Raw genomic sequence first — 224121 nt, 5'->3', positions numbered from 1 at the left:
CCCGTATCGCACCGCTCACCGACGCCGGGGGCCGGGTGCGCGGCGTGTGCGTGAGCGCCCACGACTTCACGGAGCAGCACCGCGCCCGCGAGCGGCTGCAACTGGTCAACGAGGCCAGCGTGCGCATCGGCACCACCCTCGACGTCACCCGTACGGCGCAGGAACTGGCGGACGTGTGCGTCCCCCCGCTCGCCGACTTCGTCAGCGTCGACCTGCTGGACCCGCACGAGCACGGCGGTGAGCCCGCCACCGTGGTCGAACCGCCGGTCGGCCTGCGCCGCACGGCGCACCGGTCGGTCGCCCCGGACCAGCCCCCGGCGGTGACCGGGACCGGGCAGCTGGACGTCTACCCGGCCGGCTCGCCCCAGGCCGAGTGCCTGCTCTCGGGGCAGGTGATCGTCGCCTCGGCGGCCTACGGCGACCTCGAACGCTGGCACCAGTGGGACCCCGCCCGCCTGCGGCGGGTGAAGGAGTACGGCATTCACTCCACGATGTCGGTGCCGCTCCAGGCCCGCGGCACCACCCTCGGCGTCGCGGTCTTCACCCGGTTCCGGCGCCCCGACCCCTTCACCCACGACGACGTGCTGCTCGCCGAGGAGGTCAGCGCCCGCGCCGCGGTCTGCATCGACAACGCCCGCCGCTACTCCCGCGAGCGCGAGGCCACGCTGACCCTGCAGCGCAGTCTGCTGCCCCGGTGGCTGCCGCCCACCGCCGCGGTGCAGGCGGCGTCCCGCTACCTCCCCGCGGCCCGCTCGGGCGTCGGCGGCGACTGGTTCGACGTCATCCCGCTGTCCGGGATGCGGGTCGCCATGGTCGTCGGGGACGTCGTCGGCCACGGCATCCCGGCCTCGGCCACCATGGGCCGGCTGCGTACCGCCGTGCGCACCCTCGCCGACATCGACCTGACGCCCGAGGAGTTGCTCACCCACCTCGACGACCTGGTCGTCCGGCTGTCCGAGGAGTCGGGCGACGACCGGGCGGGCGAGGTCGGTGCGACGTGTCTGTACGTGGTGTACGACCCGGTGTCCCGGCGCTGCTCGATGGCCCGGGCCGGACACCCGGCGCCCGTGCTGGTCCCGCCGGACGGTCCGCCCGAGCAGGTGGAGCTGCCCTCCGGGCCACCGCTGGGCGTGGGCGGCCTCCCGTTCGAGTCGGCCGAGCTGGAGCTGCGCGAGGGCACCGTGCTGGCGCTGTACACCGACGGTCTGGTGGAGAGCCGGGACCGGGACACCGACGCCGGCCAGGCACTGCTGCGCGAGGCTCTGGCCGCTCCCGCCGACTCCCTGGACACCGCCTGCGACCGGGTGCTGCACCGCCTCCTGCCGTCGGGCAGCGCCGCGGACGACGTGGCCCTGCTGCTGGCCCGGACCCGGGGACTGCCTGCCGGGCAGGTCGCCACCTGGGACATCCCCGCCGACCCGGCGCTGGTGGCCCCGGTGCGCAAGCAGGTCCTCGACCGGCTGTCCAACTGGAACCTGCTGGAGGCGACCTTCACCGCCGAGCTGGTCGTGAGCGAGCTGGTCACCAACGCCATCCGGTACGGTTCCCCGCCGATCCGGCTCCGGCTGATCCACGACACGGCCACCCTGATCTGCGAGGTCTCCGACACCAGCCACACCGCGCCGCATCTGCGCCGGGCCAGGACCTGGGACGAGGGCGGGCGCGGTCTGCTCCTGGTGGCTCAGCTCACCCAGCGCTGGGGCAGCAGGCACACGACCGAGGGCAAGACGATCTGGGCCGAGTTGGGGCTGCTCGACGACGAGGAGTGAGCCGCTCGACGGTGAGCCCCCTGGATGCGGAGTGCGCCCCCTCGTTTTCCGAACGGTGCGCCGGGACACTCGGCAGTACAGGGCGTACGGTGCCGGTCGTGCCGGGACCGTGCGCGAGAGCCCGACGGGAGTGTGGAGAAGCGATGGCGAACACGCCCCAGCCGCTGCGCCGGACGGCCCTGCTCGCGAGCGGGGTCGCGCTGCTCGGTCTGCTGACCGCCTGCGGCAACGAGAGCGCCACGTCGAGCGGCACCCCGCAGCCGAGCGAGGCCGCCCGCACGGTCGGCGCGGACCAGTCGAGCGGCACCGCGACGCCCGGCGACACCGCGCCCGCCGTCGGCGCCGCGCCCAGCGACACCGCGGGTTCGGCCTCCGCGTCGGCCCGCACCGACGGCCGCTGCCACACCTCGGAGCTGCGGGCCACCGTCGGCCGGGTGGACCCGGGGGCCGGTCAGCGCAACTTCCCCGTCGTGCTGACCAACACCTCCGACCGCACCTGCACGGTGTACGGCTATCCGGGCGCCGCCTTCGTGGATGCGTCCGGCAAGCAGCTGGGCCCGGACCCCGAGCGCGCGCCGGGCTCCCCCCAGACGGTCACGCTGACTCCGGGCAAGAGCGCGTGGGCCGGGCTGTCCTTCTCCAGTCCGCAGATCAGCGGCGCCCGCACGGCCACCCCGGCGACGCTGCTCGTCACCCCGCCGGACGAGCGGGAGCCCCTCGAGGTGAAGTGGACGGCCGGCGAGGTCCCGGTCGGCGGCAACGCGTCGTCGGTGTCCGTCACCGCCCTGGAGGCGGGCACCGGTCCCTGAGGCGCCGGCGCCCGACGGTTCCGGTGCCGCTCAGTGACCGGCGATCGGGTGCGGCGCGTAGGGCCGCTCCAGTTCCTCGGTCTCCTTCTCGCTCAGCGTGAGTTCGACCGCGGCCACGGCGTCCGCCAGGTGACCCGGCCTGGCGGCGCCGACGATGGGCGCGGTCACCGTGTCCTGGCGCAGCAGCCATGCCAGGGCCACCTGGGCCCGCGGGACGCCGCGTTCGCCGGCGATGCGGGTGACCGCCTCGACCACGGCGCGGTCGCCCTCCTGATAGAGGGTGCTGCCGAAGGTGTCGGTGGCACTGCGCCCGGTGGCGGTGTCCCAGTCGCGGGTGAGGCGGCCGCGGGCGAGCGGGCTCCAGGGCAGCACGCCCACGCCCTGGTCCGCGCAGAGCGGCAGCATCTCGCGCTCCTCCTCGCGGTAGACGAGGTTGTAGTGGTTCTGCATGGACACGAACCTCGTCCAGCCGTGCCGCTCGGCGGTGTACTGCATCTTGGAGAACTGCCAGGCGTACATCGAACTGGCTCCGATGTAGCGGACCTTGCCCGCCTTCACCAGGTCGTGCAGGGCCTCCATGGTCTCCTCGACCGGGGTGTGCGGGTCGAAGCGGTGGATCTGGTAGAGGTCGACGTAGTCGGTGCCCAGGCGTCGCAGGCTGTGGTCGATCTCGGTCATGATCGCCTTGCGGGACAGTCCGGCGCCGTTCGGTCCGGGCCGCATCCGGCCGTTCACCTTCGTCGCGAGCACGATGTCGTCCCGGCGGGCGAAGTCGGCCAGCGCCTTGCCGACGATCTCCTCGCTGGTGCCGTCGGAGTAGACGTTGGCCGTGTCGAAGAAGGTGATGCCGGCCTCCAGCGCCTGCCGGATCAGCGGTCGCGAGGCCTCCTCGTCGAGGGTCCACTCGTGCGCGCCGCGGTCGGGGACGCCGTAGGTCATGCAGCCCAGGCAGATCCGCGACACGTCCAGGCCCGTCGAACCGAGCTTCACGTACTGCATCGTTGCTGCTCCTGCCTTCGGGATGATCGGTAGCAGGGCGAGCGTACGTCTTCGAGCGGGCTCGGACCTCGTCCGGGTCAGCGCGGTTCGAGCAGGTCCAGGGCTCGTTCCCAGCCGAACTCCGGTCGGCCGCCACCCTCCACCGCCTCCCCGGCGCACGGGTCGCCGAAGCGCACGCCCATCCCGCGCAGCCGGGCCAGGCTCTCCCGGTACGCGGGGTGGGCGGCCAGTGCGTCGCCCACGCAGGGCAGGACGGCGACCGGGACGCCGAGGCCGCACGCCTCGCACAGGGTGGCCACGGCGAGGGTGTCGGCCAGGCCCGCGGCCCACTTGTTGATCGTGTTGAAGGTGGCGGGTGCGACCACGACGGCGTCGGGCGCCGGGAAGGGCCGCGGGTCGCCCGGCGTGCGCCAGGCCGAGCGGATCGGGCGGCCGGTCCGCTCCTCGACGGCGGCCGCGTCGAAGAAGCCACCCATGGCGACCGGTGTCGCTATGACCCCGACCTCCCAGCCGCATTCCCGCGCCGCGTCGATCAGCCGGCCGACGCCGTCGGCCACGCCCGCGGCGCAGACGACGACGTAGAGGAAGGGCCCCGCCGCCCCGTCGCTTCCGCTTCCACCCTGTTCGCTCATCCCGGAACCCTACTGGCGGCCCTCGGTGCGTGGCTGCGCCGGTCCCGCCCATGGGCGTCCTAGACGGTCCCGGCGTCCTCCGGGTCCCCGGCGGTGATCGCGCCCACCGGGCAGGCGCGGGCCGCCTCCCGTACCAGCGCGCTGCCGGCGCCGTCCTCCCGGCCGGGCCGCAGTGTGCTGTAGCCGTCGTCGTCCTGGGTGAAGACGCCGGGGGCGACCATGACGCACTGGCCCGCGCCGATGCAGGTGTCCTTGTCGATGCCGATACGCATGTGCCGGACCCCCTCCTACCAGGTCACGGGGAGTTCCAGCATCCCCTGGATCGTGTCGCCGGGTTTGAAGGGGATCTCGTCGGCCGGGGCGGCCAGGCGGAGCGTGGGCAGCCGGTCGAAGAGGGTCCGCAGGGCGATCTCCAGTTCGGCGCGGGCGAGGTTCTGGCCGAGGCACTGGTGGATGCCGAAGCCGAAGGCGACGTGGTGGCGGGCCGGGCGGTGCCAGTCGAGGGCGTCCGGGTCGGGGTAGACGCTCTCGTCGCGGTTGATGACGGAGGTCGAGAAGACGACCCCGTCGCCGCTCCGGATGGTCTGCCCGTCCACCTCGATGTCCTCGGTGGCCATCCGCAGCAGCCCGTCGGCGATCGACAGGAGGCGCATCAGCTCCTCCACCGCGCCGGGCAGCAGCGCGGGGTCCGCGCGCAGTTCGGCCAGCCGTCCCGGGTTGGTCAGGAGGGTGTACGTACCCAGCGAGATCATGTTGGCGGTGGTCTCGTGGCCGGCCACCAGCAGGATCACCGCGAACGCGACGAGCTGCTCCCGGTCGATTCCGCCCTCGTCCGGCTGCCGCCTGACCAGGTCGTCCAGCAGACCCTCGCCGGGGGCCTCGCGCTTGCGGTCGACCAACTCGCCCAGATACGCCTCCAGTCGGTCACGGGCGTCGAGGGTGTCGGCGGGAAGGGGGCCGCGCAGCAGCCGACGGGACTGTTCCTCGAAGAACTCGTGGTCGGCGTACGGCACCCCGAGCAGGGCGCAGATCACCATCGAGGGCACGGGCAGCGCGAAGGCCGTCACCAGATCGGCGGACGGGCCCCGCGCGACCATCGTGTCGAGCCGTTCGTCGACGATGCGCTGGATGTGCGGGCGCAGCGCGGCGGCCCGCCTCAGGGTGAACTCCGGGAGCACCATCTTGCGCTGGGTGCGGTGTTCGGGGTCGTCGACGCCGAGCAGGGCGGTCTTGCGTCCGCGTACGCCGGCCAGTCGCGCCGTGGTGACGGGGAAGCCGTCGCGGGTGCGGTCGGTCGACAGGCGCTGGTCGGCCAGCAGCCGGCGGGCGGCGGCGTGTCCGGTCACCAGCCAGGCCGGGCGGCCGTCGAAGAGCGTGATCCGGGCCAGCGGCCGGGCGGCGCGCAGCGGGTCGTAGGCGGCGGGCGGGTGGTAGGGACAGGTCCGGTCCTGCGGGAAGGCGACGGGGGACGCGGCCCTCTGGTCCGTGGCCGGGCCCGCGTCCGTAGTGGGGGTGTCCGTCATGGAAGACCTCGCAGACGAAGAGTGCGTCGTGCCGATCTTCATTAGATGCCTCGGGCACCTATGGAGCGACGGCAAGTTCGGCCAGATCGGTGGCGCGGGCAGACTGGCCGGGGATCACCGCTCGGGGGCGGCGGGAGAGCTGCCGTGCCGGTCCGAAGGGTGGAGCGCGTGGCGCGATCGGGACCTCCGGAGCCCTGGGCCGTACCCGGGAACTGGCCGAGCGGCACGGTGTGGCGGCCGATGGCCGGACCCGGTCCGTCCGGTTGCCCCCGCGGTCGAGGGACACGAGGGTCGGGACGGGGTAAGGATGGTCGTGTGCCGGCCGGGCGTGCCGATCTCTCGGCCGGTCGGACGACACGACGAACACGGACGGACACACATGCCTCTTGACGGCGAGTACGAACCCAGCCCGACGCAGTGGGTGCGTGAACAGGTCGAGCTGTACGAGAGCTCCGGCGGCACCAAGGGCACGACTCTGATGGACACCGGCCTACCGGTGATCGTGCTGACCACCCGGGGCGCGCGGAGCGGCAAGATTCGCAAGACGCCGCTGATGCGCGTCGAGCACGAGGGCCGCTACGCCGCGGTCGCCTCCCTGGGCGGGGCTCCCAAGCACCCGGTCTGGTACTTCAACGTGATCACCGATCCCCGGGTGGAGCTCCAGGACGGCCCGGTGAAGCAGGACATGACGGCACGTGAGGTCACCGGCGCGGAGAAGGCAGAGTGGTGGGAGCGCGCGGTCGCGGCGTTCCCGCCGTACGCGGACTACCAGGAGAAGACGGACCGGGAGATCCCCGTCTTCGTCCTGGAGCCGTCCGACGCGGGCTGAACCGGGCGCGCGCGAAGTTTCCCGGTAGCGGCGCGCATGGAGCGGCGGGGTGCCGGGAACACGTCGGTCAGGCCCCGCCGCGTTCCCCCGTCGCGGCGGGGCTTTTCGCCGCTTGCCGCGCGGGCCGGTCGGTGACGTCGAGGAAGACCTGCCGGGCCTCGGGGACGGTGCGTGCGATCGACCTCTTGATGCGCATGGAGACCTCCTCCACCCGTTCGCTGTCCAGGCCGGGCACCAGGTCGACGCGGGCCGCCACCAGGGTCGAGTCGAGGCCGGTCTTCATGGTGAACAGCGCCTCGACACTGTCGATCTCCGGCTGGGCCCGCAGCAGCGCCCTGATCCGGCCGCTGGCCTCCGGGTCGGCGGCCTCGCCGATCAGCTGGTCGCGGGCCTCACGGCCCAGCCGGTAGGCCACGTAGACGAGCAGTGCGCCGATGGCGAGCGAGGCGCATGCCTCCCACACCACCTGTCCGGTGACCATGTGCAGCGCCATGCCGGTCATGGCGAGGCAGACGCCGAGCACCGCGGTGCCGTCCTCGGCGACGACCGTACGCAGCGCCGGGTCCCGCAGCCCGGCGGCGAGCCCGCCCTGGCCCCGCACCTGGTGCAGGGCCCGCAGCAGGGAGCCGCCCTCCGCGAGCAGGGCGATGCCGAGCACGATCAGTCCGGCCACGTAGCCGCCGAGTTTCTCGTCGGCGCCGGTGCGCAGGGCCTCGGCGCCCTGGAAGAAGGAGAAGCAGCCGCCCATGACGAAGATGCCGACGGCCGCGAGGAGCGACCAGAAGAACCGTTCCTTGCCGTAGCCGAAGGGGTGCCGCCGGTCGGCGGGCCGGCGGCTGCGGCGCAGGGCGGCGAGGAGGAAGATCTCGTTCATGCTGTCCGCGACCGAGTGTGCCGCCTCCGACAGCAGCGCGGGGGAACCCGCGACGAACCCGCCGACCGCCTTGGCGACGGCGATCACCAGGTTGGCGGCCAGCGCCACGAGTACGGTGACGCGCGTCCTGCGGTCGGCCTTCCGGCCCGTCTTGTCTTCCCCGGCTGTCCCAGTCACGAAGGCCCGACTGCCCCGGCCGGCCGGACTCACACCCCGCCTTGCGGGTGGCCGCCAGTGCCGACGGGCGAAAACGGGGAACGCCTACACAGGGACACATGGACGGCGGAAGGGCAGAGAAATGAGCGGTGACGACGGGACGCCCGGGAACAGCGGCTACGGGAGGAAGGCGTTCAAACGGTCCCGGAGCCACTTCGCGGACCGGATCACGGCGGACGGCCGGGACGGCTGGCCGGTGGAGGCCGGCCGCTACCGGCTGGTGGTGAGCCGCGCCTGTCCGTGGGCGAGCCGCGCCCTGGTCGCACGGCGGCTGCTCGGCCTGGAGGACGCCCTGTCCCTGGCGGTCGCCGACCCGATCCAGGACGACCGCAGCTGGCGCTTCACGCTGGACCCGGACGGCCGCGACCCGGTCCTCGGCATCCGCTACCTGAGCGAGGCGTACGACCGGCGGGAGACCGGCTATCCGGGCGGGGTGAGCGTGCCCGCGGTCGTGGACGTGCCCAGCGGGGCGCTGGTCACCAACGACTACCAGCAGATCACCCTCGACCTCGCGACCGAGTGGGCCGCCCTGCACCGGCCGGGTGCGCCCGACCTGTATCCGCGGGGCCTGCGCGACGAGATCGACGAGGTGATGGCCGGGGTCTACGAGGACGTCAACAACGGCGTGTACCGGGCGGGCTTCGCCACCGGGCAGGAGGAGTACGAAGCCGCCTGCGCGGGGGTGTTCCGGCGCCTGGAGCAGTTGACGCCCCGGCTGGAGCGGCAGCGCTACCTGGTCGGGGACACGATCACGGAGGCGGACATCCGGCTGTTCACCACCCTGGTCCGCTTCGACGCCGTCTACCACGGCCACTTCAAGTGCAACCGCTGGAAACTGACGGAGAATCCGGTGCTGTGGGCGTACGTCCGCGATCTGTTCCAGACGCCCGGATTCGGCGACACCGTCGACTTCGACCACATCAAGCGGCACTACTACCAGGTGCACACCGGCATCAATCCGACCGGCATCGTGCCCATGGGCCCCGACCTGGCCGGCTGGCTCACCCCCCACCACCGGCAGGAGCTGGGCGGGCGTCCGTTCGGCGAGGGCACCCCGCCGGGGCCGGTCCGGGCCGGCGAGGAGGTACCGGTGCGGGGCAGGCCCTGACCCGCACCGGTGGGCACACGACCATTCAGCGCACACCAGGCAAGGAGATCCCCATGGCGAAGAAGAAGCAGAAACTCCCCCTCGCCTACAAGCCCGTCGGGTTCGCGCTCGGCTGGCTGGGCGGCACGCTCGCCGGGATGACGTTCCAGAAGACCTGGAAGGTCATCCGGCACGAGGACGACGCGCCCGACGCCCTGGACCCGGACCGCGGCTGGGGCGAGATCCTGCTGGCCGCCGCGATCCAGGGCGCCATCTTCGCCGCGGTGCGCAGCGCCGTGGACCGCACGGGCGCGAAGGCCATCCAGCGCTCCACCGGCGCCTGGCCGGTCGCCGGAAAGGGCGGCCGGGACTGACCACGGCCGGGGCCCGGATCGGGCCTGACCCGAACGACACCCCCTAGCCCTGTTTGGGTGCCGTCGGGGCGAGGGCGCGGCGGAGGGTGAAGGAGTGCCCGGCCGGGTCGGAGAAGCCGCGCTCCTCGTGCGGACCGGCCGGGTCCTTCGCCTCGACCGGGCGTCCGCCGAGCCCCACGATCGCGCGCTCGGCCTCGTCCAGGTCGGCCACCACGAAGTCCAGGTGGACCTGGAGGGAGTTCTCCGGGCGCGGCCAGCTCGGCGGGGTGGCGTTCACGTCCCGTCGGAAGGCCATGCGGAAGCCGCGGGGGCCCTCGATCTCGATCCGGTTGGCGCTCACGTCGCTCTCCTCGGCGCCCAGCAGCCCCTTGTAGAACTCGGCGAGCCGCTCGGGTTCGGCGCAGTCGAGCACTACGACGCCCGCGTTGACCAGTGCCATGTCTCCTCCGAAGGATTCCGGGCGCGGGGCGTCGTGCCCCGTGCCCTCTACCTTGCGGATGTCCCGGTTCGGCCGAATCAGTCGGCGGCCGGCCACCGGCCGGCCCGTCGCGATCGCGTCGGCCCGCGCTGCCGGACGGCGCCGGGAATGGCACGATCACTTCGGAGGTTGCAGACCGTGCCGCCCGTCCCCTCCCCGAGTTGCGAGGTCTCGATGAACACCATGCGCGCCGTCAGCCAGGACGTCCTCGGCGGTCCCGAGGTCCTGAAGGAGGTACGGCCCGAGCGGCCCGAGCCGCGCCCCAATGAGGTGCTGGTGCGGGTGCGTGCCGCCGGGGTGAACCCGACGGACTGGAAGCACCGGGCGAACGGCGGCTTCCTCGGCGAGCCGCCCTTCGTCCTGGGCTGGGACGTGTCGGGCGTGGTGGAGTCGGTGGGGATCGGCGTGGCCGCGTTCCGGCCCGGCGACGAGGTCTTCGGCATGCTGTCCTACCCCTTCGGCCACGGTTCCCACGCGGAGTACGTCACCGCCCCCGCGCGCACCTTCGCCCACAAGCCGTCGGGGATCGACCACGTCCAGGCGGGCGCCCTGCCCCTGGTCTCGCTGACGGCGTGGCAGGCCCTGGTGGAGCGGGCGGACGTACAGCCGGGACAGCGGGTGCTGATCCACGCGGCGGCCGGCGGTGTGGGCCATGTGGCGGTGCAGATCGCCAAGGCCCGGGGTGCCCGGGTGATCGGCACCGCCAGCGCGGGCAAGCACGAGTTCCTGCGCTCGATCGGGGCGGACGAGACCGTGGACTACCGGGAGACGGACTTCGCCGAGGTGGTGAAGGACGTCGACGTCGTGCTGGACACGATCGGCGGCGACACGTCCCTGCGGTCCCTGCGCGTGCTGCGCCCGGGTGGGGTCGTGGTGTCGATCCTCCCGGTCGGTTCGGACGAGTTCTACGAGGAGGCCGATCGGCTGGGCGTGCGGGCGGTGCGGATGCTGGTCGACGCCGACCGGGCCGGCATGGAGGAGATCGCCCGTCTGGTCGAGTCGGGGAAGCTGCGGGCCACGATCGCACAGACGTTCCCGCTGGCCGAGGCGGCGCGGGCGCACGCCGAGGGCGAGACCGGCCGCACCACCGGCAAGCTCGTCCTCGTGGTCGACTGATCGTCCGCCCGCCCTCTCCCTCGATCGGCGAGCCGTCGGCGCTGCTCTGAGATTTCGATGACATATGTCAATCGAACATGCTCAAACTCGCTCGATCGGGGTAACTTTCCGAGCGGACTGGGTAGTTGAGCCCCCGGAAGCAGGCCGGAAAGGCCGCGACAGGCTGGAGGCAAGGTTCGTGCGGCAGGAATCCGCGTCGTCCACCCGGCATCTACGGGTGCGCCGTCACCGGGGGCACACGGTGCTGGAGTTCCGGGGCGAGATCGACATCGCCTCGGCGGCGGAGATCGCCCCGCACCTGGACCGGGAGACGGTGCGTCCCGGTGCCCGGGTCGTCCTCGACCTCGGCGGCATCGAGTTCTTCGACTGCTCCGGGCTGCGGCTGCTGTACCGGGCCCGCAGCCAGGTGCTCGACGGTGGCGGGCAGGTGCACCTGGTCTGCACCCACCCGCTGACCCTGCGCATGCTGCGGATCACCGGCCTGACGCGGCTGCTGCCACCGTGGCCGACCCTGGACGAGGCCCTCGGCATCACCCGGCCGGCCGGGCGTCGAACAGTGCGCTGACCGACTCGCCGTTGTGGATGCGACGCACCGCCTCGGCGAGCGCCGGCGCGATGGACAGGATCCGCAGCTTGTCCGTGTGGTCGTCCACCGGCACCGGCACCGTGTTGGTGCACACGATCTCCAGCACGTCCGGCTGCTCGCTGAGCCGGCCGAGCGCCCCGGCCGCGAACAGCCCGTGCGTACAGGCGAGGCGGATGGTGCGCGGGCCCGACTCACGGAGCCGGTCCAGGAGTTCCAGCACCGTGCTGCCCTTGGCGATCTCGTCGTCCAGCACGATGACGTCCCGTCCGGCGACGTCCCCGATCACCGCGCTGATGCTGACCCGGTCGTCGGCGTACCGCTGCTTCGCCCCGGCCGCCACCTGGGCGCCGAGCATCCGGGCGAACGCCGCGGCCTCCTTGGCGTTGCCCAGGTCCGGCGAGACGACGGTCGCCCGGGAGAGGTCGTACCGGCGGAAGTGCGCGGCGAGCTCCCGCAGTGCGTGCAGGTGGTCGACCGGGACCGAGAAGAAGCCGTGCACCTGGGGCGAGTGCAGGGTCATGGCGAGGACGCGGCTCGCCCCCGCCGCCACCAGCAGGTCGGCGACCAGGCGCCCGCCCAGCGAGATGCGCGGGGCGTCCTTCTTGTCGGAGCGGGCGTAGGAGTAGTGCGGCATGACCACGGTGATGCGGCCGGCCGACGCCCCGCGGGCCGCGTCGCACATCAGGAGCAGCTCGACGAGGTGCTCCTGGACCGGCTTGACCAGCGGCTGGACGAGGAACACGTCCCGCTCGCGGCAGTTGGCCATGAGCTGCACCTCGAGGCAGTCGTTGGCGAACCGGCTGACCCGGGTGGGGCTGAGCGGCACGCCCAGCTGGGCGCAGACCTCCTCGGCCAGGTCGGGGTGGGCGCTACCGCTGAACACGGCGATGTCTCGCACGGACCGCTCCTCGGGTGATCCTGTCCGGCCGGGATCCCCAGCTTACGGAAATCCTGTTGCGCCGCTCCCGGGGCCACGGGCCATGATGGCGCCGTCCGTCCGCACACGGGCTCGTCAAGCCTCCTCACGTCAGGAACCCCTCGCATGCGCCGACTCCTCGGAATCCCCCAGCGCCCCTTCCGGCCCACGGTTTTCGAGGACTCCTCCACGCATGCGCACCCTGAACATCGGCATCCTGGCCCACGTCGACGCCGGTAAGACCAGCCTCACCGAACGGCTCCTGTTCGACCACGGCGCCATCGACCGGCTCGGCAGCGTCGACGCCGGCGACACCCGTACCGACGACGGCGGCATCGAGCGCCGCCGCGGCATCACCATCCGCTCCGCCGTCGCCGCCTTCACCGTCGGCGGCACGCGGGTCAACCTGATCGACACCCCGGGGCACTCCGACTTCGTCGCGGAGGTCGAGCGCGCCCTGGAAGTGCTCGACGGCGCGGTGCTGCTGCTGTCCGCCGTCGAGGGCGTGCAGGCGCGCACCCGCGTCCTCATGCGCACCCTGCGGCGGCTCCGGCTGCCCACGCTCGTGTTCGTCAACAAGATCGACCGGGCCGGCGCACGCACCGACGGCCTGCTCGACGACGTGCGGCGCCTGCTGACCCCGCACGTCGCGCCGCTGACCGAGGTGACGGACGCCGGCACCCCGCACGCCCGGGTGGTCCGCCGCCCGCCCGACGGCCGGACGGCGGAGGCGCTCGCCGAGGTCGACCCCGGCATCCTGGCCGCACTCGTCGACGGCCCCGAGCCGACCGGGCAGGACTTGGCCTGCGCCCTCGCCGCCGGAACCGCCGACGGCTCCTTCCACCCGCTGTACCACGGCTCCGCGCTCGGCGGCCAGGGCGTCGCGGAGTTGGTCGAGGGCCTGATCGGTCTGGTACCGGCCGCCGCGCCGGACACGTCCGCCGGCGCGGAACCGCGCGGCACGGTCTTCGCCGTGCGCCCCGGACCCGCCGGCGAGCGCACGGCGTACCTGCGGCTGTACGACGGTGAGGTGCGCCCGCGCCGGCGGCTCACCTTCCTGCGCCGCGAGTCCGACGGGCGGACCACCGAGGTCTCCGGCCGGGTGACCCGCCTCGATGTGGTGGGCGGGGACGCCACGCTCACCGCCGGGAACATCGCCGCGCTCACCGTCCCCGGGGGCCTTCGGGTCGGCGACCGGCTCGGCGAACTGTCCGAGCGGGCACCGCAGTTCGCGCCGCCGACCTTGCAGACGCTGGTCCGTGCGGTGCATCCGGAGCAGGCGGCGCCGCTGCGCTCGGCCCTGCTGGCGCTGGCCGACCAGGATCCGCTGCTGCACGCCCGGCCGGCGGCGTCCGGCGCCACCGCGCTGCTCCTGTACGGCGAGGTCCAGCTGGAGGTGCTCGCGGCGACGCTGGCCGAGGACTTCGGCATCGAGGCGCACTTCGCGCCGGGCCGCGTCCGGTTCCTGGAGCGTCCGAGCGGTACTGGTGAGGCGGCGGAGGAGATGCCGTGGCTCGACCACACCCGCTACTGGGCGACGATCGGGTTGCGAGTCGAGCCTAGTCCGCGCGGCTCGGGCGGGGAGTTCGCCCACGAGACGGAACTCGGCGCGCTGCCCCGGGCCTTCCACCAGGCGATCGAGGAGACCGTGCACGCCACGCTGCTGACCGGGCTCACCGGCGCGGCGGTCACCGACTACCGGGTCACGCTGGTGCGCTCCGGCTTCAGCTCGCCGGTCAGTACGGCCGCCGACTTCCGGGGGCTGACGCCGATCGTGCTGCGCCGTGCCCTCGACCGGGCGGGCACCGTGCTCCACGAGCCGTACCAGGTCTTCGAGGCGGAGGTCCCGGCGGACGCGCTGGCCGCCGTGACGGCCCTGCTGGCCTCGCTGGGCGCGGACTTCACCGGTACGACCGGTGGCGACCCGGCCTGGACCGTCACCGGTGAGCTGCCGGCCCGCCGGGTGCGGGAGGCCGAGTTGCGGCTGCCGGGGCTGACCCGCGGGGAGGCGGTGTGGTCGTCGCGCCCGGCCGCGGACCGTCCGCTCAGGCCGGGAAATGGATGGCCTGGCAAGGGAGTTGGCGGGCATCCGGGTGAGTAGGAAGGAGGGCCGTCGCCATGACGACTCCCGTCAGGAAGCCCACGAGTCCCGTCGACAGGCCCGCGCGGCGCATGCCCGGCTGGGCGAAGGCGCTGACCGCGCTGGTGCTGGTGCTCGTCGTGCTGTTCGCGGGGCTCCGGCTGAGTGTCGTACCGGGGCTGAAGGACCTGTTCGGCTCCGAGACCCAGGACCGCTCGGGGCCGGCGTTGCTGAAGTCCGTCCAGGACATCAGCCGTTACGACGCCGCGTCGGGCAACTTCCAGGTCGTCGTGGACCTGGAGAAGGACGCCAAGTTCCTGCCCGACGCGATCCGCGGCACCCGCACCCTGTACGTCGGGGCGGGCACCGTCGACGCCTTCGTCGACCTCGGGAAGGTGGGCGAGGACGACGTGACGGTCGACGACGAGCGGACCTCGGCCACGCTGCGGCTGCCGCACGCCGCGCTGGGCGAGCCGGCGCTCGACCCCGACCGTTCCTACGCGGTCTCCAAGCAGCGCGGGCTGCTCGACCGGCTCGGCGATCTGTTCTCGGACAACCCGAACGGCGAGCAGGCGGTGCAGAAACTCGCCGCCCGGCACATCGGCGACGCGGCGAAGGACAGCGAGCTGAAGGCGCGGGCCGAGAGCAACACCACGGCCATGCTCCGGGGGCTGCTGACCTCCCTCGGCTTCGAGGAGGTGCGGGTGACGTACGGGACGTGAGGCCCGGCCGTGGCCACCGCCCCGCTCACCCGGAGAGGATTCCGGGCAGGGCCAGCGCCCCCAGCACGGTGGTGCCCACCAGCAGCCAGGCCACGTAGTCGCCGATGTGCCCGGACTGCAGCCGCCGCAGCGGCAGCGCCCAGCCCGGCGCGGCGAGCAGCCCCGGCCGTCCGACGGCGAGGGCCGCCAGCGCCACGGCCAGCACGGTGGACAGGAGCCCCAGGCCGACGCCCAGGGGTGTCCAGTGCACGGAGGTGTGGACCAGTCCGGCGGAGGTGGCCTCGCTCATGGCACGGGCCACCGCGGTGCCGAAGGCGGGGACCGCACCGGCGGCGAGGGCCCCGGCGAGCAGCAGCGCGGGGACCACCGTCATGGTGTCGGGGACGCGGCCGAGCCGCTGCCGGGTCTCCGGCTCCTCCCCCGTACCGGTCGTCTCGTACGCGTCGGCGGCCCCCTCGCCGCCGGCGTCCTCGGGTGTCGGGCCGAGTCCCAGGAACACCCGGGCCGCGACGCGCAGGACGGCGGCCGCGGTGACGGCGCTCGCCAGGACGTAGAGCACGGTGAGCGGGCCGCCCACCGCCTCCTCGGCGACGGACTTGCCGAGCGCGGTGCCGAACGGCGGCAGTCCCGCGAGGCCCAGCGCGCCGACGACGACCAGCACGCCGACGCCGCGCAGCGGGCGGGCGCGGCCGTGCAGGACGTGTTCGTCGACGCTGCCGTACCGGTCGAGGAGGATGCCCGCGCAGGCGAACAGCGCGGCCTTCACCCCGGCGTGCCCGACGACGTACAGCGCGACGCCGTCGTCGCCCTCGGGTGTGAGGGTGCCGATGCCGAGCAGGAACAGGCCGGTGTGGGCGATCGTCGAGTAGGCGAGGAGCCGCTTGATGTGCCGCTGGTGCCAGCACATGACCGCGCCGAGCACCGCCGTCAGCGCGCCCAGCACCGTCAGCACCCGCTCCGCGTCGGCGGCGGGCAGTCCGCCGGGACCGGAGAAGACGGTGTCGTAGACACGCCAGACGCCGAACACGCCCAGCTCGACCATGACGCCCGACAGCAGCATGCACACCGGGGTGGGGGCGACCGCGTGCGCGTCGGGCAGCCAGAACTGGAAGGGGACGGCGGCCGCCTTGACCAGCAGTCCGGTCAGGACCAGGACGAAGCCGGCCAGCACCAGCGCGTCGGGCGGGCCGTGGGCGTTCAGCGCGCCGCCGATCTCGGCGAGGCCGAGTTCGCCGGTGCGGGCGTAGAGCAGGCCGATGCCCATGAGCAGGGCGTAGGCGCCCAGGGAGTTGACGACGGCGAAGGCCAGCGCACCCTGTACGGCCCTGGCCTCCTCGACCCGGTGGCCGGTCAGGGCGTAGGCGACGACGCTCATCAGCTCGAACCAGACGAACGCGTTGAACAGGTCGCCCGCTGTCGCGAAGCCGCACATGCCGGCCTGGAAGACCAGCACCAGCGCCGGGAACGCCCCGGCATGGCCGTGCGGCGGTTCGTCGAAGGAGCGCCACGAGTAGGCGAGGGCGGCCAGGGTGAGCACGGACACCAGCGCGGCCATGCCGAGCCCGGGGCCGTCGCCGGTCAGGGCGATGCCGACGCTGTGGCCTTCCACGGGCTCCCAGCCGCCCGCCCACTCGGTCAGCGGCGGGGAGGAGTGCGTCAGCAGCAGGACCGCGAGGGCCGCGGTGCCGGCCGCGACGGCGCAGGCCACGCTCTGGGCGACGAAGCGGGGCACGAGCCTGCCCCCGGCGGCGAGCAGGGCGGCGCCGAGCAGCGGGACGGCGACGAGGAGGGGCAGCAGGTGGTGCATCAGCCGCGCAGCTCGCTCAGTTCGTCGGGGTCGACCGTGCCGTGCCGCTTGGCGACCTGCACCACCAGGGCCAGCAGGAGGGCCGTGACGGTGGCGCCGACGACGACGTCGGTGAGGGCCAGGGCCTGGACCACGGGGTCGACCACCGGCCGGGAGCCCGGTGCGAGGTCGGAGAACACCGGAGCGGTGGCGCCGTCGCGGTAGCCGACGGCCAGCAGCAGGACGTAGGTGGCGGCCTGGCAGACGGACAGGCAGCCCACCGCGTGGATGAGGTCGCGGCTGGTGGCCAGGCCGTAGCAGCCGGCCAGGAAGACCCAGGCGGCGACCAGGTAGGGCAGTACGTGGGTCAGGGTGGTCATGGGCGCTCCCGCTTCCCGGGCCGGCCGGGGTCGTCGTGGCGCTCGCCGCTCTCGCCCTCGTCGACGATCTCCACGGCCTGGTCCAGGAACCCGGCGAGCAGGACGACGACCGCGCAGGCGACCTCCATGCCGATCGCGGCGTTGAGCAGCGGGACGGTGCCGGCGGAGGCGAGCGTGTTGAAGGTGCCGTACGGGAGCAGTGTGTTGGCGAGGAAGGCGGAGCCCGCGAGCAGGGCGGCCAGGCCGGTGACGAGATAGGCGGAGGCGGCGAGCGCGTCGCCCGCCTCGTAGGGGGCGAGGGGCCGCACCCGTTCCAGGGCGCGGTAGTCGGCGCCGAGGTACAGCAGGTGCAGGGCGGTGGCGGCGACGACGCCACCCTGGAAGCCGCCGCCGGGGCTCACCTGGCCGTGTGCGACGACGTACAGGCCGGTCAGCAGGGCGACGGGCAGCACGAGCAGGGCGTAGCGGCGCACGGGCCGGGAGACGGCGGCCGGTTCGGGGCGGGCCCGGTGCTCGTCGCGGGTCTGGCGCAGCAGGACCACGCTGCCGAGGACCGCCGCGAACAGGATGCTCATCTCGCCGAGCGTGTCGAAGGCCCGTTGGTCGAAGGTGACGGAGGCGACGGTGTTGGCGGTGTGCCGGCTCAGGGACGCCTCGACGGCCCGATCGCCGCAGGGGTGCCGGTCGCCGCCGAAGCGGGGCAGGTCCAGGCAGGCGGCCACGAGGAGCGCGGCGAGACCCGCGCCGCCCGCGGCCACCAGCCACAGCCGCATCCGCGGACTCACGGTCCGCCCTCCCTTCCGCGCCGCCCGGCAGGCCCGTCCGGTGCCCGTTGCGCGCGCCGGCGCACCTTGCGGACCGTCAGCAGCAGGAGGAGGGGGGTCAGGGCGGAGCCCACCGCCAGTTGCGACAGGCCGACGTCGGGTGCCTGGAGCACGGTGAACAGCACGGCGAGGACGACGCCGAGGACGGCCAGGACCAGGGACTGGCGCACGGGGTCGCGGACCGCCACCGCCGCCGTGGCGCAGGCGCCGACCAGCAGCAGCGCGACGACGATCACGGCCTCAGTCACGGCGGCCCTCCTGCATCCCGCCCGCGAGCGCCCGGGAGGCGACGAGGTTGCCGCCGACCAGCAGCGCCCCGATGACCAGCAGCTTGACCAGGGCCCTGCCCGGCCCGGTTGCCACGCTCACCGCCACCACGACGGCGGCGCCGAGGGCGGCGGCCGTGAAGGTCGCGGTGCGGGCGTGCGGCGGGTCGTCGGCCAGTTCGTCGGCGAGCAGCCGGGCGAAGACGAGTGTGCCGACCGGTCCGAGGACGGCGAGCACCAGCGCCAGGTCGACGTACGCGGGGCGTGCGTACCCCTGGGCGAGCAGCAGGAGGGCGGGGCAGGCCAGTGCGGTGGACAGGTTCTGGGCGGCGGCGCGGCGGCGCAGGGGGCCGGTCACCACCCCCCGGAGCGTGGCGCCGAGCCCGGCCGCGAGGACGACGGCGGCGGCGAGGATCCAGCCGTTCACCGGCCGGTCACCGCCCGCCGCGCGCCCCGTGCGACGAGCGCCACCACGGACGAGGCGCCCGCGCCCACCGCCGCTTCGAGCGGGTCGACGGTGCTGACGAGAACCAGCCAGAGCGCGGCGAGCGGGACCCACCAGGCGGCCACCTCGGCCACGGCGAGGAGTGTCCTACGGCCCTGCACACGCCACCTCCACCGACCGGCCCGGACCCGTCACACCCCGGATGCCTTTTGTGTCGCTCTTCTTGCCTTTGTTGCTGCTTCTTTCCTTTACTCCTGCTTCGCCGTCATCCAAGCACCGTGCGAGGGGTGGCCGACAGCGGCGCGCGGCGACTCCCCCGGGCGGAGTGCCCCGGCCGGGAGAGGGAAAACGGGACGGGGCGCGCGGGTCAGGCGCGGTCCGCCGGGCATCCTCGGCGGATCGGCGGGTAACCGCCCTACCACGCGGGGAAGTTGACGACTGGAGGACCGACATGGCTCGTGCCGCCTCACGGCCGCGTTCTTGGCCGCACCCCCGCGCCGCCAAGGCGCGCGACGGCGACCGCCGCGAACGGCACACGCTCGCCCTGCCGTTGCGGCTGCTGGCGACGGCGTGCGCGTTCGTCTTCATGGTGGCGTTCGCGGTGGTGCTGGCCCGGCTGACCCTGCAGCCCTCCCCCGCCTCCGAGGCCCTGACGCACACCAACCTGCACCCCGGCCGGTCGCTGCGGGCCTATCTCGACCAGCCCGCCCTGCGCGACGCCGTCAAGCAGATCGGCGGGAACATCCTGCTCGGCGTGCCGTTCGGCGTCCTGGTCCCGGTCGTCGCCCCGCGCACGCGCGGGGTGCTGCGCGTGCTGCTGCTGACGGCCGTCGCGATGCTGCTGGTGGAATCCGCCCAGGGCGTCCTGGTCACCGGCCGGGCCTTCGACGTCGACGACGTCATCCTCAACACCGCCGGGGCGCTGCTCGGTTACCTGTTCCTCGGCCGCCGGATGAGCCGCACGGTGCACGCGCGCGGGGGTCGCGCCTGAGAGCGGGCCATCCGGTCCGTACCAAGGTATTGACCGGCCCTTATCTCACTACTTGAATAAAGAGGCGACACCCCCCAACCCCCCACCTCGGTCGGCGCCTTCGCGCAAGGCGCCGTACGGAAGGGAGAGCCGTGGCCCGCCCACGCCTGCTCCGTAGATGTCTCCTCGCCGCCGCCCTGTCCGCCGGGCTGGCCGCGTCCCTCGTGTCCGGCCCCGCCCAGGCCGGCCCGGACACCTCCCGGGCCGCCGGCGTCGTCGGCGCCGCGTCCTCCTCGGCCGCCGCAGTGGCCTTCTCCGACACCTTCGACGGCCCGGCCGGCGCGGCCGTCGACTCCTCGAAGTGGCAGATCGAGACCGGCGACAACGTCAACAACCACGAACGGCAGTACTACACGTCCGGCAACCGGAACGCGGCCCTGGACGGCCAGGGCCACCTCGTCATCACTGCCCGCAAGGAGAACCCGGCCAACTACCAGTGCTGGTACGGCACCTGCCAGTACACCTCGGCCCGGCTCAACACCTCGGGGAAGTTCACCGCGCAGTACGGTCACGTCGAGGCACGGATGAAGGTGCCGCGCGGGCAGGGCATGTGGCCCGCGTTCTGGATGCTTGGCACCCCGGTGAACTGGCCGGACTCCGGCGAGATCGACATCATGGAGAACGTCGGCTTCGAGCCCTCCACCGTGCACGGCACCATCCACGGCCCCGGCTACTCCGGCGCGGGCGGCATCGGCTCCGGCTACACCCTGCCGGGCGGGCAGGCATTCGCGGACGCCTTCCACACCTTCGCCGTCGACTGGGCGCCCGACTCGATCACCTGGTCGGTGGACGGCAACGTCTACCAGCGGCGCACCCCCGCCGACCTGGGCGGGAAGCAGTGGGTGTTCAACAGGCCGTACTTCCTGATCCTCAACCTGGCGGTCGGCGGCTACTGGCCGGGCGACCCGGACGGCTCCACGGTCTTCCCGCAGACCCTCGTCGTCGACCACGTGTCGGTGACGACCGGCGACTCCCCGGCCGGCGGCGCGATCCGGGGCCTGGCCGGCAAGTGCGTGGACGTCGCCGCCGCGAACACCGCCAACGGCACGCCCGTCCAGCTCTACGACTGCAACGGCACGGCCGCCCAGCAGTGGACGGTGGGCTCCGACGGCACGGTCCGGGCACTCGGCAAGTGCCTCGACGTCAACGCCGGAGGTACGGCGGACGGCACCCTCGTCCAGCTGTGGGACTGCAACGGCAGCGCAGCGCAGCAGTGGGTCGTCACCGCCGCGCGCGACATCGTCAATCCGCAGGCCGACAAGTGCCTCGACGTCACCGGCAACAACTCGGCCAACGGCACCCGGCTGCAGATCTGGACCTGCACGGGCGGCGCCAACCAGAAGTGGACGGTCGGCTGAGACACCGGGCGGGGCGGCCCGGGGCTCGTGATCAATACACCTAGTGCGTGGTCCAGGTGAACTTGTCCCCGCCCACCCAGCGGACGACCTCCGGGTCGTCGAGGTCGTGGACGATGATACCGAAGGCGGCGGCGGCCTCCAGGACGTCGGTGACGGCCCTGGCCTCACCGACCACCTGGCCGTCGATCTCCACGATCCGGAACGGGGGCGGGCCCGGGTGCACCCCGAGCACCAGGATCCGCGGACTGCCGATGTGCGGGCTGTCGATCTCGGTCATGCCTAGAGGGTAGGCCGCAACCCGCGGGAGCGAGGACCCGGCCGGGGTACGCCACCGGCCCGGCCGCCCGGCTCGTGGTGCGGGTCCCGGTGCTCTGGGGAACCCTGGAGATGCCGGTGCGGGTCGGTGAGGGCCGGCCGAGGTCGCACGAGGAGGTGGCGATGGACCCCGTCGAGGCGTTGGAGCGGATCGCGTTCCTCCTGGAGCGGGCCCAGGCGCCGACGTACCGTGTCCGTGCCTTCCGGACCGCGGCGGGGGTGCTCGGTGCGCTGCCGGCCGCCGAGCTGCGCGAGCGGGCGGGATCCCTGGAGTCGCTCAAGGGGGTCGGGCCCAAGACGGCGCAGGTGGCGAGGGAGGCGCTGGACGGCCAGGTGCCCGGCTACCTCGCGAAACTCGAGGGCGAGGCGGACACCCCGCTCGCCCGGGGCGGTGAACGACTGCGGGAGCTGCTGCGCGGCGACTGCCATCTGCACTCGGACTGGTCGGACGGCGGCAGCCCGATCGAGGAGATGGGCCGGACGGCGGCGGCGCTGGGGCACGAGTGGGCGGCCCTGACCGACCACTCGCCGCGGCTGACGGTGGCCCGCGGCCTCTCCCCCGCGCGGTTGCGCGAGCAGTTGGACGTGGTGGCGGAGCTCAACACGACCTGGGCGCCGTTCCGGCTGCTGACCGGCATCGAGTGCGACATCCTCGACGACGGTTCGCTGGACCAGGAGCCGGAGCTGCTGGAGCGGCTCGACGTGGTGGTCGTGTCCGTGCACTCCAAGCTGCGGATGGACGCCCGCTCGATGACGCGCCGGATGGTGGCCGCCGTCCGCGATCCGCACGCGGACGTGCTCGGTCACTGCACCGGGCGGCTGCTGACCGGGCGGGGGCGGCCGGAGTCGGAGTTCGACGCGGACGAGGTCTTCGCGGCCTGCGCCGAGTCCGGGACGGCCTTGGAGATCAACAGCCGCCCGGAGCGGCTCGATCCGCCGCGTCGGCTGCTGCGCCGTGCGGTGGCGGCCGGCGTGCTGTTCTCCGTCGACACCGACGCGCACGCGCCCGGTCAGCTGGACTGGCAGATCCACGGGTGCGCGCGGGCCGAGGAGTGCGGGGTGCCCCCGGAGCGCGTGGTCACCACCTGGTCCCTGGACGAGCTGCTGGCCTGGACGCGGGAGGGCCGTACACCGTCCGGAGTGGCGGGCCGCTGACGTGGGTACCCGCCCGCCGAACCGCAGTCCACGGACCACGAAAGGGACAGTGCATGCAACGGGCGGCCGTGTTCGACGTCGACGGAACCCTCGTCGACACCAATCACCTGCACGTGACGACCTGGTGGGAGGCGTTCCGGCAGGCGGGTCACCAGGTGCCGATGCATGCCGTCCACCGGGCCGTCGGCCTCGCCTCGGGCGACCTGGTCGCACGGCTGCTGGGCGAGGACCGGGACAAGGACCAGGACGCCGAGCTGAGCGCCGCCCACAAGGCACTGTACGGACAGTACTTCGACCGGCTGCCCGCGCTGCCGGGCGCCGGCGAGCTGCTGCGCAGGCTGGCCGGCGACGGCTGGCAGGTGGTGCTGGCCACCTCGGCGGGCGGGGCGGAGCTGGGCGCGCTGCGGCGGGCCATCGACGCGGACGACGCGATCGCCGCCACCGCGAGCGCCGACGACGTGGACGCGGGCAAACCGGCGCCGGAGCCGGTCGAGCACGCCCTGGAGCTGGCCGGGGTGCCGGCCGAGCGGGCCGTCTTCGTCGGCGACACCGTGTGGGACATGCGGGCGGGCAGCAGGGCCGGGGTGCGCTGCGTGGGCGTGCTGTGCGGCGGTCTGCCCCGCGCCGACCTGACGGAGGCGGGCGCGGAGGCGGTCTACGCCGACCCGGCCGACCTGCTGGCCTCCCTGCGCGGGAGCCCGCTGGCATGAGTCACCGGATCCCGCCCCGCACGCCCCGGCGGACCCCCGGCGCCGTATGAGCGCTGTGACACACACCCTCCGGGAGGCACTGAGGGGCCGGCGGCCCGTGGCCGCGGTGTGGTGGGAGGCGTGTGCCGTCGGACGGGCCGTCCGGGCCGCCTGGCGGGGGCCCGGACGGGAACGCGACCTGATCGTGCAGTCGCTGAAGGCCGCGGGCGCGGCACTGATCGCGTGGGCCGTGGCGGGCGTTTGGCTGGACGACCCGATGGCGTTGATGGCGCCCTGGGTGGCGCTCGTCCTGGTGCAGGCCACCGTCTACAGCTCGGTGCGGCAGGCCGGACAGCAGTTCACGGCGATCTGCGTCGGCGCGCTGCTGGCGTCGGCGGCACAGGCGATCACGGAGGACAACACGGGGGCGCTCGTGCTGTCGCTGCCGGTGCTGATGCTGGCGGCGAACTGGTCCCGTTTCGGCCGGCAGGGCATCTACGCGGCCACCACCGCGGTGTTCGTCCTGGCCTCCGGTACGGCGGTGTCGGCCGCCGCGGTCGGTCACCGGGTGGGTCAGGCGGCGCTCGGGGCGGTCGTCGGCGTGGCGGTCAACGCCCTGGTGCTGCCCCCGATCCATCTGCGGGACGTACGGGAGAACCTCGCGGCGCTCGCCCGGGAGGCCGGCGATCTCCTGCACTCCGTCGCCGACGACCTGCGGGAGACCCGGTGGGACGCGCAGAGCGCGGCCGACTGGTCCCGGCAGGGCGCGTGGCTGGAGCGGCGGCTGGACGCGCTGTACTCCGCCCGGTCGTGGAGCCGGGAGAGCCTGCGACTGACGTCGGGCCCGCTGCGCCGGCTGCACCGCGGGCCCACGGTGGTGCCGCCGGAGGACGAGGACCGACGGTGGAGCCGGGTCACCGGGAACCTCACCGCGCTGACCCGGACCCTGGCGGTGGCGGCCGACGAGCACCGCACGCCCGCACCGCCCGACGGGCCGGTCCTCGACCTGTACGCACGCCTGCTGCGGCTGATCGGCGACGCCTGCCAGGTCGAGGCGGGGCGGCTGGTGGGCGAGCGGACCGGGGCCGGTCCGGAGGCCGCCACCGAGGCGACGATGGAGGAGCTGCACCGACGCCTGCAGGAGGGGCTGCGGGAGCACGCCGGACAGGGCGCGGCGCGGACCGCGGTGCTCGGCACCCTGCTGCTGCAGGCGGAGAACCTGTGGGCCGAGGTCGTGCCCGAGCCGCAGGCACCCGACCAGGCGACCGAGCAGTGACGCAGATCACCCCAAACCGCGACAGACGGTGGAACACCGGCCGGTCGTTCGCCGTTGAACAGACCGTGGGTACGGATGGGACAGTGTCCCCGGGCTCCACCTATTGCCCACAGGGACGATCGTTCGGCTGAAGCCCTGTGGAGCGTTTCGCCGAGAGGCGACCGCCATCCGTACTCGCCCCGAGCCGCCCCGGCCGTGATTCCCCCGTCGCGGTCGGGGCTTCTCCATGCGTGCCCCCGCCCACGCGCCGGTCCGCGCGTGCCCTTCCCGGGCTGCTGGGTACCCGGTGCTCCCCGCACGGCGAACGGCCGAGAGGAGCACAGGGTGAGCAGCGCAACGGGCAGCAGGATCGTGGTCACGGGTGCCACGGGCAACGTGGGCACCAGCGTGGTGCGGCTTCTCTCCGAGGATCCGGAGGTGGGGTCCGTGCTGGGGCTGGCCCGGCGGATCCCCGGCTGGTCGCCCGCGAAGACGGAGTGGGCGGCGGTCGACCTGGCCTCCGAGCAGACCGACCTGACCGGACATTTCGCCGGGGCCGACGCCGTCGTCCATCTGGCCTGGGCCTTCCAGCCGACGCACGACCCGGCGACGACCTGGCGCACGAACGTCCTCGGCTCCATCCGGGTCTTCGAGGCGGTGGCCGCGGCCGGGGTGCCCGCGCTGGTGCACGCCTCGTCGGTCGGCGCGTACTCACCGGGGCCGAAGAACCACGCGGTGGACGAGTCCTGGCCCACGCACGGCTGGCCGGACGCCGCGTACTGCCGGGAGAAGGCGTACCTGGAACGGACGCTGGACACCTTCGAACGCGACCACCCGGGGATCCGCGTGGTGCGGATGCGGCCGGCCTTCCTCTTCAAGCGGGAGTCGGCCAGCGAACAGCGCCGGATCTTCGGCGGACGGTTCCTGCCGGGTCCCGCGGCACGTCCGGACCTGCTGCCGTTCCTGCCGGACGTCCCCGGTCTGCGGGTGCAGGCCCTGCACACGGACGACGCCGCCCACGCCTACCGGCTGGCGGTGCGTTCCGAGGACGCCCGGGGCGCGTTCAACCTCTCGGCCGAGCCGCCGGTGGACGCCGAGTTGCTGGGGGAGCTGATCGGGGTGCGTCCGGTCCGGCTGCCGCGCACCGCGGCCCGCTCGGCGGTCGCCGCCGCGTGGGGGATGCGGCTGCTGCCCGCCTCGCCGCATCTGTTCGACGCGGTGCTGCGGCTCCCGCTCATGGACTGCACACGGGCACGGGTGGAGCTGGGCTGGAGCGCGACGCGCACGGCCGCGGAGGTGCTGGAGGAGTTCCTGCGGGGCCTGCGGCAGGGCGCGGGTGCGGACACGGAGCCGATGCGCGGGCGCAAGGTGGGCTGAGCGCGCGGGCCGGGCCCTCAGCGGGCCTCAGCCGCCTCAGCCGGAGGACTCGTCGTCAGCCGGAGGACTCGTCGGGCACCGGGTGCTCGGGGTGCACGGCAGCCGAGTGCGGTGCACCCTGTCGGCCCGTGCCCGCCTCGTCGGTGTCGGGTACGTCGGGTGCGGGCCCCGTCTCCGCGTCTTTGGCGCTGTCCGCCTCGTCCTCGGGCCGTTCGCCGTCCGAGCCCTGCCGCTGCTCGCTCTGCTCGCGGGTGGGCGAGGCGGCCTCCCACGGGTCGTCGTGGTCGCCGGCCTGCTGGTCGGGCATGTCCCGCGGGACGGGGGCACCGTTCTCCCCCGGTCCTTCGTGGCGGTGGTCGGACACGGCGCGCTCCTTCCCCTGGGTCTGCTTCGGAGCGGCGTCGGGTACCTCCACGGCGAGCGGCGAAACCTCAGTGCGGAGCCCGCTCCTCGAGCGCCGTGCGCCAGGCGGGGACCGGGTACTGCGGGGCCGGCTCGGGGCGCCTGCCGCCCCGCGCGAAGAAGTCGGCCAGGGGCAGGATCGCGGCGCCGACGGTGACGGCGTCGGGACCGAGCCGCCCCAGGTCGACCGTCACCTTCTGGGCGGGGTGCGTCAGTGCGTACGACACCGCGTGGCGCCGTACGGCGGGCAGGAAACGGGTGCCGAGCTGGAGGCCGGCCCAGCCGCCGATGAGGATGCGCTCCGGCTGGAAGAGGTTGATCAGGTCGGACAGGCCGGCGCCCAGGTACTCGGCGGTCTCCTCCAGGACGGCGAGCGCGACCGGGTCGGCCGCCTCGCCGTCGGCCGGGTAGGCGGCGGCGAGCATCGCGGTCAGGGCGGTCTCCTCGTCGGTGCCCTCGGGCACCCGCCCGTCCTCCTCCCGCCAGCGGGCCAGCAGCGACTCGGCACCCGCGTACGCCTCCAGGCAGCCGAGTGCTCCGCAGCGGCAGCGGCGGCCCCTGACCCGGACGGTCAGGTGTCCCCACTCGACCGCCCGGCCCTGCTCGACCTCGGGGGTGACGAGGCTGGCGCCGACCCCGGAACCGAAGAGGACCACGACCGCGTTGCGCGCGCCGCGGCCGGCGCCGAACCACATCTCGGCCTGGCCCAGGGTCTTGGCCCCGTTGTCGATGAGGTACGGGACGGTGTCCGGCAGCGGTGAGCCGGCCCGCAGCAGTGCCTCCAGCGGGACCGCGTCCCAGCCGATGGTCTGGCCGTGCACCACGGCACCGCGGTCGGCGGTGTGCTCCACGATGCCGGGGACGCCGATCCCGGCGCCGAGCAGCCGCTCGGGCGGGAGCCCGGCCGCGGCCAGCACCTCGGCGACGCCCTCGCGGATGTGCCCGACGATGACGTCGACGTCGTAGCGCTGGGGGGCCAGCGGGCGTTCGACGCGGGCGAGTTCGGTGAGCGTCAGGTCGAACAGCTCGACCCGCACCCGGGTCTCGCCGACGTCCACGCCGATCATGTGGCCGCTGGCGGGGGCCACGCGCAGCAGGGTGCGCGGGCGGCCGCCGTCGGAGTCGACGCTGCCGGCCTCCTCCACCAGTCCGTCGGCGACCAGGTCGGCGACCACGTTGCTGACGGAGCCGGAGCTGAGTCCGGTCGCCGGGCCCAGCTCGAAGCGGCTGAGCGGTCCGTCGAAGTAGAGCCGTTGCAGTACGGCCGTACGGTTGGCCCTCCTGAGGTCGCGCACCGTGCGCCCGTTCCGCCCCGCCATGTGGTTCCTCCCGTACGTGCCCGGTCTGCAAGATACCTCTGCGGTACGACCGTACGCGACTTCCCTTGGTACTTAATTCATGCTATGAACTCGCCTCCCCGAAATTCGGTGGCCACTCGGCCCGTAGGCTATCTAGGCTAGGTGAAAACCTAGAGACCCTAGGTTGATCCTTGACCCCGATTTCCCTGGACCAGGTGGAGACTTCCCATGAGAGCACTCGACGAGCTGGACGTCCGCGGCTCCTTCATCAACTGCTCGAAGGGCGAGGCCAAGCGCATGGCCGTCCCCCGCGACCTGGACGAGCGCCCCTGGGACGATCTCGACTTCCTCGGCTGGCGGGATCCCGGGGCGCCCGACCGCAGCTTTCTGGTCGCCGATCTCGACGGGCGCCTCACCGGTGTGGCGCTGCGCTTCCAGCCGGCCAGGAGCGGCTACTTCCAGCGCAGCATGTGCGCGCTGTGCCTGACCACCCACCCCCGGGGCGGTGTGTCGCTGATGACCGCGCGCAGGGCCGGAGCGGCCGGCCGCGAGGGCAACACGGTGGGCCTGTACATGTGCACCGATCTCGCCTGCTCCCTGTATCTGCGGGGCAAGAAGGTGTCGCAGAGCGGCGCCCGCTTCGAGGAGAGCCTCACCCTGGAGGAGCAGGTCGCCCGGACGCTGGGCAATCTGTCCGCGTTCGTCGCCAAGGTGACCGGCTGACCCGTCCGGCGGCGCCCGGCGCGTGAGAGGGGTCCGGCCGCCCGCGTCCGGCTACCGTCCTGATCGGACACGTTCGAGGCGCCTGCGGAAGGGAACAGCCCGAGGATGCGGGATGTGCTTGAGGCCGCGAGGGCGGCTCTGCGCCGGGTGAAGTGGCTGCGGGACCCGATGGTCGTGCAGGCCCTGCGCTCGGCCGCCGCGGCTTCGATCGCCTATGTCATCGCGGTACGGCTGACCCCCGACAAGTCGGCCGCCCCGCTGACCGCTCCGCTGACCGCCCTGCTGGTCGTCCAGGTCACCCTGTACGCCACGCTGAAGATGAGCTTCCGCCGGGTGAACGCCGTGGTCGCGGGCGTCCTGGTCGCCATCGCCTTCAGTCAGCTGGTCGGGTTGAGCTGGTGGAGCCTGGGCCTGATCATCCTGGCGGCGCTGGGTGTCGGGCACCTGGTGCGCGCCGAGGAGTTCACCGCCGAGGTGGCGATCAGCGCGATGCTGGTGCTCGGCGTGACCTCGCACGGGAGCCTGGCCTGGGCCCGGGTGGTGGAGACGCTGATCGGGGCGATCGTCGGACTCGTCTTCAACCTGGTCCTCGCGCCTCCGGTGTGGGTGGAGCAGGCCGGGGAGTCCGTCGTGGGGCTGGCCCGGCAGGTGCGCCAACTGATGCTGCGCATGGGCGAGGAGGCGGCCGGCAGCACACCGTTCCACGAGGCGGCGGCCCGGCTGCACGAGGCCCGCCGGCTCGACCACGACATCGGCGAGGTGGACGAGGACCTGCGCCAGGCCGAGGACAGCCTGCGGTTCAACCCCCGGGTGCGCGAGGGGCTGCTCCACCGGGTGGTGCTGCGCACCGGCCTCGACACCCTGGAGATCTGCACGGTGGTCATGCGGGTCCTCGCGCGCAGCTTCACCGACCTCGCCAAGGACCGGGAGCCGGAGCCCCTGTTCGCGCCGGAGACGGGCGCCGCGATCCAGCAGCTCCTGTCCGAGATCGCCGATGCCGTGGTGAGCTTCTCGGTGCTGGTCACCAGCAACGCGAGCGAGAACGCCGAGTCCGCGGAGGAGCGCCTCACCGCCGAGCTGCGACAGGCCGCGGCCACCCGGGACAGACTGGCCGACCTGCTGCTCGAGGAGGTCCGGCGCGACGAACGGCAGTGGCAGCTGCGGGGCGCGGTGCTGGCCGAAGTCAACCGGATCATCGACGAGATGGACACCGAGCACCGCTCCCGCCGGCTCCTGGAGGAGCTGGACCGCCACACGCGCGAGCAGCGCGAGCGCATGCCGCGGCTGACCCGGCTGCGGGACCGGGCGCGGGCCGCGCTGCGCCGGCGGAACCGCGGCACCGCCGCCCGGCGTTCCCCTTGAGGAACGACGAACCACGAACGACGAACGGCGCGCGGCCGACGACGACGCGTGAACGGCGAAACGAGGGGGCGCTCGGATGACCGACACCAGTGTGCGGATCGACGGGAACCGGCTGACTCTGCCGGGTGGTGCGACGGTCCGCTTCGTACGCACCCTGCGGCTGCCGGAGACGGGCACGCATCCGCTGCCGCCCGGGCTCGGCGAGTTCCCGGTCCGCCGGGTCTCCGACTACGCCGACAGCGTGCCCGAGGCGTGGCGGGCGCGGGGCGGTGTGATGCTGCCGGTGTACCTGCGGGAGGCCATGTGGCTGAGTTTCGCGGGCACCCGCGAGCCCGCCGCGCTCCAGGTAGGGGTCGGCAAGGTGTGCGCGGTCTCGGGCCGGCCCTGGAGCGACCGGCTGTCCCGGGACCCGCAGAACTACGTGGTCCTTCCCCGCCAGCCCTGGCTGGACGGCATCAACTCCGGGACCGGCACGGTCCGTCAGTTCGTGGCGGTGCCGCTCGGCATGGGGGCGACCGTCGAGGGCCAGGTCACCGGTGAGGAGGTCTGGGGCGGGGTCCAGTTGCAGGCGTTCACGCTGGGCGAAGCGGAGCTGGCCCGCTGGCGCGAGGAGGAGCGGCGCCGCGCCGAGCGGGCCCGCAGGGCGCCCCGTTCCGGCGGGGTGTTCGGGGCCGCGGCGCCGCTGTCGGCCCCGCCCGCCCCGGGCGCGGCCCCGGGCTACGGCGGTGCGCCCCGGGCCCGTTCGGCGCCGGCCATGGGGCTCGGCGTCGGCGGCTCCATGCGCCAGGAGGTGTACCGCGACCAGCGGCCGCTGACGGACTGGGCCGAGCGGCCGGCGGGCCGGGTCTTCGTGCACCTGGTGACGCCGCCCGAGTGGCACCGCATCACGGGTGAGGCCCCGCCGCCGTCCCCCGTGGACCGGGCCGCCTACACCCGGGCCGGCCTGCCCTGGTACGACTACTACGACCAGGACGCCCACGATCTCGCGCCCACCGAACCGCTCCAGGACGTGAAACCGGTCGGGGACTGGATCGGCGACGACCACGAGCCCTGGCAGCCGCCCGCGCCCCACCAGGTCCACCCGCTGGGGGACGCGCCGGGCAAGCCGGTGCAGGACGGGGACTGGTAGGGCGCGGGGAGCGGAACGGGTGCGGGAGGGCGGCATGCACGGGTACGGCTGGAGCAGGCGGCGCTTCGTCGGGCTCCTCGCGCGGACCGCCACCGCGGCGGCGGCACTGCCCGCGGCGGCGTGCGGTGGCCCGGCAGGGACGCGGACGCCGGCCGCGACGCCCACCGCGGCCCGCGCGAGCGAGGGCGCGTCCGGCAGGGAGCGGGGGGCCTCGGGCCCCCGGCCGCTGCTCCTGGGCACCTACACCTCCGCCGAGGGCGGCGGCAAGGGCATCGGGCTCGCCGAGTACGAACCCGGCACCGGCCGGATCACCGGCCACGGCCTCCTCGCCGAGGTCGACGACCCCTCGTACCTGGCGGTGCATCCCGATGGCCGGACCCTGTACGCGGTCGGCGAGCGCGAGGCGGGGGCGGTGACCGCCGTCCGGCTCGCGGACCACAGGGTGCTGGGCAGCCGGAGCACCGGCGGCGCGGCGCCCTGCCACCTGTCGGTGCACCCGGGCGGGCGCTGGCTGTTCAGCGCCAACTACGGCTCGGGAAGCGTCGCCGTGCACCCGATCGACGCCTCGGGCGCGCTGGGCGAGCGCACCCACCTGGTCACGCACTCCGCTCCCCCGCCGGGCCCGGGACAGCGAGGCCCGCACGCCCACCAGGTCGTCACCGCCCCGGACGGGGGCCACGTCCTCGCCGTGGACCTCGGCACGGACACCGTGTACACCTACCGCCTGGACGAGGGCGCGGGGACCCTCACGGAGGTCGCGCGGGCACGGACCCGGCCGGGCGCCGGGCCCCGGCACCTCACCTTCCACCCCGGCGGACGCCACGCCTATCTCGCCAACGAGCTCGACGACACGGTCGCGGTCTGCGCGTACGACCCGGGGACGGGGCGTCTGACCGTCGGCGAGGCGCAGTCCACCGGGGCGGGGCCGGGCACCAACCACCCGGCGCAGCTCCTGGTCACGGCCGACGGCGCGTACGTCTTCCTCGCCAACCGGGGGCACGACAGTCTCGCCCGGTACGCGGTTCAGGCCCAGGGCGCCCGGCTCCGGCTGCTCGGGACGGTGCCGGTGGGCGGGGACTTCCCCCGGCACATCGCCTTCTCCCCGGACGGCGGGCTGCTGTTCGCGGCCAACCAGCGTTCCGGCACCGTCACCGTGTTCCGGGTCGGCGCGGACGAGGGGGAACTGCGCCCCGCGGGCGAGCCGTTCGCCTCACCCGTCGCCGTCTGTGCGCTGCCGCTGTAGGGCCCGGGGGCAGGAGGCGGCGGCCGCCTGGCCGAGCAGCACGTGCACCCGCTCCGTGAGCTGCGCGATCTCGTCGGCGGGCGCGTGGAACGGCAGGCGTACGTCGCCGTGGTCGCGGATCCGTTCGATGCGCAGGGTCAGTCCGTGCCGGTCGACGGCGAGCGGCCGCACCCGGACCGCGCCGTGCAGGCTCTCCGGGTCGACGAGCCGGGTCAGCCGCTGCACGGCGTCGCCGTGGCAGTCGGCGAGATGGGTCAGCAGCCGCGCCTCGGCCAGGGCCAGCGGATCGGGCGCGGCGGCGGTGAACTCGTCGACGTCGACCACGACGGCACCGGACGGCCGGCGCAGCACCACCCGGGTGGGCCGGAAGGCCAAGTGTCCGTCCGCCACCGCGAACCAGCCGGCCAGCCAGAGCCTGGCCCTGATCCGGCCGCGCACCGGGACGGGCGCCACGTCGGCGAACTCCAGCACGGCGGACGGCTCCCCGCGGGGCGCGCACACCGCCGCCGCGAGCAGGGCACTGTCCTCGGGCACGTGCAGGAGCACCCGGCCGTCGTCGGTCACGCTGTGCGCGCCGACGAACTCCTCACGGCCGCCCTCCGCGGTCACCGCGCAGGACCAGGCGGCGGCGAGCACGGAGCGGGCCTGCTCCGCCGCGGCGGGCGCGGCCGTCCAGGTGTGGCTGTCACCCATCCCAACCTCCGTTCGGCAATTCATTAGGTAAGGCTCACCTAACCTATCGGAGATCGGGGAGTGCGCCAACCACGACATCTCCTCGAACCGGTGTCCGGTCGGGCACCCTCAGGGTGCGATGGCTCCCAACAGCGCCCGTGCGCACAGGTCCCGCACCTGCTCGCGGGCGGGTTCCGGGTCCCGCAGCCACTCCAGGCAGACCGCGGTGGTGAAGGCCAGCCAGCCGCGCACCGCGAGGCGAACGTCACCGCGCTCCTCGAAGGCCGGGCCGAACTCCGGGTCGGCGGCCAGGGCGGCGAGGATCTGCCGTTCCTGTGCGGCCAGTGCCTGCCGGTAGACGCGGCGCACCGCACGGTCGCCGGCCGCGTCGGCGCGGTGGAAGGCCCGGTAGCCGTGCGCGTGGGCCCGCACGTACTCCAGGTAGGCGTCCAGGCCCGCGGTCAGTTGCTCGCGGACCGGGACGCCGGGCACGGCCGCCGTCATCCGCAGCATGCGGGCGCTCTCCCGCTCGACGACCGCCGCGAAGAAGTCCCGCTTGTTCGGGAAGTAGTGGTACAGCAGTCCGCGGGAGACTCCGGCGATCTCGGCGACCTGCTCGATCCACACCTCGTCGTACGGGCTCTCCGAGAACAGCCGCGCGCCCACCGAGAGCAACTGCTCCCGGCGCTCGCCCGTGCTGAGCCGGCGGCGGGTGCGCTCGCCCTGGTTCGCGGCCATGCCCAGCACCTTACTTGACGCGGGTTCAACAACGGGTCGAGACTGGGGCGCGTTATTGAACCCATGTACAACACGCTCGCCTCGGCTCGTGCAACACGCCGCTGCGTCAAGGGAGATCGCGTCATGGCCCAGACAGCGAGGGAAACGCCCCGGGACGGACTGCCGAAGGGCTTCCGCAGCGCCGAGCTGGGCTGGCCCGAACTGCACCGCATCCCGCACCCGCCCCACCGGCTGCCCCTGCTCGGTGACGTCGTGGGCGCGAGCAGGCGCACCCCGATGCAGGACTCCCTGCGGTACGCGCGGCGGCTGGGTCCGATATTCCGGCGGCGGGCCTTCGGCAAGGAGTTCGTGTTCGTGTGGGGCGCCTCCCTCGCCGCCGACCTGGCGGACGAGGCGCGGTTCGCCAAGCACGTGGGCCTGGGCGTGGCCAACCTGCGGCCGGTGGCCGGGGACGGACTGTTCACGGCGTACAACCACGAGCCCAACTGGCAGCTCGCGCACGACGTGCTGGCGCCCGGGTTCAGCCGTGAGGCCATGGCCGGGTACCACGTGATGATGCTGGACGTGGCGGCGCGGCTCACCGACCACTGGGACCGGGCCGAGGCGTCGGGCCGGACGGTGGACGTGCCCGGAGACATGACCAAGCTGACGCTGGAGACCATCGCGCGCACCGGTTTCGGCCACGACTTCGGCTCCTTCGAACGCCCTCGCCTGCACCCCTTCGTCACCGCCATGGTGGGCACGCTCGGCTACGCGCAGCGCCTCAACACCGTGCCGGCGCCCCTCGCCCCCTGGCTGCTGCGCGGGGCGAGCCGCCGCAACGCCGCCGACATCGCCTACCTGAACCGCACCGTCGACGACCTCGTCCGCGCACGCCGGGCGGCCGACGGCGGGGACGGTGCGGGCGACCTGCTCGACCGGATGCTGGGGACGGCCCACCCGGAGACCGGTGAACGGCTGTCGCCCGAGAACGTCCGCCGCCAGGTCATCACCTTCCTCGTCGCCGGTCACGAGACCACCTCGGGCGCGCTCTCCTTCGCCCTGCACTACCTGGCGCGGCACCCCGAGGTCGCGGCCCGGGCCCGCGCCGAGGTGGACCGGGTGTGGGGCGACACCGAGGCGCCCGGCTACGAGCAGGTGGCCAGGCTGCGCCACGTGCGCCGGGTCCTCGACGAGTCGCTGCGGCTGTGGCCGACCGCCCCCGGCTTCGCGCGGGAGGCCCGCGAGGACACGGTGCTGGGCGGCAGGTACCCGATGCGGCGCGGCGCCTGGGCGCTGGTGCTCACCGGCATGCTGCACCGCGATCCCGAGGTGTGGGGGCCGGACGCCGAGCGGTTCGACCCGGACCGCTTCGAGGCCAAGGCCGTGCGGTCGCGCGCCCCGCACACGTTCAAGCCGTTCGGGACGGGGGCGCGGGCGTGCATCGGGCGGCAGTTCGCGCTGCACGAGGCGACGCTGGTCCTCGGTCTGCTGCTGCGCCGCTACGAGCTGCGGCCCGAGCCCGGCTACCGGCTGCGGGTGACCGAGCGGCTGACGCTGATGCCGGAGGGGCTGCGTCTGCATCTGGACCGGCGGGCCCCGTCGACGCCCGTGCCCGCTCCCCGCACGGACGACGCCGAGGCACGGGAGGACGGCGCCGGGAACGCCGGTTCAGCGTCCCGCTGTCCAGTGCACCGGGCGGGAGACTGAGTCCGGCAGCCTGGTCCCGGGGCCGCCCCTGGCCGCGTTGACCTGCGGCTGGGTCAGGAAGAAGGCGCCCGTCAGGTCGGCGTCGGTGAGGTCGGTGTCACGCAGGTCCGCGCCGATCAGGTCGGCGCCCCGCAGGTCCGCGCCGGTGAGGTCGGCGGCGATGAGGTAGGCCCCGCGCAGATCGGCCCCGGCGAGGTCGGCGCCCTTGAGGCGGGCGCCCATCAGGTCGGCGTTGCGGCGGTTCTTCCTGCGGCCGCGGGTGCCGGCCCGGACCAGCTCGCTGGTGCGCAGCAGGAGCACGTTGACCCGCTGCCGGTGTGCGGGCACGTCGAGGGCGGCCAGCTCCTCGGGGGTGCCCCCGGCGAGGCGTTCGGTGCCGGCTAGGGCCTCGCGGAGGTCGGCGTGGACCGGGCGGGCGGCGGGCAGGGTCAGTGCCTCGGTCAGGTACCAGAGCAGCTCGTGCAGTTGGCGGACGACCGGGAACACGTCGAACATGCGGCGGGTCCGCTCCGGCGGGCCGGTGCGCCAGTCGCCGCCGCCGAAGGTGACCTGCGAGACCCGCTGTCCGGCGCCGAAGCAGTCGTAGACCGTGCAGCCGGTGAAGCCGCGTTCCCGCAGCGTCGCGTGGATGCCGCAGCGGTGGTCGGTGCGGAGATTCGCGCACGGCGTGCCGGCGTCCTTGTCGATCGCGAAGTCCGCCGAGCGGGCGAACGGCAGGGCCACGCAGCACAGGCCGAAGCAGCTCGCGCAGTCGCCGCGCAGTTCCGCCCGGGCCCGGGCAGCCGTCCGGTCCGCCGTGTGTTCTCCCATGTCGTCGAGGATACGGGCCGCCGCCGCGCGGGTCCGAGGGCGGCCCCGCGCGGCCGGTCAGGTCTCCAGCCCGGAGAGGTCCAGCCGGGCCAGCCGCTCCGGGTCGGACAGGATGTACAGGCCCGTGACGAGGCCGTCGGCGACGGTGACGTAGGTGACCGAGACCGGGCGGCCCTCGGACACGGCGACGGTGCCGACCGCGCCGTTGACCAGGACGACGCGGGCGAGAGGTGCGAGGTGGCGGAAGTGGAACGCCCCGGTGGCGACCGTCCGGGCGCCGCGCACCACCTTGGACGCCGCCACGCCGCGGGCCAGTGCGCCGGCGTCGGCCCGCAGCACGACGTCCGGGTGGAGGACGGACACCAGGGCCTCGAAGTCACCGGCGCGGCTGGCGGCGAGGAACGCCTCGACCGCCCGGCGCTGGCGGGCGAGGTCCGGTTCGACGGCGGGGCTCGCGTCGCGCACCCGGCGGCGGGCCCGGCTGGCGAGCTGTCTGGTGGCGGCCGGGGTGCGCTCGACGATCGGCGCGATGTCGTCGAAGGGCACGGCGAACATGTCGTGCAGGACGAACGCCAGCCGCTCGGCCGGTTCCAGGGTCTCCAGCACGACCAGCAGGGCGATGCCCACCGAGTCGGTGTGCAGGGCCTCCTGCTCCGGGTCGGCCCGGGGCAGGCTGCGCAGCACCGGGTCCGGCACGAAGGTGTCGAACCCCTCGGTCATCGGCTCCTCGCGCCGCGCGGTGCGTGAGCGCAGCAGGTTCAGGCAGATCCGGCCGGTCACCGTGGTCAGCCAGGCACCGAGGTTGTCGATGCCGTCCCCGCCGGAGCGGCCGAGCCGCAGCCATGCCTCCTGGACGGCGTCCTCCGCCTCGGCCAGTGAGCCGAGCATGCGGTAGGCCACCGCCGCGAGCTGCCCGCGGTGCTCCTCGAACCGCTCCGCCAGACGCTCCTGTCCCCGCGTGTCCTGCGCGTCCCGCATGTCCTGCTCCCCCCGTACGCCCCGCTCCCCCGCCACGCCGCTACCGTCCGAAGACTTCGAAGGTCACCGCCGGCCGTCCGCCGAACCGCTCCCCGGCGGCCTGGGCGAAGCCGGTGAGGAAGCCGCGCACGTACGTCTCCGGGTCCTCCTCGGTCAGCACCTCGATGTACGTGCGGTGTTCGAGCAACGAGCGCACCGCCCGCTCCATCCCCGGGCCGGCGTCCACGGCGTGGGTGGGCGAGGAGGAACCGGCGACCGCGACCCAGCGGACGCCGTTCCAGGGTTCGAGGCCCTGCTCGGTCAGCTCCGGGAAGATCCACCGGTTCCCGGCGTCGCCGGCCGCGTCGAGCGTGGCACGGCCGACGGCGACGTGGTCCGGGGTGTTCCAGGCGATGCCGCCCCAGGTGTCCCGGTGGTTGAGGGTGATGACCAGCTCGGGCCGGTGCCGGCGGATCGCGGCGGCGATGTCGCGGCGCAGCGCGGTGCCGTACTCGATGACACCGTCCCGGTGGTCGAGGAACTCCACCTCGCTGACCCCGACGACGGCGGCGCTCGCCCGCTGCTCCCGCTCACGCAGCGGGGCGCACTCGGCGGGGGGCAGGGTGTCGATGCCCGCCTCGCCCCTGGTCGCGAGCAGGTAGGCGACCTCGCGGCCCTCGTCGGTCCAGGCCGCGATCGCCGCCGAGCAGCCGTACTCCAGGTCGTCGGGGTGGGCGACGACGGCGAGGGCCCGGCGCCAGTCGCCGGGCATGGGCTCCAGTTGCGTGATCGTCGGCTCCGTCATGCCCGCACACTAACCCGCGCCAGCGGCGTCCCACCGCGATTTCAGGCCTCGTCCCTCACGTCTCGTCGCGGGCCAGCGCGAGCAACCGGTCCAGGACCCGGGGGCCGCCGGCCCGTACGCCGTCGTGCTCGAACTCGTCGGTGACCCAGGTGCGCAGGCCCCGGATCGCGCGGGCGGTGGTCAGCGAGTGGGCGGTGTCGACGTACATGTCGTCGTGGTAGACGGCCGCGGCGGCCGGCACCTCGTTGGCGGCGAGGCGGGTCGGGTCGTACAGCGGCGTCCAGTCGGTGCGGGCGGCGAGCAGTTCGGCCGTCTCGCGCAGCGGGCGCAGGGCCGGGTCGCAGTCGAACATCCAGGGGTGGATGGACTCGCCGGTGAAGAGCAGCGGTTCGTCGCCCGCGAGGGCCTTGGCGGCGTCGAAGCGCGGGAACTCGGCGCGCACCCGCTCGGCGGACCAGTCGGTGGGCCGGGCGTCCTGGCCGTAGATGGCCTCGTGGACGAGGGCGTACAGCGGGCGGCCGGCGTACGAGAGCAGTCCCTGCGCCTGCTCCTGGAAGGCGTCGGAGAGTTCGTGTCCGTTCGCGGTGCGGACGAAGGCGTCCTCCAGCAGGAAGTGCAGTCGGTGGCTGCCCTCGCCGCCGCCGAGCATGATGCCGAGGGACTGGAACGCCTCCACGGTGAGGCGGTAGCCGTTCGGCAGGACCACGTCGTGGCTCAGCAGGTGGTCGGCGATGCGGCGGGCGCGCTCGACGTCCTGCGGGTAGCGGGCGTAGTGCGCGACGACCTTGCGCTCGATGCGGGGGTAGGCGGCCCGGTAGACGTCGTCCGCGTGGGCGTCCAGGGAGGGCAGGCCGCCGGTGATCAGGGCGGCGCTCAGGCCCTCGGGGGCCAGCGACAGGTAGGCGACGGTGCAGAAGCCGCCGAAGCTCTGGCCGAGGACGGTCCAGGGGGCGCCGCCGGTGACCTGGGGGCGGATGGCCTCGCAGTCGCGGACGATGGCGTCGGTGCGGAAGTGCGCGAGGTAGTCGGCCTGCTCGGCGGGGCCGCCGCGCAGCGGGAGCGTCTGGCGGTTGGCCGGGGTGGAGGCGCCGGTGCCGCGCTGGTCGAGGAGCAGCACGCGGTACTCCTTGAGGGCCCGGCCGAACCAGGCGGGCCGGCCGACGAAACGGTCCGCCTTGCCGCCGGGGCCGCCCTGGAGGTACACCAGCCAGGGCAGGTCCTTGTCGGCCTTGTCGCTCGCGACGGCTTCGCGGGCGTAGAGCTCGATCGTCTCCCCGGTGGGGTCGGCGTGGTCGAGGGGCACGGTGAAACGGCGGTCGGTGAGGACGACGCCTGGCTGGCGGTAGCTGACGCTCAAGGGGTCTCCCGGGGCGGTCGGATCTCACGGCCGATTCTTTCGGCCGCGTCCCAGTTCAGCACACCGTCCTGCGGCCGCCGACCCCCGGGATCATGAAATCGTTTCGGACGACCCACTGAACGGCCGGTCAGCGGGCGGCGAGGCTGGAGCGCCGCACCACCAGTTCCGGCTGGAGGACGACCCGCCGGTGCGGATGGGACCGGTCCGTGCCCTCCAGCTCGGTCTCCTCAAGGAGCAGTTCGGCGGCCATGGCGCCCATGGTGACGGCGGGCTGGCGCACGGAGGTGAGCGGGACTGCCGCGGCGGCGGCGAACTCGATGTCGTCGTAGCCCACGATCGCGAGGTCGTCGGGGACGCCGACCCCGGCGGCGTACATGGCCTGCAGGACGCCGAGGGCGAGCAGGTCGTTGGCGCAGAAGACGGCGGTCGGCCGCTCGGCGAGGCCCAGCAGGCGGGCGCCGGCGTCCCGGCCCGCGGCGACGTCCAGGCGCTCGGTGGGCAGTTCGCGCAGTGCCTCGGGGCCGAGCCCGGCCTCGGCGAGCGCGGCGAGGGCGCCGGTGCGGCGGTCGCGCACCTGGTTGAGGCCGGGCGGGCCGCTGACGTAGGCGATGGAGCGGTGCCCGGCGTCCACGAGGTGGCGCACGGCCAGCGCGCCGCCCGCGACGTCGTCGACGGAGACCGAGCACTCGGTGGTGCCCTCGGCGACCCGGTCGACCAGCACGAAGGGGATGTTGTGGCGCCGGAAGCCCTCGATGTTGCGGCCGGTGGCGTCGGCGGGGGTGAGCAGGACCCCCCGGACCCGCTGCTCGGCGAAGAGCGACAGGTACTCGGCCTCCTCCCCCGGGTTCTGCGCGCTGTTGCAGACCATCACGCCGAGCCCGGCCTCGCGGGCGGCCCGCTCGGCACCGCGGGCGACGTCGACGAAGAAGGGGTTGCCCATGTCCAGGACGAGGAGCCCCATGATGCGGCTGCGTCCGGCGCGCAGCTGGCGCGCGGACTCGCTGCGGACGTAGCCCAGCCGGTCGATCGCGGACAGCACCCGCGCGCGGGTCTCGGTGGCGACGGTGTCGGGGCGGTTGATGACGTTGGAGACCGTGCCCACGGAAACTCCGGCGGCGCGGGCGACGTCCTTGATACCCACGGAATGGGCCATCGGGCAGGGACCTCCGAGGTCGAAGTGGGTGTGGGGGGGCGGCCGCGGGACCTTCACACAGTACCCGGGCCGCCCCCTGCGGGGCCGCAGTCAGGCGAGGTGGAACACCTCGGTGAGGGGTTTCATCGCCTCGTCGGGGCGGTCACCGTCGAGGGACTCGAACAGCGGGCCCATCTCCGCCTGCCAGCGGGCGTTGACCTCGGTGGCCTCCATGCCGGCCCGGGCGGCGGCGAAGTCCTCGGTCTCCAGGTAGCCGACGAGCAGGCCGTCGTCACGCAGGAAGAGCGAGTAGTTGTGCCAGCCGGTGGCGGAGAGCGCCTCGCACATCTCCGGCCACACCGCGGCGTGGCGTTCGCGGTACTCCGCGATGCGGTCCCTTCGGACCTTGAGCAGGAAACAGACGCGCTGCATGGACTGCCGCTCCCGTACGTTCGTGACTAGAAGTCGAACTGGTCGACGTTGTCGGCGGTGAACACGGTCGGCTTGCCGAGGTCGATCACACCGTCCTTGCCGATGGTGTACTCGCCCATGGCGCCGGCCTTGAAGGTCTCGCCCTCCTTGCCGGTGATCTGCCCGGAGGACAGGGCGACGGCGGTGCGCGCGGCCAGTTCGCCGAGCTTGGCCGGGTCCCACAGCTCGAACGCCTCGACGGTGCCGTTCTTGACGTACTTGCGCATGTCGTTGGGGGTGCCGAGGCCGGTCAGCTTGACCTTGCCCTTGTACTTGGAGCCGGACAGGTACTGGGCGGCGGCCTTGATGCCGACGGTGGTCGGGGAGATGATCCCCTTCAGGTCCGGGTGCTCCTGGAGCAGGCCCTGGGTCTGCTGGAAGGACTTCTGGGCGTCGTCGTCGCCGTAGGCGACCTTGACCAGCTTGATGTCCTTGTACTTCGGGTCCTTCAGCTCGTCCTTCATGATCTCGATCCAGGCGTTCTGGTTCGTCGCGGTCTGCGCTGCGGACAGGATCGCGATCTCGCCCTTGTTGCCGATCTGCTCGGCCAGCTGCTGCACCTGGGTGCGGCCGATGTCGTCGGCGGATGCCTGGGAGATGAAGGCGTTGCGGCACTCGGGGTTGGTGTCCGAGTCGTACGTGACGACCTTGATGTCGTTCTTCATCGCCTGCTTGAGCGCGGTGCACAGGGCGCCCGGGTCCTGCGCGGAGACGGCGATGGCGTCGACCTGCTGCTGGGTGAGCGTGTTGACGTAGGAGACCTGGCCGGCGGTGTCGGTGCCGCTGGAGGTGCCGACCTCCTTGTAGCTGGAGCCCAGCTCCTTGAGGGCCTTCTCGCCGCCCTTGTCGGCGACGGTGAAGTAGGGGTTGTTGACCTGCTTGGGCAGGAAGCCGACGGTCAGTCCCTTCTTCGTCTCGGCGTTCGGGTCGGCCTTGCCCGCCGTGGCGGCCTTGGCGCCCTCGTCCTTGACGTCCTCCTTCGTGGTGCCGCCGCAGGCCGTGGCGGCCAGGGCGAGGGAGGTGACGGCGGCGAGGGCCGCGCAGGTACGGCGGATGGACGACTTGCGCATGGTGGGTTCCTTACGAGGGTGGACGGAGCCGGTGACGGGGTTACGCGGTGGGGGCGGGCGCCTTGGACGGGGGCGCCGGTGCCGCCCTGCGTCCGGCCCTCGCGAGGGAGATCTGCCGTGCGACGCGGGGGCCGAGCACGGACAGGACGAGCAGGACGCCGGTGACGACGATCTGGGACTGGGCGGAGACGTCCTGGAGGCTCATCACGTTCTGCAGCGCGCCGAGCAGGAACACGCCCGCGATCGCCCCGCCGAGCGTGCCCTTGCCGCCGTCGAAGTCGATGCCGCCCAGGAGCACGGCGGCGACGACGGACAGTTCGAGGCCGGTGGCGTTGTCGTAGCGGGCGCTGGCGTAGTGCAGGGCCCAGAAGACGCCGGTGAGGGACGACATCAGGCCGGTCAGCGTGAACAGGAGCAGCTTCTGCCGCTTGACCCGGATGCCGGCGAAGCGCGCGGCCTCCTCGCTGGCGCCGATGGCGAACAGCGACCGGCCCAGCGGCGTGGCGTGCAGGGCGACCACGGCGATGGCCAGCAGCACGAGGAACGGCAGGAAGGCGTACGGCAGGAAGGTGCCGTCGACGCGCCCCGCCGCGAAGTCCAGGTACTGCGAGGGGAAGTCGGTGACCGCGTCGGAGCCGAGCACGATCTGCGCGATGCCCCGGTAGGCGGCCATGGTGCCGATGGTGACGGCGAGGGAGGGCAGCCCGAGACGGGTCACCAACAGGCCGTTGACCAGACCGCAGACCACGCCGAGCAGCAGGCAGATCGGAATGATCGCCTCGATGGTCATGCCCTGGTTCCACAGGGCGCCCATCACCGCGCCGGACAGGCCCGCGGTGGAGGCCACCGACAGGTCGATCTCGCCGGAGACGACCAGCAGCGTCATCGGCAGGGCGATGAGCGCGATCGGCAGGGTGTTGCCGATCAGGAAGGACAGGTTGAGGGCGTTGCCGAACCCGTCGACGAAGCCGAAGGAGAGCAGCAGGACGACCACGAGGAGGGCGCCTACGACCGTGTCCCAGCGGACGGCGCGCGTCAGGGAGGTGTCAGCCATGGCGGGCGTTCCTCTTCTTCAGGGCGTTGGCCACGCGCAGCGCGACGATCCGGTCGACGGCGATGGCGAGGATGAGCAGGATGCCGTTGATGGCCAGCACCCACACGGAACTGACGCCGAGGGCGGGCAGCACGCTGTTGATCGAGGTCAGCAGCAGCGCGCCGAGGGCGGCGCCGTAGACGCTGCCGGAGCCGCCGGTGAAGACGACGCCGCCGACCACCACGGCGCTGACGACGGTCAGTTCGTAGCCGTTGCCGGTGCCGGAGTCGACGTTGCCGAAGCGGGCGAGGTACAGGGCGCCGGCGAGTCCGGCGAGGGCGCCGCAGAAGGTGTAGGCGGCCAGGATCCGCTTGCGGACCGGGATGCCGGCCAGCCGGGCGGCCTCCGGGTTGGAGCCGAGCGCGTACAGCTCGCGTCCGCTGCCGAACTGCTTGAGGTAGTACGCGGTGGCGACGAGCACCGCGAGGGCGATCAGCGCCAGCCACGGTACGGCGGAGATGCCGCCGGAGCCGAAGTCGACGAAGCCGCCGGGCAGGTCGGCCGCGGTGATCTGCCGGGAGCCGACCCAGATGGAGTCGATGCCGCGGATGATGTAGAGGGTGCCGAGGGTGACGACCAGGGCCGGCACCTGGCCGAGGCTGACCAGCAGGCCGTTGAGGAGGCCGAAGCCGATGCCCATCAGCACCGCGAGCAGCACGGCGACGACGGGGTTGCCGCCGTCCTGGAGGTAGACGCCGGCGGCGAAGGCGCTGATGCCGAGGGTGGAGCCGACGGACAGGTCGACGTTGCGGGTGATGACGACCAGGGACTGTCCGGTGGCGACCAGGACCAGGATGGTCGCGTTGAGCAGCAGGTCCTTGATGCCCTGCTCGGACAGGAACTCGCTGTTGCCGGCCTGGGTGATGGCGATCATCACCAGGAAGACCAGCAGGATGGCCAGTTCGCGCATCTTGAAGATGCGGTCCACCAGCCGGGTGGCGCCCGCCTTCGGCACGTCGGCCGCGGGGGCCTTCTCGGGTGTGGTGACCGTCATGCGGCGGCCCTCCCCGTGGCTGCGGCCATCACGGTCTCCTCGGTGGCGTCGGTGCGGGAAATCTCGGCGGTCAGACGTCCCTCGTGCATCACCAGGACGCGGTCGGCCATGCCGAGCACCTCGGGCAGGTCGGAGGAGATCATCAGGACGGCCACGCCGTCGGCGGCGAGCCGGCTCAGCAGCCGGTGCACCTCGGCCTTGGTGCCGACGTCGATGCCGCGGGTGGGTTCGTCGACGATCAGCACCTTGGGGCCGGTGGCCAGCCACTTGGCGAGGACGACCTTCTGCTGGTTGCCGCCGGACAGGGTGGCGACGGTGTCGGCGATGCGGGCGTACTTGACCTGGAGCTTGACGGCCCAGTCGAGGGAGCGGCTGCGCTCGGCCCCGCGGTCCACGAGTCCGGCCCTCACGGTCGTGCGCAGGCCGGTGAGGCCGATGTTCCGCTCGATGGACATGTCCATCACCAGCCCCTGGGCGCGGCGGTCCTCCGGGACCAGCGCGAGACCGGCGGCCATCGCGGTGGACGGGGCACCGTTGACGAGCGGCTTGCCGTCGACCTCGACCTCCCCCGCGTCCCAGCGGTCGACGCCGAAGACGGCGCGGGCGACCTCGGTGCGTCCGGCGCCGACCAGTCCGGCCAACGCCACGATCTCACCGCGGCGCACCTCGAAGGAGACGTCGGTGAAGACGCCCTCGCGGGTCAGCCTGCGCACGCTGAGGGCCGTCTCGCCGGGGGTGACCTCCTGCTTGGGGTACAGCTCTTCGAGGTCGCGGCCGACCATGCGGCGAACCAGGTCGTCCTCGGTCATGCCCTCCAGGGGCTCGCTGGCGATCCAGGCGCCGTCGCGCAGGGTGGTGACCCGCTTGCAGATGCGGAAGATCTCCTCCAGGCGGTGGGAGATGAACAGCACCGCGGCGCCCTGTTCGCGCAGGGTGCGCACCACGCCGAAGAGCCGGGCCACCTCGCTGCCGGTGAGGGCGGCGGTCGGCTCGTCCATGATCAGCACGCGGGCGTCGAAGGAGAGCGCCTTGGCGATCTCCACGATCTGCTGGTCCGCGATGGACAGGCCCCGTGCGGGCCGGTCGGGGTCGAGTTCGACCCCGAGGCGCAGCATGAGTGCCGCGGTGGCGTCGTGGGTCGCCTTGTGGTCGATGCGGCCGAGGGCGCGGCGCGGCTGGCGGCCCATGAAGATGTTCTCGGCGATCGACAGGTCGGGAAAGAGGGTGGGCTCCTGGTAGATCACGGCGATGCCGGCGTCGCGGGCGTCGCCGGGACCGTGGAAGACGACCGGCGCGCCGTCGAGCAGCACCTGGCCGGCGTCCGGCCGGTGCACTCCGGCCAGCGTCTTGATGAGGGTCGACTTTCCGGCGCCGTTCTCGCCGGCGAGGGCGTGCACCTCGCCGGGGAACAGCTCCAGGGAGACGTCCCGCAGCGCACGGACCGCGCCGAAGGACTTGGAGACGTCCCTGAGCGCCAGAACCGGGGCCGTACCCGTGTCGGACGGGTGGGTCATTGGGGGCTCCTCGACGACGCCGGCGGGACGGCCCTCACGGCGTCGTGAAAGGTTTCAACTAGGTTGCCGGGGACGTTAGGCAGCCAGGCCATGTCACGTCAATGGTTCCGGGTCGAAAAACTTTGGATAGTCGAAGGTCACGACGGAGTCACGAACAGTCGGAGTGGCCGGAAGGGTTGACACCCCTGCGGGCGACTCATAGCTTCGCGTTCTGAATCGTTTCACCCATGGTCGTGCTCGCAGCAGGCCACGACCCGATGCCACAGGAGCCCCGAAGTGACCGAGCTCGCCGCGGTGAAGGCCGCGCTCAGGACCCAGGCCGTCGAGACGCCGTCGTGGGCGTACGGCAACTCGGGGACCCGCTTCAAGGTGTTCACCCAGGCCGGTGTGCCGCGCGACCCGTTCGAGAAACTGGACGACGCGGCGAAGGTGCACGAGTTCACCGGCGCGGCCCCGACCGTGGCCCTGCACATCCCGTGGGACCGGGTCGAGGACTACGCAGCGCTGGCCGCGCACGCCGAGAAGCGGGGCGTACGGATCGGCGCGATCAACAGCAACACCTTCCAGGACGACGACTACAAGCTCGGCAGCATCTGCCACCCGGACGCGGCCGTGCGCAGGAAGGCCGTGGACCACCTGCTGGAGTGCGTCGACATCATGGACGCCACCGGGTCGCGCGACCTGAAGCTGTGGTTCGCCGACGGCACCAACTACCCCGGCCAGGACGACATCCGCTCCCGGCAGGACCGGCTGGCCGACGGCCTGGCCGAGGTGTACGAGCGGCTCGGCGACGGGCAGCGGATGCTCCTCGAGTACAAGCTCTTCGAGCCGGCGTTCTACACGACGGACGTGCCGGACTGGGGCACGGCGTACGCGCACTGCCTGAAGCTGGGCGAGAAGGCGCAGGTCGTGGTCGACACGGGGCACCACGCGCCGGGCACGAACATCGAGTTCATCGTGGCGACGCTGCTGCGGGAGGGGAAGCTCGGCGGGTTCGACTTCAACTCGCGGTTCTACGCCGACGACGACCTGATGGTGGGTGCCGCCGACCCGTTCCAGCTGTTCCGCATCATGTACGAGGTGGTGCGCGGGGGCGGGTTCACCTCCGACGTGGCGTTCATGCTCGACCAGTGCCACAACATCGAGGCGAAGATCCCGGCGATCATCCGCTCGGTGATGAACGTGCAGGAGGCGACGGCGAAGGCACTGCTGGTCGACGGTGCGGCGCTGGCTGCCGCGCAGGCATCGGGGGATGTGCTGGAGGCCAACGCGGTGTTGATGGACGCGTACAACACGGACGTGCGTCCGCTTCTTCGGGAGGTGCGGGAGGAGTCGGGGCTGGACCCCGAGCCCATGAAGGCGTATCGCTCCTGCGGGTGGGCGAAGAAGGTTGTCGCCGAGCGGGTCGGTGGCGAGCAGGCGGGGTGGGGGGCCTAGGGCCTAGTCCGTAAGCGTCCGCCGGGTTTGTGTTGTTCGCGGGCTGCGGGCCGTATGTGGCTGGTCGCGCAGTTCCCCGCGCCCCTTTCAGGGGCGCTGCTCTCCGCCTCGTTGAAAAGGACTGCCAGACATGGGTATCCACCCCTCAGCCTCCGCCCTCCTCGCCCGTTCCCATCGGCTCGGTGCCGATCCGCGCAACACCAACTACGCCGGTGGCAACGCGTCCGCCAAGGGCACCGCGACCGATCCCGTCACCGGGGGTGATGTGGAGCTGATGTGGGTCAAGGGGTCCGGCGGGGACCTCGGGACGCTCACCGGTGCCGGGCTCGCCGTGCTGCGGCTGGACCGGATGCGGGCGCTCAAGGACGTCTACCCGGGCGTCGAGCGCGAGGACGAGATGGTCGCCGCCTTCGACTACTGCCTGCACGGCAAGGGCGGTGCCGCGCCCTCGATCGACACGGCGATGCACGGGCTGGTCGAGGCCGCGCACGTCGACCACCTCCACCCCGACTCCGGGATCGCGCTGGCCTGCGCGGCGGACGGCGAGAAGCTGACCGCCGAGTGCTTCGGCGACACCGTGGTGTGGGTGCCGTGGCGGCGGCCCGGTTTCCAGCTCGGCCTGGACATCGCGGCCGTCAAGGAGGCCAATCCGCAGGCGATCGGCTGTGTGCTCGGCGGGCACGGCATCACCGCGTGGGGCGACACCTCCGAGGAGTGCGAGCGCAACTCGCTGCACATCATCCGCACCGCCGAGGCATTCCTCGCCGAGCGCGGCAGGGCCGAGCCGTTCGGCGCGGTGATCGACGGGTACGCGGCACTGCCCGAGGACGCGCGGCGGGAGCGGGCGGCCGCGCTCGCGCCGTACGTGCGCGGTCTGGCATCCCAGGACCGGCCGCAGGTCGGGCACTTCACCGACGCGGACGTGGTCCTCGACTTCCTCGCGCGGGCGGAGCACCCGCGGCTCGCCGCGCTCGGCACCTCCTGCCCGGACCACTTCCTGCGCACGAAGGTGCGCCCGCTGGTCCTGGACCTGCCTGCGACGGCGCCGCTGGCGGAGGCGGTCGCCCGGCTCAAGGAGCTGCACGCGGCCTACCGCGAGGAGTACGCCGCCTACTACGAACGGCACGCCGAGCCCGACTCCCCCGCCATGCGCGGCGCGGACCCGGCGATCGTGCTGGTCCCGGGTGTGGGCATGTTCAGCTTCGGCAAGGACAAGCAGACCGCCCGGGTGGCCGGCGAGTTCTACGTCAACGCGATCAACGTGATGCGCGGGGCCGAGGCGGTCTCGACGTACGCGCCGATCGAGGAGTCGGAGAAGTTCCGGATCGAGTACTGGGCGCTGGAGGAGGCCAAGCTCCGGCGGATGCCGAAACCGAAGCCGCTGGCCACCCGGGTCGCCCTGGTCACGGGTGCGGGCAGCGGGATCGGGAAGGCGATCGCGCGGCGGCTGGTCGACGAGGGCGCCTGTGTGGTCGTGGCCGACCTGAACGCCGAGAACGCGGCGGCGGTCGCCGAGGAGCTGGGCGGGGACGACAAGGCCGTCGCCGTGACCGTCGACGTCACCTCCGAGGAGCAGATCGCCGAGGCGTTCCAGGCGTCCGTGCTCGCCTTCGGCGGAGTCGACCTGGTGGTCAACAACGCGGGGATCTCCATCTCCAAGCCCCTGCTGGAGACCTCCGCGAAGGACTGGGACCTCCAGCACGACATCATGGCCCGCGGTTCCTTCCTCGTCTCCCGCGAAGCCGCCCGGGTGATGACCGCGCAGGAGCTGGGCGGCGACATCGTCTACATCGCGTCGAAGAACGCCGTGTTCGCCGGTCCCAACAACATCGCCTACTCCGCCACCAAGGCCGACCAGGCCCACCAGGTGCGCCTGCTCGCCGCCGAGCTGGGCGAGCACGGCATCCGGGTCAACGGCGTCAACCCCGACGGCGTGGTCCGGGGCTCCGGGATCTTCGCGGGCGGCTGGGGCGCCAAGCGCGCCGCCGTGTACGGGGTGCCGGAAGAGAAGCTGGGCGAGTTCTACGCGCAGCGGACCCTGCTCAAGCGCGAGGTGCTGCCCGAGCACGTCGCGAACGCCGTGTTCGCGCTGACCGGCGGCGACCTGACCCACACGACCGGCCTGCACGTTCCGGTCGACGCCGGCGTCGCCGCCGCGTTCCTGCGATGAGCGCCGCCATCGACGCCAAGGCGTACGCCGCGGTCGACCTCGGCGCGTCCAGCGGGCGCGTCATGGTCGGCCGCGTGGGCGCCGACCGGCTGGAACTGACCGAGGCGCACCGCTTCCCCAACCGGCCGGTCCGTACGCCCGACGGGCTGCGCTGGGACGTCCTCGCGCTGTACGCCGGTGTGCTGGACGGTCTGCGGGCGGCGGGTCCGGTGGACTCGGTCGGCGTGGACAGCTGGGCCGTCGACCACGGCCTGCTGGACGCGGACGGGGCGCTGCTCGGCAACCCCGTGCACTACCGCGACGCCCGCACCGAGGGCGTCCCGGAGCAGGTGTGGGCCACGCTGCCGGCCGCGGAGCTGTACGCGGCGACCGGGTTGCAGTACGCGCCCTTCAACACCCTGTACCAGCTCGTCGCGGCCCGGGGCACGGCCCAGTTCGCGGCGGCCCGGCGGCTGTTGCTCATCCCCGACCTGCTGACCTACTGGCTGACCGGCGAGCAGGGCACGGAGCTGACCAACGCCTCCACCACCCAGCTGATCGACCCCCGCACCCGGGACTGGTCGCGGGAGGTCGCGGACCGGCTGGGCATCGACCTCGGCCTGTTCGCGCCGCTGCGCCGGCCCGGGGACGCGGCGGGGCTGCTGCGGCCGGCGGTGCTGGAGGAGACGGGGCTGGCGGGCCCCGTGCCGGTGACGGCGGTCGGTTCGCACGACACCGCCTCCGCGGTGGCCGCCGTACCGGCCTCGGGCGAGCGGTTCGCCTACATCTGCACCGGCACCTGGTCGCTGGCCGGGCTCGAACTGACCGCTCCCGTACTGACGGAGGAGAGCCGGGCCGCCAACTTCACCAACGAGCTGGGGCTGGACGGCACGGTCCGCTACCTGCGCAACATCATGGGTCTGTGGCTGCTCCAGGAGTGCGTGCGGGCCTGGGGCGACCCGGATCTGGGTGAGCTGCTGCTCGCGGCGGCCCGCGTACCGGCGCTGCGGTCGGTGGTGGACGCGGGTGACGCGGGGTTCCTGGCGCCGGGGCGGATGCCGGAGCGGATCGCCGAGGCGTGCCGCGCCTCGGGGCAGCCGGTGCCCGAGACGCCCGCCGAGGTGACCCGGTGCATCCTCGACTCGCTGGCGCTGGCCCACCGCGCGGCCGTCGAGGAGGCGCAGCGGCTCGCCGGGCATCCGGTCGACGTCGTGCACGTGGTCGGCGGCGGCACCCGCAACGCGCTGCTGTGCCAGCTGACCGCAGACGCCTGCGGACTGCCGGTGGTGGCGGGGCCGACGGAGGCCGCCGCGCTCGGCAACGTCCTGGTGCAGGCCCGCGCCCACGGCCTGGTCGGCGACCTCGCCGGGATGCGCCGGCTGGTGGCGCGCACCCAGTCGCTGACCCGGTACGAACCCCGCGGCGGTACGGACCGCTGGCGCGCGGCCGGGGACCGACTCGCCGACCGGTGAACCGGGGCTCCCGCGAGCCCGGTCGGCCGACTAGTCTGCACTCATCATTCATCCGATGATCGAAACGAGGAGCCGCGATGCGTGTCGCCCTGTTCCTGACCTGCGTCAACGACACGCTCTATCCGGACACTGGCCGCGCCGTGGTGACACTGCTCACCAGACTCGGCGTCGAGGTCGACTTCCCGATGGCCCAGACGTGTTGCGGGCAGGCGCACTACAACACCGGTTACCGGCACGAGGCGGAACCGCTGGCCCGGCACTTCGCCGACGTGTTCGCGGACTACGACGCGATCGTGACGCCCTCGGGCTCGTGCGGCGCGATGGTGCGGGAGCTGTATCCGCACATGGGTGAGCGGGCGCGGGCGGAGGGGCGCGGGGACACGCTCTCGGCCGTGCTGGCGCCGGTGGTGCCGAAGACGTACGAGCTGACGGAGTTCCTCGTGGACGTGCTCGGGGTGACCGACGTGGGGGCGTACTACCCGCACACGGTGACGTACCACCCGACCTGCCACGGGCTGCGGAGCCTGGGCCTGGGCGACCGGCCGCGGCGGCTGCTGGAGGCGGTCAAGGGGCTGGAGCTGGTGGAGCTGCCGGGCGCCGAGGAGTGCTGCGGGTTCGGCGGCACCTTCGCCGTGAAGAACTCCGACGTGTCGGCGGCGATGGGCACGGACAAGGTCCGCAACGCGGAGTCGACCGGCGCGGACGTGCTGTGCGCGGCCGACAACTCCTGCCTGATGCACATCGGCGGGACCATGACGCGGTTGCGCACGGGCATGCGGCCGGTGCACATCGCGGAGATCCTGGCGAGCACCCGGGAGGCGGTGGCCGCATGAGCGGGACCTTCGTCGGGATGCCGGCCTTTCCTCAGGCCGCGCGGGAGGCCGTCGGCAACACGACGCTGCGCGGCAATCTGCGCCACGCCACCCACACCATCCGGGACAAGCGGGCCCGCGCGGTCGCCGAACTGGAGGACTGGGCGGCGCTCCGCGAGGCCGGGAAGCAGATCAAGGACCACACACTGCGGCACCTCGACCGCTACCTGGTCCAGGTGGAGGAGGCGGTCACCGCGGCCGGCGGGACCGTGCACTGGGCCGCCGACGCGGACGAGGCAAACGAGATCGTCGCCCGCCTGGTCCAGGAGACCGGTGAGAGCGAGGTCGTCAAGGTCAAGTCGATGGCGACGCAGGAGATCGCCCTCAACGAGGCCCTTGAGGCGCGGGGCATCCACGCATACGAGACCGATCTCGCCGAGCTGATCGTGCAGTTGGGCAAGGACCGGCCCTCGCACATCCTGGTGCCCGCCATTCACCGCAACCGCGGCGAGATCCGGGACATCTTCCGCTCCGAGATGAGCGAGTGGGGCCGTCCGGCGCCCGAGGGGCTGACGGACACGCCCGCCGAACTCGCGGAGGCGGCCCGGCTGCACCTGCGGGAGAAGTTCCTGCGGGCCAGGGTCGGCATCTCCGGCGCCAACTTCGTGGTGGCCGAGACCGGCACGCTGGTGGTCGTGGAGTCGGAGGGCAACGGGCGGATGTGCCTGACCCTGCCCGAGACGCTGATCTCGGTCGTCGGCATCGAGAAGATCGTGCCGAGGTGGCAGGACCTGGAGGTCTTCCTGCAGACCCTCCCCCGCTCCTCGACGGCCGAGCGGATGAACCCGTACACGTCCATGTGGACGGGCACCACCGACGAGGACGGCCCGCGCACCTTCCACCTGGTCCTGCTGGACAACGGCCGCACCGACACGCTCGCCGACGAGGTCGGCCGCCAGGCGCTGCGCTGCATCCGCTGCTCGGCCTGCCTGAACGTGTGCCCGGTGTACGAGCGGGCGGGCGGTCACGCCTACGGCTCGGTGTACCCGGGCCCGATCGGTGCCATCCTCAGCCCGCAGCTGCGGGGCACCGGAAGCGAGATCGACGCCTCACTGCCGTACGCGTCCTCGCTGTGCGGTGCGTGTTACGAGGTGTGTCCGGTCGCCATCGACATCCCCGAGGTGCTGGTGCACCTGCGGGAGCGGGTGGTGCAGGGCGGGCCGGCCGTCCGGGGCGGCAACCGGGTGGTGCTGAAGCCGGCCAAGGGGCACGCGGCCGAGCGGGCGGCGATGCGGGCGGCGCAGTGGGCGTTCACGCACCCGGGCGCGCTGCGGACCGGGCAGCGCCTGGCCTCGCGCACCCGGCGTCTGCATCCGCGCACGCTGCCCGGTCCCGGCCGGGCGTGGAGCGGCTCCCGGGACCTCCCGGCGGTGCCCGCGGAGCCGTTCCGGGACTGGTGGCAGCGCACACACGGCGGGAAGGGTGGAGCGAAGTGAACAGCAGGGAACGCATCCTGGGCCGGGTGCGACGGGCGCTGGCGGACGTGCCGGACGACGCACGGCCCTACCAGGAGGCCGTCGCCCGGGACTACCTGCGCGAGCACGGCCAGCGGTCCGTCGCTCAGACGGTGGACCTGCTCGCCGAGAACCTGGCGGACTACCGGGCCCTCGTGCACCGCTGCACGGACGGGGAGTTGCCCGAGCTGGTGGCCCGGCTCCTGTCTGCGCACGGTTCGGGGAGCGTGGTGGTTCCGCCGGGACTGCCGACGGGGTGGCTGGGGGCCGTCGACACGACGCTCGTCCAGGACTCGGCGGCGAGTACGGCACCCGAACTCGACCGGGTCGACAGCGTCGTGACCGGCTGCGCCGTCGCCGTCGCCGAGACCGGCACGATCGTCCTGGACGGCTCCTCCGACCAGGGGCGGCGGCGCATCACCCTGGTCCCCGACCACCACATCTGCGTCGTGCGGGTGCCCGACCAGGTCGTGTCGTCGGTGCCCGAGGCACTCGAACGCCTCGACCCGACCCGCCCGTTGACGTGGATCTCCGGTCCCTCCGCGACGAGTGACATCGAGCTGGACCGTGTCGAGGGGGTGCACGGCCCACGCACCCTGGAGGTGGTGCTGCTGAGCGGCTCGTAGCACTGCCGGGGTGTCGCTGAGTACACCCCCCGATACGGGCTCTGCACCCAGTGTGGTGCGGCCTCGCTCTCCGTAGCGTCTTCCACGAGGCACCGCACAGGGCGTGCCACACGGAAGGTGATGAGGATGTTCCGCTCCGGCGCACGAGGCAACCACGACCCGGGCCCCGCCTCCGAGGCCCTCCGGCTCGTCAAGGTGACCCGCACGTACGGCTCGGCGGGGAACGCCGTGACCGCCCTGGACGGGGTGACGCTGAGCCTGGGACGCGGCACGTTCACCGCGGTGATGGGACCGTCCGGTTCGGGCAAGTCCACGCTGTTGCAGTGCGCGGCGGGCCTCGACCGGCCGGACAGCGGCATCGTGTGCGTGGACGGCAAGGAGCTGACGGGTGGCGGCGAGGCGGAGCTGACGAAGTTCCGGCGCGGCCGGGTCGGGTTCGTCTTCCAGCAGTACAACCTGCTGGAGACGCTGACCGTCGCGCAGAACACGGTGCTGCCGCTCAAGCTGGCCGGGCGGCGCGTCGACCGGAAGCGGGCGCGGGAGGTGCTGACGTCGGTCGGTCTCGGGGACCGGCTCGGCCACCGTCCCGCCCAGCTCTCCGGTGGTCAGCGCCAGCGGGTGGCGATCGCGCGGGCCCTGGTCACCGAACCGCGGGTGATCTTCGCGGACGAGCCGACGGGCGCCCTGGACACGCGCAGCGCCCGGCAGGTGCTGCTGCTGCTCCAGGAGGCGGTGCGGGTGCACGGTCGGACCGTGGTGATGGTGACGCACGACCCGGTCGCCGCCTCGTACGCCGACTCGGTGGTCTTCCTCGCCGACGGCCGGCCGGCGGGGCGGATGGACGCGCCGACCCCGGACGCGGTCGCGGAGCGCCTCGCGCACCTGGGCGACGACGTGCCGGCGGGGGTGTGAGCGATGTTCGTACTGGCTCTCCGGTCGATCCGGCGCCGCCCCGGGCGGTTCCTGGCGACGCTGCTGTCCGCCTTCCTGGGGGCGGGGATCATGATGACGTTCAACTCGATGCACGACACGGCCGGGCAGGGCGGCGTCGACCCGGTCAGTTCGGAGACGCTGGGCACGGCGGCGGGGGTCGTCGGCGGCTACGGGACTCTGCTGGTGTTCTTCGCGGTGGCCTCGACGCTCACGGTCAACGTGCGTCAGCGCACCGCCGAGCTGGAGCTGCTGCGCTGCTCGGGGGCGACCCCGGCGCAGATCAAGCGGATGGTCGTGGGCGAGGCTGTGGCGGTGGCGCTGGTGGGCGCGGCGCTGGCGATCGGCCCGGCGATGCTCGGCGGGCGGGCGCTGCTGGACATGTTCCAGGACAGCGGCCAGGTGGCGCGGTCGGTGGACTACTCCTTCGGCCCCGTCGCGTTGCTGACCGGCGTGGACATCACCCTGCTCGCGTCCGCGGGCGCCGCGTTCCTGGCGGTGCGGCGGCTGACGCGCGGTGGCCGGGAGCGGGCCGGCGCCAAGCGGTTCCTGGCCGGTGCGGCGCTGGTCACCGGTGCCTCTGCGGCCGGCGCCACCTTCCTGTTCTCCGCGACCGACGAGATGTTGATGGCGGCGCCGGCCTACGGGGCGATCCTGCTGTCGGTGGGTTTCGCGCTGCTGTCTCCGCGGCTGCTGAAGGGCGTGCTCGACCGGCTGCCGCTGAGCGGCGCGAGCGGCTGGCTGGCGGTGCGCAACCTGCGTGAGCGGGCGAGTCACCTGGCCGGGATCCTGGTCTCGCTGATCCTGTTCACCGCGGTGTCGACGGCGACGCTCACCATGCAGTCGGTGGAGAGCGACGCGGTCAAGGCCTCCGGTCTGGTGAAGTCGGTCGACGCCAAGAACCTGGAGACCCTGAACCTGACGGTGGTCGGCATCATCGCGGTGTTCGTCTGCGTGATGCTGGTCAACTCGCTGTACGCGGCGACGACCTACCGCTCGCGCGAGTTCGGCCAGCAGCGCCTGGCCGGGGCGACGCCGGGGCAGGTGCTGGGCGTGGTGGCCGCCGAGGGCGTGATCCTCACGGTCACGGGGGTGTTCTTCGGCACGGTCGCCGCGCTGGCCGGCGTGGTGCCGTTCACGGTGGTCCGCACCGACGCGGTGCTGCCGGACCAGTTCCTCGGGGTGTGGCTCGCGATGGTGTCGGTGTCGGCGGCGGTGACGCTGGGGACGAGCCTGGGCACGGCCCGGCGGGTGCTGCGCACCCCGGCGGTGGGCGCGGTGACGCTGGCCGCCTGAGCGAACAGGGGGTGGGAGGGGGCGGCCGCCGAGGCGGTGGTCCCCTCCCCTTTCTTTCTCCTGTTTCTTTCTCCTGCTGTCTGCCGGACGTCCGGCTAGTCGGCCTTGGCGTACTCCTTCGCCATGCTGCCGGCGAAGTCGTAGACCACGCACTGTCCGTCGCCCACGACCCAGGCGTCGTGGCCGGGTGAGCAGACGAAGACGTCGCCGGGGCCCACCTCGCTCTCGGTGCCGTCGTCCATACGGACGTGCATGCGTCCCTCGACCACGTAGCAGTTGTGGTGGATCATGCAGCTGTCGGTGCCGGCGATCGGCGCCACGGACTCCGACCAGCGCCAGCCCGGTTCGAAGGTGGCGACGGCGAAGTCGAGTCCCTCCATGTGCACGGCCTCGATGTGCCCGCGGGGGAAATCGCGCCGCTCGTCCGGCTTGTCGAGCGTCTTTGCCTCCAGCATGACGCTCCTCCTTTCCCTGGCCCCACCACTCCATCGTCCGCCTGTCAACTCGGCGCCGCCATCCGGGGGAGGCACCTCGTCAGCGGGGCGGGCCGCAGAGTTCGGCGAAGCGGGCGGCGTCCACGTTGCCGCCGGACAGGATCACACCGACGCGGCGGGGCAGGGCGTCGATCCGGCCGCTGAGGAGGGCGGCCAGCGGGGTGGCGCCGCTGGGTTCGAGGACGGTCTTGAGGCGTTCGAAGGCGAACCGCATCGCGCCCCGGATCTCGTCGTCGGACACCACCACGATGCCGTCGAGGAGCCGCCGGTTGAGGGAGAACGTCAGCTCGCCGGGGATGGGCAGCGCCTGGCCATCGGCGATGGTGCGCGGGACCGGCACGCTGACCCGCCGGCCCGCCGCGAGGGAGCGCCTGGTGTCGTCACCGGCTTCCGGCTCGACGCCGAACACCCGGGTGCCGGGGTGTAGGCCCTTGACCGCGGTGGCGCTCCCGGCGATCAGTCCGCCGCCGCCGACCGGTGCGACCAGCGCGTCCAGCTCTCCCGTCTCCTCGACCAGTTCGAGGGCGGCCGTGCCCTGGCCCGCGATGACGTGCGGGTGCTCGTAGGGCGGGATCAGGGTCAGTCCGCGCTCGGCGGCCAGGGCCTCGGCGACGGCCACGCGGTCGCCGGTGTAGCGGTCGTAGGTGACGATCTCGGCGCCGTAGCCCGCGGTGGCGTCCCGTTTGGAGGGCGGCGCATCCTCGGGCATGACGATCACGGCGGTGGTGCCCAGTTCGCGCGCGGCCAGGGCGACCGCCTGGGCGTGGTTGCCCGAGGAGTAGGCGGCGATGCCCCGGGTCAGCTGCTCCGGGGTGAGGCGGGAGGCCGCGTTGTAGGCGCCGCGGAACTTGAAGGCGCCGACCCGCTGCTGGTTCTCGCACTTGAGGTGGACCTCGGCGCCGACGAGGGCGTCCAGGGTGCGCGAGCGGAGCACGGGGGTGCGGTGCGCGACGCCCTCGATGCGGGCGGCGGCGGAGCGGACGTCGTCGAGGGTGACCGGCGGTGCGGTGGTCGTCACGGGGGTCCTCAGGGGGTGTCGGCGGCCGGGCCGGTCACGGCACGGGCCTGGGAGAGGTAGTGGTAGGCGGAGGCGCGGGAGATGCCGAGCCGGGTGGCGACGTGCTCGACCGAGCGGCGTACGGCGAAGACACCGCGCCCGTCGAGGTCGCGGAACAGCTCCAGGCGCCGCTCCCGGTCCAGCGCCGCCCAGCTGGTGTCCCGGCGCAGTGGGTGGGCGTCCACGATGGCGTCGACCACCGCGTCGATGTCGTCGCCGAAGGTGGTCGCCGGCACTTCGGCGGGGGCGCGGGCGGTCCCGGCGAGGGCGCCGAGGAGGGCGTGGGCCCGGTCGACGGCGGTGACGTCCAGGTTGACGCACAGGGCACCGAAGACGGCGCCGGTGGAGTCGCGCAGCACCATGGTGGAGGACTTGAGCAGTGTGCCGTCGGCCGTGCGGGTGACGTAGTTCAGCTCGTCGCGCGCCTCGTCGCCGCGGGCCAGCACACGCATGCCGATCTCGCTCATCGCCCCGCCCACCGTCCGCCCGGTCACCGACCCCGCGACGGCCACGACCGAGTGCTCGGGGCGGCGGTAGTCGTGGAGCACCGCCTCGCAGACCGGTCCGAAGGTGGCGGCGATCCCCTCGACGACGGGACGCAGTGCGGCGAGGACGGCATCACGTTCGGCGTCCAGTGCGGATTCGGGCATCTTCCGGACCTCCTTGCTCGGCACCGAGGACACTCAGACTACACGTCCAGCACCTGGACTGGAAGTCCAGAGCCCTTGGACGGGAACCGCGGGAGCGCACGGCCCGGCGCGGGTATGTGTCCCGCTACCACGAGGCCGGCCCGGCCCGCGACTACTTGAACCCGCCCGGCACTCTCCTTGTCCGAGTCACTCGTACGGAGGTCGTTCCCCCGATGCCCAAGGACGCGAAGTCCCCGAAGAAGGTGCGCAGCAACCGCGCCGCGCTCACGCACAAGGTCGGGTACGCGCTGCGCCACCCCGAGCGAGTCGGTCCCTACCTCCGCCGGGCCGGCCGGGACGCGTGGCTGCGGGTCAGGCACCCCGACCACGTCGGCTACTACCGGGCGGTGATGGCCTCCGACACCCGGCGCGACCCGGAGGCCGCGGTGGGCAGCCGGACCCACGACCGCTGGCTGGCGCTCGGGCAACTGCAGTTCGACTACCTGATCGAGCACGGGCTGCGCCCCGAGCACCGCATGCTCGACATCGGCTGCGGCAACCTGCGCGGCGGCTGGCGTTTCATCGACCACCTCGACACCGGCAACTACTACGGCGTCGACATCTCGCCGGACATCCTCATCGCCGCCAAGAAGACCCTGACCGAGCGCGGACTCCAGGCGAAGCTGCCCCACCTGACCATCACCGGGGACCTCCGGCTGGAGTTCCTGCCCGACGACCACTTCGACGTCGTCCACGCCCACAGCGTGTTCTCGCACTCGCCGCTGAACGTCATCGACGAGTGCCTCGCCCACGTCGGGCGCGTCCTGACGGAGACCGGCTTCTTCGACTTCACCTTCGACCGGACGGAGGGCACCGAGCACCAGGTGCTCCGCGAGGACTTCTACTACCGCACGGACACGCTGCTCACGCTGGCCGCCCGGCACCACCTGCACGCGCGGTTCATGGAGGACTGGGAGAAGCGTCCGCACGGCCAGTCCAAGATCCGGGTGAGCCGCTCACCGCTGCCCTTCTAGGCGGACGGTCGCACGAGCCGAGGGGCCGGACCGCTCGTCCGGCCCTACGGGCGCGGATTGACCCGCCGCCAGGCGGGCCGGGCGTCCGCACCCCGGCGCCCGGCCGCGGCGGCACAGCGGGGGCAGACCCGGCGGACGGCGTCGGCGGCGCCGCCGGACTCGGGCAGCACGTCGGTCCAGCCGATCGCCGGGAACCGGGAGAGCCGCGAACGGTGGATCGACAGACCGCACACGGTCTCGTTCCGGCCCTGCTCCCACGCGTGCACCTCGCCCGCCGGCAGCCAGCGACCGTCGTCCTCGTCCCACCAGCGGCCGGAGGCCGCCACGCCGTAGCGCCGTGTCCTGGCCATGGCTCCCGGGTGCCCCGGAGGGACCGCGCCCACACGCGCGTACCTCCTCCTGTGTGATCACTCCGCAAGCCCTGCCCGTTTAAGGCGTTTTGTCTGCTTAGCATGCGGGGTCCGCGCATCGCCCCGCTGTACGAGAGGACACCAGATGGCGCCCACGGGCCGTCCCAGCGCACTGGCCGAACACGCCTTCTCCCCGCACGACGCCGTGCTGCGCGCCGCCGCCCGGCGCCTCGGCCGTCGGCGTTTCCTCACCGTGACCGCGGCCGCCGCCGCGCTCGCCTTCGCCACCAACCGGCCGGCCCGCGGCGCGGTCGCCGCCCCCGAACGCACCGCCCGGATCAGCAAGGACCCCTTCACCCTTGGCGTCGCCTCCGGCGACCCGCTGCCGGACTCGGTGCTGCTGTGGACCAGGCTGGCGCCCGAGCCGTTCCTCGAGGACGGCGGGATGGGCACGGAACGGGTCACGGTCGAGTGGGAGGTGGCCCTCGACGAGTACTTCGCCGGTGTCCTGTTCCGGGGCACCGCCGACGCCCACGCCGAGTACAACCACAGCGTCCACGTCGACGTGAAGGGCCTGACGCCCGGGACCGTCTACTACTACCGCTTCCGCGCCGGTGCCTGGCTCAGCCCGGCGGGCCGCACCCGCACCGCCCCGGCGGCGGGCAGCGCCACCTCGTCGCTGAAGCTCGCGGCGGTCGCCTGCCAGGCCTACATGGACGGCTACTACACCGTGCTCCGCCATGTCGCCCAGGACGACGTGGACGTGGTGTTCCACCTCGGCGACTACCTGTACGAGTACGCGGTGAACTCCGAGGGCGGGGAGCGCCGGTACACCGACGTCACGCTGCCCGACGTCTTCAACCGCGAGACGATGACCCTCGCCGACTACCGGCTGCGCTACTCGCTCTACAAGACCGACGAGGATCTGCGGGCCGCGCACGCCCGGCATCCGTTCGTCGTCGCCTGGGACGACCACGAGACCGAGAACAACTACGCGGGCAGCATCCCGGAGAACGACATCCCGCCGTCGGAGTTCCTGCTGCGCCGGGCCGCCGCGTACCGGGCGTACTGGGAGAACCAGCCGCTGCGCGCCGCCCAGCTGCCGCAGGGCCCGGACGCCCGGCTGTACCGCCGGCTGCACTGGGGCACGCTGGCGCAGTTCGACATCCTGGACACCCGCCAGTACCGCTCCGACCAGGCATACGACGACCGCCCGCACGCCCCCGGGGCCGAGTCGGACGATCCGGCGCGCACCATCACCGGCGCCGAACAGGAGCAGTGGCTGCTCGACGGCTGGAAGGGCTCGACCGCGCTGTGGAACGTGATGCCCCAGCAGGTGTGCTTCTCCCAGCGCAAGTTCGACGTGACCGCCGACGCCGCGCTGTCCATGGACGCCTGGGACGGCTACCGCGCCTCGCGCGCAAGGGTGGTCGCCGGCGCGAAGGCCGCCGGGGTCGACAACTGGCTGATCCTCACCGGCGACGTGCACGTGGGCTACGCCCTCGACGTCAAGGAGGACTTCGACGACCCGGCGTCCGCCACCGTGGGCACCGAGGTCACCTGCACCTCGGTGGCCAGCGGCCGGGACGGCGTGGACAAGCCCGCCAACTGGGACCTGTACATGCAGGCCAACCCGCACATGAAGTTCTACAACGGCAGGCGCGGCTACGTCCGGGCCGAACTCGGCCGGCAGGCCACCCACCTCGACTTCAGGACGGTCTCCGCCATCAGCACGCCCGGCGCCGCCGTGACCACGGCCGCCTCCTTCGTCACCGAGGCGGGCGACCCGGGGCTGAAGCCCGCCTGATCCGGCCCCGCCCCGGCGGAGGGTGCCGCGTACTGCACATGGCACCCACGGCGTCCCCCATCGCGCGAAACAGCCCGGGGTCGGGCTTCGCCGCGGATCTTTGCGGCAATGCCTGTGACTTCGCCGCAGGCGCACCGTGATCCACGGTCGCCCACGAACCCCGCTGTCTCGCACAGCGTCCGAAGGAGGCACATCGCATGGTCGGCAGACATGCCGCGCGCAGCCGCCGCGCAGCCCTCACCGCGCTCGGCGCCCTGGTCCTGACCGCACTCCCCTCGGCCGCGTCGGCCGCACCGCCGCCCGTCCCCGGACCGCGGCCCGCCGTGGCCCTCACGCCCGACGCCGCCGCCGCGCCGGCGCGCATGCTGAGCGCGATGGAGCGCGACCTGAAGCTCGCGCCCGGACAGGCTGAGGCCCGGCTGGTCAACGAGGCGGAGGCGGGCACCCGCGCGGGCATGCTGCGCAACACGCTGGGCGACCGCTTCGCGGGGGCCTGGGTGAGCGGGGCCACCTCCGCCGAGCTGACCGTCGCCACCACCGACGCCGCGGACACCGCCGCCATCGAGGCGCAGGGCGCCAAGGCGGCCGTCGTCGGGAAGAACCTCGCGGAACTGCGCGCGGTCAAGGAGAAGCTGGACGCCGCGGCCGTCCGCACCCGGACCCGGCAGACGCCGGTCTGGTACGTCGACGTGCGGACCAACCGGGTGACGGTCCAGGCCACCAGCGAGTCGGCCGCGACCGCCTTCCTCACGACCGCCGGGGTGTCCGGCGAGGACGCGGGCGTCCGCGTCTCGCCGGACCAGCCGCGCGTGCTGGAGGACCTCGTCGGCGGCGACGCCTTCTACATCAACGACCAGGCCCGCTGCTCCATCGGCTTCTCCGTCACCAAGGACGACCAGCAGGGCTTCGCCACGGCCGGGCACTGCGGCGACCCGGGCGCCACCACCACCGGGTTCAACGAGGCCGACCAGGGCACCTTCCAGGCGTCCACCTTCCCCGGCAAGGACATGGCCTGGGTGGGCGTCAACTCCGACTGGACCGCGACGCCGGACGTCAAGGCGCAGGACGGCGAGAAGATCCAGGTCGCCGGGTCGGTGGAGGCGCTCGTGGGCGCGTCGGTGTGCCGTTCCGGCTCGACCACCGGATGGCACTGCGGCACGATCCAGCAGCACGACACGAGTGTCACCTACCCGGAGGGCACCGTGAACGGGCTGACCGAGACGACGGTGTGCGCCGAACCCGGCGACTCCGGCGGCCCCTTCGTGTCGGGCACCCAGGCGCAGGGCACCACGTCCGGCGGCTCCGGGGACTGCACCAACGGCGGGACCACCTTCTACCAGCCGGTCAACCCGCTGCTGAGCGACTTCGGCCTCACCCTGAAGACCACGTCCGCCGCGTCGGAGACACCGGCGCCGCAGGACAACGCGGCGGCGGACGCCTGGGCGGCGGGCCGGGTCTACGAGGTCGGCACCACCGTGTCCTTCGATGGTGTGCGCTACCGGTGTCTGCAGAGCCACCAGGCGCAGGGGGCTGGGTCGCCGGCGAGCACGCCCGCCCTGTGGCAGCGGGTCTGACGGACGTACGCCCGGCACGGGTCGGCGCGGGTCGCTCGCAGCGGCCCGCGCCGGCTCGCGTACCGGCGCGCTATGCCTCGGCGAGGAGCGCGTAGGCGGTGGCGATGAACGGGTCGCGGGCGCGGAACCGCCGGGTGCACACGGCGGCCAGGGCGGTGTCCGTGTCGGGCCTGAAGCCCAGGAACGCCTGCTGGCCCAGCGTGGCGCCACTGTGGAAGTACATGGGCCCGCCGTCCGTGGGGTGCCGGAACCACGCGACCGTGTGCACGTGCCGGTGCCCGAGGCCCCGCCGGAGCACCGGCACCCGCACCGCGCGCAGCGCGCCGGCGGCCGGTGAGCGGGCCGGGTCCAGGTGGGCCTCCAGGAAGGTGAGCAGGTCGTTGGGGGTGGACCGGACGGCTCCTGCCGCCTGGAAGCCGCCCGCGTCGAAGGGCGGGACGGGGGTGCGGCCGTCCTTGCGGTGTCCCACGGCGTCGGTCGCGGGTCCCTCCGCGCGCAGGGCCGTTCCGCTGAGGCCGAGGGCGCGCAGCACCTGTCCGGTGATCAGGTCCTCCCACGCGGTGCCGGTGGCCGCCGCGATCGCGTGGCCGAGGACGGAGACGCCGTAGTTGGAGTAGTGCCAGCGGGTTCCCGGACGGTGCTTGGGCGCGTGGTGCAGGAAAGTGTCGGTCAGCCGCCCGGCGGGGTAGCGGGCGTAGGGGTTGGTGCGCCAGGCGGGCAGTCCCCGGCGCACGAAGTCGGCGGGCAGCGCGGGCAGCCCCGACGTGTGGGTGATCAGGTGCGCGAGGGTCACGGGGTGCGGGCCGGCTCTCCCGCCGGGGTCCAGGCAGGTGGCCGCCGCCTCGCCGCCGGTGAGCACGCCGCGCCGGATCAGGCGCATGAGCAGCAGCGCGGTGAACGTCTTGGACGCCGACCCGATCTCGTAGCGCAGGTCCTCGCGGGGGACGCCGGGCGGCGGGGCGGTACCGCCGCCGTGCAGGGTGCGGCGGCCGCGCCGGGAGACGGCGAAGACGACGTCGGGTGCGTCGGAGGCGTCCACGGCGTCGGCCAGCCGCTCGCGCAGCGCGGCGTCGTCGGGCGGCCCGGGCTCCGGCGGGGCGTCCTCCGCGTGGTCCTCGGTGGCGGCTTCGCCCGGCCAGGGCGTACGACGGCCCGTCATGACGCGGAGTGCGCCAGCTCGGTGAGGGCGCGGGAGGTGGCCAGCAGGGAGGCGAAGGCGGCTACCAGCGTCGGGTGGTAGACCACGTCGAAGACCGTGTCGGGGTCGCCCTCGGGCATCGTGCGTACGGCGGGCATGGCGCCGTCGGGCTGCTGTGCGGCGGCGAAGCCCCGCCAGGCGGCGTCGTCGAGGGTGGGTCGGGGCAGGCAGGCGTCCACGACCAGGAGTTCGCCGAGCAGGTCCCAGCGCTGGAGGTCCAGCCAGTCGTCGATCCACACCGGGAGCCAGGTCGCGAGGTAGTCGGCGACGTCGGGCGGCAGGCCGCCGGGGTTCTCGCCCCAGTCGGTGAGGTGGAAGACGGTGTGGGTGATGTCGTAGGCGGTGTGGCCCTCGACCGTCCACGGCTCGGGGGTTCCGGCCAGCCAGGTGGCGGCGACCAGGTCGGCCTCGGGCGGTCGTGGGGTCAGGCCGAAGCGGCGCTGGAAGGCGGACAGGCCCAGGCGCCGGGTCGCGGTCACCGGGAACCGCGTCCAGCTGTCCAGCCGGTGGTTGAGGACCGTGGCGCGTTCGATCTCGGGCTGGCTGTAGCCCAGCTCCTTGAACGGCAGGTACACCTCGAAGGGGACGGGCGAGAAGGGCTCGACGCGCTGGCCGCGCACCAGCATGCGACCGCCGTCCAGGGTCTCGCGCCAGGTGTGGTCGAGCAGTTGGCGCGCGAGCTGGGCCTGCCGGGATCCGGCGACGCCCTCGCGGAAGAGCACCGTGCAGATGAGGGCGAGTTCGCCGATCGGCTTGAAGCGTTCCAGGAAGCCGACCTCGGGGTCCACGTCCGGATCGAGGCGGAAGCCGTCCCGGTGGGCCCACAGCCACTCCAGGGCACCGGCTCCGACGCGGTGGATCAGGCGGGTGTCCGTCATCCCGGCGCTCCTTGTCCGGCGTGTCGCGCCGCGTGCCGCACGTCCGGCGGGCGTGCCGTGGCTGCCGTGGCGAGTGCCGCCGCGAACGCGGCCATCAGGGTGGAGTGGTAGCAGTCGGTGAAGTCGTAGGGGTCCGGTCCCGGGTCCGCACCGGCGGCGTCCTGGGCGGCGCCCTCCTCGGGGATCGCGCCGGAGCCGGACTGGGCGGCGGCGACCCGCCGCCAGGCGTCCTCCAGGACGGCGGGTTCCGGCGGGCGCGGCAGGCTCGCCGCGACGGCGAGGAGCTCGCAGCTCAGGTCCCACATCCGGGCGTCCAGGCAGGTGTCGAGCCAGGGCGGCAGCCAGTGCAGGAGGTACTCGGCCAGGTCCGCCGGGACGCCCCGGGTCGCACGTCCCCAGTCGGTGAGGTGGAAGACGACGTGGGTGAGCGCGTAACCGGCCGCGCGTTCGAAGGTCCAGGGTTCCGGGAGGCCGCCCAGCCAGGTGCGCCCCAGCGCCTGCGGCACGTCCCCGTGGGGGTCGATGCCGCTGCGCCGCTCGGCCTCCAGCACGCCGAGGCGGCGGGTGGGGTACTGCTCGGTCAGCCGCCAGCCGCGGGTACGGGTCAGCACCGCGGCGGACTCCTCGTAGCCTGGGTGTCGCAGTCCGGCCGAGGCGAAGGCCGCGTAGACCTCCAGCGGGTAGGTGGCGAAGGGCTCCAGCGTCTGCATGAGCGGGAAGAGTTCGCCCCGATGCGTCTGCTGCCAGGCGAAGTCCAGCAGTTCGGACACGCGGGTGTGCAGCGGGTCCCCGGGCGGGGTGCACCGGGAGACGGAGGCGCAGACCTGGGTGAGCTCGCCCAGCGGCTTCCAGGTCCGGTTGACCTGGCCGTCGGCCGCCAGCGCGTCGTCGCCGAGCGCGAAGCGGTCGCGATGGGTCCACACCCAGTCCAGTGCGGCCGCCTCGACGTCGCGGAGGCGCACCTCCGGGACGCTCACAGCAGGACCGCGGCCGGCATCAGCCGTGCCGCCTCCAGTTGCAGGGCCACCCGCGGGTCGGAGCCGCCCATGAGGCGTACGAAGTCCAGTCCGGCCTCCAGGCCGAGGGTGTCCGGCACCCCGTCCAGGAGGGTGAGCCAGCGCCCGGCGCCGGCCGCCTGCTGCCAGTCGCGGCGGCGTACCGCGCGGACGAATCCGCGCGCCACGTCCACGGGGCGGCCGCGTGCCACGCGGGTCACGGCGCACTCCTCGCCGGGCAGCGCGAGCGGGGCGAGGACGGCGAGTTGGTGGGTGAGGAACTGCCAGCCCGCGTCCTCGAGCCAACGGGCGTCGGGTTCGGCGCCGGGCTCGCCGACGGGCGGGCCGGTCAGGGGCTGTTCGGTGCGGCGCAGGGCACGGGTCATGGCCCAGTGGCTCCACACGACGGCGGGGGCCGCGTCGTCGCGCGGCGGATGCGCCGCCACGGCCTCCTTGAACACGGCGAGTTGCCCCGGGTCGGGCGTAACGCGCAGCAGGACGCTGGGCAACAGGGCGTCGGCGCCCAGGACCCGTACCGCCGCACGGGCGACGCCCTCACCGGCGCCGCCTCCCGTCAGGGTGCTGCCCGCTCGCACGTGGTCTCCGCTCCGAAGAGCGGAGACCACGTCTGAAGCGAGGTCCAGCACCGTTCCCTGCAGGAGGGCCGATGTGCTCGACTGCTCCATCTCATTCTCCCGTCGGTCCGTCAGCCCTTCTTCGGGCGCGGGGTCGGCGGCGAGAGCAGGAGGCTGGTGCCTCCGGACTGCAGGGCGAGCGCGGCGCACTCGCGGCTGTCGCGGAAGACTCCGTCGGGCTCGGCGGGGTCGAGTGCCGCGTCGATGTCGATGTTCTCGGTGCGGGTGACTTCCTCGAGCACCTTGTCCTTGGAAGGCATTTCACCATCTCCCTCTGGTAGCCAAATGGCCTTCACACCCAAGGGTGTCCGATAAGTCACAGAACATGCCTTTCTTCACAAAATTCTCGGGAGGTAACTCGTTCAACGACCTCAGGCCCGCCGCAGCCGCCACACGTGGTCCTCGCGGAAACCCTCGACACCGTCGGGCGAGACGCTCGGCCGGCGAGCGGTCCGACGCGTCTCCACGCTCCACTCCCCCGCGGGCAGGGCGAGTTCGGCGAGGACGCCGTCCAGGGTGGGGAAGACGGCGTCGAACGGCGGTTCGGTCTGCCAGGAGGGCCAGCCGGCGTGCATGACGACCAGCAGGGTGCCGCCCGGTGCCACGGCCCGCGCGGCGGCGCGCAGCACCGTCTGCTGGTCGAGGGCGACCGGGGACTGCAGGTAGTGGGCGCTCACCAGGTCGAAGGAGCCCTCGGGGAACGAGGGTCCCAGCTCGTGGCGTTCCCAGGCGACGCGGTCGCCGACCCCGGCCTCGGCGGCGTGCCCGGCGGCGCGTTCGAGGGCGGTGGCGGAGATGTCCGCGCCGGTGACCCGCCAGCCGCGCGAGGCCAGCCACACGGCGTCCGCCCCCTCGCCGCAGCCGAGGTCGAGCGCGGTGCCGGGGGCGAGTTCGGCCGCCTCCTGGACCAGCAACTCGTTGGGGCGGCCGCTCCAGACGCGGCCGGTGTCGCGGTAGCGGGCTTCCCAGAACTCCGCGGCGGGAGCCGGCGCGGGGGTGTCGGTCATGGTGCCTCCTGGGGCGGGCGCGGTGGTCTGTTCGGCGGGGCGCGCGAGGACCGCGCACCCCGTGTGCAGGCTGCCCCGGCCGGTCGGGAGGCGCCAAAGATGTTTGCCGGAACGGCAAAATCGCGCCGTCGGGCGACTCCGTCAGCGTGTGAGCGCCTCCGCCCCGCCCTCGGGGGTGTCGGTGCGCACCCACACCGCCCGGCGCGGGAAGGGGATCTCGACGCCCGCGTCGTCCAGCGCCTCCTTGACCCGGCGGCGCAGCTCACGGGTGACGCCCCACTGCTGGAGCGGCACGGTCTTGACGGCGAGGCGCACCAGCATCCCGTCGGCGTCCAGGGACTGCACGCCCCACACCGCGGGGTCCTCCAGCAGGACGTCCGCGAAGTCCGGCTCCTCGCGCAGCGCGCGGCCGGTGTCCTCCAGGACGCGGTAGACGGTGTCGAGGTTCGCGTCGTGGGCCACGGCGACGTCCAGGACGGCGCGGGCCCACTCCTGGCTGTCGTTGCGGACCCGCAGGATCTCGCCGTTGCGGATGTGCCACAGGCCGCCGTTGAGGTCGCGCACATGGGTCAGCCGCAGGCCGACGTGCTCCACCTCGCCGACGGCCTCGCCGAGATCGACCGAGTCGCCCACGCCGTACTGGTCCTCGACCATGATGAGCAGCCCGGACAGGTAGTCGGCGACCAGGCTCTGGGCGCCGAAGCCGATGGCCAGGCCGACCACTCCGGCACTGGCCAGCAGCGGCCCGAGGGCGATGCCGACCTGGTCGAGCACCATGGCCACGCCGACCATGAACAGCACGATGGTGACGGCGCTGCTGAGCACCGAGCCGATGGTGCGGGCCCGCTGTTCGCGGCGTTGCCGCGCCCGGGACCGGTCGCGGTGCAGGACGGTGGCGCCGCGGGCCTGCCTGCGCGGGCGGCTGCGCTCGGCCTCGCCGGCCGACGGTTCCAGGACCCGCTGGACGACCCGGGTGATGGCCCGCTTGGCCACCGCGCGCAGTACGAGCAGGATCACGACGATGAGCGCGATGCGCAGCGGTATCCCGATCAGGGACGCGGTGTGGTCGCCGACCCAGTCCGACCACGAGGCCGCCAGCTGCGGGTTCGTGACCGGTTCGGCGGGCGGGGAGGTGTGCGACATCGGCTCGGTTGCTCCGTTCCTGGGGACGACTTGTCTGCCGTCGGAGCCGCCTACCCAACCGCCGCGCGAACATGACGGCTTTCACCGGCGCCCGTCGGGGCACCCGCCCGGCGTCGTCCCTCGGCGGAAGGGGTCCCCCGGCGTGGTCACCGTTGCCGTCCTGCTGCTGCCCGCACTGGGTCTGCTGCTGTTCACCATGACGTATCTGGAGGACCGGCTGTTCGGTGATCCGGACCCGCCCCGGCACGCCCGGCGCAGGCATCTGCGTCTCCTCCCGGGCGGGAGCGGCGCGGACCACAGGACCGGCGCGGGCCGGGCCTCCGACCGCGACGCCGCCTGAGGCCGCCCGCCGGCGCACCGGCGCGCCGGCGGGTCGGAGAACCGGCGGTTCGGCGGGCCGCACGCACCCCGCCGAGCGGCCGGACGGCCCGCCGGGTGATGCTGGTGCGCACGGGACACACGTGGCACGGCCGAGGAGAGTGGATGGACGCCGGGGAACAGCACGACGCGGACGACGAGTTCGTCCGGTTCTGGCAGGAGCGCCGGGTGTGCTTCCTGTCGACGCGGCGGGCCGACGGGACGCCCCACCTGGTCCCGGTGGGGGTCACGTACGACCACGCCACCCGCACGGCGCGGGTCATCACCAGCCGGGACACCGCGAAGGCGCGCAACGTGCGGCGGGCCGCCCCGGCGGTCGTCGCCGTGGGCCAGGTCGACGGCAGGCGCTGGTCCACCCTTGAGGGCGTGGCGACCGTTCGGGACGACGCCGGCGCGGTCCGCGACGCGGAGACCCGCTACGCGGCCCGCTACCGGCAGCCCCGGGCCAATCCGGAGCGCGTCGTCATCGCGATCGACGTACGGCGCTTCCTCGGCACGGTGCGCCCCTCGGAGCGGCGTCCGGACGCGTGAGGGCCGGGACGGGGAGGGTCAGTCCCGTCCGGCCCGGTCCCGGTGCCCCAGCCGCCCGGGCCACCAGGCGACGGCGCCGATGTCGCGGGCGAGCGCCGGGACCAGCAGCGAGCGCACCACCAGCGTGTCCAGCAGGACGCCGAAGGCCACGATGAAGGCGATCTGCAGCAGGAAGGCCAGCGGGATCACCCCTAGCGCGGCGAAGGTGGCGGCGAGGACGACGCCGGCCGAGGTGATCACGCCGCCGGTGGCGGTCAGCCCGCGCAGGATGCCCTCGCGCACGCCGTGGCGCAGCGCTTCCTCCCGCACCCGGGACATGAGGAAGATGTTGTAGTCCACTCCCAGGGCCACGAGGAAGACGAAGCCGTACAGCGGGACGGAGGCGTCGGTGCCGCTGAAGCCGAACACATGGGTGAAGACGAGCGCCGAGACGCCCAGGGTGGCCAGGAAGTTCAGCGCCACCGTCGCCACCAGCAGGACGGGCATCAGCAGGGAGCGCAGCAGCAGGACCAGGATGACCAGGATGATGGCGAGGACCACCGGCACGATGAGTGTGCGGTCCTCGCCCGCGGTCTCCTGGGTGTCGTACTGCTGGGCGGTGTAGCCGCCGACCAGGGCGTCCGCCCCGGAGACCTCGTGGACGGCGGCCCGCAGCCGGACCACCGTGCTCTTGGCGGCGTCGCTGTCGGCGGGCGCCTCGAGCGTCGCGTCGATGCGTACGCGTCCGTCGACCACCAGGGGCGTACCGGCGCCGGGGCGGCCGGAGTCGGTCACCGGGGCGGCCGAGGCGACGCCGTCGGTGTCGCGGGCGGCCCGGAGGACCGGGTCGAGGCGGTCGGCCTCGGCGATGACGACGGCGGGGTTGCCGGAACCACCGGGGAAGTGCTCGGCGAGGGTCTGCTGGGCGGCCACCGAGGGCGTGTCGTTCACGAAGATCTCGTCGAGCGGGACGCCCTTGGAGCTGAGGGTCGGTGCGAAGGCGGCGCAGGCGAGCAGCGCGGCCAGTGAGAGGGCCCAGATGCGGCGCGGAGCGCGGTCCACGAGCGCGGCGACACGGTGCCACAGCCGGTGTCCGGCCTCCGGGTCGCCGGTCCGCACCGGCTTGGCCGGCCAGTAGGCGACCCGGCCGAGCAGGACCAGGACGGCGGGCAGGAAGGTGAGCGTGCTCAGCACCGAGCAGACGATGCCGATGGCACCGACGGGCCCGAGCGCGCGGTTGTTGGTCAGGTCGCTGAGCAGCAGCGCCAGCAGGCCGAGCGCGACGGTGGCCGCACTGGCGACGACGGCGCCCCAGGAGTCGCGCAGCGCGGCGCGCACGGCGCCGAAGCGGTCCGGGTGGCGGGCGAGCTCCTCGCGGAAGCGGGCGGTGAGCAGCAGCGCGTAGTCGGTGGCGGCGCCGATGACCAGGATGGAGAGGATGCCCTGGACCTGGCCGTCGACGCGTACGACGTCGCGGTCGGCGAGGGCGTAGACGATGGCGCACGACAGGGCCAGTGCGAAGACCGCGCTCAGGATGATGACCAGGGGCAGCAGGACGCTGCGGTAGACGAGCAGCAGGATCACCAGGACGGTGATGAGCGCGACGGCGAGCAGCAGTCCGTCGATGCCCGCGAAGGCGTCGGAGAGGTCGGCCTGGGAGGCCGCGGGCCCGGCGAGCTGCGCCTGGGTGCCGGGGACCTGCCCGGCGGCGTCGCCGATGTCCGCCAGCACGTCCGGGAGCCGTTCGCCGAGGTCCGGCTCGACCTGGACGACGGCCTGGAGGGCCTCGCCGTCGTCCGAGGGCAGCGCGGGGCTCGCGGATCCGACGATCCCCGGGTCGCCTTCGAGGCCCGCGACCGAGCGGGTGGCGGCCTGCTGGTGCGCGGTGACCGCGGCGTCGCCGTCGCCGTCGGCGGTCCAGACGACGATCACGGGGAGTGTCTCGTCCTGCTGGAAGGCCTTCTGCGCGTCGACGACCCGCGTGGACTCCGCGCTGCGGGGCAGGAAGGACGCCTGGTCGTTGGTGGCGACCTCGCCGAGCTTGCCGGCGTAGGGGCCGAGCGCTCCGCCGACGACGAGCCAGACCAGGAGGAGGAGCACCGGGACGAGCCATCGGGCGCGTCGGGCACTTCGGGGCGGGTGGGAGGGGGTGGACATCGGTGTCGGGTCTCCAAATCTCGGGGGGCGCTGGCACCAAATGCAGCTCGATCATAAACAATCTCAATCATCGAGTTATTTTCGGGTGCCCTCGGAGCACCGGACGTCGCGACACGCCGCTGCCCGGCGGGCCGGCCGGCTCAGCGGTCGTCCGACGCCACGTGGCTCAGCTCCTCGTTCAACGCCGCCAGGAAGCGGGCCACGACGGCCAGTTCGCCGTCGTCGAAGTGCGCGCGGGCGGCGATGGCGGCGTCGGCCAGCGGACGGAAGTACCGTCGGGCCGCCTCACGGGCCTCGGGCACGTAGTGCAGGTGGACGACCCGGCGGTCGGCGCTCTCCCGGACCCGGCGCACGTGTCCGGCGCGCTCCAGCCGGTCCACGCACGCCGTCACCGCGCCCGAGGTCAGCCCGAGGTGCCGGCGCAGCCGTCCCGGCGTCATGGGTTCGGGTGCGTCCAGGATCGCCGCGAGGGCCTGGATGTCGGTGGCGTGCAGCGTGTGGGCACCGGCGAAACCGTGCACGACGCGGTTGATCTCGCCGTTCATCCGCCTCAGCTGGACGGCGAGGACGTGCAGGTCGCTCGTCTCGGGGCCGGGACCGGTCCCCCGCTCGTGCGCGTGCTGTCCGCGCTGATTCGCTGTCGCCACGTGATCAGCGTATAGAAGGGTCGACCTGGGCCGGGACGCGTCAACCCCGTCCCGTCCGGGGGAAGGGGTCACGGTGACGACTGTCCGCGAACGACGGAGCCGCATGAGCCAGGCAGACGAAGGACCCGGGAAGACGAGCGGCGAGGGTGCCGGGGCGGGCCTGCGCTGCCTGGTCACCGGCGCCACGGGATACGTCGGGGGCCGCCTCGTACCGGAACTGCTCGACGCCGGACACCGGGTGCGGTGCCTGGCCCGCTCCCCGCACAAACTCCGCGACCACCCGTGGGCGGGACGGGCCGAGGTGGTGCGGGGCGACGTGACCGACGCCGACTCGGTGGCGCGGGCGATGGAGGGCGTCGACGTCGCCTACTACCTGGTGCACGCGCTCGGCACCGGCGACGACTTCGAGGCCACCGACCGGCGGGCGGCGCGCACCTTCGCCGAGCGGGCCGGGGCGGCGGGCGTGCGGCGCATCGTCTACCTGGGCGGCCTGACCCCGGCCGGGGTGCCGGAGGGCGAACTGTCCCCGCACCTGCGTTCCCGTGCCGAGGTGGGCCGGATCCTGCTGGCCTCCGGCGTGCCCACGACCGTGCTGCGCGCGGCGGTCGTCATCGGTTCCGGGTCGGCCTCCTTCGAGATGCTGCGCTACCTCACCGAGCGGCTGCCGGTGATGGTCACCCCGAGCTGGGTCCACACCCGCATCCAGCCGGTCGCCGTGCGGGACGTGCTGCGCGCCCTGGTGGGCAGCGCGACCATGCCGGACGAGGTGTCCCGGACCTTCGACGTCGGCGGCCCCGACATCCTGACCTACCGGCAGATGATGGAGCGCTACGCCCGGGTGGCCGAGCTGCCCAGGCGACTCATCCTGCCGGTGCCGATGCTGTCCCCCGGGCTGTCCAGTCACTGGGTCGGGCTGGTCACGCCGGTCCCGGCGGCCATCGCCCGCCCGCTCACCGAGTCGCTGCGGCACGAGGTGGTGTGCCGTGAGAACGACATCGTCCGGTACGTACCGCCGCCGCCGGGATACCCCCTCGGCTTCGACGACGCGCTGCGGCTGGCCCTGCAACGGGTGCGGGAGGCCCGGGTCACCACCCGCTGGTCGTCCGCGTCCGTGCCCGGGGCGCCCAGCGACCCGCTGCCCACCGACCCCGACTGGGCCGGCGGCAGCCTCTACACCGACGACCGCGCGCTGAGCGTCGACGCGCCGCCGGACGCGCTGTGGCGGGTCGTCGAGGGCATCGGCGGCGACCACGGCTGGTACTCCTTCCCCCTGGCCTGGGCGGTACGCGGCTGGCTGGACCGGCTGGTCGGCGGGGTGGGCCTGCGCCGGGGGCGCCGGGACGCCGCGCGGCTGCGGGTCGGCGACTCGCTCGACTTCTGGCGGGTGGAGGAGATCGTCCCCGGGCGGCTGCTGCGGCTGCGCGCCGAGATGCGGCTGCCGGGGCTCGCCTGGCTGGAGATGTACGCCGAGACCGACGACGCCGGTCGCACGCGCTACCGCCAGCGGGCGCTGTTCCATCCTCACGGGCTGGCGGGCCATGCCTACTGGTGGAGCGTGTGGCCCTTCCACGCCGTGGTCTTCGGCGGCATGGCCCGCAACATCGCCCGCGCCGCCGCCCTTGCTCCGCGAGCGTCCGGCGGGGTCCACGACACCCCCGCCCCGTGAGACCGGCCTGCCGCGCCCGAGCGCACCGCGCTCCACCGCCGCACCCCGCGCCGCCGTACGAGGGCGATCGTCCAGCGCCCCGGCCCCTTCCGGCGCCGCCCCGCTCCCCGTCCCGCCGGCCGCGTCCACGACGCCCTCGGCCCTGCGCCCCGCACCGCCACCCTGCCGGGGCGGGCGCCGAGGCCGCGGTGCGGTGCGCGCCCGGGAGGACGGCGGTGCTGCGCCGACACCCTCCCGGAACCGACCGTCCAACGCGCCGCACCGGACGCGCGGCGGGCACGGCCTTTCCCGGCCGCGCCACCGGGAGGGCGCTGTCCCTGCCGGGTGACTCCCCGCCGGAGCCGTACGGACCGCCGATCCCCGACCGGAGCCGGGCCGGGCCGGTGACCAGGACACCGCGGTCTCGGCCCCTCGCGTTGCCCGACAGGACGCGAGGTATCGGCCCCCCGCGTCGCCCGACAGGATGCGGCGTGCGGCCGCACCCTCCTTCGTGCCCCGGTGACGGTGCGGCGACGGCTCCGCGCGTCCCCGCGGATGCACGTTGCGGTCCGGTAGCGTCGCGGGAACCCCCTGCGAGGAGCGCCATGGCCACGTCGGTCGTCCTGTTCACCCGCGACCTGCGGCTGCACGACCACCCGCCGCTGCGCGCGGCCCTCGACCGCTCCTCGGCGGTGGTGCCGCTGTTCGTCCGCGACCGGGCCGTGGACGCCGCCGGATTCGCCGCGCCCAACCGGCTCGCGCTCCTCGCCGACTGTCTGCGGGACCTGGACGCCGGGCTGCGGGACCGGGGCGGGCGGCTGGTCGTCCGCTCCGGCGACCTGGTCGGGCAGGTGTGCGCGGTGGCCGGGGAGGCGGAGGCCGACGAGGTGCACCTGGCGGCCGACGTCAGCGCGCACGCGCACCGGCGCGAGGAACTCCTGCGCTCCGCCCTCGCGGCGCGGGGCTGCCGACTGCACGTCCACGACGCCGTGACCACCGTGCTGGCCCCGGGGACCGTCACCCCGGCCGCCTCCGACCACTTCGCGGTCTTCACGCCGTACTTCCGGCGCTGGAGCGAGCGTTCCGTCCGCGAGCCGCTGGCCGCCCCGCGCCGGGTGCGCGTCCCGGACGGCATCGGTTCTGAGCCACTGCCCGCGCGCGGGGACCTGGCGGGGCTGTCCCCGGCGCTGCCGACCGGTGGGGAACGGGCCGCCAGGAAGCGCATGACGGCGTGGCTGCGCGACGGCATCGCCGGCTACGCGGACCAGCACGACGACCTGGCCGGCGACGCCACCTCCCGGCTCTCCCCCGACCTGCACCTCGGCGCCCTCTCCCCCGTCGAGCTGGTCCACCGGGCCCGGCGCGCGGGCGGTCCCGGCGCGGAGGCATTCGTACGCCAGCTGGCCTGGCGGGACTTCCACCACCAGGTGCTGGCCGCCCGCCCGCACACCTCGGCCGCCGACTACCGCACCCGGCACGACCGCTGGCGCACCGGCCCGGCCGCCGAGGCGGACGCCGCAGCGTGGCGGGACGGACGCACGGGCTATCCGGTCGTGGACGCCGCGATGCGCCAGCTGCGGCACGAGGGCTGGATGCACAACCGGGGCCGCCTGCTGGTCGCCAGTTTCCTCACCAAGACGCTGTACGTGGACTGGCGGGTCGGCGCCCGGCACTTCCTGGAGCTGCTCGCGGACGGCGACGTGGCCAACAACCAGTTGAACTGGCAGTGGGCCGCGGGCACCGGCACCGACACCCGGCCGCACCGCGTCCTGAACCCGACCGCGCAGGCACGGCGCTTCGACCCCGACGGGGCGTACGTACGGCGCTGGGTGCCCGAGCTGTCCGGGCCGGCGGGCCGCTCGGTGCACGAGCCCTGGCGGCTGCCGGAGGCGGAGCGTTCCGCGTACTCCGCCTACCCCGACCCGATCGTCGACCTCTCCGAGGGCCTGGACCGCTTCAGGCGGGCCCGCGGGCGCGACTGAGCCCCGGGCCGGGCGGACACGGGCGGCGTCAGGGGTGGGGCCCGTCCGGACGGGACGTGTGGTCCGGGTGGTTGCGGGTCCGGCGGGCCTCCTTCAGCTCCGCCTCGTACAGATGCCGGCGGCCCTCCGCGAGGCGTTCCACCGCCGCCCGCTCCAGGTCCCGGAACGGCTGGTAGTACGTCCGGTCGTAGGCGTCGACGATCTGGAACGTCCAGTGGCCGGGGATGACGTTGCGGCCCAGGATCTCGGCGCGCACGCGCTCCGCCCACTCCGGGTGCCCCGCGACGCGCAGCAGCTCGACCGCGCGGTCGAGTTCGAAGTCCGCCGCACCGGTGTGCTGGTGGAAGGCGAACAGGTGGCCGCGGGCGCACTCGGTCGTCTCCAGGGACTTGGACAGGGACCCGAGGGCCTCGACCGTCGCGTCGCTGACACCCTCGGGGCGCCGTTCGGGGTCGTCGTCAGCCATGGCGTGCCAGGGGGTCGTGGCCCCAGTTCATGAGCGAGTGCCGCCACCGGGTGTCCTCGACGTCGCCCGACGGGCGCTGGGCCAGGTGCCGGCGGACGTAGCCGACGACCTTGCGCATGTGCTCGTAGTCGTCGTCCGAGAGATCGTCCTTGTTCTTGTGCAGGATCTCCACGATCCGGCGGCCGGACGCGTGTCCGACGGACTCGCCGCCGTCCTGGTGGTGCCCGGCGTCCCGCGACTCGTCGGTGTCGAGCCAGCGGTCCAGTTCGGCCGGTGTCATGTTCACCAGCTCGTGGAAGGCGTCCCGGGTCTCGTCCTGTTCGTCGCCGTCCATGGCGCCTCACTTCTTCTTCAGCGCGGACGGCTTGTGCACCGCCGACCTGCCCGACTTGTCGCTGCGGACCTGGTACTGCGGGTCGTCGGAGGAGGCGTCCACGGTGCGGCCGGCCGCCTCGGTGCGCTTGGTGATCTTCTTCTCCACCTCGCCCTCGGTGCGGGAGCCGTGGCTGCTCCAGGTGACCTTGTCGCCCTTCCTCAGGTGCTCGCCGTCGTCGCGTTTCCTGGCCATCGCGGTACTCCTTCGCGTGCGCGCCGCCCTCGGCTTCCTGGACCGTCAGAGTTCCCAGCCGGGGGCGCCCCACTCGGCCGCGGCCCGATTTCACCGCCGAACTATCCTGGTCGCGGCCACGGCGGCGCGGTCGAGCGCCACCGGCCGCCGCCCTCGTACCTGTACGCGTACTCGTACTCGTCACCGCCGTCGTTCCAGGAGCAGCCCGTTGAACACCAGCACAGCGACCCCGGACAGCTACTACGAGCGCATCGACGAGCACCGCTACAAGCCCACCCCGCACGCGGGCGGCGCGTGGAGCTCGGACGAACAGCACTTCAGTCCGCTCGGGGGTCTGATCGTCCACGCCGTCGACCGGCACCTGGCGGGCCGGGCCGGTGCGGCGATGTCGCTGAGCCGGATCGGCTTCGACATCCTGGGCCGCCCGGCACTGGACGAGTGCGAGATACGGGTGGAGACCCTCCGGCCGGGACGCACCATCGAGTTGGTGGAGGCGACCGTGCTGATCGCGGACCGGTCGGTCGCGCGGGCCCGGGCCTGGCTGCTGGCGGACGGGGACACGAGCGCCGTCGCCGGGGGCGGCGCCGACCGGCTCGCCGGGCCGGACACGCTGGCCCGCTGGCCGATGGACACCGAGTGGCCCGGCGGGTACATCGCCTCCCTGGACGTACGCCCGCTGGCCCCGCCCCGGCCGGGTCGCACCACCGCCTGGATCTCGACCGGCCTCGACCTGGTCGCCGGGGAGAGCGCGAGCCCGCTGGCCTCGTACGTCGCGCTGGTCGACACGGCCAACGGCATCGCGGTGCGGCAGTCGCCGCGGGAGTGGATGTTCCCGAACGTGGATCTGACCCTGCATCTGCACCGGGCGCCGCGGGGCCGCTGGACCGGCCTGGACACCACCGTCGTCTTCGGGCCTACCGGTCAGGGCATCACCAGCACCGTGCTGCACGACCTGGACGGCCCCGTCGGCCACGCCCAGCAGTTGCTGACCGTCCGTCCGCAGCCCTGAGCGGTCCTGCCGGACGCGTCGGACGCGTCAGTCCTGTCCCGCGGGCGGATCGGCGAGGATGCCCTCCAGCAGCCCGGTGGCCTGGCCGACCTCGATCAGGTACCCGTCGGGGTCGCGCAGGTAGCACCGCAGCTCGGCCTTCCGGTCGATCGGCTCAGTGAGGAACTCGGCACCGAGCGCGCTCCACTCGCGGTGGCAGCGCTCGATGTCGGCCACCCGGATGTTGAGGAAGCTCGTCGCCGTCCCCGGGTCGTCCGGCGGGCGCAGCGTGACGTCGGGCTTGTCCGGCGTCGGGCCCCCGCCCGGGTTCATGATGAGCCAGCTGTTCGCCAGTTTGACGATGCACGGGTTCTCCGCGAGCACGACCTCGCCGCCGAGCACCTCGGAGTAGAAGGCACGCGAGCGCGGCACGTCGGCCACGGTGAGGAAGTGGGTGAGCAGCAGTCCCGACTCCGGGGCCGGCAGGTCTTCACGGCGCATTCCTGATGCCTCCACGTTCTGGCGACGGTGTCCCGGGTTCCTCCCCCGTGGTCCCGGGTTTCCTCCCTCGTGTCCATGATGGACCGGGTCCGCCGGGCCGCAAAGACGATCAAGAGGGCGTGAGGACCAGCCGTCCCCGCACCTCCCCGGCCTCAAGCCTGCGGTGGGCCTCGGCGGCCTCCGACAGTGGCAGCCGGTCGGCGATGCGCGGCCGCCACGGGGTGTCCGTCAGGACGTCCACCACGCCCCGCGCCGCCTCGGCGAGGTCGGCGGTCGTGGCGTTGCTGATGGCGAAGCCCACGATGCTCGCGTCGTTGGTGTAGAGCGCGCCCACGGACAGCGCGGACGGCCCGGTGCCCAGTCCCACCATCGCGACCAGCCGCCCGCCCCGGGCGAGCGAGTCAACGGCGTCGGCGAGCACCCCGTGACCGGAGGTGTCCAGGTGCACGTCGTAGCCGTCGGGGGCGGCCCGGCGCATGCGCGCGGCGAGGTCGGGCGCGTGGTGGTCGAGGACCTCGGCGGCGCCCAGGCGCCGCACCGCCTCCGCGTCCTGCGCACCCGCCGTGGCGATCACGCGGGCCCCGGCCCGGGAGGCCAGGGCGACGGCGGCGCCGCCCACGTTCCCGGCGCCGCCGCCGACGTAGACGGTCTCCCCCGCCCGCAGCCGCCCGTGCCGGAACAGGGCGAGCCAGGCGGAGGCGGCCGGGTGGGCGGCCGCCACGAGGTGTTCCGCGTCGACGCCGGGCGGCGCCGGGTAGAGGCGTTCGGCGGCGACCGTCGCGTACTGGGCGAAGGAACCCTGCCGGCCCGCGTGGCCGAGGCTGTTGCACCACACCCGCCGCCCGACGGTGAAGCCCGGGGCGCCGGGCCCGGCCAGGGCGACCTCGCCCACCAGGTCGCGGCCGACGACGAAGGGTACGGGCAGCGGGGTCGTGTACGCGCCGGACCGCACGAAGGTGTCCACGGGGTCGGCGGCGACGGCCGTCACCCGCACCAGCACGTCCGTGGGGCCCACGGGCGGCACGGGGAGTTCCCCGTGCCGAATGGCGTCCGCCGGTCCGACCGCGTCGATGTACGCCGCCCGCATCGTGGCGGGGACTGAGCCGTTCATCACCTCATGCTACGAACCGTCCGACGGCGACGCATCGGTGGGCCGCGGGCCGGCCGTCAGCGGTGGCAGACCTCCGGTTCGGCGATCGAGGTGAACGTCTGTGCGCGTCCGCTGCCGCCGAGGAGGCGTTCCGGTGTCCGAGCGGGTGAGCGGCGGACGGACGCCCGCGGGTCGCTCGCGCAGCCGGCGACCGCGCCGGGTGAGTCCCCAGGGCTTGAGAAGCGAGAGCACCGTCATGAAGACATAGGCGGACAGGGAGACCACGGGCCCGAAGAGCACGTCCCCCGCGTCGGGCAGCGGCCCGCCGGCGGCCACTGCCGCCACCGCCGAGTCCACCCCGGGGCGCAGCGCGAAGAACGTGGCGACGGTCGTGCCCAGGGTCAGCCAGAACTTCGTGTACACCCACCGGTGCCGGGCGAGCCCCCACGGCGTGCCCAGCGACAGCAGCAGGCCGCTCGCCAGGGTGAGCAGGGCGAGCGGGAGCAGCAGCCAGTCGGCGAACAGCTTCATGCAGCGGACGGCGGCCTCGACCGCCGCCGGGGAGGCGCTGGTCGCCGCGGTGACGCCGAGTGCCAGCAGACCGACGGTGAGCCCCAGCCAGGCGGCGGAGGCGACGACATGGACGACGAGGGAGGCCCGGCGTGCGGGGCGGCTGAGTTTCACACCGTCCACGCTGCCGGTCGGCGGTCGGCGGGGCGTCCCGCGGCGGGAGTAACCCCCCGTACTGAGCCGGGCGTACGCGAGGGGGCCGCCCGTGACCCGATCGGAGCAGGCCCCGGACGTCCGTGCTGCGCGGGGGACGCGCCCGCCCTAGCCTGAGCGTGTCTACGAGGAAACGCCGCTAGGAGTTCCCATGCGTCTGCCCGTCGAGCTCAGGCATGTCGCCCCGCGACTGGCCACCGGGGCTTTCATTCTCAACTCCGGTCTGGCCAAACGCGGAGCCGACGAGCAGACCGCCGCCATGATGCACGGAATGGCCAAGAACACCTATCCGTTCCTCGGCAAACTGCAGCCCGCGACGTTTGTCCGGCTGCTCTCCGCCGGCGAGATCGCGCTCGGCACGGCACTGCTTCTTCCGGTCGTGCCGACGGCACTCGCCGGGGCCGGCCTGACCGCGTTCTCGGCGGGACTGATGGGCCTTTATCTGCGCACCCCGGGAATGCGCGAGGAAGGCAGCCTGCGCCCGACGCAGGAGGGAACGGCCCTGGCGAAGGACACCTGGATGCTCGGCATCGGGGTCGGATTCGTCGTCGACGCGGCCACGAGCAGGTCGTGTTGACCGCACCCGGCCGACGGAGCGAATGTCCGGGTAACGGCGCGTTGCCGGTGAATTAACGGCGGACCACGGAATCCGTAATGCCGTCCAATTGCGGTCCTGAATCGTCGATTTGAGGGCGGAACAGTACCGGTTCGCGCTTCAACATCACTATGCTGAAAGCGCTTCGCCGAGTAGGCGCAGCGACCGCCGACGCACCCGGGGAGGGGTGCCGACCGCGGCCTTTGGGGGGTGCGGAGAAATTCGGGGGTGACGCCGTCATGTCTCGGTGCCGTTTCCCGCGGGATTTCCGTCCCGCCGCCCCGGTATCCGTGTGACGAAAGCCGAGGAATTCCCGTGAGACGTACGACCTCCGTCCTGCTGTCCCTGAGCGCCCTGCTCGCGGCGTCGGCGCTGACGGTGCCCACCGCCGTCGCCGCCCCGCGCGCCGACGGTCCTGCCGCCGCGCCGGCCGGCTGGGAGGCGGTGGACGCGACCGCCCTGGCGCGGATCACCGGGGACCAGGACGCCCTGCGGGCCCCGCTCGCCGCGGGGAACACCGCCGCCGCGGCCGCGGAGCCCGAGCTGCTGGCCGTACAGTCGGCCCGCAACAGCCGCTTCGTGGCCACCGAGAAGAACTACGCCGAGCCGAACACCGGTCTCCAGCGGGCCCGTTCGACCGAGTTCGGCGGCTCCTGGGAGAGCTACGCCTTCGAGTGGGACGAGGCCACCCAGACCTACGCGCTGCGGTCCCTGGCGAACAACCGCTACGTGGCGGTGGAGAAGAACTACACCGGCAGCGCACAGAACGTACTGCGCGCCCGCTCCACCAGTGTGGGCGGCTGGGAGCGGTTCGTCCTCTACTACAACGAGACCCTGGACCGGTGGGCGCTGCAGTCCACGCTCAACGGGCTCTTCGTCGCCATGGAGAACGGCTACACCGGTTCGCTCCAGTACGCGCTGCGCGCCCGCTCCACCGACGTGACGGGTTCGTGGGAGGAGTTCGTGCTCTACGACATCGGCGCCTGACACCAGTCCTGCTCGGCGAGGGCCAGCATCGCTTCGACGGTGCCCTCGTCGGGCAGAGGTCCGTGGTCCCCGACGACCTTCAGCGCGGAGGCGGCCGTGAGGTGACCCAGCCGCAGGGCCCGGGTGAGGTCCGTGTCCGCGCACAGTCCGGCGAGGAATCCGGCGGCGAAGGCATCGCCCGCGCCGACCGGCTCCACGACCTCGGTCGGCAGCGCGGGCACGGTCCACTCGCCGTGCTCGGTGAACGCGGTGGCACCTCGACCGCCGTCCTTGACGACGAGGACGCGCGGGCGGCTCAGCAGCCGGCGGACGTCCGTGGCGTCGAGGTCGGCGCCCCACAGGTCCTGGGCCTCGTCCAGGCCGACGAAGGCGATGTCGGCGCGGTTTGCCAGCTCGCGCAGTACCGTGGCGGCCGTGTCCGGCGGCCACAGGGCGGGGCGGTGGTTGACGTCGAAGCTGACGGCGTGGGCGCGTCGCTTCGGCGGGGTGTGCAGCGCCCGTTCCACCAGGGCCCGGCAGGACGGGGACAGGGCCGGCGTCACCCCGGTCAGGTGGAGCAGGCCGGCCCCGCCGATCCGCTCGTCGTCCAGGAGGTCGGGGCCGAGGGCCGAGGCCGCCGAGCCCGCGCGGTAGTAGTGCACGCGGGTGCCGCTGGCGCCCGGGTCCTTCAGGAGCAGACCGGTCGGCCGCGCCGGGTCGGTCCGGACGCCCGAGACGTCCACGCCCGCCCGCGCGACGGTCGAGCGCACCCGTCGGCCGAGCGCGTCGTCACCGACCGCCGAGAGCCAGGAGACGGGCAGGCCCAGGTCCGCGAGGTACATGGCCACGTTCGACTCCGCGCCCGCCACCGCGACGCGCAGGGATTCGGCGTCGTCCAGCGAGTGCGCCGGAGCCGGGGCCATGGCCGCCATGGTCTCGCCCAGGCACACCACCGGTCCCCGCGGTGGTCGCCAGGGGCTCGTGGCCGGATCGGCGGCGGTGTGCGCCGGCCGGCCCGCCGAGGCGTCGTCGTCCCGCTCCGGCGCGGGCCGGGCGCCGGTCACGGCCGGGCCTCCCGCACGGCGGCGCGGAAGGCGCGGGCGCGGGTGCGGAGGCCGTCGAGGCTGCCTCCGTCGGCGGCGTCGCCGATCAGCGGGGAACCGACTCCGACGGCGTTGGCCCCGGCCGCCAGATAAGCGCGGGCCGCCGCCTCGTCGACACCGCCGACGGGCACGAGTGCCTCGTCGGGGAAGGGTCCGCGCAGCGCCTTGACGAAGGCCGGTCCGCCCGCCTGGGCCGCCGGGAAGATCTTCAGCGCGGTGGCGCCGAGGGTGCGCGCCGTGATGACGTCGGTGGGCGTCATGACGCCCACCAGGACGGGCATCCCCCGCTCGCGGGCCGCCGTGACGCCCTCCCCCAGTCCCGGGGTGACCGCGAAGTCGGCTCCGGCACGGTGGGCGGCCACGGCGTCGGCGGCGGTGAGCACCGTACCGGCGCCCAGGGGCCGGTCGGGGCCGAGGGCCGCTCTGGCGCGTTCGATGACCAGGAGAGCGTCCGCGCCGGTCAGCGACACCTCGATCAGCTCCACGCCTTCCTCGGCCAGCGTCAGCACGGTGCGCAGCGCGGCGTCGGCGTCGGCGCCGCGCACGATGGCGACGAGGCGGTGGGTGTCCAGGGCGGCTCGCAGATCCACAGGCGGGTCTCCTACTCCGGGGCATCAGGGGTCACAGGTCGGCCCACGGTGCTGGGCAGCGCTGGCCGGCGCACGGCGGCGCTCGTCGGCCAGGGTAGAACGCCGCCGCGCCGCGCCGGAGACCGGGCGGTGCCGGAGGCGGTGGAACGGTCGGCCGTAGCCAAGTTGTGCGTTTTGCCCCATTCGTCATGGTGACCCGGATGGAGGACATCCACGTGCGACGAGGTGAGAGACATGCTGGTGCTGGGCCTCCTGCTCATGGCGGGCGCCGCCGCCTTCGCAGGCCTGCTGATCGCGTACAACCTGTCCGGCGGTCCGGACTACACCGTGACCCTGTTGGGGAGCGAGCCATTCACGATCAGTACGCTCGGGGCGTTTCTCGGCGGCATCGCCCTGACCCTGATCTTCGGCCTGGGCATGTGGATGCTCCTGGCCGGGACGGTAATGGCGCGCCACCGCGGCAAGAAGCGCCGCAGGGAACGGGAGACCGCCCGGCAGGCCACCGCCGAGCGTGACGCGCTGGCCGGCCGCCTGGAGGGCCCGGGCAGCAGCACGGACACCGCCGACGAGACGGCCGGACACCGCCGCCCCGCCGCGCACCGGCCGCAGTGGCTCCGGCCGCACGGCCACCACTGACCGGCGACCATCGAGCGGCCACCGCCTGGCGGCCGCCGATCGCCGACCGCAACACGGCCGACCGGCCCGGCTCACCCCCGGACCGGTCGGCCGTGCTGCCACCGCGGACCGGTACCGGCATCCCCTGCGGGGTGTAGCAGCTGATGCAAGGTGTTCCGTACGCTCGTGCCCCTTCCTCGCTAGACCGGAGTCGCCGAGGACAGCGGGAGCGGTGTGAACATGTCCGGTTCCTGCTCCGGCGTCAGGGCGGTCGGGCCGTACAGCCAGTCGGTGAAGGCGTAGTCGTATGTGTCGCGGGCGCGCAGCAGCGTGTTGCGCTGCTCGCGGGCGAGACGTCGAGGTGCCACAGCTCGCCCCACTTGCGGGAGGTGGCCAGCACGCGCCGGCAGTGCTCCGGTCGGACGGCCTGGTAGGCGGCGAGGGCGGCGGACCAGTCGACCGAGCCGTCCGCGGCGCGGTTGCGGGCGACGTGCTCGCCCAGCACCCAGCCGTCCTCGACGGCCATGATCGCGCCCTGCGCGGGCTGCTGCTGCTCGCGGACCTCACCGACGAGGAACTGGACGAGGTGTACGCACCCGAGCGCTACCGCGACCGTCCGTCCGAGCGGCCGGATCTCGTCCGGCTGCGGACCGAGCTGAAGCGTCTGCGCCGCAACGGGTTCGCCGTCAACAAGGAGCGCTCCGAGCGCGGTCTGATCGCCGTCGGCGTCCCGGTGCGCGACCGGGACGGCACCGCGCTGGCCGGCCTGTCGGTGTCGATGCCGGGCGTGCGCTACGAACCCAGGCGTCTGCAGGCGCTGGTCGCCACGCTGGAGGCGGCGGCGCACGCCCTCGAGGACGACTTGTCCGACGGGTCCTGAGCCGCGATCGGGCCTACGGCCGCCCGGTCACCAGGACTCGGCGCGCCGCTCCGCACGCACGCCGAGAAAGTGGTGGCCGCCCGTTCTCGGATCACGGGGAGGTGCGCGGCTCGCTGTGACGAGGGTGGTCGCGTCCATGGGTCCGCCCCGGTCGGTGCCGGGTCCGACCGGACCGAGGCCGACCGGATACAGTGCGCGGGACCGCAGCCCGGTGAGGGAGGGGAAGCGTGACCGACACCGACAGCGCCCGGCCCGCCGAGGGGGAAGCGCGAGGTCCACGGCCGAGCCGGCTGCACAGCCTGATGCGCTTCATCCCCCTGATCGCCCCCGTCCTGCTGTGGGCCGTGCCCTGCTGGGTGCTCCTGCACGCCGGCCAGCACTGGCCGTTGGCCGTCGCTCTGGTCGGCACCGCCGTGTTCTTCCTCGGTCTCGTCGGTATGCCTCTCGCGATGGTGCGCGGCCACGGCCGACGTCAGCAGGACTGGGCGGCGATCATCGGTGACACACTGCTGGGCGCCAGCTGGGTCCTGTTCACCTGGTCCGTCCTGCTCGGCGTCCTCTTGCGGGCCGCCCTGGCCGTGACCGGCGTCGGCGACAGCCAGGACCGGGCCCGGATCGTCGCGTGGGCCGTGCTCGGCGTGACCGCCGTACTGCTGACTTGGGGGTACGCCGAGGCGCGCCGAGTGCCGCGCGTGCGCCGGATCGATGTGCAACTCCCCCGTCTGGGTGCCGGGCTGGACGGCCTCCGGGTCGCCCTCGTCACGGACACCCACTACGGCCCCCTGGACCGCGCCCGCTGGTCGGCACGGGTCTGCGAGACGGTGAACACCCTCGAAGCCGACCTGGTCTGCCACGCCGGCGACATCGCGGACGGCACGGCCGAACGACGCCGCGCCCAGGCCGCCCCGCTCGGGACCGTCCGGGCCACCCATGCCCGTGTCTACGTCACCGGCAATCACGAGTACTACAGCGAGGCCCAGGGCTGGGTCGACCTGATGGACGAACTGGGCTGGGAGCCGCTGCGCAACCGTCATCTGCTGCTCGAACGCGGCGGCGACACCCTCGTGGTCGCCGGCGTGGACGACGTCACCGCCGAGTCCTCCGGCCTGGCAGGCCACCGCGCCCACCTCGCCGGAGCCCTCGACGGTGCCGATCCCGACCTGCCCGTCCTGCTCCTGGCGCACCAGCCCACGTTCGTCGACCGGGCGGCAGCCGCCGGCATCGACCTCCAGCTCTCCGGCCACACCCACGGCGGCCAGATCTGGCCCTTCCACCACCTGGTCCGCCTCGACCAGCCCGCCCTCGCCGGCCTCAGCCACCACGGCGCCCGTACCCTCCTCTACACCAGCCGCGGCACCGGCTTCTGGGGCCCGCCGTTCCGCGTCTTCGCCCCCAGCGAGATCACCCTGCTCGTCCTCCGCAGCCCACGGACGGCCACCGCGCCCTAGGGGGTGCCGTTTGGATCAGCGCACCCTTCCCCGCGGCTTCAACGGCACCGGGGGCAGTTCCGGTGCAGGCAGTGGCGCCCCGTCGTACCCCTTGACCTCCCCGAACCGGGAGCCTTCCATCCAGTCCCGGCGGGCCTGCTCGATCTCCTGCTGGGAGCGTCCGATCCAGTTCCAGAACATGATCAGCTCCTCCTCGAACGGTTCACCGCCCAGGAGCATCAGCCCCGCGTCCGAGTCGGCCCGCAGGGGCAACTCGTCGCGGCCGCAGCCGAGGTAGAGCATCGAGCCCGGCACCAGGGGCACGCCGTCGACGTGGGCCTCGCCGCTCATGGCCAGTACGGCGTACTCGAAGTCCCGTTCCACCGGCACGCGTACGTCCGTGCCGCCGGTGAGGGTCAGGTCGGCGCCGACGAGGGGGGTGTACGCGGTGCCGGGCGAGGTGGCGGTGTCGAGGGTGCCCATGAGGACGGTGGCCCTCAGGCCCGGCGCCGTGACCTCGGGCAGCTCGGCGTGGAACTCGAAGTGCGGGTCGGTGTGCCGGTGGGTGTCCGGGAGGGCGACCCACAGCTGTGCGCCGTGCAGGAGGCGCGCGTGCGGGCGCGGGCTCTCCTCCGAGTGGCTGATCGCGCGGCCGGAGGTCATCAGGCCCAGCTGGCGCGGGCGGATGGTCTGCAGGCTGCCGGTGGAGTCCCGGTGCAGTACCTCGCCCTCGTGCAGCCAGCTCACCGTCTGCAGGCCCATGTGCGGGTGCGGCGGCACCTGCATGCCGGGCTCGTCGGCGATGTCGTCGGGTCCGTAGTGGTCGACGAAGCACCAGGCGCCGACCATGCGCCGGCCCAGGTTGGGCAGCAGTCGGCGGACCTCGGTGGACTCGCCGAGCTTGACGTGGCGAGGGCTGAGAAGTTCCCGTACGGGCTCCGTCACCACGAAGCCGCGGCCGCCGCAGAGACTGGGTACGGCCTCGCGATCAAGGTTGCTCATGCCGCCCAACCTAGACCCGGCGGGGCCCTCGCGTCAGACGGACGCCGGGCCGTCACCGTGGCGGGCTACGGCGCCCCGTACGCACCTCGATCGGTAGTGGAATGTTCAACCGTGCGGTGTGGTTGCAGGGGCCGAAGGAGGTCCTCCAGTGGACATGACGTACTACGACCACGGAACGCCGGCGGAGCGCTGGGAGCGCGCGCGGATGTTCTTCGACGCCAAGGACTACGCCGCCGCGGCCCGCGTCCTGGACGGACTGGTCGCCCAGGTGCCCGAGCAGACCGGCCCGCGGCTGCTGCTGGCGCGCTCCTACTACCACTCCGCCCAGCTGCGGCGGGCGGAGGCCGAGCTGCGGATCGTCGTCGAGCGCGATCCCGTCGAGCACTACGCGCGGCTGATGCTGGGCCGCACCCTGGAACGGCAGGGGCGGCAGGAGGAGGCCGACGCCCAGCTGCGGATCGCCTCGGCCCTCGCGGGCGACTTCGCCGAGCTCTGAGGAGAACTCGGAGCGTGGCATCCTGGCGCGATGGGAACCGCGATGGGAACTCCGAGTGATCGTGCCCCGCTTGCCGAGCGGATCGAGGAACTGCTCGCCGTCGGCGGCCCGTTGCCGATCGTCGCGGCCGGGGATCCGGTACTGCGGCGCGCGGCCGAGCCGTACGACGGGCAGTTGGCGCCCGCGCTGTTCGAGCGGTTCGTCGAGGCACTGCGGCTGACCATGCACGCGGCGCCCGGCGTCGGCCTGGCCGCGCCGCAGGTCGGGGTGGGGCTGAGGATCGCGGTGATCGAGGATCCGGCGCCGGTGCCGGACGAGGTGCGGGTGGCGCGGGGACGGGTGCCGCAGCCCTTCCGGGTGCTGGTGAACCCGTCGTACGAACCGGTCGGCGGCGCGCGGGCCGCGTTCTTCGAGGGCTGTCTGAGTGTGCCGGGCTGGCAGGCGGTGGTGGCGCGCCACGCCGAGGTGCGGCTGCGGGCGCGGGACGAGCACGGGCGAGCGGTGGACGAGGTGTTCGCGGGCTGGCCGGCCCGGATCGTGCAGCACGAGACGGACCACCTCGACGGCACGCTGTACCTGGACCGGGCCGAGCTGCGCTCACTGGCGTCGAACGCCGCGATGGCGGACCTCTGGTCCCAGCCGACGCCGGAGCGGGCGGCGTCGGCACTGGGCTTCGAGCTGCCCGGCCCGACGGCCTGACCGGCCGCCGGGACCGGCCTGCGGCACCGACCGCCGGGACCACACGGGACTACCCGTCGGGACCACCTGTCGGGACTGCCCGTCAGGACCGATCTGCGGGTTCGAGCTGCCCGACCCGGCGATCCGACCAGCCACCGGGACCGGCCTGCGCCACCTCTGCCGACACCGGCCTCCGGCACCACCTGCCGGGACCGCACGACGGGAAAGCCCGTCGGCTCCGACCGGCGGCACCGACCGCCGGCACGCCTCCGGGCCCGGCCGTCGGGATTGGCCGTCGGGCCCGGGCCGTCCGGACCAGGGGATGCGACGGCGTCGTCAGTTGTCCCGGTATGCCTCCAGCAGCCTCAGCCACACCTCGCTGATCGTCGGGTACGACGGGACCGCGTGCCACAGGCGGCTGATCGGCACCTGGCCGGCGACGGCGACGGTCGCGGAGTGGATCATCTCGCCGACGCCGGGGCCGACGAAGGTGACACCACGGACGATCTCGTCCTCCAGGTCGACCACCATGCGCGCGCGGCCCTTGTAGCCGTCGCCGTACAGGCTGGAGCCCGCCACCGCGATGTCGACGTCGACGGCGCGGACGCGGTGGCCCGCCTGCTCGGCCTCGGCCAGACTCAGGCCGACGGACGCCGCCTCGGGGTCGGTGAAGACCACCTGGGGAACGGCGTCGTGGTCGGCGGTCGCGGTGTGCGCGCCCCACGGGTCGGACTCCAGGTTCGCTGCTCCGGAGGCGCGGGCGGCGATGGCGGCGCCCGCGATGCGTGCCTGGTACTTGCCCTGGTGGGTGAGGAGGGCGCGGTGGTTGACGTCGCCGACCGCGTAGAGCCAGTCGTGGCCCGCCACCCGGAGGCTGTCGTCGACCTCAAGCCAGGAGCCCGGTTCCAGACCGACGGTCTCCAGGCCGATGTCGCCGGTGCGGGGCGTCCGGCCGGTGGCGAAGAGGATCTCGTCGGCCTCCAGGCGGTCGCCGGTGTCGGTGACGGCGACGACGGTGCCGTTCTCGCGGGTGACGGACTCGACGGAGACGCCGGTGCGGATGTCCACGCCGGCTTCGGTGAGCGCCTCGGCGACCAGTTCCCCGGCGAAGGGCTCCATCCGGGCGAGCAGGCCGCCGTCGCCGCGCACCAGCATCGTGACCCGGGAGCCGAGGGCCTGCCAGGCGGTGGCCATCTCGACGGCGACGACTCCGCCGCCGATCACGATGAGGCGGCCGGGCGCGCTTTCGGCGCTGGTGGCCTCGCGGCTGGTCCAGGGGCGTACCTCGGCGAGTCCGGGCAGCGGGGGCAGGGCGGCGGCGCTGCCGGTGCAGACGGCGACCGCGTGCCGGGCGGTCAGGGTCCGGCTGGTGCCGTCGGGGCCGGCCACCTCGACCGTGCGCGGCCCGGCGAGCCGTCCCTGTCCGCGGTACAGGTCGGCGCCGATGCCCTCGACCCACTGGACCTGGCCGTCGTCCTTCCAGTGCGAGGTGAACTCGTCGCGGCGGGCGAGGACGGCCGGTGCGTCGAGGGGGTCCTGGACGGCCTGAGCGAGGCCGGGCAGGCGGCGGGCGTCCGCGCGGGCGATGACCGGGCGCAGCAGGGCCTTGCTGGGCATGCACGCCCAGTAGGAGCATTCGCCGCCGACCAGTTCGCTCTCCACGATGGCGGTGGACAGCCCGGCCGCGCGGGTGCGGTCGGCGACGTTCTCGCCGACGGGACCCGCGCCGATCACCACGACGTCGTACGTGAGGGAATCCGATTGCGTCATGGGGTCAGTCTGGTGGGTGGTGTGCGGCGTGGCCACATGGGTACGTGCGCGGAATACCCACCAGGTCGGCAGTGTTGTGCCGACGGCTTCTCCCCCGAAACCAGGAAGAGGGATCACCTCATGACCAGCACCGTGGAACTCACCAAGGAGAACTTCGACCAGACGGTCACGGACAACGAGTTCGTGTTGATCGACTTCTGGGCGGAGTGGTGCGGTCCGTGCAAGCAGTTCGGGCCGGTCTACGAGAAGGCGGCGGAAGCCAACCCGGACCTGGTGTTCGGCAAGGTGGACACCGAGGCGCAGCCCGAGCTGGCGCAGGCATTCGGCATCAGTTCGATCCCGACGCTGATGATCGTGCGGGACCAGGTGGCCGTGTTCGCACAGCCGGGCGCGCTGCCGGAGGCGGCCCTCACCGACGTGATCGGTCAGGCCCGGAAGCTGGACATGGACGAGGTCCGCAAGGCGGTCGCCGAGCAGCAGGCGCAGGCCGGGCAGAACGGCCAGGAAGGCCAGTAGCACCCGGTTCGGCCGCCGGTCAGCTCGACTCCCGGTGCACCACCGTCGCGCCCAGCACCTTGTGGCGCTCGGGCGCGGCGCCGGGGTCGTGCACCGCCCGGTCGACGAGTGCGGCCAGGTCGCGGCCGGCGGGCAGCTCCAGGTGGACGGTGCTCAGCCGGGGCCTCAGCAGCCGGCCCAGCATCAGGTCGTCGGCGCCGATCACGGCGGCGTCACCGGGGATGTCGAGGCCCTCGTCCTGAAGGGCCCGCATCAGCAGCATCGCGTACTCGTCGTTGTACGCGAACACCGCGTCGAGCCCCAGGGGGCGCCAGCGCGCCGCGAGGCGGGCGGCGTCCCCTTCCTCGTAGCGCAGGGGCAGCTCGGTGACGGTGGCGTCGGTGCCGGCCACCGCCTGCCGGGCGCCGTCGAGGCGCGGTGCCGAGAAGACGTCCAGGCCGCGTTCCGCGGGCACGACGACGCCGATTCTGCGGCGTCCGCGGTCGTACAGGTGGCGGGTGGCGCCGCGGCCGACGCCCTCCTGGTCGGTGAGCAGCGCGTGTGCTCCCTCGACGGCCTCCGGGCCGAGGGTGACGACCGCCCGGGCGCCGGAGCGCTTGAGGATCTCCACACCCCGCGGGCCCAGGTCGGAGCCGGGTGCGAGGACGGCGACCGGGCGCAGCTCGGCCCAGGCCCGGGCGGCCTCGTCGCCGTGGACGCCGGCGGTGCCGTACTGGACGACGGTGTAGTCGAGGCGGCCGAGCGCCCACTGGAGTCCGCTGAGGAAGCGGCTGTAGAGCGGGCCGGCGGGGAAGGACGGGGCCGGCATCAGGACCATGCGGCTGTGCCCGGCGCGCAGGGAGCGGGCCGCGGCGTGCGGGACGTAGCCGAGTTCCCGGGCGGCCTCGCGGACGCGGCGGCGGGTGGGTTCGCTGATCCGTACGGCGCCGGTGTTGTTGAGGACGTAGGAGACGGTCGCGCGCGAGACGCCGGCCAGGCGGGCCACGTCGGCGCTCGTGGGCACGGAGCGCGCTGCGGAGGGCTCGGGGGGCGGCGGATTCGGTATCTGCACCATGACATACGGCATCCTGGCAGAAGCCGGACGCGGCACGGCGGGCGGGGCAACGCGGTACGCGGCGAACTGAGTTCAGGCCGACGGTGCGGTGGCCGGGGTGTCGGCCGCGGGGACCGGGCCGTCGGTGCGGGTGACCCTCGCGACCAGGTCGAGCCAGCCCGCCCGCACGCGTTCGGCGGGCAGCCCGCACTGCTGGGTGAGGTGGTGGATCAGGGCGGCGTCGAGGTAGGCCATCAGGGTGTGCGAGAGGAGTTCGCTGTCGGCGTCCGGCACGGCCTCCCGCAGCAGCAGCGCCACGTGATGGCGCAGGAAGCGGCGCGGTGGGAAGGTGTGGCGGCGTTCGGCGCTGGGTTCCCCGGCCAGCAGCAGGTCGAGTTCGTCGATGGAGCGGCGCAGCAGCGCGCAGCCGAAGGCCCGCAGCCGCTCGACGGGGGGCGCGCCGGGGCCCAGGGGCGGCGGGCCGCTCAGCAGCGCGGCCTGGAACTTCCGCTCGGAGTGGTCGAGCAGCGCCGCCAGCAGCCCGGTGCGGTCGCCGAAGCGGCGGAAGACGGTGCCCTTGCCCACACACGCGGCGGCGGCCACCGCCTCCATGGTGAGGGCGCCCGCGCCGTGCTCGGCGACCAGCCGCTCGGCGGCCTCCAGGAGCCGGGCGCGGTTGCGCGCGGCGTCGGCGCGCAGGCAGGGCTCGTCCGCGTCGGTCCCGGTGCCGAGTTGCAGCAACTCGGGCGGACCGACGTTCTCCTGAGGCTGCGGGAAGGGCGGCAGGGCGGCGGACATGAAGCCAGCGTAAAGCATCGGGAAGGAAACTGGACCGCGGTCCGTTTGAGATGTTAGAAATTAAACGGACCTCGGTCCGGATTGTTACCGCAGTGTTTCGGCACGCCCGCCGACACGTGTTCCAGCAGTGGGAGTACTCATGTCTGTCCGCATCCTTGCGCTCGTCGGCAGCCTTCGCGCCGGTTCGCACAACCGCCAGCTCGCCGAGGCGGCCGTCAAGTTCGCGCCGGAGGGCGCCGAGGTGCAGCTGTTCGAGGGGCTCGCCGACATCCCCTTCTACAACGAGGACATCGACGTCGAGGGCAGCGTCCCGGCCGCCGCCGCGAAGCTGCGCGAGGCCGCCCAGGGCGCGCAGGCCTTCCTGCTCTTCTCGCCCGAGTACAACGGCACCATCCCGGCCGTCCTGAAGAACGCCATCGACTGGCTGTCCCGCCCGTACGGCGCCGGCGCCTTCACCGGCAAGCCCGTCGCCGTGGTCGGCACCGCCTTCGGCCAGTACGGCGGCGTGTGGGCGCAGGACGAGGCCCGCAAGGCCGTGGGCATCGCCGGCGGCAAGGTGATCGAGGACATCAAGCTGGCCATCCCCGGCTCGGTGACCCGCTTCGCCGAGACCCACCCGGCCGACGACGCCGAGGTCGCCGCGCAGCTGACCGAGGTCGTCGCCCGGCTGCACGGCCACACGGACGAGGCCCTCGCCGCCTGACCGGCGCGAGAGGAGACCATACGGGACCGGGGCTCGGCCGAGCCCCGGTCCCGCCGGGCGTCACGCCACCGCCGGGCGTCAGGCGACCGCCGCGGCTGCCAGCGTGCGCAGTTCCTCCAGCGCGGCCGCGACCGCCGCACGGCGGTGGCCGCCGCTGCGGGTGCAGGTCAGCAGCTTGCGGTGCGGCCGGTTGACGCAGGGCACACGGACGATCGGCAGCTCGGGCGTCAGCTGGGCGAGCCGGGGCACCAGGGCGACGCCGAGGCCGTGGGCGACCAGGTGCGCGGTGACGTTCCAGTCCAGCGCGTGGTGGACCACGTCGGGGGTGAAGCCGGCGGCACCGCACGCCGACATCACGTGCGGCCGGCAGGGGCTCTGCGGCACCGGCGCGATCCAGGGCTCGTGCGCCACGTCGGCGAGGTCGACCCCGTCCCGTCCGGCCAGCGGATGGCCCTCGGGGACGACCAGGTCGAAGGGGTCGTCCAGCAGCGGCCGCTGGTCGAAGCGGGCGTCGGCGGCCGGCGGGTTGGAGGGCGTCGCCTCCACCACCGCCAGATCGCTCTCCCCCTCGAAGAGCCGGTCGAAGCTCTCCGCCACCTCGACCTCCCGGATCCGCACCGACAGCCGGGGGTGCCGCTCCCGCAGCCGCGCCGCCATCGGGGCGAGCAGGACGGAGACGGCCACCGGGAACCCCGTCACCCGCAGCGGCCCCGCCGGGGTCCCCTCCCCCGCGCGCAGATCCAGTTCGGCCTCGTCCCAGCGGGCCTCGATCGCGTCGGCGTGCTCCAGCAGGCTCTCCGCGGCCGCGGTGAGCCGCACCCCGCGCCCCTGCGGCTCCAGGAGGTCGACGCCCAGGTCCCGGGCGAGCTGCCTGATCTGCTGCGAGGCTGCCGAGGGAGTGAAGTGCAGGGCACGGGCCGCCGCGGTGACGGTGCCGTAGTGGGCGACCGCCCGCAGCACGTGCAGCCTGCGCAGATCAATCATGAAGCGCACGCTTCACGGTGGAGTCCGTAAAGTCAACCTGGACGTGAACGGATCCGTGGCCGCACCCTGTCAGTGGCGCCACGGTGGGACCGAGAGCCCACACGAGCATCCCGACGTACCACTGACGCACGAGGAGTCGCCATGCCCAGCTCGACCGGTGTCGTCTGCCCGCACTGCGGGTGGCCCGACGGTGCCGAGCCCTTCCAGGTGCTGTCCGCCCACCCCACCGGGGCGGGCGGCACCCTGTGGACCCGTTGCGCCTGCGGTTCGCTCCAGGCCCGCGTCGTCGACGACCACGGCACCCGGGTGGTCTCGCGCGGCAGGCCCACACCGGCGGGCTGCTAGAGCCTACCGGGACCCGCCCGGCGCACGGCCGTCCCGGCGCTACCAGGGCAGCGGGCCCGCCGCGTCGAAGTAGCCCCCGGTGGGTCCTTCCGGGCCCAGCCGGGCCATCCGGACGATGACCTCGGCGCCCTCGGCCACGGTCTGCGTGCCGGTGTTGCCGTTCAGGTCGGTCGCGGTGAAGCCGGGTTCGACCGCGTTGATCCGCATCCCGGGCAACGCCTTCGCGTACTGCACGGTCAGCGCGTTGACCGCGGTCTTCGACGCCGGATAGGCGAGGCCCGGATAGCCGTACCCGGGACTGTCCGGTGAGGTCAGTCCGGTCAGCGAGGCCAGCCCGCTGCTCACGTTGACCACGACGGGCGCGGTGGAGCGGCGCAGCAGCGGCAGGAACGCGTGGGTCACGCGCACCAGCCCGAAGACGTTGGTCTCGAAGACGGTGCGCAGCAGGTCCGCGGTCGTGCCGTCGGCCCCGGTCACGGAGTTGTCCTCGCCGCGCTGCTCCATACCGGCGTTGTTGACCAGGACGTCGAGGCCGCCGTCGGCCGCGACGGTCCGCACGGCGGCGGCGACGGACGCGTCGTCGGTGACGTCCAGGACGATCGGGCGGGCGCCCAGTTCCGCGGCGGCGCGGCGGCCCCGCTCGGGGTCCCGGGCGGCGACGTAGACGGTGTGGCCCGCGGCGACGAGGCGGCGGGCCGTCTCGAACCCGAGGCCCTTGTTGGCTCCGGTGATCAGTGTGGTGGTCATGGGGTCCAGCCTGCGGCGCGCCGGTGCGGGCAGCCAGGCGTCCCGTCTTCCTGGGACCACGGGTACCAGGAAGACCCGGCGCCCGCGGTGTTCACTGGGGACCATGACGGCTACGGAGTTCGGGCGGGCGTTGCGGCTGCGCAGGGACCGGGTCTCGCCCGAGTCGGCGGGGCTGCCCGCGGGCGGGCACCGGCGGGCGGCGGGGCTGCGGCGCGAGGAGTTGGCCCTGCTGGCCGGTGTCTCCGTCGACTACGTCACCCGCCTCGAACAGGGCCGGGCGGCCAACCCCTCGGCCCAGGTCGTCGAGGCTCTCGTACGGGCACTGCGGCTGCCGCCCGAGGAGCGCGCGCACCTGTTCCGGCTGGCCGGGCTGGTGCCGCCGGGTCCCGAGACGGTCCCGGCGTACATCCCGCCGAGCGTCCACCGGCTGCTCGACCGACTGGCCGGCACTCCGGTCGCCGTGTACGACGCCGCGTGGACACTGCTGCTCGCCAACCCGCCCTACGCGGCGCTGATGGGCGACCCGTCCCGGTGGCGGGGCCCGGAGCGCAACGGGGTGTGGCGCAACTTCGTCGGGCCGGGCAGCCGGGCCCGGTACACGCCCGAGGAGCGCCGGGCCTTCGAGGCGGCCCTCGTCGCGGACCTGCGCGCCACCGCCGCCCGCTATCCCGCCGACCGCGGGCTCGCCCGGCTGGTCGCGGAACTGTGTGCCCGCAGCGAGCGGTTCGCCGAGCTGTGGCGGGCGGACGCGGTCGGCCGGCACGAGGCGGCGCGCAAGGTCGTCGACCATCCACGGGTGGGGCCCCTCACCCTGGACTGCGACGTGCTCGGTGTGGCGGGCAGCGATCTGCGGGTCATGGTCTACACGGCCGAGCCGGACACCGCGGACGCGGAGCGGCTGGCCCTGCTCACGGTCCTGGGCACCCAGGAGCTCGTGGAGTAGCCCACACCGCGGGCGTCAGGCCCGCTCCTGCCGCCTGGTGACCCACAGGCTGCTCGCCGTGGTGACCGCGAGGACCAGCACGATGAACCCGAGCGAGAACGGGATGCCGATCTCCGGCACGTGGACGCCGGACTCGTGCAGGGCGTGCAGCACCAGTTTGACGCCGATGAAACCGAGGATGACGGACAGGCCGTAGGACAGGTGGACCAGCTTCTTCAGCAGGCCGCCGATGAGGAAGTACAGCTGGCGCAGTCCCATCAGGGCGAACGCGTTGGCCGTGAACACGATGTACGGGTCCTGGGTCAGTCCGTAGATGGCGGGGATGGAGTCCAGGGCGAACAGGATGTCGGTGAACCCGATGGCGAGCATCACGACCAGCATCGGGGTCATGACCCGCTTGCCGTTCTCCTCGACCCACAGTCTGGTGCCGTGGTACCGGTCGGCGACACCGAAGCGGCGCTCGATCGACTTCAGCAGCTTGTTCTCCTCGTACTCCTCCTCGTGCTCCTTCTTGCGGGCGTCCTGGACGAGCTTCCACGCGGTCCAGATCAGGAAGGCGCCGAAGAGGTAGAACACCCAGGAGAAGGCGGAGATGATCGCCGCGCCCGCCGCGATGAACGCGGCCCGCAGCACCAGCGCCACCAGCACGCCGACCATCAGCACCCGCTGCTGGTACTGCGAGGGCACCGCGAACTTCGCCATGATCAGGACGAAGACGAAGAGGTTGTCGACGCTGAGGGACTTCTCGGTGATGTACCCGGCGAAGAACTCGCCCCCGGGCCCGCCGCCGCCGACCACCAGCAGCCCCACGCCGAACAGGCAGGCCAGGACCACCCAGACGGCCGTCCAGATCCCGGCCTCCCGGATGGACACGTCGTGCGGCTTGCGCCCGATGAAGAAGTCGGCGGCGACGAGGACGCACAGACCCGCGACGGTCAGCAGCCAGACGCTGAGAGAGACGTTCACCGGTGCTCCTGGTGCGGGACGGGTCGCGTACGGGTGGTTCTCGGTCAAGGGCTCTCGGTCGGGGTGGTTCTTTGATCGGGGTGGTTCTTTGGCCGGAGTGGTTCGTTGGTCGGAGTGGTTCTTTGGTCAGGGTGTTTCCGGGATGCGGCGCAGGCAACCCGGCACCGTGCGCGGCCCCACGCACCGAGACCGGCGCGCGCCGGCCGATTCCGACGTGACGGGAGCCCCGGATGAACCTTCGGCCCTCGCATCCGCACCCCGCCCGCCGGGGCCCGCGCATCGGCGTGCTGGGCTCCTACGGCGGCTTCAACATCGGCGACGAGGCGATCCTGACCTGCGTGCTGAGCTGTCTGCGCGCCCGGCGGCCGAACGCGCAGCTCGTCGTCCTGAGCCGGAACGCGGAGCACACCCGCGTCCACCACCCCGACGCCGACGAGGTGGTGCCCTGGGAGGGCGTCAGCCGCAACCACGTCCTCGACGTGCTGCCCGGCCTGGACCTCCTGGTGCTGGGCGGCGGCGGCATCCTCTACGACGGTGAGGCGCGGCGCTATCTGCGGCTGGTCCGTGCCGCGCAGACCCGGCACGTGCCCACCTTCGCCTACGCCGTCGGCGCCGGGCCGCTGACGGACGCCGAGGACCGGGACGCGGTGCGCACGGTGCTGGCGGAGATGGACGACGTCGTGGTGCGGGACGAGGAGTCGCGGCTGGTGCTCGAGGAGGTCGGCCTGGAGCGGGAGGTCGCGGTCACCGCCGACCCGGCGCTGCTGCTGGCCCCGGAGCCGTTCACCGGGGCGATGATGCGCGACGAGGGCATCCCGTCCGGCGCCCGGCTGGTGGGGATGTCGGTGCGCGAGCCGGGGCGGGCCGCCGAGAAGCTCGACGAGGGCGATTACCACGCGCTGCTCGCCGACGTCGCGGACTTCCTGGTCCGCCGGCTGGACGCGCGCGTGGTGTTCCTGCCGATGGAACGGCACGACGTACGGCACGCACACGCCGTGCTGTCCCACATGACGGCCCCGGACCAGGGCCGCATCCTGCACGGCGACTACAGCCCGGGGCAGGTCCTCGGCTTCATGCGCCACCTCGACGTGGCCGTGGGCATGCGGCTGCACTTCGTGATCTTCGCCGCGCTCACCGGCGTACCGGTGCTGCCGCTGCCGTACTCCGGCAAGGTCTTCGACTTCGCGCGGCGGCTCGGCGCCCCGGCGCTGGTGGGGGTGGCGCGGGAGCAGGCGGGCCTGCTGCTGGCGGAGGTGGACCGGCTCTGGGACGAGTATCCGCAGCGCCGGGACGGTCTGCGGACCCGGATGGGCGAGCTGTCCGCGTCGGCGCGCGAGACCTGCGAGCGGTGCGGGTCCCTGCTCGACCAGATCGATGCCGCACGCGGGTCGGGCGACGCCCCCGCGGCGGGTGCGGACCCGGCGGGCGGGCGGGCGACCACCGGCGAGCGGCCGACCGTCGACGGGCCGACCGGCGACGGACGGACCGGTGAGGGGCCGACCGGTGAGGGGCCGACCGGCGACGGCCCGTACGTCACCGAGCCACGGCCGCTGAACGCCTGACCCGGAGGTGAGCGATGCCGATCCTGGAGGAGCCCCACGAGTCCCGCACCGTCACCCTGCCGCCCCGACCCGCCCGGCACGGAGGCCGTTGCGACGTCCTGGTGGTCGGCGGCGGCCCCGCCGGGTTCGCGGCGGCGATCGGCGCGGCCGACGCCGGGGCCGACACCGTCCTGGTGGAGCGGTACGGCTTCCTCGGCGGCAACGCGACCGTCGCGCTGGTGATGCCGCTGATGTCGTTCCACAACGAGCACAAGCAGGCCGCGTTCACCGAGGCCGGGGACACCTCACGGCTGCTGCCCACCGACCACGGCGAGGGCGAACCGGTGGTCGCGGGCGTCCTGTGGCAGTTGCTCGACCGGCTGATGGGCCGCGGCGGTTGCCTGCCGCCCTCTCCGAAGACCGGGTACACGGTCCCCTTCGATCCGGAGCTGTTCAAGTTCTCCCTGCTGGAGATGATGGACGAGTCGAGGGTGCGGATGCTGTTCCACTCCTTCGCCTCCGGGGCACTGCCGCTCGACGACGGTTCGGGCTGGCGGGTGGTGTTCGAGACCAAGTCGGGGCCGGTGGTGATCGACGCGGGGGTGGTCGTGGACGGCACGGGCGACGGCGACGTGGCCACGGCCTGCGGGGCGCCGTACGAGATCGGGCGGCCGGAGGACGGCCTCGTGCAGCCGATGACGCTGATGTTCCGGGTCGCCGACTTCTCCCGGCCGGACTTCGCCGCGTACGTGCGCGAGCACCCCGACCAGTGGCGGGGTGTGCACGGGCTGTGGGACCTGATCGAGGAGGCCCGGGCGGACGGCGAACTGCGGCTGCCGCGCGAGGACATCCTCTTCTTCGCGACCCCGCACCCGCGCGAGGTCGCGGTCAACAGCACCCGGGTGAACCGGGTCCTCGGCACCAGCGTCTGGGACCTCACCCGCGCCGAGTACACGGCCCGGCACCAGCTGGCGCAGATCGACCGCTTCCTGCGCACCCGCGTGCCCGGCTTCGAGGAGTCGTACGTGGTGCAGAGCGGCACGCACATCGGGGTGCGGGAGAGCCGGCGGGTGCTCGGCGACTACCAGCTCACCGGCCACGACATCCTGGCGGCGCGCGCCTTCCCGGATGTGATCGCGCACGGCGCCTATCCGGTCGACATCCACAATCCGCGCGGTTCCGGCACCGTCCTCAAACGGGTGCCGCGGGGCAGCTTCTACGACATCCCGCTGCGCTGCCTGCTGCCCCGGGGCACCGACCGGCTGCTGGTGGCGGGCCGCTGCATCTCCGGGACGCACGTGGCGCACTCGTCGTACCGGGTGATGCCCATCGCCATGGCGACCGGGCACGCGGCCGGGGTGTGCGCGGCGCTGACCGTCCGGCACGGGCGCGGACCGCGCGGCCTGCCCTACCGACTGGTCCAGCGTGAACTGCTGCGGCAGGGGGCCCGGCTGCGGACGGAGCCGCACTAGGTCGGGTCCGGTCCGGGTCAGCTCGCCCAGTCGAGGAGGCGTTCCCGGTTCTCCGGGGCGCGCAGGTGGGCGAGGGACTCCTTCTCCAGCTGGCGGACGCGTTCGCGGGTGAGGCCCACGTGCTGGGCGACCTGTTGCAGGGTGCGCGGGCGGCCGTCGTGCAGGCCGTAGCGCAGGCTGAGGATCAGGGACTCGCGGGGTGCGAGGGTGCCGACGGCCTCCCGCAGCTCCGCCGCGAGTGCCTGGAACTCGGCGACCTCCGGGGCGCGCAGCACCTCGGTGTCCGGGATGAGGTCGCCGACGACGGTGTCGCCGGTCTCGTCCACGGGGGTGTCCAGGCTGACCGCGTCGCGGCCCACCCTGCGCAGCCAGACGACCTTGTCCGCGTCGATGCCGCTCTCGGCGGCGACCTCCTCGGTGGTCGGCTCGCGGTCGAGGCCCGCGCGGAGCTTCCGTTCGACCTTGGCGAGCTTCTGGAGCTGCTCCACGACGTGGACCGGCAGCCGTACCGTGCGGGCGTGGGTGGCCAGGCCCCGTTCGATGGCCTGGCGGATCCACCAGGTGGCGTACGTGGAGAACTTGAAGCCCTTGGTGTGGTCGAACTTCTCCACGGCCCGGATCAGTCCGAGGTTGCCCTCCTGGATGACGTCGAGGAGCGGCAGCCCGCGGTGGGCGTGCCGCTTGGCCATCGACACCACCAGCCGCAGATTGGCCCGCACCATGTGATCTTTGGCCTCCAGCCCGTCGTGGACGGTCTCCTCCAGCGCGCGGCGCCGCCCCGGCGTGGGGGCGGGCTCGCCGGTGTCGGCGCTCTCCAGTTCCGCCCTGGCCCGCACGCCCGCCTCGATGCGGGTGGCGAGCCGTACCTCGTCCTCGGCCGTCAGCAGGGGCGTGGCGCCGATCTGGGTCAGGTACTGGCCGAGCAGATCGGGTTCCTCGTCGGGTTCGGGGATCCGGCTGCGCAGCCGTGCGGTGCGGGTTGTGGCGCGGCGGTCCCGCGGGGTGCGTGCCCCGGGTGTGTGTGCCGTGGGCGCCATGTCGTCTCCTCCGTCCCCTTCCGGATCACCGGGGCCCGGTCCCGCGTTCGCTTCTCAGCCGGCGGATCACCACCAGCAGGTCGGCCGCCGCCAGCAGGGCGAGCGCCCCGCACACGACGGCGATGACCACGAGCATGCCGCGCCCCGGGCTGTCGCCGGAGCCGGTGTCGGCGGCCCACACCCCGAAGAACACGGTCCCGGCGAGGAACAGCGGCACGAAGAGTGCCGACAGCAGCAATCTCAGCCGCAGGGCACTGTGCGCGTGGAGCGGTTCGCTCATGCCGTTCCTCCCCGGTGGTGGGGGTGTCAGTGGCCGGGTGCGGCCCGGCTGATGTCCGCGAGCGCCGAGTGCGGGTCGTCGCTGGCGGCGAGGTCGCCGAGGGTGACCACGCCGACCGGGACGCCGCCGTGCTCGACGACCGGGAGCCGGCGTACGGCGTGCCGGGCCATCAGCTCGGCCGCGTGGTCGGTGGTGTCGTCGGGTTCGAGGGTGACGACGGGCGGGGGTGTGCACACCGCGCCCACCGTGGTGGCGTCGGGGTCCCGGCCCTCGGCGACGCCGCGGAGCACGATGTCACGGTCGGTGAGGACACCGAACAGGTCGCAGTCGTAGGTGACCAGGACGTCACCGACGTCCTCCTCGCGCATCAGCCGGGCCGCCCGCGCCACCGTCGTCATGGGTTCGACGGCCACCGCCGCCGGTGACATCACGTCTCGGATGCGGCGTGTCATCTCGCGCCTCCCTGGGTGTCGGTACGGGATCGTCTGCGGCCCGCGTAGCCCGCGCCCGGGCCGGTAAACCGTGCCGCGGCGACCGGCTCAGTCCAGGTCGATCAGGGCCAGGCCGATGTCGGGACGGTGGGTCTTGGCCAGCTCCGCCGGGCTGTCCCGGACGACGACCTCCAGCGTCGGCCAGACCCGGCCGGACAGCAGGTGGCCGCCGCGGGTGGAGCCGTCGGACAGGCCCAGTACGGCGTGCAGGTGCGGGGTGGGACCGTCGTCGGCGACGGCGATGTCCCCGATGAGGGACAGCACCTCGCACTGCTCCCGGACGGGAATGCGCCGGTAGTCCTTCGCCTGCCGGTCGAACCAGCCGACGACCGCTTCGGAGAAGGCGCCGACCGCGGTCACCTGGGAGGCCCCCAGCGAACGGTCACGGGCGAAGGCGGTCAGCTCGGCGACCGCGTCCTCGCCCGGTTCGAGCACCACCACGAACACCGCGGACGGACCGCCCTGGACCTGCTGCCACTTCATGGCCCGCGGGTACCCGGCGGGGGCCGGGGGCAACCCCGGGCACGAGGTGTGGTGTCACCTCATGACTCCAGTGCCCGGCGGATCGCGTCGAGCCAGCCGTCTACCGGTCCGAAGGTGAGCAGCCCGCCGGCCGCGCCCGCGAGTTCACCGGACGCGGGCAGCAGCCTGTCGTACGTCCGCCGCAGGGCCGGGCGGTCGCCGAGTCCGAGGGCGAGCGCGGCCTCGGCGCAGCACAGGGCCTCGTAGAGGAGGTCGGGCGGCGGTTCGGGCAGGGCCCGCAGGGCGTTCCCGGCCTCGGTGTCGCGGCCCTCGGCCAGCAGCGCGAACGGCTCGGCCCAGGGCCGGTACGGCCCCCAGTCCGCGCTCGGGTCCACCTCCGCGGGTCTGCCGTGGGCCAGGCGCAGGCCGAGCAGGGCGAGCGGCAGCAGCCCGCGTTCCAGGCCCGGCATCCCCGCGCCGTCGAGGCGCCCGGCGGCCGAGCGGTAGGCGGCCTCGGCACGGTCGTGGGAGCCGGTGGAGGAGTCGGCCGAGACGGCCTGCCGCAGGGCCAGGTACCAGGCGGTGAAGACGGACACGAGGGGCCGTTCGTGCCGTTCGGCGAGGCGGTCCACGGCCGCCGCGTGTGCGTCGGCGGCGGTGAGGTCGGCGAGGGCCGAGCGGGCCTGGAGCCGGACCAGGTGGCCGAGGATCTCGTAGTTGACCAGGCCGTGCCGGGTGCCGAGGGCGACGAGTTCGGCCCCGATCGCGTCGCGGCGGGGCGCGAGGCCGGCGCGGGTGCAGGACTGCATGAAGACGCCGTTGAGGGCGAACGCGAGCAGCGCGGGGTCGTCCAGGCGGCGGGCGATCCGCTCGGCCTCGGCGGCCGCCCGGGGCCCGCGCGGGGAGCGCACGCCCCGGGACTCCAGGGCGACGGTGGCCAGCAGGCGGCAGCGTGCCGTGTCGGTGGCGGGGTCCTCCGGCAGGGCGAGGAGTGTCCGCTCGGCCGCGGCGACGATGCTCCGGGCCAGTTCGGGGTCGTCGCTGCGGGTCCAGTTGGCGGGGACGTCGTAGGCGCCGATCACCCGGGCCGTCAGTTCGGCGTCGCCCGTCTCCTCCGCCGCCCGGACCGCTGTCATCCGATGCTCCCGGGCGGCCTCCAGGCCACCGCCGCCGGTGACCGCGAGGCTCCGCAGCAGGCCCACGGTGGATTCCAGGCGGGCCCGGGAGCCCGCGGCGACCGTGCGGTCGTACGCCTCGGTCGCCCGGGCCCACAGCCGGGCCGCCGGGTCCGCCGGTTCACCGGGCGGGTCCAGGTCTGGGTCCTGGGCGAGGATGCCGGCCTCCAGGCGCCGCAGCCGCGGGCCGGGGTCGATGCCCAGTCGTCCGGCCAGCAGGGCGCGGGCCCGGCGCAGCACGGCGAGGGCGTCCGCCTGCCGTCCGGTCCGGTAGAGGGCGAGCGCGAGCAGGCGCCAGGACTCCTCGCGCCAGGGGTGCTCGGTGAGGTGCGCGTCCAGGTCGGGGACCGCCTCGGCGGCGCGGCCGAGTTCCACGAGCAGTTCGGCGCGGCGTTCGACGGCGCGCAGCCGCAGTTCGGTGAGCCGGGAGCGTTCCCCGCGGGCCCAGTCCTCCGCGCCGAACTCGGCGTAGGCGGGTCCCCGCCACTCCCCCAGGGCCGCCCGCAGCCGGTCGGGAGCCTGCGCGGCCGGCAGTCGGTCCGCCTCGGCGACGGCGGCCTCGAAGCGCCACGCGTCCACCGTGTCCGGCGCCGTGCGCAGGGCGTATCCCGGGCCCTCGGTGACGAGCAGCCGGGCGGGGGCGCGCGGCGGCCGGTCGGGTTCCAGGGCGCGGCGCAGGTCCCCGACGAAGGTGCGTACCGCTCCCACGGCCCGCGGCGGCGGCGTGTCCCAGAGGTCCTCGACCAGGCGGGTGACCGGGACGATCCGCCGCCGGGCCAGGATCAGCCGGGCGAGCACGGCCCGGTGCCGGGGGCCCTTGAGGGCGAGCACGTGCGGGCCGCGCCCCGCGGTGACCGATCCGAGCACACCGAACGTGACCGCTTCCATGGTCCGTGTCCCGTCCACTCCCGATCGTCACCGCTCGTGCGATCACCACGGTACGCGTGCTGGTGGGTTCCCGGCCGGTTGCTGATCGGTTGCTGATTCGCGGGCGGCAGCCTCGAAGGCGTCACCGGGACGTGTGACGCCAGCAGGAACGGACGAGCAGGAACAGAGAGGGCCACCGCCACCATGACCCCCACGACCCCCATGAACACCACGGAGCCGACGATCCCCGGCTTCACCCACGACCGTGTGACGGTCGCCGACGGCATCGGCCTGCACGTGGCCGTCGGCGGCACGGGCAGCCCGGTCGTGCTGCTGCACGGCTTCCCCCAGACCCACCTGATGTGGCGGCACGTCGCCGCAGACCTGGCGGCCGACCACACGGTCATCTGCCCCGACCTGCGCGGCTACGGCGCCAGCGACAAGCCCGCCGACCCGGACGGCACCGCGTACGCCAAGCGGACCATGGCCGCCGACGTGGTCGCCCTGGCCCGGGAGCTGGGGCACGAGCGGTTCGCGCTGGCCGGTCACGACCGGGGCGCGCTGGTCGCGGTGCGCGCCGGGCTCGACCACCCCGACGCGGTGACGCACCTGGCCGCGCTGGACGTACTGCCGACGCTGGACATGTGGGACGTCCTGCACGGCACGACGGCGGCGGTGGGCTTCCACCTGTATCTGATGGCGCAGCCGCCGGGGCTGCCGGAGCAGCTGATCGGCGCCGCGCCGGACGCGTTCTTCGGTCACTTCCTGGACGTCTGGACCCGGGACGCGGACGCCCTGCCCGCCGACGTCCGCGCCGCCTACCTGAGGGCCTCCCGCGAGGCGGTGCCCTCCATCGTGGCCGACTACCGGGCCTCGGCCGGCATCGACGTCGAGCACGACCGGGCGGACCGGGAGAACGGCAACCGGCTGCGGATGCCGGTGACCGTGCTCCAGCAGGACTGGGGCGCGGCCCTCGGGTACGACGCCGCCGAGCTGTGGCGTGCGTGGGCCCCGGACCTGCGGCACGAGACCCTCGGCTGCGGGCATTTCATGGCGGAGGAGGCGCCTGGCGAGGTCGCGGGGGCGCTGCGCGGGCTGGTTGCCCGGTAGGCAGCGTCGGAGCATGCCCGCACAACGATCGGTTGTACCTGCCGCCAGGACCGTTGTTTGATCCGCCCGGCCCGGCTCGCTTGGATGTCCGGCGTGACGAAGTCGGGTGCGGTCGAGTCGGACGTGGTGCGGGGCAGGTCGTTGGGGCGGCGGTTCGAATGGTTGTGGGCGGCGTACGCGGTCAGCACGTTCGGCACCCGGCTCGCCTTCGACGCCTTTCCGTTGATCGCGGTCATGGTGCTGGACGCCGGGCCGGCGCGGGTGGGGGCGCTCGCGGCGGCCGGTCTCGCGGTGGGCGCGGTGGTGGCCGTGCCGCTCGGCCCGTGGGTGGAGTTCCGGCGCAAGCGGCCGGTGATGGTCGCGATGGACCTGGTCCGGTGCGCGGTGCTGCTGAGCGTGCCGCTCGCGTACGCCTTCGGCCGGCTGGGCTTCGCCCAGCTGCTGGTCGTCTCGGTCGTGGTCGCCGCGGCCGACATCACTTTCAGGGCCGCCGCGGGATCCTGCCTCAAGGCGCTGGTGCGACCGAAGGACCTGCTGCGGGCCAACGGCCGGTTCGAGTCGACGACCTGGACCGCGGCCATGCTCGGGCCCCCGGTCGGCGGGGCCGCGATCGGGCTCTTCGGCCCGGTGGTGACGGTGGCCGCGGACGCCGTCAGCTATCTCCTCTCGGCGCTGGGCATCCGCGCGATCGGGGGCGGGGAGCCGCGCCCGCCGCGCACGGAGGCGAGCCGGTTGCGCGCCGGTGACCTGCTGGACGGCTGGCGGTACGTGCTCGCCTCACCGGCTCTGCGTCCGCTGTTCCTCAACACGGTCCTGGTCAACGGGCTGATCATGGCGACGGCACCGCTGCTGGCCGTGCTCATGCTGGGCGATCTCGGTTTCGCGCCCTGGCAGTACTCTCTCGCCTTCGCCGTGCCGTGCCTGGGCGGGCTGGTCGGCTCGCGGCTGGCCGGGCCGCTCGTGGCGCGCTTCGGGGAGCACCGGGTGCTGGTCACCACTGGCGTGCTGCGCGTGTGCTGGCCCGTCGGGCTGGCCTTCGTGGGGCCGGGGACCGGGGGGCTGGTCCTGGTGATGGTCGTCGAGTTCGGGCTGATCGCGTCCGTGGGCGTGTACAACCCGGTGTACGCCACCCGTCGGCTGGAGTTGACGCCTGCGGACCTGGTGGCGCGCACTCTGTCGGCCTGGACGGTCAGTGGGAAGCTGACGACCGCGGCGCTGACCGCGGTGTGGGGCCTGCTGGCCGGTCTGACCGGGACGCGTACGGCCGTCGCGCTCGCGGGCGCGCTGCTCCTGGCGACCCCGCTGCTGCTGCCGCGACGCACCCGCACGCCGGCCCCCGCCCCGGTCCAGCCCGCCACCGACGGATGAGACCCGACCGCCACGCCCACGTCGCCGCACCCTGCCGCACCCCGGGCCAAGCCCCGACGAACTCGCCGAATCGACCACCCCAGTCGGCACGCCGCTCACACCCTCCGCTAGAAGCCCGCCTCCTCCGGTCGCGTCCAGCCCCGCCGGACGCGACGGCCCCATCAGCCGCCCCGCCCCTTGCCCTACGGCGACGCACCCCGTCGCGGGCCGGGCCGGCACCGACGCACCGAGCACCCCAGTCGGCACGCCACTCACGCCCGCGCCGGCCTCCCGCCCTCCCACCCTCACGCCCCGACCCGGCCCGCGGCACGCGAAGGCGCGTCAGCCGCCCCCTCCCTCACGCGCCCGGCGGCGTCTTTGCGCCCAGGTCCGGGAAGCACCGACGAGCCTCCGCGAACAGGGCCGGGTAGGCGGTTCCGTGGGCGACCGCGGCGGCGAAGAGGGCGCCGAGGGCGGCGCGCAGCGGGTCCGGATCGGCGGCGGCGCGCAGGGCGGGCAGGGCCAGGGCCCGGCACAGCGGGGCCTCATGGCCTCCGCCCGGCGGGTCGGGTGCGGTGAGGGCGGTGCGGTCGTCGGTGAAGAACCGGTCCCAGGTCCGCCGGGGGTCGTCGAAGGGGGCCGGCAGCGGCTCTCCCCGGTCCAGGGCGATCAGCGCGGCCGCGATCCAGTCGACGCCTTCCAGTCCTGCGGCGGTGAAGGCGCGGCGGGCGGCCCAGCGGGCCAGGCCGCGCTGGGTGGCCGGGCACGCCGCGTCGACGGCGTCGAGCAGGTCCCGGTCCAGCGGGACGAGCCCCCGTGCGTCGGCGCCGGCCTCCCGTACCCGCCGGCTGGGCAGTCGTCCGCCCCAGGACCGGATCTCGGCGCGCTCCCGCTCGGTCGGCTGTCCCGAAACGGGCGGCTCCAGGGCACGCGCGTAGTGGTGCCGGCGTGCGGCGCTGCGTGAGGTCTGCCGGACGACCCGGTCCGCGCTGGGCGGAGCCGGCCAGAACTGCAGCAGGTACTGGCCGACCGGCCCCGCGCCCGGGGCCGTGGCGGACGCGGCCCCCGCACCGCCGTCCATGCCGCGTCCGCAGTAGCGCACCCGGTGGTGGGCGGGTGGCAGGGCCAGCTCGCACAGGGCGCCGTGGTCGCAGGGCAGCACGGCGGTCGAGGCGGTCAGCGGCCGGAACGACGCCTCCACCACGTCCTCCCAGCGGTCCTCGAGGGGCGGCGCGGCGCCGTGCACCTCGACGGTCAGCGCGACTCTTCCGCTGCTGAGGCCCGTGCACAGGAAGAGACAGCCCGGGACGGCCGCGCCGCACAGGCCGTTGGTCTGTCCGGCGCATGCCTCCGACGGAATCGGCCCCCTCGGTTCACGGCGGCTGTCCACGTGGAACCGCCCGTGAGCCACCGTGAGTTCACCCCTGTACACCGTCCGCATCCGCACGGCCAGTCCCCCTCGCATCCGGCACTTCGAGGCCACCAGTATGCGGAGGGGGTCTGACAACCGTTCCCACGACGGACGCGCGACGGCGTTGGGGGCGAGGGTCAGCTGGCCCCGGGTACGTCCTCGGTGACGCCGTTCAGCGGCGAGGACGGGTCACTGCCGTACGGGCGGGTGAATGCCTCCATGCCGTGCCCGGAGGGGTCGGTGAAGTACACGCCCCTGCCGCCGTCGTTGCGGTTGATCCGGCGCGGGTGCCGGCCCTGCGGGTCGGCCTGGATGGGGATCCCGCCCTCGACGAGGCGGGCGAGGACGGCGTCGAACTCGTCCTCGGAGACGAGGAACGCGTAGTGCTGCACGGGGATGTCGATGTCGACGGTGGCGAAATCGAGGGTGACGCCGTTGGCGGTCGTCACGGGCAGGAACATCCCGGCCGGTTCGCCGACCTCGAGACCGAGGACTTTGGCGAGGAAGTGGGCGGACGTCTCCCTGTCCTGGGAGAGAACGATGGTGTGGTTGAACTCGACTGACACGGGTCAATGCCTCCACGGGCATCTCCGCGGCGCCTCCATGCCTCACCCGGACGGTGACCGACACGCGATGCCGCGCGGAGATCCTACGTCCCGGACCCGTCCCCGGCCCACCCCTTTTCCGCCCCCGAGAGATCCCCGACGGGTCCCCGACGTGTCCCTGATGTGTCCCTGATATGTGTCAGGAATCTTTGACAGGTGGCCGCGACCCCTGTCAGCGTTTCCTGACAGGTACCACGGAAAGGGGTGCGATGCCCGAGGCCCCACCTCCGGCACCGACCGGTGACGAGTTGCTCAAGGTGCTCTCCGCGCTCGGCAACCCGCACCGCATGCGGATCGTCGCGGCACTCATGGAGAGCCGGAACTACGTCAGCGCTCTGGCCCGGCTGATCGGCATGGGCCGTCCGCTGCTGCACATGCACCTGCAACGGCTGGAGGCCGCGGGACTGGTCGCCGGCACGCTCGAGGTCGCGGAGGACGGCAAGACGGTGAAGTACTACGACGTCACGCCGTTCTTCTACGAGCTCACCCCGCGGGTCGTCGCGCAGGCGGCCGCGACGATCACCGACACCACCGAGACCGACCGGACCGCCGGCCGGAGTGCGAAAGAGGAAGCGAAGTGAACGAGGACGTGGTGAGTCTCGCCGCAGGGGGAGAGGAGCTGGGGGTCCTGGTCGGCGCCGTGGGCGCGGCCGGGTTCTTCGGCCTGATGATCGTGATCGTCTGGCAGGTCGCCGCCACCTGGCGGGCCCGGATGCTGGCGGCGCGCGAGGAGCAGTACAAGGAACTCGCCACGCGGTACGCCCGACTCCTGGAGGACACGGTGGAGTTGCAGCGCCGCACGGCGGAGGAGCAGCGGCAGACCCTCGACGAGCTGACCCAGACCCGGCTCGCGGTCGGGTCGATGGAGAAGATGATGCGCGAGATCGAATAGCCGCCGCCGGCAGGCGCCGCCGCACGGGCACGGCCGGGAGCGGCAACTCCCGGCCGTACCACGGCGGAACACACCCGACATCGCATCGATGTCGCACCCGAGACACACGCCCGTCCCGTACACCGCGGCAGGCCGACACACCTGAGCGCCGCGGTGCGGGTCCCGTGCGCCCTGGCACCGGTCGGTCGACCGGTGGGCGCGTTCCCCATGGAGGAGATTACTCATGCGTGCGCTGTTGCGGCGTGTGGCCCGTGCACCCGGTGGGCGGCGCGGCAAGTGGTACGTACTGGCGGTCTGGCTGATCGTGGCCGTCGCGCTGGGTCCGCTGGCCGGCCGGCTGGGCGACGTCGAGGACACGGGCGCCAACGCCTTCCTGCCGCGTGGCGCGGAGTCCGCGCGGGTCAACACGGAACTGGAGAGGTTCCGCACGGACACGCTGATGCCCGCCGTCGTCGTCCACACCGGTGAGGGGGCGAAGGCGCAGGCGGCCGCCGACCGAGACCTCCTCGCCCGGTACGCCGCCGCGGGCGAGCAGGTGTCGCCGCCGTTCCCGTCCGAGGACGGGAAGGCGCTGATGACGGTGGTGCCGCTGGACGGCGACGACGACGTCACCGGCACGATCGACGAACTGCGCGAGTCCCTGGGCGCGAACGCGCCGCCCGGCGTGGACGTCGTCGTCGGCGGACCGGCGGGGTCGCTCACCGACCAGGTCGCCGTCTTCGACAGCCTGGACACCACGCTGATGCTCGCCACCGGGCTGGTGGTGGCCGTCCTGCTGCTCATCACGTACCGCAGCCCCGTGCTGTGGCTGCTGCCGCTGCTGTCCGTGGGCTTCGCGGCCGTCCTCACCCAGGTCGGGACCTATCTGCTGGCCCGGTACGCGGGGCTGCCGGTGGACCCGCAGAGTTCGGGCGTGCTGATGGTGCTCGTCTTCGGTGTCGGCACCGACTACGCGCTGCTCCTCATCGCCCGCTACCGCGAGGAGTTGCACCGCCTCGCCGACCGGCACGAGGCGATGCGCATCGCGCTGGTCCGCTCGGGCCCGGCGGTCCTGGCGTCGGCCGGCACCATCGCGGCGGGCCTGGCCTGTCTGGGCTTCGCCGACATCAACTCCTCGCGCTCGCTGGGACTGGTGGGCGCCGTGGGCGTGGTCTGCGCCTTCCTGGCGATGGTCACCGTGCTCCCGGCCCTTCTCGTCGTCACCGGCCGCTGGGTGTTCTGGCCCTTCGTGCCGCGGGCCGGTACGCCCGCCCGCGCGTCGCGCACGGTGTGGTCCCGCATCGGGTCCGCGGTCGCCCGGCGCCCCCGCTGGTCGTGGCTGATGTCGGTGGCCGTCACCGGTGTCCTCGCGCTCAGCACGGCCGGCCTGTCCATGGGGCTGACCCAGGAGGAGATGTTCCAGGACAAGCCGGAGTCCGTCGTCGCCCAGGAGCGGATCTCGGCCCACTACCCGTCGGGCGCCTCCGATCCGGTGAAGATCGTCACGGCCACGGCGCACGCCGACGCGGTACGGCGAGCCGCGGCGGACGTCGGGGGCGTGGCCCGGGTGGAGGCCGGAGGCGACCGCACGCCCGACGGCGGCCGCACCCAGCTGTCGGTCGTCCTGGCGGACACCCCGGACAGCGAGCGTGCCAAGGACACGGTCGACGGCCTCCGGGACGCCGTGCACCGGGTGCCGGGCGCGGACGCGCTCGTGGGCGGCACCACCGCGCAGTACCTGGACACCCAGCGGGCCGCCGGCCGCGACCTGACCACGGTCGTTCCGATCGTGCTCCTGGTGGTCCTGGCCGTCCTGGTCGGGCTGCTGCGCGCCCTGGTCGCCCCGCTGCTGCTCCTGGCCACCGTGGTGCTGTCGTACCTGGCGGCGCTGGGCGCGTCGAACCTGCTCTTCGAGCACGTGCTGGGCTTCGCCGGGGTCGACTGGTCGATTCCGCTGATGGGCTTCGTGTTCCTGGTCGCCCTGGGCATCGACTACAACATCTTCCTGATGCACCGGGTGCGTGAGGAGACCGCCCGGCTCGGTCACGCCCGGGGCGTGCTGGAGGGCCTGACCAGCACCGGCGGGGTCATCACCTCCGCCGGCGTCGTCCTCGCCGCGACCTTCGCCGTCTTCGCCGGGCTGCCGCTGGTGACCATGGCGCAGATGGGCGTCCTGGTGGGGATCGGCGTCCTGTTGGACACCTTCCTGGTGCGCACGGTGCTGGTGCCCGCTCTCGCGCTCGACCTGGGCCGCCGGTTCTGGTGGCCGGGCGCGCTGTTCCGGCGCCCGGCGCGGGAGGAGGCGGCGACCGTCAGCCGGACTGGGAACTGTCCTTCATCGCCCCCCACCCGTGCCAGCGCTCCACCTCGATCCAGGCGCTGACCCGGGGGCGCTCCCGGTCCGGGTACGGGTTGCCCGTGTAGTGCCGGGAGAGGCGGTCGATGCCGGAGAGGTCCTCGTCGTCGCGCATCTCGGCGACGCGGCCGATCAGGGTGACGTGGGTGTACCAGTCGTCGCCCGCGAGAACGGTGAGCGTGACGCGCGGGTCGCGGCGCAGGTGTCCCAGGCGCACGCGGCCCGCGTCGAGGTTGATCAGCACCCGGCCGTCGTCGTCCCGGGTTGGGTCGGCGCAGCAGATCGACGGCCTCGGGCGGCAGCGGCGGCTTGGACATACGGGCTCCTCGCGATTCGGTGTGGTCCGGCGCCGGGTCCGGTCGCCCGCGCCGGGGTGTCTCGGTCACCCGGTACCCCGGGCGGGCTCAGTCGGTCGCCTTCTCCTCGAAACTGGCGAAGTAGGCCGCCGCCATGTCCTCGTCGCCGTGTCCCTGGGCGGCGGCGCGGGCGAACCGCTGCGCACCGGCCGCGGCGAGGTCCAGCCGGACGCCGTTCGCCTCGCCGGCCTCGACGATCAGGCGGGCGTCCTTCTCGGCGGTGCCGACGGCGAACTGGGCCGGCGTCAGCGCGCCGTCGCGGATCAGGCCGGCCTTGGCCCGCAGGTAGCCCATGTCGAGCGGGCCGCCGGCGATGGCGTCGAAGAAGGCGTCCGGGTCCACGCCCAGCGCCTTGGCGAGCGAGAGGGTCTCGCCACCGGCGTTGGTGACGGCGAGGACCCAGCTGTTGGCCACCAGTTTCAGCCGGGTGGCGCTGCCGGCCGCGCCGTCCTCGCCGGTCCACACGGTGCGCGAGCCGACGGCGTCGAACACGGGCGCGACGGTGTCCCGCGCCGCGCCGGGACCGGCCGCCAGTACCAGCAGCTGACCGGCCTCGGCGGGCTGCTTGGTGCCGAGGACGGGTGCGTCGAAGAAGACGAGGCCGTGCTCGTGGGCGAAGGCGGCCAGGTCGGCGACCGCGTCGACGCCCGCGGTGGTGGACTGCGCCCACACGGTGCCGGGCCGCAGGCCGGGCGCGGCCCGCCGCATCACGTCGAGGGCGGCCGGGCCGTCGTAGAGCATCGTGAGGACGACGTCGGCGCCGCTCACCGCCTCGTCCGGGCTGCCGGCGACGTGCGCGCCGTCGGCGGCCAGCGGCTCGGCCTTGGCCCGGCTGCGGTTCCACACCCGGACGGTGTGTCCGGCGCGGGCGAGGTTGCGGGCCATCGCGGCACCCATGATGCCGGTGCCCAGGACGCTCACGGTGAGCTGGTCGGTCATGACGTCGCCTTCTGACTCGTACTGTCTCGTGTCGCCGGTGGCCGGGCTCCTGCGAGCCGGGCCCGGGGGCCCAGCCTGCCACCGGACGCGGGTCCCCGCGCGTCCGCGCGGCCCCGTCCCGTACGGTACGGCCGTGAACGCCTTCACCGACGACATCGACAGCAACGGCGAGACCGCCCCGGGCCGTTACGGACCCGCCGCCACCACCGAGGCCGACCCGCGGGAGGTGGGCCGGGTGCGGACGGAGTACTCCCCCGCGCACGACGGCGACCCCGATCCCGGCGAGATCGTCTGGACGTGGGTGCCCTTCGAGGAGGCGGACGGCCGGGGCAAGGACCGGCCCGTGCTCGTGGTGGCCCGGGAGGATGCAGGGACGGTGCTGGCGGTGCAGCTGTCCAGCAAGCGGCACGACGGGGACCGGGAGTGGGTGCCGATCGGGAGCGGGCCGTGGGACCGCTCCGGGCGGGACTCCTGGGTGGACGTGGACCGGGTGCTGCGGCTGCACGACGCCGGGATGCGCCGCGAGGCGTGCGCCCTGGACCGGATGCGCTTCAACCTCGTACGGCAGCGGCTGCGGGAGCGCTACGGCTGGAGCTGACCGGGACGGCCGGCGCCCTCCGGGAAGGCACGCTCGAAGGCCGCCCGGACGGTGGCGCCCGGGGTGCGGTCCAGGATGCCGAACGCCACCCGTTCGAAGGCACCGGCGAATCGTCCGCCGGGGCCGAGCAGCGTCCGGAACGCGCCCGCCACCCGGGCGGGGTCGTTGCGGAACACGCCGCAGCCCCAGGCGCCGAGGACCAGCCGCCGGTACCCGTGGGCCGCGGCCGTCTCGAGCACCCGCTCGGCGCGCACGGTGAGGGCGGCGGGCAGGTCGGCGGCGCGCTGCGGGGCCGTGCGCAGCACCACGCCCGCGTTGGGTGCGGCGGAGGTCAGGAATCCGGCCCTGAACGGCTCGTCCAGCAGGCGGCCCCGGTCGTCGCGGAAGACGGGCACGCCGGGCGAGTGGACGACGCGGTCCGTGTAGAACGGGTCTCGGTGGGCGCGGTGGTGGTCGTAGAACTCGCGCGCCCGCAGCAGGCAGGTGTACAGGGCGGAGGCCCGGCACAGGGCCTCCTCCTGGGCCTGGGCGCCATTGAGATAGCCGCCGCCGGGGTTGCGCGCGGAGGCGAAGTTGAGCACGGCGACGTCGCCGCCGAGCCGTCGGGCGGCCTCCAGGCTGCTCTCGCCGGTGACCTCGAAGACCGTCCGTCCCCGGTCGGGGACGGCCACCTCGACGGGCCCCGGTCCGTACATCCGCGTACCGTCCCTCGCCGCCCCGACCGCCGCCGCGAGGGACACCTCTCGGCCGTCGGACGTGCGGTAGGACCCGGCCGCGACGATCTGCTCCGTCTGCTGTGCGATGCCCCGCAGGCGCGCGCTCACGGCGCCACCCCCGTGGACGCCGTGACCGCGCGCGGCGCGGTCTCCCCCGTCGTGCTCATGGGGGAATCCTGGGTGATGCTGGGGATGCGGTGCAACGGAGTTTCCCGACCGGCGAACGACGTGGAAAGCCCCTGGAAACAGGCGGATCGCGGAGATTACCGAGCGGGAACGTCCCGAAATGCACCCTTGTGCGGAACGGCACGAGGGTCTTGGGTGGGACGAGTGTGCCGACCCGGCCCACCGCAGAAGGGCCGGCGGCATGGTGGAATCTCAGGAGGATCCCGACATGTCCGATTCGGTTGGTGGCTGTATCCAGCCACGTACCGCCGTCAGTGAGGCCGAGGTCGAGGCGCTGGTCCGCGGCATCTGCTTCAAGACCGGTCCACCCAGGCTCCTCGGTGTCGAGGTGGAATGGCTCGTCCACGAGCTGCGCGCGCCGCGGCTCCCCGTGTCACCCGAACGGCTCCAGGCGGTGTACACCGCGCTGCGGGCCGTGCCCCTGAGGTCGGCGCTGACCGTCGAACCCGGCGGCCAGCTGGAGCTGAGTTCGCTCCCCGCCGCCTCGCTGACGGAGTGCGTCCGCTCCGTCTCCGCCGACCTCGACGCCGTCCGCGCCGTACTGCGCGAGGACGGTCTCGCCCTGGTCGGCCTCGGCCACGATCCCTGGCAGGCGCCGCGCCGCTATCTGCGGCAGCCGCGCTACGACGCCATGGAGGCATGTCTCGACCGCACCGGTCCCGGTGGCCGCTTCATGATGTGCGCCTCCGCCTCGGTGCAGGTGTGCGTGGACGCCGGGCACGAGGAGCCCGGCCCGATGGGTCACGTACGCCGGTGGTGGCTGGCCCATCACCTGGGCGCCGTCCTGCTGGCCGCGTTCGCCAACTCCCCGCTGTCCGGCGGCCGGCCCACCGGCTGGCGGTCGACCCGGCAGCTGCGCTGGACGCAGATCGGTGCCGGCCGGGCGGGCGGCCCCCCGCTGAACACCGACCCGCGCGGTGCCTGGACGCGGCACGTGCTGGACGCCCCGGTGATGTGCGTACGCCGCGACGGCGGGCCGTGGGACGTGCCTCAGGGGCTGACCCTGCGGGAGTGGACCCGCGAGCTGGTGCCGCGGCCGCCGACCCGGGAGGACCTGGACTACCACCTGACCACGCTCTTCCCGCCGGTACGGCCGCGCGGCCATCTGGAGCTGCGGATGATCGACGCGCAGCCCGGGGACGACGGCTGGATCGTGCCGCTGGCGGTGACCGCCGCGCTGTTCGACGACCCGGAGGCCACCGAGACCGCCTACCGGGCCGTCAAGCCGCTGGCCGAGCGCACGCTGGGGCTGCCCGCGCCGCACAACCCGCTGTACGAGGACGCGGCCCGTGCCGCGCTGACGGATCCCGAGCTGTGCGAGGCGGCCGTCACCTGCTTCAGGGCGGCGCTCGCCGCGCTGCCCCGGCTCGGCGCCGGCACCGAGGTGACGGACGCCGTCGCCGGGTACCTGGAGCGCTATGTGCTCAGGGGCCGCTGCCCCGCCGACGATCTGCTGGACATGCCGGGCGGCGCGGACCGTGGCCCGCACGGGAGGGAGACCCGCTGATGACCGACCCCACCGACGCGCCCACGACCACCGCCGCCGAGGCCCTGCGGGAGCGGGCCCTGACCACGCTGGTCACCGCCCGCGAGCGCACCACGCTGCTGACCAGCTGCGTGGAGGGCCCCGACCTGACCGCCCAGGTGTCGCCGCTGATGTCCCCGCTGGTGTGGGACCTGGCGCACATCGGCAACCAGGAGGAGCAGTGGCTGCTGCGCGCGGTCGCCGGGCAGGAGGCGATACGCCCGGAGATCGACACTCTGTACGACGCCTTCGAGCATCCCCGCTCCGAGCGGCCGAGCCTGCCGCTGCTGTCGCCCGTCGAGGCCCGCCGGTACGCGGCCGACGTGCGCGGCCGGGCCCTGGACGTGCTGGAGCGCACCGCGTTCGACGGGACGCGGCTGACGGAGGCGGGTTTCGCCTTCGGGATGATCGCCCAGCACGAGCAGCAGCACGACGAGACCATGCTGATCACGCACCAGTTACGCAAGGGGCCGCAGGCGCTGACCGCGCCCGACCCCGAGCCGGCGGGGCTGTTCACCGGGCCTGCCGAGGTCCTGGTGCCGGGCGGTCCGTTCACCATGGGCACCTCGACCGAGCCCTGGGCCCTGGACAACGAACGCCCCGCGCACCGGCGCGAGGTGGCGCCGTACTTCATCGACACCGTCCCGGTGACCAACGGGGCCTACCGGGCGTTCATCGACGACGGCGGCTACGACGACCCGCGCTGGTGGACCCCCGAGGGCTGGGACCACATCCGCCGGCACGCCGTCACCGCCCCGCTGTTCTGGCGCCGGGACGGCGGGCAGTGGCTGCGGCGCCGCTTCGGGGTGACCGAGGTGGTGCCGGCCGACGAGCCGGTGCTGCACGTGTCCTGGTACGAGGCCGACGCGTACGCCCGCTGGGCCGGGCGCCGGCTGCCCACCGAGGCCGAGTGGGAGAAGGCCGCCCGGTACGACCCGGCCGGCGACCGCGCCATGCGCTATCCGTGGGGCGACGCCGACCCGGGCCCCGAGCACGCCAACCTGGGGCAGCGGCACCTGCGCCCGGCGCCCGCGGGCAGCTACCCGGCCGGTGAGTCGCCGCTCGGCGTACGGCAGTTGATCGGCGACGTCTGGGAGTGGACGTCGAGCGACTTCGCCCCGTACCCGGGCTTCAGGGCGTTCCCGTACAAGGAGTACTCGGAGGTGTTCTTCGGTCCCGAGTACAAGGTGCTGCGCGGCGGTTCCTTCGCCGTGGACGCGGTGGCCTGCCGGGGCACGTTCCGCAACTGGGACTATCCGATCCGGCGGCAGATCTTCTCCGGGTTCCGCACCGCCCGGTCGGCGGAGGCCGTCTGATGTGCCGACACCTGGCCTATGTGGGCCCCGCGGAGCCGCTCGGAGAACTCCTCGTGACGCCGCCGCACGGTCTGTACCGCCAGTCGTGGGCGCCGCGGCACCAGCGGTACGGCACGGTCAACGCCGACGGGTTCGGCGTCGGCTGGTACGCCGAGGGCGACCCGGTACCCGCCCGGTACCGGCGGGCCGGCCCGATCTGGGCGGACCAGTCCTTCGCCGACCTGGCGCGGGTGGTGCGGACCGGCGCGCTGCTCGCGGCGGTGCGGGACGCGACGCTGGCCGGTGCCGACGCAGAGGCGGCCGCCGCGCCGTTCGCCGCGGGGACCTGGCTGTTCAGCCACAACGGAGCCGTGGCGGGCTGGCCGGGGTCGCTGGCTCCGGTGGCCGCGACGCTGCCGCCCGGTGAGCTGCTCTCGCTGGAGGCGCGCAACGACTCGGCGCTCGTGTGGGCGCTGGTCCTGGCCCGGCTGCGCGCCGGGGACGACGCGGGCCGGGCGATGGCCGAGACGGTGCTGGAGGTCGCCGCGGCGGCCCCCGCCTCCCGGCTCAACCTGCTCCTCACCAACGGCTCCACCGTCACCGCCACCACCTGGGGCGACACCCTGTGGTACCGGTCCCGCCCCGGTGGCGGCACGGTCGTCGCCTCGGAGCCCTACGACGACGACCCGCACTGGCAGGAGGTCCCCGACCGCACCCTGCTCGCGGCGAGCGGCACGGACGTGCGGCTCACCCCGCTCAAGGAGCCGGGCGAAACCGCCCCGGCAGACGCTTTCGTCTCTGCGAAGGAGCCCCGCACGTGAGCCAGTTCCGTCTGACCCGGACGCTGCCCGAGGACGCCACGGACGCCGCCCTGCGCGCCGACGTCCTGGCGGGCCTGACGAGCACGCCCAAGTGGCTGCCGCCGAAGTGGTTCTACGACGCGCGGGGCAGCGAGCTGTTCGAGGCGATCACCACGCTGCCCGAGTACTACCCGACCCGGGCCGAGCGGGAGATCCTCGTCGACCGGGCCGGGGAGATCGCGGCGGCGACCGGCGCCCGCACCCTGGTGGAGCTGGGTTCCGGCTCCTCGGAGAAGACGCGGGTGCTGCTCGACGCGCTGACCGGGCAGAACGGGCTGCGCGGCTACGTACCGGTCGACGTGAGCGAGAGCGCCCTCGTCCAGGCCGGGCAGGCGCTGGTCGCCGAGCGTCCCGGCCTCCAGGTGCACGCGCTGATCGCCGACTTCACGGCCGGGCTGACGCTGCCCGACACTCCGGGACCCCGCCTGGTGGCGTTCCTCGGCGGCACCATCGGCAACCTGCTGCCCGAGGAGCGCGCCGCCTTCCTGTCCTCCGTCCGCGCCCTGCTGGCCCCGGGGGACTCCCTGTTGCTGGGCACGGACCTGGTGAAGGACGAGGGGGTGCTGGTCCGCGCGTACGACGACGCGGCCGGGGTGACGGCCGAGTTCAACAAGAACGTGCTGTCCGTGGTCAACCGCGAACTGGAGGCCGACTTCGCGCCCGCGGCCTTCGATCACGTGGCGATCTGGAACGCCGAACGGGAGTGGATCGAGATGCGGCTGCGTTCGCGCACCGCGCAGACCGTGAAGATCCAGGAGCTCGACCTGGCCGTGGACTTCGCGGACGGGGAGGAGCTGCGCACCGAGGTGTCCGCGAAGTTCCGGCGGGAGGGGGTGCGGGTGGAGCTGGCGGCGGCCGGGCTCGACCTGGCCCACTGGTGGACGGACGCCGAGGGGCGTTTCGCCCTGTCGCTGAGCGTGGCGCGCTGAGCCCGCGGCGCCGGGCCCGGGACACGGGTCCGCGGCGCCGCGGCCGGGACGTCGGGCCGGGGTACCGGCCCGCGGCCCGGCGCCCGCCGGTCAGCGCGCGTTGGCGTCCAGCAGTGCGGTGACGCGGTCGGATGCCTTCCGAGCCTCCGACTTCGCGTCCGCCCCGGTGAGCACCTTCGTCATGTACGCCTTGATCGGGTTGTCCGCCTCGACGGCGCCCCACCGGGGCGTCCCGGGGGTCGCCCGGCCCTGTGCGGCACCGGCCGCCATGGCCTCGATCCCCTCCTCGCCGGAGACTTCCTCGGCGAGCGACTTCTTGTTCGGGACGTAGTTCATGGTGCGGGCGAGGTCGGTGTTCCACTTCTCGCCCGCGAGCGCCTCGATCACGGCGAGGGCGCCTTCCTCCTGGTCGGTGTTCTTCGGCACCACGAGGTCGGAGCCGCCGGTGAAGACGGCGCCGGGCTTGTCGGCGCTCTTGCCGGGCACCGGGAAGAAGCCGATCTTGCCCTTGAGGTCGGGGTTCTCGCGCACGATCGACTGGGCCAGGCCCGGCACCGCGACGATCTGCGCGACCTGGCCCTTGGCGAAGACCCCGGACTGCGGCGGGTGTTCCTCGTCGGCGTCGACCGGGCCGTCGCCCAGGGCCTGCAGTTCGCGGTAGAAGTCCATGCCGCGCAGGGCCGCCGCGGAGTCCAGCGCGCCCGTCCAGACGCCGCCCTCGCCGTCCTGGGTGGCCAGTTCGCCGCCTTCGTCCCAGATGAAGCCGGAGAGCGTGTACCAGTCCTGGCCGGCCAGGTAGATGCCCTGGTCGCCGTTCTCGTCGAGCTTCTCCGAGGCGTCGAGCCACTCCTCGCGGGTGCGGGGCGGCTCGTTGATGCCGGCCTGCTCGAAGAGGTCCTTGCGATAGATGACGACGCGGTTGGCGGCGTACCAGGGGATGCCGAACTGCTGGGACATCCACTGCCCCGGTTCGGCGAGACCCGGCAGCCAGTCGCGGATGCCCCAGTCGCGCATCGACTCCAGGGTCAGGTCCTGCAGCCTGCCGCCCTCCGCGTACTGCGGGACCTGGGTGTTGCCGACTTCGACGACGTCGGGCCCGTCCGTGCCGTCGGCCTTCAGCGCGGCCTGCACCTTGTCGCCGATGCCGGTCCACTCCTGGATGCGGATGTCCAGGTCGAGGTCGGGATGGTCGGCCTCGAAGCCCTCGGTGAACCGCTTCAGGAAGTCCTGCGAGGCGCTGTCCTTCATCAGCCACACGGTGACGGTGCGCCGCTCGCTCCCGCCGTCCTGCGAGATCAGGCCGCAGCCGCTGAGCACGGAGGCGGACACACAGACAAGGGCGAGGAGTCGACGTCTCACGAGGGGTCCTTCTGACTGACGAACAGAGGGCGCGGACAGGTGTGTCCTGCACACGCGAAGGGAGACCCGACGTGGGGGACGAGCCCGAGGCTCGAACGGGTGTCTGGGATTTTGGTATGGACCATTACAAAGGTCAAGGGGCGAGGGGGAGGTACCGGAAGGTTTCCACCCCGAACGGCACTGCCTCGCGCTCCGTCCGGACTTGGGGCACGGTGGAGTGACGCAGGGCACACCGCTGCCCCGCGGAAGGGAGCACCCGCATGTCGAACCACACCTACCGGGTCACCGAGGTCGTCGGCACCTCGCCCGACGGCGTCGACCAGGCCGTCCGCAACGCCATCACGCGCGCCTCGCAGACCCTGCGCAAGCTGGACTGGTTCGAGGTGACGCAGGTGCGCGGCCAGATCGAGGACGGGCAGGTCGCGCACTGGCAGGTCGGCCTCAAGCTGGGCTTCCGCCTGGAGGAGTCGGACTGACGCCCCCGAAGCCCTCTCGGACGCTCACGTCCCTCAGGTACGGCCCTCGCGCTCCTGCGCCGCGCGCAGCTCGGCCGACCGTGCCGCCCAGCGCGCCCGGAGCACGGGGAAGCCGGCCCGTTCGGCGTCGTCGCAGACCAGCTCGTCGTCGTCCACCAGGATCCGGACCTCGCGGGTCCGCGCGAGCCTGTGCAGGATCTCCAGCTTGGTGCGCCGGGCGGGCCTGCGGTCGGCGTTGCCGCGCATGTGCACCGCCCCGTCCGGCAGACCGTGCGCGGCCAGCCAGTCGAGCGTGTCGCGCCGGCAGCGCTCGGGCCGTCCGGTGAGGTAGACGATCTCGCACTCCCGCGCGCTCTCCCGCACCAGCGCGATGCCCTCCGCGAGCGGCGGATCGTGCGGCGCGGCGGCGAAGAACGCGTCCCAGTCGCGCGGCCTGCGCTCCAGGAACCGCTGCCGGTGCGCGGTGTCGGCGAGGGTGTTGTCCAGGTCGAACACGGCCACCGGTGGCTTGCTGCTGTCGCTCACCCGCCCACCCTAGAGCGCGCCGCCGGGAATCTGTGCGGCGTGGGGGCGTTGAACACCGTGTGACCTCCGCACTCGCCAGCACGCGCTTCTCCGTCCTCGACCGCTCCCGCATCCGGGCGGGCCGCACCGCCGGGGAGGCGCTGCGCGACACCGTGGACCTGGCCCGGGAGGCGGAGCGGCTCGGCTACCACCGGTTCTGGGTGGCGGAGCACCACGGCGTGCCCGGGGTGGCCGGATCGGCGCCGACCGTGCTGGCGGCCGCCGTGGCCGGGGCCACCCGCCGCATCCGCGTCGGCACCGGGGGCGTGATGCTGCCCAACCACCGGCCGCTGGTCGTCGCCGAGCAGTTCGGCGTGCTGGAGTCGCTCTTCCCCGGCCGCATCGACATGGGGCTCGGCCGCTCGGTGGGCTTCACCGACGGCGTCCGCAGGGCACTGGGCCGGGAGAAGGACGACGCCGAGGACTTCGACGCGCAACTGGCCGACCTGCTCGGCTGGTTCCGGGGCACCTCGCCCACGGGCGTGCACGCGCGCCCCGCGGAGGGGCTGACCGTGCCGCCGTTCGTGCTGGCGATGGGCGAGGGCGCGGCCGTCGCCGCCCAGGCCGGCCTGCCGATGGTCATCGGGGACCTGCGGGACCGGGACCGGATGCGCCGCGGCATCGACCGCTACCGCGTCGCCTTCCGCCCCTCCGAGTGGAGCGCGCAGCCGTACGTCGTCGTCTCCGGCACCGTCGCGGTGGCCGCCACGCCCGAGGAGGCCCGGCGGCTCCTGGTGCCGGAGGCGTGGTCCATGGCCCAGGCCCGCACGCGCGGCTCCTTCCCGCCCCTGCCGCCGGCCGAGGAGGTCGAAGCGCGGACGATGACCGCGAAGGAGCGCGACCTGTACGAGGGCGGTCTCGGCGGCCACATCGCCGGTACCGAGGAGCAGGTCGCCGACGAGCTGGAGACGCTCGTGAAGGAGACGGGTGCCCAGGAGGTCCTGGTCACCACGAGCACGTACGACCGTGCCGCGCTGCTGGACTCCCACCGGCGGCTCGCCCGAGTCACCGGTACGGGACCGCTCGGCGCCCCGGCGTAGAATCGCGGGGTTTGTCCCGCCCACCGTACGGAGCCCTCCGCGATGCACAGCCCCCACGACCCGTACGTCCGGGTGCGCGACGCCCGCGAGCACAACCTCAAGGGCGTGGACGTGGACGTCCCCCGGGACGTGGTGGCGGTGTTCACCGGGGTCTCCGGCTCGGGCAAGTCCTCGCTGGCCTTCGGGACGGTCTACGCGGAGGCGCAGCGGCGGTACTTCGAGTCGGTGGCGCCCTACGCCCGCCGCCTGATCCACCAGGTCGGCGCCCCGAAGGTGGGCGAGGTCACCGGGCTGCCGCCCGCCGTGTCGCTCCAGCAGCGGCGGGCCACGCCGACGTCGCGCTCGTCGGTGGGGACGGTCACCAACCTCTCCAACTCCCTGCGGATGCTCTTCTCCCGCGCCGGCGACTATCCGCCGGGCGCCGAGCGGCTGGACTCCGACGCGTTCTCGCCGAACACCGCGGCGGGGGCCTGTCCGGAGTGCCACGGGCTGGGCCGGGTGCACCGCACGACCGAGGAGCTGCTGGTTCCGGATCCCTCGCTGTCGATCCGGGACGGTGCGATCGCCGCGTGGCCGGGTGCCTGGCAGGGCAAGAACCTGCGGGACGTCCTGGACGCCCTCGGGTACGACGTGGACCGGCCCTGGCGCGAGCTGCCCGCCGAGGCGCGTCGGTGGATCCTGTTCACCGACGAGCAGCCGGTGGTCACGGTGCACCCGGTGCGGGACGCGGGTCGCATCCAGCGGCCGTACCAGGGCACGTACATGAGCGCCCGGCGGTACGTGATGAAGACGTTCGCGGACTCCAAGAGCGCCACGCTGCGGGCGAAGGCGGAGCGGTTCCTGACCAGCGCCCCCTGTCCGGTGTGCGGCGGCGCCCGGCTGCGGGCCGAGGCGCTCGCGGTGACCGTCGGCGGCCGCACCGTCGCCGAGCTGGCCGCGCTGCCGCTCACCGAGCTGCCCGCCCTGCTGCCGACCGAGGGTGTGACGGCCGGGGTGCTGACCGAGGACCTCACCTCCAGGATCGCGCCCGTCGTCGAGCTGGGGCTCGGCTATCTGAGCCTCGACCGGCCCACGCCCACCCTGTCCGCGGGCGAGCTGCAGCGGCTGCGGCTGGCGACCCAGCTGCGCTCCGGGCTCTTCGGTGTCGTGTACGTCCTCGACGAGCCCTCGGCGGGTCTGCACCCCGCGGACACGGAGGCACTGTTGACGGTGCTCGAGCGGCTGAAGGCGGCCGGCAACTCGGTGTTCGTGGTGGAGCACCACCTGGGTGTGATGCGCGGCGCCGACTGGATCGTGGACGTCGGTCCGCTCGCCGGCGAGCACGGCGGGCGGGTGCTGTACAGCGGCCCGGTCGACGGGCTGGCCGGCGTCGCGGAGTCCGCCACCGCCCGCCACCTCTTCCACCGCTCCCCCGCGCCCGTCCGCGAGGTGCGCGTCCCGCGCGGCACGGTGACGGTCGGTCCGGTGACCCGGCACAACCTGCGCGGGGTGACCGCGAGGTTCCCGCTCGGTGTGCTCACCGCGGTGACCGGCGTGTCCGGCTCCGGGAAGTCCACCCTGGTCGGCGAGATCACCGAGGACCTGCCGGGGGTGGACCGGCTGGTCTCCGTGGACCAGCGGCCGATCGGCCGCACCCCGCGCTCCAACCTGGCCACGTACACGGGCCTGTTCGACGTGGTGCGCAAGGTCTTCGCCGCCACCGGGCAGGCCCGGGAGCGCGGTTACGGCGTGGGCCGGTTCTCCTTCAACGTGTCGGGCGGGCGCTGCGAGACCTGCCAGGGCGAGGGTTTCGTCAGCGTCGAGCTGCTGTTCCTGCCCAGCACCTACACGCCGTGTCCGGACTGCGGAGGTGCGCGCTACAACCCCGAAACGCTCGAAGTGACGTACCGGGGGCGGAACATCGCCGAGGTGCTGGACCTGACGGTGGAGGGCGCGGCGGAGTTCTTCGCGGACACCCCGGCGGTGGCCCGCAGTCTGGCCGCGCTGCTGGACGTCGGTCTGGGGTACCTGCGGCTCGGCCAGCCCGCGACGGAGCTGTCGGGCGGGGAGGCACAGCGCATCAAGCTGGCCAGCGAGCTGCAGCGAGGGCGCCGCGGCCACACCCTGTACCTGCTCGACGAGCCGACGACCGGTCTGCACCCGGCCGACGTCGAGGTGCTGATGCGCCAGTTGCACGGCCTGGTCGACGCCGGGCACACGGTGGTCGTGGTCGAGCACGACATGAGCGTGGTGGCGGGGGCCGACCACGTGATCGACCTGGGGCCGGGCGGCGGTGACGCGGGCGGCCTGATCGTCGCCGCGGGGCCGCCCGTCGAGGTGGCGGGCGTCGGGGCGAGCGCCACCGCGCCCTATCTGGCCCGCGCCCTGGACGGCGGGAGGCGCCGGTGAGGTGGGCTCACCGGCGCCCGGTCCCGCGGCGACGTCGGGGGTCGGTCACTCGCGGCCCCGCCGCTTGTCGCCCTGCCGCATCTCGTCCTCGGTGAAGGACTCGGTCTCGGCTTCGATGCGCTCCTTGCGGACCTGTCCGCGCACCGTCTCGTTCTCCGTCAGCTCCTCGGTGGTCATCCGGACCCGCTCCACCGGCACCGTCTCCGTCTCCACGACGGGGCGTTCCGCGTGCAGTGTGACCTCGTGCTCGGCCTCGCTGATCTCCGGTCCGGCCAGGGCCTCGTCGCGGTTGGCGTCCGTGATGGGTTCGCGCACCACGCGCACTTCCTCGTGGGTCACCGGAACGGTCTGCTGGACCTCTTCCGTGACCACGTACTTGCGCAGCCTGGCCCGGCCCGACTCGTGCCGTTCGACGCCGATGTGCATCTGTTCCTCGGAGCGGGTCATGGCCTGGTCGCCGCGCATGGCCTCGCGCTCCATGGCGTCCTGGCGGCCGGTCGTGCCGCCGGCCGTCCCGGCCGTGCCCCCGGCCGTACCGCGCAGGTCCTTCCCGCCTGCCTCGCCACGCGTGCCGGCCAAACCCGCGACGCCCGCGGCGCCCGCCGCTCCGGCGGCTCCGGCCGTGCCCGGTCCCGCGGCCCGGGGGCCGTCGTCGGTGCGCTCGGCCTCGGACAGCACGCTGTCCCAGTTGATGCCGTAGTAGTCGTAGAGCCGGTGCTCCTCGGTCTCCGACAGATGGCCGCCCGCGTCGACGTCGACCGAGGGCGCGCCCTTGACCTGGTCCTTGCCGTAGGGAACCTCGAGGTGGTCCTGCACGAGTGCGGCGTCCCGGATGGGCACGAAGGACTCGGTGGAGCCGAACATGCCCGTCTTGACGCTCACCCACTCGGGGCGCCCGGTCATGTCGTCGAAGAAGACATGCTTCGCGTCGCCGATCTTGTTGCCGTCCCCGTCGTAGACCGGTTGGTCCAGGACGTTGGCGATCTCTTCACGGGTGATCATCTGCCATCACCCTCCTTTCGAGTGCCTGCCTTCCGGTTGTCCGCATCCAGCGGTAAGGAAACGGCACAAACCTCACAAAGCACACATACTTTTCGAAGGTGCTTTCCAGGGGTCACCGTGGACGGCTTCCTCAGTGGCCCGGGCCAGGGAGCGGCGGTCGCGGTGGCGGCCGGGCGGCACGACCGGGCGCACCGTCACCTCGGCGACGAGGCCGCGCGCCGACGCCACCCGCCACAGGGAGGCCAGCAGTGTGTCCGCGCCGACGAACGCGGGCGTCGTACTCACCGCCCGCTCCCCCGCCCGGTAGTGGATCCGGACCGGCTGCACCGGCACCCCGGCGTCCAGGGCGGCCTGGAACACCGCCCGGCGGAAGGGGCCGTGGGCACGTCCGCACCAGGTGCTGCCCTCGGGGAAGGCGGCCACGGCGGCGCCCGCGCGCAGGGCCCGCGCGATCGCGTCGACCGTGTCCGGCAGGGCCCGCGGCCGGTCCCGCTCGATGAACAGCACCCCGGCGCGCGCCGTCGGCCCGCCCGCCACCGGCCAGCGCCGGATCTCGCTCTTGGCCAGCATCCTCGCGGGGCGTACGGCGGCCAGCAGCGGGATGTCGAGCCAGGAGACGTGGTTGGCGACGAGGAGCAGCCCGCCCCCGGGGACGGCGGCCCCGGTGACGCGGACCCGGATCCCCGCGGCCCGCACCACCCACTGGCACCAGCGTCGCACCAGGGCCGCGGGCAGCCTGCGCCTGAGGCCGAAGGGCGCCAGCACGACGGCGATCCCGGCGAGGAGCAGCACCGCGACCACGCTGAGCCGCAGCACGGCCCGCGGTACGGCCGCCGCGGCCGCGGTCGGCTCCACGCACGCGGCGGGGGTGCAGGGCGCGAAGGGGAGCCAGCCGCTCATCAGGCCGGGGCCAGTGAGAGGAAGTGCCGCAGGTAGCGCGGGTCGACCCGGTTCATCGGCAGCAGCACGTACAGGTCCGCGACGCCGAAGTCCACGTCGTGCGCGGGCTCCCCGCAGACCCAGGCGCCGAGCCGGAGGTAGCCGCGCAGCAGCGCCGGCAGCTCGGTGCGGGCGGCGGGCGCCGCCGGGCGCGGGACCCACGGCAGCAGCGGCCGTACCCGGTACTCCTCGGGCGCCAGGTGCCTGGTCCGCACCCGGTCCCAGGCACCGGCGGCGAGGGCGCCGCCGTCGGCGAGCGGGAGTGAGCAGCAACCCGCCAGCCAGGCGTGGCCGCGGTCGGTCATGTAGCGGGCTATGCCGGCCCAGACGAGTCCGATGACGGCGCCGTCGCGGTGGTCGGGGTGCACACAGGACCGGCCGACCTCGACCAGGGAGGGCCGGATCGGGTCCAGCGCGGCGAGGTCGAACTCGCTCTCCGCGTACAGCCGTCCGGCGACCGCGGCGCGCTCCGGCGGCAGCAGCCGGTAGGTTCCGACGACCTGCCCGGTCGTCTCCTCGCGCACCAGCAGGTGGTCGCAGTACGCGTCGAAGGCGTCGACGTCGTGGCCGGGCTGCGGGCTCGCCAGCAGCGCGCCCATCTCCCCGGCGAACACGTCGTGCCGCAGCCGCTGGGCGGCCCGCACGTCGTCCTCGTCGCGGGCGAGGGCGACGGTGTAGCGGCGGGGAGCGGCGGGCCTCGGGGGGCGGTCAGCGGTCAGTACGCCGGTCATGGGTGCTCTCCTGGTCGTGAGAACGGTGGTCGTGGGGACGGCTCGACCCAGTTCTTCCGACGCCGGCTGTACTGCGCATGACGACTGCCGGGAGCGCGGATGTGCGCTTCCTGAATGCCGGGAGCGAATGCGAGACGGGGCCGGGGGGAGCACCTCCCCCGGCCCCGCCCGTCCGCACCTGACGGCGAACGTCGTGAGGGCTACTTCTTGGCCACCTTGCGCGTGGCCCGCAGCCATTCCTTGTTCATGCTGGTGATGGAGACCAGAGGGATGCCCTTCGGGCAGGCGGTCGCGCACTCGCCGGTGAGCGTGCAGCCGCCGAAGCCCTCCGCGTCCATCTGCCCGACCATGTCCAGCACCCGCGTCTCCCGCTCGGGCGCGCCCTGCGGCAGCACGTTCAGGTGGTTCACCTTCGCGGACGTGAAGAGCATCGCCGCCCCGTTCGGGCACGCGGCGACGCACGCGCCGCAGCCGATGCACTCCGCGTGCTCGAAGGCGAGGTCGGCGTCCGGCTTCGGCACCGGCGTGGCGTGCGCCTCCGGCGCGGCACCGGTGGGCGCGGTGATGTAGCCGCCGGCCTGGATGATCCGGTCGAAGGCCGAGCGGTCGACGACGAGGTCCTTGACGACCGGGAAGGCGGAGGCCCGCCACGGCTCGATGTCGATGGTGTCGCCGTCCTGGAAGGACCGCATGTGCAGCTGGCAGGTCGTGGTGCGCTCGGGGCCGTGGGCGTCGCCGTTGATGACCAGCGAGCAGGCGCCGCAGATGCCCTCGCGGCAGTCGTGGTCGAAGGCGACGGGGTCCTCGCCCTTGAGGATGAGTTCCTCGTTGAGGGTGTCGAGCATCTCCAGGAAGGACATGTCGCTGGAGATTCCGTCCACCTGGTACGTGGACATGGCGCCGTCGGCGTCGGCGTTCTTCTGCCGCCAGACGCGCAGGGTGAGCTTCATGCGTAGCTCCGCTGGGTGGGGTGGACGTACTCGAAGACCAGGTCTTCCTTGTGCAGGGTGGGGGCCTCGCCGGTGCCGGTGAACTCCCAGGCGGCGGCGTAGCCGAACTCGTCGTCCTTGCGGGCCGCCTCGCCGTCCGGGGTCTGGGACTCCTCGCGGAAGTGGCCGCCGCAGGACTCGGCGCGGTGCAGTGCGTCGAGGCACATCAGCTCGGCGAGTTCCAGGTAGTCGACGATGCGGTTGGCCTTCTCCAGCGACTGGTTGAACTCCTCGCCGGTGCCGGGGACCTTGATGCGCCGCCAGAACTCCTCGCGGATCTGCGGGATGCGCTCCAGGGCCTTGCGCAGGCCGGAGTCGGTGCGAGCCATGCCGCAGAACTCCCACATCAGCTCGCCCAGTTCCCGGTGGAAGGAGTCCGGGGTGCGGTCGCCGTCCACGGACAGCAGCAGGTTCAGCCGGTCCTCGGTCTCGGCCAGCACCTCCTGCACCACCGGGTGGTCGTCGTCGACGTCGTCCCCCAGCGGGTTGCGGGCGAGGTAGTCGTTGATGGTGGCCGGCAGTACGAAGTAGCCGTCGGCCAGGCCCTGCATCAGCGCGGAGGCGCCGAGTCGGTTGGCGCCGTGGTCGGAGAAGTTGGCCTCGCCGATCGCGAACAGGCCGGGCACGGTGGTCTGGAGGTCGTAGTCGACCCACAGGCCGCCCATCGTGTAGTGCACGGCGGGGTAGATCCGCATCGGTACCTCGTACGGGTCCTCGTCGGTGATCCGCTGGTACATGTCGAAGAGGTTGCCGTACTTGGCCTCCACCGCCTTGCGGCCCATGCGCTTGATCGCGTCGGCGAAGTCCAGGTACACGCCCTGGCCGCCGGGGCCCACTCCCCTGCCCTCGTCGCACACGTTCTTCGCGGCGCGGGAGGCGATGTCGCGCGGGACCAGGTTGCCGAAGGACGGGTAGATGCGCTCCAGGTAGTAGTCGCGCTCGTCCTCGGGGATCTTGTTCGCGGGACGGTCGTCGCCCTTGGCCTTGGGCACCCAGATCCGGCCGTCGTTGCGCAGTGACTCGCTCATCAGCGTCAGCTTGGACTGGTGCTCGCCGGTGCGCGGGATGCAGGTGGGGTGGATCTGCGTGAAGCAGGGGTTGGCGAAGTAGGCGCCGCGCCGGTGCGCCCGCCAGACGGCGGTCGCGTTGGAGTTCATGGCGTTGGTGGAGAGGTAGAAGACGTTGCCGTAGCCGCCGCTGGCCAGGACGACGGCGTCCGCGTAGTAGGTGTCGATCTTCCCGGTGATCAGGTCCCGGGCGACGATGCCGCGGGCCCGGCCGTCCACGACGATCAGGTCGAGCATCTCGGTGCGCGCGTGCATCTCGATGGTGCCGGCCGCGATCTGCCTGCTGAGCGCCTGGTAGGCGCCGAGCAGCAGCTGCTGGCCCGTCTGGCCGCGGGCGTAGAAGGTGCGGGAGACCTGCACGCCGCCGAAGGAGCGGGTGTCGAGCAGTCCGCCGTACTCGCGGGCGAAGGGCACGCCCTGGGCGACGCACTGGTCGATGATCTCGACGGAGATCTGCGCCAGCCGGTGCACGTTGGACTCGCGGGAGCGGAAGTCGCCGCCCTTGACGGTGTCGTAGAACAGGCGGTGGATCGAGTCGCCGTCGTTGCGGTAGTTCTTCGCGGCGTTGATGCCGCCCTGCGCGGCGATGGAGTGGGCCCGGCGCGGGGAGTCCTGGTAGCAGAACTGGACGACGTGGTAGCCCTGTTCGGCCAGCGTCGCACCGGCGGAGCCGCCCGCGAGGCCGGTGCCGACGACGATGACGGTCTTGCCGCGCCGGTTGGCGGGGTTGACCAGCTTCGCCTCGAAACGGCGGGTGTCCCAGCGCTCGTTGACGGGTCCGGCGGGGGCCTTGGTGTCGGCGACCGGCTCGCCGGTCGTGTAGTCGGCGTAGGTTGTCATGTCAGCTCACCACTCCGGTCATGACGCCCACGGGTACGGCGACGAAGCCGATCGTGAGCAGCAGCGCGAGGACGTTCGCGGTCGTCTTCAGGGCCCGGTCGCGGGTGCGGCTGCCGGCGCCGAGGGTCTGGGCGGCGCTCCAGAAGCCGTGCCGGATGTGCAGGCCGAGGGCGAGCATCGCGACGATGTAGATGACGTTGCCGTACCAGGTGGAGAAGGTGTCCACGACGTTCTGGTAGGGCTTGCCCGTCTCGAAGCCGCCGGAGTGCACGGTGCCGGTGGTCAGGTCGAGGATGTGCCAGACGATGAAGAGGCCGAGGATGATCCCGCCCCAGCGCATGGTGCGCGTCGCGTAGCTGGAACGGGCCTTCTTGTGCACGTACTTGCTGGGGCGCGCCTTGATGTCGCGGCGGCTGAGCTGGTACGCGGAGACGGCGTGGGCGACGACGGCGACCACCAGCACCACGCGGATCAGCCAGAGCGTCCACTCGTAGTGCATGAACGGCTCGCCGATCGTGCGCAGCCAGTGGGCGTAGTGGTTGAACTCCTCGACCCCGAAGTAGATCTTCAGGTTCCCGATCATGTGGGCGACCAGGTAGAGCAGCATGACGAGACCGCTGACCGCCATCACTGTCTTCTTGCCGACGGTCGAGTCCCACACGGTGCGCGCCATGGACGGCCGTCGGTCCGTCCGCGTTGCCAGAGCCATGTCACAGGACGTTACGGGGACCATGCCTCATCGGTCCAAGACATGGAACGCCTGGATTCCATAGGGACTGCCTATCGACCACGTATGCTCGCGGTATGCAGTTGCAACAGCTCCAGTACTTCGTGGCGGTCGCCGAGACCCGGCACTTCACCCGGGCCGCCGAGGTGGTCCACGTGGCGCAGCCCTCGCTGTCGCAGCAGATCAAGGCGCTGGAGCGGGAGCTGGGCGCCGACCTGTTCCTGCGGGCGCGCGGGAACATCACCCTCACCGACGCCGGGGAGGCGCTGCTGCCGCTGGCCCGGCGCATCCTGGCCGACGCGGACACCGCCCGGCACGAGGTGCTGGAGCTGGCGCAGCTGCGCCGGGGCCGGGTCCGGCTGGGCGCCACCCCGAGCCTGTGCACCGGCCTGCTCCCGGACGTGCTGCGCGCCTTCCACGACCGCTATCCCGGCATCCAGCTGCTGATCGAGGAGGGCGGCTCGCACGACCTGGTGCGCGAGCTGGCGCGCGGTGCGCTCGACCTCGCCCTGGTCGTGCTGCCGCTGCCCACCGCGTCACCGGCGCTGACCACGGTGGAGCTGCTGCGGGAGGACCTGGTGGTGGTGTCCTCCCCGGAGTCGCCCCGGCCGGGCGGCGGGCGCCGTGCCGTGCGCATCACCGACCTGGAGGGCGAGCGGCTGGTGATGTTCCGGCACGGCTACGACCTGCGGGAACTGACCGTGGCCGCGTGCCGCTCGGCCGGGTTCGAGCCGGACTTCGCCGTGGAGGGCGGGGAGATGGACGCGGTGCTGGGTTTCGTGCGGGCCGGGCTCGGCATGGCGGTCGTCCCGCGGATGGTGGCCGCCCGCTCCGGGCGCGGACTGCGGGTCACTCCGCTGGCCCGGCCCGGTCTGCACCGGACCATCGCCCTGGCCCACCGCAGCGACGTGGCTCCGCCGCGGGCGGCCCGGGAGCTGCAGCGGATGCTGCTGGAGCGGTGAGGGACCGCCCCGGTCCAGTGGCCCGGAGCCGTTGTCAGGCGAGTGCGGCCGGCCTGAGGACCTCCTCGCACCAGCGGCGGAAGCTCGTGGGCGCCGTGTCCGGGGTGCTGGGCTCGGCCGCGCCGTAGAAGCCCTGGGCCTCCATCGCCGAGGCCATGTCGGCCAGCCCCTGGGCCCCGCTCTCGCTCGCCCCGAACCGCAGGGCGGACGCCTTGTACGCCTCCGGGGTGGTCTCCCGTACCCGCACCGGACGGCCCAGTACGTCGGCGAGCACCTCGGCCATGCCCTGCGGGGTGAGGTCGTCGGGGCCGACGAGCGGGACGTCGGCGCGGCCGGTCCAGGAGTCGTCGAGGAGCAGCCGGGCGGCCGTGGCGGCGATGTCGGCGGTGGCGCAGGTGCGCAGGACGCGGTCGGCGGCGTACGCCATGCGGAACTCGCCCGTGTCGCGCAGCGCGGCAGCCTGCCCGAGCAGGTTCTCCATCAGGAAGGGCGGGCACAGCGCCCGGTAGTGGACGCCGGTGGCGGCGATCCGGTCGTCCATGGCGAGCGAGGCGGAGATCGGTCCGGCGTCCTTCGCCACGCCGCGCCCCAGGCTGGAGACGGCGACGACCCGTGCCACGCCCCGCCGGGCGATCACCTCGCACAGCGGCAGCGTGAAGTCCCGGAAGTGGCCCTCGACGCTGTCGGCGCCGGGCGCGGGCGGCACCAGCCAGAACACCTGGTCGGCACCCTCACAGGCCGCGCCCAGGACCTCGGGGTCGGCGTGCGAGCCCCGGAACACCTCGGCCCGCTCCCGGGCCCGGTCGGTGAGACGGCCCGGATCGCGGGCGATGACGCGCAGGGCGGTCCCGTCGTCCCGGGAGCCGAGGGCGTCCAGGACGTTGTCGAGGACCTGTCGGCCGATTCCGCCGGTCGGGGTGGTGATGACGATCACGAGCACAACTCCGGTTCAGGGAGGGAGAGGAGAGGATGCGCGCCGGGCGGGAAGCCTGCTGCCGTTCGCTCTCGGGCGCTCTCCCATCCTGTTCGCCGGGCGGCCGGAACTGAAGGATCGATCGGGTCCCGCTTGTTACCCTGAGGGCAATACCGAGCGGCGATACCGGGCGGCACCGGAGGGAGGCGGGACATGGAGTCGCGTTCCCTGCGCTACTTCGTCGCGGTCGCCGAGGAGCTGAACTTCGCGCGCGCCGCCGAGCGGCTGGGCATCTCCCCGCCGCCGCTGTCCAGGGCGATCCGCCGGCTGGAGGCCGAGCTGGGTGTCACCCTGTTCGAGCGGACCACCCACAGTGTCACCAGGACCCCGGCCGGGGACGTGCTGCTCGCCGAGGCGCGCGTCGCGCTGGACGCGCTGGAAGCCGCCGGGCGGCGGGCCCGGCGCGCGGCCGAGGGACCGAAGCTGGTGCTGGCCGTGAAGGCCGACGGGGACGCGGGGCTGCTGGAGCCGATCCTCGCCCGCTACGCGTCGCAGCCCGGGTCCGTGCCGGTCGCCGTCCGGCTGTGCGGGTGGCAGGAGCAGCCGCGGCTGCTGCGCGCCGGCGAGGCGGACGTCGCCCTGGTCCACGCGCCGTTCGACGGTACGGGTCTCGACACCGAGACGCTGGCCGCCGAACCGCGCGTCGCCGTCCTCGCCGCGGACCACCCGCTCGCCGCCCGCGACCGGCTGGAGCTGGCCGACCTCGGCCTCGACGCGGGCAGCGTGGAGCGGCACATCGACGAGGCCAGGCGCGGCCACGACGACCTGGCCCAGGTGCTCACGGCCGTCTCCCTCGGCAAGGTCGTCACCCTGCTGCCCGCCTCGGTGACCTCCCGCTACCCACGCCCGGGCGTCGCCTACCGCCCGGTCCCGGACGCCCCGCCGGTCGTGCTGTCCCTCGCCTGGCCCCGGCAGTCCCGCTCGACGGCGACCGCGGCCCTGGTCCGCGTGGCCACGGAGATCGCCGAAGCGGCCCGTAACGGGGCGTGAGCCGGGCGGCGGCCCGCACCACCCTTGGGTTCGAGCCGCCCGTCACGGGTCGTGAGCCGGGCGGGGCCCCGCTCAGCCGGTGGCGTCCACCAGGGCCAGTTCGTGCAGCCGCTCCGGCGGGCCGGGGCGGGCGTAGTACCAGCCCTGGGCCGTGTCGCAGCCGAGTATGCGCAGCTGCTCGGCCTGGGCGCCGGTCTCCACGCCCTCCACGGTGACCGCGAGGTCCAGGCTGTGGGCCAGGGCGACGATCCCCTCGACGATCTTCAGGTCGACGGGGTCCGCCGGGAACTGCTGCATGCTCTGCGTGAACGAGCGGTCCAGCTTGAGGACGCTCACCGGCAGCCGGCGCAGGTTGGCGAGGTTGGAGTAGCCGGTGCCGAAGTCGTCCAGGGCGATGTCGACGCCCATCTCGGCGAGCCGGCGCAGCGGCTTCAGCAGGTCGTCGTCCGCGCCGATCAGCGCCGACTCGGTCACCTCCAGGCACAGCGCGTCGGGCGCGACGCCGGTCCGCTCCAGGATCTCCACGGTGTCCTGGACCAGGCCGGGATGGGTGAGCTGGCAGGGCGAGAGGTTGACGTTGATGCGCAGCGGGCCCGCGGCGCCGCTCTCGCCGTACCGCTCCCGCCAGAGGCGGGCCTGGCGCACCGACTGCTCCAGGACCCAGCGGCCCAGCGGCACGATCAGCCCGGTGTGTTCCGCGAGCGGGATGAACCGGTCCGGGCCGAGCACCCCGTGCTGCGGGTGCAGCCAGCGCACCAGCGCCTCGGCCCCGCGCACACTGCCGTCGCCGAGGTGGACCAGGGGCTGGTACTCGATGAAGAACTCGCCCCGCTCCAGGGCGGCGGGCAGCGCGGTGGTCAGCCCGTGCCGGGTGATGACGCGGGCGTCGGCCTCCGGGTCGGCCAGCTCGAAGCGGTTGCCGCCCGCCGACTTGGCCCGGTACATGGTGATGTCGGCGCTGCGCAGCACCTCGGCCGGGCTGCGCTCGCCGGCCGGGCCCTCGACGATGCCGATGCTGCCGCGCACGGTCAGTTCCCGCCCGTCGACGCTGACCGGGGCGAGCAGCGCGTTCATGATGCGCCCGGCCAGCTCGTCGACCTCGCGGCGGGTGTCGCGTCCCGTGGTCAGCGCCACGAACTCGTCGCCGCCGAGCCGGGCGACCATCTCGCCGGGCGCGGTGGCGCAGGCCTGGAGGCGGTCGGCGACCTCCACGAGCAGCCGGTCGCCGGCCGCGTGGCCGAGGCTGTCGTTGACGGCCTTGAAGCCGTCGAGGTCGAGGTAGCACAGGCCGAAGCGCTGGCCCGGGCCCGCGTTCAGGGCCTTCTCCAGGCGTTCGAAGAAGAAGCTGCGGTTGGGCAGACCGGTGAGCGCGTCGTGCGTGGCCTCGTAGCGCAGCCGCAGGTTGAGCAGCCGGCGTTCGGTGGTGTCCTCCATCAGGGCGAGCTGGTACTGCGGGGTGCCGTCGGCGTCGCGGAGCAGGGAGACGGTGAGGTTGGTCCACAGGACCGTCCCGTCGGGCCGGTAGAAGGCCTTCTCCACGTGGTAGTGCTCGCGCTCGCCGCGCACCAGCTCCTCGTAGAGCCGCCAGGTCTGCGGCGCGTCGTCGGGGTGCGTCCACTCGGTCGCCCGGCGACCGCCGAGCCGGGGGTCGGCGATGCCGAACATGCGCATCAACGCGTCGTTGACCTGGAGGACGTTGCCGTCCAGGTCGGCGATGCCGATGCCTATGGCGGCGCCCTCGAAGACCGCGCGGAAGCGGGCCTCGCTGGCGTGCAGTGCCTCGGCCACCACGCCCTGCGCCTTCAGGGCCGCCTGGGCGATGGCCTCCTGCTCGGCGAGGGTCCTGGCCCGCAGCGCCCCGGCGAACCCGGCCGCCATCGCGTGCTGGAGCCGTGCGGAGCGGGCCCGCAGGTCCTCCGGGTCGCCGTCCTCGCCGCAGTAGAGCACCAGGTAGGCGTCGACGCAGTCCAGCGTCCGGGAGAGGGCGTCCGGGTCGGTGCAGTGCGCGTCGACGAGCGCGGCGCCGACCGCCCTGGCCTCCTCGGCGTCGAAGCTCCGGGCCCGCAGCACCTCGCTCAACCGGCGGGCCAGCGGCAGCAGTTCGGCCTCGAACTCGGGCCGGGTGGACGACGTCGAGGTCACCGGGAACACCGCCCGGCTCCAGATCGTCGCGAACCGGCGCAGTCTGTCCTCCGGCCCGTCCGGCTCCGCGCTCACGCCGTACGCCCCACGCCGGCGAACCCGGAGAACGCGTACGGGTCCTCTTCCTCCGGCTCCCCCTCCGGCCTCCAGCGCGGCATCGGAACCAGTCCGGGTTCCACCATGTCGTACCCCTCGAAGAACCGTGCGATGTCGTCGCGCGAACGCATGATCAGCGGATTGCGGATGTCCTTGTACACGTCCACCGCGCCCCCGGCCCGCTCGGCGGGCAGCGGGATTCCCTCGTACGAGGCGTGCGTGAGGGCGAGCAGGCTGCCGGGCGCGAGCGCGTCGCTCAGTTCGGCCACCGCCGCGTACGGGTCGTCCTCGTCTTCCACGAAGTGCAGTATGGCAACCAGCAGCAGGGCGACCGGTCGATTCAGGTCGATCAGCCGCTCCACCTGGGGGCTGGCCAGGATCTCCCGCGGCTTGAGCAGGTCGCCGGCCACGACGTCCGCGTCGTCGCGGCCGGCCAGCACGGCCTCGCTGTGCGCCACCGCCACCGGGTCGTGGTCGACGTACACCACGCGGGCGCCGGGGCGGCTGCGTCCGGCCACCTCGTGGACGTTGCCGAAGGTGGGGATGCCGGAGCCGATGTCGAGGAACTGGTCGATGCCCTCGTCGGCCGCGAAGCGCACGGCCCGGCGCATGAACGCCCGGTTCGCCTGCATGATCTTGGGAAGTCCCGGCATGAACTCCATGGCCCGGCGGGCCGCTTCCCGGTCGACCTCGAAGTTGTGCGAACCGCCCAGGTAGAAGTCGTAGATCCGGGACACGCTGGGCACCGTGATGTCGATGCTGCGAGGGGCCCAGGCGGGACGCTCCATCTAGCTCTCCAAGGCATAGGCGATCCGGTGTTCGAGCTGAGGCTACTGATCGCCCGCCAAAGGGGCGAGCCCAAACGGAAATTGACCGTCCGTTCCCGGTCACTGCCCGCGGCACGTGCCGTGGGCGAAGGCATGCCAAAGCGCACGAACCAGGCCGTCCCCTCCGTCTGGGTACGGAGAGGACGGCCCGCGGTCGCGCGCTGAAGGTTGGCAGGCGGGAGGTCGCTACTTCTTCGGCGCGCCGACCGGCTTTCCGTCGGGCTTGACGGCGTACCAGGTGCCGCCCACGCCCTGACCGTTGGTGTCCCCGGCCTTCTTGTCGCCGGCGAAGGTGTAGATCGGCCAGCAGTCGATCGTCTGCTGGGCGGCGCCGTCGGGCCGGGTGAAGCTCATCAGTCCCTTCTTCTCCACGCCCTTGGTCTCGTTGGCCTCGACGGGCGCGACGACCGGCCACTTCTCCAGGCATGCGCCGGTGCAGGCCGAGACCGGCTTCGGCCATGCCTCGTCCTTCATGAAGCGGTAGACGGTCATGCCGTTCTTGTCGACGACGATCTCGCCGAGTTTCGGGTCCTCACGGGTGGACAGTCCGGCGGCCGGCTCGGCCTGGGCCTTCTTGCCGTCGGCGGCCAGCGCGTACCACTTCTTGCCGACGCCCTGGCCCTTGACGTCTCCGGCGGCGGTGTCCTTGGCGTAGCGGTACGCGGGCCAGCCGCCGATCGTCAGCTGCTTGGTGCCGTCGGGCCGGGTGACCTCGCCGAGCAGGTCCTTGTCGATGCCCTCGCCGGCGAGGGCGTCGTCCGCGGCCACGGGCGGCCAGGCGGTGGCGCAGTCGTTCTCGCAGGTCGTCTTGGGCGGCTCGGCGGTGTCGGCGTCGAAGCGGTAGAGGGTACGGCCCGCTCCGTCGGTCACCAGGTCGCCGATCTCGGCGTTCGTCGAGACGGACAGCTTGCCCGCGGGCTCCGGAGCGCTCGCCGAGGACTGCCCGGCGCCCGCGCCGGTACCGAGTCCGTCGCCGGCGCCGGTGCCGAGGTCGCCGACGTCGCCGGGCGCGGCCGTCGCCCCCACGTTCTGGCTGCCGGTGGCGCCGCCGCCGTCCTGGCCGCACGCCGTCGTCAGCGCCAGCAGCGCCGCGGCGCCCGCCACGAGTGAGGCGCTCCGCCAGGAGGTCTTCATCGTCAATCCCCGATCGTCACGAAGGTGTTGGGGCGCCCTGCTGGGCCGCCGCACGACACTGGGTACGCACGGCGGAGCCCGTTGTGTTCAACCGGTCACGGGTTTTCTTGGACCCGCCACCGGCGCGCGGTGCCTCGCACTGGTTTCCGGGCCGCCGGGCCGACGGGTCCGCCGCCGTCAAACCCCTGGTGGGGCCGTGTCCCTCCTTCGGGGCAATCGCCGGGCACTCGGGCGCGTGGCGGTGCGCCAGGCTTCATGATCTGCGTCGTGCATGGACCCGAACCAACCCGATCCGCCGCTGCCGGACGGGTGTTGGCCCTGGTGACGCTGACGTTCACCCTCGTCGGCATACCGGTCGGCCCGGCGCAGGCCGACGCCTGTGCCTACGCGTCGACCGGACCGGACGGCACCGACGCGGTGGCGGTCGCCGGGAGCGTCTCCACCTGGCCCACCTTCCCGCCCTGTCCGAGGCCCACCCCGACGCCCACACCCACGCCGACGCCCCCACCTCCACCCCCGCCTCCTCCTCCGCCCGAGCCCACTCCCCCGCCCGCACCGAAGCCGCCCCCGCCGAAGCCACCGGCGCCGGAGCCGGAGCCGCCGCCTCCTCCCGCCCCGCGCCCGGCGCCGCCGCGGCCCGCCCCCGACCCGAGCCCGACGCCGACACCCGCTCCCACCCCGCCGCCGGTCCGCCCCGCGGCGCCCGCGCCCGCTCCCTCGGTCGCGCCCGAGCCCACGCCCCGTCCGTCGCTCAGCCCGGTGCACTATCCGCGTCACCGCACCGCGCGGCCGCCCCAGCGGTCCTCGCGCGGGACCACGTCGCCGCTCGTCTTCGTCCTGCTCATCACGGTGCCCGCGGTGGTCGCGGTCGCCGCGCTCCGTGCGCGCTGATCCTGGAGGCATCTCTTGCCGGAATGGCTTGTTCTCACCCTCGCGATGCTGGCCGCCTGTGTCGTGGTGGTCATCGTCACCCTCCTGCGGCACCGCGCCGCGTCCGACGACGAGGACATCACCGAGACCCCGGACGTCATCGAGTACATGACGATGTGGATCGGCGTGGTGTACGCCATCGTCCTGGGCCTGGCCATCGCGGGGGTCTGGGAGGCGCGCAGCGCCGCCGAGGCCGACGTGCAGACCGAGGCCGTGGCGCTGCACGAGATCTCGGAACGTGCCCGGGTCTACCCGCCCGACGTCCGTGACCGCATCCGGGAGGATGTCAACGCCTATGTCGGACACGTCGTCACCACCGAGTGGAAGGCCATGGCCGACCACGGCGAGGTGACCGACCGCGGCACCGAGCTGCTCGACCGGGTACGCGCGGACGTCACGGACTACGAACCGAGGTCGGACTTCGAGGCGCAGGCGTACCAGCCCCTCGTGGACCAGGTGGCCATCGCGGACCAGGCCCGCAACGCACGGGCGCAGTCGACCGGGGCGACCATGCCGGGGGTGGTGTGGTTCGGGCTGATCGCCGGGGCCGTCATCACCATCGGGATGGTCTTCGCCCTGCAGATCCGGCGCACGACCCGCGAACTGGTCCTCGCGGGGCTGTTCTCCGCGCTGATCGCCTTCCTGCTCTTCCTGATCTGGGACTTCGACGCACCCTTCAGCAGGGGCGTCTCGGCGTCGACCGACCCGTTCCTGAGCCTGTTCCCCGGCGCCGGGGACTGACCGCCCGGCACTGGCACGACGCGGGGGACGGCGACGGCCGACACGCCGTCACCGTCCCCTGTGCGGCCCACATTCTTGCCCCATTCGCACGACTGCGATCGCGGTGGCGTGCACGGCTTCCTAGCGTTTCGGACATCGAGGTGCATTCCTGGCGCGAGCGGAACAGGTCCGCCGCTGCTCCTCGGGGACCCGGAGGATTCACCATGCGCGCGATACCCGTCGCCTCGGTCGCACTGCTGGGCGGCGCCGCCCTCTCCGCCTGTGTACCGGCCGGGGCCGTGGGCTCGAACACGTACGGCTTCACCGTCAGCCCCGCCACCGTGGCACCCGGCGGCCAGGTCACGCTGGGGGTGGGCCGTACCGAGGCGGGCTGCCGGGGACGGGTCACGGTGACCTCGCCGGTGTTCGACACGGTCATCATCCCCCGCAACGAGTCGTCGGCGACGGCGCGGGTGGACCGGGACGCCCGGCGCGGTGCGGTCTACCGGGTGACGTTCGCCTGCCGGGACAAGACCGGCACGGTGGACCTCACCATCGCGGGGGGCGGCTCGCACCACCCGTCCGACGAGCCCTGGCGCGACAAGGGCGTGCACGCCGGTCAGGGCGGCAGCGTCGCGGGGTTCGACCTCAAGCAGCTCGGGCTCGGCGCGGCACTCGTCGCGGGCGCGGTGGGCACCGCCCACCACCTCTCGCGCCGCCGCCGTACCGGCGAGGACGGCGCCTGACCCGCGCCGCCGAGCGCGGCACTCCGCCCCGGATCCGACGAGGGTCCGGGGCGGAGTGCTGAGGTCGCGCTGCGGTGGCGGGCGCTCAGATGCGCCGCTCGGACCTGCGGCGCATCCAGAACAGTCCACCGCCGGCGACGGCCGCGGCGACGAGCCCGCCGCCGATCGCGATGTCGGTCGCGGTCGCCCCGCTGGAGCTGCTGCCGCCGAGGCCGCCCCGGACACCGCCGATGACGGTGAAGGCCGCGGGCCGGGTCAGCCGCCGGCCCGAGCAGTTGACGGTGATGTCGTACGAGCCCGGTCTGGCGTCCTGCTTGATGGTGGCGGTGCCCTTGGACGTCTCGTTGGCTCCCCTCACCGGGGTCAGGTGCGTGGTCCGGAAGGCGTCCGAGGTCATCGTGCCGCCCTGGGGGCAGCCGTCGACCGTGACGGTCATCTGGCCGCCGCGGGCGATGACGCTGGGCAGCGCGACGATGTTGCTCGGCTGGTTGTGGTCGCCGCCTGCGGTGGCCGCGGGGGCGGCCAGTCCGAGGACAGCGACGGCGGCGCCGGCTGCCGCGAGGGCACGAGTGGTGCGCATGTGATCCTCCGCGGAAGACGCCCCGGGTCCCGTCCCCGGTCGATCGGCGAGAAAGCGCCTCCCAGAAAGACCCTCAGTTGCCCTGCCCGCAGCCGCATTTCGGGAATGGTCCGTCCTGGTGAGGGGGTTACCGGGCCGAAACCGCGCGAGTGGATATCGCCGCAGGTCACGCACCGTCAGAAAATCTCCGCCGGTCACCTCCCGGATGGCGCACGCGAGGACGCCCGCACCACCCGTTCGCCGCCGCCCCGTCGCCGGTCCCCCGCACGGCGCTTAGCGTGCTCGTATGCGCGGATGATCCGGCGACGGCCGGGTCGAGAGGGGATGGAGAATGTACGACTCCGAGTTGGCCGAAGAGGAGGAGCGGCGGAGGAAGCGCGCTCCCTGGGGCGTGATAGCGCTTGTTCTGCTGACCGGTCTCGCGCTCATCCGCAACGGCTCCGGGGAGTTCGACGTGGGCCCCCCGCAGCCGGCGTCGGCCGCCGCCTCGGACACCCGGGCGGCCTCCGGTGACGGCGCCGCCTCCGGTGTCACGCCGCTGCCGTACTCGGTGCCCGACCGGGTCTCCATCCCGGCCATCCAGGTCGACGCCCCGGTCATGGGCGTCGGCCTCGACGCGGACGGCTGGGTCGACGCGCCACCGCCCGAGGACCCGAACCTGGCCGGCTGGTTCACCGGCGCGGTCGCCCCGGGGGAAAAGGGCACCGCGGTCGTGGTCGGCCATGTCGACAACGAGCAGGGTCCCGCCGTCTTCTACGGGCTCGGCGCCCTCAAAAAGGGAAACAAGGTGGAAGTGCACCGCCAGGACGGAAAGACGGCGGTCTTCGAGATCTACGGCATCGAGGTGTTCGAGAAGAACAATTTCCCCGGCGACCGGGTCTACGGCTCGAAAGGCAGTGCCGAATTGCGGGTCATCACCTGCGGCGGCGGTTTCACCAAGCAGAACGGCTACGACGGGAACGTCGTCACGTTCGCCCGCCTGGTCGAGGTCCGCTGAGCGTGCCCCGGCCCGGCGGGCGCGGCGGCCGCGGTCAGATCAGGCGCCGCCGGGGAACGGTGAGGTGGTAGCCGGAGTCGAGCAGTTCGGGCAGGTAGCGGCGCAGGGCGCGGACGCTCTGCGAGCGGTTGCCCCCGGCGTCGTGCGAGAGCACCACGACGCCGGGGGCCGCGCCTTCCTCGACCCGGTCGACGATGGTGCCGCTGCCGGGGGTCGTCCAGTCGAGGGTGTCCACCGTCCAGGCGAGCGGCTCCATGCCGAGTTCCGCGCCGAGCTGGAAGGCGGCGCGGTTCCACGCCCCGTACGGGGCCCGGAACCAGCGGGGTGCCTCGCCGTAGGCCTGTTCGACGACCTCGCTGGTGCGCTCCATCTCGGAGCGGATGCGGCGCCGGGAGAGTTTCGTCAGCAGCGGGTGGGACCAGGTGTGGTTGCCGACCACGTGCCCCTCGTCGGCCATCCGGGTCAGCAGGTCCCGGTTGTAGTCCGCCATCTCGCCGCACACGAAGAACGTCGCGCGCACCTCGTGCTTCGCGAGGGTGTCCAGGATCCGCGGGGTGTACTCGGGGTGGGGTCCGTCGTCGAAGGTGAGCATCATGGTGCGGCCCCGGCCCGTCATGCGCAGGATCGGCTCGCTGCGCACCGAGGGCCGGCCGGGCGCGTCCCGTGGGGCGCCGTATCCGGTCAGCGGCTGGAGGCGGTAGGCGGAGGGCTTGAGCGGGCTGCGCTGCGGGGGCCCGGGGGCGGGGACGGGGGCGGGCGGCCGGGACGGTCCGTGTCCCAGGCCCGCCGCGAGGGCGCCGCCGGCGCCCGCCGCGCCCAGGGCCGCGACGCCGGTGAGCAGGGTGCGGCGGGAGAGCAACTGGTCCTTCTTCATGACTCATCAGTCGCCCGGTCGCGGTGCGCCGCACCTGAGCAACACCGGGGCGGCGGCATGAAACCACCCGCCCGGCCCAAGATCACCGGGGTCTCCGATAACCTCGCCGCGTGACGGAACAGCACTCCCATCAGTTCGAACGCGGCACGGACGGGCCGAAGGTCATCGTCGTCGGTGTGGACGGCTCCGACTCCTCCTTGCGGGCCGCGGCCTACGCCGGTGGGCTGGCCAGGCGGCAGCGGGCCCTGCTCGCCGTGGTGTACGTCCAGCCGGTGCTGGCGGGGGGTGCGGCGCTCGGCGCGTCGGTGGCCGAGACGACCGACGAGATCGCCGAGGACCTGGTCGCCCACATCCGGGAGGCGACGGAGCGGGCGAAGGGGATATTCGACGTCCGCTGGGAGTTCCACACGTTCCGCGGCGACCCGTACAGCGGTCTGGTGCAGACGGCCGACGAACTGAAGGCGGACGCGGTGGTGGTGGGCGCCTCCGAGCAGGCGGGCCACCGCTTCGTCGGCTCGGTCGCGGTGCGGCTGGTGAAGGCGGGGCGCTGGCCGGTGACGGTGGTGCCGTAGCACCGGTCGGGTCGATGTGTGTGTCTTGGGACCTTTGTGCGTCGTGACTTCCGTCACGGACGCGTGTGCGTCATCATGATCCACCGTCAGCCGTTTGCCGTTCACGAAGAGGTGAGGCGCATGGCCCGGTTCCGCATGGGTGAGGGTGTTCTCCGCCGCAAACCCATCGAACACATCGAGGAGACGGAGAGCGGCGGGGGCCTGGTGCGCTCGCTGGGGCTGTGGCAGCTGACCGCGATCGGTGTCGGCGGCATCATCGGGGCCGGGATCTTCACGCTGGCCGGCACGGTCGCCAACGGCACGGCCGGTCCGGCGGTCCTGATCTCCTTCCTCATCGCCGGTGTGGCGAGCGCGGCGGCCGCCCTGTCCTACGCCGAGTTCGCCGGGCTGATCCCGAAGGCGGGCTCCGCCTACACCTACGGCTACGCGGTCCTGGGCGAGCTGGTGGGCTGGTTCATCGGCTGGGACCTGCTCCTGGAGTACACGGCGATCGTCGCGGTGGTCGCGATCGGCATCTCGGGCTACTTCAGCTTCCTGGTCGGCGAGATGGGCGCCGACCTGCCGAACTGGATGCTGGGGGCGCCCGGCACCGGGGGCGGACACAAGGTCGACCTGTTCGCGGCCGTGCTGTGCCTGCTGATCGCGTACCTGCTGACGCTGGGCATCAGGAACGCGGCCCGCTTCGAGATGATCGTGGTCGTGCTGAAGGTGCTGGTGGTGCTGCTGGTGATCGGTGTCGGCGTCTTCCACATCAACAGCTCGAACTACCACCCGTTCTTCCCGTTCGGGGTCGGCGGGGCGTTCACCGGTGCGGCGACGGTGTTCTTCGCGGTCTTCGGCTACGACGCCATGTCGACGGCGGCCGAGGAGTCCAAGGACGCCCAGCGGCACATGCCGAAGGCGATCATCTACTCGCTGATCATCTCGATGGTGCTGTACGTGGCGGCCTGTCTGGTGCTGACCGGCATGCAGAACTACAAGGAGATCGACCCCGAGAGCGGCTTCTCGACGGCGTTCAAGTCGGTGGGGCTCAGCTCACTGGCCGACATCATCGCGGTGGGCGCCATCATCGGCATCCTCACGGTGATGTTCACCTTCATGCTGGGCGTGACCCGGGTGTGGTTCTCCATGTCGCGCGACGGGCTGCTGCCCAAGTGGTTCGCCAAGACGCACCCGACGCGGCACGTGCCGACGCGGGTCACCTGGATCGTCGGGGTCGCCTCGGCCGTGATCGCCGGGTTCCTGCCGATCGGCGAGGCGGCGGAGCTGACCAACATCGGCATCCTGCTGGCGTTCGTGGTGGTGTGCGCGGCGGTGATCGTGCTGCGCTACCGGCAGCCGGACCTGCCGCGCACCTTCCGCACCCCGTGGATGCCGTTCGTGCCGGCGCTGGGCATCGTCTTCTCGATCTGGCTGATCACGTTCCTGCAGTGGCAGACCTGGGTCCGGTTCGCGGTGTGGTTCGTGGTCGGCCTGGTGATCTACTTCGCGTACTCGTACCGGAAGTCGGAGCTGGCGCGGCGCTAGAGGGTGCGCAGGAAGTCCAGCAGGATCTTGTTGAACTCCTCCGGCCGCTCAAGGTTCGTGTAGTGACCCGCGCCGTCGACGGTCACGGACCGGCCGTCACGGACGGTGCGGACCAGCCGCTCGGCCGCGCCGGTGAGGTCGTCCGGTTCGAGCGAGCCGTTGACGGCGAGGACCGGCACGTCGATCTCCGGCACCCGAGCCCATGTGTCGGTCATCGGCGTGCGCAGGTCGGGTTCGCCGGGACTGTGCTTGGACATCGTGTGGAGGGCCATCTCGCCCAGCCGGCGCAGGATGCCGGGGTCGATGTCGTCCGCCGTCCGGGCCGGCCCGGGGACCACGCGCAGGAACGCGGCGAGCCAGCCGTCGAGGTCGCCCGCCGCCAGAGTGCGGGCGTATTCCGCCTGAATCCCCCGGTACCAGGGATCGGTGTATTCGAAGTCGCTGGTCGCGGCGCCACAGGCGACCACCGCCCGGACCAGCTCCGGGTGTTCGAGGGCGGTGTCGGTGGCGATCCCGCCGCCCATGGACAGACCGACGAGCACGGCGGGACCGGCGTCCAGGTGGCGCAGCAGCCCGGCCAGGTCGTCCGCCCAGCGGAAGCGCTCCGTGGCGTTGGCCGAGAAGCCGTGGCCGCGCACGTCGGGAGCGATCACGCGGTGGTCGGCGGCCAGGGCCGGGATCTGGGCGTCGTACAGACGGTGGTCGACGAACCCCGAGTGGAGCAGCACCACGAGGTCCCCGGATCCGGTGTCGCGGTACGCGAGGTCCCCGTCCGAGGAGGTGAAGAAGCGGAGATCCGAAGCAGCATTCATGACAACCAAGGTGTCATGTCATTCCCAGGTTTGGCAACCGAGGTGTCATAATGGCGGGGTGAACGACATCGACGCACCCCTCCCCCCGGACACCCTCGCCCGGCGGCTCACCGAGGTGTACGACCTGGTCGGCCCGCTCTACCGGCGCGCGCAGCGCGGCGTCGAGCAGGGCCTGGCCGCCGACGGCCTGTCCGTGGGCGTCCGCGCCGTGCTGACGATGCTGCGGCGCGGCGGGCCGATGACCGTGCCGCAGATGGGCCGGGCCCAGGCGATCAGCCGTCAGTTCGTCCAGCGGATGGTCAACGACGCCGCGGCCCAGGGCCTGGTGGAGAGCACCCCCAACCCGGCGCACCGCCGGTCCTCGCTGATCCGGCTGACCGCCCGGGGCCGGGACACGATCGACGCGGTCCTCGACCGGGAGCACCGACTGCTGCGCGAGGTCGGCTCGGACCTCACGGACGCCGACGTCACCACCTGCCTGCGGGTGCTCGACGCCATGCTGACGGCCCTGGACCACGTGGCGGACGCCTGACCTACCTCCCCATCACGAGTCCGTCCCCGGCGGCACCCCGGCTGAGCACCACGTCGCGGATGCGGTCGCGTACGGCGCGTACGTCGGCGCCCTCGTCGATCGCCCGGTTGAGGTTCACCACCCGGCCGGCGTCCACGTCGAACAGCTGCGGCACGAACTCGGCCTTCGTCACCTTCCAGCGTTCACCGTCCCGTTCGGGCGGGGCGAAGGTGAAGCGGCCGATGGCCGACTGGTTGCCGCGCGGATCGCGGACCCCCTCGTCGTTGACCATCTCGCCCGCGATCTGGTCCCCCATGCCGTAGACCACCCAGGTGCCGTTGACCTTCTCGTAGGCCTGCGGCACATGGGCGTGGGTGCCGAGGATCAGGTCGATGTCGGGGCGGTCGCCGGTGCGGGAGGCGGTCAGGCTCCGGGCCAGGGACACCTGGTCGCCGTCGGGCTCGTCCTGCCACTCGGTGCCCCAGTGCAGCGACACGACGACGACGTCGGCGCCGGCCTTCCGGGCGGCCCGTGCGTCCTCGACGACGCGCGCCTCGTCGATCAGACCGACCGCCCAGGGCTGGTCCGCGGGCACCGGCCGGCCGTTGGTGTGCAGGGTGTAGGCGAGGTGGGCCACCTGGGCCCGGCCCGCGCGCAGCACCGTCGCGATGTCCGCCTCGGCCTCGGTGCGCGCCGTCCCGGCGTGCCGTACGCCCGCGCGGTCGAGGGCGTCGAGGGTGCGGCGGATGCCGTCCGCGCCGTCGTCGACGCTGTGGTTGGAGGCCGTGGAGCAGCCGTCGTAGCCGGTGGCTGCCAGCGCCCGGGCCACCTCGGGCGGGGACTTGAAGAGCGGGTAGCCGCTGTAGTCGCCGTTCTCGCCGTAGACGGTCTCCATGTGGCACAGGGCGAGGTCGGCCGGTGCGACGACGGGTCGGGCGCCGGCGAGCATGGGGCGGAAGTCGTAGCCGCTGCCGCCCGCGTCGAAGCGGGCCCGTTCGATGATCGAGTCGTGCGGGAGCACGTCCCCGGAGGCGACCAGGGTGAAGGCGCCCTCGACGGCGGCGGGCGGGGCCGGGGCGGGCGGTTTCGGCGGTTCGTGGTCGCGGGCCTGGCAGGCCGCGCCCGCGGTGAGGAGGGCGGTCAGGGCCAGGGCCAGGGCCACCTGCCGACTGCGTGTGATCATCCGTTCACTCCGCTGGGTCGCACACACCGATGAAAAGTCACATTTACGTATGAACAGGTAAAGAGTCACGTCTCGTCACGGGCGGCTCCGACACGCCCATTAGCCCGTCCGGCGTGCGCGAACGGGGCGCGGGGACCCTCGCCGACCGCGCACCGACCGTTCGTCGAACCGTTCGTCGACGCGATCGACCGTCCGCCGCACACCCGTGCGTGCGCCCTGTCCCCACACGGCCCCCTGCGGTGACATACGGCCATGACGGCCGGAATCACCCTGACGGACACAGCGCACGGGACGACCGCCGAGCACGAGCTCGCCGCACTGCAGCGCGAGCACGGCCGGCCGCTGTTCGCGCTGCTGCTGCGGCTCAGCGACGGCGACCGGCAGCGTGCCGAGGACCTCGTGCAGGAGACCCTGGTGCGCGCCTGGCAGCATCCCGAGGCCCTGCGCGCCGACGACTTCGACTCGGTACGGCCGTGGCTGCTCACGGTGGCCCGGCGGCTCGCGATCGACGCGCGCCGCGCCCGCCAGGCACGCCCCGCGGAGGTCGGCGACGCCGTACTGGAGAACGCGCGCGTCTGCGCGGATCACGCCGAACGGGCCGCCGCCGCCCTCGATGTGCGCGAGGCTGTGAAGACACTCACTCCGGAGCACCGTGAAGTCCTGGTGCTGGTGTACTTCCAGGGGGCGAGTGTGGCGGAAGCCGCGGCCGCCCTCGGCATCCCACCCGGTACCGTGAAGTCCCGCGCGTACTACGCGCTGCGCGCCATGCGCAGGGTGCTACCGGGTTACGCCGCCGACCTGCGGTGAAACCGACCTTTTGGTCAAGCCTCCGTAAAGCGCCTTGCCCAGGACCCCGGTTGAGCAGTCGGCTGTCCTCATCCGTGTTCCGGACGGGGGTCCATGACCCGGGTCGGGCGACGCGCACGCACCGGAGGAAGGCAGGAAGGGATGCTGCACAGAGGTCAAGAGAGCACGGACGGCACCGGCGGGGGCGAACTGAGCGTTCCCATGGCGTGGTTGTACGCCGAGTACATCGCCGACGAGCTGCTGCGGACCGGCGACCTGATGCCGCCGACGTCCTTCGAGTTCCGCGCCGGTCGTGACGCGCTGGCGCTCACCGTCTTCCTGTCCGACACGGAGAACGAACTGAGCGGCATCCGGGTCGTCACCCACCTGGAGACCTGGCTGTCGCTGACCGCGTACGACCAGCCCTGGCAGGAGTGGGTGCACGGACGGCTGGCCGAGGTCACGGCCGACGCCCTCGCCGCCGGACGCCACTGCCCGGACCTGGAGTTGGCCCGGGCCGCCTGGCGCTGGCTCCAGGAAACCGAACTGCTCGCCCCCGACCTGAACGCGGTCCCGGGCGGAGCCCCGGTGACCGGAGAGGACGAGGGACCGAAGGTGTGGACGCCCGCCTGGCAGCTCGGGCTGCCGCTGGGGCACCTCGCCATCCACCTGTTCTAGCGTCCCCGGCCGGTCCCGCGAACTTCCCGGGAACCTCCCGAGAACTTCCCGGGAACTTTCCCGCGGGAGGGACCAATCCGCGCCCGGGGCCGCTCCGAACACCTTGGTCGGGATTGCGCGGTGGCTTGAGTGATTCGGCTGTCCGGTGCGTACGGGTGGGAGCAAGGAGTAACCCCACCCGCACCCAACGGTACGAGGATTCGGCATGAGGTCCCTGGAAAGGCATCGTGACGTCGGCGCCTACGCGCTCGGCGTGCTGGACGAGGCGGAGGCCTTCCGCTTCGAGGACCACCTCATGGAATGCCCCCGGTGCGCGGCCCAGGTGACCGAATTCGGTCCCGCCACCCGCCAGTTGATGCTGTACCGGCAGGCCACACCGCGTATCGTCCACCCTCTGACCCGGCCGGGACCACGACTGCTCGACGGGCTGCTGACCGCGGTGGCCACACGTCGCCGGGCCGGCCGCAGGCGGGTGCTGTACGCCGTGGCCGTCGCCGTCGTGTGCGCCGTGGCCGGGCCCGGCGCCGTGCTCTACGCGCACCAGGGCGACCCGGCGGCGCCGGTCTCCGCGACCGACGCCCGCACCGGGGTGTGGGCGCGGATCACCGCCGAGGACGAGGTGTGGGGCACGGACGTGCGACTGGAGGTCAAGGACGGAGCCGGCCCCCGTTCGTGCCGGCTCGTCGCCGTCGGCGACGACGGGTCCGAACAGACGGTCACCAGCTGGATGGTCCCCGAGCACGACGCCCGAGCGCACACCATGCGAGGCGGTGCCGCCCTGCACCCCGGCCGGATCGACCGGTACGAGGTGCGCACGGCGGACGGCGAGCGCCTGGTGACACTGCCGACCGGATGACCACCGCCCCGGGGGACCGCCCTCGGCGCGGCGCCGCCGCCGTCACTTCAGCAGCCGGGACATCCTGCGGTCCGCCAGCGGTTTGCCGCCGGTCTGACAGGTCGGGCAGTACTGGAGCGAGGAGTCGCTGAAGGACACCTCGCGGATGGTGTCGCCGCACACCGGGCAGGGCTCTGAGGCGCGGCCGTGGACCCGCAGCCCGCTCTTCTTCTCGGCCTTCAGACGGCCGGCGGCGATGCCCCGGGAGCGTTCCACGGCCTCGGTGAGCGTGCCGCGCAGCGCCGCGTACAGCCGGGCGGTCTCCGCGTCGGTCAGGGAGGCGGCCAGTTTGAACGGGGACATCTTCGCGGCGTGCAGGATCTCGTCGCTGTACGCGTTGCCCACGCCCGCGATCAGGCTCTGGTCGCGCAGGGCGCCCTTGAGCTGCCGCCGCTCGCCGTCGAGGAGGGCGGCGAAGCGTGCCTCGTCGAAGTCGTCGGCGAGCGGGTCGGGGCCGAGCCGGGCCACGCCCGGCACCTGCTGCGGGTCGGCCACGACGTACACCGCGAGCCGCTTCTGCGTGCCCGCCTCCGTCAGGTCGAAGCCCGCGCCGGTCTCCAGCGCGACCCGCAGCGCGAGCGGGCCCTTGCCCGGCTTGGGCATGCCGCTGGGCAGGCCGTCCTTCCAGTGCAGCCAGCCGGCCCGCGCCAGGTGGGTCACCAGGTGCGGGCCGTCGGCGGTCTCCACGTCGAGGAACTTGCCGTGCCGGTGCACGGCCGCCACCCGGCGGCCCTCCAGCGCCGTGAGCGGCGGGTCGTACGTCTTCAGCACGCTGATCGCCACGGGCAGGACCCGGACGATCTCGCGGCCGGTGAGGTGCTCGGTCAGGAAGTCGCGGAGCGCCTCGACCTCGGGCAGTTCTGGCATGCGTCCAGAGTGCCACCCGTCACCGGCGCTGTCAGCGGGGTCAGCCGGCGCCGGGCGCCACCACGAACTCCGCCCACACGACCTTGCCGCCGCCGCGTGCCTCCACGCCCCACGCGTCGGCGAGCGCGTCGACCAGCAGCAGCCCCCGCCCGGAGACCCCGTCGTCCCCGGCCTCGCGGCGGCGCGGCAGGGCGCTGGAGGAGTCCTCGACCTCGACCCGCAGCCGCCGGTCGGTTCCGGTGAGCAGCCGGAGGGTGACGATGGCGGAGCCCTCGGTGTGCATGAGGGCGTTGGTCGTCAGTTCGTCGGCGACCAGTTCGATCTCGTCGCTCTGCGCCTTGGCGCCCCAGGACCGGACGGCGGCGCGGATCATGTGCCGGGCCTCGGTGAGGCCCTCCGGGTCGCCCGGGGAGACGTGCTGCTGGACCCGGCCGAAGGTCCGCGGGGCGCCCAGGCCGTGCCGGCGCAGCACCAGCAGCGCGACGTCGTCGTCGCCGCGCCGCTCGTCGGCCACGTCGATCAGCCGGTCGGCCAGGTCCCGCACGTCCTGGGGCCCGGAGGTGATCAGCGCCGTGAGGACCTGCATGCCCTCGTCGAGGTCGGCGCCCGGCTGCTCGACCAGACCGTCGGTGCACAGCAGCAGGGTGTTGCCCGGGTCCAGCTCGAGGGTGGCGACCGGGTAGGCGAGGCGCCCGAACTCGGCGGACAGGCCGAGCGGCAGCCCGCCCTCGACGCGGACCAGGCGGCAGGTGCCGTCACCGAAGCGCATCAGCGGGTCGATGTGTCCGGCGCGGACCACCTGGACCACTCCGGTGCCCAGGTCGGCCTCCGCGTACAGGCAGGTCGCGAAGCGGTCGGTGTCCAGCTCGTGCAGGAAGACGGAGGCCCGCGCCATCACCGTGGCCGGCGGGTGGCCCTCGGCGGCGTAGGCGCGCAGCACGATGCGCAGCTGGCCCATGACGGCGGCGGCGTGCGTGTCGTGGCCCTGGACGTCGCCGATGACGGCGCCGACGCGGCCGCCGGGCAGCGGGATCAGGTCGTACCAGTCGCCGCCGATGTCCCGCCCCAGGGCGCCCCCGATGGAGGCCGCGCGGTAGCGGACGGCGACGTCGCAGCCGGGCACGCTGGGGATGGTGCGCGGCAGCATGGCCTGCTGGAGACCCTCGGCGAGGTCCATCTCCTGCTCGTAGAGCATGGCCCGCTGCAGGCTCTGCGCGATGCCGCTGCCGAGGGCGACCAGGACGTTGCGGTCCTCCGGGGAGAAGCCGTGCCGGTCGCTGTAGAGCAGCCCGATGGCGCCGATGGGCCGGGCCTGGGCGATCAGCGGCAGGTAGGCGGCGGCGGTGATGTCGAGGTGGGTGATGTCCTGCCACAGCCCGGGGTAGCGCTCCGCGAACTCCTCCGGCGACTCGATGAAGCGGGGGCTGAGCGTCCGTACGGCCTCGCTCATCGGGTACGGCTCGTCGATCCGGGTGATCCGGGTGCCGGGGATGAAGCTGTTCTCGGGGCCGTCGGCGACCAGCCGGATGCGGCCGGCCTCGACCAGGCCCATCACCAGGCTGGTGGCGCCCAGCCGGGTGAGTCCGTGGGTGTCGCGGAGCACGTCGATGACGTCGTCCACGGTGCGGGCGTGCGCGAGGGCGGCCGTGGCGAGCTGGACGACGTTGGTCAGCCGGCGGCGCGCCTCGTCCTGTGCGGCCTGCTCCCGGTCGGCCGCGCTTTCGGCCATCTCCTGGGTGGCGTCGCGGACGATGCCGATGATCCGCCGGGGGCGGCCGGTCTCGTCCCGGCGGATGTAGCCCTGGGTGTGGGTCCAGCGCAGGGTGCCGTCGCGGCGGCGCAGCCGGAAGTAGGTGCCGTAGTTCTCGCTGCCGTCCTTCATGGCCCGGGCGACGATGGTGTCCATGCGGCGGCTCTCCGCCGTGGGCACGCGCAGCGACAGCGACTCGGGGCGCCCGTCGTACTCCTCCGGGCGCAGGTCGAACACCTCGTGGGCCTGGGCGTCCATGTGGAACAGCCCTGCGTCCAGGTCCCAGTCGAAGCTGCCCATGCGGTTGAGCGCCAGGATCGGGTCCGGGTGGGCGGGCCAGTCGTCCGGGAGTGACGGGGCGCTCGCTCCCCGATCAGACATGGACCCCACCTTGCCAGGATTTGTCGGAATCTTCGACTCCTGGTCGGCGGACAGGGGGAATCAGGGGAAGAGGTCCGGAGGGGGGCCGGGGCGGGGGTACACGGAGCGAGTACGAGAGGAGCCCGGCCGTGGAGTGGTTCACCGCACCCGACTACTGGCTCGCCCGGCTGGTCTTCCAGCGGGCCCTGGCCGCCGTGTACCTGGTCGCGTTCCTGACGGCCGCCCTGCAGTTCCGGGCGCTGCTCGGCGAGCGCGGGCTGACGCCCGTGCCCCGCTTCGTCGAGCGGGTGCCGTTCCGGCGGGCGCCCAGTCTGTTCCAGTGGCGCTACTCCGACCGGCTCTTCGCTGGCTGCGCCTGGGCGGGCTCGGCGGTGTCGGCGGCGCTGGTGGCCAGGGTGGACTCGCTGCTGCCGCTGTGGGGCGCGATGCTGCTGTGGCTGGTGCCGTGGGCGCTCTACCTCTCGATCGTCAACGTCGGACAGACCTGGTACTCGTTCGGCTGGGAGTCGCTGCTCCTGGAGACCGGCTTCGTCGCCGTGTTCCTGGGCAACGAGGAGGTGGCGCCGCCGGTCGTGGTGCTGTTCCTGCTGCGCTGGCTGCTGTTCCGGGTGGAGTTCGGGGCGGGTCTGATCAAGATGCGCGGGGACGAGTGCTGGCGGAAGCTGACCTGCCTGGACCACCACCACGAGACCCAGCCGATGCCGGGCCCGCTGAGCTGGTTCTTCCACCACCTCCCCCGCCCCCTGCACCGCGTCGAGGTCGCCGCGAACCACGTCACGCAGCTCCTGGTGCCCTTCCTCCTGTTCGCCCCGCACCCCGTGTCGACGGCCGCCGCGGCGCTGATGATCGCGACCCAGCTGTGGCTGGTGCTCTCGGGCAACTTCTCCTGGCTGAACTGGATCACCATCGTGCTGGCCCTGTCGGTGGTCCGCTTCCCGGCCGATCCGCCGTCCGTGGCGGCCGCGCCGCTCTGGTACGAGGCGGTGGTCCTGGCGGTGGCGGCGGTGCTGGTGTTCCTGAGCCACCGGCCGGTGCGCAACATGATCTCCCGCCGCCAGGTGATGAACCGCTCCTTCGACTCGCTCCACCTGGTCAACACCTACGGCGCCTTCGGCTCCGTCAGCCGGGTCCGGTACGAGGTGGTGATCGAGGGGACCTCCGACGAGGTGGCCCGCGAGGACGGGGACTGGCGGGAGTACGAGTTCAAGGGCAAACCCGGTGATCCGCGCCGCTGGCCGCGCCAGTTCGCGCCGTACCACCTGCGACTGGACTGGCTGATGTGGTTCGCCGCGCTGTCGCCCTCGTACGCCGGGCCGTGGTTCGGCACCTTCGTGGAACGGCTGCTGGAGAACGACCGCGCCACGCTGCGGCTGCTGCGCCGCTCCCCGTTCCCGCCGGACGCGCCGCCGCGCTTCGTGCGTGCCCGGCTGTTCCGCTACCGGTACACGACCTGGCGCGAGCTGCGGGAGACGGGCGCGTGCTGGGAGCGGACGTACGTGCGGGAGTACCTGCCGCCGACCCGGCTCACCGCTCCCCGGTGAGCCGGGCCCGCCGATGGCGCTAGGCGCGCTTCAGCCGCAGGGTCACCAGCTCGAACGGACGCAGGCGTACGGCGATCCGGTCGCCGTCCGGCCGGGGTGCCTCCACGTCCGCGAGGGGGCGCTCCAGCAGGTCGGTGACCTGCACGTCGGTGACCGCGAACCCGGCGGTGAGGGTGGCGCGGGCCCGGCCGCCGTGGGCCTCGTGGAAGCGGACCACGACGTCGCCGCTGCCGTCGTCGGCGAGCTTGACCGCCGTGACGACGACCGCGTCCCGGTCCACCGTGACGAGCGGCGCGACCTCCGCGGCGCCGCCGGTGACGCGCCGCTCGGGCAGGTTGATCCGCCAGCCCTCGCGCACGGCGTCGCCGATGCCCGCGCCGGGCACCAGCGCGTGCCGGAAGCGGTGCACGCCCTGGTCGGTCTCGGGGTCGGGGAAGCGCGGGGCGCGCAGGAGGGAGACCCGCACGGTGGTGGTCGTGCCCTGGTCGCCGGCGCCGCGGACGGTACGGGTGACGTCGTGGCCGTACGTCGAGTCGTTGACGACGGCGACCCCCCAGCCGGGCTCCTCCAGGTGGACGAAGCGGTGGTTGCACGCCTCGAACTTGGCGGCCTCCCAGCTGGTGTTGGTGTGGGTGGGCCGGTGGAAGTGCCCGAACTGGGTCTCCGAGGCGTACCGTTCGGCGTGCACGTCGAGCGGGAAGGCGAGCTTGAGGAACTTCTCCGTCTCGTGCCAGTCGACCTCGGTGTCCACCTCGAGACGCCGCTCCCCCGGCGCCAGGGTCAGCACCTGGGTGACGCGGGAGGAACCGAAGGAGCGCACGATCCGCACCGAGGCGCCGTCGTCGCCGGGGACGACCTCGTCGGCGTCGGTGAGGTCGGTGACCGTGTTGCGGTAGAACTCGTCGACGTCCCAGGCGTCCCACATGTTCGGGAAGTCCGGGTGGAGCTGGAGCAGGTTGCCCGCCCCGCCCGGCGCGATCGTCTCGCGGTCGGCGGCGAGGTCGTACGCCGACACCACCAGGCCCCGGGCGTCGATCTGGACCCGCAGCAGGCCGTTGTCCAGGACGTGGCCGCCGCCGGGCCGGGGGCTCAGGTCCGTGCGTCCCTCGGTCGCGGGGGACGTGGCGGCGCCGGCCGGGACCCCGGCCCGCGCGTGCGGGGCGGAGTTGAAGACCAGCGAGGTGTCGCCCTCGCCGGCCAGGGCGCGCTGGGCGGCGTCGACGATGGTGTTCAGCTCGTCGGCGACCTTGTCGTAGGTGGCGCGGGCCTCGCGGTGCACCCAGGCGATGGAGGAGCCGGGCAGGATGTCGTGGAACTGGTGCAGCAGGACCGTCTTCCAGATCCGGTCCAGGTCGTCGTACGGGTAGGGGAACCCGGCGCGCACGGCCGCCGTCGCCGCCCACAGCTCCGCCTCGCGCAGCAGGTGTTCGCTGCGCCGGTTGCCCTGCTTGGTCTTGGCCTGGCTGGTGAGGGTGGCGCGGTGCAGTTCGAGGTACAGCTCGCCGACCCAGACCGGCGGCGCGGGGTTCTCGGCCTCGGCCTTCTCGAAGAAGGCGTGCGGGGTCTCCCACTCGACCGTCGCCGAGCCTTCGAGGTTCCGCAGCCGGGCCGCCTTGGCGACCATCTCGCGGGTGGTGCCGCCGCCCCCGTCGCCCCAGCCGGTGGGGGCCAGGGAGTGCCGGGCGACGCCCTTGTCCTTGAAGTTCTTCGCCGCGTGGGCGATCTCGCTGCCCTTCATCGAGCAGTTGTAGGTGTCGACGGGCGGGAAGTGGGTGAAGATCCGGGTGCCGTCGATGCCCTCCCAGCGGAAGGTGTGGTGCGGGAACTTGTTCGTCTGGGACCAGGAGATCTTCTGCGTCAGCAGGTACTTGGCGCCGGCCGCCTTGATGATCTGCGGGAGTCCGGCCGCGAAACCGAAGGTGTCCGGCAGCCACGCCTCGTCGTTCTCGACGCCGAACTCGTCGAGGAAGAAGCGCTTGCCGTGCACGAACTGCCGGGCCATCGCCTCCGAGCCGGGCATGTTGGTGTCCGACTCCACCCACATGCCGCCGGCCGGCACGAAACGGCCGTCCGCGACCGCCTTCTTGACCCGCGCCCACACCTCGGGCCGGTGGTCGCGCACCCACGCCCACTGCTGGGCCTGCGACATGGCGAAGACGAAGTCCGGCTCGTCCTCCAGGAGGGCGGTCATGTTGGAGGTGGTGCGGGCCACCTTGCGCACGGTCTCGCGCAGCGGCCACAGCCACGCCGAGTCGATGTGCGCGTGCCCGACGGCGCTGATGCGGTGCGCTGAGGGGACGGCGGGGGCGGCCAGCACCTCGGCGAGGCGGGAACGGGCCTGCTCGGCCGTGCCGCCCACGTCCTGGAGGTCGATGGCGTCCAGCGCCTTGTCGACGGCGCGCAGGATCTCCCAGCGGCGCGGGGACTCCACCGGCAGCTCGGCCATCAGCTCGCCGAGGACCTCCAGGTCGAGCACCAGGTTCCACACGGTCTCGTCGAGGACGGCGAGGTCCATGCGGGTGAGGGTGTACTGCGGTTCGCTGCCCGCGGTGTCCTTGTCGCCGAGCCGGGTCGGCACGAAGGGGTGGTAGTCGAGGATGACGGGGTTGGAGGCCGCCTCGACGTGCAGGCGCACCTGCTCGCCGCCCTCGACGGGGGCGCCGATCCGCACCCACTGGTTGCGCGGGTTGAGGCCCTTCACCGGGGTGCCGTCGGGGCGGTAGACCAGGCCCTCGCACTGGAAGCCGGGCATGTTCTCGTCGAAGCCGAGGTCGAGGATCGCCTCGACGGTCTTCCCGGCCCACTCCTTCGGCACGGTGCCGGTGACGCGGAACCAGCTGGTGCCCCAGGGCGCGCCCCAGCGGGCGCCGACCTCGATGGGCCGCGGTTCGGCCGCGAGTCCCTCCTCGACGGGGACGGGCTCGCCTGGCGCGTTCCACACCGCCACGTCCAGCGGTACGGACTCGGGGTAGAGGGCGGGGCGGACACGCTCGTCGAGGACGCGCTTGAGGCGGGCTTCGACCAGATTGCGGTCGTCATGCATGCGGGTGCTCCGGGGTCGTGGGGGCGGGTGGTTGCCAGGGGTGGGTCGCGGTGGCGGGGGCCGACGTCAGGTACAGCTCCCCAGCGGGACGCGCTTCGAATCGTGCGGCGCGCTCGTCGTACCGGGCGGGGCGGGGGTCACGGGGTGGTCACCTGGTCGGGGACGACGACCTCGGTGATGCCGCGGGCCGCGAGGTGGCCGGTGTCGGCGGCGCGGGTGTCGAGGACGGTGGTGGGACGGGCGCCGTCGGCGACCAGCCGGAAGAAGGCGTCGAAGACGGCGCCGCCGGGGGCGCAGGCCGACCGCGCGGCGGGGTCGGCCGGAACGGCGAGGGCCGTGGTGCGCGTGGCGGGGGCGGAGCGGGCTCCGTCCCGGGCCGCGCGCGCCGCTCTCGCCAGGACCCGTGCCGTGTCCTTGGGGCGCCGGTCGTTGGTGAGGAGCCCGAGGCCGTACTCCAGCTCCGGGAAGTCGGCCAGTGCCCGGGACACGTCGTGGGAGCACCACCAGGTGACGCCCCACAGGTCGGGGCAGTCCAGGGCGTTCTCGACGGTCGCTTCGGTGAAGGCGGCGGCGTGCTCGGCGGGGACGAGGGGTGCGGGGGCGCCGACCTCCTGGAGCCAGACGGGGCGGTGCGGGTCGTCGGCCCATGCCTTGCTCAGCTCGATCAGGTAGGCGGCGTGGTGCTCGCTGGGCACGGAGGTGCGGCCGTGGCGCTGGGCGGTGCCGTTGAAGACCCAGGAGTGCACCGCCGTGACGGCGCCCTGCCGGGCGGCCTGGGCCGGGGTGAAGGGCTGGTCGTCCTGGTACCAGGTGGCGTCGTACTCGGCGTGCAGGTGCATGCGGCCCGGGGCGCCCTCCTCGCAGGCGGCCAGCATCCGCTGAAGCCAGGCGTCGATCTGGACGCTGGTGGCGCGGTCCGGGTCGGGGTGGGGTCCGGCGGAGAACTGGTTGACCTCGTTGCCGAGGGTCATGCCGAGGAAGTTGGCGCGGTCGGCCAGCGCGGCGGCGAGGGTGCGCAGGTAGGCGGCCTGGCCCTCTACGACGTCGGGGTCGGTGAACAGGTTGCGCCGGTGCCAGGTGCGGGTCCAGGCCGGCACGTAGTCGAAGCTGCTCAGATGACCCTGCAGGCCGTCCACGTTGACGTCGAGGCCGCGTTCACCGGCCGCGTCGACCAGGGCGACGAGGTGCTCGACCGCTCGTTCGCGGATCAGTGAGCGGTTGGGCTGGAAGTACGGCCACAGCGGGAAGACGCGGACGTGGTCCACGTCCAGCGCGGCGATGGAGTCCAGGTCGGCGCGTACGGAGTCGAGGTCGAAGTCGAGCCAGTGGTGGAACCACCCCACGCTCGGGGTGTAGTTGACGCCGAAGCGCACGGCAGAAGGCATGCGGTGTCCTTGAGAGGGGGAGCGGGTGGTTCAGCCCTTGACGGCGCCCTCGCCCACGCCGCGGAAGAAGTAGCGCTGGAGGCAGGCGAAGAGGACGATGAGCGGCGCCACGGCGATGATCGTGCCGGCGGCGACCAGGCGTTCGTCGTTGGCGAAGGTGCCGTGCAGGTAGTTCAGGCCGATGGTCAGGGTGAACTTGGACGGGTCGCTCAGCACGATCAGAGGCCACAGGAAGTCGTCCCAGGCGCCCATGAAGGCGAAGATCGCGACGACGGCGAGGGTGCCCTTCACCGCGGGCAGCGCGATCCGGTAGAACCGCTGCCAGACGTTGGCGCCGTCGACGAAGGCGGCCTCCTCGATCTCGTAGGGGAGGTTGAGGAAGGCGTTGCGCATCAGCAGCACGTTCAGGGCGCTGACGCAGCCCGGCAGCACCACGCCGACCAGGGTGTTGTTGAGACCCAGCTCCCGCATGGTGGTGAACTGGGCGATGATGATGCCCTCCACCGGCACGAGCATGGCCAGGATGAACACCAGCGTGGCGACACGCCGGCCCCGGTAGCGCAGCCGGGCCAGGGCGTACCCGGCGAGGGCGGCGCCGACGCAGTTGGTGACGACGTTGGCCGCGGCGACCTTCAGCGAGTTCAGGGCGTAGTCCCACACCGGAATGGTGTCGGCGACCCGCTCGTAGTTGTGCAGGGTGGGGTCGGAGGGGAGGAACTTCGGCGGGGAGCTGAAGATGTCCTCGGTGGGGCCCTTGAGCGAGGTCGACAGCTGCCACAGGAACGGCCCGATGGTCAGGGCGAGGACGCCGAGCAGCAGCAGGTAGCGCAGGGCCAGTTCCCACCCGCGTACCCGGCGGCCGTGCTCGTCGGTGATGCGGGGTGCGCGTTCCCGCTTCCCGGGGGTGGTCCGGGACGTGTCGGCGGGCCGGGTCTTCTCGGCGAGGCTCACGACTCCTCCTTCCGGTCGGCGCGCAGGACGAGCAGCATCAGGACGACGGTGACGACGAAGACGACGACGGAGATGGCGGAGGCGTAGCCGACCCGGCCGGTGAGGCCGGTGCCGGTGCGCTGGACCAGCATCACGAGGGTGGTGTCCTCGCCGGCCGGACCGCCGTTCGGGCCCGCCATCAGGTAGACCTCGGAGAAGACCTTGAAGGCGGCGACCGAGGAGAGGGCCGCGACCAGGACCATGGTGGAGCGGACCGCGGGCACCGTGACGGTGAGGAAGCGGCGGACCGCGCCCGCGCCGTCCACGGCGGCGGCCTCGTGCAGCTCGCGCGGCACGTTGGCGAGTGCCGCCAAGTAAATGATCATGTAGTAGCCGAGGCCCTTCCAGACCGTGACGCCCATCGCGCTGAGCAGGATCAGCCACTGGTCGCTGAGGAAGCCGACGGGACTGGCGCCGAGCGTCTCCAGCAGGGAGTTGACCAGACCGCGCTCGTCGAGGAGCCAGACCCAGATCAGCCCGACGACGACGATCGAGGCGACGACCGGGGTGTAGAAGGCCGAGCGGAAGAAGGTGATGCCGGGGATGTTCTTCTGCACCAGCAGCGCGAGCAGCAGCGGCAGCAGCACCAGCGCGGGGACGACCCCGAGTACGTACAGGGAGCTGTTGCGCAGGCCGATCCAGAACATGTCGTCGTGGAGCAGCTCGCGGAAGTTGGCGAGGCCCACGAACTCGCCGGGGACCAGCGTGCGGCGGTCGGTGAAGGAGTTGACCAGGGTGGAGACGAAGGGGTACAGGATGAACGCGCCGGTGATCAGCAGACCCGGCGCGGCGAACAGCCAGGGGCTGGTGGGCAGTTGGCGCCGCACGCGCCGGACGCCGCCCTTGCGGGAGTCCGGGGTGCCGGTGGTGAGGGTGGGACTCGCCATGATGTCTCAGCCCTGCTGCTGGAGGAGCCGGTCGCACGCCTTGACAGCGTTGTCGAGGGCTTCCTCGGGGCTCTGCTTGCCCTGGAGCGCCTTGGCGACCTCGTTGCGCAGCTCGGTCTTCATCTGCTCGCTGAACAGCACGGGCGTGTAGTTGACCGCCGTCTTCAGCGACTTGGCGGAGGCGACCCGGACGCGGGTCTCGTCGGTGCCGTCCTCCTTGGTGAAGTACGGGTCGTCCAGCGAACCGGCGGTGCTCGGGAAGATGGCGACCTGCTTGGCGAAGGACATCTGGTGGGCCGCGTCGGTGACGTAGTGCGCGAAGGCGACCGCGGCGGGCTTGCGGTCGCTCTGCGAGTTCACCATCAGGCCCATCACGTACATGTTGACGTGGCCGGTGCTGGTGATCTGGTCGGTGATGCCGATGTTCTTGTACAGGCTCGGCGCCTGCTTCTTGAAGTTGGCGAGGTCGAGCGCGCTGCCCGGGTTCATGGCGACGGCGCCGGTGAGGAACTTCTTCCCGGTGGATTCCGGGGTGGCCGTCAGCGCCTGCGGGTCGAGGGCCTTGGCGTCGTACAGCTCCTTGTAGCGGGTGAGGAGTTCGACACCCTTGGCGTCGTTGAACGCGAAGGCGGTGCCCTCCTTGTTCATGAGCGACGCGCCGTAGCGGCCGAAGTCCTCGATGGTGGGCACGTTGGCGAGGGTGGCGACCTCGCCGTCGGTCTTGTCGGAGATCTTCAGGGCGGCGTCGAAGACCTCGTCGTAGGTCTTCGGCGGCTGCTCGGGGTCGAGTCCGGCCTTCTCGAAGAGGGACTTGTTGTAGAAGAGCGGGCCGGTGTTGAGGTACCAGGGGAAGGCGTAGGTGCCGTCCATGCCCGGTATCCGGTGGCTGGCCCAGGCGCCTTCCAGGTACTCCTTCTCGTACTGGCCGGCGGCCTTGTCCAGGTCGAGCGCCAGGCCCGCCTTGGCGAGCGGGGCGACCAGGTCCGGGGAGACGTTGACGACGTCGGGCAGGGTGCCGCCGGCGGCGTCGGCGCTGATCTTGTCGGCGTAGCCCTCGCCGGGCTGGTCGACCCACTTGACGTGGGTGCCGGGGTACTTCTTCTCGAAGTCCGCGATCAGGCCCTCGAAGTAGTCCTTGAAGTTGGCCCGCAGGTTCCAGGTCTGGAAGGTGATGTCGCCCTCGACCTTGCCCGAGGCGTCGGTCGAGCCACCGCCGTCACCCCCGGAGCCGCAGGCGCTGAGCGGCAGGAAGAGGGCGGCGACGGCGGCGACGGCGAATGTTCTGCGCGAGGTGGACACGGTGACACGTCTCCCTGAAGGACGTCGGCGGTGGGATGCCAGCGACCATGCACGGCGATTCCGCGGAAAGTCAATGGATTCACGCCAACTAAAGCAGAGGGCTCGACATTAGTCCAGGTCAGAGCGGTGCGAACGGTCACTTGCCAGGAACTACTAATGCGCTTTAGGATCTTCGCACTCAAGCGCTTTAGCTGAGACAGCTCTCACCGCTCGCACCGAGGAAAGGAGCGCGCATGCCGGCCAAGCGGCCCGCCGCGCGCCGGCCGACGATGAAGGACATCGCGCGCCGGGCCGGAGTCTCCGAGAGCGCGGTGTCGTTCGCGCTGAACGACCGGCCGGGGGTCTCCGAGATCACCCGGGACCGGGTGCGCCGGGTGGCCGAGCAGCTCGGCTGGCGGCCCAGTACGGCGGCACGCGCGCTGTCCGGGGAGGGCGCGGCGACGGTCGGCTTCGTGCTGGCGCGGCCCGCGCACACCCTGGGCGTCGACTCCTTCTTCCTGCAACTGGTGTCGGGCATCCAGGAGGTGCTGGCCGGGCGGCACCTGGGGCTGCTGTTCCAGGTGGCCCGGGACGTCAAGGACGAGTGCGCGGTGTACCGGCGCTGGTGGGCCGAACACCGGGTGGACGGCGTCCTCGTGGTGGACCCGCGCACCGACGATCCGCGTCCGGACCTGCTCGACGAACTGGGCCTGCCCGCCGTGGTGATCGGCGGGGCACCGGACGAGCGCCACCCGGGGCTGTCGACGGTGTGGGCGGACGACGCGGGCGCGATGGCCGCGCTGGTGGACGGGCTGCACGCGCTCGGGCACCGCCGGATCGTGCACATCGCCGGGCTGCCGGACCTCGCCCACACCGAGCGCCGCATCCGGGCTCTGCGCGCGGAGGCCGGGCGGCGCGGTCTGGGCGAGGTCGAGTCGGTGACCACCGACTACTCGGACGCCGAGGGCGCGGCCGTCACCCGCCGGGTCCTCGAGGCGCCCACTCCCCCGACCGCCCTGATCTACGACAACGACGTGATGGCCGTCGCCGGGGTCGCCGTCGCGGCCGAACTCGGCTTCTCCGTACCGGCCGACGTGTCCGTGGTGGCCTGGGAGGACTCGGCGCTGTGCCGCATGGTCAAGCCGTGGCTGTCCGCCCTGTCCCGGGACAGCGTGGAGTTCGGCCGCACGGCGGCCACCGAGCTGACCGCCCTGCTCGACGGCGGCCCGGCCCGGACGGTGCGGGTACCGGTGCCGCGGCTGATCGAGCGGGACAGCACGGGAGCGGTACGGCCGTCGGCCTGACGGCCCGCGCCAGGGGTGCCCGCCGGGCCTCCGGCCCTGGCGGCGGACGGCGCCGCTCGACTGAGGGGGCTACAGGGCGCGGTGCATGACGTGCAGGCCGACCCGCCCGTGCCGCGGGTGGTCGAAGGCGTCCGGCACCGTGCCGAGGATCGTGAAGCCGAGGGAGGTCCACAGCCGTACGGCGGGGTTGGTCTCGACGACGGCGTTGAAGACCATGCCCCGGTACCCCTGGGCCCTGGCGGCGTCCAGGACGTACTCGGCGAGGGCCCGGCCGGTGCCGCGGCCCGCCCGGTCGGGGTCGACCATGAAGCCGGCGTTGGCGATGCGGGCGGCGGGGCCGCCGTAGTTCGGGGTGAGGTAGGCGGAGGCGACGACGGCGCCGGTGTCGTCCTCGGCGACGTAGACGCGTTTGGCGGGGTTCATCCACAGGGCCCGGGCGTCCTCCTCGGAGGTTTCCGGGTCCCAGGCGTAGGTCTCACCGGCGGCGACGATGCGGTGCCAGAAGGGCCAGATGTGCGGCCAGTCGCCGGCCGTGGCTTTCCTGATCGGCATGGGCGTGAGTCTGGCACGCCCATGCGCTCGGCGACCTCGGCGGGTGGCGTGCGGGTCAGTCCACGCTCGGCAGGATGTGCGGCTCGGCGAGGTCCTCCTCGTAGCCCGCGAGGCGGATGGGGGCGGAGCGTGCCCACACGTCGAGGCTGCCGATCTCTCCGGGCCGGCGGCCGGCTCGCCCGGTGCGTTCCTCGGTGCGTTGTTCTGGGTTCGTCGTCGTTTCCGGTGTCACCGCGCACTCCTTATGTGTCGGGTCACCCTCGGGGGCCCTGTCGGCGCCAGTCTCCTGTCCGGCACCCGGCGTCCGCTCGGGTGTGGGTCGAATGCAGTTCGGACGCGGTGGCGCCGGTCACTCGTGCGGAGGCAAACCGTTGTGAACCGGCTTGTCCCATGACGGACCTTGGGTGTGGGTGGGTCCCCGTGCTGCCGCCCGTCCGGACCAGATTAACCAAATGAGCGGGGGTGCGCTCTATGGGGCTCAAAAGATGGGAGAACCATTGCCCTTCGCCCCGCGCACAGTTGACCCGAGTCTGCCCCGGTTCCCACGCTTTCGCACCGTGTGCAAGTCACCCGTTCGGCCTACACCGACGTCCGTACCTTCGAATGTCGGCGGTGGCGGGTCGCGCAGTTAAGTTGCCGTTGGCTGCGCCGCAAGCTCGCCATGGTCTGCTGCTCGTCGGCAACGGCTGTCTCGTGGGAGGACCGAGGCATGGAACTGCGCAGCGTCGAGGAGCTGATGGACCTGCTGTACGCCTGCCGGGGCGAGCGGTCCGCCGCCGGGGCCGGCGGCGGACCCGGGGATCCGCACGGGCACGCGCTGCGCACGGCCGCGCTGCTGCGTCGGCGCCGCCCGGCGGACAAGGAGCTCCAGGTCGCGGGGCTGGTCTCGCCGGTGGGACGGCTGCTGTGGCCCGGCAGCCCGGCCGCCAGGACCGCCGACGCGGTACGGCCGCTGCTCGGCGCGCGAGTCGCCCGCCTGGTGCGCCGTCAGGCCCACCCCGAGGCCTGGGACCACGACGACGACCTGGCCAGTCTGTGCCAGGCGGACGAGGAGGCGCGCACCGCCGTCTTCGACGCCGGGGTGCTGGAGGACTGGCGCACGGTGCTGGAGCTGACGGCCGCACGGAACGCGCGGCTGGGCGCGGTCGACTGAGGCACCGTCCGGTGCGGACCGGGTGGGACGGGCCGCCCGGAGTGCCAGGAGGGCCCGGTCACCACTTGCCGGGCGCGTAGTCCTTGAGGAAGACGCCGTACAGGTCCTCGCCCGCCTCGCCGCGCACGATCGGGTCGTAGACGCGGGCGGCGCCGTCGATCAGGTCGAGCGGGGCGTGGAAGCCCTCGTCCGCCAGGCGCAGCTTGTCGTAGTGCGGGCGCTCGTCGGTGATCCATCCGGTGTCGACGGAGGTCATCAGGATCTTGTCGGTGTCGAACATCTCCTGGGCGCTGGTCCGGGTCACCATGTTCATCGCGGCCTTGGCCGCGTTGGTGTTCGGGTGCCCGGCGCCCTTGTAACCGCGGGCGAACACCCCCTCCATCGCCGAGACGTTGACGACGTAGGCGCGCCCCGCGGGCGCCTTGCGCGCGGCCTCGGCCATGGACGCGCGCAGTGCGCTGATGAGGATGAACGGCGACGTGTAGTTGCACAACTGGGTCTCCAGCAGTTCCACCGGCGAGATCTGCTCGATGGTCTGCACCCAGGTGTTGGAGTCGACGACGTCGGGGACCAGGCCACCCGCGTCGATGGCGGTGCCCTCGCGGTGCCGGACCACGCTGGCGTTCCCGGCGACCAGGGCGAGGTCGGCCACCTGCTGCGCGTCGAGCCCCGAGGTGCCCAGCGGCAGCGCGGCCAGGCCGTCCACCGCACCGGAGTTGAAGGCGCCGATGACCTGGTGGGCGGGCAGCTCCCCGGCGGGCAGCGGGGCGCTCTCTCCCTCGACCAGCGCGGCGTACGCGGAGGGCAGGCGGCGCACGGTCTGGGTGGCGTTGTTGATCAGGATGTCGAGCGGGCCCTGCTCGGTGACCCGCTCGGCGAGGGCCACGGCCTGGGCGGGGTCGCGCAGGTCGATGCCGACGACCTCCAGGCGGTGCAGCCAGTCCGCGGAGTCGTCCATGGCCTTGAAGCGGCGGATGGCGTCCTTGGGGAAGCGTGTGGTGATCGTGGTGTGCGCGCCGTCGCGCAGCAGGCGCAGCGCGATGTACATGCCGATCTTGGCCCGGCCGCCGGTGAGCAGCGCGCGCTTGCCGGTCAGGTCGGCGCGGGCGTCGCGGCGGGACCGGTTCTCGGCGGCGCAGTCCTGGCAGAGCTGGTGGTAGAAGTAGTCGACCTCGACGTAGCGCTGCTTGCAGATGTAGCAGGAGCGGGGGCGCTGGAGTATCCCCGCGATCGTGCCCTCCTCGGTGCGCGAGGAGGGCAGCAGCCCCTCGGTCTCGTCGTCGATGCGCTCGGCGGACCCGGTGGCGGTGGCCTCGGTGACCGCCTTGTCGTGGGCGGTCTTGGCGGCGCGGCGCTCCTGGCGGCGGCGCTGCTTGACCGTGCGGTAGATGTGCGAGGTGGCCCGGCGGACCGCGATCGCGTCGGGGTGGTCGACGTCCAGCTCGTCGAGTTCCTTCAGCACGTCGAGGCAGAGCGCGAGCCGTTCGGGGTCGATGCCGGGTCCGTACGCGGACGCCGCCACCTCGTCCGTGGTCGCCGCACCGTCCTGTGTCACCGTCATCGCCGCTGCCGTTCCCTGGTCACCGTCGCGGCGCTCCGGGAGGCGACCGCTGTCGAACAGCGGATTTTATTCAGCGCGCGCCGCGGATCCAAACCCGCCGGGGTCAGGGACGGCACGCCGTGAGCAAGGTCTCCACCTCCTCGGCCACCGCGAGCGCGAACCGGTCGAGGTCCGGCACCGCCTTCGCGTCGGCGACCAGGCCGAAGTGCACCTGCCCGCGGTACGTCGAGACGGCCACCGCCAGGGAGTGGCCGCGGGCCAGCGGCGCCAGCGGGTAGACCTCGGTGAGCGGGTGTCCGCCGAGCCGCAGCCCGAGGCTGGGCAGGGGGACGCTGGTGACCAGGACGTCGAACCAGAGCCGGGCGGCCCCGGAGACCAACGGCCCGCCCAGCCGGTGGCCGAGCGCCGGGACGTGGTCGGCGAGCAGGGCGACGGCTCCGGCGCCGCGGCCGGGCCCGGCGTCCTTGTTGCGGTCCATGGCGGCGCGGACCGTGCCGAGGCGGGAGAGCGGGTCGGGATCGCCGACCGGCAGCCTCATCAGGTACCCGGAGAGCCGGTTGCCCTGGGGGTGGGCGGTGCGCGGGCGGCGCTTGGAGACGGGGATCAGGGCGCGGGGCGCGACGCCCTCGCTGCCGTCGCCGCGCTCGTCCAGCCAGCGGCGCAGGGCGCCGGCGACCACCGCGATGAGTACGTCGTTGACGGTGCCGCCGGTGGTCTTGCGCACGTGGTGCACGTCGTCGAGGTCGACGGCCACCCCCGCGATCCGGCGGGTGCCGGAGGACTCGGCGGTGAGCGCGGGCGAGGAGCGCACGTCGAGGGTGGACAGCGCCGCGGCGGCGCCGATGTCCAGGGCGCGTCCCGCGTCGGACAGCGCGCCGCGCAGCCGGTCCGGCAGGGCGCGCACGTCCGGCAGGAGCCCGCGCGACGGCTGCTCGGGGCGGGGCCGGGGGGCAGGCAGGTCCATCGGGTCGAGGACTCCGGCGGCGAGGGTCAGGGCGCGCAGGCCGTCGGCCAGGGCGTGGTGGAACTTGAACAGCACGGCGAAGGAGCCGCCGTCCGCGCCCGGCAGTACGTGCGCCTCCCACGGCGGCCGCCCGCGCTCCAGGGGGCGCTCCATGAGGCGTCCGGCCCGGGCGTGGAAGTCGATGGCCGGGGCGTGCAGCCGCACGTGGTCGAGCGGGTCGAAGCGGGGGTCGGGCTCGCGCGTCGCGCCGCCGAAGGCGAACGGACGGCGCAGGGCCAGGGGCGGCTGCCAGGTGTCCCGGATCCTCATCCGCAGTCCGGGGACCGCGGGGGCGCGGGCGGCGAGCAGGTCAGCCGCGTGGGCGCCCGCGGTGGGCGAGTCGGCCTCGAAGACGCCGAGTGCGCCCAGGTGCATGGGGTGCTCGGCGGACTCGATGTTCCAGAACGCCAGGTCGAGGGGAGCGAGCGGATCGGGAGTCAAGGGCTTGCCTCGCAAGGACGACGCATGGGCGGCGGATGGACAACGGGTGGACAAGCAGTCAATCGCTCTCCGACGATTACGGTCAAGTACGATCAAGCTACGCACAGTTAACAAGAGATTAAAGTCCCGCCCCTGAGGACAGGGGCGGGACTGCTGTGACTCATGGGGCGTCTGTGCTCACATCACCTCATGTCAGGGGCGGCGGCACCGCCTGGGCCGAGGTTCCCCACCCGGACGGCTGCGGGCCGACCGTGAACGCGAGCGACCGCACGGAACGCAGGGCGTCCGTCGTCAGCCAGGTGCGGGCGTAGGCCGAGCCGTCGGTGCGCGCCGACTGGACGTACCGGTCGGTGTCCGAGGTGCCGGGCGCGGTGATCGTCAGGGCGCCGCGCGGGTAGTAGCGGCGGTCGAGGGTGAGGTCGACGCGGTCGAAGACCGGGGTGGACAGGCCCCAGGTGTCGTATCCGGGCTGGATCGGGAAGATCCCGATCGAGGACAGGACGTTCCAGGCGGACATGGTCCCGAGGTCGTCGTTTCCGGTCATGCCGGTCGGCGTGTCCGTGAACAGGGTGAGCGCCGCGTGCACCACGTCGGTCGTCTTCCAGGGCTGCCCGGTCGACAGGTAGGTGTACGGGGCGATGAGATCGGGCTCGTTCTGCGGGTTGTACTTGTCGGCGTTGTAGTAGTCGTACGGCCCGTTCACCCACACCTCGCGGGCGGTCTTCGCCGGGTCGGCGAGGAGCTGGTCGTAGGCGAAGAAGGAGTCGAGCCGCGCCGTCGCCGCCTCGGTCCCGCCGATGAGGTCGATCATGCCGGGCAGGTCCTGCGGCACCAGCCACTGGTACTGCCAGGACGTGCCCTCGTGGAAGCCCTCGCTCTGCGCCGGGTCGGCCGGTCCGGTGAAGGCGCCCTCGGCGTCGCGGGCGCGGAAGAAGCCGGTCGAGGGGTCGAAGACGTTGCGGTAGCTCTGGGCGCGCTCGGCGTACCGCTTCGCGTCCGCGTCGTGGCCGAGGTCGCGGGCCATGCGGGAGAGCATGGCGTCGGACAGGGCGTACTCCAGGGTGGCGGAGGCGCCGTGGTCGTAGTCGGAGTCGCCCGGCTTGGCGTGCGGGCGGCCCTTGACGTACGGGGCGAAGCCGTCGGCCAGGTACTCGCGGTTGGCCTCCCGGCCGACGGCCGGCGAGTCGGCGGGCGGGACGCCGTCGGCGTTCTTCTTCAGCGCGCGGTATGCCTTCTCCTCCCAGCCGTGCAGCAGGCCCTGCTGGTAGGCGTTGGTGAGGAAGGGGGTCACCGGGTCGCCCGTCATGATGTTGGTCTCGACGGTGCCGTAGCCCCACTTGGGCAGCCAGCCGCTCTCCTCGTCGATCTTGATGACGGAGATCGCCATGTCGCGGGCCTCCCGGGGCGCGAGCAGGGCGAGGAGCTGGGACTGGGTGCGGTAGGTGTCCCACAGGGACCAGTTCTGGTAGTACGTGAAGCCCTTGGCGCGGTGGATCTGCTGGTCCCAGCCGGTGTAGCGGCCGTCCACGTCGCTGCCGATGTTCGGCGCGAGGAAGGACCGGTACAGGGACGAGTAGAAGGTGCGGCGCAGGGTGTCGTCGCCGCCCCGGGCCCGGACGTCGTCCAGCCGCTTCTCCCAGGTGCGGTCGGCACCGCGGCGCACGGCGTCGAAGGAGTGGCCGCCCTCCGCGCGCAGGTTGAGCGCGGCGCCGCGCGCGTCCACGTAGGACAGCGCGGTGGTGGCCTCGACGGTGCGGTCCTTCGTGGTGTCGAAGCGGACGTAGGCGCCGTCGCCGCCGGTCTTCGAGCCCGCGGTCACCGTGCCGTCGTCCCAGGTGCCGTAGGAGGCGAAGGGGCGGTCGAAGCGGGTGATCGTGTAGACGGTGTACTGCTCCGTGTCCTGGCAGAAGCCGCTGCCGGTGATCGCGGTGCGCACGGTGCGGCTGTCGAGCACCTCGACCTCGGTGCTGATGTTCTTGTGCAGCGACTGGCCGGCGTTGAGCAGGACGTTGGCCTTGTCGGTGGCCGGGAAGGTGTAGCGCTGCACTCCGGTGCGTGCGGTGGCGCTCAGCTCGGCCTCGATGCCGGAGTCGAGGCCGACGCGGTAGTAGCCGGGGCTCGCCTCCTCGTCGTCGTGGCTGAAGCCGGCGGCGTACTTCGCGTAGTCCGTCTCGGTGACGTCGCCGGTGGTCGGCAGCACCGGCAGGTCGCCGCCGAGTCCGCAGCCGACGCCGGAGAGGTGGACGAGGGAGAAGCCCCGGATGTGGTCGTTGGAGTAGTCGTAGCCGACGTTGTGGCCGGTGTCCGGCGAGAACTGCACCATGCCGAAGGGCACGGCCGCGCCGGGGTAGGTGTTGCCCTCGTTCTCGGTTCCGATGAACGGGTTCACGAGGTCGGTCAGGTTCTGGTCGGTCGTCGGGGCGGCCTGCGCCGCCGGGGCGGTGAGCAGCGCGGACGCTGCCACCACCCCGGCCACGCACAGCCGCAGACGCCGGGTGCCTCTCATGTGCGGTGACCTCCGGAAGGTCTGCTGTGTCGTGCGGTTGTTCCTCGTCGTGCGGTTGTTCCTCGAGTGCCGGTGTTCAGGCGGTGCAGCCCGCCGGGGTGGGCTGGGACGCGTCCTGGATGAGGGCCTCCTGGGCGGTCTTCACCCGCTCGACGTCCGGCTTGAGCACCTTGCGGTCGTACGTCGTCAGGCCGTTCAGCTCGCCTTCGACGTCCGAGATCTGGGTGTAGACGGCGCCGTTGCTGCCCCGGCAGACCAGGGCGCGCACCTCGTCGAGCTTGGTGAGGTAGTCGTCCGTGTACGTCTGCGGGTCGACGTCGACGTACGACTGCTGCACGGACCAGGCGTGTCCGGGCACCGCGAGGCCGAGGCCGCCGTACTCGCCGGTGACCAGGGCGCGTTCGCCGTCCGGGGACGGCGGCAGGGCGGGGCTCGGGTAGCCGTGCTCGTCCATGATGTCGCCGGCGCCGCCGTCGGCCCCGAGGTTCAGGCCCGACTGGTTGTTGACGAGCCGGGTCGGGTCCCATGCCTTGGCCTGCTCGGCGACGCGGCCGATGTCGTACTGGCCCCAGCCCTCGTTGAAGGTGACCCACATGATGATCGACGGGTGGCTGACGTGTTCGTCGATCATCTCCTTCATCTCCCGCTCGTACTCGGCGCGGGCGGCGGTGGACGGGTTCTTCCCGGCGGTCATCGCGGGCATGTCCTGCCACACCATCAGGCCCAGCTTGTCGGCCCAGTAGAACCAGCGGTCGGGCTCGACCTTGATGTGCTTGCGCACCGAGTTGAACCCGAGTTGCTTGTGCAGCCTGAGGTCGTACGCGAGGGCCTCGTCGGTGGGCGCGGTGTGCAGGCCGTCGGGCCAGAAGCCCTGGTCGAGGGTGGCCATCAGGAAGGTCGGCTTCCCGTTGAGCACGGTGCGCGGGACACCGTTCACCTTCTCGACGGCGATGGAGCGCATCCCGAAGTAGCTGTCGACCCGGTCGTGTCCCACGGTGACCTTCAGGTCGTACAGGAACGGGTCGTCGGGCGACCACAGGTGCGGGTCGCGGATCTTGAGGGTCAGGGGCTCGCCGGTGCGGCCGCTTACCGTGGCGACCTTGCGGTGCCCGGCGTAGGCCGTGGCCTTGACGCGTACGCCGTCGCGCACGCCCTTGGGCTCGACGGTGAGGGTGCTCGCCGCGCCGTCGACGTGCGGGGTGAGCTTGAGGGAGTCCACGTGGTCCCGGGCGACCGGCTCCATCCAGACGGTCTGCCAGATACCGGAGCTGGGCGTGTACCAGATGCCGCTCGGGTCCAGGCGCTGCTTGCCGAGCGGCGGGTTCTCGCCGTTCGCCGCGTCGGTCGGGTCGTAGACGCCGACGATCAGCTCCTGGGTGCGGCCGGGCTTCAGCGCGTCGGTGACGTCCGCGCTGAACTTGTCGTAACCGCCCTTGTGGTCGGCGACCTTGGTGCCGTTGACGTACACCTCGGACTGCCAGTCGACGGCGCCGAAGTTCAGCTTCAGCCGCTGGGAGGAGCCGATGTGCCAGTCGCGGGGCACGGTGAAGGTGCGGCGGTACCACATGCGGTCCTCGTGCCGCTGGATGCCGGAGAGCTGGGACTCCACCGGGTACGGGACGAGGATGCGCTCCTTGAGGTTCTTGCCGACCGGCGGCTGCTCGCCCGCCTCGGCGGCGGCGAACTGCCACCGGCCGTTGAGGTTCTGCCAGTCGTCGCGGGTCAGCTGCGGGCGCGGGTACTCCGGCAGGGCGTTGTCCGGCCCGACCTCGTCGGCCCAGTCGGTGCGCAGCTCGTAGGTGGACTCGTTGCCGCCGCTGCTCCAGAAGGCGTTGACAACGTTGCCTTCCGCGTCGGTGAGGCCGCCCTCGCCGTCGTAGCGGACGTCGGCGGTGCCGGGCGCGTCGCCGTTCTTGTTGCCGACGACGGGCTGGTCGAGGGCGACGAGCAGGGCACTCGGGTCGGCGGGGTCCAGCTTCGTCTCGCCGAGCGGCCACGTGGCGCCGCCGATCACCGCTTCGAGGTGGTCGGTCAGACCGGCCGGGGGCGCGGTCAGCGGGCTCGCGAAGTCCAGCTTGAGGGTGCGGCCGGTGGACTGGACGGTGGTCGCCGTCGCACCGTTGTAGTCGAAGCCGTCGGGCAGGCGGAACGCCGACTGCGGGATCGCCTCCTTGCTGCCGCCGGGCTCGGTCCAGCGCAGGTGGAGGTTGGAGCCGCCGTAGTGCTCGAAGTACTCCAGCTTGATGTCGTAGGACTGGCCGGCCGTCAGCTCGATGGGCTGGGCGGTCTGTTCGCGGTCCCAGTCGTCGACCCAGTGGTCGATGGCGAGCTGTCCGCCGACCCAGAGGCGGAAGCCGTTGTCGCCGATGATCGAGAAGGTGTGGGCGCCGGTCTTCTCCGGGACGAGCTTGCCGGTCCAGCGGACGCTCACGTCGTCGGACTGCCCGGTGGCGAAGGCGAGTCGGGGCTCAAGGGTGTTGAAGTCGACCTGCTGGTCGAAGCCGGTGGCCTTGAGCTCGTGGAAGTCGAAGGCGCCGGGGGCGGACTGGGTGTAGTACTCGCCCTTCAGGCCGTGGACCTCCGCGGTGCCGTCGTCGTCGGCCGCGTTGGCCGCCGGTACGGCGGCGAGTCCCGCGACGCCGAGCGCGGCTGCCAGCAACAGGGCGAGTTTGTCTCTGAGTCGTTTGGTGCGCACTGACCCTCTCCTCGAGAACGGGTGGTGGCTGATGGCTCAGGACATCGATGTCATACATCGATGTAACAGCAGCGGTGCAGAGGCATGACAACACGGATTCCGCTTGACGTCCAGGGACATGACAACGGCCCCGGGTTCAACGCGCGTATCACGCGCGCCCGGAGCCGTCGTCCGTCCCCTCGCCCGTCCGGGCGGGTGTCCGTCACGGCACCCGCTGCCCCTTGCCCAGCGCGATCACGCCGCCCTTGGAGACCGTGTACAACTCGCCGTCCCGCTCCGGGTTGACGCCGATCGTCGCGCCCGGCGGCACCTCCACGTTCTTGTCGAGGACCGCCCCGCGCACCACCGCACCGCGGCCGATGTGCACGTTGTCGTGCAGCACCGAGCCCTGCACGACCGCGCCCGGGTCGACCACCACCCCCGGGGAGAGCACGGACCGGGTGACCTGGCCCCGGATCAGGCAACCGGCGCTGATGATCGACTCGCTGGCGATGCCCCCGGCGTTGAAGCGGGCCGGCGAGAGCTGGGTCGAGTGGGTGTAGATCGGCCAGTCCCGGTTGTAGAGGTTGAAGGCGGGCCGCTCGGCGATCAGGTCCATGTGGGCGTCGTAGTAGGCGTCCAGCGTGCCCACGTCCCGCCAGTACCCCTGGTCGCGGGTGGTCTCTCCGGGGACGTGGTTGGCGCTGAAGTCGTACAGCGCGGCCTCGCCCCGGTCGGTGAGCTGGGGCAGGATCGAGCCGCCCATGTCGTGCACGGAGTCCTCGTCCTCGGCGTCCCGCTGCAGCGCCTCGACGAGGGCCTTGGTGGTGAAGACGTAGTTGCCCATCGAGGCGAAGACGCACCCGGGGTCGTCGGCGAGACCGGGAGGGTCGGCCGGCTTCTCCAGGAAGCCGGTGACGGTCTGCCCGTCGGAGCCCGGGGTGATCACCCCGAAGGACGGCGACTCGGCACGCGGTACCCGTATCCCGGCGACCGTGACACCCGCCCCGGACTCGATGTGCTGGGCGAGCATCTGGCGGGGGTCCATCCGGTACACGTGGTCGGCGCCGAACACCGCGACGTACTCCGGCTGTTCGTCGTGCACCAGGTTCAGGGACTGCAGGATGGCGTCGGCGCTGCCGAGGAACCAGCGCGGGCCGAGGCGCTGCTGGGCGGGGACCGGGGTGACGTAGTTGCCGAGCAGGCTCGACATCCGCCAGGTGGTGGTGATGTGGCGGTCCAGCGAGTGCGACTTGTACTGCGTGAGCACGCAGATCCGCAGGATGTCGCCGTTGACCAGGTTGGACAGCACGAAGTCGACCAGGCGGTAGGTGCCGCCGAAGGTGACCGCGGGTTTGGCGCGGTCCGCGGTCAGGGGCAGCAGGCGTTTGCCCTCTCCGCCCGCCAGCACGATGCCGAGCACCGAAGGACCTCCACGACGCATGGCCGCTCCCCTCACCCTCGTTCACCCTCGGCCGCCCCGGGGTGGGGCGGCTCAAGCCCGCTTGAGGATCTCCTCGTAGAGCCGGACCGTGCGGCGCGCGACCGCGTCCCAGCCGAACTCCTCCACCGCGCGCGCCCGGCCCGCCTCGCCCATCCGCCGGGCGGCGTCCGGATCTGCGAGCACGGAGTCCAGGGCGCGCGCGAGACCGGCCTCGAAGTCGTCGTCCGCCACCGTGTCCCCGTCACCGTCCTTGGTGACGAGTACCCCCGTTTCGCCGTCGGCCACGACCTCGGGGATCCCGCCCACCCGGGAGGCCACCACGGGGGTGGCGCAGGCCATCGCCTCCAGGTTGACGATGCCTAGGGGCTCGTACACGGAGGGGCAGACGAAGACCGCGGCGTGCGTCAGGAGCTGGATCACCTCCGGGCGCGGCAGCATGCGCGGGATCCAGTGCACGCCTTCGCGGGCGCGGCTCAGTTCGGCGAAGAGGTCGCGGAACTCCTGGTCGATCTCGGGGGTGTCCGGGGCGCCCGCGCACAGCACGACCTGGGCGGCCGGGTCGATGTCCCGGACCGCGCGCAGCAGGTGGGGCACGCCCTTCTGCCGGGTGATGCGGCCGACGAACAGGACGTAGGGGCGGGAGCGGTCGAGGCCGATCCGGTCAAGCGCGTCCGTGCCGTGGTCGGGCCGGTAGAGCTTGGTGTCGATGCCGTTGTGCACGACGTGGACCCGGGAGGGGTCGAGCGCCGGGTAGCAGCCGAGGATGTCCGCGCGCATCGCGCCGGAGACGGCGATCACCGCGTCGGCCGCCTCGATCGCGGTGCGCTCGGCCCAGCCGGACAGGGTGTAGCCGCCGCCGAGCTGCTCGGCCTTCCAGGGGCGCAGGGGCTCCAGGGAATGGGCGGTCATCACGTGCGGGACGCCATGCAGGAGCTTGGCCAGGTGGCCGCCGAGGTTGGCGTACCAGGTGTGGGAGTGCACCAGTTCGCGCCCTTCGAGGGCGGCGGTCATGGCGAGGTCCACGGAGAAGGTGCGCAACGCGTCGTTGGCACCGTCGAGCGCGGACCAGGGGCGGTGGCGGAGCACCCCGTCGGCGCGGCCCTCGCCCCAGCTGTGCACGTCCAGGTCGACGAGGCGGGCGAGTTCCCGGGCGAGGAACTCGACGTGGACTCCGGCGCCGCCGTAGACGTCCGGCGGGAACTCACGGGTCAGCAGTCCCACGCGCACCCGGAACCTCCCGTCTCGGCGGCTGGTCCCCTCATGGTCACCCAGAGCGGGCGCCCGGGGAAGAGCGCGGAGGGTGCGGGAGGCGGCCCGGTCCCGCTGCGCGTGGGGAGCGGGCGGGCCCCGGGGGGCTCGGGAAGCAGCAGTCGCCGCAGACGCCGCCGGCCGGCACCCGGTAGTACAGGCAGCAGCTGCGGCGCCGGAAGGAGGTACCGGTGAGCGTCCCGGTTCCGGCGAGCAGGGGGTGGGCCAGCAGGCCCGCGGTGAGGGACCGGGCGCGGGCGGCGGCGTCCGCCTGGCCCTGGCGGCGGGCCCAGCGGTCCAGTTCGCGTCCGGCGCCGGTCAGGGCGGAGGCCGCGTTGCCGCGCAGCAGTCCCCTCGCGACGCCGTAGCGGGCGTGCACGGCCTCGGTGAGGGGCGCCAGGTGGGTGGTCAGGACGACGTCCGCCACGGTGTCGGCGTCCGCGGGAAGCGCGTGCACCTCGGTGAGCCACAGGTCGTCCGGGGCGGTGGCCCCGGGGTCCCAGTGCAGCAGGCGCGGATCGAGGTCCGGGACGTGGCCGTACCGGACGGCGCAGGCCAGGGTGACCGACCACAGGCGGGCCGCGAGCCCCTGCTGGGCCACGGAGGCGGCGACCCGGGCCTCGGATGCGCCGATCGCGGCGGCGACCTTGCGTACCCGGCGGCCCAGCGGATCGGCGCGCTGCACCGGAACTTGAACGTCCGCCGCCGCGTTTCCGTATCCGGGTGCGTAGGCGTGTACGAGGGGCGCGGCGGCGGTCCGCCCCGAGGGCACCGGACGCGAGGCGTGCAGGACGAAGAAGCCGCCGAGCGGGCGGAGGGCGGAGAGGCCGGGGTCGAGGTCCACGGAGAGCAGTAGTATCAGTGCCCCTAAGGGGCCGGGCCAGGGGTCGGGGGCTCGAGTCGCCCACCCTGGGGAGGACGGCGGCGCCGTCGTACTCCATCGGTAGTAGGACCCAAAGAATGCTCAGGGACGACGACGGGAAGACCCTGGGACGGCATCGTGTTGTCCATGGATGACGACCGTTCGCCGCGCCGGGCCCAGCGCCCCCGCCTCACGCAGAGGAGCAGCCGATGAGCGCCCTCGCGTTGTCCGTGCTGCTGTCGCTCGTCTCCGCCGTGGCGTACGCGGGCGGAGCGATCGTGCAGGAGCAGGTCGCGGCGTCGTCCCCCGCTGCCCAGTACGCCCCTCTGCGCCGGCCCGCCTGGTGGGGGGCCGTGTCGCTCAACGGTCTGGGCGGTCTGCTGCACGTGGTCGCCCTGGCGCTGGGTCCGCTGAGCCTGGTGCAGCCGCTGGGAGCGCTCACCATCGTGTTCGCGCTGCCCATGGCGGCGCTCTTCGTGGGCCGCAGGGCCGGTGCGACGGCCTGGCGCGGCGCGCTGATGGCCACGGTGGGACTCGCCGGTCTGCTGTCCCTGGTCGGCGCCTCCGACGCGCAGTCGCTGAACACGGCGCAGCGGGTCGCGGCGGCCCTGGTCACCGGCGGTGCGGTCGTGGCGCTGATGATCGCCGGCCGGGCCGCGCACCGGCACCCGGCGGTCCGCAGCATCCTGCTCGCGACGGCGTCCGGCATAGCCTTCGGGATGTCCTCGGTCTTCACCAAGACGGTCGCGGTCGACTGGACCGGCGGGGTGTCCGTCGGCGACCTGCCGTCGCTGGCCGTGATCGGCGTACTCGCCACGGCCGGCATGGTGCTGTCCCAGGCGTCCTACCGGGGCGCCGGTCTGGCGGCCCCGTTGGCCACGCTGACGGTCGTGAACCCGGTGGTGGCCGCCGTCGTCGGCATCACGATGTTCGGCGAGACGTTCCGGTACGGCACGACCGGGACCGTGCTCGCGCTGAGCTGCGGTGTGGTGGCCGCCGGTGGGCTGATCATGCTCACGACGGAGCGGATCGCGCGGGAGGGCGCCGCTTCCGGTACCGACATGGACACCGACACCTGTTCCGATTCCGGTTCCGGTGGGGCTCCGGCCCGGGCCGGGGCCGCCGTGGTGCTTCCGGAGGCCGGGACTGCAGGGGCCGGGGCCGTGGCACTCGGGCCGGTGCCGGTGGCCGTGGCCGTGCCGGTCGAGCCGGTCCGGGAGCCGGTCGCCGCGGCGATCGCGGTGGCTCCGGTGGAGCGGGCGGCTCCGGTGGAGGAGGCCGCACCGGCGCTCCGAGTGGCTGCGGACGCTCCGGTGGCCCGGCTCTCCGACAAGGTCGTGGTGCCTTCCCCGGTGGCGCCGCCGGACCCCGACCCGGCCCCCGTCGAGGAGGCGTACGAAGTCCGGGCACCCGTGGAGAGCGACGACAGGACGTTCTCCTACGGCCCCTTCTACCTCGGTCCGTTCGTCCCGCCGCCCATACGCGGGCGCCGACGGGTCCGGATCAGATCCTGACGCCGCCGGCCCGCAGGTACGCCACCGGGTCGACGTCCGAACCGAAGCCGGGCCCCGTCCGCACCTCGAAGTGCAGATGCGGGCCCGTGACGTTGCCCGTGGCCCCGGAGCGTCCCAGGCGCTGGCCGACGCCCACCGACTGGCCGCTCTTCACGGAGATCGCGGACAGGTGCGCGTACTGGGAGTAGCGGCCGTCCGCGTGCCGGACCACCACCTGGTAGCCGTACGAACCGCCCCACCCGGCGCTGACCACCCGGCCCGCCGCCACCGACTTGACGGAGGTCCCGGTGGGGACGGGGAAGTCGACGCCGGTGTGGTAGCCCTTGGACCAGGAGGAGCCCGCCTGGTGGTAGGGCGTGCCGGTGGAAGCGTCGACGGGGGCCACGACGGCTCGGTGGGTGGTGGCCTTGCCGGTCTTGGCCTTGCCGCTGTCGGAGGAGGAGGGCTTCTGCGGCGCCTTCTTCTCCTCCTGCCGCTTCTGATCCTTCGGCTCGGACTTCGCTTCGGTCTTCGACTCGGCCTTCGACTCCCGCTTCTGTTCCTTCTTCCGCGGCGTCTGCTGCTGCTTCTGCTGCTGCTTCTGCTGCTTGTCCTGTTTCCGCGTCGTGGTGCCGGATGCCGCGGTGGCTCCCTCGCCGCGCAGTGACAGACGCTGGCCGGGCAGGATCAGGTCGGGGTCGGATCCGATCGCGCCGCGGTTGGCCTCGTAGAGGCGCTGCCAGCCGCCCCGGACCTCGTGGGTGTCGGCGATGCCGGAGAGGGTGTCGCCGGTGACCACCGTGTACATCCGGGCCTTGCCCGCACGGGACTGCGGGGTGGTCTGCGGCTGGACGTCCTTCACCGAACCCGACGTCTTCGCGGACGCCGCTCCCCCGGCCGGCCGGACGTCGGGCGGGTCACCGCCCCGGGTCAGTCCGGCCCGCTCCGAGCACACCGGCCAGGCGCCGGGGCCCTGTACATCGAGCACCTTCTCGGCGACGGCGATCTGCTCTTCCTTGGTGGCCAGGTCGGCGCGCGGGGCGTACCGGGTGCCGCCGAACGCCTCCCAGGTGGACTGGGTGAACTGCAACCCGCCGTAGTAGCCGTTGCCGGTGTTGATGTCCCAGTCGTCGGTCGACTCGCAGGCGGCGACCTTGTCCCAGGTCTCCACGTCGGCGGCGTGGGCCGTGCCGGTGCCGACGAGGGGGAGGGCCAGCCCCGCACCCCCCGCGGTGACGGTCAGTGAGGCGCGGTTGATCCTGTTCGGCTGATACCGGCGGTGCCGGCCGCGTACGGCCATGGAGGTCCCCCTCGACATTGCGTCAGGAGGGGCAAAAGTAAGCGCCGCGAACCGGCCATGACAAGACGGCAACCGGCCGGTTGGTCACCCCGAGTGGCCGGGATCGGGCGGCCGTTGACCGGAAGAGGTGTCCGCCCGCTGAGGCGCTGCACCCCTCCTCGCCGTACTGGACCCCGGGAAGCACGAAGTGCGGCCGGCGTACCGGCACGTCAGCATGGTCGAGCGGCGAAATTGGCGATACTGGCGGACACCGGCACCACAGACACCAAGGTCACTAGGAGCCAACGCAATGAGCACTACAGCGCAGATCGGCGTCACGGGTCTCGCGGTCATGGGCCGCAACCTCGCCCGCAACTTCGCCCGCAACGGTTACACGGTCGCGGTGCACAACCGGACCGCGGCGCGCACGCACGCGCTGGTGGAGGAGTTCGGGAGCGAGGGCGACTTCGTCGCGACCGAGACCGCCAAGGAGTTCGTGGCGGCCCTTGAGCGGCCGCGGCGCCTGGTGATCATGGTGAAGGCCGGTGACCCGACCGACGCGGTGATCCGGGAGTTCGCCCCGCTCCTCGAACCCGGTGACATGATCATCGACGGTGGCAACGCACACTTCGCGGACACCCGGCGCCGGGAGCGGGAACTGCGTGAGCAGGGCATCCACTTCGTGGGCACCGGCATCTCCGGCGGCGAGGAGGGCGCGCTGCACGGCCCGAGCATCATGCCGGGCGGCTCGAAGGAGTCGTACGAGTCGCTGGGCCCGATGCTGGAGAAGATCTCGGCGAAGGCCGCGGACGAGGCGCCCTGTGTGACCCACGTCGGTCCGGACGGCGCCGGGCACTTCGTCAAGATGGTGCACAACGGCATCGAGTACGCCGACATGCAGCTGATCGGCGAGGCGTACCAGCTGCTGCGCGACGTCGCCGGGTACGCCCCCGCGCAGATCGCGGAGATCTTCCGCACCTGGAACACCGGCCGTCTGGACTCGTACCTGATCGAGATCACGGCGGAGGTGCTGTCGCACGTGGACGCGGCGACGGGCAAGCCGTTCGTGGACGTGGTCGTCGACCAGGCGGAGCAGAAGGGGACGGGCCGCTGGACCGTGCAGATCGCCCTGGACCTGGGGGTGCCGGTGTCCGGCATCGCGGAGGCCGTCTTCGCCCGCTCCCTGTCCGGTCACGCGGCGCTGCGCGACGCCTCGCGCGGCCTGGCGGGCCCGAAGGCGGCGCCGCTCGGCGAGTCGGAGGCAGCCGCCTTCGCCGACCGGGTGGAGCAGGCGCTGTACGCGTCGAAGATCGTGTCGTACACGCAGGGCTTCCACGAGATCGCGGCGGGCAGCGAGGAGTACGGCTGGGACATCGACCTGGGCGCGGTCTCCGCGATCTGGCGCGGCGGCTGCATCATCCGGGCGGCCTTCCTGGACCGGATCCGCGCGGCGTACGACGCCCGGCCCGACCTGCCGAGTCTGCTGTCGGACGAGACCTTCGCCCAGGAGATCGCCGCCGCGCAGGACGACTGGCGCGAGGTCCTGGTCGCCGCGACCCGGCAGGGCGTGCCGACGCCGGGGTTCGCCGCCGCCCTCGCCTACTACGACGCCCTGCGCGCCGAGCGGCTGCCCGCCGCGCTGACCCAGGGGCAGCGGGACTTCTTCGGGGCGCACACGTACCGCAGGACGGACCGGGACGGCGCGTTCCACACGCTGTGGGGCGGAGACCGGTCGGAGGTCACCGCGTAGCACCCGTCCCTTGCCTTCCCAGGGCCTCGGCCGCCCCTCACTCAGGTGAGCGGCGGCCCCGGCTCGGGGTTGGGCACGGGCTCGGGCCCCGGCGGGATCGGTGACGGCGAGGGCCCGGGAGGCCCCGGAGGCTCAGGCGTCGGCTGCGGCCCGGGGCCGGGAGGCTGGGGCGTCGGCTGCGGGCCGGGGCCCGGGGGCTGAGGTGTGGGTTCCGGGCCGGGGCCCGGGGGCGGAGGCGGAGGGGTCGGCTCCGGCCCCGGGCCCGGAGCGGGCGGCGAGGCCGGGTCCGGGTGCGGATGCGGGGGCTCCGGGTCCGGACCGGGGGTGGGTCCCGGAGTGGGACCCGGCGGAACGGGATCCGGATACGGGTTCGTCATGGCGCTGTCCTCCGGCCAGTCGGTCGACGTCGGCTCTGGACTTGTCCCCCGCCTACCCGAGGGCCGCCTCCCCACTCACTCAGCCGTATGAACCGCCGGGCCCGAGTGGCTCAGCCGGTCCCGGCGCGTGCCGCCGCCGCGCCGGCCGCGAGACCGGGCGCTGGGCTGGCCAGCACGGGGACAGAGGCCCTCGTCGCCTCCCTGGCGGGCGCCATGGACGCCTGGGCCAGAACGATCACGTCCGCGCCGGTCACGGAGTCGGCCGCCTCGGTCACCCGGCGCAGGTAGCCCTCGCCGTCCCCGGCCTCGAACCGCGACCAGGCGCCGTCCACCACCCGGGTCCGCAGCTCCACGGGACGGTCCGCGCGCCGTGCCTCCTCCTCGATCAGTGCCGCCGTCGGAGCCAGCGTGCTCTCCAGGGCGGCGAGGACGAGGACGCGTGGACCGGCGGCCACCGCGGCGGCGGCCATGGGCCGGTCGACGCGCAGCACCGGCACGCCCACCCCGGCGGCTGCCGCCTCGGCGACGCCCCCGATGGTCGAGCAGGTGCACAGCACGGCGCGCGCCCCTTCCGCGACCGCGCGCGTCAGCGCGGCCGCGACGGGTTCGGCCACCGCCTCGGGCCCGTCCCGCCGCGCCCGCTCGAGCAGCCCGGCATGGACGTGATGCCGCAGTTCGAGCCCCGGATGCGCCGCGTCACGCAGCGCGTCGAAGACCGGCACGTGAACGGGCGAGGTGTGCAGCAGTGCCAGCACGAGAGTCCCCCGACCTCCCTCTTGTCTCTCGCTTCTCTCTTGCTTGTCTCCTGGTCCCCGATCAGAACAGCTCGGGATGTGCGACGAGCCACTCCTTCGCGGCGCGCAGCAGCTCCGGATCGGCGGCGGGTGCCTCGTCCGGGTGGCGCGCCGCCCACTTCACCACGTACGGGCACAGCGGGGCGACCGTGACGCCCTCCCGGCCCGCGAGCCGGTACAGCTCCCGCGCCAGGGAACCGGCGATGCCCTGCCCCTCGTGGGCCGGCTCGACGATCGTGTGGACGGGGACGACGGCCCGCTCGGGAGCGTCGAGGACGAAGTACTCGATTCGCCCGACGACCTCTCCGGCCGCGACCGCCTCCAGCCGTCCGGCCGCCCGGTCGTCACGGATCTCGATGTCACTCACGGCCACGCTCCTCGTCCCCGCGCGATCTGCGGGTCAGTACGGTCAGGCCGACACGGCCTGAGGGCTGCGCTCCTGGTCCGAGCCCGGTACCGGCTCGGACGCGTCGGCGCCCAGGGCGACGATACGGTTGTCGCCGTCCACGTGCACGACCCGGGGGCGCAGCGCCCGCGCCTCGGCGTCGGTGACCTGGGCGTAGCTGATGAGGATCACCAGGTCACCTGGGTGCACGAGGTGAGCCGCGGCCCCGTTGATCCCGATCACCCCGGACCCCCGCTCGCCCTCGATGACGTAGGTCTCCAGCCGGGCCCCGTTGGTGATGTCCACGATGTGCACGAGCTCACCGGGCAGCAGATCGGCGGCGTCCAGCAGATCGGCGTCGATGGTCACCGAGCCGACGTAGTGCAGGTCGGCCTGGGTGACGGTGGCGCGGTGGATCTTGGACTTGAACATGGTGCGCAGCATGTCGGACTCCTGGAAGACGGCTCCCTGCCTGCTTTGTGCAGGTCAAGGGCTTCCTCGAGCTTACACCGGCACCCCCGTCCGATGGCTGTGAGCAACATCGCTCCACTTGGGCTGGACGGCTCCCTACCTGGGGCTTCGCCCACACTCGCGGACCCCACCGTGACGACGACCCAAGCCTACGCAGCACCCCCCGAAGGGCGTCCGTGATCACGTCACGGCTTCCTGTCGACCGACGACCCGCAACCCGACTTGCGGTGGGGACGCCGGAGTGGACGGCCTGACCGGCGACGAGGGCACCTTCTTCCTGTGTGCCTTCTGGCTCGTCGACGGTCTCGCCCTGACCGGCCGCCTCGACGAGGCTCGTGCCTGTTCGAACGTCTCCTGTCTCTGCGCAACGACCTCGGGCTGCTGGCGGAGGAGCACGACCCCGTCAGGCAGCGCCAACTCGGCAGCTTTCCTCAGGCAGTCAGTCACACGGGACTGGTCCAGAGCGCTCTGCTCCTTCAGCAGATGGCGACACAGTCCTCCCGCCGCCATGCTGCGGTCGCGGTTCCGGCGTCCCGCTCGGCCTCCCGCAGCACGCGGGCCACCTGCGCTGCCCGGGCGTACCGCGCACGTGGTGTGGCGGTGTCGGCGTTTCGGCCAGTTCATGCCCGCAGCCGCTCCAAGCCAGACCAGGGACGGGCGCCTGCGGGTTCCACGGACGCAGGGAATTGCGGGCCTTCCAGCACGACCGAATGAGGTGCGTTCGAAATTGCAGCCGCGTCGTTGAACTTCACGACGCTGCCGCAGCGACCGTCCTAGGGGGATCGATGACCTCGGCCATTACGCAGGACCAACCGCCGCAACCACCAAAGGGAACCGTGCCGGACGGCGAACCGCAGGACGCCGGTGTTCGAGAAGAGGAATACCTCTACCGCGACGAGTCGCGGCTCCAGGCCGGCTCCCTGCTGACCTCCCGTACCATGGCGCGGCGTCTACCCTCTCTGGTGCGGCGCTCGGTGCAGATGGCCTGGCGCGTGGACCGCGGCGCGACCATCGGCCTGCTGGTGTGCCAGATCGGCACCGGCGTCCTCGCGGCTCTCGGCCTCCTCGCCGTCACGGGCACGATCACCGCACTGGTCTCCGCAGGCGACATCACCGCACGACTGTGGGACGCAGCCCCGCAACTGACCGTGATCGCCGCCGCCGCCGGCCTGCGCGCGCTGCTGGGCATCGCCGTCGTCTGGCTCACCGGCCGTCTGCGCCCGGTTCTCGGCCGGGCGGCGGAGCTGACGATGATCGAGGCCGCGCTCGGTGCGGAACTGGCCGCCAACAACAAGCCCGGCTACAACGACGCCTACGACATCGCCGACCGCGGCGCCCAGGTCACCCCCGACCTCGTCGAGGAGGCGCAGGACGTCCTCGCAGCGACCGCCACGCTCGCGGCCGGTGCCACCGTCCTGACCGTCCTGCACCCGCTACTCCTTCCCCTTCTCTTCCTCGCGTGCCTGCCGCAGGCCGCCGCCTACGTCCGCTCCGCACGCGTGCTCTACCTCGCCGGACTGGAGACCTCCGGGCGGCGCCGGATGCTGGGCAAGCTGCGCTGGCACATGGCGTATCAGGAGTCGAGTGAGGAGATGCGCGCCTGCCTGGCCGGCCCCTTCCTGATCGGCCGGTACCGCCGGCTGGCCGCCTCGGTCAACGACGCCGAGCGCAAGGCCGCCAACACCGGTGCCTGGATGGGTCTGGCCGGGGCCGTCGCCGGCGGGGTCGCCTCGACCGCGGTGTGGGCGGCGCTGCTGTGGCTCCTGGCCTCCGGGCGGATGAGCCTGGCGGCCGGCGGAGGCGCCGTCTTCGCCCTGCAGACCGCCACCGGCTCGGTGCGCGGCATCATCAACGGCGGGGCCCGCCTGGTGCGCACCGGCTGGTACGTACAGGACTGGCAGAACTTCCTCGACAACGCCCACGGCCAGGCCATGGCCGACTCCCGCGGCACCGAACCCGTCGCCGCGGCCCCGGAGCGCTTCGAGGTCCGCGACGTCACCTACCGCTACGACGGCGCCCCCAAAGACAGTCTGAGCAACGTCTCCCTGCACGTGAAGCGCGGCGAGATCGTGGCACTGGTCGGTGAGAACGGCTCCGGCAAGACGACCCTGTCGCGCCTGCTGTGCGGGCTACTGCTGCCGACCGAAGGGGACGTGGCCTGGGACCACGCCTCCACCGCGGACCTGGACCCGTGGAGGTCGTGGGAACACGTCGCGCTGGTACCGCAGAAGTTCACCTACCTGCCGCTGACGATGCGCGACAACATCACCTTCGGGCAGGGCGACACCAGCGACGCGGCCCTGCTCGCCGCCTGCGAGGCGTCCGGCGCCGCGGAGATGCTTCCCAAGCTCCGCTCGGGCCTGAACACCCTCCTGACCAGCGAGTGGTTCGGAGGACAGCAGCTCTCCGGAGGGCAGTGGCAACGCCTGGTCCTCACCCGCGCGTTTCACCGGCAAGCAGCGCTGCTGGTGATGGACGAACCCACAGCCGCCCTCGACGCCCGCGCCGAGCACCGGATCTTCGCCGGCCTGCGCGAACTGGCAAAGGACCGCGCCATCCTGCTGATCACGCACCGTCTCACCAATGTGGCCGTCGCCGACCGGATCGTGGTGCTGGACGAGGGGCGGACCGTCCAGGAGGGAACCTACGCCCAACTCACACAGCAATCAGGACTGTTCCGGTCCCTGTGGGAGCTGCAACGCCGGATGAGCGGCGAAGCTCCCTGAACAGCCGTCGCCGACACGCTGCGCACCCGCCCGATCGCCCGTCGTCTCGAAAGGCAGAACTACGTGACTTCTCCCGTGTCCTCTGCGGATCACGTCTCAGCGCGTGCGGGCGTGCCGGAAGATCAGTACGCCGCGACCCGGCATGCCGCGGGGCTCGGTGCCGCCGCGCTCCTGACCAACGAGGTGGGCCAGGTGCTGCTGGTGCACCCCACCTATCGCGAGGACTGCTCATGGGTCGTCGTCGTGGCCGACCCCGGCCCGCGGGGCGCGCTGCCGATGCTGCCCGGCGGCACCGTGGAAACAACCGACGCGACCCCCGAGGACACCGTGCACCGCGAAGCCGCCGAGGAAGCCCGGCTCACCCTCACCGACCCGGTGCGACTGGGCTGGGTGCTGGACAAGACCGGCGAGGTCTACGGAGGCGTGGGACCCAACGCCCGGCTCCGCCTGGCCGCCCAGGTCACCGCCATCGGACCGGCGGCCGTCGACCCCGCCACCGGGCACCCCTTCGCCCGCCTGCTCGCCACCCCCGCCCAGACCGCCGCCCTGCTGGGCTGGGGCCCACCCGGAGCTCGGCAGGCCCAACTCACTGCAGACACGGCACACGAGCGGTGGGGCCTGCCCGCCGCTCGCGCCGCCGCCATCGAGGAGATCCCTGCGGAGGGGATGCGGCTGAGCTGACCGAACCCGGCCCACCTTGCCTCCTTCCCGCCCTCCCCCCTCTGAGGTAGTCCCCATGCCGTTGTCGCACCACCACATCCGCACCATCGTCGACACCTACCTCGCCCGTCACCCCCATGAGCGGCAGCAGCTCAGCGCCCTCTTGGACGCCCTCGACCGGCCCCGCGAGGACATCACCAGCCGCTCGACCTTCACCGGGCACGTCACATCTGGCGCGATCGTCGTCGACCAACTCGGCCGCATCCTGCACGTGCTGCACCTGGCCAGCGGCAAGGTCCTCGTCCCCGGCGGACACACCGAGCCCACCGACGACTCCCCGGCAGCGGCTGCTCTGCGTGAACTGCACGAGGAGACCGGAATCCCGCCCGGTGCCGTCACGCCGTGGCCGGGCTACGAGACGGTGCCGCTGGACATCGACATCCACGACGTCGACGCCCGCCCGGGCAAGGGCGAGCCCGGGCATCAGCACTTCGACCTGCGGTTCCTCTTCCGTCTGCAGACGACCGAGGTGTCGGTCGCGCTGCAGGAAGAGGAGATCGGCGGCATCGAGTGGCGTCCGGTGGACCGGGTGACCTCCCCGGCACTGCGCGAGAAGCTGCTCAAACTGCCGCTCCAGGCCGAACCGGAGACGGCCAACGCCTCGGCCCTGATCTACAACGACCGTGGTGAATACCTGCTCCACCTCCGGGACTACCTCCCCGGCGAGATCTGGGAGCCGGGCATGTGGTCCCTGCTGGGCGGCGGCCGAGAACCCCAGGACGCCACCCTGGAACACACCGTGCGGCGCGAACTGGCCGAGGAAGCCGGCCTCGATCTGGCCGACCTGACCCCGTTCGCCACCGAGGACGCCTCCCACGACGACGGCACGACCGTGCCCATCGCCATCTACGCAGCCCGTTGGAACGGCGACCCGCGCGAACTCCACCTGACCGAAGGCGTCATGCTCGCCTGGTTCACCCCCGACAACCTCCACCGCCTCCGCATCGCAGAAACCACCAGCGACCTCGTACGGCGCCACGCCGCCAGCCTCCCGACGGCGCAGAGCAGGCCCGAACCCGTAGAAGAGCGTCTGGCTTCGCCGCACGGCACGGTCCCCAACATCATCGGCGTCCACCTCTACCTGGAACGCCCCGACGGAACGGTGCTGCTCGGACTGCGCCACCCCGACTCCGCGTTCGCGCCGTGCACCTGGCACGTCCTGGCCGGCCACTGCGAGCAGGAGAACGCCACCGACTGCCTGATCAGGGAGGCGAGGGAGGAAGCCGGGCTGCACATCGAGCGCGAGGACGTCGAACTCGTCCACGTCGTCCACCACATCGACAAGCCCAGGAACCCGCCCCGCATGGGCCTGTTCTTCCGCGCCCGTACCTGGAGTGGCGAGCCGGTGCTGCGCGAGCCGGACAAGTGCACCCAGTGGAAGTTCTGGGACCCCGCCGCCCTTCCCGGCGACCTCGTCCCCTATACCCGACTGGCTATCGCGAAGATCCAGAACGGCGAGCTGTACAGCGAGACGGGCTGGCCCGCATGACCGGCGCATCGACCGGCGCGTCCGGTCGCGTGCCCGCTGCGACAGCGGCCGGGCGTCCGGATACCCGCCTCGTGGTGGTCCGCGGCAACTCGGCGTCCGGCAAGTCGGTCGTGGCCCAGGGCCTGCGAGATCACTACGGCCGCGGTGTCGCGATCGTGGGCCAGGACGTGATCCGCCGGAACGTGCTCAGGGAACATGACACCGCGCGCGGCGCCAACATCGCGCTGCTGGGCATGATCGCACGCGCAGCCCTCGACGCCGGCTTCCACGTCGTACTCGAAGGGATCCTGTATGCCGACCGCTACGGCCGCATGATCACGTCTCTGGTGCGGGGTCACCGCGGGGTCTCCAGGTGCTATTACCTGGACGTGCCGTTGGAAACGACGTTGGTACGGCATGCGTCGAAGGCGGATGCCGCCTACCTGGCGCAGGTCACCGACGACCATCTCACCTCTTGGTACCGCGAGCTGGATCTGCTGCCCGGCGGGCTGGAGAGCGTGATCCCGGCCGACAGCAGGCTGCAGGACACCGTCGCCCGGATCGTACGCGAGACCGGTTTGACCGCTGCCGCCCCCGCCTCGCCGCCTCAGCGCAGTCCGTCACAGGGAGACTCGATGATTCCTCTGGTGCTGATGTCCGATCCGCAGGTCGCGGCGATCCCCGTGCGCGAGTGCGGAGAGCCGCTCGTCGACGTGCGCGACCACGACTTCCGCGTCGACCCCCGCAAGCAAGACCCGCTGGGGGCGTTCGCCCACGTCCGTGACGGCGTCCTGGCCCGGTTGCAGCACGCCCGCTCGCTCCTGCCCGCCGGCACCGACCTTCTGTTCATCGAGGGCTATCGGCCACTGGCCCTCCAGCAGCGCTACTTCACCGATTACCGTGACGAGCTGGCCACCACTCACCCTGAATGGACACCTGAGCAACTGCACCAGGCCGCCAGCCGGTACGTGTCGCCGCCAGAGATCGCGCCTCACTCCGCGGGCGCGGCCGTGGACGTGACCCTCGTCGACCAGGACGGCCACGAACTCGACCTCGGCACCCGCGTCAACGCCTCCCCCGAGGAGAGCAATGGCACCTGCTACACACACGCCGTGAACCTCGGCGACCAGGCGCGCCACCACCGCACCCTCCTGCTCAATGCCATGGAGAGCGCGGGTTTCACGAACTACGGGACCGAGTTCTGGCACTTCTCGGCAGCAGACCGGTACGACGCCCTGATGCGGCAGGAGCCGCACGCGCGCTACGGACCGGTCGAACGGCCGTAGCTCGCCAGTGGACTCGTCCACGTGGGCCCAACGACCGGAGCGGACGGAAAGCATCGAATGGAGGCACGTATGCCTGACGACACCCAGCAAGCCATCCCAGCCGTGCCGAGCCCGGCGGCCGGAGGCGAAACGCCCGAGCATCACATGCACCTTCTCGGGCGGTACTACCGGCAGGTGGAAGCAGGGCGCAAAACAATCGAAGTGAGGGTGGCCACCCCGAGCAGGCTCAGCGTCGCCGTGGGCGACACGCTCGTTTTCCACGACCGGGACAGCGGGCGGGAACTCGACGTCATCGCGCAGCGGATCACCCTGTACCCCTCCTTCGACGACCTGCTCCGCTCGGAGGACACCGCACGCATCAACCCGGACGCGTCGCCCGGCGAGCTGCTCGCCAACCTCCGCGGCATCTACCCGCCGGCCGAGGAGGCCCTCGGCGTTCTCGCCCTCGCCTTCGACCACCGCCCCGCCCGGCCCGGCCGCCCTATGCCGATGACAGCCGAGGAGTACGCGCGGACCGTCCCTCACCACACGGTGTACGGCTGCCTGTACGTCCGCGACGAGCACGACCGTCCCGTCCAACTCCGCTCGGTCTACGGCTCGAGGCTCTGGCAGTTTCCGGGCGGCAACCTGGACGCCCCGGGCGAGGATCCGCTGCAGACCGCGCGACGGGAGGCGGTCGAGGAGACCGGTCTGGACCTCGCCCTCAACACGCCGCCCCTGCTCCTGACGCACTTCCTCCACGCCGGGCCACGCCAGCCGCTGAACAAGGTGGGGCTCGTCTTCGACGGAGGGCAGTTGACCGCCGGCCAACTCGGCCGGATCCGCCTTGACCCCGCTGAACACGACCTGTGGGCCGTCCACGACTTCGCGACCTGGCAGGAGCTGATGGCTCCGAGCGCCTTCGCGCGCCTCGACGCCGTCGAACGAGCCCGTCGCGGCGAGGGCCCCGCCTACCTGATCTCACACACCTGACTCGCAGAACACCACGCACCAGGAGCTCAACCGTGCCCGCCGAGGACATCAACACCCGGGCCTGGCAGATCTACCGCCGGCGCCAACTCGCTCGCGCCTACGCTCCGCCCGTCCCCGAGCGGCTCAGCTGGCCACCCTGGACGGGACCGGACCGGGAGCAGAAGTCCTCGGCGACGTCACCGACCGCCGCGTCCTGGACATCGACTCCGGGGCCGGCCAGCACGCCGGTCCGCCTCGCCCAGCCACACGGAGCACGCGTCACCGGCATCGAGCACGCACCTCGACCAGTCCAAGTCGCCGCGGGAGCGCGACGGCGCCTCCGGCACCAGCCGCTCAACAATCCCTACCACGGCCAACAGCTTACTCAGCCAAATGAGATGAATTCTTGTTCGATGGGCAAGCGTCATCGCCCTGGCTAACCTACGACCTCACCCACGAGGCCAAGACCACGCATCGTCGCCCGACCCGGCGCTGCGCATCAAGCCCGGATTCCGACGTTTCCGCAGGAGCCAGTGCCAACGAACTCGCGGAACCTGCAATAGAATGCGCCTCCGGCACCCTAGGCAGAAGAGGAACTGTGAAGAAGGCGCGTATATGTCTCGTATTCACGTGCATTCTCCTGGTCTCCTCATGCGGGGGAAGCGACTCGCCCGTTGACACGTCCGCCTTGTCGGACCACGAGAAGGAGTGGGTCGAGTATTCCTACGCGCACGAGAAGAGCGACGAGACCAAACGGGCATGGGAAGAACTGTCCGCCGAAGGCGTCAAGTCCTACCTTGAGCGGCAGCGCCCCACCCTGTGCGGGGACACTGTCTCACTCATGAAAAGCCTCAAGGAAGCCGGCTACGAGGCGGGCGAAGCCCAGGACTACAAGGAGAAGGTCGACGACCTCCTCTGCTCGCCCTAGGCAACCGCGCCTCGCCACTGTCGACGTACACCTTTTTGTTTCCCGTCCCGGCGACCTGCTTCTCGTACAGGGAGTCGGTCTCCTTCTTCGCCTGCTTCAGCCACGAAGACGCCTTGTCGTGGTCGGCTCCCGTCACGTCGAGTCCGGTGCAGGCGCGAGAAAGCCGAATTCGTCCGATTGGTCGGTGCTGGTTCTGCACAGAAGAGACCACACCGGGCGGCGGGTGCAACCAGGTCGGGCTAGGCGCCATCGACCCGCAAGGGCTCTTCCCCCGCCCCGATCTGACCGTGGCGGCCGCATCCCAGCGGACGTACTGCTCGGCGTGATGGCCCCATCTCAGCTCTCCACCCCAGCTTCCCACTTGCGCCCGGCGCAGTACGAAGTCGCTGAAGAGATGTCGGCTCCGGTCGAGCAGTTCACCCACCTCTGCGTCGCCGCGCCGGGCGTCCGGGGACGGGTGCCAGCGCTGGACTGATTGCGCGGCCCAGAGGCGCAACTTCACATCAGGGTCCTCGAGCAGACGGACCGCCGTCCGTAGCGCCACGATTCCGCCGTGCGCGTCGAGCAGCCGGAACACGGTCACCACCGCAGGCAGCGAGCCGACCCGGCCCGTCCCCCTGCCCCCGGTCTCACTTTCGGGATCACTGCCGACAGCATGGAGGAACTTGGCGACAAGGCGGAATCAGCCGGCGTGAACTGACCCTCCTGTCCGTGGCAGCACCGCTCGTCCTGGTCGTCGTCGCCGCCCTGCTCCTCGTGATCGCCTTCCTGCGAAGGCACCGGGCACCGCGTCATACTCCGGACTGACTTCGGGATCCTCGCGCGCCGGCGACGTACAACGGCAAGCGGTTCACCGGTCGGCACACGCGCACCCAGCCGTGAAGGTGCCCGCTCGCACCGCCCGTCACCCGCGGAAGCGGGACGCGTCCGCGGGGAAGTAGCGCAGCTCCGGGTGGGCCGGGTCGAACTGCGGGGCACCGGGCGGCAGGACGGGGTGCAGGGCCTCGAAGACACCGCGTACGGCCTCGTCGGTGTACGCCGCCGCGGTCTCGGTCGCCTGGAGGACCACACCACCCGCCGAGAGCGGGACGACCCGGTGGAAGGCCCCGGTCGCGGCCAGGGCCCCGGGGCCGCCCAGCCGTACGGACAGCTCCTCGGGGCACACCGTGGTCCAGGAGTAGCCCCGGAGGAGTTTCCTGGCCTCGCGCACCGAGTCCCGCACCCGGCGGTTGAGCACGCAGTCAAGATTGGTGTCGTCGGTGGCCGGCCCGTCGACCCCCATCCATGCGAAGGCCGGGTTCACGGCGTCCAGCGCGGCAACGAGAAACCGCACAGCGTCGGCGCAGAACCGGGGATCGTCCAGTTCGCCCATCGCATCACCCAGCAGGAGTTGCGCCCCCATGTTCGGGGGGCGGCTGCCGATGTTCGCGCTGCGCAAGTGGACGAACGGTCTGCCCAGGGGCCTGCGCATGAAGAGCACGTGGGCTCGTGCGGGCTCGCGCAGCAGTTCCTGGCGCATGGCCGTCCACGCCGTGGAGAGTGGTTGGTACTCCCGTTCCTCGGTCCTCTCGTCGGCACGCGAGTTCGCCATGGTGAACATGGCTCCCCGCCGCTCCTGCTCGACGAGATCCTTCAGCGGCCCCGAGAGGGCGGACCCGTACCACGAGGCAAGCCCGTTCCCGACCCCGCCTCTGGTGGCGGCATCAAACGTCGCAATGGCCCGCAAGCCCACGTCCGCGCCCCTTCCTCGGTCTGTTCCCCTACAGCCTAACCACTGGACGGGTCCCGCCGTCCGGTGGTCAGGCGCTACGCCGCGAGTTCGTAGAGCGTTACGCCGCCAACAGTCACCGACGTACCCACGGCCACCCCGCCACCGCTCGGCGCCGTGAACAGGAGGAGCGGAGCGCCTACGGCTACCACCGCCCTGCCCCACTCCGAGCTCCACCAGGGCTGACCCGGCTCGGGGGGATTCGCCATGCCGGTGGCCGACGGCTTGGGCTCGGCACCCGATTTCGCCGACGGGCGTGAGGCCGTCGAGGAATCCGGGCTGGGGCCGGGTCCCGGCGACGGTGACGGCGTTCTCTTGCGCTTGGGATCGACGCCGTAGTAGCGCATGCCTTGGTAGGCGACGTCCTTGTCGCTCCAGACCGTTCCCGTGCGGTCCTTTCCGAAGGCGAATTTCGCTGTGGCAAGTGACGGGCCTCTGGCGACCCTTCGGGTGTCGCCCTTGGAGTCCAGATGGTCCTCGAGTTTGTCGACGTAGCCCTGCAATTGCGCGGGTCCGTCCGCGAACGCGTACTTGTGCTTCTTCGCCGCCGCCTGGTCGCCGGGCTTCGGATTCTTGGAGGCCGTAGGCTTCACTTCCCAGACGTACACGGTGCCGTTGGACCAGAAGATGACGTCGGCCCTGCCGTCGGCCCCGGATCCGTCGGCCTTGGCACCCGGGATCTCGTTGGCCGAGTGGCCGCCGCGTCCGACGTCGACGGTGACGAACCCTTCGACCCCGTACTTCTTCGCCCACGACGCGGCGGCGAAACCGGTGGCGCAGACGGCGGCGTCGTGGGCCGTGTTCTGCCGGGACAGGCAGTTGCCGAGATTGGTCTTTCCGCCGTTGCGCTGAACGACGGGCGTGCCGCCGCCACCGCTCTGGTCGGTGCCGGTGTCACCTCCACCGCCGGTGTCACCACCGCCGCCACCGCCACCGCCACCACCGCCCGATCCCAGGTTGCCCAGCCATGAGCAGTAGCAGAGGAGCAGTCCGGTGGGGTCGCTCTTGCTGACGGGGCTGCCGTTGCTGTAGGCGTATCCGTTCATCTGCAGCGGATCGGCCAGGTCGGTGACCGGGTCGGCGGACAGGAAGCGGCCGGCGTTCTGGTCGTACTCGCGCGCTCCGATGTGGGTCAGTCCGGTCGCCGAGTCGTCGATGCCGACGCCGAGGTAGCCCCGCTTGTTGGGCCAGCTCGCCGGCTTCGGGCCGCGGGACTCGCCGTACGGCTTGAACTCGCGCCGGGTGACGGGCTGGGTGCCGGACAGTTCGACCGATGTGCCGGCCGTGCCGAGGTGGTCGGCGATCAGAACGTGGAGTTTGTGGCCGGTGGTGGCGCCGTTGGCCGCGGTGCGGACGACGGTCGGCGCTCCGGGATGCGCGTAGGACCGGGAGGCACGCGTGATCTTTCCGGTGGCGTCGGTGGTCAGTTCGGTCTCGCCGAGGTGGAGGGTCGCACCCGACGGTGAGTGTTCCAGCAGCCGGTTGCCCGACGCGTCGTAGATGTACGACGTCTTGGTGCCGTCGTCGGTCAGGGACTCCAGCTTGTTGTCGGGCGACCACTTCAGCGACTGGGTGGTCGCCGGCAGGTCGCGGACCTCGGTGTTTCCGGTGACGTCATAGCTGTAGGAACTGCCCTGGCCGGAGGGCGTGGACGCGGTCCAGGACAGGGTGTGGGGCTGGGTGGTGACGTTCTGAGCCGGTGTGGTGGCGCCCGTGACCCTCTTTCCGTAGCTGTAGACGAAGCCGACGTCCTTCGTCGCGTCGGCCGTGTTGTGTTCCGTCATCGTGGCGCGGTTGCCGAGCCAGTCGAAGGTGAACGACTGGTGGTAGGCGGTGGCGCCGGTCGACACCGTGGCGGCGGCGGGCGCGGCGCCGGTCAGGGAGGCCGCGAGCTCCCCGTCGGGCGTGTCGGTGTCGGACGCCGCGTCGGGGGCGTCGGCGACCGGGCCGGAGGAGGGGGCGGCGTCGGTGCGGTGGCCCCAGGTGGCGCCGTTCGCCGCCTTGCACCCGGTGCCGTTGCCCGTCGGTGCGATGCCGGACGTCCAGGCGTTGACCAGCTCGCCCAGCACGTCGTAGGTGAAGCACTGGTTGTCCCAGACGGAGCCGGTCGCGCCGCTGAGTTTGCGGGCGTTGGAGGTGATGGTGCCGGACTCGTCGTAGGAGTAGTAGCTGTCGTTGATGGCGTGCGGGGAGGCGGTCTCCCGGTCGGTGACCGTCCGCTGGAGGCGCCCGGTGTGCGCGTCGACGAAGTTGGTCGTCCACACCCGGTAGGGCTGTGCCCCGGAAACCGTGCGCAGGACCTCGCCGTAGGGCGAGTACGTTGCGTCGGAGGTGTACCAGGAGAGCCCGGAGGTGGACTCGGCCAGTCCGTCGTCGTTGTAGCGCGTGATGACCTTCTCGGCCGCGAGTCCGCCCTTGGCCGGCATCGTCACGGTCTGCGGGCGCCCGGTGGGGCTGTAGCTGTAGGTGTAGCCGTAGGTGCCGGAGACACCGGTGGTCATGGAGTTCGCGGGGATCACGGTCTCCTGGCCGGTGGGCCGGTATCCGGCGTCGTAGCCGGTGGTCCTCGTGATGTAGTCGCCGGAGGCGTCGTGCCGGATGGCCGCGACCGGCTGTCCCAGCGCGCCGGGCAGTGAGTCGTAGGTGAACTCCTTGACCGGCGCCGCGGTCGCCGAGCCCTCGCGGACCGCGGTCGTGCGGCCGAGGACGTCGTACGCCGTGTACATCGACTGCCCGCGCGCGTTGGTGACCTCGACCGGACGGTCCGCGTCGTCGTACTCCGTCTCGGTGGTGCCGGTGTCCGGGTCGGTCGCCGAGGTGACGCGGCCCCGGGCGTCGTACGTGTAGGACCAGACGTTGCCTGCCGGGTCGGTGACCTTCTCTCGGTTGCCGCGCTTGTCGTAGGTGTACGACGTGACCCGCCGCCCGGTGTTGTCGGTGTCCGTGTAGTGCTGCACGGAGGTGACTCGGCCGAGCGCGTCGGTGAAGGACTTGCTCGACGGGGCGGTGCTGCCGGGCGGGTCGACGAACGTGCTGGTGTCGGTGTAGTAGGTGTAGGCCGCGAACTTGAAGTCCTGGCCGTGGTAGGTGGAGAGCCGGACCTGTCGGCCGAGGCCGTCGTAGCGGCTCTTGGTCCAGTTCGGTATCAGGGTGTTGGACCTGGGCTCGAAGAGCTCGGCGGCGGGCTGCCCCTTGGCGAGGTAGCCGCCGGTCTTCTCGTAGAGCAGACCTTGGTCGTTGTAGGTGGTGTCGACGATGATGCGACCGGCCCCGTGGGCCTCGGACTGGCTCTGGACGTCGCGCATCAGGCCGTCGTAGATCGTGACCTGTGTGGCGTACGAGCCGTCGTCCTTGAGGGATTTCATCGTGACCGAGGCGGGGCGGGTCCGATCGGGTGTCGCGTCGGCCGCCTGATAGCTGAACTGGACGTCCGGCGCGGACGCCGTCGAGCGTGCCGCCGACCATCCCTTGACCAGTCGGCCGAGACCGTCGTACTCGGTGCGCGAGACACGTCCGTTGGGGTCCGTGACGGTGAGCCCCAGCCCGCGGCCCGGGTCGAACGTCGTGGTGGTGGCGTGGCCCTTGGCGTTGATCACCTTGGTGGAGGTGACCGGTCCTCCCGTGTCACCGGGGGTGTACTTGGTCTCGGTGGTTCCCGCGCCCGGCTTGGTGACGGTACGCACACGGCCCAGGGGGTCGTAGGTGGTGCCGGTGACGACGGAGTGGGCGGTGCCCTTGCCGTCGATCTCGGCGACGCTGGTGGCGATGCCTCTTGTCGGAGTGGCCCCGTACGCCAGATCGTCGTAGGAGATGCGCCGTGAGCTCTTCAACTCGGTGGCCGGGTCCGCGGTGTCGAAGTCCGCGCACCGGGTGGCCGTGGTGCGCTGCTCCTTGGGCAGACCGATCAGCCAGTCCACGGTGTTGTGCACATAGCTGGTCCGGCTGCAGCGGTACTGGGACAGGCTCTCGCCGGTTCCGTCCGGCTTGACGACCATGGTCTCGACCTGCACGGGCAGACCATGGGTGGCGTCGACCTCGGTCAGTGTGCGGACGGCCTGCCAGCTGGTGTCGACGGTCTGGATGGTGTCGATGCGCTTGATGCCGCCGCGGTGGGCGAGCAGCGGGGTGAGCGTTGTCCCGTCCTCTCCTTCGCGGGGGCGCGACGCGGTCTGCTGGGACCAGGGGTAGTTCAGGACGCGTTTGACGATCCGGCCGTCGGAACTGGCGTAGGTGATGCCCTCGGCGGTCAGTCCGGCGTACTGGCGGGCGTCGTCCGCCACCAGGGTGTGGGTGCCGGTCGAGTCCTTCACCGCGCCGCCCACGCCCTGGAAGTAGCGGGTGACGCCGTACGACTGGGACTGCGGTTCCCCGAGCTGCGAGGAGGACTTGCTGCCCCGGGTGACGGACACCTGTCGGTAGCCGCGCCAGTCGCTGTACGTGCGCAGGGCCGCACGCGTGAACTCGTCGTCGCTCTTGGACCAGGCCGGGCCCGTGTACGCGTACTTCGTGTGAATGGGTCTGCCGTGGGAGGTGACGTTGTCGGTCTCGGTGACCGAGGCGACCACGTACTTGTTGAACCACGCCTTGGCGGGCTTCTTCTCCTCGCCGTCCGGGGACCAGCGCAGGGGGAAGCAGGTGGTGTTGTCCCTGCCCTTGTCCTCGGCGGGCTCGACGGCACATCCCCCGGTGTACTCGACCTCGATGTCGCCTCCGTACTCGGTGGCGACGGTGCCGATGCGCGGCCGGGTGAAGCCGGGTCGCTGGTCGCCGCTTCCGGTGGGGACGAGGTTGGGAAGCTGCCGGTCCTTCAGACGTGTGCGCAGTGGCGAGGAGGAGCCGACGGTGTAGTGGGCGAAGCTAACGCCGTCCTTGGACTGGACGGTGCCGGTGCTGTCGCCCGGCCCGTATCCGGTGCGGGTGATGGAGTTGAGCCACAGGCCGGGCGAGGTGTCGTACCAGTCCTCGGGGAACGACTGGTGCAGGGTGTAGGTGTCGACCTTCTGGAGCGCGGCCGACCCGGGTCGCTGGGCGTAGGTGGTGACGGCGGACAGCCGCAGCCGGGTCCAGAAGGACGGGAAGGCGGGGCAGAGTTTGGAGGTGGCCTTGCAGTTGAGGTTGCCGGGGCTGTCCCACCAGGGCCGGTAGGCGCCGGGGTCGTCGGTCTTGTCGAAGTTGGCGCCGTCGCAGATCGTGGCCGACGCCAGGCACCGCTGGGCGGCCAGCAGGTCGACGCGGGCCGCGGGACTGGTCAGGTCCGGCTCGCGCATACCGTACTCGATGGAGTCCGGATAAGCGGCGCGGTCGTAGGCCTCCGGCGTCTTGAACTTCTTGCGTACCGCGTAGTGGTTCACGGACTGGTGCCAGTCGACGACCATCACGTTGCCGTGGACGTCGACGACCTTGTCCAGCCCCCAGCGCCAGGCCTGCTGCTTGCCCGCGCCGCAGCGCGAGTCGGCGTAGGCGGCCGCGTGACAGGGCTCACCGGGGTGGTTGCCGAAGACGGGGACCGTGGAGACGGAGTCGGTATCGGCGTGGCCTCCGCCGACCTTGTTCAGGCCGAAGTGGTACTTGGTGCCGTCGGGGGTGGTGACGACCCAGTACTCGCCGTTGTTGTCGCCGTTGGCGCCGCCCACCCGGTGTTCGACGCGGGTCCCGTCGTCCCGCATCGGCCGGTAGATCTCGGTGGCGGTCTCGGGGTTGCTCCCGGCAACCCTCACCAGTTCGGTGGTGCTGCCGGCCAGCGACATCACGGCGTTGTACGACACCCAGCACAGGTCGGGCGTCTTGTCCTTCGAGGCGGTGTTGTTGGGTGTGCCGGCGTCGAGCGTCTTGCGGTCGTCCTCGCAGTTGCGATAGCGGCGCTCGATGTGCCCGGGGTCGTAGTCCCAGCCCTCGCCGATCCAGGATGCCTGCGGCGAGGACACCGCGGTACGTCCGTCCACGCTCTGGGAGTTGTAGGCGAAGACGACCTTGGGCGCCGGTCCGGCCGGGGCCGGCGGCACGACGAGCGGGTACGTCCAGGTGAACGCGCCGGAGGAACCTCCCGCCTCCCATTTGCCGTTGGACGCGAGGGGCGTGGCCTTGAACGAGCCGCCCGCGCCGCTGCCGGAGTCGACGGCGCCGACCACCGCGGTGTCCCCCGTCGCGGCGACACTCGTCGAGGTGCGGTAGGCCGCCCGCGCCACCGACGCACCGGTGCGCGGTGCCGGTGCGGCGGCGGATGCCTGGGTGACGGTGCCGTCGGCGGCGGTGTCGACGGTCGCGGTGATGGACTCGCTCCCGGTGTCGTTGGCGGTCTCCAGCTCGACGTACTGCTGACACGCCTCGTCGTCCGGGGTCACCAGGTAGCACTCGGGGAACTGCACGAACCGCAGGCGGGATGCCCAGTCGGCACCGTAGAGGTTCTTGAACTCGGAGTAGTCCAGCTTCACCGCGACGGGTACGGAACCGCTCGCCGGTGCCTGAACGGTGACGACCGTGCCGTCCACGCCCTGGGCCACGGAGTCGGTGCGGTCGGCGACGGTCACCTGCCACGTCCCCGTCGGCGCCGGCTGGTCCGGCGCCCGGCCGAGGCTGACCGGCAGATCGCCGACCGGGGTGAGCGCCGCGGGTGCGGCGTCGGCCCCCGTGCTCCGGGCCGAGGCCGGGGTCACGGGGGAACCGGAACCGAAGGTGACCGTGCCGGACTCCGCGGGAGGCGCGGCGGTCGTGCCGGCGGGGGCCTGCTCCTGGTCTTCGGGCACCTCGACCTTCAGGGATTCGAGGCTCTTGTCGAAGACCTCACCGGTGACCGGTGGATCGGTCTCCAGCGGCTCCAGCGTCAGCGTCTCGCGGCCCTTCTCCGCCGTCGCCGGGTCGGGCGGGAGCGCCGTCGATGCTGTGGGCAGCAAGCCGGTCAGCAATGCCGCCCCGAGAGCGGGTACGACGATGAGCCGCGTTCTGCGAAAGCGGGCACGGCGAAGTCGACTGAACAAGACGAGGTCCCCCCGGACCACTCGGAGCGGGACCGGAGCGGACCTCGCGTGATGGCGTATCAGATCGCGGCGATTATGTGGTGAACCTGTGAACCTGCACCAGCTTCGCCATCTTGGTGTGAACACGATCACACCGCATGTCGGGTGAAGAAGCCATCGACGGCGCAGATCACGAGCTGTCACTCCTAACGGGATCTCCGCCCCAGGAGCGCACGACCGCCTTCATATCCGGTGAAGAACCGGCAAAGGCCCCCGGCTGTCGCGCCGTCACGGGCCGATATCTCCCCATGTGCTCTCCGGGGACTGCCGGCATCCGACCACGGTCGCGGCTGCCGCCCACACGGCCACCGCGCGAGCACCACAGGACGCCGATCTCCCGTGCCGGATGACGGGAGATGCCTGATGAGTCATCATCAGCTCGCTTCGCCATGCCCGTTTCGGATCGGGGAGGTCCGCCGCGCATGGCACGGCTCTGCATTCCCGGCGACGCCCGAACGGCGTGCGCCGGTTCCAGGGGGGAAGGGAACCACCGAACCATGAAGCGCAACTGGCGCCTCGGGCGCGGCCGTCGGGCCACCGCGGCGACGGCCGTCGCCGCGGCCCTCGTGGCGATCACCCTCAGCTGTGCGGGCCTCGGCACGGAGGACTCCGCGGGCCGTGACGACGCGGGACGCGGCCGTCACACCGGGCCGGTGAACGAGGCCGAGGCGATTTCCCGCGCGGCGAAGAGCGGCAAGCCGGTCGAGGTGACAGCGCTGCGGACGCCCCGTTCCACCACCTGGGCCCGGCCCGACGGGCTCATGGCCAAGCAGCTGTACTCCTCGCCGGTCCGGGCCAAGGTGGACGGCCGGTGGACGGCCATCGACCGTGATCTGCACCGCACCGCCGACGGCTGGGAGCCCAGGGCCACCAACACCCGGATGGTCTTCTCCGCCGGTTCCGGGCAACGGGCCGGCGGCCGTGCCTCGCGTGCCGGAGCGCACCGGGTCTCCCTCGTCGCGGGGAAGGCGGCGGCAGCCGAGACGCAGACACCTCTGGCGACGCTGTACGTCGACGGATACACCATCGAGCTGACCTGGCCGGGCACCGTCCCGGCTCCCGTGATCGACGGCTCACGCGCGCTGTACCCGGAGATCTTCCCGGGGGCCGACCTGGTGCTGACCGCCGACGACGACGGATTCGCCCAGCTCGTGGTGCTGAAGAATCGCCAGGCCGCGGCCGACCCGCGCGCCAAGGCGCTGGCGTACGGCATCACCTCCCCGGACCTCACCTTCCGTCTCGATCCGGTCTCCGAAATCCTCACGGCCGAGAGCGCCTACGGCGACGAGGTCGCGACCTCCCCGACGCCGTTGATGTGGGACAGCAGCGGGCTCCCGGCCGTCACCGACAGCACGGTGGGCGCCACGGCCCAGCCGACCGCCGCGGAGACGCCCGGCCCCACGGAGACACCCGGCCCCACGCCCGAGGAGAGCCCGAGCCCGTCCGTGGAGGCGCCCGTCGAGGCGGACGAGCAGACCGACCCGTACGCCGAGGTACTGCCGTCCGCCACCGACGGCCCCCAGGTGGCACCGTCCGAGTCCCCGCTGCCCTCCGCACCGCCGGAACCGGCACCCGCGCCTTCGCAGACCGGCCCGGCGGCGACACTGAGCCTGCCGTCCCTCGACGGCCCCTCCCCCGATTCCCGTGGCGAGCTCGTCGACGCCGATCTGTCGGGAGCCACCTGGACGCTCACCCCCGACCAGTCCTTCCTCGCGGACCCGGCCACCACCTACCCCGTGTTCATCGACCCCTCGGTCAAGAAGCACACCCAGAACTGGACCACCGCGTACAGCCGCCATCCCAACGCCACGTTCTACAACGGCAAGGGCTTCAACAAGGGCGGTACGCACGACGCGCGCGTCGGCTTCGAGTCCGACACATGGGGCACCTCCCGGTCGTACTTCAACATCGCCTTCGACAAGGATCTCAAGGGGGCCCAGATCACCAGCGCGAAGCTGCGCATGCTGGAGACCTACTCCTGGTCCTGCAGCGCCCGGTCGATGAGCGTGCACCTGACCGGACCGGTCAACTCGCACACCAACTGGAAGAACGCGCCCAAGCTGCACGACGGCAACAAGTTCGCGACCAAGAGCTTCGCGCACGGCTACAAGTCCGGCTGCCGCGACGCCTACGAGACCTTCGACGTGCGCAAGGCCGCCCAGAAGCAGGCCGACCAGGGCAAGGGCAGCATCACCTTCGGACTCCGTGCCCGGGACGAGCACTCCCAGTACGCCTGGAAGAAGTTCCAGGCCAACGGTGACAACGCCCCCGTCCTGGAGCTCGTGTACAACCGCAAGCCGAACGCGCCGACATCCCTGGATCTCGGTCCGGACGCCAAGTGCACCACCACCGAGCCGTATGTCCGCATGGGTTCGGGCAGCCTGACCTTCACCGCGAAGGCGTCGGACAAGGACAAGAACCTCGACTACCTCGACTTCGACCTCTGGCCGACCAACAAGCTGTCCACCTCCGGCGATCTCCTCGGCTCAACCGGAAAGGTGTCCGTCGGCGGGGACACCGGCACGGCCCTGCGGACCACGTCCGCGTTCTCGACGAGCAGGCTCACCAACGGCACCCTCTACTCCTGGCGGGTGAGGGCCGTCGACGACGCCGGAGCCACCTCGGCCTATTCTCCGGCGAAGACGCCCTGCCGCTTCATCCTGGACACCTCGGCACCCAAGCCGCCGAAGGTCAGCTCCACCGACTTCCCGAACGCCGACGGCAATGAGAACGGCTTCGGCAACGACGCCGAGGACGCGAACTGGAGCAGCAAGAAGTTCGGCACCCCCGGCTCGTTCACCGTCCGCGCGCTCAACACCGACGCCGTGCGCTATGAGTACGGATTCAACTCCGCCAGCTATCCGTTCTCGCTCGCCCGCACGGCCGGCACGGCCACCACCGTCAGCGCCACCATCAGCAACGCCAAGCCGCCGACCGCCGGCCCCAATGTGCTCTACGTCCGGGCGGTCGACGGTGCGGGCAACGTCTCGGAGCCGACGAAGTACTTCTTCTACGTCTCGCCCCGCGACCAGGCCGACGCACCGGGAGACTTCACCGGCGACAAGCTGGCCGACCTCATGGTGATCACGGAGGGCGGCAACCTCGCCCTCTACCCCTCGCAGGCCACCAACGACCTCGCCAAGGGCAGCGGGGACCTGGACTACTCCATGTCCGGCGCCTACCGGGGCAACCCCGACAAGGACCCGCAGGGAGACGATCTGCCGCCCTTCGTCGCCGCGCCCTCGGGACACTTCAAGGGCGCTCTGATCACGCACAACGGCGACGTCTACGGCGGTGACGGCCTCCAGGACCTGGTGGTCCGGGTCGGCGGCAGGCTCTGGGTGTATCCCGGCGACGGCTACGGGGCCGTCAACATCGACAAGCGACGGGAGATCCTGTTGCCGGCCGGTGCGCCCGCCCCCGCCGATCTCACACAGATCGTGGCGGCGGGCGACGCCACCGGAGACGGTCTGACCGACTTCTTCGCCACCGTGGGTGACGCGCTGTGGGTGTTCACCGGCTACAACGGCGCCTCGATGGACAAGGCCACCCGCCTGTCCTCGTCCCCCTGGACCGAACGCGACATCGTCACCGTCCAGGATGTCTCGGGCGACGGCGTCACCGACCTCGTCTACCGCACCGATGTCACCGGCAGGCTGCTGCTCCGCAAGGGCATCGCGGCCTCCGGCGGAGGGGTGGACCTCACCTCGCTGGCCGCCGCGGTCAACTCGGCGGGGGGCGTGGACACCGAGTACGGCGCCTCGGGCTGGGGCAGCGGGAGCATCCCGCATCTGATCGGCACGCCGGACGTCAACGGGGACGCGATCCCCGACATCTGGACCGTGCGCTCCGACGGGTCCGTGAGGTTCTACGCGGGCGGCCGGACCGTGCTGGCCGGCTCCGGCACGCAGATCATCGGCGCCGCGAGCTACTGGAAAACGCGCCTCGCCATCGGCTGACGCCGCACGAAGCGCGGGCGTGCAGCATGGCGAGGAGGACCAGGGTCCGGGCGGCCAGGGCGGCCCGGAGCCGCGTCGAGGCCCGTGCCGGCCTGTCCGGGCCCGGGCCGTCGCTCGCCTTGATGGACCCGCAGAGCTTCAGGACGCCGGGGCGGGGTCCGGCAAGGGGATCCAGGTGTGTGCCCACGCGATGATCGCGTCGAGGACCGGCTCCAGGTCGCGGCCCTTGGGCGTCTCAGCCGCAGTGCCTCGTCACGGTCCCGCCGGTCCAGTGCGTCGACCAGGTCCCGGCGGAGCTCGTGTCCGCGGGCACGAGCGCGGCGCAGATGATCAAGCAGGTGGTCACCACGCTGAAGATGACGCCCGTCTTCGAGGCGGTGTCCATCCCCTTCGTGCAGCAGTTCCTCGACGACGACAAGCGCACCCGGTCTGCGTGCGCTTTCGCACGGCGATCGAGATGATCGGCACCCGCTGGACCGGAGCGATCCTGCCCGTGCAGGTGGAGTACCGACTGCTGACATCAGAGGTCGCAATGGCCCGCAAGCCCACCCCCGCTCCCTTCCTCGGGCTGCCCCCTGCAGCCTGACCCGCGGCCGGGTCCCACCGGCCGGTGGTCAGGCGCCACGCGGCGAAGAGGAGGAGCGGAGAGCCTACGGCGAGCACCGCCCTGCCCCAAGAAGTACGGCGATGACGGCCAGGCGGACCGGGAGGGACTAGCAGGCGGCGGCTTCCTCCACCGTCGAGCGCACCGTGAGCAGCGCGTCGACTCCGGTGATCTCCAGGAGGCGGCACAGCTGCCGGGTCGGCGCGGCCACGCGGAGGTCGACCGTCCGGTGGGTGAGGATCAGCAGGTTCAACAGGCTCGAGTCGGCGAAGGTGATGCCGGAAGCGTCCAGGACCACCTTCGAGTGCTCCGCCGCCGCCCTGTCCAGCGCCTCCGTCAGAGGGGCGATCGAGCTCAGGTCGAAGGAGCCGCGGGCGCCGACGACCTGGGCGCCGCCACACACGTACCGCACGACCGACGGCTGCTCGGAGCCCTGCCGGCGGCTCACGTGGGCAGCGTCGGTGTGCCCGGCGCCCGCTTCGCTCAAAGACACGTTCCCTCCTTCGTCCGCACAGAGCTCCCGTCCTCAATTGCACGAAAAGTATGTCACGTATCGAGGTTCACGCAAAGCCGTTCTCTAGAATGCCGTCCATGGTAGAAGTGCCCGAGCCTCATTCCGGATGGACGTTCGTCACCAACCACGCTCGCGTGCTGGCGGCCATCGCCGACAATCCGAACGTACGGATCCGCGACATCGCCGCCCACTGCCGGCTCACCGAGCGCGCCGTCCAGCGGATCATCGCCGACCTCGAACAGGACGGCTACCTCTCCCACACCCGCGACGGACGCACCAACACCTACCGCATCCAGCCGGACAAGGTCCTGCGCCATCCCGCCGAAGCGGACCTGACCGTGGCCTCGCTGCTCTCGCTGCTCGTGCAGGACGAGAAGACACCGTGAGGTGACGGTGTCCGACCGCCCGCGGGGTCGTCACGGCCGCGGCCTGGTCGCGAACACCCAGCGGTTGCCTCCCAGCGCGTCGTTCTGCTCGGGCAGCGGACCGCGTCCATGGCGGCGGGTGAAGTCGAAGGGGGTGTGGACCGAGGTGGTCCAGCCCCGGTCCCCGAGGGCGGCCGCGGAGTCGGGACGCGGTTCCCTGCTGAACAGGTCGAGCAGGTCGATGCCGAGTTGGTGGTGCGTCGAGGTGTAGAGCGGGCTGTCGCGGTGTTCCAGCAGGTCCTTGTCGAGCTTGACCTCGTAGGCCAGGGCGCTCCCCGGTGCGCTCAGCCGGTCCACCGCACCGATCAGGTACGTCTCGGCCGCACTGGGCAGGTAGAACAGCAGCCCCTCGACCAGCCAGACGGTGGGTGCCGCCGGGTCGAAGCCGGCGTCGGTCAGCGCGCCGGCCCAGTCCTCGCGCAGATCGGTCGGGATCGGTACGCGGGTGGTCCGCGGCACGGCGGAAGCGGCGCCGAGCACCTCGTGCTTGAAGGCCAGTACGCCGTCCCTGTCGATCTCGTAGAGGACGCATCCGGGGGGCCAGTCGAGGCGGAACGCGCGGGTGTCCAGTCCGGCACCGAGCAGCACCACCTGGCGGGCGCCGCCCGCGTGCAGCGAGTCGAGGAGGAAGTCGTCGAGGACTCTCGTCCGCAGTCCGAAGTAGCGCGCGAACCTCCCCCACAGTGGGTTCGCGTCCCCGTCGGGCACCTGGCGCAGGCGCACGGGCCAGCCCGCGGACGCCGGTGCGGCACGTACGAAGTGCTCGGCGTAGACGTCTTGGGCCAGGCTGTCGGCGCGATGGGTCTCGATCGCCCGGGCCGCCGCCACGAGGAGCGCGGTCACCCCGACGCCCCCTTCCACGCCTTCCACATCGGTGTCTCGCTGTGCGGTGTCGGCCATGCTTTCTCCCATGTCGGTCGTGGATGAGGGGGCGGCACGAGCGGCCGCCGGCGGGTCGGCCCCGTGATCACTCGGGCATCGGTCCCGTGGTCACTCGGGGATCAGTACGGGTTTGACGACACGGCCCGCGTCGCAGTCGTGTTCGGCCTCGTTGATGTCCGCCAGCGGATAGGTGCGGATCAGTTGGTCGAAGGGGAACAGCCCGTCCTGCCACAGCGCCGTCAGCCGCGGGACGAGGAGGCCGGGGACCGCGTCGCCCTCGCAGATGTGCGAGATGCTGCGGCCCCGGTCCAGGGTTCCCGGTGCGAGCGGCAGGGCGGTGTGCAGCCGTGCCACCAGTCCGAGATGTCCGGTGGGGCGTAATGACCGGAGGGCGTCGTTGATCAGCGCGCCGTCGCCCGTGGTGTCCAGTGCGTGCCGGGCGCCGCCGTCGGTCAGCCGTCGGATGCGTGCGGGCAGGTCGCTCGCCCCGGCGTGCAGCGGGATGGCGTGGAACCGCTCGGCGAGCGCCAGGCGTTCGGGGTTCCGGTCGACGGCCACCGTCGTCGCCCCCGCCGCGGTGGCCGCCATCACCGCGGCCAGCCCGACGGCGCCCGCGCCGAACACCGCGAGGGTGTCGCCGGGGGCGACGCCGAACGAGTTGAGGACCGCCCCGGCCCCGGTGAGGAAGCCGCAGCCGAGCGGGCCGAGCAGTTCGACGGGCAGCGCCGGATCCACCCGTACGGCGTTGCGGGCCGGCACCCTCGCGTACTCGGCGAAGGAGGACTGTCCGAACCAGCGGGGGGCCAGCGCTCCCCCGGCCGCGTCGGTGAACCGGGAGGCGCTCTCCTCGCGTCCGCCGAAGAGGTTCAGGGCGGCGAAGGAGTCGCAGTACGCGGGGGCGGCGCCCAGGCAGGCGCGGCAGTGCCCGCAGGAGTCGAAGCTCAACACGACGTGGTCGCCGACGTGCAGACCGGTGGCCGCGCCGCCCGTCTCGACCACGACTCCCGCGCCCTCGTGACCGAGCACGGCCGGCAGGGGACTGCGGCCCGCGGAGCGTCGCACGGCGAGGTCGGTCCGGCACATTCCGCAGCCCGCGATCCGCACCACCACCTCCCCGTCGGCCGGGCCCTCGCTCAGCATCACCTCCTCCAGCGCGAACGGCGCGTCGTAGGAGCGCAGCACGGCCGCACGGAACTTCACGTCAGGTCTCCTCCCGCCGGTGCACGACGAACGGTCTGAGGTTTCCGTGCAGGCCCCAGGGGCCGCCCGCGACGCCGACGCCGCTCTCCTTGGCGCCCGCGAAGGGCTGGGCGAGGGACAGTTCGGCATGGTGGTTGATCCATGCCGTCCCGCACTCCAGGCGGTCCGCCACCGCCTCGGCCCGCTCGGGATCGCCCGACCACACCGAGCCGCCCAGGGCGTACCGGGTGCCGTTGGCCGCCTCGACGGCGTCGTCCAGGCTGTCGTACGGCAGGACGGGCAGCACCGGTCCGAACTGCTCCTCCGTCACCACGGGACTGTCCGGCGGTACGTCGGCCAGGACGGTCGGTGCGAAGAAGTACCCGGGCAGTCCAGGGCGATGGCCTCCGGCGGCGGCCCGGGCACCGCTCGCGAGGGCGCGTGCCGTGCGGTCCTCGATCCGGGACAACTGGGCCGCGTTGTTGAGCGGCCCGAGTTGCGAGCCGGGTTCGAGCCCCGGCCCGACCACCGTCGCCTTCGCCCGGTCGGCGAGGGCCTCGACGACTTGGGAGTAGAGGCGGGCCGGGGCGTAGACGCGCTTGACCGCCATGCAGACCTGACCGCAGTTGCGGAACGCGGCCCAGAACAGGCGGTCCGCGATCCGCTCGACGTCGACGTCCTCCAGCAGGATGGCCGCGTCGTTTCCGCCCAGCTCCAGGGTGACCCGGGCGAGCGAGGCCGCCGCGCCCCGGGCGACGGCCCGCCCGGCGGGCGCGGAGCCTGTGAAGGTCACGTGGCGGATGCCCTCGTGCGACGCGAGGCGGGCGCCCAGCGGTTCGTGACCGGTGACGATCGTCAGCACGCCCTCGGGCAGCGCGCCCGCGACGACGTCTCCCAGCAGCCGCGTGGCGAGGGGTGTGTGCGGGGAGGGTTTGAGGACCACCGTGTTGCCGGCCGCGAGCGCCGGCGCGAACTTCGCCGAGGCCAGTTGGAGGGGGAAGTTCCACGGGACGATCGCGGCGACGGGCCCGAGCGACCGCCAGCGGATCTCGCTGCGCACGGCCCGGCCGTCCGCGATCGGCCGCGCCCCCTGCTTCAGCTCGGCGAAGTAGCGCATCCGGGCGGCCGTGCGGGCTACCTCCGCGTACGACTCGGTCAGCGGCTTGCCCTGTTCACGGGTGAGCAGTGGGGCGAGGTCGGCTTCGGCCGCCTCCACGGCGTCGGCCGCCGCGAGCAGCGCGGTGGTCCGGGCGGCCGGGTCGGCCCGCCAGCCGCGCCAGGCGGTGTGCGCGCGCTCGACCAGGGCGTCCAATGCGTCCGGTGTCTGGTCCGGGGCCTCGTCGAAGACCTCGCCCGTCGCCGGATCGACTACCGCGAAGTGCCGGTCACCGCTCCCGGACACGGCTCGGCGGCCTGATGTCGCCATGTCTGCGCTCAACTCGCGGGCGCCGGCGCGGTCGCCGGAGCGGTCGCGGTCGCCGCGTGGTTTCGGACGTGCTGGTCCATCTGTGTCCGGAACGCGGCCACCAGGTGCGGTCGGATCCGTCCGGCCTTGCGGTCGCCCCCTTCGCAGACCGCGCCGCGCACTCCGACGATGTCCGTCCCGATGCGTGCCAGGTCTGCGAGGTCGCCGCTTCTGACGCTGCCCGCCAGTGCGGCGAGGAGGCCGGCTTCGTGGGCCTGTCGCACGAACTCCGCGCAGACCGGGGGCGGGACGTGGTCGAACAACCGGGTCCCGTCCTTGACCGCGGTGTCGAGCATGGCCGCGTCGGATCCGGAGCGGCGGGCGATGTCCGGCAGCGCCAGCGGATTGACGCAGCCGATCCGGTGGGCGTCGGCGTAGCCCGAGGCGACGACGAAGGCGTCCGGCCTGAAGTCCTTGACCGCGCGGACCACCCCTCGCATGACGTCGACGGCCTGCTCGGGCGTCGTGCACCCGTAGAGGCCGACCTTGATGTAGGTGGCTCCGGAGACGGCCGCGCCGAGCGCCGCCTGGGCCACCGTCCCGGGCTTGTACGGAACGTCTCCCACGGTGGCGGAGACCGGCTTGTCCGCCGGCACCGCCGCCCGGATCTCGCGGATGACCCACGGGTAGTTGGCCCCGAGGGAGCCCTCGTCGGGCTTCTTGACGTCGACGATGTCCAGGTGCTGGGCCGCCTTCGCGCATTCGAGGGCTTCCTCGACGCTGTCCGGAGAGATGAGAAGCAACAAGGTGGGACCCTTCCCCTCCATGGCCACCTGCCGGAGCAGGTGTGCGGATCCGCCTGTCTCACGTGCGGTCCGCACATCATTTCCGTGGCCGTCGGGGCCCGGCAGGGCGCGCGGGGTGACGAATGGGTCGTTGCCGGGACCGGTCCGCGCCCGGCGCAACGCGCCGTCTGCGCGGCGGTCCCACGGGTGATCCGAGCGTCGAAGTGCCCTGCTAAGGTGCGCGGATGTCATCGATCAGGCAGGTACAGGTCACCTTCGACTGCGCCCGACCCGAGCGCGTCGCCCGCTTCTGGTGCGAGGTGCTGGGTTACGTCGCACCGTCGCCGCCGGAGGGGTTCGCCACCTGGGACGACTACAACGGCTCCCTGCCTGCGGCGGACCGGGACGCGTGGTTCGCGTGCAGTGACCCCTCCGGTGTGGGGCCGCGGCTGTTCTTCCAGCGCGTTCCCGAGGGCAAGGTGGTCAAGAACCGGGTGCACCTCGACGTGCGGGTCGGGACCGGACTGGTCGGCGAGGAGCGTCTCGCCGCGCTCGAGGCCGAGTGCGCGCGGCTGGTCGCGCTCGGTGCGGTGCGCGAGCGGGTGCTGCTCGCCGACGAGGAGAACGAGTCGTGCATCGTGATGCAGGACGTCGAGGGCAACGAGTTCTGCCTCGACTGAGGCCTGCCCTTCCGCCGGTTACGGCACCGTGTAGCCGGCGGCGCGGAACAGTTCGTACCACTCGGGCCGGGTGAGCGGGAGGTCCGAGCCGAGCGCGGCGGCGGCGACCCGCTCCGGCGTGGTGGTGCCGAGCACGACCTGCATCCGCGCGGGGTGGCGTGTGATCCAGGCGACCGCGATCGCCTCGGCGGGCACCCCGTACTTGTCGCTCAGGCGGTCGATCACGGCGTTGAGCTCGGGGTGGCGGGGCGAGCCGAGGAACGGGCCGTCGAAGAACCCGGCCTGGAAGGGCGACCACGCCTGGACGGTGATGTCGTGCAGGCGGCAGTAGTCGACGATGCCGTCGTCGCGCACGACCGACTGGTCGAGGCCCTGCATGTTGGCGGCGACACCCTGCGCGATCATCGGAGCGTGCGTGATCGACAGCTGGAGCTGGTTCGCGACGATCGGTTGCGTCACGTACTTGCGCAGCAGGTCGAGCTGCCGGGGGGTCTGGTTGGAGACGCCGAAGGCACGCACCTTGCCGGCGGCCGACAGGTCGTCGAAGGCGCGGGCCACTTCCTCCGGTTCGACGAGCGCGTCGGGACGGTGCAGCAGCAGGATGTCGAGGTAGTCGGTGTCCAGCGCCTCGAGCGAGCCGTTCACCGACTCCACGATGTGCTCGTAGGAGAAGTCGAAGTACGGGCCGTCCTTGACGATGCCGGCCTTCGTCTGGATGACGTACCGTTCGCGCTCCGAGGCGCTCAGCTTCATGGCCTGCGCGAAGCGGCGCTCGCAGCCGTGGCTGTCCGAGCCGTACACGTCCGCGTGGTCGAGGAAGGTGATGCCGGCCTCCCGCGCCGTGTGCACGAGCGTGCGCACGGCGTCGTCGCTCATCTCCTGGATACGCATCAGGCCGAGGACGACGTTGGGGACGGTCATGTCGGTGCCGGGCAGGGTGAAGGTCTTCATGCGGCTCTTTCGCTGTGGCTCGGAGGGGTCGGGAGACGGCCCGGGCGGACACGGCCAGGGCGGCGCCGGATCAGGCGGACAGGAGCGCGACCTGGTCGGCGGTGAGTTCGAGGTCGGCCGCGGCGGCGGAGTCGCGGATGCTCGCGGGGCGCGAGGCGCCGGGGATCGGGATCACCACCGGCGCGAGTGCGAGCTGCCAGGCGAGCGCGACCTGGTGGACGCTGGTGCCGACCTCGTCGGCGACCTGACCGAACGCCGCGTGACGCGCCGCCAGGTCCTTGGCGTTCGCGATGCCGCCGAGCGGGCTCCACGGCAGGAAGGCGATACCGAGACCGGCGCAGTGCTCCAGTTCGGACCGGCTGGAGCGGAAGGCGGGCGAGAACTGGTTCTGCACCGAGACGAGCCGACCGCCGAGCACGTCGCGGGCCTCGTCGATCTGCGCGACGTCGGCGTTCGAGATACCGGCCATGAGGATGACGCCCTCGTCGAGCAGTTCGCGGAGCGCGCCGACCGAGTCGGCGTACGGGACGGCCGGGTCCGGGCGGTGGAACTGGTAGAGGCCGATCGCGTCGACGCCGAGGCGACGGGCGGACTCCTTGGCGGCGCGCTTGAGGTACCCGGGGTCCCCGTTGCGCGTCCACGTGCCGTCGCCGGGGCGCAGGTGTCCGCCCTTGGTGGCGACCAGGACGTCGGCGGCGCCCGTGCCGTACTCGCGCAGTGCGCGGGCGACGAGTTCCTCGTTGTGGCCCACCTCGTTGGCGTCGCGGTGGTAGGAGTCGGCCGTGTCGACGAGGGTGACGCCCGCGTCGAGCGCGGCGTGGATGGTGGCGATCGACCGCTCCGGGTCCGGACGCCCCTCGATCGACATCGGCATGCCGCCGAGGCCGATCGCGGAGACGGACCGGTCGCCGATGGTGCGCTGCTGCATGGATCTCCTCGTCCTGGCCGCTCTGCCGAGCGCGCGGTGCCGCGCGAGTTCCCGTGGTCGTTCCAGGAACCGTCGATCACTCTAGGAATCGTCGATCCAGAAATCCAACAGCTCTTGTTTCTGGGATTCAGAAGTACGGGATATGGATCCGGTGGTGCGCAGGAGTCGGGGTACACGCGACTGGAGAAGGACTCGCCCCGGGACCACGGAAGGTGCCGCGCAGGTGGACGAATCGTCGGTCAGGGCAGTGGGTTGGGCGCGGTCCCTTCCGATGAGCAGCGACGTGAAGGCGGCGAGGGACTGGTCCCGCGAGCGCCTGAAGGTGCTCGGCTGGACGGAAACCGCTCCGCAGACGGTCGACGCGGTGCTCCTGACCGTTTCGGAACTGGTCACCAACGCCCATGTCCACGCCCACAGCAACGCGCAGCTGGTGTTGACGTGGGACACGCGTTGCCTGCACGTCGCCGTCCACGACGCCTCACACCACCTGCCCACCCCGCGCCCGCCGAGCGCCGAACGCCTCGGCGGGCGGGGCATCCTCCTGGTCGACGCCCTCGCCGACAGCTGGGAAGCGCGCCCCTGCCCCTACGGCAAGACCGTCGTCGCCTGCTTCCGCCCGCCCGACGTGTCCGGACCCGACGGCCGTCGGTCTTAGCCCGTCGGTGCGGTCAGATGGTCGCCGGGGATGCCGGACTTCTCGGGCCGGTAGTAGTCCCGGATGCCGTCCGCCCAGGTGACCACCCGGATGCGGTCGCCCTCGTCCGGACCGAACGCGTCGAACAGTGTGTCGACGTTGCGCCGTTCGAAACCGATGGCGAGCATCAGCGCGACGAACTCGGGCCGTGCGACGAGACCGTCGCCCTCCGGGTCCCCCATCGCGGCCAGCGCCTCGGCGAACTCGTCCACGGCGGAGTCGAAACGCTGCGGGTTGAGGACGACGGATGTGAACTCCTCGGGGCTGATCCGTCCGTCGCCGTTGGCGTCCAACTCGGTCAGGAGCGTGTCCCAGTAGCGGCCGAAGGAGGCGCTGAGGCGCTCCTTCACCGCGTCGTCGGCCGCGGGTACGGCCGCCACGACGCGGTCGCTCATCAGGTCGAAGTCGGCCTGCTCCAGATAGCCGTTGCCGTCGGCGTCGAAGAGGGAGAAGACCAACTGGACACGGTCCGTCGCCTCGCTGGTGGGAGTCACGGTGCACCTCGGACTTTCGGGGGATGTCTGACGTCGGAGCGCACCGGCCTCGCGGCCGGCGGCTCGTCCACTATCGGCCCCGGTCGCACCGCCGCGTCGGCGAAAGAGGCCGGGAGCACACGAACGGGCGGAACTCACGCGGCCGTTGTGTGAAGCGACGTCGTCCTGGACACCATCGGTGCGCGTGCGAGCCGGTGAGCGCCCCGGCAGCGGGTACCGGAGTGTCCGTCCGGACCCGGCCCGTCCGGCGGATCGGGCCGCGGACGCGCCACGGTGCCCGCACCGCTTCCGGGAAGCGGTGCGGGCACCGTGGTGAACGGCGGAGCGTGCGGCGTCAGCCGATGTGCCAGGAGAAGCTGCCTCCGTTGCTGGCGGCCACGGCGAACATCACGATCATGAGCAGGATGTCGGCCACTCCGAGGCCGAGCGCCCACTTGGCCATGGTGGATCCGGTCTGCCGCAGTGCCACGGCACCGAAGACGATCGCGAGCGGGCCCAGGACGATCGGCAGGATGAAGAGTCCGACGATGCCGCAGACCAGTCCGGCGATCGCCAGACCGCTGGTCCTGCCGCCCTTCCGGGTTCCCGTTCTGCTGTAGGTCGCCATGCTTTCTCCCGAGCTGTCGTGGATCAGTGGGTTTCTCCTTCGGTGAACTCCGAGTTGCCCCTTGCGCTCGATTCACACCTACAGGTCGTCATGTCCCTTGCCCACGCGCCCATTTCGCGCCGCAGACCGCCTACAAGCCGGGCTCAGCCTGCCAGTTCGTCCTCCAGCCACGTGCGGCCGCGCGCGCGGGCGGCCAGCCGGACGTCGCCGAGGGGCACGGCGAGGCGCTCCGCCTCCGCGCGGACCGCCGCCTCGGCCTCCGAACCGACGTCCTCCAGGAAGCGGCACACGATCTCGCCGCTGCCGTCCTGGGCCCAGCCGCCGACGATGCGGCCGTCCCACCACAGCGAGGGGCCGATGTTCCCGGCCCGGTCGAAGAGGCGCGGGCCGTGGTCGCCGAGGAACCAGTCGCGCTCGTGCCAGCCCATGGGGGTGGAGTCGAGCGCGGGGAGCAGCGCGGCCCACGGCTCCGGCCGCTTCGTCTCCTCCGGGTCGTCGGGCAGGAGCAGGCCCGTCCTACCGTCGAGCTCGACCTCGACCGGCTCGAGTGCCGTCAGTACGCGCTTGACCTGAGTCTTCGTCCACCCCGCCCACCAGCGCAGGTCGTCCGCCGTGGCCGGGCCGTAGGCTCGCAGCCAGCGCCGGGCCAGTTCCTCCTCCGCCTCGCGGGTGTCCCGTTCGGCGAGGCCGCCGGGGAACCAGTCGGTCAGGGGTGCCCAGCGGTACTGGTGCGAGGTCCAGGAGCCGCGCGGCCGGCCGCGTACCACGCGTCCCTCGGCGGCCAGCAGGAGCAGCAGCCTGCTCGCGACCTTCTGCGTGCCCTCGTAGTTCTTGCCGGCCGAGAGGGTGACCGTCGTGCTCAGGCGCGGGTCGTCGCCGGCGAGTTCGGCGGCCGTCGCCTCGCCCCGTGCGGCGAGCGCGCGTACGGCGATGTCCTCGGTCTCGGCCAGCCAGGTGCGCACCCCCTCCTCGTCGTCCGCGACCCCGGACGCGGCCAGGAGACCGAGGAGCTTGCGGCGTTCGCGCGCGGCCACCGCCCGCGAACAGGCGGCCTGCACCACCGGGGCCGTGTCGAGGGTGGTCACGAAGACGGTACGGCGCATGCCGAGCAGCCGGATGAGGGTGCGGTCCTCGTACAGGGCGTGTGCCACGTCCCGTACCGAGCCGTCGTTCGTCCGTGCCCAGGTGGCGAGGTAGACGGAGGACGGATCGGTGCTGTGCAGCGCGACGAGGTCACCGGCCACCTCGACCGGGTTCTTCGCGCGGGCGGCGACCGCCAGCCGGTGCCGTACGCCGAGCCGCGCCCTTCGTTCCGCCACATCGATACGCCGCATGTCCGTCACTCCCTCGTGTCATGGGGCCCGTACCCGCTGGCCGGCCAGAGGGGAAGCGTAGGGCGGAGCGGGCCGCACCCGCGGCCGAACCGAGGTGCCTCGACGGGGTGCGTTCGGGTACCGTGCGAGGCATGTCGAGTCCCGAGTCGGACAGGGTGGGAGCTTTCGGTCACCCCGTCAGCCCCCTGAATCACTGAGTTCGCAGCGCTGCGCCGTACCGCGTTCCGCGGTCGCACGGGTGCGCGCCGGAGGGCCGGCCGTGGTGACGAGATGACCTCTCTCGTGCTTCTCCTCGCCTCGGAGCCACTCGATGCCTCTTCCCCTGTACCTGCTTGCCGTGGCCGTCTGCGCCATGGGCACCTCGGAGTTCATGCTCGCCGGACTCGTGCCGGACATCGCCTCGGACCTCGGCGTCGGCGTCGGGACCGCGGGCACGCTCACCTCTGCCTTCGCGATCGGCATGGTCGTCGGCGCTCCCCTGGTGGCCGCGCTCGCCCGCAGCTGGCCCCGGCGCGCCGGCCTCCTCGCGTTCGTCCTCGCCTTCGCGGCGGCGCACGCCGTGGGAGCCCTCACCACGAGCTTCCCGGTCCTGGTGGCCACCCGGGTCGTGGCCGCGCTGGCGAACGCCGGGTTCCTCGCGGTCGCCCTGACGGCCGCCGCCGCACTGGTCCCGGCCGACCGCAAGGGGCGTGCGCTGGCCGTGCTGCTGTCCGGTACGACGGTGGCCACGGTCGCCGGTGTCCCCGGCGGGGCGCTCCTGGGCACCCTGCTCGGCTGGCGGGCCACGTTCTGGGCCGTCGCCCTGCTCTGCCTGCCCGCGGCCCTCGGAGTACTGGCGGGGATCCCGGCGGGCCGGGTGCGGGACTCGGCGGCCGACGGGCCCTCCCTGTCCGTCGAGCTCGCCCAGCTCAGAACCGGGCGGTTGCTCCTCGTCATGCTGCTCGGCGCACTGGTGAACGCGTCGACCTTCGCCGGTTTCACCTTCCTCGCCCCCGTCGTGACCGACACCGCCGGACTGGGCGAACTGTGGGTCTCCGTCGCCCTGGTGCTCTTCGGCGCCGGTTCCTTCGTGGGCGTCACCGTCGCCGGACGGCTGTCCGACCGGCGCCCCGCCGCCGTCCTCGCGGTCGGGGGCCCGCTGCTGCTCATCGGCTGGCCGGCCCTGGCGGTGCTGGCCGACCGGCCGGTCGCACTTTTGACCGTGGTGTTCGTGCAGGGCGCGCTGTCGTTCGCGCTGGGCAGCACGCTGATCGCGCGGGTCCTCTACGAGGCGGCGGGTGCGCCCACCATGGCCGGCTCGTACGCGACCGCCGCCCTCAACGTGGGCGCCGTCGTCGGGCCCCTGGTCGCCGCGGGCACCCTCGGCACCACGTCCGGCGACCTCGGCCCGCTCTGGGCGAGCGGCTTCCTGGTCGCCGTCGCGCTGCTCGTCGCGTTCACCTCCCGCCGCGCGGTGAGCAACCTCCCGACGGATTCGGGCCGTTGACAAGTGCGACACCCTGCCGAATTCTGGCATGAGCACATCCAGCATCACGCACCTCGCGTCGTACATCACGCACCTCGCGCCATGGACGACGCACCACGCACCTCCCTCACCGTGACACCGGCTTCAACGGAAGGACGCGGCATGGCGCAGAAGATCGAGATCCGTCCGCTGGACAAGAAGGAGACCACCGGCGACAGCAACAGTCAGGGCGCCTGAAGCAGGGGGCGTGGTCCGGCGCCGTCGTGGCGCCAGACCATGCTCTGTCCGGCCTCCGCCGCGGTCTGCGGCTCGTCCGGTTCTATGCGGAGCAGCCGGTAGCCGAGCCGGGGCGGGATCCCGGCGCTTCGGACATTGGCCTGGTCGCAGTGGATCTCCATGGCCTTGATGCCGGGGAGGCCGAGGCCCTCCTCGGTCAGCGCGGCCGCGGCCCGGGTGGCGAGACCGCGGCCGGTGGCCGGGGAGCAGACCCAGTAGCCGATCTCCAGGACGCCGTCCTCGCCGTTCGGGAACATGGCGCCCCCGCCCAGCACCTTGTCGAAACGGTCCGCCGGGGTCAGTACGTAGACGAACGACCGGCCGGCGTCCCAGTCCGCGTCCTGTTCGGCACGGAAACCCTCGGTCTCCTCCCGGGTGGGCGGATGCTGGGCCCAGCGGAGCCACTCACCGAGGTGCCCGACGTCGGCGGCGACCGCGTCGATGAACGCGTCGTCGGACACCGTCGAGCGCCGTCGCAGCACGGCACCGCCCGGCAGTTCGATGTTCTCGCGCGGAAGCCTGGAAAGAGATCCCTCTGTCATGTCTGCATCTTGGCGTACCCGAACGACCACTTGAAGACGGCTGCACCGGTCCCTCAGGAGGACTGCCCCGGGGACCGGCCGGCCCGGCGGGTGAAGCGCCGCAGACCGCGCCGGGTGGGCTTGAGGGGCTTGTCCTCCGGAGCGGCGGGTGCCGCAGCCTGGCCGGGACCCGCGGTCAGGGCCGCCGCCGCGGGCGCGGAGCCCTGCGGTACGGACCGACCGCCTTGGGCGAGCCGGCTCCGCACGGCCTGGGCCATGGCGTGGTGGGACGCCTCCTGCAGCAGGCCCGCCGCGGACAGCCGCTCCCACATGTGCAGCAGTTCCTGCCCGCGGGTGGCCACCTGGCCCTCGTCCCACAGCCGCTGCCAGGCCGCGGTGGCGCGGGCCACGTCGGGGGCGGCCCGGTTCAGGTCGGTGCGGCAGCGGATGCGGGCGACGGTCAGTGCGAGGACGGTGGAGAGCATGTGGTCGCCGCGCAGGTACGCGAGATACGCCTCGATCGCCCGTGCCTCCAGGGACAGTTCGTCCTCGGCCCCGCGGCGCAGCGTGAGGTGTTCCCGCAGCGCGCTGGCCAGGACGAACGCGGCGTGCAGCTCCTCGCGCTGGGCGTGCTGGATGATCCGCTCGACGCGGGCGAGCGGCGGGAACGCCTCCTCCTCGGCCGCGGTGCGCTCGCGACCGGGCGGCAGGTCCTCGTCCTCGCCGATGGTCCGGCTCGAGCCGTCGGGGTGCACCCGCAGCCGCGCCACCTGTTGCGCGGTGCGGTCGATGACGGTGGCCGCGACCGGCGCCCCCAGGGTGCGGGCGAACATGGCGACGGCGTCGAGGATGGTCTCGTTGGGCGGCCGTGTGCCGCCCATGTCCAGCAGGTGGCCGTTGACCACCGTCGACCCGTCCTCGGCCACGTAGGCGTCGAGGCGGATCAGCGGCGGGGCACCGAGGGCGGGCAGGTTCCCCTTGTCACGGGGCGTCAGGGAGTGGGTCATGCGGTCAGGCTCCGGGGCGTACGACGCCGAGGACGGGCATGGAGGCGGCCGGCGCGGTGGTGATGTTGCGGCCGGGCCGTGGTGCGTGGACGATCTGTCCGCCTCCGATGTACATGCCCACGTGGGTGGCGTCGCTGTAGTAGATGATCAGGTCTCCGGGACGGGCCGAGGACAGGCTGACGCGGGTGAGTCCGCCCCACTGCGCCTGCGAGGTGCGGGGAATGGGGTGCCCGGCCGCCGCCCAGGCCGCGGAGGTGAGTCCGGAGCAGTCGTACGACGACGGGCCCACGGCGCCCCACACGTACGGTTTGCCGATCTGCGCCATGGCGAAGCCGACGGCCTTCCCGGCCGCACCGCTCGCCTGCGTCCCGCCGCCCGGTGCTCCCCCGCCGCCCTTCCCCTTCCCCGCCGGGCTGCCGGACGAGCCGCCGGAGTCCGTCCACCTGGCCTCTGCCTCGCGGGCCCGCTGCCGCTCCAACGCGGCCAGTCTGCGGGTCTGCTCCTCTTCGAGGCCCGCCTCGATCCCCTCGGCCGTGGCGATCTTCTTCTCGATCTTCTGCTTGGCCGCGGCCTTGTCCGCACGGCTGCTCTTCAGCTCGCGCAGTTCCTTCGTGGCGGCCTCGGTCTGCTCGCTCAGCTCCTCGCGGGCGGTCTTCTGGGTCTCGGAGACGTTGACCAGTCCGCGCATGGCCTGGCGGGCCTGGGACGCCTCGTCGAGGGCCTGCTCCGGGTGGTCGCCGAGCAGCAACTGGATGCCGGTGGCGGCCAGATCGCCCCCGCGGTACTGGGTGCGGGCGGCCGCGCCGGCGAGGTCGCGCAGGTCCTTCACCCGCTTCTCGGCCCGGGTCAGGTCCTTGCGCAGGGTCGTCAGGCGCTTCTCCTGTTTGGCCGCCTTCTCGTTGGCGGCGTTGTACGCCTCGGTGGCCACCTCCGCCTCGCGGTAGAGGCCGTCCAGTTCGGCGCGGATGTCCTCGATCGACCTGTCGTCCTGGGGGTCGGGTTCGTTCGGGGCCGCGTAGCCGGGACCGGGCGACAGGAGGATCGCGCAGACGAGGGCTGCTGTGGCGCTCCGGCTCAGTAACCGTCTGCCGCCGGTCGACACGTTCATGAGCTCCACTTTCAGAGGTCGCGTGCGGGCGGCTCAGACGGACGGCTGCCGCCGCGGTCGCCACCGCGGGTCACGCGGTGGGCCGTTCGAGCCTTGAACACACTACCTTCCCCCGAACGGCCCACCTCGGTCTCCCCGTGTGTGTCAGCTTGCTCACACGCAACTGTTCATCGGGCGGTGCTCAGTTGCGCCAGGTGTCGTCGAGAGTGATTTTCGCGGTGTTCACCGTCGCGGTGCGGTTGGCGCCGCTCTCCCAGGTCACGTTGCCGGCCGCGTCCTTGCGGAGGTACTTGTACGCGAAGGCCGTGCCCTCGGGGAGTTCGACGTCGCGCTTCCACACCGGGTAGGCGGCCGGGTCCAGTGCGAGGGCACTGTCCGGGTTCCAGTTTCCCAGTTCGGGCCGGTCGCCGGTCACGTAGATGTTCTGGCCCCAGCTGGTGGTGGCGTTGACCGCGAAGGAGGCTCCCGAGGACACCGGGTCGGGGTCGCCGGGGTCGCCTCCGCCGGCGCAGGTGCGGGCGCCCACGTGCAGGGCGACGGCCGTGTCGGCCCCCAGGGTCGCGGTGAACCGGCCTGCCCCGTCGACCGTGACACCCTTGCCCGACTGGACGTCGCAGTAGTCCCCCGCGGGCAGCGACGTCTGGAACGTACGGGTCAGCGCGGTGCCCTCGTGGTTGATGGCGACGTACGCCTTGGAGCCGCGGCCGAAGGCGATCCGGTCGCCGCCGTCGTCCCACCAGTCGGTCACGGCCTGACCGCCCGCGCTGTTGCGGAACGCGACCATGGAGGAGATCTCGCGCCAGGCGTGCTGGCACTTCCAGCCGTCGCTGTAACAGGCGTTCACCTGCCCGCCGTTCGGGGGGCCGGCGTCGTGGTCGGTGAACTCGTAGCCGGAGTGGACGTCGGGGCTGCCGTACGGCCAGGCCAGCATGAAGACGTGCGCCAGGGTGTAGGTGGCGCCGTCCTTGTAGGTGAGGGTCTCGCCGTTGCGCTCGGTGTCGTGGTTGGTGACGAAGACGGCTGCCTTGTCCGAGGGCATGTAGCCCCATGCCTCGCCGAAGTTCTTCAGGTAGGCGAGGTTCTCGCCGTTGAAGACCCGCTTGAGGTCGCGGGCGTAGCGGAACTCCTGTACGTCGCCGCTGCCCAGGTACTCGCTCGGGGAGACCGCCTCGCCGGCGCCGTAGATCGCCTCGTGCTTCCAGTACACGTTCGGGTTGCTCAGCCGGGACTTGATGTCGGCGAGGTCGGCGGCGGCCATGTGCTTGGCCGCGTCGATGCGGAAGCCGTCGACGCCGAGGGAGAGCAGGTCGTTGAGGTAGCCGGCGATCCTCCCCCGTACGTAGTCCTCGCCGGTGTCCAGGTCCGCGAGGCCGACCAGTTCGCACTCCTGGACGTTGAAGCGGTCGCCGTAGTTGCTGATCTGCGAGGTGCAGTTGTCGAGATCGTTGGACGAGTAGAGGCCGGGATAGTTGTACTTGGTGTACGAGGAGCCGCCGGTGCCCGTGCCGTTGCCGGCCGACATGTGGTTGACGACCGAGTCGGCTACGACCTTCACCCCGGCCGCGTGACAGGTGTCGACCATGCTCTTGAACTGGGCGCGGTCACCGAGCCGGCCCGCGATCTTGTAGCTCACCGGCTGGTACGAGGTCCACCACTGCCCGCCCTGGATGTGCTCCTGGGGCGGCGAGACCTGGACGAAGCCGTAACCGGCCGGTCCGAGCGTGTCGGTGCACGCCTGGGCGACGGAGGTGAACTTCCACTCGAACATCACCGCGGTGACGTCCTTGTCACCGGGCGGCGATGCCTGCGCCGGTGCCGCGGTGGCGAGGAGGCTGCCGGCCACGCCGGCGGTGAGGGCCAGAGCCGTGGCGGTGACTCTTCGCGCTGTGCTGGATTTCCCGTGCATGGAGCCTCCCGTGTGAGGATGCGGGTGTCCCGGAGTGCGGTGCCGGGGGTGTCCGGGGAGTCGGCACACGCTTGCAATGCCTTGCAGCAATACGACTGCAAGAGGTTGCGGTCGTGACCGTAAGGGCGGGGTTCAACCACGGTCAACCTTCTGGACACGTCCTGTCGAAACCCTTCACGACACCGCCGCCCACGGGCAACTCCGCGCCGCTGTAAGAGATTTCTGCAATTTTCCGCCGAGGACGAGGAGATGGGGCCGCGATGACCGACTGGGCCGCCTGGACGCGAGGGCGTGGACGGGTGCTTGCCGGGGTCGCGGTGGTCACCGCACTCCTGCTGTCGTTCCACGGCTCCGTACCCAACGCCGTGGGCGGGCTGGGGAGCCTGCTGGAGTCCTTCCTGCCGTGGCTCGGCGTGGTCGTCGTGGTGCTGTTCGTCCTGGCCCTGGTGCGCCGCTCGGCACTCGCGCTGCTGGCCCTGCTGCTGCCGGTGGCCGCCTGGACACACCTCTTCGGCGGGCTGCTCCTGCCCGCGCCGGAGCCCGGCTCCGGGGACCTGGTCGTGGTGCAGCACAACGTCAGCGACGAGAACACCGATCCCGGGGGCACGGCGCGTGCCCTGGCCGGTGCCGAGCCCGACCTGATCGCGCTGGAGGAGCTGGTGCCGCCGGCGCTGGACGTCTACGCGAAGACCCTCGCCCCCGGCTATCCGTACCGCACGGTCGTGGGCACCGTCGGACTCTGGTCGAAGTATCCGCTCACCGGCTCCCGCCCCCTCGACATCAAACCGCGGGGCATCGACGAGGTGTGGGAGCGGGGGCTGCGCGCCGTGGCACACACGCCGCGCGGTGCCGTCGCCGTCCATGTCGCGCACCTGCCGTCGATCCGGGTGGGGGCGAGCGGCCTCACGTCCTCCCGCCGGGACGAGAGCGCCGGTCTGCTGGGCGACGCCCTCGCCGAGGAGGAGCTGCGCAGGGTGGTCCTGCTGGGCGACCTGAACGGCACGGTCGACGACCGGGCGCTGGCCCCCCTGACCGACTCGCTGAACGTGGCCGAGCGGGGCCTGGCCTTCAGCTTCCCGGCCGGATTCCCGCTGGCCCGGATCGACCAGGTGATGGCCCGCGCCGGGACCGTCGGCGCCGTCCGGACCCTGCCCGCCACCGGCAGCGACCACCTTCCGGTCGTCGCCCGGGTCATCTGGGATTGAAGCAAGGGGCTTGCGGTGTTTGCGTTAGCCTTTCGTGCGTGACGCGACGACTTGCTCAGGTGGCGAAGAAGGTTGGGGTCAGCGAGGCCACGGTCAGCCGGGTGCTCAACGGCAAGCCGGGGGTCTCGGAGGCGACCCGGCAGTCCGTGCTGAGCGCGCTGGACGTGCTGGGCTACGAGCGGCCGACCCAGCTGCGGGGCGAGCGCGCCCGCCTGGTCGGCCTGGTCCT

The 224121-nt window shown here is 72.8% G+C and carries 210 protein-coding genes and 4 pseudogenes (1 of these 214 only partly in view); 95 read left to right on the top strand and 119 right to left on the bottom strand.

Annotated features, from left to right (window positions below):
- A protein-coding gene (locus IE258_RS29650) for a SpoIIE family protein phosphatase (protein ID WP_189748585.1) crosses the window boundary here: on the top strand, positions 1-1769 show its 3' portion. Its footprint begins 613 nt before the window's first position; only the last 1769 of its 2382 coding nucleotides appear in the window; its start codon lies beyond the left edge, outside the window; the stop codon is at positions 1767-1769.
- A gap of 143 nt (positions 1770-1912) precedes the next feature.
- Positions 1913-2578: a DUF4232 domain-containing protein gene (locus IE258_RS29645; protein ID WP_189748582.1), complete on the top strand. Its 666-nt coding sequence runs from the start codon at positions 1913-1915 to the stop codon at positions 2576-2578.
- Positions 2579-2608: 30 nt separating this feature from the next.
- On the opposite strand, the gene IE258_RS29640 is transcribed toward IE258_RS29645, so the two are convergent.
- The 4 genes from IE258_RS29640 to IE258_RS29625 form a co-directional block, all read right to left on the bottom strand.
- Positions 2609-3577: an aldo/keto reductase gene (locus IE258_RS29640; RefSeq protein ID WP_189748579.1), complete on the bottom strand. Its 969-nt coding sequence runs from the start codon at positions 3575-3577 to the stop codon at positions 2609-2611.
- 77 nt (positions 3578-3654) lie between these two features.
- Positions 3655-4209: a flavoprotein gene (locus tag IE258_RS29635; RefSeq protein ID WP_189748577.1), complete on the bottom strand. Its 555-nt coding sequence runs from the start codon at positions 4207-4209 to the stop codon at positions 3655-3657.
- A gap of 59 nt (positions 4210-4268) precedes the next feature.
- The gene (locus IE258_RS29630; RefSeq protein WP_189748572.1) at positions 4269-4481 is read right to left on the bottom strand and encodes a ferredoxin; all 213 of its coding nucleotides are present in this window, start codon (positions 4479-4481) and stop codon (positions 4269-4271) included.
- A 15-nt stretch (positions 4482-4496) separates the two neighbouring features.
- Positions 4497-5732, bottom strand: a complete 1236-nt coding sequence (locus IE258_RS29625) for a cytochrome P450 (RefSeq protein ID WP_189748569.1) — start codon at positions 5730-5732, stop codon at positions 4497-4499.
- A gap of 379 nt (positions 5733-6111) precedes the next feature.
- Here IE258_RS29625 and IE258_RS29620 point away from each other — a divergent pair, with 379 nt between their 5' ends.
- Positions 6112-6561: a nitroreductase family deazaflavin-dependent oxidoreductase gene (locus tag IE258_RS29620; RefSeq protein WP_189748566.1), complete on the top strand. Its 450-nt coding sequence runs from the start codon at positions 6112-6114 to the stop codon at positions 6559-6561.
- Between the two features lie 67 nt (positions 6562-6628).
- Here IE258_RS29620 and IE258_RS29615 read toward each other — a convergent pair whose 3' ends face one another.
- Positions 6629-7645 carry a cation diffusion facilitator family transporter gene (locus IE258_RS29615; RefSeq protein WP_373309950.1) on the bottom strand — a complete coding sequence of 339 codons (1017 nt, stop codon included), beginning with the start codon at positions 7643-7645 and terminating at the stop codon, positions 6629-6631.
- A gap of 88 nt (positions 7646-7733) precedes the next feature.
- Here IE258_RS29615 and IE258_RS29610 point away from each other — a divergent pair, with 88 nt between their 5' ends.
- Together IE258_RS29610 and IE258_RS29605 are read left to right on the top strand one after the other, a co-directional pair.
- Entirely contained in the window at positions 7734-8759 is a 1026-nt protein-coding gene (locus IE258_RS29610; protein ID WP_189748563.1) for a glutathione S-transferase family protein, read from the top strand.
- Between the two features lie 53 nt (positions 8760-8812).
- Positions 8813-9112, top strand: coding sequence for a DUF4235 domain-containing protein (locus IE258_RS29605; protein ID WP_189748560.1), 300 nt, complete (start codon positions 8813-8815; stop codon positions 9110-9112).
- 43 nt (positions 9113-9155) lie between these two features.
- Here IE258_RS29605 and IE258_RS29600 read toward each other — a convergent pair whose 3' ends face one another.
- Positions 9156-9551: a VOC family protein gene (locus tag IE258_RS29600; protein WP_087804956.1), complete on the bottom strand. Its 396-nt coding sequence runs from the start codon at positions 9549-9551 to the stop codon at positions 9156-9158.
- Positions 9552-9764: 213 nt separating this feature from the next.
- Between IE258_RS29600 and IE258_RS29595 the strand changes: the two genes are divergently transcribed.
- Positions 9765-10706, top strand: coding sequence for an NADP-dependent oxidoreductase (locus IE258_RS29595; protein WP_159326156.1), 942 nt, complete (start codon positions 9765-9767; stop codon positions 10704-10706).
- A 178-nt stretch (positions 10707-10884) separates the two neighbouring features.
- Positions 10885-11271, top strand: a complete 387-nt coding sequence (locus tag IE258_RS29590; RefSeq protein ID WP_189748557.1) for an anti-sigma factor antagonist — start codon at positions 10885-10887, stop codon at positions 11269-11271.
- Here IE258_RS29590 and IE258_RS29585 read toward each other — a convergent pair.
- The gene (locus IE258_RS29585; protein ID WP_159326154.1) at positions 11237-12190 is read right to left on the bottom strand and encodes a ribose-phosphate diphosphokinase; all 954 of its coding nucleotides are present in this window, start codon (positions 12188-12190) and stop codon (positions 11237-11239) included. The two genes, IE258_RS29590 and IE258_RS29585, sit on opposite strands and share 35 nt — an antisense overlap.
- A 211-nt stretch (positions 12191-12401) precedes the next feature.
- On the opposite strand from IE258_RS29585, the gene otr(A) reads away from it, so the two are divergent.
- Positions 12402-14309 (top strand): tetracycline resistance ribosomal protection protein Otr(A), encoded by a 1908-nt coding sequence (otr(A), locus tag IE258_RS29580; protein ID WP_189748554.1) that lies wholly within the window; start codon positions 12402-12404, stop codon positions 14307-14309.
- A gap of 17 nt (positions 14310-14326) precedes the next feature.
- Positions 14327-15010: a DUF4230 domain-containing protein gene (locus tag IE258_RS29575; protein ID WP_159326152.1), complete on the top strand. Its 684-nt coding sequence runs from the start codon at positions 14327-14329 to the stop codon at positions 15008-15010.
- A 25-nt stretch (positions 15011-15035) separates the two neighbouring features.
- Here IE258_RS29575 and IE258_RS29570 read toward each other — a convergent pair whose 3' ends face one another.
- From IE258_RS29570 to IE258_RS29545, 6 genes are read right to left on the bottom strand one after another with little or no spacing between them, the layout of a single operon-like run.
- Positions 15036-16817, bottom strand: a complete 1782-nt coding sequence (locus IE258_RS29570) for a complex I subunit 5 family protein (protein WP_189748551.1) — start codon at positions 16815-16817, stop codon at positions 15036-15038.
- Positions 16817-17176 carry a sodium:proton antiporter gene (locus IE258_RS29565; protein ID WP_127894952.1) on the bottom strand — a complete coding sequence of 120 codons (360 nt, stop codon included), beginning with the start codon at positions 17174-17176 and terminating at the stop codon, positions 16817-16819. Before IE258_RS29565 ends, IE258_RS29570 begins: the two co-directional genes overlap by 1 nt.
- Positions 17173-17961, bottom strand: a complete 789-nt coding sequence (locus IE258_RS29560) for an MnhB domain-containing protein (protein WP_189748548.1) — start codon at positions 17959-17961, stop codon at positions 17173-17175. Before IE258_RS29560 ends, IE258_RS29565 begins: the two co-directional genes overlap by 4 nt.
- Positions 17958-18248, bottom strand: coding sequence for a hydrogenase subunit MbhD domain-containing protein (locus IE258_RS29555; protein WP_189748546.1), 291 nt, complete (start codon positions 18246-18248; stop codon positions 17958-17960). The genes IE258_RS29560 and IE258_RS29555 overlap by 4 nt, the downstream gene beginning before the upstream one ends.
- On the bottom strand, positions 18241-18693 hold the full coding sequence (locus IE258_RS29550; protein WP_189748543.1) for an MrpF/PhaF family protein: 453 nt from the start codon (positions 18691-18693) through the stop codon (positions 18241-18243). Before IE258_RS29550 ends, IE258_RS29555 begins: the two co-directional genes overlap by 8 nt.
- Positions 18690-18872 (bottom strand): hypothetical protein, encoded by a 183-nt coding sequence (locus IE258_RS29545; protein WP_189748540.1) that lies wholly within the window; start codon positions 18870-18872, stop codon positions 18690-18692. The genes IE258_RS29550 and IE258_RS29545 overlap by 4 nt, the downstream gene beginning before the upstream one ends.
- A gap of 290 nt (positions 18873-19162) precedes the next feature.
- On the opposite strand from IE258_RS29545, the gene IE258_RS29540 reads away from it, so the two are divergent.
- A complete protein-coding gene (locus tag IE258_RS29540) occupies positions 19163-19702 on the top strand; it encodes a VanZ family protein (RefSeq protein WP_189748537.1) in 540 nt (179 codons plus the stop codon).
- Between the two features lie 131 nt (positions 19703-19833).
- Entirely contained in the window at positions 19834-21099 is a 1266-nt protein-coding gene (locus IE258_RS29535) for a glycoside hydrolase family 16 protein (RefSeq protein WP_189748534.1), read from the top strand.
- Positions 21100-21139: 40 nt separating this feature from the next.
- On the opposite strand, the gene IE258_RS29530 is transcribed toward IE258_RS29535, so the two are convergent.
- Entirely contained in the window at positions 21140-21376 is a 237-nt protein-coding gene (locus tag IE258_RS29530; RefSeq protein WP_189748531.1) for a hypothetical protein, read from the bottom strand.
- 161 nt (positions 21377-21537) lie between these two features.
- Between IE258_RS29530 and IE258_RS29525 the strand changes: the two genes are divergently transcribed.
- The 4 genes from IE258_RS29525 to IE258_RS29510 all read left to right on the top strand — a co-directional run bounded on the left by IE258_RS29525 (position 21538) and on the right by IE258_RS29510 (position 25890).
- Positions 21538-22569: a PHP domain-containing protein gene (locus IE258_RS29525; RefSeq protein ID WP_189748653.1), complete on the top strand. Its 1032-nt coding sequence runs from the start codon at positions 21538-21540 to the stop codon at positions 22567-22569.
- Between the two features lie 53 nt (positions 22570-22622).
- Positions 22623-23279, top strand: a complete 657-nt coding sequence (locus tag IE258_RS29520) for an HAD family hydrolase (protein WP_189748529.1) — start codon at positions 22623-22625, stop codon at positions 23277-23279.
- A gap of 46 nt (positions 23280-23325) precedes the next feature.
- Complete coding sequence (locus tag IE258_RS29515; protein ID WP_189748526.1) at positions 23326-24534, top strand: FUSC family protein; 1209 nt, start codon at positions 23326-23328, stop codon at positions 24532-24534.
- Positions 24535-24858: 324 nt separating this feature from the next.
- Entirely contained in the window at positions 24859-25890 is a 1032-nt protein-coding gene (locus IE258_RS29510) for an SDR family oxidoreductase (protein ID WP_189748523.1), read from the top strand.
- 55 nt (positions 25891-25945) lie between these two features.
- Here the strand turns inward: IE258_RS29510 and IE258_RS29505 are convergent, their stop codons facing one another.
- Positions 25946-26254, bottom strand: coding sequence for a hypothetical protein (locus IE258_RS29505; protein WP_189748520.1), 309 nt, complete (start codon positions 26252-26254; stop codon positions 25946-25948).
- Between the two features lie 67 nt (positions 26255-26321).
- Positions 26322-27611 carry an ROK family transcriptional regulator gene (locus tag IE258_RS29500; protein WP_189748518.1) on the bottom strand — a complete coding sequence of 430 codons (1290 nt, stop codon included), beginning with the start codon at positions 27609-27611 and terminating at the stop codon, positions 26322-26324.
- Positions 27612-27818: 207 nt separating this feature from the next.
- Between IE258_RS29500 and IE258_RS29495 the strand changes: the two genes are divergently transcribed.
- From IE258_RS29495 to IE258_RS29480, 4 genes are all read left to right on the top strand, one after another.
- Positions 27819-28313 (top strand): FBP domain-containing protein, encoded by a 495-nt coding sequence (locus IE258_RS29495; protein WP_189748516.1) that lies wholly within the window; start codon positions 27819-27821, stop codon positions 28311-28313.
- Positions 28314-28418: 105 nt separating this feature from the next.
- Positions 28419-29675, top strand: a complete 1257-nt coding sequence (locus IE258_RS29490) for an FUSC family protein (protein ID WP_189748514.1) — start codon at positions 28419-28421, stop codon at positions 29673-29675.
- 76 nt (positions 29676-29751) lie between these two features.
- Positions 29752-30804, top strand: coding sequence for a hypothetical protein (locus IE258_RS29485; RefSeq protein WP_189748512.1), 1053 nt, complete (start codon positions 29752-29754; stop codon positions 30802-30804).
- A 34-nt stretch (positions 30805-30838) separates the two neighbouring features.
- Positions 30839-32047, top strand: coding sequence for a lactonase family protein (locus IE258_RS29480; protein ID WP_189748511.1), 1209 nt, complete (start codon positions 30839-30841; stop codon positions 32045-32047).
- Here IE258_RS29480 and IE258_RS29475 read toward each other — a convergent pair.
- Both IE258_RS29475 and IE258_RS29470 read right to left on the bottom strand, forming a co-directional pair.
- Positions 32015-32740, bottom strand: a complete 726-nt coding sequence (locus tag IE258_RS29475; protein WP_189748508.1) for a DUF2470 domain-containing protein — start codon at positions 32738-32740, stop codon at positions 32015-32017. The two genes, IE258_RS29480 and IE258_RS29475, sit on opposite strands and share 33 nt — an antisense overlap.
- Before the next feature lie 108 nt (positions 32741-32848).
- Entirely contained in the window at positions 32849-33457 is a 609-nt protein-coding gene (locus IE258_RS29470; protein ID WP_189748505.1) for a TetR/AcrR family transcriptional regulator, read from the bottom strand.
- A 123-nt stretch (positions 33458-33580) separates the two neighbouring features.
- Here IE258_RS29470 and IE258_RS29465 point away from each other — a divergent pair, with 123 nt between their 5' ends.
- Positions 33581-35146, top strand: a complete 1566-nt coding sequence (locus IE258_RS29465) for a cytochrome P450 (RefSeq protein ID WP_189748502.1) — start codon at positions 33581-33583, stop codon at positions 35144-35146.
- Here IE258_RS29465 and IE258_RS29460 read toward each other — a convergent pair.
- The 10 genes from IE258_RS29460 to IE258_RS29415 all read right to left on the bottom strand — a co-directional run bounded on the left by IE258_RS29460 (position 35108) and on the right by IE258_RS29415 (position 45349).
- Positions 35108-35956, bottom strand: a complete 849-nt coding sequence (locus tag IE258_RS29460; protein ID WP_189748490.1) for a pentapeptide repeat-containing protein — start codon at positions 35954-35956, stop codon at positions 35108-35110. The genes IE258_RS29465 and IE258_RS29460 overlap by 39 nt on opposite strands.
- A 57-nt stretch (positions 35957-36013) precedes the next feature.
- On the bottom strand, positions 36014-36934 hold the full coding sequence (locus tag IE258_RS29455) for a sigma-70 family RNA polymerase sigma factor (protein ID WP_189748487.1): 921 nt from the start codon (positions 36932-36934) through the stop codon (positions 36014-36016).
- Between the two features lie 40 nt (positions 36935-36974).
- Positions 36975-37718: a PIG-L deacetylase family protein gene (locus tag IE258_RS29450; RefSeq protein ID WP_189748485.1), complete on the bottom strand. Its 744-nt coding sequence runs from the start codon at positions 37716-37718 to the stop codon at positions 36975-36977.
- A 55-nt stretch (positions 37719-37773) separates the two neighbouring features.
- Complete coding sequence (locus IE258_RS29445) at positions 37774-39075, bottom strand: alpha/beta fold hydrolase (RefSeq protein ID WP_189748482.1); 1302 nt, start codon at positions 39073-39075, stop codon at positions 37774-37776.
- A 127-nt stretch (positions 39076-39202) separates the two neighbouring features.
- Complete coding sequence (locus tag IE258_RS29440) at positions 39203-40228, bottom strand: LacI family DNA-binding transcriptional regulator (protein WP_189748479.1); 1026 nt, start codon at positions 40226-40228, stop codon at positions 39203-39205.
- A 90-nt stretch (positions 40229-40318) separates the two neighbouring features.
- Positions 40319-40639 (bottom strand): L-rhamnose mutarotase, encoded by a 321-nt coding sequence (locus IE258_RS29435; protein ID WP_159326128.1) that lies wholly within the window; start codon positions 40637-40639, stop codon positions 40319-40321.
- Between the two features lie 26 nt (positions 40640-40665).
- Positions 40666-41748 carry a rhamnose ABC transporter substrate-binding protein gene (rhaS, locus tag IE258_RS29430; protein WP_189748476.1) on the bottom strand — a complete coding sequence of 361 codons (1083 nt, stop codon included), beginning with the start codon at positions 41746-41748 and terminating at the stop codon, positions 40666-40668.
- A gap of 40 nt (positions 41749-41788) precedes the next feature.
- Positions 41789-42802, bottom strand: coding sequence for an ABC transporter permease (locus IE258_RS29425; RefSeq protein WP_189748474.1), 1014 nt, complete (start codon positions 42800-42802; stop codon positions 41789-41791).
- Positions 42795-43835, bottom strand: a complete 1041-nt coding sequence (locus IE258_RS29420) for an ABC transporter permease (RefSeq protein ID WP_159326125.1) — start codon at positions 43833-43835, stop codon at positions 42795-42797. Before IE258_RS29420 ends, IE258_RS29425 begins: the two co-directional genes overlap by 8 nt.
- Positions 43832-45349 carry a sugar ABC transporter ATP-binding protein gene (locus IE258_RS29415; RefSeq protein ID WP_189748470.1) on the bottom strand — a complete coding sequence of 506 codons (1518 nt, stop codon included), beginning with the start codon at positions 45347-45349 and terminating at the stop codon, positions 43832-43834. The genes IE258_RS29420 and IE258_RS29415 overlap by 4 nt, the downstream gene beginning before the upstream one ends.
- A gap of 276 nt (positions 45350-45625) precedes the next feature.
- Here IE258_RS29415 and rhaI point away from each other — a divergent pair, with 276 nt between their 5' ends.
- From rhaI to IE258_RS29375, 8 genes are all read left to right on the top strand, one after another.
- Positions 45626-46786 (top strand): L-rhamnose isomerase, encoded by a 1161-nt coding sequence (gene rhaI / locus IE258_RS29410; RefSeq protein ID WP_189748467.1) that lies wholly within the window; start codon positions 45626-45628, stop codon positions 46784-46786.
- 130 nt (positions 46787-46916) lie between these two features.
- Positions 46917-48956: a bifunctional aldolase/short-chain dehydrogenase gene (locus IE258_RS29405; RefSeq protein ID WP_189748464.1), complete on the top strand. Its 2040-nt coding sequence runs from the start codon at positions 46917-46919 to the stop codon at positions 48954-48956.
- Positions 48953-50407: a rhamnulokinase gene (locus IE258_RS29400; protein ID WP_189748461.1), complete on the top strand. Its 1455-nt coding sequence runs from the start codon at positions 48953-48955 to the stop codon at positions 50405-50407. The genes IE258_RS29405 and IE258_RS29400 overlap by 4 nt, the downstream gene beginning before the upstream one ends.
- Before the next feature lie 77 nt (positions 50408-50484).
- Positions 50485-51240: a (Fe-S)-binding protein gene (locus IE258_RS29395; RefSeq protein ID WP_189748458.1), complete on the top strand. Its 756-nt coding sequence runs from the start codon at positions 50485-50487 to the stop codon at positions 51238-51240.
- Positions 51237-52715, top strand: a complete 1479-nt coding sequence (locus IE258_RS29390) for a LutB/LldF family L-lactate oxidation iron-sulfur protein (RefSeq protein ID WP_189748456.1) — start codon at positions 51237-51239, stop codon at positions 52713-52715. Before IE258_RS29395 ends, IE258_RS29390 begins: the two co-directional genes overlap by 4 nt.
- Positions 52712-53359 carry a LutC/YkgG family protein gene (locus IE258_RS29385; RefSeq protein WP_189748452.1) on the top strand — a complete coding sequence of 216 codons (648 nt, stop codon included), beginning with the start codon at positions 52712-52714 and terminating at the stop codon, positions 53357-53359. Before IE258_RS29390 ends, IE258_RS29385 begins: the two co-directional genes overlap by 4 nt.
- 120 nt (positions 53360-53479) lie before the next feature.
- Positions 53480-54271 carry an ABC transporter ATP-binding protein gene (locus IE258_RS29380; RefSeq protein ID WP_373309948.1) on the top strand — a complete coding sequence of 264 codons (792 nt, stop codon included), beginning with the start codon at positions 53480-53482 and terminating at the stop codon, positions 54269-54271.
- 3 nt (positions 54272-54274) lie between these two features.
- Entirely contained in the window at positions 54275-55585 is a 1311-nt protein-coding gene (locus tag IE258_RS29375; RefSeq protein WP_189748446.1) for an FtsX-like permease family protein, read from the top strand.
- 95 nt (positions 55586-55680) lie between these two features.
- On the opposite strand, the gene IE258_RS29370 is transcribed toward IE258_RS29375, so the two are convergent.
- The 3 genes from IE258_RS29370 to IE258_RS29360 form a co-directional block, all read right to left on the bottom strand.
- Positions 55681-56040 carry a cupin domain-containing protein gene (locus IE258_RS29370; RefSeq protein WP_007389344.1) on the bottom strand — a complete coding sequence of 120 codons (360 nt, stop codon included), beginning with the start codon at positions 56038-56040 and terminating at the stop codon, positions 55681-55683.
- A gap of 79 nt (positions 56041-56119) precedes the next feature.
- Positions 56120-57097: a pyridoxal-phosphate dependent enzyme gene (locus IE258_RS29365; RefSeq protein WP_189748443.1), complete on the bottom strand. Its 978-nt coding sequence runs from the start codon at positions 57095-57097 to the stop codon at positions 56120-56122.
- Positions 57098-57105: 8 nt separating this feature from the next.
- Positions 57106-57786 carry a helix-turn-helix transcriptional regulator gene (locus IE258_RS29360; protein WP_189748440.1) on the bottom strand — a complete coding sequence of 227 codons (681 nt, stop codon included), beginning with the start codon at positions 57784-57786 and terminating at the stop codon, positions 57106-57108.
- A gap of 212 nt (positions 57787-57998) precedes the next feature.
- On the opposite strand from IE258_RS29360, the gene IE258_RS29355 reads away from it, so the two are divergent.
- Positions 57999-58799: a class I SAM-dependent methyltransferase gene (locus IE258_RS29355; protein ID WP_189748437.1), complete on the top strand. Its 801-nt coding sequence runs from the start codon at positions 57999-58001 to the stop codon at positions 58797-58799.
- Between the two features lie 44 nt (positions 58800-58843).
- Here the strand turns inward: IE258_RS29355 and IE258_RS29350 are convergent, their stop codons facing one another.
- Entirely contained in the window at positions 58844-59149 is a 306-nt protein-coding gene (locus tag IE258_RS29350; protein WP_189748434.1) for a hypothetical protein, read from the bottom strand.
- 145 nt (positions 59150-59294) lie between these two features.
- On the opposite strand from IE258_RS29350, the gene IE258_RS29345 reads away from it, so the two are divergent.
- Complete coding sequence (locus IE258_RS29345; protein ID WP_189748431.1) at positions 59295-60956, top strand: alkaline phosphatase D family protein; 1662 nt, start codon at positions 59295-59297, stop codon at positions 60954-60956.
- A gap of 197 nt (positions 60957-61153) precedes the next feature.
- On the top strand, positions 61154-62530 hold the full coding sequence (locus tag IE258_RS29340; protein WP_189748427.1) for a trypsin-like serine protease: 1377 nt from the start codon (positions 61154-61156) through the stop codon (positions 62528-62530).
- Between the two features lie 70 nt (positions 62531-62600).
- On the opposite strand, the gene IE258_RS29335 is transcribed toward IE258_RS29340, so the two are convergent.
- The 7 genes from IE258_RS29335 to IE258_RS29305 form a co-directional block, all read right to left on the bottom strand.
- Positions 62601-63689 carry a serine hydrolase domain-containing protein gene (locus IE258_RS29335; RefSeq protein ID WP_189748423.1) on the bottom strand — a complete coding sequence of 363 codons (1089 nt, stop codon included), beginning with the start codon at positions 63687-63689 and terminating at the stop codon, positions 62601-62603.
- Positions 63686-64606, bottom strand: a complete 921-nt coding sequence (locus IE258_RS29330; protein WP_189748420.1) for a DUF6895 family protein — start codon at positions 64604-64606, stop codon at positions 63686-63688. Before IE258_RS29330 ends, IE258_RS29335 begins: the two co-directional genes overlap by 4 nt.
- Positions 64603-65568, bottom strand: coding sequence for a DUF6895 family protein (locus tag IE258_RS29325; RefSeq protein WP_189748417.1), 966 nt, complete (start codon positions 65566-65568; stop codon positions 64603-64605). The genes IE258_RS29330 and IE258_RS29325 overlap by 4 nt, the downstream gene beginning before the upstream one ends.
- 11 nt (positions 65569-65579) lie before the next feature.
- Positions 65580-66287 (bottom strand): hypothetical protein, encoded by a 708-nt coding sequence (locus IE258_RS29320; RefSeq protein ID WP_189748414.1) that lies wholly within the window; start codon positions 66285-66287, stop codon positions 65580-65582.
- Positions 66288-66307: 20 nt separating this feature from the next.
- Positions 66308-66496 carry a hypothetical protein gene (locus IE258_RS29315; RefSeq protein ID WP_003978025.1) on the bottom strand — a complete coding sequence of 63 codons (189 nt, stop codon included), beginning with the start codon at positions 66494-66496 and terminating at the stop codon, positions 66308-66310.
- A gap of 111 nt (positions 66497-66607) precedes the next feature.
- Positions 66608-67243, bottom strand: a complete 636-nt coding sequence (locus IE258_RS29310; RefSeq protein WP_189748411.1) for a class I SAM-dependent methyltransferase — start codon at positions 67241-67243, stop codon at positions 66608-66610.
- A 141-nt stretch (positions 67244-67384) separates the two neighbouring features.
- On the bottom strand, positions 67385-68386 hold the full coding sequence (locus IE258_RS29305; RefSeq protein WP_189748408.1) for a mechanosensitive ion channel family protein: 1002 nt from the start codon (positions 68384-68386) through the stop codon (positions 67385-67387).
- Positions 68387-68528: 142 nt separating this feature from the next.
- On the opposite strand from IE258_RS29305, the gene IE258_RS29300 reads away from it, so the two are divergent.
- Together IE258_RS29300 and IE258_RS29295 are read left to right on the top strand one after the other, a co-directional pair.
- Positions 68529-68726 (top strand): hypothetical protein, encoded by a 198-nt coding sequence (locus IE258_RS29300; RefSeq protein WP_189748405.1) that lies wholly within the window; start codon positions 68529-68531, stop codon positions 68724-68726.
- A gap of 143 nt (positions 68727-68869) precedes the next feature.
- Positions 68870-69295: a PPOX class F420-dependent oxidoreductase gene (locus IE258_RS29295; protein WP_189748402.1), complete on the top strand. Its 426-nt coding sequence runs from the start codon at positions 68870-68872 to the stop codon at positions 69293-69295.
- Positions 69296-69313: 18 nt separating this feature from the next.
- Here the strand turns inward: IE258_RS29295 and IE258_RS29290 are convergent, their stop codons facing one another.
- Together IE258_RS29290 and IE258_RS29285 are read right to left on the bottom strand one after the other, a co-directional pair.
- The gene (locus tag IE258_RS29290; protein ID WP_189748400.1) at positions 69314-71431 is read right to left on the bottom strand and encodes an MMPL family transporter; all 2118 of its coding nucleotides are present in this window, start codon (positions 71429-71431) and stop codon (positions 69314-69316) included.
- Between the two features lie 140 nt (positions 71432-71571).
- Positions 71572-72078: a MarR family winged helix-turn-helix transcriptional regulator gene (locus IE258_RS29285; protein ID WP_189748397.1), complete on the bottom strand. Its 507-nt coding sequence runs from the start codon at positions 72076-72078 to the stop codon at positions 71572-71574.
- A gap of 103 nt (positions 72079-72181) precedes the next feature.
- On the opposite strand from IE258_RS29285, the gene IE258_RS29280 reads away from it, so the two are divergent.
- Complete coding sequence (locus IE258_RS29280; protein WP_189748394.1) at positions 72182-73744, top strand: SDR family oxidoreductase; 1563 nt, start codon at positions 72182-72184, stop codon at positions 73742-73744.
- A 584-nt stretch (positions 73745-74328) separates the two neighbouring features.
- Entirely contained in the window at positions 74329-75705 is a 1377-nt protein-coding gene (locus IE258_RS29275) for a cryptochrome/photolyase family protein (protein ID WP_189748392.1), read from the top strand.
- A 28-nt stretch (positions 75706-75733) separates the two neighbouring features.
- On the opposite strand, the gene IE258_RS29270 is transcribed toward IE258_RS29275, so the two are convergent.
- From IE258_RS29270 to IE258_RS29260, 3 genes are read right to left on the bottom strand one after another with little or no spacing between them, the layout of a single operon-like run.
- Positions 75734-76171, bottom strand: coding sequence for a hypothetical protein (locus IE258_RS29270; RefSeq protein ID WP_189748390.1), 438 nt, complete (start codon positions 76169-76171; stop codon positions 75734-75736).
- Positions 76164-76505, bottom strand: coding sequence for a DUF3140 domain-containing protein (locus IE258_RS29265; RefSeq protein WP_189748388.1), 342 nt, complete (start codon positions 76503-76505; stop codon positions 76164-76166). The genes IE258_RS29270 and IE258_RS29265 overlap by 8 nt, the downstream gene beginning before the upstream one ends.
- A gap of 6 nt (positions 76506-76511) precedes the next feature.
- Positions 76512-76739: a hypervirulence associated TUDOR domain-containing protein gene (locus IE258_RS29260; RefSeq protein WP_087805078.1), complete on the bottom strand. Its 228-nt coding sequence runs from the start codon at positions 76737-76739 to the stop codon at positions 76512-76514.
- A 208-nt stretch (positions 76740-76947) separates the two neighbouring features.
- On the opposite strand from IE258_RS29260, the gene IE258_RS29255 reads away from it, so the two are divergent.
- The gene (locus tag IE258_RS29255) at positions 76948-77748 is read left to right on the top strand and encodes a thioesterase family protein (RefSeq protein ID WP_189748384.1); all 801 of its coding nucleotides are present in this window, start codon (positions 76948-76950) and stop codon (positions 77746-77748) included.
- Between the two features lie 27 nt (positions 77749-77775).
- Here IE258_RS29255 and IE258_RS29250 read toward each other — a convergent pair whose 3' ends face one another.
- The 3 genes and pseudogenes from IE258_RS29250 to IE258_RS29240 form a co-directional block, all read right to left on the bottom strand.
- Positions 77776-78228 carry a VOC family protein gene (locus IE258_RS29250; protein ID WP_189748380.1) on the bottom strand — a complete coding sequence of 151 codons (453 nt, stop codon included), beginning with the start codon at positions 78226-78228 and terminating at the stop codon, positions 77776-77778.
- Between the two features lie 109 nt (positions 78229-78337).
- Positions 78338-79339 carry an NADPH:quinone reductase gene (locus tag IE258_RS29245; protein ID WP_189748377.1) on the bottom strand — a complete coding sequence of 334 codons (1002 nt, stop codon included), beginning with the start codon at positions 79337-79339 and terminating at the stop codon, positions 78338-78340.
- A gap of 150 nt (positions 79340-79489) precedes the next feature.
- Positions 79490-80002, bottom strand: a pseudogene (locus IE258_RS29240) (DUF2269 domain-containing protein); the annotation flags it as partial.
- Positions 80003-80192: 190 nt separating this feature from the next.
- Here IE258_RS29240 and IE258_RS29235 point away from each other — a divergent pair.
- Positions 80193-80618, top strand: a complete 426-nt coding sequence (locus IE258_RS29235; RefSeq protein ID WP_189748374.1) for a hypothetical protein — start codon at positions 80193-80195, stop codon at positions 80616-80618.
- 333 nt (positions 80619-80951) lie between these two features.
- Entirely contained in the window at positions 80952-81623 is a 672-nt protein-coding gene (locus IE258_RS29230) for a fascin domain-containing protein (protein ID WP_189748372.1), read from the top strand.
- Here IE258_RS29230 and IE258_RS29225 read toward each other — a convergent pair.
- The gene (locus tag IE258_RS29225) at positions 81605-82666 is read right to left on the bottom strand and encodes a sugar kinase (protein WP_189748369.1); all 1062 of its coding nucleotides are present in this window, start codon (positions 82664-82666) and stop codon (positions 81605-81607) included. The genes IE258_RS29230 and IE258_RS29225 overlap by 19 nt on opposite strands.
- Entirely contained in the window at positions 82663-83295 is a 633-nt protein-coding gene (locus IE258_RS29220) for a bifunctional 4-hydroxy-2-oxoglutarate aldolase/2-dehydro-3-deoxy-phosphogluconate aldolase (protein ID WP_189748367.1), read from the bottom strand. Before IE258_RS29220 ends, IE258_RS29225 begins: the two co-directional genes overlap by 4 nt.
- Before the next feature lie 234 nt (positions 83296-83529).
- Between IE258_RS29220 and IE258_RS29215 the strand changes: the two genes are divergently transcribed.
- Positions 83530-83931 (top strand): hypothetical protein, encoded by a 402-nt coding sequence (locus IE258_RS29215; RefSeq protein ID WP_189748365.1) that lies wholly within the window; start codon positions 83530-83532, stop codon positions 83929-83931.
- 179 nt (positions 83932-84110) lie between these two features.
- Here IE258_RS29215 and IE258_RS29210 read toward each other — a convergent pair.
- Positions 84111-84460, bottom strand: a pseudogene (locus IE258_RS29210) (3-hydroxybenzoate 6-hydroxylase); the annotation flags it as partial.
- Between IE258_RS29210 and IE258_RS29205 the strand changes: the two are divergent.
- Together IE258_RS29205 and IE258_RS29200 are read left to right on the top strand one after the other, a co-directional pair.
- Complete coding sequence (locus IE258_RS29205) at positions 84401-84790, top strand: IclR family transcriptional regulator domain-containing protein (RefSeq protein WP_229892505.1); 390 nt, start codon at positions 84401-84403, stop codon at positions 84788-84790. The pseudogene IE258_RS29210 and the gene IE258_RS29205 sit on opposite strands and share 60 nt — an antisense overlap.
- Before the next feature lie 227 nt (positions 84791-85017).
- Entirely contained in the window at positions 85018-86238 is a 1221-nt protein-coding gene (locus IE258_RS29200; protein WP_189748363.1) for a metallophosphoesterase, read from the top strand.
- A 15-nt stretch (positions 86239-86253) separates the two neighbouring features.
- Here the strand turns inward: IE258_RS29200 and IE258_RS29195 are convergent, their stop codons facing one another.
- Positions 86254-87219 carry a pirin family protein gene (locus tag IE258_RS29195; protein ID WP_189748361.1) on the bottom strand — a complete coding sequence of 322 codons (966 nt, stop codon included), beginning with the start codon at positions 87217-87219 and terminating at the stop codon, positions 86254-86256.
- A gap of 148 nt (positions 87220-87367) precedes the next feature.
- Between IE258_RS29195 and IE258_RS29190 the strand changes: the two genes are divergently transcribed.
- Positions 87368-87715: a tetratricopeptide repeat protein gene (locus tag IE258_RS29190; protein ID WP_127893298.1), complete on the top strand. Its 348-nt coding sequence runs from the start codon at positions 87368-87370 to the stop codon at positions 87713-87715.
- A gap of 42 nt (positions 87716-87757) precedes the next feature.
- Positions 87758-88414, top strand: a complete 657-nt coding sequence (locus tag IE258_RS29185; RefSeq protein ID WP_189748359.1) for a peptide deformylase — start codon at positions 87758-87760, stop codon at positions 88412-88414.
- Between the two features lie 315 nt (positions 88415-88729).
- On the opposite strand, the gene IE258_RS29180 is transcribed toward IE258_RS29185, so the two are convergent.
- On the bottom strand, positions 88730-90163 hold the full coding sequence (locus IE258_RS29180) for a dihydrolipoyl dehydrogenase family protein (protein ID WP_189748351.1): 1434 nt from the start codon (positions 90161-90163) through the stop codon (positions 88730-88732).
- A gap of 120 nt (positions 90164-90283) precedes the next feature.
- Between IE258_RS29180 and trxA the strand changes: the two genes are divergently transcribed.
- Positions 90284-90679 (top strand): thioredoxin, encoded by a 396-nt coding sequence (gene trxA / locus IE258_RS29175; protein ID WP_159326082.1) that lies wholly within the window; start codon positions 90284-90286, stop codon positions 90677-90679.
- A gap of 19 nt (positions 90680-90698) precedes the next feature.
- On the opposite strand, the gene IE258_RS29170 is transcribed toward trxA, so the two are convergent.
- Complete coding sequence (locus IE258_RS29170) at positions 90699-91733, bottom strand: LacI family DNA-binding transcriptional regulator (protein WP_189748349.1); 1035 nt, start codon at positions 91731-91733, stop codon at positions 90699-90701.
- 72 nt (positions 91734-91805) lie between these two features.
- Entirely contained in the window at positions 91806-92510 is a 705-nt protein-coding gene (locus IE258_RS29165; RefSeq protein ID WP_189748347.1) for a TetR/AcrR family transcriptional regulator, read from the bottom strand.
- A gap of 139 nt (positions 92511-92649) precedes the next feature.
- Between IE258_RS29165 and IE258_RS29160 the strand changes: the two genes are divergently transcribed.
- Positions 92650-93213: an NAD(P)H-dependent oxidoreductase gene (locus IE258_RS29160; protein WP_189748344.1), complete on the top strand. Its 564-nt coding sequence runs from the start codon at positions 92650-92652 to the stop codon at positions 93211-93213.
- A 78-nt stretch (positions 93214-93291) separates the two neighbouring features.
- On the opposite strand, the gene IE258_RS29155 is transcribed toward IE258_RS29160, so the two are convergent.
- Entirely contained in the window at positions 93292-94197 is a 906-nt protein-coding gene (locus tag IE258_RS29155) for a LysR family transcriptional regulator (protein ID WP_189748342.1), read from the bottom strand.
- A 141-nt stretch (positions 94198-94338) separates the two neighbouring features.
- On the opposite strand from IE258_RS29155, the gene IE258_RS29150 reads away from it, so the two are divergent.
- Positions 94339-94542, top strand: a complete 204-nt coding sequence (locus IE258_RS29150; RefSeq protein ID WP_127893291.1) for a hypothetical protein — start codon at positions 94339-94341, stop codon at positions 94540-94542.
- 39 nt (positions 94543-94581) lie between these two features.
- On the opposite strand, the gene IE258_RS29145 is transcribed toward IE258_RS29150, so the two are convergent.
- Positions 94582-95289, bottom strand: coding sequence for an SDR family NAD(P)-dependent oxidoreductase (locus IE258_RS29145; protein WP_189748340.1), 708 nt, complete (start codon positions 95287-95289; stop codon positions 94582-94584).
- A gap of 103 nt (positions 95290-95392) precedes the next feature.
- Here IE258_RS29145 and IE258_RS29140 point away from each other — a divergent pair, with 103 nt between their 5' ends.
- Positions 95393-96232: a helix-turn-helix transcriptional regulator gene (locus IE258_RS29140; RefSeq protein WP_189748338.1), complete on the top strand. Its 840-nt coding sequence runs from the start codon at positions 95393-95395 to the stop codon at positions 96230-96232.
- Between the two features lie 15 nt (positions 96233-96247).
- Here the strand turns inward: IE258_RS29140 and IE258_RS29135 are convergent, their stop codons facing one another.
- Positions 96248-97198, bottom strand: coding sequence for a TerC/Alx family metal homeostasis membrane protein (locus tag IE258_RS29135; protein WP_189748336.1), 951 nt, complete (start codon positions 97196-97198; stop codon positions 96248-96250).
- A gap of 230 nt (positions 97199-97428) precedes the next feature.
- Here IE258_RS29135 and IE258_RS29130 point away from each other — a divergent pair, with 230 nt between their 5' ends.
- Together IE258_RS29130 and IE258_RS29125 are read left to right on the top strand one after the other, a co-directional pair.
- A complete protein-coding gene (locus tag IE258_RS29130) occupies positions 97429-98760 on the top strand; it encodes a polysaccharide pyruvyl transferase family protein (protein WP_229892503.1) in 1332 nt (443 codons plus the stop codon).
- A 14-nt stretch (positions 98761-98774) separates the two neighbouring features.
- Positions 98775-100211, top strand: coding sequence for an FAD-dependent oxidoreductase (locus IE258_RS29125; RefSeq protein ID WP_189748334.1), 1437 nt, complete (start codon positions 98775-98777; stop codon positions 100209-100211).
- Between the two features lie 17 nt (positions 100212-100228).
- Here IE258_RS29125 and IE258_RS29120 read toward each other — a convergent pair whose 3' ends face one another.
- From IE258_RS29120 to IE258_RS29100, 5 genes are all read right to left on the bottom strand, one after another.
- The gene (locus IE258_RS29120; protein WP_189748332.1) at positions 100229-101248 is read right to left on the bottom strand and encodes a sigma-70 family RNA polymerase sigma factor; all 1020 of its coding nucleotides are present in this window, start codon (positions 101246-101248) and stop codon (positions 100229-100231) included.
- A gap of 25 nt (positions 101249-101273) precedes the next feature.
- Complete coding sequence (locus IE258_RS29115) at positions 101274-101528, bottom strand: DUF6343 family protein (protein WP_159326073.1); 255 nt, start codon at positions 101526-101528, stop codon at positions 101274-101276.
- 26 nt (positions 101529-101554) lie between these two features.
- Entirely contained in the window at positions 101555-101980 is a 426-nt protein-coding gene (locus tag IE258_RS29110) for a CBS domain-containing protein (protein ID WP_159326072.1), read from the bottom strand.
- A gap of 87 nt (positions 101981-102067) precedes the next feature.
- Positions 102068-102502 (bottom strand): PPC domain-containing DNA-binding protein, encoded by a 435-nt coding sequence (locus IE258_RS29105; RefSeq protein ID WP_189748330.1) that lies wholly within the window; start codon positions 102500-102502, stop codon positions 102068-102070.
- A 59-nt stretch (positions 102503-102561) separates the two neighbouring features.
- Positions 102562-104544: an AfsR/SARP family transcriptional regulator gene (locus tag IE258_RS29100; RefSeq protein WP_189748328.1), complete on the bottom strand. Its 1983-nt coding sequence runs from the start codon at positions 104542-104544 to the stop codon at positions 102562-102564.
- Between the two features lie 183 nt (positions 104545-104727).
- Here IE258_RS29100 and IE258_RS29095 point away from each other — a divergent pair, with 183 nt between their 5' ends.
- Both IE258_RS29095 and IE258_RS29090 read left to right on the top strand, forming a co-directional pair.
- Positions 104728-105633 (top strand): alpha/beta fold hydrolase, encoded by a 906-nt coding sequence (locus IE258_RS29095; RefSeq protein ID WP_229892502.1) that lies wholly within the window; start codon positions 104728-104730, stop codon positions 105631-105633.
- A gap of 84 nt (positions 105634-105717) precedes the next feature.
- A complete protein-coding gene (locus IE258_RS29090) occupies positions 105718-107001 on the top strand; it encodes an MFS transporter (protein WP_189748326.1) in 1284 nt (427 codons plus the stop codon).
- 337 nt (positions 107002-107338) lie between these two features.
- Here IE258_RS29090 and IE258_RS29085 read toward each other — a convergent pair whose 3' ends face one another.
- Positions 107339-108391, bottom strand: a complete 1053-nt coding sequence (locus IE258_RS29085) for a hypothetical protein (protein ID WP_229892501.1) — start codon at positions 108389-108391, stop codon at positions 107339-107341.
- 137 nt (positions 108392-108528) lie between these two features.
- Positions 108529-108957 carry a VOC family protein gene (locus tag IE258_RS29080; RefSeq protein WP_189748323.1) on the bottom strand — a complete coding sequence of 143 codons (429 nt, stop codon included), beginning with the start codon at positions 108955-108957 and terminating at the stop codon, positions 108529-108531.
- A gap of 248 nt (positions 108958-109205) precedes the next feature.
- On the opposite strand from IE258_RS29080, the gene IE258_RS29075 reads away from it, so the two are divergent.
- The 3 genes from IE258_RS29075 (at position 109206) to IE258_RS29065 (ending at position 112250) form a co-directional block, all read left to right on the top strand.
- Positions 109206-109577 (top strand): ArsR/SmtB family transcription factor, encoded by a 372-nt coding sequence (locus IE258_RS29075; RefSeq protein ID WP_189748321.1) that lies wholly within the window; start codon positions 109206-109208, stop codon positions 109575-109577.
- Positions 109574-109888 carry a hypothetical protein gene (locus tag IE258_RS29070; protein ID WP_161381639.1) on the top strand — a complete coding sequence of 105 codons (315 nt, stop codon included), beginning with the start codon at positions 109574-109576 and terminating at the stop codon, positions 109886-109888. Before IE258_RS29075 ends, IE258_RS29070 begins: the two co-directional genes overlap by 4 nt.
- Before the next feature lie 223 nt (positions 109889-110111).
- Complete coding sequence (locus tag IE258_RS29065; RefSeq protein ID WP_189748319.1) at positions 110112-112250, top strand: MMPL family transporter; 2139 nt, start codon at positions 110112-110114, stop codon at positions 112248-112250.
- Here the strand turns inward: IE258_RS29065 and IE258_RS29060 are convergent.
- Together IE258_RS29060 and IE258_RS29055 are read right to left on the bottom strand one after the other, a co-directional pair.
- Positions 112180-112540, bottom strand: a pseudogene (locus IE258_RS29060) (pyridoxamine 5'-phosphate oxidase family protein). The gene IE258_RS29065 and the pseudogene IE258_RS29060 overlap by 71 nt on opposite strands.
- 87 nt (positions 112541-112627) lie before the next feature.
- Positions 112628-113518, bottom strand: a complete 891-nt coding sequence (locus tag IE258_RS29055; protein ID WP_189748317.1) for an NAD(P)-dependent oxidoreductase — start codon at positions 113516-113518, stop codon at positions 112628-112630.
- A gap of 133 nt (positions 113519-113651) precedes the next feature.
- Here IE258_RS29055 and IE258_RS29050 point away from each other — a divergent pair, with 133 nt between their 5' ends.
- Complete coding sequence (locus tag IE258_RS29050; RefSeq protein ID WP_189748315.1) at positions 113652-114116, top strand: type II toxin-antitoxin system PemK/MazF family toxin; 465 nt, start codon at positions 113652-113654, stop codon at positions 114114-114116.
- Here IE258_RS29050 and IE258_RS29045 read toward each other — a convergent pair.
- Positions 114101-114940: a TIGR02452 family protein gene (locus IE258_RS29045; protein ID WP_189748313.1), complete on the bottom strand. Its 840-nt coding sequence runs from the start codon at positions 114938-114940 to the stop codon at positions 114101-114103. The two genes, IE258_RS29050 and IE258_RS29045, sit on opposite strands and share 16 nt — an antisense overlap.
- A gap of 286 nt (positions 114941-115226) precedes the next feature.
- Between IE258_RS29045 and egtA the strand changes: the two genes are divergently transcribed.
- Genes egtA through egtD form a run of 4 tightly spaced genes read left to right on the top strand, consistent with a single transcriptional unit; the run spans position 115227 to position 119627 of the window.
- Entirely contained in the window at positions 115227-116525 is a 1299-nt protein-coding gene (gene egtA, locus IE258_RS29040) for an ergothioneine biosynthesis glutamate--cysteine ligase EgtA (RefSeq protein WP_189748311.1), read from the top strand.
- Complete coding sequence (gene egtB / locus IE258_RS29035; RefSeq protein WP_189748309.1) at positions 116525-117859, top strand: ergothioneine biosynthesis protein EgtB; 1335 nt, start codon at positions 116525-116527, stop codon at positions 117857-117859. The genes egtA and egtB overlap by 1 nt, the downstream gene beginning before the upstream one ends.
- Positions 117859-118659, top strand: coding sequence for an ergothioneine biosynthesis protein EgtC (gene egtC, locus IE258_RS29030; RefSeq protein WP_189748307.1), 801 nt, complete (start codon positions 117859-117861; stop codon positions 118657-118659). The genes egtB and egtC overlap by 1 nt, the downstream gene beginning before the upstream one ends.
- On the top strand, positions 118656-119627 hold the full coding sequence (gene egtD, locus IE258_RS29025; protein WP_189748306.1) for an L-histidine N(alpha)-methyltransferase: 972 nt from the start codon (positions 118656-118658) through the stop codon (positions 119625-119627). Before egtC ends, egtD begins: the two co-directional genes overlap by 4 nt.
- Positions 119628-119717: 90 nt before the next feature.
- Here egtD and IE258_RS29020 read toward each other — a convergent pair whose 3' ends face one another.
- Complete coding sequence (locus IE258_RS29020) at positions 119718-120986, bottom strand: extracellular solute-binding protein (RefSeq protein WP_189748304.1); 1269 nt, start codon at positions 120984-120986, stop codon at positions 119718-119720.
- 260 nt (positions 120987-121246) lie between these two features.
- Between IE258_RS29020 and IE258_RS29015 the strand changes: the two genes are divergently transcribed.
- Complete coding sequence (locus IE258_RS29015; RefSeq protein WP_030399431.1) at positions 121247-121462, top strand: dodecin; 216 nt, start codon at positions 121247-121249, stop codon at positions 121460-121462.
- A gap of 33 nt (positions 121463-121495) precedes the next feature.
- On the opposite strand, the gene IE258_RS29010 is transcribed toward IE258_RS29015, so the two are convergent.
- Positions 121496-121987, bottom strand: coding sequence for a phosphatase domain-containing protein (locus IE258_RS29010; RefSeq protein WP_189748302.1), 492 nt, complete (start codon positions 121985-121987; stop codon positions 121496-121498).
- A 59-nt stretch (positions 121988-122046) separates the two neighbouring features.
- Between IE258_RS29010 and IE258_RS29005 the strand changes: the two genes are divergently transcribed.
- Together IE258_RS29005 and IE258_RS29000 are read left to right on the top strand one after the other, a co-directional pair.
- Positions 122047-123066, top strand: a complete 1020-nt coding sequence (locus tag IE258_RS29005; RefSeq protein WP_189748300.1) for an LLM class flavin-dependent oxidoreductase — start codon at positions 122047-122049, stop codon at positions 123064-123066.
- Positions 123067-123108: 42 nt separating this feature from the next.
- A complete protein-coding gene (locus tag IE258_RS29000; RefSeq protein WP_189748298.1) occupies positions 123109-125454 on the top strand; it encodes an ATP-binding cassette domain-containing protein in 2346 nt (781 codons plus the stop codon).
- A 45-nt stretch (positions 125455-125499) separates the two neighbouring features.
- Here IE258_RS29000 and IE258_RS28995 read toward each other — a convergent pair whose 3' ends face one another.
- From IE258_RS28995 to IE258_RS28970, 6 genes are all read right to left on the bottom strand, one after another.
- A complete protein-coding gene (locus IE258_RS28995) occupies positions 125500-126456 on the bottom strand; it encodes a DUF2382 domain-containing protein (RefSeq protein ID WP_189748296.1) in 957 nt (318 codons plus the stop codon).
- A 72-nt stretch (positions 126457-126528) separates the two neighbouring features.
- Complete coding sequence (locus tag IE258_RS28990; RefSeq protein ID WP_189748294.1) at positions 126529-127356, bottom strand: lysophospholipid acyltransferase family protein; 828 nt, start codon at positions 127354-127356, stop codon at positions 126529-126531.
- Entirely contained in the window at positions 127356-128126 is a 771-nt protein-coding gene (locus IE258_RS28985; RefSeq protein WP_189748292.1) for a GNAT family N-acetyltransferase, read from the bottom strand. Before IE258_RS28985 ends, IE258_RS28990 begins: the two co-directional genes overlap by 1 nt.
- A 200-nt stretch (positions 128127-128326) precedes the next feature.
- Positions 128327-129076: a succinate dehydrogenase/fumarate reductase iron-sulfur subunit gene (locus IE258_RS28980; protein ID WP_189748290.1), complete on the bottom strand. Its 750-nt coding sequence runs from the start codon at positions 129074-129076 to the stop codon at positions 128327-128329.
- The gene (locus IE258_RS28975) at positions 129073-131022 is read right to left on the bottom strand and encodes a fumarate reductase/succinate dehydrogenase flavoprotein subunit (RefSeq protein WP_189748288.1); all 1950 of its coding nucleotides are present in this window, start codon (positions 131020-131022) and stop codon (positions 129073-129075) included. The genes IE258_RS28980 and IE258_RS28975 overlap by 4 nt, the downstream gene beginning before the upstream one ends.
- A gap of 1 nt (position 131023) precedes the next feature.
- On the bottom strand, positions 131024-131695 hold the full coding sequence (locus IE258_RS28970; RefSeq protein ID WP_189748647.1) for a succinate dehydrogenase: 672 nt from the start codon (positions 131693-131695) through the stop codon (positions 131024-131026).
- Positions 131696-131826: 131 nt separating this feature from the next.
- Between IE258_RS28970 and IE258_RS28965 the strand changes: the two genes are divergently transcribed.
- Positions 131827-132711, top strand: coding sequence for a LysR family transcriptional regulator (locus IE258_RS28965; RefSeq protein WP_052842528.1), 885 nt, complete (start codon positions 131827-131829; stop codon positions 132709-132711).
- Positions 132712-132745: 34 nt separating this feature from the next.
- On the opposite strand, the gene IE258_RS28960 is transcribed toward IE258_RS28965, so the two are convergent.
- On the bottom strand, positions 132746-133645 hold the full coding sequence (locus IE258_RS28960; protein WP_189748286.1) for an NAD(P)H-binding protein: 900 nt from the start codon (positions 133643-133645) through the stop codon (positions 132746-132748).
- 192 nt (positions 133646-133837) lie between these two features.
- Between IE258_RS28960 and IE258_RS28955 the strand changes: the two genes are divergently transcribed.
- Positions 133838-134674, top strand: coding sequence for a LysR family transcriptional regulator (locus tag IE258_RS28955; RefSeq protein WP_189748284.1), 837 nt, complete (start codon positions 133838-133840; stop codon positions 134672-134674).
- A gap of 72 nt (positions 134675-134746) precedes the next feature.
- Here IE258_RS28955 and rmdA read toward each other — a convergent pair whose 3' ends face one another.
- The 3 genes from rmdA to IE258_RS28940 all read right to left on the bottom strand — a co-directional run bounded on the left by rmdA (position 134747) and on the right by IE258_RS28940 (position 138873).
- Positions 134747-136891, bottom strand: a complete 2145-nt coding sequence (rmdA, locus tag IE258_RS28950; RefSeq protein WP_189748282.1) for a cyclic Di-GMP phosphodiesterase RmdA — start codon at positions 136889-136891, stop codon at positions 134747-134749.
- Positions 136888-137700 carry an SAM-dependent methyltransferase gene (locus IE258_RS28945; RefSeq protein WP_127894299.1) on the bottom strand — a complete coding sequence of 271 codons (813 nt, stop codon included), beginning with the start codon at positions 137698-137700 and terminating at the stop codon, positions 136888-136890. The genes rmdA and IE258_RS28945 overlap by 4 nt, the downstream gene beginning before the upstream one ends.
- 225 nt (positions 137701-137925) lie before the next feature.
- Positions 137926-138873, bottom strand: coding sequence for an SCO0930 family lipoprotein (locus IE258_RS28940; RefSeq protein WP_189748644.1), 948 nt, complete (start codon positions 138871-138873; stop codon positions 137926-137928).
- 321 nt (positions 138874-139194) lie between these two features.
- Between IE258_RS28940 and IE258_RS28935 the strand changes: the two genes are divergently transcribed.
- The 3 genes from IE258_RS28935 to IE258_RS28925 all read left to right on the top strand — a co-directional run bounded on the left by IE258_RS28935 (position 139195) and on the right by IE258_RS28925 (position 141269).
- Positions 139195-139764 (top strand): hypothetical protein, encoded by a 570-nt coding sequence (locus tag IE258_RS28935; protein ID WP_229892506.1) that lies wholly within the window; start codon positions 139195-139197, stop codon positions 139762-139764.
- Between the two features lie 15 nt (positions 139765-139779).
- A complete protein-coding gene (locus IE258_RS28930; RefSeq protein WP_189748278.1) occupies positions 139780-140544 on the top strand; it encodes a bestrophin-like domain in 765 nt (254 codons plus the stop codon).
- Between the two features lie 203 nt (positions 140545-140747).
- Positions 140748-141269: a hypothetical protein gene (locus IE258_RS28925; protein ID WP_189748276.1), complete on the top strand. Its 522-nt coding sequence runs from the start codon at positions 140748-140750 to the stop codon at positions 141267-141269.
- 85 nt (positions 141270-141354) lie between these two features.
- On the opposite strand, the gene IE258_RS28920 is transcribed toward IE258_RS28925, so the two are convergent.
- Positions 141355-141849 carry a hypothetical protein gene (locus IE258_RS28920; RefSeq protein WP_161380629.1) on the bottom strand — a complete coding sequence of 165 codons (495 nt, stop codon included), beginning with the start codon at positions 141847-141849 and terminating at the stop codon, positions 141355-141357.
- Between the two features lie 331 nt (positions 141850-142180).
- Between IE258_RS28920 and IE258_RS28915 the strand changes: the two genes are divergently transcribed.
- Complete coding sequence (locus tag IE258_RS28915; RefSeq protein ID WP_189748274.1) at positions 142181-142846, top strand: class F sortase; 666 nt, start codon at positions 142181-142183, stop codon at positions 142844-142846.
- A 34-nt stretch (positions 142847-142880) separates the two neighbouring features.
- Here the strand turns inward: IE258_RS28915 and IE258_RS28910 are convergent, their stop codons facing one another.
- Positions 142881-143720, bottom strand: coding sequence for a polysaccharide deacetylase family protein (locus tag IE258_RS28910; protein WP_189748272.1), 840 nt, complete (start codon positions 143718-143720; stop codon positions 142881-142883).
- Positions 143721-143830: 110 nt separating this feature from the next.
- Between IE258_RS28910 and IE258_RS28905 the strand changes: the two genes are divergently transcribed.
- Complete coding sequence (locus IE258_RS28905; protein ID WP_159326039.1) at positions 143831-144292, top strand: universal stress protein; 462 nt, start codon at positions 143831-143833, stop codon at positions 144290-144292.
- 120 nt (positions 144293-144412) lie between these two features.
- On the top strand, positions 144413-145819 hold the full coding sequence (locus IE258_RS28900; RefSeq protein WP_189748270.1) for an amino acid permease: 1407 nt from the start codon (positions 144413-144415) through the stop codon (positions 145817-145819).
- On the opposite strand, the gene IE258_RS28895 is transcribed toward IE258_RS28900, so the two are convergent.
- Positions 145816-146631: an alpha/beta fold hydrolase gene (locus tag IE258_RS28895; RefSeq protein ID WP_189748268.1), complete on the bottom strand. Its 816-nt coding sequence runs from the start codon at positions 146629-146631 to the stop codon at positions 145816-145818. The genes IE258_RS28900 and IE258_RS28895 overlap by 4 nt on opposite strands.
- A 58-nt stretch (positions 146632-146689) precedes the next feature.
- Between IE258_RS28895 and IE258_RS28890 the strand changes: the two genes are divergently transcribed.
- Positions 146690-147163 (top strand): MarR family winged helix-turn-helix transcriptional regulator, encoded by a 474-nt coding sequence (locus IE258_RS28890; protein WP_189748266.1) that lies wholly within the window; start codon positions 146690-146692, stop codon positions 147161-147163.
- A gap of 1 nt (position 147164) precedes the next feature.
- Here IE258_RS28890 and IE258_RS28885 read toward each other — a convergent pair whose 3' ends face one another.
- Complete coding sequence (locus IE258_RS28885; RefSeq protein ID WP_189748264.1) at positions 147165-148325, bottom strand: CapA family protein; 1161 nt, start codon at positions 148323-148325, stop codon at positions 147165-147167.
- A gap of 252 nt (positions 148326-148577) precedes the next feature.
- Between IE258_RS28885 and IE258_RS28880 the strand changes: the two genes are divergently transcribed.
- The 3 genes from IE258_RS28880 (at position 148578) to IE258_RS28870 (ending at position 150645) form a co-directional block, all read left to right on the top strand.
- The gene (locus IE258_RS28880) at positions 148578-149132 is read left to right on the top strand and encodes a sigma-70 family RNA polymerase sigma factor (protein ID WP_159326036.1); all 555 of its coding nucleotides are present in this window, start codon (positions 148578-148580) and stop codon (positions 149130-149132) included.
- Positions 149133-149273: 141 nt separating this feature from the next.
- The gene (locus IE258_RS28875; RefSeq protein ID WP_189748255.1) at positions 149274-149789 is read left to right on the top strand and encodes a hypothetical protein; all 516 of its coding nucleotides are present in this window, start codon (positions 149274-149276) and stop codon (positions 149787-149789) included.
- Positions 149790-149994: 205 nt separating this feature from the next.
- A complete protein-coding gene (locus tag IE258_RS28870; protein WP_189748253.1) occupies positions 149995-150645 on the top strand; it encodes a zf-HC2 domain-containing protein in 651 nt (216 codons plus the stop codon).
- Between the two features lie 42 nt (positions 150646-150687).
- Here IE258_RS28870 and IE258_RS28865 read toward each other — a convergent pair whose 3' ends face one another.
- Entirely contained in the window at positions 150688-151551 is an 864-nt protein-coding gene (locus tag IE258_RS28865; protein WP_189748251.1) for an Fpg/Nei family DNA glycosylase, read from the bottom strand.
- A 40-nt stretch (positions 151552-151591) separates the two neighbouring features.
- Positions 151592-153682, bottom strand: coding sequence for a SpoIIE family protein phosphatase (locus IE258_RS28860; protein WP_189748248.1), 2091 nt, complete (start codon positions 153680-153682; stop codon positions 151592-151594).
- A 128-nt stretch (positions 153683-153810) separates the two neighbouring features.
- On the opposite strand from IE258_RS28860, the gene IE258_RS28855 reads away from it, so the two are divergent.
- The gene (locus tag IE258_RS28855) at positions 153811-155223 is read left to right on the top strand and encodes a lipase maturation factor family protein (protein ID WP_189748246.1); all 1413 of its coding nucleotides are present in this window, start codon (positions 153811-153813) and stop codon (positions 155221-155223) included.
- A 19-nt stretch (positions 155224-155242) separates the two neighbouring features.
- Here the strand turns inward: IE258_RS28855 and IE258_RS28850 are convergent, their stop codons facing one another.
- The 5 genes from IE258_RS28850 to IE258_RS28830 form a co-directional block, all read right to left on the bottom strand.
- Entirely contained in the window at positions 155243-158266 is a 3024-nt protein-coding gene (locus tag IE258_RS28850) for an alpha-mannosidase (protein ID WP_189748244.1), read from the bottom strand.
- Between the two features lie 137 nt (positions 158267-158403).
- Positions 158404-159651, bottom strand: a complete 1248-nt coding sequence (locus tag IE258_RS28845; protein ID WP_189748242.1) for a glycoside hydrolase 5 family protein — start codon at positions 159649-159651, stop codon at positions 158404-158406.
- Between the two features lie 30 nt (positions 159652-159681).
- A complete protein-coding gene (locus tag IE258_RS28840) occupies positions 159682-160602 on the bottom strand; it encodes a carbohydrate ABC transporter permease (RefSeq protein WP_159326028.1) in 921 nt (306 codons plus the stop codon).
- Positions 160599-161528, bottom strand: a complete 930-nt coding sequence (locus IE258_RS28835) for a carbohydrate ABC transporter permease (RefSeq protein ID WP_189748240.1) — start codon at positions 161526-161528, stop codon at positions 160599-160601. Before IE258_RS28835 ends, IE258_RS28840 begins: the two co-directional genes overlap by 4 nt.
- 6 nt (positions 161529-161534) lie before the next feature.
- The gene (locus IE258_RS28830) at positions 161535-162827 is read right to left on the bottom strand and encodes an ABC transporter substrate-binding protein (protein WP_189748238.1); all 1293 of its coding nucleotides are present in this window, start codon (positions 162825-162827) and stop codon (positions 161535-161537) included.
- A gap of 233 nt (positions 162828-163060) precedes the next feature.
- Between IE258_RS28830 and IE258_RS28825 the strand changes: the two genes are divergently transcribed.
- Positions 163061-164110, top strand: coding sequence for a LacI family DNA-binding transcriptional regulator (locus IE258_RS28825; RefSeq protein WP_189748236.1), 1050 nt, complete (start codon positions 163061-163063; stop codon positions 164108-164110).
- A gap of 69 nt (positions 164111-164179) precedes the next feature.
- Here IE258_RS28825 and IE258_RS28820 read toward each other — a convergent pair whose 3' ends face one another.
- Positions 164180-164662, bottom strand: a complete 483-nt coding sequence (locus IE258_RS28820; protein WP_189748234.1) for a GNAT family N-acetyltransferase — start codon at positions 164660-164662, stop codon at positions 164180-164182.
- Between the two features lie 55 nt (positions 164663-164717).
- Positions 164718-164894 carry a hypothetical protein gene (locus IE258_RS28815; protein ID WP_115740673.1) on the bottom strand — a complete coding sequence of 59 codons (177 nt, stop codon included), beginning with the start codon at positions 164892-164894 and terminating at the stop codon, positions 164718-164720.
- 477 nt (positions 164895-165371) lie between these two features.
- Here IE258_RS28815 and IE258_RS28810 point away from each other — a divergent pair, with 477 nt between their 5' ends.
- Complete coding sequence (locus IE258_RS28810) at positions 165372-165815, top strand: hypothetical protein (protein WP_189748232.1); 444 nt, start codon at positions 165372-165374, stop codon at positions 165813-165815.
- A gap of 58 nt (positions 165816-165873) precedes the next feature.
- Here the strand turns inward: IE258_RS28810 and IE258_RS28805 are convergent, their stop codons facing one another.
- The 7 genes from IE258_RS28805 to IE258_RS28775 all read right to left on the bottom strand — a co-directional run bounded on the left by IE258_RS28805 (position 165874) and on the right by IE258_RS28775 (position 177536).
- Entirely contained in the window at positions 165874-167376 is a 1503-nt protein-coding gene (locus IE258_RS28805) for an SDR family NAD(P)-dependent oxidoreductase (RefSeq protein ID WP_189748230.1), read from the bottom strand.
- Positions 167377-167479: 103 nt separating this feature from the next.
- Positions 167480-168820 (bottom strand): WS/DGAT/MGAT family O-acyltransferase, encoded by a 1341-nt coding sequence (locus IE258_RS28800; protein WP_189748228.1) that lies wholly within the window; start codon positions 168818-168820, stop codon positions 167480-167482.
- 187 nt (positions 168821-169007) lie between these two features.
- Positions 169008-171326, bottom strand: coding sequence for a GH92 family glycosyl hydrolase (locus IE258_RS28795; RefSeq protein ID WP_189748226.1), 2319 nt, complete (start codon positions 171324-171326; stop codon positions 169008-169010).
- Positions 171327-171402: 76 nt separating this feature from the next.
- Positions 171403-174021 carry a PA14 domain-containing protein gene (locus IE258_RS28790; protein WP_189748224.1) on the bottom strand — a complete coding sequence of 873 codons (2619 nt, stop codon included), beginning with the start codon at positions 174019-174021 and terminating at the stop codon, positions 171403-171405.
- 202 nt (positions 174022-174223) lie between these two features.
- On the bottom strand, positions 174224-175444 hold the full coding sequence (gene glgC, locus IE258_RS28785) for a glucose-1-phosphate adenylyltransferase (RefSeq protein WP_189748222.1): 1221 nt from the start codon (positions 175442-175444) through the stop codon (positions 174224-174226).
- Positions 175445-175495: 51 nt separating this feature from the next.
- A complete protein-coding gene (gene glgA, locus IE258_RS28780) occupies positions 175496-176671 on the bottom strand; it encodes a glycogen synthase (RefSeq protein WP_189748220.1) in 1176 nt (391 codons plus the stop codon).
- A 37-nt stretch (positions 176672-176708) separates the two neighbouring features.
- A complete protein-coding gene (locus tag IE258_RS28775; RefSeq protein ID WP_189748218.1) occupies positions 176709-177536 on the bottom strand; it encodes a (2Fe-2S)-binding protein in 828 nt (275 codons plus the stop codon).
- A gap of 227 nt (positions 177537-177763) precedes the next feature.
- Between IE258_RS28775 and IE258_RS28770 the strand changes: the two genes are divergently transcribed.
- Positions 177764-179068, top strand: coding sequence for a DMT family transporter (locus IE258_RS28770; protein WP_189748216.1), 1305 nt, complete (start codon positions 177764-177766; stop codon positions 179066-179068).
- On the opposite strand, the gene IE258_RS28765 is transcribed toward IE258_RS28770, so the two are convergent.
- Positions 179058-180347 carry a transglycosylase family protein gene (locus IE258_RS28765; RefSeq protein ID WP_189748214.1) on the bottom strand — a complete coding sequence of 430 codons (1290 nt, stop codon included), beginning with the start codon at positions 180345-180347 and terminating at the stop codon, positions 179058-179060. The genes IE258_RS28770 and IE258_RS28765 overlap by 11 nt on opposite strands.
- A gap of 289 nt (positions 180348-180636) precedes the next feature.
- Here IE258_RS28765 and gnd point away from each other — a divergent pair, with 289 nt between their 5' ends.
- Positions 180637-182076, top strand: coding sequence for an NADP-dependent phosphogluconate dehydrogenase (gene gnd / locus IE258_RS28760; protein ID WP_189748213.1), 1440 nt, complete (start codon positions 180637-180639; stop codon positions 182074-182076).
- A 487-nt stretch (positions 182077-182563) separates the two neighbouring features.
- Here gnd and IE258_RS28755 read toward each other — a convergent pair whose 3' ends face one another.
- From IE258_RS28755 to panD, 3 genes are all read right to left on the bottom strand, one after another.
- Positions 182564-183208, bottom strand: coding sequence for an aspartate/glutamate racemase family protein (locus IE258_RS28755; RefSeq protein ID WP_189748211.1), 645 nt, complete (start codon positions 183206-183208; stop codon positions 182564-182566).
- 61 nt (positions 183209-183269) lie between these two features.
- Positions 183270-183614, bottom strand: coding sequence for a GNAT family N-acetyltransferase (locus tag IE258_RS28750; RefSeq protein WP_189748209.1), 345 nt, complete (start codon positions 183612-183614; stop codon positions 183270-183272).
- Between the two features lie 42 nt (positions 183615-183656).
- Positions 183657-184076 (bottom strand): aspartate 1-decarboxylase, encoded by a 420-nt coding sequence (panD, locus tag IE258_RS28745; protein WP_189748208.1) that lies wholly within the window; start codon positions 184074-184076, stop codon positions 183657-183659.
- Positions 184077-184314: 238 nt separating this feature from the next.
- Between panD and IE258_RS41385 the strand changes: the two are divergent.
- From IE258_RS41385 to IE258_RS28715, 7 genes and pseudogenes are all read left to right on the top strand, one after another.
- A pseudogene (locus IE258_RS41385) lies at positions 184315-184580 on the top strand (glycoside hydrolase family 15 protein); the annotation flags it as partial.
- A gap of 308 nt (positions 184581-184888) precedes the next feature.
- Positions 184889-186829 carry an ATP-binding cassette domain-containing protein gene (locus IE258_RS28740; protein ID WP_189748206.1) on the top strand — a complete coding sequence of 647 codons (1941 nt, stop codon included), beginning with the start codon at positions 184889-184891 and terminating at the stop codon, positions 186827-186829.
- Positions 186830-186940: 111 nt separating this feature from the next.
- Positions 186941-187510: an NUDIX domain-containing protein gene (locus IE258_RS41785; protein ID WP_268256349.1), complete on the top strand. Its 570-nt coding sequence runs from the start codon at positions 186941-186943 to the stop codon at positions 187508-187510.
- A 55-nt stretch (positions 187511-187565) separates the two neighbouring features.
- A complete protein-coding gene (locus tag IE258_RS28730) occupies positions 187566-189038 on the top strand; it encodes an NUDIX domain-containing protein (protein WP_189748202.1) in 1473 nt (490 codons plus the stop codon).
- Positions 189035-190303 carry a M15 family metallopeptidase gene (locus IE258_RS28725; protein WP_229892498.1) on the top strand — a complete coding sequence of 423 codons (1269 nt, stop codon included), beginning with the start codon at positions 189035-189037 and terminating at the stop codon, positions 190301-190303. The genes IE258_RS28730 and IE258_RS28725 overlap by 4 nt, the downstream gene beginning before the upstream one ends.
- A 69-nt stretch (positions 190304-190372) precedes the next feature.
- Positions 190373-191275 carry an NUDIX domain-containing protein gene (locus IE258_RS28720; protein ID WP_189748200.1) on the top strand — a complete coding sequence of 301 codons (903 nt, stop codon included), beginning with the start codon at positions 190373-190375 and terminating at the stop codon, positions 191273-191275.
- 667 nt (positions 191276-191942) lie between these two features.
- Complete coding sequence (locus tag IE258_RS28715; RefSeq protein ID WP_189748198.1) at positions 191943-192182, top strand: hypothetical protein; 240 nt, start codon at positions 191943-191945, stop codon at positions 192180-192182.
- A gap of 904 nt (positions 192183-193086) precedes the next feature.
- On the opposite strand, the gene IE258_RS28710 is transcribed toward IE258_RS28715, so the two are convergent.
- Both IE258_RS28710 and IE258_RS28705 read right to left on the bottom strand, forming a co-directional pair.
- Positions 193087-193773 carry a hypothetical protein gene (locus IE258_RS28710; RefSeq protein ID WP_189748196.1) on the bottom strand — a complete coding sequence of 229 codons (687 nt, stop codon included), beginning with the start codon at positions 193771-193773 and terminating at the stop codon, positions 193087-193089.
- 215 nt (positions 193774-193988) lie between these two features.
- Positions 193989-200924, bottom strand: a complete 6936-nt coding sequence (locus IE258_RS28705) for an RHS repeat-associated core domain-containing protein (protein WP_189748195.1) — start codon at positions 200922-200924, stop codon at positions 193989-193991.
- A 536-nt stretch (positions 200925-201460) separates the two neighbouring features.
- Between IE258_RS28705 and IE258_RS28700 the strand changes: the two genes are divergently transcribed.
- Entirely contained in the window at positions 201461-204922 is a 3462-nt protein-coding gene (locus tag IE258_RS28700; protein ID WP_189748193.1) for a DNRLRE domain-containing protein, read from the top strand.
- A gap of 299 nt (positions 204923-205221) precedes the next feature.
- On the top strand, positions 205222-205383 hold the full coding sequence (locus IE258_RS42100) for a hypothetical protein (RefSeq protein WP_229892493.1): 162 nt from the start codon (positions 205222-205224) through the stop codon (positions 205381-205383).
- 252 nt (positions 205384-205635) lie between these two features.
- On the opposite strand, the gene IE258_RS28690 is transcribed toward IE258_RS42100, so the two are convergent.
- Complete coding sequence (locus IE258_RS28690) at positions 205636-206019, bottom strand: STAS domain-containing protein (protein ID WP_189748191.1); 384 nt, start codon at positions 206017-206019, stop codon at positions 205636-205638.
- A gap of 98 nt (positions 206020-206117) precedes the next feature.
- Here IE258_RS28690 and IE258_RS28685 point away from each other — a divergent pair, with 98 nt between their 5' ends.
- On the top strand, positions 206118-206426 hold the full coding sequence (locus IE258_RS28685) for a helix-turn-helix transcriptional regulator (RefSeq protein ID WP_189748189.1): 309 nt from the start codon (positions 206118-206120) through the stop codon (positions 206424-206426).
- 30 nt (positions 206427-206456) lie between these two features.
- Here the strand turns inward: IE258_RS28685 and IE258_RS28680 are convergent, their stop codons facing one another.
- The 4 genes from IE258_RS28680 to IE258_RS28665 all read right to left on the bottom strand — a co-directional run bounded on the left by IE258_RS28680 (position 206457) and on the right by IE258_RS28665 (position 210737).
- Complete coding sequence (locus IE258_RS28680; protein ID WP_189748188.1) at positions 206457-207365, bottom strand: class I SAM-dependent methyltransferase; 909 nt, start codon at positions 207363-207365, stop codon at positions 206457-206459.
- 90 nt (positions 207366-207455) lie between these two features.
- Positions 207456-208547 carry an NAD(P)-dependent alcohol dehydrogenase gene (locus tag IE258_RS28675; RefSeq protein WP_189748186.1) on the bottom strand — a complete coding sequence of 364 codons (1092 nt, stop codon included), beginning with the start codon at positions 208545-208547 and terminating at the stop codon, positions 207456-207458.
- Position 208548: 1 nt separating this feature from the next.
- The gene (locus IE258_RS28670) at positions 208549-209952 is read right to left on the bottom strand and encodes an aldehyde dehydrogenase family protein (RefSeq protein ID WP_189748184.1); all 1404 of its coding nucleotides are present in this window, start codon (positions 209950-209952) and stop codon (positions 208549-208551) included.
- An 8-nt stretch (positions 209953-209960) separates the two neighbouring features.
- Positions 209961-210737, bottom strand: coding sequence for a (5-formylfuran-3-yl)methyl phosphate synthase (locus tag IE258_RS28665; protein WP_189748182.1), 777 nt, complete (start codon positions 210735-210737; stop codon positions 209961-209963).
- A 224-nt stretch (positions 210738-210961) separates the two neighbouring features.
- Here IE258_RS28665 and IE258_RS28660 point away from each other — a divergent pair, with 224 nt between their 5' ends.
- On the top strand, positions 210962-211396 hold the full coding sequence (locus IE258_RS28660) for a VOC family protein (protein WP_159325980.1): 435 nt from the start codon (positions 210962-210964) through the stop codon (positions 211394-211396).
- 18 nt (positions 211397-211414) lie between these two features.
- On the opposite strand, the gene IE258_RS28655 is transcribed toward IE258_RS28660, so the two are convergent.
- Entirely contained in the window at positions 211415-212347 is a 933-nt protein-coding gene (locus IE258_RS28655) for an aldo/keto reductase (protein WP_189748180.1), read from the bottom strand.
- A gap of 70 nt (positions 212348-212417) precedes the next feature.
- Entirely contained in the window at positions 212418-213275 is an 858-nt protein-coding gene (locus IE258_RS28650) for an aldo/keto reductase (RefSeq protein ID WP_189748178.1), read from the bottom strand.
- Between the two features lie 271 nt (positions 213276-213546).
- Here IE258_RS28650 and IE258_RS28645 point away from each other — a divergent pair, with 271 nt between their 5' ends.
- Complete coding sequence (locus tag IE258_RS28645; RefSeq protein ID WP_189748176.1) at positions 213547-213930, top strand: ATP-binding protein; 384 nt, start codon at positions 213547-213549, stop codon at positions 213928-213930.
- Here the strand turns inward: IE258_RS28645 and IE258_RS28640 are convergent.
- From IE258_RS28640 to IE258_RS28630, 3 genes are all read right to left on the bottom strand, one after another.
- Complete coding sequence (locus tag IE258_RS28640; protein ID WP_189748174.1) at positions 213927-214463, bottom strand: EF-hand domain-containing protein; 537 nt, start codon at positions 214461-214463, stop codon at positions 213927-213929. The genes IE258_RS28645 and IE258_RS28640 overlap by 4 nt on opposite strands.
- A 334-nt stretch (positions 214464-214797) precedes the next feature.
- Complete coding sequence (locus IE258_RS28635) at positions 214798-215070, bottom strand: DUF4190 domain-containing protein (RefSeq protein WP_189748172.1); 273 nt, start codon at positions 215068-215070, stop codon at positions 214798-214800.
- A 143-nt stretch (positions 215071-215213) separates the two neighbouring features.
- Positions 215214-216404, bottom strand: a complete 1191-nt coding sequence (locus IE258_RS28630) for a winged helix DNA-binding domain-containing protein (RefSeq protein WP_189748170.1) — start codon at positions 216402-216404, stop codon at positions 215214-215216.
- A gap of 310 nt (positions 216405-216714) precedes the next feature.
- Between IE258_RS28630 and IE258_RS28625 the strand changes: the two genes are divergently transcribed.
- Positions 216715-217890, top strand: coding sequence for a Cmx/CmrA family chloramphenicol efflux MFS transporter (locus tag IE258_RS28625; protein WP_189748168.1), 1176 nt, complete (start codon positions 216715-216717; stop codon positions 217888-217890).
- A gap of 81 nt (positions 217891-217971) precedes the next feature.
- The gene (locus tag IE258_RS41780) at positions 217972-218106 is read left to right on the top strand and encodes a hypothetical protein (protein WP_268256348.1); all 135 of its coding nucleotides are present in this window, start codon (positions 217972-217974) and stop codon (positions 218104-218106) included.
- On the opposite strand, the gene IE258_RS28620 is transcribed toward IE258_RS41780, so the two are convergent.
- From IE258_RS28620 to IE258_RS28605, 4 genes are all read right to left on the bottom strand, one after another.
- A complete protein-coding gene (locus IE258_RS28620; RefSeq protein WP_189748166.1) occupies positions 218094-218687 on the bottom strand; it encodes a GNAT family N-acetyltransferase in 594 nt (197 codons plus the stop codon). The two genes, IE258_RS41780 and IE258_RS28620, sit on opposite strands and share 13 nt — an antisense overlap.
- 53 nt (positions 218688-218740) lie before the next feature.
- The gene (locus IE258_RS28615) at positions 218741-219673 is read right to left on the bottom strand and encodes a hypothetical protein (RefSeq protein ID WP_189748164.1); all 933 of its coding nucleotides are present in this window, start codon (positions 219671-219673) and stop codon (positions 218741-218743) included.
- Positions 219674-219677: 4 nt separating this feature from the next.
- Positions 219678-220781 (bottom strand): C40 family peptidase, encoded by a 1104-nt coding sequence (locus IE258_RS28610; protein WP_189748162.1) that lies wholly within the window; start codon positions 220779-220781, stop codon positions 219678-219680.
- A gap of 181 nt (positions 220782-220962) precedes the next feature.
- Entirely contained in the window at positions 220963-222687 is a 1725-nt protein-coding gene (locus IE258_RS28605; RefSeq protein WP_189748160.1) for a carbohydrate-binding module family 20 domain-containing protein, read from the bottom strand.
- A gap of 260 nt (positions 222688-222947) precedes the next feature.
- Between IE258_RS28605 and IE258_RS28600 the strand changes: the two genes are divergently transcribed.
- Together IE258_RS28600 and IE258_RS28595 are read left to right on the top strand one after the other, a co-directional pair.
- Positions 222948-223892, top strand: a complete 945-nt coding sequence (locus IE258_RS28600; protein ID WP_229892492.1) for an endonuclease/exonuclease/phosphatase family protein — start codon at positions 222948-222950, stop codon at positions 223890-223892.
- Between the two features lie 38 nt (positions 223893-223930).
- A partial coding sequence (locus IE258_RS28595; RefSeq protein ID WP_189748158.1) for a LacI family DNA-binding transcriptional regulator occupies positions 223931-224121 on the top strand: 191 nt, incomplete at its 3' end.

It is taken from the genome of Streptomyces tendae, assembly GCF_014650435.1.
GTDB classification, from domain to species: domain Bacteria; phylum Actinomycetota; class Actinomycetes; order Streptomycetales; family Streptomycetaceae; genus Streptomyces; species Streptomyces tendae.
Note: the sequence above shows the minus strand (reverse complement) of the source record. Positions and strands in the feature narration are given on the sequence as shown.

Bases quoted from the DNA above. Each gene is read 5' to 3' on its own strand.
- IE258_RS29645 (WP_189748582.1), top strand. From the start codon at position 1,913: ATGGCGAACACGCCCCAGCCGCTGCGCCGGACGGCCCTGCTCGCGAGC.
- IE258_RS29640 (WP_189748579.1), bottom strand. From the start codon at position 3,577: ATGCAGTACGTGAAGCTCGGTTCGACGGGCCTGGACGTGTCGCGGATC.
- IE258_RS29635 (WP_189748577.1), bottom strand. From the start codon at position 4,209: ATGAGCGAACAGGGTGGAAGCGGAAGCGACGGGGCGGCGGGGCCCTTC.
- IE258_RS29630 (WP_189748572.1), bottom strand. From the start codon at position 4,481: ATGCGTATCGGCATCGACAAGGACACCTGCATCGGCGCGGGCCAGTGC.
- IE258_RS29625 (WP_189748569.1), bottom strand. From the start codon at position 5,732: ATGACGGACACCCCCACTACGGACGCGGGCCCGGCCACGGACCAGAGG.
- IE258_RS29620 (WP_189748566.1), top strand. From the start codon at position 6,112: ATGCCTCTTGACGGCGAGTACGAACCCAGCCCGACGCAGTGGGTGCGT.
- IE258_RS29610 (WP_189748563.1), top strand. From the start codon at position 7,734: ATGAGCGGTGACGACGGGACGCCCGGGAACAGCGGCTACGGGAGGAAG.
- IE258_RS29605 (WP_189748560.1), top strand. From the start codon at position 8,813: ATGGCGAAGAAGAAGCAGAAACTCCCCCTCGCCTACAAGCCCGTCGGG.
- IE258_RS29600 (WP_087804956.1), bottom strand. From the start codon at position 9,551: ATGGCACTGGTCAACGCGGGCGTCGTAGTGCTCGACTGCGCCGAACCC.
- IE258_RS29595 (WP_159326156.1), top strand. From the start codon at position 9,765: ATGAACACCATGCGCGCCGTCAGCCAGGACGTCCTCGGCGGTCCCGAG.
- IE258_RS29575 (WP_159326152.1), top strand. From the start codon at position 14,327: ATGACGACTCCCGTCAGGAAGCCCACGAGTCCCGTCGACAGGCCCGCG.
- IE258_RS29570 (WP_189748551.1), bottom strand. From the start codon at position 16,817: ATGCACCACCTGCTGCCCCTCCTCGTCGCCGTCCCGCTGCTCGGCGCC.
- IE258_RS29565 (WP_127894952.1), bottom strand. From the start codon at position 17,176: ATGACCACCCTGACCCACGTACTGCCCTACCTGGTCGCCGCCTGGGTC.
- IE258_RS29540 (WP_189748537.1), top strand. From the start codon at position 19,163: ATGGCTCGTGCCGCCTCACGGCCGCGTTCTTGGCCGCACCCCCGCGCC.
- IE258_RS29530 (WP_189748531.1), bottom strand. From the start codon at position 21,376: ATGACCGAGATCGACAGCCCGCACATCGGCAGTCCGCGGATCCTGGTG.
- IE258_RS29525 (WP_189748653.1), top strand. From the start codon at position 21,538: ATGGACCCCGTCGAGGCGTTGGAGCGGATCGCGTTCCTCCTGGAGCGG.
- IE258_RS29520 (WP_189748529.1), top strand. From the start codon at position 22,623: ATGCAACGGGCGGCCGTGTTCGACGTCGACGGAACCCTCGTCGACACC.
- IE258_RS29515 (WP_189748526.1), top strand. From the start codon at position 23,326: ATGAGCGCTGTGACACACACCCTCCGGGAGGCACTGAGGGGCCGGCGG.
- IE258_RS29500 (WP_189748518.1), bottom strand. From the start codon at position 27,611: ATGGCGGGGCGGAACGGGCGCACGGTGCGCGACCTCAGGAGGGCCAAC.
- IE258_RS29495 (WP_189748516.1), top strand. From the start codon at position 27,819: ATGAGAGCACTCGACGAGCTGGACGTCCGCGGCTCCTTCATCAACTGC.
- IE258_RS29490 (WP_189748514.1), top strand. From the start codon at position 28,419: ATGCGGGATGTGCTTGAGGCCGCGAGGGCGGCTCTGCGCCGGGTGAAG.
- IE258_RS29485 (WP_189748512.1), top strand. From the start codon at position 29,752: ATGACCGACACCAGTGTGCGGATCGACGGGAACCGGCTGACTCTGCCG.
- IE258_RS29480 (WP_189748511.1), top strand. From the start codon at position 30,839: ATGCACGGGTACGGCTGGAGCAGGCGGCGCTTCGTCGGGCTCCTCGCG.
- IE258_RS29475 (WP_189748508.1), bottom strand. From the start codon at position 32,740: ATGGGTGACAGCCACACCTGGACGGCCGCGCCCGCCGCGGCGGAGCAG.
- IE258_RS29470 (WP_189748505.1), bottom strand. From the start codon at position 33,457: ATGGCCGCGAACCAGGGCGAGCGCACCCGCCGCCGGCTCAGCACGGGC.
- IE258_RS29465 (WP_189748502.1), top strand. From the start codon at position 33,581: ATGGCCCAGACAGCGAGGGAAACGCCCCGGGACGGACTGCCGAAGGGC.
- IE258_RS29460 (WP_189748490.1), bottom strand. From the start codon at position 35,956: ATGGGAGAACACACGGCGGACCGGACGGCTGCCCGGGCCCGGGCGGAA.
- IE258_RS29455 (WP_189748487.1), bottom strand. From the start codon at position 36,934: ATGCGGGACGCGCAGGACACGCGGGGACAGGAGCGTCTGGCGGAGCGG.
- IE258_RS29450 (WP_189748485.1), bottom strand. From the start codon at position 37,718: ATGACGGAGCCGACGATCACGCAACTGGAGCCCATGCCCGGCGACTGG.
- IE258_RS29440 (WP_189748479.1), bottom strand. From the start codon at position 40,228: ATGGCCCATTCCGTGGGTATCAAGGACGTCGCCCGCGCCGCCGGAGTT.
- IE258_RS29435 (WP_159326128.1), bottom strand. From the start codon at position 40,639: ATGCAGCGCGTCTGTTTCCTGCTCAAGGTCCGAAGGGACCGCATCGCG.
- rhaS (WP_189748476.1), bottom strand. From the start codon at position 41,748: ATGCGCAAGTCGTCCATCCGCCGTACCTGCGCGGCCCTCGCCGCCGTC.
- IE258_RS29425 (WP_189748474.1), bottom strand. From the start codon at position 42,802: ATGGCTGACACCTCCCTGACGCGCGCCGTCCGCTGGGACACGGTCGTA.
- IE258_RS29420 (WP_159326125.1), bottom strand. From the start codon at position 43,835: ATGACGGTCACCACACCCGAGAAGGCCCCCGCGGCCGACGTGCCGAAG.
- IE258_RS29415 (WP_189748470.1), bottom strand. From the start codon at position 45,349: ATGACCCACCCGTCCGACACGGGTACGGCCCCGGTTCTGGCGCTCAGG.
- IE258_RS29405 (WP_189748464.1), top strand. From the start codon at position 46,917: ATGGGTATCCACCCCTCAGCCTCCGCCCTCCTCGCCCGTTCCCATCGG.
- IE258_RS29400 (WP_189748461.1), top strand. From the start codon at position 48,953: ATGAGCGCCGCCATCGACGCCAAGGCGTACGCCGCGGTCGACCTCGGC.
- IE258_RS29395 (WP_189748458.1), top strand. From the start codon at position 50,485: ATGCGTGTCGCCCTGTTCCTGACCTGCGTCAACGACACGCTCTATCCG.
- IE258_RS29390 (WP_189748456.1), top strand. From the start codon at position 51,237: ATGAGCGGGACCTTCGTCGGGATGCCGGCCTTTCCTCAGGCCGCGCGG.
- IE258_RS29380 (WP_373309948.1), top strand. From the start codon at position 53,480: ATGAGGATGTTCCGCTCCGGCGCACGAGGCAACCACGACCCGGGCCCC.
- IE258_RS29375 (WP_189748446.1), top strand. From the start codon at position 54,275: ATGTTCGTACTGGCTCTCCGGTCGATCCGGCGCCGCCCCGGGCGGTTC.
- IE258_RS29370 (WP_007389344.1), bottom strand. From the start codon at position 56,040: ATGCTGGAGGCAAAGACGCTCGACAAGCCGGACGAGCGGCGCGATTTC.
- IE258_RS29360 (WP_189748440.1), bottom strand. From the start codon at position 57,786: ATGCCCGAATCCGCACTGGACGCCGAACGTGATGCCGTCCTCGCCGCA.
- IE258_RS29355 (WP_189748437.1), top strand. From the start codon at position 57,999: ATGCCCAAGGACGCGAAGTCCCCGAAGAAGGTGCGCAGCAACCGCGCC.
- IE258_RS29350 (WP_189748434.1), bottom strand. From the start codon at position 59,149: ATGGCCAGGACACGGCGCTACGGCGTGGCGGCCTCCGGCCGCTGGTGG.
- IE258_RS29345 (WP_189748431.1), top strand. From the start codon at position 59,295: ATGGCGCCCACGGGCCGTCCCAGCGCACTGGCCGAACACGCCTTCTCC.
- IE258_RS29340 (WP_189748427.1), top strand. From the start codon at position 61,154: ATGGTCGGCAGACATGCCGCGCGCAGCCGCCGCGCAGCCCTCACCGCG.
- IE258_RS29335 (WP_189748423.1), bottom strand. From the start codon at position 63,689: ATGACGGGCCGTCGTACGCCCTGGCCGGGCGAAGCCGCCACCGAGGAC.
- IE258_RS29330 (WP_189748420.1), bottom strand. From the start codon at position 64,606: ATGACGGACACCCGCCTGATCCACCGCGTCGGAGCCGGTGCCCTGGAG.
- IE258_RS29320 (WP_189748414.1), bottom strand. From the start codon at position 66,287: ATGGAGCAGTCGAGCACATCGGCCCTCCTGCAGGGAACGGTGCTGGAC.
- IE258_RS29315 (WP_003978025.1), bottom strand. From the start codon at position 66,496: ATGCCTTCCAAGGACAAGGTGCTCGAGGAAGTCACCCGCACCGAGAAC.
- IE258_RS29310 (WP_189748411.1), bottom strand. From the start codon at position 67,243: ATGACCGACACCCCCGCGCCGGCTCCCGCCGCGGAGTTCTGGGAAGCC.
- IE258_RS29305 (WP_189748408.1), bottom strand. From the start codon at position 68,386: ATGTCGCACACCTCCCCGCCCGCCGAACCGGTCACGAACCCGCAGCTG.
- IE258_RS29295 (WP_189748402.1), top strand. From the start codon at position 68,870: ATGGACGCCGGGGAACAGCACGACGCGGACGACGAGTTCGTCCGGTTC.
- IE258_RS29290 (WP_189748400.1), bottom strand. From the start codon at position 71,431: ATGTCCACCCCCTCCCACCCGCCCCGAAGTGCCCGACGCGCCCGATGG.
- IE258_RS29280 (WP_189748394.1), top strand. From the start codon at position 72,182: ATGAGCCAGGCAGACGAAGGACCCGGGAAGACGAGCGGCGAGGGTGCC.
- IE258_RS29275 (WP_189748392.1), top strand. From the start codon at position 74,329: ATGGCCACGTCGGTCGTCCTGTTCACCCGCGACCTGCGGCTGCACGAC.
- IE258_RS29270 (WP_189748390.1), bottom strand. From the start codon at position 76,171: ATGGCTGACGACGACCCCGAACGGCGCCCCGAGGGTGTCAGCGACGCG.
- IE258_RS29265 (WP_189748388.1), bottom strand. From the start codon at position 76,505: ATGGACGGCGACGAACAGGACGAGACCCGGGACGCCTTCCACGAGCTG.
- IE258_RS29260 (WP_087805078.1), bottom strand. From the start codon at position 76,739: ATGGCCAGGAAACGCGACGACGGCGAGCACCTGAGGAAGGGCGACAAG.
- IE258_RS29250 (WP_189748380.1), bottom strand. From the start codon at position 78,228: ATGCGCCGTGAAGACCTGCCGGCCCCGGAGTCGGGACTGCTGCTCACC.
- IE258_RS29245 (WP_189748377.1), bottom strand. From the start codon at position 79,339: ATGAACGGCTCAGTCCCCGCCACGATGCGGGCGGCGTACATCGACGCG.
- IE258_RS29235 (WP_189748374.1), top strand. From the start codon at position 80,193: ATGCGTCTGCCCGTCGAGCTCAGGCATGTCGCCCCGCGACTGGCCACC.
- IE258_RS29215 (WP_189748365.1), top strand. From the start codon at position 83,530: ATGCTGGTGCTGGGCCTCCTGCTCATGGCGGGCGCCGCCGCCTTCGCA.
- IE258_RS29195 (WP_189748361.1), bottom strand. From the start codon at position 87,219: ATGAGCAACCTTGATCGCGAGGCCGTACCCAGTCTCTGCGGCGGCCGC.
- IE258_RS29185 (WP_189748359.1), top strand. From the start codon at position 87,758: ATGGGAACTCCGAGTGATCGTGCCCCGCTTGCCGAGCGGATCGAGGAA.
- IE258_RS29180 (WP_189748351.1), bottom strand. From the start codon at position 90,163: ATGACGCAATCGGATTCCCTCACGTACGACGTCGTGGTGATCGGCGCG.
- trxA (WP_159326082.1), top strand. From the start codon at position 90,284: ATGACCAGCACCGTGGAACTCACCAAGGAGAACTTCGACCAGACGGTC.
- IE258_RS29170 (WP_189748349.1), bottom strand. From the start codon at position 91,733: ATGGTGCAGATACCGAATCCGCCGCCCCCCGAGCCCTCCGCAGCGCGC.
- IE258_RS29165 (WP_189748347.1), bottom strand. From the start codon at position 92,510: ATGTCCGCCGCCCTGCCGCCCTTCCCGCAGCCTCAGGAGAACGTCGGT.
- IE258_RS29160 (WP_189748344.1), top strand. From the start codon at position 92,650: ATGTCTGTCCGCATCCTTGCGCTCGTCGGCAGCCTTCGCGCCGGTTCG.
- IE258_RS29155 (WP_189748342.1), bottom strand. From the start codon at position 94,197: ATGATTGATCTGCGCAGGCTGCACGTGCTGCGGGCGGTCGCCCACTAC.
- IE258_RS29150 (WP_127893291.1), top strand. From the start codon at position 94,339: ATGCCCAGCTCGACCGGTGTCGTCTGCCCGCACTGCGGGTGGCCCGAC.
- IE258_RS29145 (WP_189748340.1), bottom strand. From the start codon at position 95,289: ATGACCACCACACTGATCACCGGAGCCAACAAGGGCCTCGGGTTCGAG.
- IE258_RS29140 (WP_189748338.1), top strand. From the start codon at position 95,393: ATGACGGCTACGGAGTTCGGGCGGGCGTTGCGGCTGCGCAGGGACCGG.
- IE258_RS29130 (WP_229892503.1), top strand. From the start codon at position 97,429: ATGAACCTTCGGCCCTCGCATCCGCACCCCGCCCGCCGGGGCCCGCGC.
- IE258_RS29125 (WP_189748334.1), top strand. From the start codon at position 98,775: ATGCCGATCCTGGAGGAGCCCCACGAGTCCCGCACCGTCACCCTGCCG.
- IE258_RS29120 (WP_189748332.1), bottom strand. From the start codon at position 101,248: ATGGCGCCCACGGCACACACACCCGGGGCACGCACCCCGCGGGACCGC.
- IE258_RS29115 (WP_159326073.1), bottom strand. From the start codon at position 101,528: ATGAGCGAACCGCTCCACGCGCACAGTGCCCTGCGGCTGAGATTGCTG.
- IE258_RS29110 (WP_159326072.1), bottom strand. From the start codon at position 101,980: ATGACACGCCGCATCCGAGACGTGATGTCACCGGCGGCGGTGGCCGTC.
- IE258_RS29105 (WP_189748330.1), bottom strand. From the start codon at position 102,502: ATGAAGTGGCAGCAGGTCCAGGGCGGTCCGTCCGCGGTGTTCGTGGTG.
- IE258_RS29100 (WP_189748328.1), bottom strand. From the start codon at position 104,544: ATGGAAGCGGTCACGTTCGGTGTGCTCGGATCGGTCACCGCGGGGCGC.
- IE258_RS29095 (WP_229892502.1), top strand. From the start codon at position 104,728: ATGACCCCCACGACCCCCATGAACACCACGGAGCCGACGATCCCCGGC.
- IE258_RS29090 (WP_189748326.1), top strand. From the start codon at position 105,718: ATGTCCGGCGTGACGAAGTCGGGTGCGGTCGAGTCGGACGTGGTGCGG.
- IE258_RS29075 (WP_189748321.1), top strand. From the start codon at position 109,206: ATGCCCGAGGCCCCACCTCCGGCACCGACCGGTGACGAGTTGCTCAAG.
- IE258_RS29065 (WP_189748319.1), top strand. From the start codon at position 110,112: ATGCGTGCGCTGTTGCGGCGTGTGGCCCGTGCACCCGGTGGGCGGCGC.
- IE258_RS29055 (WP_189748317.1), bottom strand. From the start codon at position 113,518: ATGACCGACCAGCTCACCGTGAGCGTCCTGGGCACCGGCATCATGGGT.
- egtA (WP_189748311.1), top strand. From the start codon at position 115,227: ATGTCCGATTCGGTTGGTGGCTGTATCCAGCCACGTACCGCCGTCAGT.
- egtB (WP_189748309.1), top strand. From the start codon at position 116,525: ATGACCGACCCCACCGACGCGCCCACGACCACCGCCGCCGAGGCCCTG.
- egtC (WP_189748307.1), top strand. From the start codon at position 117,859: ATGTGCCGACACCTGGCCTATGTGGGCCCCGCGGAGCCGCTCGGAGAA.
- IE258_RS29015 (WP_030399431.1), top strand. From the start codon at position 121,247: ATGTCGAACCACACCTACCGGGTCACCGAGGTCGTCGGCACCTCGCCC.
- IE258_RS29000 (WP_189748298.1), top strand. From the start codon at position 123,109: ATGCACAGCCCCCACGACCCGTACGTCCGGGTGCGCGACGCCCGCGAG.
- IE258_RS28995 (WP_189748296.1), bottom strand. From the start codon at position 126,456: ATGATCACCCGTGAAGAGATCGCCAACGTCCTGGACCAACCGGTCTAC.
- IE258_RS28990 (WP_189748294.1), bottom strand. From the start codon at position 127,356: ATGAGCGGCTGGCTCCCCTTCGCGCCCTGCACCCCCGCCGCGTGCGTG.
- IE258_RS28985 (WP_189748292.1), bottom strand. From the start codon at position 128,126: ATGACCGGCGTACTGACCGCTGACCGCCCCCCGAGGCCCGCCGCTCCC.
- IE258_RS28980 (WP_189748290.1), bottom strand. From the start codon at position 129,076: ATGAAGCTCACCCTGCGCGTCTGGCGGCAGAAGAACGCCGACGCCGAC.
- IE258_RS28975 (WP_189748288.1), bottom strand. From the start codon at position 131,022: ATGACAACCTACGCCGACTACACGACCGGCGAGCCGGTCGCCGACACC.
- IE258_RS28970 (WP_189748647.1), bottom strand. From the start codon at position 131,695: ATGGCGCGCACCGTGTGGGACTCGACCGTCGGCAAGAAGACAGTGATG.
- IE258_RS28965 (WP_052842528.1), top strand. From the start codon at position 131,827: ATGCAGTTGCAACAGCTCCAGTACTTCGTGGCGGTCGCCGAGACCCGG.
- IE258_RS28955 (WP_189748284.1), top strand. From the start codon at position 133,838: ATGGAGTCGCGTTCCCTGCGCTACTTCGTCGCGGTCGCCGAGGAGCTG.
- IE258_RS28945 (WP_127894299.1), bottom strand. From the start codon at position 137,700: ATGGAGCGTCCCGCCTGGGCCCCTCGCAGCATCGACATCACGGTGCCC.
- IE258_RS28940 (WP_189748644.1), bottom strand. From the start codon at position 138,873: ATGAAGACCTCCTGGCGGAGCGCCTCACTCGTGGCGGGCGCCGCGGCG.
- IE258_RS28925 (WP_189748276.1), top strand. From the start codon at position 140,748: ATGCGCGCGATACCCGTCGCCTCGGTCGCACTGCTGGGCGGCGCCGCC.
- IE258_RS28920 (WP_161380629.1), bottom strand. From the start codon at position 141,849: ATGCGCACCACTCGTGCCCTCGCGGCAGCCGGCGCCGCCGTCGCTGTC.
- IE258_RS28915 (WP_189748274.1), top strand. From the start codon at position 142,181: ATGTACGACTCCGAGTTGGCCGAAGAGGAGGAGCGGCGGAGGAAGCGC.
- IE258_RS28910 (WP_189748272.1), bottom strand. From the start codon at position 143,720: ATGAAGAAGGACCAGTTGCTCTCCCGCCGCACCCTGCTCACCGGCGTC.
- IE258_RS28900 (WP_189748270.1), top strand. From the start codon at position 144,413: ATGGCCCGGTTCCGCATGGGTGAGGGTGTTCTCCGCCGCAAACCCATC.
- IE258_RS28895 (WP_189748268.1), bottom strand. From the start codon at position 146,631: ATGAATGCTGCTTCGGATCTCCGCTTCTTCACCTCCTCGGACGGGGAC.
- IE258_RS28885 (WP_189748264.1), bottom strand. From the start codon at position 148,325: ATGATCACACGCAGTCGGCAGGTGGCCCTGGCCCTGGCCCTGACCGCC.
- IE258_RS28880 (WP_159326036.1), top strand. From the start codon at position 148,578: ATGACGGCCGGAATCACCCTGACGGACACAGCGCACGGGACGACCGCC.
- IE258_RS28875 (WP_189748255.1), top strand. From the start codon at position 149,274: ATGCTGCACAGAGGTCAAGAGAGCACGGACGGCACCGGCGGGGGCGAA.
- IE258_RS28870 (WP_189748253.1), top strand. From the start codon at position 149,995: ATGAGGTCCCTGGAAAGGCATCGTGACGTCGGCGCCTACGCGCTCGGC.
- IE258_RS28865 (WP_189748251.1), bottom strand. From the start codon at position 151,551: ATGCCAGAACTGCCCGAGGTCGAGGCGCTCCGCGACTTCCTGACCGAG.
- IE258_RS28860 (WP_189748248.1), bottom strand. From the start codon at position 153,682: ATGTCTGATCGGGGAGCGAGCGCCCCGTCACTCCCGGACGACTGGCCC.
- IE258_RS28850 (WP_189748244.1), bottom strand. From the start codon at position 158,266: ATGCATGACGACCGCAATCTGGTCGAAGCCCGCCTCAAGCGCGTCCTC.
- IE258_RS28845 (WP_189748242.1), bottom strand. From the start codon at position 159,651: ATGCCTTCTGCCGTGCGCTTCGGCGTCAACTACACCCCGAGCGTGGGG.
- IE258_RS28835 (WP_189748240.1), bottom strand. From the start codon at position 161,528: ATGGCGAGTCCCACCCTCACCACCGGCACCCCGGACTCCCGCAAGGGC.
- IE258_RS28825 (WP_189748236.1), top strand. From the start codon at position 163,061: ATGCCGGCCAAGCGGCCCGCCGCGCGCCGGCCGACGATGAAGGACATC.
- IE258_RS28820 (WP_189748234.1), bottom strand. From the start codon at position 164,662: ATGCCGATCAGGAAAGCCACGGCCGGCGACTGGCCGCACATCTGGCCC.
- IE258_RS28810 (WP_189748232.1), top strand. From the start codon at position 165,372: ATGGAACTGCGCAGCGTCGAGGAGCTGATGGACCTGCTGTACGCCTGC.
- IE258_RS28805 (WP_189748230.1), bottom strand. From the start codon at position 167,376: ATGACGGTGACACAGGACGGTGCGGCGACCACGGACGAGGTGGCGGCG.
- IE258_RS28795 (WP_189748226.1), bottom strand. From the start codon at position 171,326: ATGAGAGGCACCCGGCGTCTGCGGCTGTGCGTGGCCGGGGTGGTGGCA.
- glgC (WP_189748222.1), bottom strand. From the start codon at position 175,444: ATGCGTCGTGGAGGTCCTTCGGTGCTCGGCATCGTGCTGGCGGGCGGA.
- IE258_RS28770 (WP_189748216.1), top strand. From the start codon at position 177,764: ATGAGCGCCCTCGCGTTGTCCGTGCTGCTGTCGCTCGTCTCCGCCGTG.
- IE258_RS28765 (WP_189748214.1), bottom strand. From the start codon at position 180,347: ATGGCCGTACGCGGCCGGCACCGCCGGTATCAGCCGAACAGGATCAAC.
- gnd (WP_189748213.1), top strand. From the start codon at position 180,637: ATGAGCACTACAGCGCAGATCGGCGTCACGGGTCTCGCGGTCATGGGC.
- panD (WP_189748208.1), bottom strand. From the start codon at position 184,076: ATGCTGCGCACCATGTTCAAGTCCAAGATCCACCGCGCCACCGTCACC.
- IE258_RS28740 (WP_189748206.1), top strand. From the start codon at position 184,889: ATGACCTCGGCCATTACGCAGGACCAACCGCCGCAACCACCAAAGGGA.
- IE258_RS28730 (WP_189748202.1), top strand. From the start codon at position 187,566: ATGCCGTTGTCGCACCACCACATCCGCACCATCGTCGACACCTACCTC.
- IE258_RS28725 (WP_229892498.1), top strand. From the start codon at position 189,035: ATGACCGGCGCATCGACCGGCGCGTCCGGTCGCGTGCCCGCTGCGACA.
- IE258_RS28720 (WP_189748200.1), top strand. From the start codon at position 190,373: ATGCCTGACGACACCCAGCAAGCCATCCCAGCCGTGCCGAGCCCGGCG.
- IE258_RS28710 (WP_189748196.1), bottom strand. From the start codon at position 193,773: ATGGCGAACTCGCGTGCCGACGAGAGGACCGAGGAACGGGAGTACCAA.
- IE258_RS28700 (WP_189748193.1), top strand. From the start codon at position 201,461: ATGAAGCGCAACTGGCGCCTCGGGCGCGGCCGTCGGGCCACCGCGGCG.
- IE258_RS28685 (WP_189748189.1), top strand. From the start codon at position 206,118: ATGGTAGAAGTGCCCGAGCCTCATTCCGGATGGACGTTCGTCACCAAC.
- IE258_RS28680 (WP_189748188.1), bottom strand. From the start codon at position 207,365: ATGGCCGACACCGCACAGCGAGACACCGATGTGGAAGGCGTGGAAGGG.
- IE258_RS28670 (WP_189748184.1), bottom strand. From the start codon at position 209,952: ATGGCGACATCAGGCCGCCGAGCCGTGTCCGGGAGCGGTGACCGGCAC.
- IE258_RS28660 (WP_159325980.1), top strand. From the start codon at position 210,962: ATGTCATCGATCAGGCAGGTACAGGTCACCTTCGACTGCGCCCGACCC.
- IE258_RS28655 (WP_189748180.1), bottom strand. From the start codon at position 212,347: ATGAAGACCTTCACCCTGCCCGGCACCGACATGACCGTCCCCAACGTC.
- IE258_RS28650 (WP_189748178.1), bottom strand. From the start codon at position 213,275: ATGCAGCAGCGCACCATCGGCGACCGGTCCGTCTCCGCGATCGGCCTC.
- IE258_RS28645 (WP_189748176.1), top strand. From the start codon at position 213,547: ATGAGCAGCGACGTGAAGGCGGCGAGGGACTGGTCCCGCGAGCGCCTG.
- IE258_RS28635 (WP_189748172.1), bottom strand. From the start codon at position 215,070: ATGGCGACCTACAGCAGAACGGGAACCCGGAAGGGCGGCAGGACCAGC.
- IE258_RS28630 (WP_189748170.1), bottom strand. From the start codon at position 216,404: ATGCGGCGTATCGATGTGGCGGAACGAAGGGCGCGGCTCGGCGTACGG.
- IE258_RS28625 (WP_189748168.1), top strand. From the start codon at position 216,715: ATGCCTCTTCCCCTGTACCTGCTTGCCGTGGCCGTCTGCGCCATGGGC.
- IE258_RS41780 (WP_268256348.1), top strand. From the start codon at position 217,972: ATGGACGACGCACCACGCACCTCCCTCACCGTGACACCGGCTTCAACG.
- IE258_RS28620 (WP_189748166.1), bottom strand. From the start codon at position 218,687: ATGACAGAGGGATCTCTTTCCAGGCTTCCGCGCGAGAACATCGAACTG.
- IE258_RS28615 (WP_189748164.1), bottom strand. From the start codon at position 219,673: ATGACCCACTCCCTGACGCCCCGTGACAAGGGGAACCTGCCCGCCCTC.
- IE258_RS28610 (WP_189748162.1), bottom strand. From the start codon at position 220,781: ATGAACGTGTCGACCGGCGGCAGACGGTTACTGAGCCGGAGCGCCACA.
- IE258_RS28605 (WP_189748160.1), bottom strand. From the start codon at position 222,687: ATGCACGGGAAATCCAGCACAGCGCGAAGAGTCACCGCCACGGCTCTG.
- IE258_RS28600 (WP_229892492.1), top strand. From the start codon at position 222,948: ATGACCGACTGGGCCGCCTGGACGCGAGGGCGTGGACGGGTGCTTGCC.